Annotated in this window: 179 protein-coding genes, 1 rRNA gene and 2 pseudogenes; 106 read left to right on the top strand and 76 right to left on the bottom strand. The window is 57.1% G+C overall.

Annotation, left to right across the window (positions count from 1 at the left end):
• The first annotated feature begins 23 nt into the window (after positions 1–23).
• From rrf to birA, 3 genes are all read left to right on the top strand, one after another.
• A 5S ribosomal RNA gene (rrf, locus tag ACWKXX_RS16325) occupies positions 24–139 on the top strand.
• A 134-nt stretch (positions 140–273) separates the two neighbouring features.
• Entirely contained in the window at positions 274–1,302 is a 1,029-nt protein-coding gene (gene murB / locus ACWKXX_RS16320) for a UDP-N-acetylmuramate dehydrogenase (RefSeq protein WP_032649809.1), read from the top strand.
• The gene (gene birA, locus ACWKXX_RS16315; RefSeq protein WP_017384195.1) at positions 1,299–2,261 is read left to right on the top strand and encodes a bifunctional biotin--[acetyl-CoA-carboxylase] ligase/biotin operon repressor BirA; all 963 of its coding nucleotides are present in this window, start codon (positions 1,299–1,301) and stop codon (positions 2,259–2,261) included. Before murB ends, birA begins: the two co-directional genes overlap by 4 nt.
• Positions 2,262–2,296: 35 nt before the next feature.
• Here the strand turns inward: birA and bcsG are convergent, their stop codons facing one another.
• From bcsG to bcsE, 3 genes and pseudogenes are all read right to left on the bottom strand, one after another.
• Entirely contained in the window at positions 2,297–3,976 is a 1,680-nt protein-coding gene (bcsG, locus tag ACWKXX_RS16310) for a cellulose biosynthesis protein BcsG (RefSeq protein WP_047734648.1), read from the bottom strand.
• Positions 3,969–4,163: a cellulose biosynthesis protein BcsF gene (bcsF, locus tag ACWKXX_RS16305; RefSeq protein ID WP_006808586.1), complete on the bottom strand. Its 195-nt coding sequence runs from the start codon at positions 4,161–4,163 to the stop codon at positions 3,969–3,971. The genes bcsG and bcsF overlap by 8 nt, the downstream gene beginning before the upstream one ends.
• Positions 4,160–5,727, bottom strand: a pseudogene (gene bcsE, locus ACWKXX_RS16300) (cellulose biosynthesis c-di-GMP-binding protein BcsE). The gene bcsF and the pseudogene bcsE overlap by 4 nt, the downstream one beginning before the upstream one ends.
• Positions 5,728–5,901: 174 nt before the next feature.
• Here bcsE and bcsR point away from each other — a divergent pair.
• The 9 genes and pseudogenes from bcsR to ACWKXX_RS16255 all read left to right on the top strand — a co-directional run bounded on the left by bcsR (position 5,902) and on the right by ACWKXX_RS16255 (position 21,763).
• Positions 5,902–6,090: a cellulose biosynthesis protein BcsR gene (gene bcsR / locus ACWKXX_RS16295; protein WP_003861175.1), complete on the top strand. Its 189-nt coding sequence runs from the start codon at positions 5,902–5,904 to the stop codon at positions 6,088–6,090.
• Between the two features lie 11 nt (positions 6,091–6,101).
• Positions 6,102–6,854, top strand: a pseudogene (gene bcsQ, locus ACWKXX_RS16290) (cellulose biosynthesis protein BcsQ).
• Positions 6,851–9,466: a UDP-forming cellulose synthase catalytic subunit gene (bcsA, locus tag ACWKXX_RS16285; RefSeq protein WP_261665915.1), complete on the top strand. Its 2,616-nt coding sequence runs from the start codon at positions 6,851–6,853 to the stop codon at positions 9,464–9,466. Before bcsQ ends, bcsA begins: the two are co-directional and overlap by 4 nt.
• 10 nt (positions 9,467–9,476) lie before the next feature.
• Positions 9,477–11,900 carry a cellulose biosynthesis cyclic di-GMP-binding regulatory protein BcsB gene (gene bcsB / locus ACWKXX_RS16280; protein WP_071591748.1) on the top strand — a complete coding sequence of 808 codons (2,424 nt, stop codon included), beginning with the start codon at positions 9,477–9,479 and terminating at the stop codon, positions 11,898–11,900.
• Between the two features lie 6 nt (positions 11,901–11,906).
• Positions 11,907–13,013: a cellulose synthase complex periplasmic endoglucanase BcsZ gene (bcsZ, locus tag ACWKXX_RS16275; RefSeq protein ID WP_017384189.1), complete on the top strand. Its 1,107-nt coding sequence runs from the start codon at positions 11,907–11,909 to the stop codon at positions 13,011–13,013.
• Positions 12,995–16,477: a cellulose synthase complex outer membrane protein BcsC gene (gene bcsC, locus ACWKXX_RS16270; protein WP_023304597.1), complete on the top strand. Its 3,483-nt coding sequence runs from the start codon at positions 12,995–12,997 to the stop codon at positions 16,475–16,477. Before bcsZ ends, bcsC begins: the two co-directional genes overlap by 19 nt.
• Before the next feature lie 120 nt (positions 16,478–16,597).
• Positions 16,598–18,604, top strand: a complete 2,007-nt coding sequence (gene hmsP / locus ACWKXX_RS16265) for a biofilm formation regulator HmsP (protein ID WP_048246719.1) — start codon at positions 16,598–16,600, stop codon at positions 18,602–18,604.
• 159 nt (positions 18,605–18,763) lie between these two features.
• Positions 18,764–20,050 carry a C4-dicarboxylate transporter DctC gene (gene dctA, locus ACWKXX_RS16260; protein WP_015571524.1) on the top strand — a complete coding sequence of 429 codons (1,287 nt, stop codon included), beginning with the start codon at positions 18,764–18,766 and terminating at the stop codon, positions 20,048–20,050.
• A gap of 222 nt (positions 20,051–20,272) precedes the next feature.
• Entirely contained in the window at positions 20,273–21,763 is a 1,491-nt protein-coding gene (locus tag ACWKXX_RS16255) for a M16 family metallopeptidase (protein ID WP_023295577.1), read from the top strand.
• A 62-nt stretch (positions 21,764–21,825) separates the two neighbouring features.
• Here ACWKXX_RS16255 and ACWKXX_RS16250 read toward each other — a convergent pair whose 3' ends face one another.
• Entirely contained in the window at positions 21,826–22,755 is a 930-nt protein-coding gene (locus tag ACWKXX_RS16250) for a 2-dehydro-3-deoxygluconokinase (protein ID WP_017384186.1), read from the bottom strand.
• A 230-nt stretch (positions 22,756–22,985) separates the two neighbouring features.
• On the opposite strand from ACWKXX_RS16250, the gene pdeH reads away from it, so the two are divergent.
• Together pdeH and ACWKXX_RS16240 are read left to right on the top strand one after the other, a co-directional pair.
• Positions 22,986–23,759, top strand: a complete 774-nt coding sequence (gene pdeH / locus ACWKXX_RS16245; RefSeq protein ID WP_017693811.1) for a cyclic-guanylate-specific phosphodiesterase — start codon at positions 22,986–22,988, stop codon at positions 23,757–23,759.
• A gap of 65 nt (positions 23,760–23,824) precedes the next feature.
• The gene (locus tag ACWKXX_RS16240; RefSeq protein ID WP_261665916.1) at positions 23,825–25,867 is read left to right on the top strand and encodes an AsmA family protein; all 2,043 of its coding nucleotides are present in this window, start codon (positions 23,825–23,827) and stop codon (positions 25,865–25,867) included.
• Between the two features lie 77 nt (positions 25,868–25,944).
• Here the strand turns inward: ACWKXX_RS16240 and ACWKXX_RS16235 are convergent, their stop codons facing one another.
• From ACWKXX_RS16235 to ACWKXX_RS16225, 3 genes are all read right to left on the bottom strand, one after another.
• Complete coding sequence (locus tag ACWKXX_RS16235) at positions 25,945–27,267, bottom strand: MFS transporter (RefSeq protein WP_015571519.1); 1,323 nt, start codon at positions 27,265–27,267, stop codon at positions 25,945–25,947.
• Positions 27,268–27,527: 260 nt separating this feature from the next.
• A complete protein-coding gene (gene yhjD, locus ACWKXX_RS16230; RefSeq protein WP_023295574.1) occupies positions 27,528–28,553 on the bottom strand; it encodes an inner membrane protein YhjD in 1,026 nt (341 codons plus the stop codon).
• A 50-nt stretch (positions 28,554–28,603) separates the two neighbouring features.
• A complete protein-coding gene (locus ACWKXX_RS16225) occupies positions 28,604–29,503 on the bottom strand; it encodes a LysR family transcriptional regulator (protein ID WP_032655465.1) in 900 nt (299 codons plus the stop codon).
• A gap of 119 nt (positions 29,504–29,622) precedes the next feature.
• Between ACWKXX_RS16225 and ACWKXX_RS16220 the strand changes: the two genes are divergently transcribed.
• The gene (locus ACWKXX_RS16220; protein WP_261665917.1) at positions 29,623–30,381 is read left to right on the top strand and encodes an SDR family NAD(P)-dependent oxidoreductase; all 759 of its coding nucleotides are present in this window, start codon (positions 29,623–29,625) and stop codon (positions 30,379–30,381) included.
• A gap of 174 nt (positions 30,382–30,555) precedes the next feature.
• The gene (locus ACWKXX_RS16215; RefSeq protein WP_163294495.1) at positions 30,556–31,158 is read left to right on the top strand and encodes a response regulator transcription factor; all 603 of its coding nucleotides are present in this window, start codon (positions 30,556–30,558) and stop codon (positions 31,156–31,158) included.
• Here the strand turns inward: ACWKXX_RS16215 and ACWKXX_RS16210 are convergent.
• Both ACWKXX_RS16210 and ACWKXX_RS16205 read right to left on the bottom strand, forming a co-directional pair.
• Positions 31,137–31,475, bottom strand: a complete 339-nt coding sequence (locus ACWKXX_RS16210; RefSeq protein WP_261665918.1) for a lysozyme — start codon at positions 31,473–31,475, stop codon at positions 31,137–31,139. The genes ACWKXX_RS16215 and ACWKXX_RS16210 overlap by 22 nt on opposite strands.
• Before the next feature lie 77 nt (positions 31,476–31,552).
• Positions 31,553–32,086, bottom strand: coding sequence for a GNAT family N-acetyltransferase (locus ACWKXX_RS16205; RefSeq protein ID WP_040118206.1), 534 nt, complete (start codon positions 32,084–32,086; stop codon positions 31,553–31,555).
• A 146-nt stretch (positions 32,087–32,232) separates the two neighbouring features.
• Between ACWKXX_RS16205 and ACWKXX_RS16200 the strand changes: the two genes are divergently transcribed.
• Positions 32,233–33,819 (top strand): STY4199 family HEPN domain-containing protein, encoded by a 1,587-nt coding sequence (locus ACWKXX_RS16200; RefSeq protein WP_261665920.1) that lies wholly within the window; start codon positions 32,233–32,235, stop codon positions 33,817–33,819.
• A gap of 57 nt (positions 33,820–33,876) precedes the next feature.
• Here the strand turns inward: ACWKXX_RS16200 and ACWKXX_RS16195 are convergent, their stop codons facing one another.
• The 4 genes from ACWKXX_RS16195 to ACWKXX_RS16180 form a co-directional block, all read right to left on the bottom strand.
• Positions 33,877–35,526: an alpha,alpha-trehalase gene (locus tag ACWKXX_RS16195; protein ID WP_015571511.1), complete on the bottom strand. Its 1,650-nt coding sequence runs from the start codon at positions 35,524–35,526 to the stop codon at positions 33,877–33,879.
• Positions 35,527–35,767: 241 nt separating this feature from the next.
• Positions 35,768–36,055: a hypothetical protein gene (locus ACWKXX_RS16190; protein ID WP_015571509.1), complete on the bottom strand. Its 288-nt coding sequence runs from the start codon at positions 36,053–36,055 to the stop codon at positions 35,768–35,770.
• A 171-nt stretch (positions 36,056–36,226) separates the two neighbouring features.
• Positions 36,227–37,579 carry a glutathione-disulfide reductase gene (gorA, locus tag ACWKXX_RS16185; RefSeq protein ID WP_032649786.1) on the bottom strand — a complete coding sequence of 451 codons (1,353 nt, stop codon included), beginning with the start codon at positions 37,577–37,579 and terminating at the stop codon, positions 36,227–36,229.
• Between the two features lie 70 nt (positions 37,580–37,649).
• A complete protein-coding gene (locus ACWKXX_RS16180) occupies positions 37,650–38,492 on the bottom strand; it encodes a 23S rRNA (adenine(2030)-N(6))-methyltransferase RlmJ (RefSeq protein WP_006808562.1) in 843 nt (280 codons plus the stop codon).
• Positions 38,493–38,671: 179 nt separating this feature from the next.
• Here ACWKXX_RS16180 and prlC point away from each other — a divergent pair, with 179 nt between their 5' ends.
• Positions 38,672–40,714, top strand: coding sequence for an oligopeptidase A (gene prlC / locus ACWKXX_RS16175; RefSeq protein WP_045348756.1), 2,043 nt, complete (start codon positions 38,672–38,674; stop codon positions 40,712–40,714).
• 7 nt (positions 40,715–40,721) lie between these two features.
• Positions 40,722–41,474, top strand: coding sequence for a 16S rRNA (guanine(1516)-N(2))-methyltransferase RsmJ (gene rsmJ, locus ACWKXX_RS16170; RefSeq protein WP_261665922.1), 753 nt, complete (start codon positions 40,722–40,724; stop codon positions 41,472–41,474).
• Between the two features lie 91 nt (positions 41,475–41,565).
• Here rsmJ and uspA read toward each other — a convergent pair whose 3' ends face one another.
• A complete protein-coding gene (gene uspA, locus ACWKXX_RS16165; protein WP_003861223.1) occupies positions 41,566–42,003 on the bottom strand; it encodes a universal stress protein UspA in 438 nt (145 codons plus the stop codon).
• Positions 42,004–42,286: 283 nt separating this feature from the next.
• Here uspA and uspB point away from each other — a divergent pair, with 283 nt between their 5' ends.
• Positions 42,287–42,622 (top strand): universal stress protein UspB, encoded by a 336-nt coding sequence (gene uspB, locus ACWKXX_RS16160; RefSeq protein WP_003861224.1) that lies wholly within the window; start codon positions 42,287–42,289, stop codon positions 42,620–42,622.
• Between the two features lie 54 nt (positions 42,623–42,676).
• Here the strand turns inward: uspB and pitA are convergent, their stop codons facing one another.
• Positions 42,677–44,176, bottom strand: coding sequence for an inorganic phosphate transporter PitA (gene pitA, locus ACWKXX_RS16155; protein WP_017384176.1), 1,500 nt, complete (start codon positions 44,174–44,176; stop codon positions 42,677–42,679).
• A gap of 228 nt (positions 44,177–44,404) precedes the next feature.
• Between pitA and ACWKXX_RS16150 the strand changes: the two genes are divergently transcribed.
• Together ACWKXX_RS16150 and ACWKXX_RS16145 are read left to right on the top strand one after the other, a co-directional pair.
• Positions 44,405–45,604 (top strand): BaiN/RdsA family NAD(P)/FAD-dependent oxidoreductase, encoded by a 1,200-nt coding sequence (locus ACWKXX_RS16150; protein ID WP_261665923.1) that lies wholly within the window; start codon positions 44,405–44,407, stop codon positions 45,602–45,604.
• 87 nt (positions 45,605–45,691) lie between these two features.
• On the top strand, positions 45,692–46,717 hold the full coding sequence (locus ACWKXX_RS16145; RefSeq protein ID WP_015571505.1) for a TerC/Alx family metal homeostasis membrane protein: 1,026 nt from the start codon (positions 45,692–45,694) through the stop codon (positions 46,715–46,717).
• 60 nt (positions 46,718–46,777) lie between these two features.
• On the opposite strand, the gene ACWKXX_RS16140 is transcribed toward ACWKXX_RS16145, so the two are convergent.
• From ACWKXX_RS16140 to ACWKXX_RS16130, 3 genes are all read right to left on the bottom strand, one after another.
• Positions 46,778–47,440, bottom strand: a complete 663-nt coding sequence (locus ACWKXX_RS16140) for an HAD family hydrolase (RefSeq protein ID WP_003861228.1) — start codon at positions 47,438–47,440, stop codon at positions 46,778–46,780.
• A gap of 106 nt (positions 47,441–47,546) precedes the next feature.
• A complete protein-coding gene (locus ACWKXX_RS16135) occupies positions 47,547–48,341 on the bottom strand; it encodes an SDR family NAD(P)-dependent oxidoreductase (protein ID WP_261666491.1) in 795 nt (264 codons plus the stop codon).
• Positions 48,342–48,373: 32 nt separating this feature from the next.
• Complete coding sequence (locus ACWKXX_RS16130; protein ID WP_017384098.1) at positions 48,374–49,255, bottom strand: LysR family transcriptional regulator; 882 nt, start codon at positions 49,253–49,255, stop codon at positions 48,374–48,376.
• Between the two features lie 99 nt (positions 49,256–49,354).
• On the opposite strand from ACWKXX_RS16130, the gene ACWKXX_RS16125 reads away from it, so the two are divergent.
• The gene (locus ACWKXX_RS16125) at positions 49,355–49,861 is read left to right on the top strand and encodes a phenolic acid decarboxylase (protein WP_165730923.1); all 507 of its coding nucleotides are present in this window, start codon (positions 49,355–49,357) and stop codon (positions 49,859–49,861) included.
• Positions 49,862–49,920: 59 nt separating this feature from the next.
• Here ACWKXX_RS16125 and acpT read toward each other — a convergent pair whose 3' ends face one another.
• From acpT to ACWKXX_RS16025, 20 genes are all read right to left on the bottom strand, one after another.
• Positions 49,921–50,514 (bottom strand): 4'-phosphopantetheinyl transferase AcpT, encoded by a 594-nt coding sequence (gene acpT, locus ACWKXX_RS16120; protein WP_261665924.1) that lies wholly within the window; start codon positions 50,512–50,514, stop codon positions 49,921–49,923.
• 2 nt (positions 50,515–50,516) lie between these two features.
• Positions 50,517–51,746 (bottom strand): beta-ketoacyl-ACP synthase, encoded by a 1,230-nt coding sequence (locus tag ACWKXX_RS16115; protein WP_261665925.1) that lies wholly within the window; start codon positions 51,744–51,746, stop codon positions 50,517–50,519.
• The gene (locus tag ACWKXX_RS16110) at positions 51,743–52,474 is read right to left on the bottom strand and encodes a 3-ketoacyl-ACP reductase FabG2 (RefSeq protein ID WP_032620974.1); all 732 of its coding nucleotides are present in this window, start codon (positions 52,472–52,474) and stop codon (positions 51,743–51,745) included. The genes ACWKXX_RS16115 and ACWKXX_RS16110 overlap by 4 nt, the downstream gene beginning before the upstream one ends.
• Entirely contained in the window at positions 52,468–52,941 is a 474-nt protein-coding gene (locus ACWKXX_RS16105) for an ApeP family dehydratase (RefSeq protein WP_261666492.1), read from the bottom strand. The genes ACWKXX_RS16110 and ACWKXX_RS16105 overlap by 7 nt, the downstream gene beginning before the upstream one ends.
• On the bottom strand, positions 52,941–54,107 hold the full coding sequence (locus tag ACWKXX_RS16100) for a beta-ketoacyl-[acyl-carrier-protein] synthase family protein (protein ID WP_023304573.1): 1,167 nt from the start codon (positions 54,105–54,107) through the stop codon (positions 52,941–52,943). Before ACWKXX_RS16100 ends, ACWKXX_RS16105 begins: the two co-directional genes overlap by 1 nt.
• Position 54,108: 1 nt before the next feature.
• The gene (locus ACWKXX_RS16095; protein WP_032620976.1) at positions 54,109–54,687 is read right to left on the bottom strand and encodes a DUF3261 domain-containing protein; all 579 of its coding nucleotides are present in this window, start codon (positions 54,685–54,687) and stop codon (positions 54,109–54,111) included.
• Complete coding sequence (locus tag ACWKXX_RS16090) at positions 54,684–57,005, bottom strand: MMPL family transporter (protein WP_261665927.1); 2,322 nt, start codon at positions 57,003–57,005, stop codon at positions 54,684–54,686. Before ACWKXX_RS16090 ends, ACWKXX_RS16095 begins: the two co-directional genes overlap by 4 nt.
• Complete coding sequence (locus ACWKXX_RS16085; protein WP_023295558.1) at positions 56,974–57,579, bottom strand: outer membrane lipoprotein carrier protein LolA; 606 nt, start codon at positions 57,577–57,579, stop codon at positions 56,974–56,976. Before ACWKXX_RS16085 ends, ACWKXX_RS16090 begins: the two co-directional genes overlap by 32 nt.
• Positions 57,576–57,998, bottom strand: a complete 423-nt coding sequence (locus tag ACWKXX_RS16080; RefSeq protein WP_006812302.1) for an acyl-CoA thioesterase — start codon at positions 57,996–57,998, stop codon at positions 57,576–57,578. Before ACWKXX_RS16080 ends, ACWKXX_RS16085 begins: the two co-directional genes overlap by 4 nt.
• 3 nt (positions 57,999–58,001) lie before the next feature.
• A complete protein-coding gene (locus tag ACWKXX_RS16075) occupies positions 58,002–59,693 on the bottom strand; it encodes a glycosyltransferase family 2 protein (protein WP_261665928.1) in 1,692 nt (563 codons plus the stop codon).
• Entirely contained in the window at positions 59,684–60,034 is a 351-nt protein-coding gene (locus ACWKXX_RS16070) for an ApeI family dehydratase (protein WP_017693835.1), read from the bottom strand. Before ACWKXX_RS16070 ends, ACWKXX_RS16075 begins: the two co-directional genes overlap by 10 nt.
• Positions 60,021–61,367 (bottom strand): AMP-binding protein, encoded by a 1,347-nt coding sequence (locus ACWKXX_RS16065; protein WP_261665929.1) that lies wholly within the window; start codon positions 61,365–61,367, stop codon positions 60,021–60,023. The genes ACWKXX_RS16070 and ACWKXX_RS16065 overlap by 14 nt, the downstream gene beginning before the upstream one ends.
• Entirely contained in the window at positions 61,360–61,959 is a 600-nt protein-coding gene (locus tag ACWKXX_RS16060; RefSeq protein WP_032649760.1) for a COG4648 family protein, read from the bottom strand. The genes ACWKXX_RS16065 and ACWKXX_RS16060 overlap by 8 nt, the downstream gene beginning before the upstream one ends.
• Positions 61,931–62,182 (bottom strand): acyl carrier protein, encoded by a 252-nt coding sequence (locus ACWKXX_RS16055; RefSeq protein ID WP_003861262.1) that lies wholly within the window; start codon positions 62,180–62,182, stop codon positions 61,931–61,933. Before ACWKXX_RS16055 ends, ACWKXX_RS16060 begins: the two co-directional genes overlap by 29 nt.
• 11 nt (positions 62,183–62,193) lie before the next feature.
• The gene (locus ACWKXX_RS16050) at positions 62,194–62,451 is read right to left on the bottom strand and encodes a phosphopantetheine-binding protein (RefSeq protein WP_003861263.1); all 258 of its coding nucleotides are present in this window, start codon (positions 62,449–62,451) and stop codon (positions 62,194–62,196) included.
• A complete protein-coding gene (locus ACWKXX_RS16045) occupies positions 62,426–63,247 on the bottom strand; it encodes a lysophospholipid acyltransferase family protein (RefSeq protein WP_058686435.1) in 822 nt (273 codons plus the stop codon). The genes ACWKXX_RS16050 and ACWKXX_RS16045 overlap by 26 nt, the downstream gene beginning before the upstream one ends.
• Positions 63,244–63,966 carry a beta-ketoacyl synthase chain length factor gene (locus ACWKXX_RS16040; RefSeq protein WP_047736887.1) on the bottom strand — a complete coding sequence of 241 codons (723 nt, stop codon included), beginning with the start codon at positions 63,964–63,966 and terminating at the stop codon, positions 63,244–63,246. The genes ACWKXX_RS16045 and ACWKXX_RS16040 overlap by 4 nt, the downstream gene beginning before the upstream one ends.
• Positions 63,967–64,091: 125 nt before the next feature.
• Positions 64,092–65,141, bottom strand: coding sequence for an AI-2E family transporter (locus tag ACWKXX_RS16035; RefSeq protein ID WP_261665931.1), 1,050 nt, complete (start codon positions 65,139–65,141; stop codon positions 64,092–64,094).
• Positions 65,142–65,276: 135 nt separating this feature from the next.
• Positions 65,277–65,834 carry a DcrB family lipoprotein gene (locus ACWKXX_RS16030; RefSeq protein WP_003861272.1) on the bottom strand — a complete coding sequence of 186 codons (558 nt, stop codon included), beginning with the start codon at positions 65,832–65,834 and terminating at the stop codon, positions 65,277–65,279.
• Positions 65,835–65,906: 72 nt separating this feature from the next.
• Complete coding sequence (locus ACWKXX_RS16025) at positions 65,907–66,572, bottom strand: 7-cyano-7-deazaguanine/7-aminomethyl-7-deazaguanine transporter (protein WP_003861274.1); 666 nt, start codon at positions 66,570–66,572, stop codon at positions 65,907–65,909.
• A gap of 169 nt (positions 66,573–66,741) precedes the next feature.
• On the opposite strand from ACWKXX_RS16025, the gene tusA reads away from it, so the two are divergent.
• The 4 genes from tusA (at position 66,742) to ACWKXX_RS16005 (ending at position 70,008) form a co-directional block, all read left to right on the top strand.
• Positions 66,742–66,984 carry a sulfurtransferase TusA gene (gene tusA / locus ACWKXX_RS16020; RefSeq protein WP_261665933.1) on the top strand — a complete coding sequence of 81 codons (243 nt, stop codon included), beginning with the start codon at positions 66,742–66,744 and terminating at the stop codon, positions 66,982–66,984.
• Positions 66,985–67,217: 233 nt separating this feature from the next.
• Complete coding sequence (locus tag ACWKXX_RS16015; protein ID WP_045333892.1) at positions 67,218–68,189, top strand: TRAP transporter substrate-binding protein; 972 nt, start codon at positions 67,218–67,220, stop codon at positions 68,187–68,189.
• Between the two features lie 12 nt (positions 68,190–68,201).
• The gene (locus ACWKXX_RS16010; RefSeq protein WP_023295550.1) at positions 68,202–68,711 is read left to right on the top strand and encodes a TRAP transporter small permease; all 510 of its coding nucleotides are present in this window, start codon (positions 68,202–68,204) and stop codon (positions 68,709–68,711) included.
• Between the two features lie 10 nt (positions 68,712–68,721).
• The gene (locus ACWKXX_RS16005) at positions 68,722–70,008 is read left to right on the top strand and encodes a TRAP transporter large permease (RefSeq protein WP_015571481.1); all 1,287 of its coding nucleotides are present in this window, start codon (positions 68,722–68,724) and stop codon (positions 70,006–70,008) included.
• 99 nt (positions 70,009–70,107) lie between these two features.
• Here the strand turns inward: ACWKXX_RS16005 and zntA are convergent, their stop codons facing one another.
• Complete coding sequence (gene zntA / locus ACWKXX_RS16000) at positions 70,108–72,279, bottom strand: Zn(II)/Cd(II)/Pb(II) translocating P-type ATPase ZntA (protein WP_261665934.1); 2,172 nt, start codon at positions 72,277–72,279, stop codon at positions 70,108–70,110.
• Positions 72,280–72,355: 76 nt separating this feature from the next.
• Positions 72,356–72,982, bottom strand: coding sequence for a lysoplasmalogenase (locus ACWKXX_RS15995; protein ID WP_003861515.1), 627 nt, complete (start codon positions 72,980–72,982; stop codon positions 72,356–72,358).
• Between the two features lie 129 nt (positions 72,983–73,111).
• Between ACWKXX_RS15995 and ACWKXX_RS15990 the strand changes: the two genes are divergently transcribed.
• From ACWKXX_RS15990 to ACWKXX_RS15975, 4 genes are all read left to right on the top strand, one after another.
• Positions 73,112–73,471, top strand: a complete 360-nt coding sequence (locus ACWKXX_RS15990) for a DUF2500 domain-containing protein (RefSeq protein ID WP_196359185.1) — start codon at positions 73,112–73,114, stop codon at positions 73,469–73,471.
• A gap of 238 nt (positions 73,472–73,709) precedes the next feature.
• Entirely contained in the window at positions 73,710–74,189 is a 480-nt protein-coding gene (locus ACWKXX_RS15985; protein WP_045341613.1) for an Hcp family type VI secretion system effector, read from the top strand.
• Between the two features lie 80 nt (positions 74,190–74,269).
• On the top strand, positions 74,270–75,076 hold the full coding sequence (locus ACWKXX_RS15980) for a hypothetical protein (RefSeq protein ID WP_261665935.1): 807 nt from the start codon (positions 74,270–74,272) through the stop codon (positions 75,074–75,076).
• A gap of 182 nt (positions 75,077–75,258) precedes the next feature.
• Positions 75,259–75,597 (top strand): DUF1240 domain-containing protein, encoded by a 339-nt coding sequence (locus tag ACWKXX_RS15975; RefSeq protein WP_454540834.1) that lies wholly within the window; start codon positions 75,259–75,261, stop codon positions 75,595–75,597.
• Between the two features lie 50 nt (positions 75,598–75,647).
• On the opposite strand, the gene ACWKXX_RS15970 is transcribed toward ACWKXX_RS15975, so the two are convergent.
• Entirely contained in the window at positions 75,648–75,929 is a 282-nt protein-coding gene (locus tag ACWKXX_RS15970) for a DUF1145 family protein (RefSeq protein ID WP_015571478.1), read from the bottom strand.
• Complete coding sequence (gene rsmD, locus ACWKXX_RS15965; RefSeq protein ID WP_015571477.1) at positions 75,913–76,515, bottom strand: 16S rRNA (guanine(966)-N(2))-methyltransferase; 603 nt, start codon at positions 76,513–76,515, stop codon at positions 75,913–75,915. The genes ACWKXX_RS15970 and rsmD overlap by 17 nt, the downstream gene beginning before the upstream one ends.
• A gap of 127 nt (positions 76,516–76,642) precedes the next feature.
• Here rsmD and ftsY point away from each other — a divergent pair, with 127 nt between their 5' ends.
• The 6 genes from ftsY to livJ all read left to right on the top strand — a co-directional run bounded on the left by ftsY (position 76,643) and on the right by livJ (position 83,627).
• Positions 76,643–78,103, top strand: coding sequence for a signal recognition particle-docking protein FtsY (gene ftsY / locus ACWKXX_RS15960; RefSeq protein WP_015571476.1), 1,461 nt, complete (start codon positions 76,643–76,645; stop codon positions 78,101–78,103).
• A 2-nt stretch (positions 78,104–78,105) separates the two neighbouring features.
• Positions 78,106–78,771: a cell division ATP-binding protein FtsE gene (gene ftsE / locus ACWKXX_RS15955; protein WP_006812284.1), complete on the top strand. Its 666-nt coding sequence runs from the start codon at positions 78,106–78,108 to the stop codon at positions 78,769–78,771.
• A complete protein-coding gene (gene ftsX, locus ACWKXX_RS15950) occupies positions 78,764–79,819 on the top strand; it encodes a permease-like cell division protein FtsX (protein ID WP_017384126.1) in 1,056 nt (351 codons plus the stop codon). The genes ftsE and ftsX overlap by 8 nt, the downstream gene beginning before the upstream one ends.
• A 250-nt stretch (positions 79,820–80,069) precedes the next feature.
• Entirely contained in the window at positions 80,070–80,927 is an 858-nt protein-coding gene (gene rpoH / locus ACWKXX_RS15945; RefSeq protein ID WP_000159624.1) for an RNA polymerase sigma factor RpoH, read from the top strand.
• A 136-nt stretch (positions 80,928–81,063) separates the two neighbouring features.
• Entirely contained in the window at positions 81,064–82,329 is a 1,266-nt protein-coding gene (locus ACWKXX_RS15940; protein WP_261665938.1) for a 4-aminobutyrate--2-oxoglutarate transaminase, read from the top strand.
• 197 nt (positions 82,330–82,526) lie between these two features.
• Positions 82,527–83,627, top strand: a complete 1,101-nt coding sequence (gene livJ, locus ACWKXX_RS15935) for a branched chain amino acid ABC transporter substrate-binding protein LivJ (protein WP_015571474.1) — start codon at positions 82,527–82,529, stop codon at positions 83,625–83,627.
• A 162-nt stretch (positions 83,628–83,789) separates the two neighbouring features.
• Here livJ and panM read toward each other — a convergent pair whose 3' ends face one another.
• Positions 83,790–84,173, bottom strand: a complete 384-nt coding sequence (gene panM, locus ACWKXX_RS15930) for an aspartate 1-decarboxylase autocleavage activator PanM (protein ID WP_015571473.1) — start codon at positions 84,171–84,173, stop codon at positions 83,790–83,792.
• A gap of 424 nt (positions 84,174–84,597) precedes the next feature.
• Between panM and livK the strand changes: the two genes are divergently transcribed.
• The 10 genes from livK to ugpQ all read left to right on the top strand — a co-directional run bounded on the left by livK (position 84,598) and on the right by ugpQ (position 94,635).
• Positions 84,598–85,707 (top strand): high-affinity branched-chain amino acid ABC transporter substrate-binding protein LivK, encoded by a 1,110-nt coding sequence (gene livK / locus ACWKXX_RS15925; RefSeq protein ID WP_023295547.1) that lies wholly within the window; start codon positions 84,598–84,600, stop codon positions 85,705–85,707.
• A gap of 46 nt (positions 85,708–85,753) precedes the next feature.
• Positions 85,754–86,680 (top strand): high-affinity branched-chain amino acid ABC transporter permease LivH, encoded by a 927-nt coding sequence (gene livH / locus ACWKXX_RS15920; protein ID WP_015571470.1) that lies wholly within the window; start codon positions 85,754–85,756, stop codon positions 86,678–86,680.
• Positions 86,677–87,954, top strand: coding sequence for a high-affinity branched-chain amino acid ABC transporter permease LivM (locus ACWKXX_RS15915; RefSeq protein WP_003861542.1), 1,278 nt, complete (start codon positions 86,677–86,679; stop codon positions 87,952–87,954). Before livH ends, ACWKXX_RS15915 begins: the two co-directional genes overlap by 4 nt.
• Positions 87,951–88,715 (top strand): high-affinity branched-chain amino acid ABC transporter ATP-binding protein LivG, encoded by a 765-nt coding sequence (gene livG / locus ACWKXX_RS15910; protein WP_003861544.1) that lies wholly within the window; start codon positions 87,951–87,953, stop codon positions 88,713–88,715. The genes ACWKXX_RS15915 and livG overlap by 4 nt, the downstream gene beginning before the upstream one ends.
• Before the next feature lies 1 nt (position 88,716).
• A complete protein-coding gene (gene livF / locus ACWKXX_RS15905) occupies positions 88,717–89,430 on the top strand; it encodes a high-affinity branched-chain amino acid ABC transporter ATP-binding protein LivF (RefSeq protein WP_015571469.1) in 714 nt (237 codons plus the stop codon).
• 247 nt (positions 89,431–89,677) lie between these two features.
• Positions 89,678–90,994 (top strand): sn-glycerol-3-phosphate ABC transporter substrate-binding protein UgpB, encoded by a 1,317-nt coding sequence (ugpB, locus tag ACWKXX_RS15900; RefSeq protein ID WP_193361204.1) that lies wholly within the window; start codon positions 89,678–89,680, stop codon positions 90,992–90,994.
• 102 nt (positions 90,995–91,096) lie between these two features.
• Positions 91,097–91,984 carry a sn-glycerol-3-phosphate ABC transporter permease UgpA gene (gene ugpA, locus ACWKXX_RS15895; protein ID WP_003861551.1) on the top strand — a complete coding sequence of 296 codons (888 nt, stop codon included), beginning with the start codon at positions 91,097–91,099 and terminating at the stop codon, positions 91,982–91,984.
• Positions 91,981–92,826, top strand: a complete 846-nt coding sequence (gene ugpE, locus ACWKXX_RS15890; RefSeq protein ID WP_015571468.1) for a sn-glycerol-3-phosphate ABC transporter permease UgpE — start codon at positions 91,981–91,983, stop codon at positions 92,824–92,826. Before ugpA ends, ugpE begins: the two co-directional genes overlap by 4 nt.
• Before the next feature lies 1 nt (position 92,827).
• Positions 92,828–93,898, top strand: a complete 1,071-nt coding sequence (locus tag ACWKXX_RS15885; RefSeq protein WP_015571467.1) for a sn-glycerol-3-phosphate import ATP-binding protein UgpC — start codon at positions 92,828–92,830, stop codon at positions 93,896–93,898.
• Positions 93,895–94,635 carry a glycerophosphodiester phosphodiesterase gene (gene ugpQ, locus ACWKXX_RS15880; protein ID WP_193361206.1) on the top strand — a complete coding sequence of 247 codons (741 nt, stop codon included), beginning with the start codon at positions 93,895–93,897 and terminating at the stop codon, positions 94,633–94,635. The genes ACWKXX_RS15885 and ugpQ overlap by 4 nt, the downstream gene beginning before the upstream one ends.
• Here the strand turns inward: ugpQ and ACWKXX_RS15875 are convergent.
• On the bottom strand, positions 94,625–94,996 hold the full coding sequence (locus ACWKXX_RS15875) for a DUF2756 family protein (protein ID WP_017384131.1): 372 nt from the start codon (positions 94,994–94,996) through the stop codon (positions 94,625–94,627). The genes ugpQ and ACWKXX_RS15875 overlap by 11 nt on opposite strands.
• A gap of 122 nt (positions 94,997–95,118) precedes the next feature.
• Between ACWKXX_RS15875 and ggt the strand changes: the two genes are divergently transcribed.
• A complete protein-coding gene (gene ggt / locus ACWKXX_RS15870; RefSeq protein ID WP_261665940.1) occupies positions 95,119–96,864 on the top strand; it encodes a gamma-glutamyltransferase in 1,746 nt (581 codons plus the stop codon).
• 87 nt (positions 96,865–96,951) lie between these two features.
• Here the strand turns inward: ggt and yhhY are convergent, their stop codons facing one another.
• Entirely contained in the window at positions 96,952–97,440 is a 489-nt protein-coding gene (gene yhhY / locus ACWKXX_RS15865) for an N-acetyltransferase (RefSeq protein WP_015571463.1), read from the bottom strand.
• Positions 97,441–97,750: 310 nt separating this feature from the next.
• Here yhhY and ACWKXX_RS15860 point away from each other — a divergent pair, with 310 nt between their 5' ends.
• The 5 genes from ACWKXX_RS15860 to gntU all read left to right on the top strand — a co-directional run bounded on the left by ACWKXX_RS15860 (position 97,751) and on the right by gntU (position 102,692).
• Positions 97,751–98,788, top strand: a complete 1,038-nt coding sequence (locus ACWKXX_RS15860) for an oxidoreductase (protein ID WP_017693850.1) — start codon at positions 97,751–97,753, stop codon at positions 98,786–98,788.
• Positions 98,789–98,911: 123 nt separating this feature from the next.
• Positions 98,912–99,607, top strand: coding sequence for a pirin family protein (locus ACWKXX_RS15855; RefSeq protein ID WP_003861565.1), 696 nt, complete (start codon positions 98,912–98,914; stop codon positions 99,605–99,607).
• Positions 99,608–99,698: 91 nt separating this feature from the next.
• Complete coding sequence (gene gntR, locus ACWKXX_RS15850) at positions 99,699–100,694, top strand: gluconate operon transcriptional repressor GntR (RefSeq protein ID WP_003861567.1); 996 nt, start codon at positions 99,699–99,701, stop codon at positions 100,692–100,694.
• A gap of 126 nt (positions 100,695–100,820) precedes the next feature.
• A complete protein-coding gene (gene gntK / locus ACWKXX_RS15845) occupies positions 100,821–101,348 on the top strand; it encodes a gluconokinase (protein ID WP_003861569.1) in 528 nt (175 codons plus the stop codon).
• A 3-nt stretch (positions 101,349–101,351) separates the two neighbouring features.
• Positions 101,352–102,692, top strand: coding sequence for a gluconate transporter (gene gntU / locus ACWKXX_RS15840; RefSeq protein WP_023295539.1), 1,341 nt, complete (start codon positions 101,352–101,354; stop codon positions 102,690–102,692).
• A gap of 252 nt (positions 102,693–102,944) precedes the next feature.
• On the opposite strand, the gene ACWKXX_RS15835 is transcribed toward gntU, so the two are convergent.
• Both ACWKXX_RS15835 and yhgN read right to left on the bottom strand, forming a co-directional pair.
• Entirely contained in the window at positions 102,945–103,391 is a 447-nt protein-coding gene (locus tag ACWKXX_RS15835) for a hypothetical protein (RefSeq protein WP_261665941.1), read from the bottom strand.
• A 394-nt stretch (positions 103,392–103,785) separates the two neighbouring features.
• The gene (gene yhgN / locus ACWKXX_RS15830) at positions 103,786–104,379 is read right to left on the bottom strand and encodes an NAAT family transporter YhgN (RefSeq protein WP_003861574.1); all 594 of its coding nucleotides are present in this window, start codon (positions 104,377–104,379) and stop codon (positions 103,786–103,788) included.
• 178 nt (positions 104,380–104,557) lie between these two features.
• Between yhgN and asd the strand changes: the two genes are divergently transcribed.
• The 6 genes from asd to glgP all read left to right on the top strand — a co-directional run bounded on the left by asd (position 104,558) and on the right by glgP (position 115,269).
• Entirely contained in the window at positions 104,558–105,661 is a 1,104-nt protein-coding gene (gene asd / locus ACWKXX_RS15825; RefSeq protein ID WP_003861575.1) for an aspartate-semialdehyde dehydrogenase, read from the top strand.
• 239 nt (positions 105,662–105,900) lie between these two features.
• Positions 105,901–108,087 (top strand): 1,4-alpha-glucan branching enzyme, encoded by a 2,187-nt coding sequence (gene glgB / locus ACWKXX_RS15820; protein WP_454540833.1) that lies wholly within the window; start codon positions 105,901–105,903, stop codon positions 108,085–108,087.
• Positions 108,084–110,057, top strand: a complete 1,974-nt coding sequence (glgX, locus tag ACWKXX_RS15815) for a glycogen debranching protein GlgX (protein ID WP_015571457.1) — start codon at positions 108,084–108,086, stop codon at positions 110,055–110,057. Before glgB ends, glgX begins: the two co-directional genes overlap by 4 nt.
• 17 nt (positions 110,058–110,074) lie before the next feature.
• On the top strand, positions 110,075–111,370 hold the full coding sequence (gene glgC / locus ACWKXX_RS15810; protein WP_017384139.1) for a glucose-1-phosphate adenylyltransferase: 1,296 nt from the start codon (positions 110,075–110,077) through the stop codon (positions 111,368–111,370).
• Positions 111,370–112,803: a glycogen synthase GlgA gene (glgA, locus tag ACWKXX_RS15805; protein WP_017384140.1), complete on the top strand. Its 1,434-nt coding sequence runs from the start codon at positions 111,370–111,372 to the stop codon at positions 112,801–112,803. The genes glgC and glgA overlap by 1 nt, the downstream gene beginning before the upstream one ends.
• Before the next feature lie 18 nt (positions 112,804–112,821).
• On the top strand, positions 112,822–115,269 hold the full coding sequence (glgP, locus tag ACWKXX_RS15800) for a glycogen phosphorylase (protein WP_032103634.1): 2,448 nt from the start codon (positions 112,822–112,824) through the stop codon (positions 115,267–115,269).
• An 87-nt stretch (positions 115,270–115,356) separates the two neighbouring features.
• Here glgP and glpD read toward each other — a convergent pair whose 3' ends face one another.
• A complete protein-coding gene (glpD, locus tag ACWKXX_RS15795; RefSeq protein WP_261665944.1) occupies positions 115,357–116,865 on the bottom strand; it encodes a glycerol-3-phosphate dehydrogenase in 1,509 nt (502 codons plus the stop codon).
• A 285-nt stretch (positions 116,866–117,150) separates the two neighbouring features.
• Between glpD and glpE the strand changes: the two genes are divergently transcribed.
• The 3 genes from glpE to ACWKXX_RS15780 are packed head-to-tail and all read left to right on the top strand — an operon-like array spanning position 117,151 to position 119,136.
• Positions 117,151–117,483, top strand: a complete 333-nt coding sequence (gene glpE, locus ACWKXX_RS15790; protein WP_008503062.1) for a thiosulfate sulfurtransferase GlpE — start codon at positions 117,151–117,153, stop codon at positions 117,481–117,483.
• A 47-nt stretch (positions 117,484–117,530) separates the two neighbouring features.
• Complete coding sequence (glpG, locus tag ACWKXX_RS15785) at positions 117,531–118,361, top strand: rhomboid family intramembrane serine protease GlpG (RefSeq protein ID WP_015571451.1); 831 nt, start codon at positions 117,531–117,533, stop codon at positions 118,359–118,361.
• A 16-nt stretch (positions 118,362–118,377) separates the two neighbouring features.
• Positions 118,378–119,136 (top strand): DeoR/GlpR family transcriptional regulator, encoded by a 759-nt coding sequence (locus tag ACWKXX_RS15780; protein WP_017384141.1) that lies wholly within the window; start codon positions 118,378–118,380, stop codon positions 119,134–119,136.
• 98 nt (positions 119,137–119,234) lie between these two features.
• Here the strand turns inward: ACWKXX_RS15780 and malT are convergent, their stop codons facing one another.
• Positions 119,235–121,940 (bottom strand): HTH-type transcriptional regulator MalT, encoded by a 2,706-nt coding sequence (gene malT / locus ACWKXX_RS15775; RefSeq protein ID WP_214601363.1) that lies wholly within the window; start codon positions 121,938–121,940, stop codon positions 119,235–119,237.
• Between the two features lie 572 nt (positions 121,941–122,512).
• On the opposite strand from malT, the gene malP reads away from it, so the two are divergent.
• Together malP and malQ are read left to right on the top strand one after the other, a co-directional pair.
• On the top strand, positions 122,513–124,906 hold the full coding sequence (gene malP / locus ACWKXX_RS15770) for a maltodextrin phosphorylase (protein ID WP_261665946.1): 2,394 nt from the start codon (positions 122,513–122,515) through the stop codon (positions 124,904–124,906).
• Positions 124,907–124,915: 9 nt separating this feature from the next.
• Positions 124,916–126,994: a 4-alpha-glucanotransferase gene (gene malQ, locus ACWKXX_RS15765; RefSeq protein WP_045348705.1), complete on the top strand. Its 2,079-nt coding sequence runs from the start codon at positions 124,916–124,918 to the stop codon at positions 126,992–126,994.
• 111 nt (positions 126,995–127,105) lie between these two features.
• Here the strand turns inward: malQ and gntT are convergent, their stop codons facing one another.
• From gntT to gntX, 3 genes are all read right to left on the bottom strand, one after another.
• Positions 127,106–128,422, bottom strand: coding sequence for a gluconate transporter (gene gntT / locus ACWKXX_RS15760; RefSeq protein ID WP_017384145.1), 1,317 nt, complete (start codon positions 128,420–128,422; stop codon positions 127,106–127,108).
• Between the two features lie 305 nt (positions 128,423–128,727).
• Positions 128,728–129,303: a Fe-S biogenesis protein NfuA gene (gene nfuA, locus ACWKXX_RS15755; RefSeq protein WP_003861601.1), complete on the bottom strand. Its 576-nt coding sequence runs from the start codon at positions 129,301–129,303 to the stop codon at positions 128,728–128,730.
• A gap of 61 nt (positions 129,304–129,364) precedes the next feature.
• Positions 129,365–130,045, bottom strand: a complete 681-nt coding sequence (gene gntX / locus ACWKXX_RS15750) for a DNA utilization protein GntX (RefSeq protein WP_017384146.1) — start codon at positions 130,043–130,045, stop codon at positions 129,365–129,367.
• Between the two features lie 36 nt (positions 130,046–130,081).
• On the opposite strand from gntX, the gene bioH reads away from it, so the two are divergent.
• Positions 130,082–130,864, top strand: a complete 783-nt coding sequence (gene bioH, locus ACWKXX_RS15745; RefSeq protein WP_045339135.1) for a pimeloyl-ACP methyl ester esterase BioH — start codon at positions 130,082–130,084, stop codon at positions 130,862–130,864.
• Here the strand turns inward: bioH and feoC are convergent.
• The 5 genes from feoC to greB all read right to left on the bottom strand — a co-directional run bounded on the left by feoC (position 130,839) and on the right by greB (position 136,874).
• Positions 130,839–131,075 (bottom strand): [Fe-S]-dependent transcriptional repressor FeoC, encoded by a 237-nt coding sequence (gene feoC / locus ACWKXX_RS15740; RefSeq protein ID WP_017384148.1) that lies wholly within the window; start codon positions 131,073–131,075, stop codon positions 130,839–130,841. The two genes, bioH and feoC, sit on opposite strands and share 26 nt — an antisense overlap.
• An 11-nt stretch (positions 131,076–131,086) precedes the next feature.
• A complete protein-coding gene (gene feoB, locus ACWKXX_RS15735) occupies positions 131,087–133,405 on the bottom strand; it encodes a Fe(2+) transporter permease subunit FeoB (RefSeq protein ID WP_015571442.1) in 2,319 nt (772 codons plus the stop codon).
• A 30-nt stretch (positions 133,406–133,435) separates the two neighbouring features.
• The gene (feoA, locus tag ACWKXX_RS15730) at positions 133,436–133,663 is read right to left on the bottom strand and encodes a ferrous iron transporter A (RefSeq protein ID WP_015571441.1); all 228 of its coding nucleotides are present in this window, start codon (positions 133,661–133,663) and stop codon (positions 133,436–133,438) included.
• Between the two features lie 319 nt (positions 133,664–133,982).
• Positions 133,983–136,313, bottom strand: a complete 2,331-nt coding sequence (locus ACWKXX_RS15725; protein WP_261666493.1) for a Tex family protein — start codon at positions 136,311–136,313, stop codon at positions 133,983–133,985.
• An 87-nt stretch (positions 136,314–136,400) separates the two neighbouring features.
• A complete protein-coding gene (gene greB, locus ACWKXX_RS15720) occupies positions 136,401–136,874 on the bottom strand; it encodes a transcription elongation factor GreB (RefSeq protein WP_017384149.1) in 474 nt (157 codons plus the stop codon).
• Between the two features lie 228 nt (positions 136,875–137,102).
• Here greB and ompR point away from each other — a divergent pair, with 228 nt between their 5' ends.
• Complete coding sequence (gene ompR, locus ACWKXX_RS15715; RefSeq protein WP_001157751.1) at positions 137,103–137,822, top strand: osmolarity response regulator transcription factor OmpR; 720 nt, start codon at positions 137,103–137,105, stop codon at positions 137,820–137,822.
• Complete coding sequence (gene envZ / locus ACWKXX_RS15710) at positions 137,819–139,165, top strand: two-component system sensor histidine kinase EnvZ (RefSeq protein ID WP_003861615.1); 1,347 nt, start codon at positions 137,819–137,821, stop codon at positions 139,163–139,165. The genes ompR and envZ overlap by 4 nt, the downstream gene beginning before the upstream one ends.
• 95 nt (positions 139,166–139,260) lie before the next feature.
• On the opposite strand, the gene pckA is transcribed toward envZ, so the two are convergent.
• The 5 genes from pckA to ACWKXX_RS15685 form a co-directional block, all read right to left on the bottom strand.
• On the bottom strand, positions 139,261–140,877 hold the full coding sequence (gene pckA / locus ACWKXX_RS15705) for a phosphoenolpyruvate carboxykinase (ATP) (protein WP_017693860.1): 1,617 nt from the start codon (positions 140,875–140,877) through the stop codon (positions 139,261–139,263).
• A gap of 379 nt (positions 140,878–141,256) precedes the next feature.
• Positions 141,257–142,135: an Hsp33 family molecular chaperone HslO gene (gene hslO / locus ACWKXX_RS15700; RefSeq protein ID WP_023304550.1), complete on the bottom strand. Its 879-nt coding sequence runs from the start codon at positions 142,133–142,135 to the stop codon at positions 141,257–141,259.
• A 24-nt stretch (positions 142,136–142,159) separates the two neighbouring features.
• Positions 142,160–142,561: a ribosome-associated heat shock protein Hsp15 gene (gene hslR, locus ACWKXX_RS15695; protein ID WP_017693863.1), complete on the bottom strand. Its 402-nt coding sequence runs from the start codon at positions 142,559–142,561 to the stop codon at positions 142,160–142,162.
• Positions 142,558–143,241: a GMP/IMP nucleotidase gene (gene yrfG, locus ACWKXX_RS15690; protein WP_163359085.1), complete on the bottom strand. Its 684-nt coding sequence runs from the start codon at positions 143,239–143,241 to the stop codon at positions 142,558–142,560. Before yrfG ends, hslR begins: the two co-directional genes overlap by 4 nt.
• A 64-nt stretch (positions 143,242–143,305) precedes the next feature.
• Positions 143,306–145,444 carry an intracellular growth attenuator family protein gene (locus tag ACWKXX_RS15685; RefSeq protein WP_017384151.1) on the bottom strand — a complete coding sequence of 713 codons (2,139 nt, stop codon included), beginning with the start codon at positions 145,442–145,444 and terminating at the stop codon, positions 143,306–143,308.
• 327 nt (positions 145,445–145,771) lie between these two features.
• On the opposite strand from ACWKXX_RS15685, the gene nudE reads away from it, so the two are divergent.
• Positions 145,772–146,332 carry an ADP compounds hydrolase NudE gene (nudE, locus tag ACWKXX_RS15680; protein ID WP_003861622.1) on the top strand — a complete coding sequence of 187 codons (561 nt, stop codon included), beginning with the start codon at positions 145,772–145,774 and terminating at the stop codon, positions 146,330–146,332.
• 94 nt (positions 146,333–146,426) lie between these two features.
• Here the strand turns inward: nudE and mrcA are convergent, their stop codons facing one another.
• A complete protein-coding gene (gene mrcA / locus ACWKXX_RS15675; protein ID WP_017384152.1) occupies positions 146,427–148,979 on the bottom strand; it encodes a peptidoglycan glycosyltransferase/peptidoglycan DD-transpeptidase MrcA in 2,553 nt (850 codons plus the stop codon).
• A 120-nt stretch (positions 148,980–149,099) separates the two neighbouring features.
• On the opposite strand from mrcA, the gene pilM reads away from it, so the two are divergent.
• From pilM to trpS, 12 genes are all read left to right on the top strand, one after another.
• Positions 149,100–149,873, top strand: coding sequence for a pilus assembly protein PilM (gene pilM, locus ACWKXX_RS15670; RefSeq protein WP_261665949.1), 774 nt, complete (start codon positions 149,100–149,102; stop codon positions 149,871–149,873).
• Entirely contained in the window at positions 149,873–150,364 is a 492-nt protein-coding gene (locus ACWKXX_RS15665) for a PilN domain-containing protein (RefSeq protein ID WP_023295535.1), read from the top strand. Before pilM ends, ACWKXX_RS15665 begins: the two co-directional genes overlap by 1 nt.
• Positions 150,365–150,571: 207 nt before the next feature.
• Complete coding sequence (locus tag ACWKXX_RS15660; protein WP_261665950.1) at positions 150,572–150,820, top strand: HofO family protein; 249 nt, start codon at positions 150,572–150,574, stop codon at positions 150,818–150,820.
• Complete coding sequence (locus tag ACWKXX_RS15655; RefSeq protein ID WP_261665951.1) at positions 150,810–151,214, top strand: DUF2531 family protein; 405 nt, start codon at positions 150,810–150,812, stop codon at positions 151,212–151,214. Before ACWKXX_RS15660 ends, ACWKXX_RS15655 begins: the two co-directional genes overlap by 11 nt.
• Complete coding sequence (gene hofQ / locus ACWKXX_RS15650; protein ID WP_284329667.1) at positions 151,126–152,364, top strand: DNA uptake porin HofQ; 1,239 nt, start codon at positions 151,126–151,128, stop codon at positions 152,362–152,364. Before ACWKXX_RS15655 ends, hofQ begins: the two co-directional genes overlap by 89 nt.
• Positions 152,365–152,650: 286 nt before the next feature.
• Positions 152,651–153,172 carry a shikimate kinase AroK gene (gene aroK, locus ACWKXX_RS15645; RefSeq protein WP_003861630.1) on the top strand — a complete coding sequence of 174 codons (522 nt, stop codon included), beginning with the start codon at positions 152,651–152,653 and terminating at the stop codon, positions 153,170–153,172.
• A 57-nt stretch (positions 153,173–153,229) separates the two neighbouring features.
• Positions 153,230–154,318: a 3-dehydroquinate synthase gene (gene aroB, locus ACWKXX_RS15640; protein ID WP_454540832.1), complete on the top strand. Its 1,089-nt coding sequence runs from the start codon at positions 153,230–153,232 to the stop codon at positions 154,316–154,318.
• 92 nt (positions 154,319–154,410) lie between these two features.
• On the top strand, positions 154,411–155,715 hold the full coding sequence (gene damX / locus ACWKXX_RS15635) for a cell division protein DamX (protein ID WP_032649714.1): 1,305 nt from the start codon (positions 154,411–154,413) through the stop codon (positions 155,713–155,715).
• Between the two features lie 67 nt (positions 155,716–155,782).
• Positions 155,783–156,595 carry an adenine-specific DNA-methyltransferase gene (gene dam / locus ACWKXX_RS15630; RefSeq protein WP_003861633.1) on the top strand — a complete coding sequence of 271 codons (813 nt, stop codon included), beginning with the start codon at positions 155,783–155,785 and terminating at the stop codon, positions 156,593–156,595.
• Between the two features lie 39 nt (positions 156,596–156,634).
• Positions 156,635–157,312 carry a ribulose-phosphate 3-epimerase gene (gene rpe / locus ACWKXX_RS15625; protein WP_003861634.1) on the top strand — a complete coding sequence of 226 codons (678 nt, stop codon included), beginning with the start codon at positions 156,635–156,637 and terminating at the stop codon, positions 157,310–157,312.
• On the top strand, positions 157,305–158,066 hold the full coding sequence (gene gph, locus ACWKXX_RS15620; RefSeq protein ID WP_015571431.1) for a phosphoglycolate phosphatase: 762 nt from the start codon (positions 157,305–157,307) through the stop codon (positions 158,064–158,066). Before rpe ends, gph begins: the two co-directional genes overlap by 8 nt.
• Positions 158,059–159,063, top strand: a complete 1,005-nt coding sequence (trpS, locus tag ACWKXX_RS15615) for a tryptophan--tRNA ligase (RefSeq protein ID WP_040118179.1) — start codon at positions 158,059–158,061, stop codon at positions 159,061–159,063. Before gph ends, trpS begins: the two co-directional genes overlap by 8 nt.
• Positions 159,064–159,200: 137 nt before the next feature.
• Here trpS and ACWKXX_RS15610 read toward each other — a convergent pair whose 3' ends face one another.
• From ACWKXX_RS15610 to tsgA, 5 genes are all read right to left on the bottom strand, one after another.
• Positions 159,201–159,371, bottom strand: a complete 171-nt coding sequence (locus tag ACWKXX_RS15610; protein WP_008503029.1) for a YhfL family protein — start codon at positions 159,369–159,371, stop codon at positions 159,201–159,203.
• Between the two features lie 142 nt (positions 159,372–159,513).
• Positions 159,514–160,887 (bottom strand): siroheme synthase CysG, encoded by a 1,374-nt coding sequence (cysG, locus tag ACWKXX_RS15605; RefSeq protein ID WP_261665952.1) that lies wholly within the window; start codon positions 160,885–160,887, stop codon positions 159,514–159,516.
• Positions 160,888–161,021: 134 nt separating this feature from the next.
• Positions 161,022–161,348 carry a nitrite reductase small subunit NirD gene (gene nirD, locus ACWKXX_RS15600; RefSeq protein WP_008503027.1) on the bottom strand — a complete coding sequence of 109 codons (327 nt, stop codon included), beginning with the start codon at positions 161,346–161,348 and terminating at the stop codon, positions 161,022–161,024.
• Positions 161,345–163,888 (bottom strand): nitrite reductase large subunit NirB, encoded by a 2,544-nt coding sequence (gene nirB / locus ACWKXX_RS15595; RefSeq protein WP_284329666.1) that lies wholly within the window; start codon positions 163,886–163,888, stop codon positions 161,345–161,347. Before nirB ends, nirD begins: the two co-directional genes overlap by 4 nt.
• A gap of 260 nt (positions 163,889–164,148) precedes the next feature.
• A complete protein-coding gene (tsgA, locus tag ACWKXX_RS15590) occupies positions 164,149–165,333 on the bottom strand; it encodes an MFS transporter TsgA (protein WP_017384161.1) in 1,185 nt (394 codons plus the stop codon).
• Positions 165,334–165,611: 278 nt separating this feature from the next.
• Between tsgA and ppiA the strand changes: the two genes are divergently transcribed.
• From ppiA to argD, 4 genes are all read left to right on the top strand, one after another.
• Positions 165,612–166,184: a peptidylprolyl isomerase A gene (ppiA, locus tag ACWKXX_RS15585; protein ID WP_000920483.1), complete on the top strand. Its 573-nt coding sequence runs from the start codon at positions 165,612–165,614 to the stop codon at positions 166,182–166,184.
• Between the two features lie 105 nt (positions 166,185–166,289).
• Complete coding sequence (locus ACWKXX_RS15580; protein ID WP_026080671.1) at positions 166,290–166,874, top strand: putative adenosine monophosphate-protein transferase Fic; 585 nt, start codon at positions 166,290–166,292, stop codon at positions 166,872–166,874.
• A 30-nt stretch (positions 166,875–166,904) separates the two neighbouring features.
• Positions 166,905–167,468, top strand: a complete 564-nt coding sequence (gene pabA / locus ACWKXX_RS15575) for an aminodeoxychorismate synthase component 2 (RefSeq protein ID WP_017384162.1) — start codon at positions 166,905–166,907, stop codon at positions 167,466–167,468.
• 87 nt (positions 167,469–167,555) lie between these two features.
• Entirely contained in the window at positions 167,556–168,776 is a 1,221-nt protein-coding gene (gene argD, locus ACWKXX_RS15570) for a bifunctional acetylornithine/succinyldiaminopimelate transaminase (protein WP_017384163.1), read from the top strand.
• On the opposite strand, the gene ACWKXX_RS15565 is transcribed toward argD, so the two are convergent.
• Positions 168,773–170,860: a YccS/YhfK family putative transporter gene (locus ACWKXX_RS15565; RefSeq protein WP_032104001.1), complete on the bottom strand. Its 2,088-nt coding sequence runs from the start codon at positions 170,858–170,860 to the stop codon at positions 168,773–168,775. The two genes, argD and ACWKXX_RS15565, sit on opposite strands and share 4 nt — an antisense overlap.
• A 57-nt stretch (positions 170,861–170,917) precedes the next feature.
• The gene (gene crp / locus ACWKXX_RS15560; RefSeq protein ID WP_000242758.1) at positions 170,918–171,550 is read right to left on the bottom strand and encodes a cAMP-activated global transcriptional regulator CRP; all 633 of its coding nucleotides are present in this window, start codon (positions 171,548–171,550) and stop codon (positions 170,918–170,920) included.
• 310 nt (positions 171,551–171,860) lie between these two features.
• On the opposite strand from crp, the gene ACWKXX_RS15555 reads away from it, so the two are divergent.
• A complete protein-coding gene (locus ACWKXX_RS15555; protein WP_015571423.1) occupies positions 171,861–172,265 on the top strand; it encodes an OsmC family protein in 405 nt (134 codons plus the stop codon).
• A gap of 86 nt (positions 172,266–172,351) precedes the next feature.
• On the opposite strand, the gene ACWKXX_RS15550 is transcribed toward ACWKXX_RS15555, so the two are convergent.
• Genes ACWKXX_RS15550 through ACWKXX_RS15540 form a run of 3 tightly spaced genes read right to left on the bottom strand, consistent with a single transcriptional unit; the run spans position 172,352 to position 174,489 of the window.
• The gene (locus tag ACWKXX_RS15550; protein ID WP_003861663.1) at positions 172,352–173,221 is read right to left on the bottom strand and encodes a phosphoribulokinase; all 870 of its coding nucleotides are present in this window, start codon (positions 173,219–173,221) and stop codon (positions 172,352–172,354) included.
• Between the two features lie 30 nt (positions 173,222–173,251).
• On the bottom strand, positions 173,252–173,470 hold the full coding sequence (locus tag ACWKXX_RS15545; RefSeq protein WP_014171926.1) for a YheU family protein: 219 nt from the start codon (positions 173,468–173,470) through the stop codon (positions 173,252–173,254).
• Positions 173,470–174,489 (bottom strand): hydrolase, encoded by a 1,020-nt coding sequence (locus ACWKXX_RS15540; RefSeq protein ID WP_261665953.1) that lies wholly within the window; start codon positions 174,487–174,489, stop codon positions 173,470–173,472. Before ACWKXX_RS15540 ends, ACWKXX_RS15545 begins: the two co-directional genes overlap by 1 nt.
• Before the next feature lie 228 nt (positions 174,490–174,717).
• Between ACWKXX_RS15540 and mdcA the strand changes: the two genes are divergently transcribed.
• The 8 genes from mdcA to mdcH all read left to right on the top strand — a co-directional run bounded on the left by mdcA (position 174,718) and on the right by mdcH (position 181,764).
• Positions 174,718–176,373 carry a malonate decarboxylase subunit alpha gene (gene mdcA / locus ACWKXX_RS15535; protein ID WP_003861669.1) on the top strand — a complete coding sequence of 552 codons (1,656 nt, stop codon included), beginning with the start codon at positions 174,718–174,720 and terminating at the stop codon, positions 176,371–176,373.
• Entirely contained in the window at positions 176,373–177,230 is an 858-nt protein-coding gene (locus ACWKXX_RS15530; protein WP_261665954.1) for a triphosphoribosyl-dephospho-CoA synthase, read from the top strand. The genes mdcA and ACWKXX_RS15530 overlap by 1 nt, the downstream gene beginning before the upstream one ends.
• A gap of 9 nt (positions 177,231–177,239) precedes the next feature.
• Entirely contained in the window at positions 177,240–177,539 is a 300-nt protein-coding gene (mdcC, locus tag ACWKXX_RS15525; protein WP_015571419.1) for a malonate decarboxylase acyl carrier protein, read from the top strand.
• Positions 177,532–178,365: a biotin-independent malonate decarboxylase subunit beta gene (locus ACWKXX_RS15520; RefSeq protein ID WP_003861672.1), complete on the top strand. Its 834-nt coding sequence runs from the start codon at positions 177,532–177,534 to the stop codon at positions 178,363–178,365. The genes mdcC and ACWKXX_RS15520 overlap by 8 nt, the downstream gene beginning before the upstream one ends.
• Entirely contained in the window at positions 178,365–179,165 is an 801-nt protein-coding gene (mdcE, locus tag ACWKXX_RS15515) for a biotin-independent malonate decarboxylase subunit gamma (RefSeq protein ID WP_261666494.1), read from the top strand. The genes ACWKXX_RS15520 and mdcE overlap by 1 nt, the downstream gene beginning before the upstream one ends.
• Before the next feature lie 123 nt (positions 179,166–179,288).
• Positions 179,289–180,248, top strand: a complete 960-nt coding sequence (locus ACWKXX_RS15510; protein WP_047726234.1) for an AEC family transporter — start codon at positions 179,289–179,291, stop codon at positions 180,246–180,248.
• A gap of 2 nt (positions 180,249–180,250) precedes the next feature.
• A complete protein-coding gene (locus ACWKXX_RS15505; protein ID WP_040118173.1) occupies positions 180,251–180,868 on the top strand; it encodes a malonate decarboxylase holo-ACP synthase in 618 nt (205 codons plus the stop codon).
• On the top strand, positions 180,868–181,764 hold the full coding sequence (gene mdcH / locus ACWKXX_RS15500) for a malonate decarboxylase subunit epsilon (RefSeq protein ID WP_261665955.1): 897 nt from the start codon (positions 180,868–180,870) through the stop codon (positions 181,762–181,764). Before ACWKXX_RS15505 ends, mdcH begins: the two co-directional genes overlap by 1 nt.
• Positions 181,765–181,848: 84 nt before the next feature.
• Here mdcH and ACWKXX_RS15495 read toward each other — a convergent pair whose 3' ends face one another.
• On the bottom strand, positions 181,849–182,781 hold the full coding sequence (locus ACWKXX_RS15495; protein WP_017384171.1) for a LysR substrate-binding domain-containing protein: 933 nt from the start codon (positions 182,779–182,781) through the stop codon (positions 181,849–181,851).
• 15 nt (positions 182,782–182,796) lie between these two features.
• Positions 182,797–184,701, bottom strand: coding sequence for an ABC transporter ATP-binding protein (locus ACWKXX_RS15490; RefSeq protein ID WP_261665956.1), 1,905 nt, complete (start codon positions 184,699–184,701; stop codon positions 182,797–182,799).
• A 132-nt stretch (positions 184,702–184,833) separates the two neighbouring features.
• Here ACWKXX_RS15490 and kefG point away from each other — a divergent pair, with 132 nt between their 5' ends.
• The 4 genes from kefG to slyD all read left to right on the top strand — a co-directional run bounded on the left by kefG (position 184,834) and on the right by slyD (position 188,089).
• Positions 184,834–185,385, top strand: a complete 552-nt coding sequence (gene kefG / locus ACWKXX_RS15485) for a glutathione-regulated potassium-efflux system ancillary protein KefG (RefSeq protein ID WP_003861686.1) — start codon at positions 184,834–184,836, stop codon at positions 185,383–185,385.
• On the top strand, positions 185,385–187,190 hold the full coding sequence (kefB, locus tag ACWKXX_RS15480; RefSeq protein ID WP_032103994.1) for a glutathione-regulated potassium-efflux system protein KefB: 1,806 nt from the start codon (positions 185,385–185,387) through the stop codon (positions 187,188–187,190). Before kefG ends, kefB begins: the two co-directional genes overlap by 1 nt.
• 13 nt (positions 187,191–187,203) lie before the next feature.
• A complete protein-coding gene (locus ACWKXX_RS15475; RefSeq protein WP_003861689.1) occupies positions 187,204–187,404 on the top strand; it encodes a YheV family putative zinc ribbon protein in 201 nt (66 codons plus the stop codon).
• Between the two features lie 94 nt (positions 187,405–187,498).
• Positions 187,499–188,089: a peptidylprolyl isomerase gene (gene slyD, locus ACWKXX_RS15470; protein WP_003861691.1), complete on the top strand. Its 591-nt coding sequence runs from the start codon at positions 187,499–187,501 to the stop codon at positions 188,087–188,089.
• 51 nt (positions 188,090–188,140) lie between these two features.
• Here slyD and ACWKXX_RS15465 read toward each other — a convergent pair whose 3' ends face one another.
• Positions 188,141–188,359: a protein SlyX gene (locus ACWKXX_RS15465; protein ID WP_003861693.1), complete on the bottom strand. Its 219-nt coding sequence runs from the start codon at positions 188,357–188,359 to the stop codon at positions 188,141–188,143.
• A gap of 238 nt (positions 188,360–188,597) precedes the next feature.
• Between ACWKXX_RS15465 and fkpA the strand changes: the two genes are divergently transcribed.
• The 9 genes from fkpA to ACWKXX_RS15420 form a co-directional block, all read left to right on the top strand.
• On the top strand, positions 188,598–189,416 hold the full coding sequence (fkpA, locus tag ACWKXX_RS15460; RefSeq protein WP_003861695.1) for an FKBP-type peptidyl-prolyl cis-trans isomerase: 819 nt from the start codon (positions 188,598–188,600) through the stop codon (positions 189,414–189,416).
• A gap of 167 nt (positions 189,417–189,583) precedes the next feature.
• Positions 189,584–190,306, top strand: a complete 723-nt coding sequence (locus ACWKXX_RS15455; protein WP_003861697.1) for a helix-turn-helix transcriptional regulator — start codon at positions 189,584–189,586, stop codon at positions 190,304–190,306.
• A complete protein-coding gene (tusD, locus tag ACWKXX_RS15450) occupies positions 190,306–190,692 on the top strand; it encodes a sulfurtransferase complex subunit TusD (protein ID WP_015571410.1) in 387 nt (128 codons plus the stop codon). Before ACWKXX_RS15455 ends, tusD begins: the two co-directional genes overlap by 1 nt.
• On the top strand, positions 190,692–191,051 hold the full coding sequence (tusC, locus tag ACWKXX_RS15445; RefSeq protein ID WP_032649699.1) for a sulfurtransferase complex subunit TusC: 360 nt from the start codon (positions 190,692–190,694) through the stop codon (positions 191,049–191,051). Before tusD ends, tusC begins: the two co-directional genes overlap by 1 nt.
• A gap of 7 nt (positions 191,052–191,058) precedes the next feature.
• Positions 191,059–191,346, top strand: a complete 288-nt coding sequence (gene tusB, locus ACWKXX_RS15440; RefSeq protein WP_015571409.1) for a sulfurtransferase complex subunit TusB — start codon at positions 191,059–191,061, stop codon at positions 191,344–191,346.
• 124 nt (positions 191,347–191,470) lie between these two features.
• On the top strand, positions 191,471–191,845 hold the full coding sequence (gene rpsL, locus ACWKXX_RS15435; protein ID WP_000246815.1) for a 30S ribosomal protein S12: 375 nt from the start codon (positions 191,471–191,473) through the stop codon (positions 191,843–191,845).
• A 96-nt stretch (positions 191,846–191,941) separates the two neighbouring features.
• Positions 191,942–192,412: a 30S ribosomal protein S7 gene (rpsG, locus tag ACWKXX_RS15430; protein WP_003861706.1), complete on the top strand. Its 471-nt coding sequence runs from the start codon at positions 191,942–191,944 to the stop codon at positions 192,410–192,412.
• A gap of 96 nt (positions 192,413–192,508) precedes the next feature.
• Positions 192,509–194,623 carry an elongation factor G gene (gene fusA, locus ACWKXX_RS15425; protein ID WP_006812195.1) on the top strand — a complete coding sequence of 705 codons (2,115 nt, stop codon included), beginning with the start codon at positions 192,509–192,511 and terminating at the stop codon, positions 194,621–194,623.
• Between the two features lie 69 nt (positions 194,624–194,692).
• Positions 194,693–195,251 (top strand): GTP-binding protein (locus tag ACWKXX_RS15420; protein WP_252906317.1); only part of this gene is annotated, 559 nt, incomplete at its 3' end.

The following is a 195,251-nucleotide window of genomic DNA, read 5'->3' as shown; positions in this document are numbered from 1 at the left end:
TTGATACAGATTAACAGAATTTGCCTGGCGGCTTTAGCGCGGTGGTCCCACCTGACCCCATGCCGAACTCAGAAGTGAAACGCCGTAGCGCCGATGGTAGTGTGGGGTCTCCCCATGTGAGAGTAGGGAACTGCCAGGCATCAAACAAGTGAAGAGGCCATCCGGAAGGATGGCCTTTTTGCGTTTCTGTACCTGCTTCCTTTCCATAAACAAATCACCTATCCCCCCATATATACGGTAAACTATCCCGGTTTTTGCATCAGGATAGCGTCTATGAATCACTCCCTTAAGCCCTGGAATACCTTTGGTATTCAACGGAATGCTAATCAAATTGTACGTGCCGAGAGTGCTCAGCAGTTGCTGAATGCATGGCAAAACGCAACAGAAAACGGTGAACCCGTACTTATTCTGGGCGAAGGAAGTAATGTCCTGTTTCTCGATGATTTTGCGGGGACGGTAATCGTCAATCGCATCATGGGGATTGAGCGTAAAGAGAGCGCTGACAGCTGGCATTTACACGTGGGTGCTGGCGAGAACTGGCACCATCTGGTGCAATATACCCTTGAAAAAGGGATGCCAGGGCTGGAAAACCTGGCTCTGATCCCGGGCTGTGCAGGATCATCTCCTATTCAAAACATCGGTGCCTACGGCATCGAACTGAAACACGTCTGCGAATATGTCGACTGCATCGAACTCGCGACCGGAACGGCGAAGCGCCTGACCGCAGAGCAGTGCCGCTTTGGCTATCGCGACAGCATTTTCAAGCACGACTATCAGGATCGTTTCGTCATTGTGGCCGTTGGCCTGCGCCTGGCGAAAGCCTGGAAACCCGTTCTGACTTACGGCGATCTGACCCGTCTCGACCCGGCTACCGTCACACCGCGTGAGGTATTTGATTCCGTTTGCCACATGCGAATGACCAAGCTCCCGGACCCGAAAGTAAACGGAAATGCGGGCAGTTTCTTCAAAAACCCGGTGATCAGCAGCGAAAATGCAAAAGCGTTTCTCGCCGGCTGGCCAACGGCCCCGCATTATCCTCAGGCGGATGGTAGCGTGAAGCTGGCCGCAGGCTGGCTTATCGATCAGTGTGAATTAAAAGGTACGACTCTTGGTGGCGCTGCTGTTCATCGTCAGCAGGCGCTGGTACTGATCAACCAGTCTAACGCGACAAGTGAGGATATCGTCAACCTGGCGCATCATGTTCGCCAGCGCGTGGGCGAAAAATTCAACGTCTGGCTGGAGCCTGAAGTTCGCTTTATTGGCCGAACGGGCGAAGTGAATGCCGTGGAGACCATTGCGTGAAGGACAATACTATTCCGTTAACTCTCATCGGTATCCTTGCCGATGGCGAGTTTCATTCTGGCGAGCAGCTGGGCGAACAGCTGGGCATGAGCCGTGCTGCGATCAATAAGCATATTCAAACGCTCCGCGACTGGGGCGTGGATGTGTTTACGGTGCCGGGAAAAGGCTACAGCCTGCCGGAACCGATCCAGTTACTGAATGAAGAGGTCATCCGCAGCCAGATTGGGCACGGTAACGTCGCGGTATTGCCGGTCATTGATTCGACGAACCAGTATCTGCTGGATCGCCTGAGCGAGCTGAAATCCGGTGATGCCTGCGTTGCCGAGTACCAACAGGCAGGACGTGGCCGCCGGGGGCGTAAGTGGTTCTCACCATTTGGCGCCAACCTCTACCTTTCCATGTACTGGCGGCTTGAACAGGGGCCAGCTGCGGCCATCGGGCTGAGCCTGGTCATCGGCATTGTGATGGCAGAGGTGCTGCACGATCTGGGTGCCGATCAGGTGCGGGTAAAATGGCCCAACGATCTGTATCTCAACGATCGAAAGCTGGCGGGGATCCTGGTTGAACTGACGGGAAAAACAGGCGATGCCGCACAGATCGTCATTGGTGCGGGACTGAACATGGTGATGCGAAACGTGCAGAACGATGTCGTGAACCAGGCCTGGACCAACTTGCAGGAAGCGGGGATCACCATCGATCGCAATACGCTTGCCGTCCGCATGATCAATGAGTTGCGTAGTTCGCTGACGCTCTTTGAACAAGAGGGGTTAGCGCCATTCCTGTCCCGCTGGGAAAAACTGGATAACTTTATTAACCGACCGGTGAAGCTGCTGATTGGGGATAAAGAGATTTACGGCACATCACGCGGCATTGACGCGCAGGGCGCGTTGCTTCTTGAACAGGATGGCGTGATTAAGCCCTGGGTGGGCGGTGAAATTTCGTTACGAAGTGCGGAGTAACCCTCTCCCCACAGGGGAGAGGGGGTAGCAGGTCATCACTGCGGATACGGCACCCAATCCCCGGCATTCAGTCGGACATAAGGCTTATTCTGATACTGGATCACCACCGCATTGGCGTTTTCCGATACCTCCGCCGTCTGCGGCAGCCCGCTGGTGAGTTGATCCCAGTTCACGCTATCTTCCACAAACAGCTTACCGTCTACAGCGCGAGCAACCAGTTCCGAGATAGCCAGATAGCTGCTTGGCTGGGTGATTTCAATGGGCGCTCCCTGATGCGGCGCCTTCATGCCAAAGAACTTAATCCCGGCCGGAACGTTAGTGATGGACGGGCTTGGGATATCGCGCAGACCAGACACCTGCATCCTGTCGCCTTTCAGCGCCCCTCCGTGTTCTGGTACTACCACCACCATCACTTTGCGACCTGATTTTTCCAGCTCGTTGAAGAACGCGTTCAGCTCGTCAAAGAACTTCTGAGCACGGGCCTTATAATCGGCCGTTTTACTCACGCCGGGATAATGGTTCCCGTCGTGCAGCGGCAGCGTGTTATAGAACGTCGCACTACGTGTCCCTTCCTCTTTGCCGACGGTATCTAACCAGCGCTGAAGCACGGCGGTATCGTCATACACTGGCGAGCCATCAAAGCCCAGCAACGTTACCGGCAGCCCTTTCTGGTCCATCAGCGGGGCCTGCATGCCACCCTGTTCACGCACTTCTTTCAGGAAGTTACCGAACTGACCGTTATGGCCCATCATCAGGTGCTGGGTAAAGCCCAGTTTTGCGAGGTTATCAAACAGATAACACTGGTTAGCTGCCGGCTGGTAGAGGTTCTTATGCGAAGGCTGTCCGCAGCTGGCGCGCAGCAGGCGGATAGCCGCCGGGCCGCTGTACGACGTGGCCGAGTTGAAGTCCTTAAACTGAATATCGAAATGCGACCACAGCGGGTGCGACATCAAACCAGCCGCGTCAACGTCAGCCCAGGACAGAGAACAGATGTTAATGACCAGCAGCTCAAACGGCTGAGCATCGGCAGGCAGCGCGTCCGGGAATTTCGTCTGACGCTTATCTTCCGCAGCGTAAAAACTGGAGAGCCACGCGTTCAGGTTAGTGGATGTCGGCGGTGCAGTCTGCGCAGGAATATCCCCAACCACAGGCGTATCCCCTGCTGTCGCAACGGTCGCGGCGGCGGAACCGCCCGTGGTGGTAACGGTTGTTGTCGGCTGACCGGCTGGCCACAGCGAGAAGCTCGGGCCCGTCAGCGTCAGCACGTTTAGCCAGATCATAATTGCGACGACAAACACCGTCACCCGGATCCACTGAGACAGGAACAGCCAGGCGACCAGCAGGACAAATACCGTGCCAATCATCTGCCAGTTAATAAAGCGCTCAACCAGATCGAGCATATAGTCCGCACTGAAACCTGCGACCTGGGAGCCCTGGCTCATGATGCTTTCAGGGCCGGGCAGCCAGGTATCATGCCAGAACAGGGCGAAACCGATGGGGATAGCGACCCAGTGACGTATACGGTGCAGCCTGAGGTTCGGGATTGGCATCAGCAGGAATGCCATAAACACCAGGTTAAGCAGAGGGTGGAAATTAAGATAGCCTGCCCACAGCAGACCAAACTTCACCAGAAAGTAGAAATTCCAGCCGGACAGGCCGCGCCAGTATTGCCAGAGTGGCGATGGCGCCGAAGAGGTATAGGTAGAATTAGTCATGTTTTCGGTTTGCCTTGACGTTCGGAGCGCGAGTCAGTGTTCCGGCGGGTTTAATATAGCGAGGTTTGACGAACAGTAATCTGACCGTATCGCGAATACGGCGCAGGGAATGGCGTGCATAGTAGCCAAGCGGCAAAAAAATCAGCGCGCACAGAACAACCAGTTGGATGATATCGCTGATATTCATAATGGCGCGCTCTCCTTGTTCTCATCCAGTAAGCGTAGCGGCTCGGGTAGGGTACCCGTCGCCAGACATGCCCGTCATGTTTCGCGTTCAGAACCGGTTTGGCGCCGCTTGTGACAGGCAACGGTTTGGCCCACTTTTCAGGTGGCAGGGCACGCATCTGGACAAGCTCAGCCGCGATCAGGTTATCTTCAAACCAGACCATACGGTTCGAGAAGATATCCGCGGTAGGAAGCGGGAAGATATGGTTAAGCGCAGTATCCAGATCGTTCACCCGGCAGAAGGAGAGGAACAGCACCAGGCGGTTATCGCCAATGGTCATGATGTCCCCGATACGGTTAGGGCGGCACAGAGTGAGCGCCTGCTCAACGCGAATACCCGGCACGGGGCGCAGGGCAACCATCACCCCTTTTCCGTCTGCCGGTAACAGCGTATTGCTCATCATGTTGCCCACCGCATCGCAGAAGGTGTCCCATTTCTGGTAGCCGCGCAGTTTCATCGGCTGCGTCATTGAAAGCAGGGTGCTGATATCTTCCGGAACATGTCGATTAAACTGCTGGCCCTGGATGCTTTCGATCAGCGTCAGACAGCGCGACAGGGGAGCATTCCACGGAATGACCATATTCGCGCCGCAGCCCAGTAATAAGCGCTCATCGGTGGCGCGCAGGCTGGTATTATTTTCACGCACCACAATTTTTAACGCGCTGCCGCGCTGGCGACGTAATGTGTGAATGTGCCTTGCCAGCGTTTCGATTTGGTTATTCTGGATCAACGAGAAGATAATGGTCGCCGCCTGCGTGGTGCGCGCCTCATCAAATAAGGCTTCATTGGTATCGAACAGTGACCAGTGCTCAGACAGTGCAGGCGCACCTTCCAGTACCGCAATATGGCTCAGAACGCGTTTTTCATCACTGCGTGGCTGAACTACCGTCTCTTCCTGTTGAGCAAGATGCCACTCATCCCCGACATGTTTGAGGGTAAGTTGTTGTCGGGAGCTCACCCCTTTTTCATTGCACCAGAAAGCCACGTCGTAAAGATGGCGGTCGGTCTGGACACGAATACTGGCCAGGCCATAGAGGGAACGGTATTCACTCATTAAAAGTGAAAAAAGCTTGTCATTATTACTGCCTGGGTTAACAACCAATAAGGTGCAATTTTGATTTTTTGCCCATCTGTTGATTCTTCCCAGCCATTTCAGCAGTTTTTCAGACGGGATATTTTGCAGGCCGTTATTAGAGCATTTTAGAATCAGTAAATAGTGTTCAGGAACAATAGAACACTGAATATCGCGGGGTAAAAAGTATAGACTGTCAGCCTCCGCAGGCATGGAAAATAATCGTACTGTCTGGGGTCCACGGTCACTGTCGAGCCTGATGATTGACTTCGGCTCTTCGCCCATCGTAATGACGGCCACGCGGGAATCCTTCCCCTGCGCCGCTATCGTCTGGTTTACCAGACTGATGGCATCTTCATTACGATCCGTATTAACCCACCAGACTCCTCCGACTGGCATGTGGCGCAATTCGTCCCATAATGACTGGATGCCAATAGAAAATATGGAGTCCACGGTGTCCCTCTTTTCGTCGAATTTCTATGTCTCTCAGTTTACTAGCGAAAGCGTAGAAATAAACCTAACATTGAAATTAAAGAACATCAGATTTAGCATGTAAATGAAATTTAATGGGCAGGACGCCTCGCTGCATCTGAATCTTATGATTTTACTCAAAGGGATGAAAAAAGAATGCAAAATAACGAACCCGCAACCCCAGTCGACTCAAGTCTGGGTTACACATTCCAGAACGATTTTTTGGCACTCACGCAGGCTTTTTCTTTGCCTGAAATAGATTACACCGATATTTCCCAGCGTGAACAGTTGGCGGCGGCTATTAAACGTTGGCCGTTATTAGCTGAGTTTGCCCAACAACAATAAGGAAGCCATTGATGGCTGTACTAGGATTACAGGGCGTCCGTGGTGGGGTGGGTACAACTTCCGTTACCGCGGCGCTGGCGTGGTCATTGCAGGTATTAGGTGAATCGGTACTGGTCATTGATGCCTGTTCCGATAATTTGCTGCGCATGTCATTCAATGTCGACTTTACGCATGCAAACGGCTGGGGACGCGCGCTTCTGGACGATAAAGACTGGCGGGATGCGGGTTTGCGTTATACCTCCCAGCTCGATTTGCTTCTCTTTGGTCAATTGACCGAAACCGAGCGCGGGAATGAAGCCGCGTACCAGCGCCTGTTCTCTCGCTTCATCACCGCATTGCAGAGCCTGAAAGAGAGCGGGCACTATCAGTGGATCCTGCTGGACCTGCCGCACGGTGCCGCGTCGCTGACCCGCCAGCTGCTGGCGCAGTGCGACCATGTGCTCTCCATCGCGAACGTAGATGCGAATTGTCATATCCGTCTGCATCAGCAGCCGATGCCTGCCAATGCCCATATTCTGATCAACGATCTGCGCATTGGCAGCCAGATCCAGGACGATCTCTACTAGGTCTGGCTCCAGAGTCAGCGCCGCCTGTTGCCGATGGTGATCCATCGTGACGAAGCGATGGCGGAGTGCCTTGCGTCCAAACAACCTCTCGGGGAGTACCGTAGCGATTCACTGGCGGCGGAAGAGATCCTGACGCTGGCCAACTGGTGTCTGCTGCACTTTGCTAAACGGCCGGAGCCTGCCGGGAGTTCAGTATGAGCCGCCTGACTAACTGGCTGCTCATTCCGCCGGTCAATTCGCGCTTAAGTGAACGCTACCGCCATTACCGTCATCACGGCGCCTCGTCGCTGAGCGCTGCGCTGGGCTGTTTGTGGATGATTCTGGCGTGGATGTTCATCCCCCTCGAACATCCCCGCTGGCAACGCATTCGTGCGCGCCAAGGTGAACTCTATCCGCATATCAACCCTGACAAGCCGCGTCCGCTGGATCCCGCGCGCTACGCTATTCAGTCCATCTGGCTACTAACGACCTCAACGGGCGCGGAGAAAAAAACGTCCCGCTGGCGCAGCTTCGATCGTGTGCAGAACCTGCGTGAACACTACCACCAGTGGCTTGACCGGCTACCTGACCGGGTGGGCGACAAAACGGGTCATTTAGATAACCACAAAGAGCTCGGGCACCTACACCCGGGCTTGCGGCGTTTTATTCTCGGCGTGGTTGTGGTGTTCTCGCTGATTCTTGCGCTGGTCTGTATTACCCAGCCCTTCAATCCGCTGGCGCAGTTCACCTTCCTGATCCTGCTGTGGGGCGTGGCGCTGCTGGTGCGGCGCATACCAGGGCGTTTTTCTGCCCTGATGCTGATTGTGCTATCGCTGACCGTTTCCTGCCGCTACATCTGGTGGCGATATACCTCAACGCTGAACTGGGACGACCCGGTCAGCCTGGTGTGCGGCTTAGTCCTGCTGTTTGCTGAGACTTACGCCTGGATCGTGCTGGTGCTGGGTTACTTCCAGGTTATCTGGCCGCTGAATCGACAGCCGGTGCCGCTGCCAAAAGACACGACCCAGTGGCCTACGGTTGACCTTTTCGTGCCGACCTACAACGAAGATCTGTCGGTGGTAAAAAACACCATTTACGCCGCGCTGGGTATCGACTGGCCGAAGGATAAAATCAAAATCTGGATCCTCGATGACGGTGGCCGTGCCGAGTTCCGCCAGTTCGCGGACGAAGTGGGGGTAGAGTACATCGCCCGTACCACGCATGAACACGCGAAAGCCGGTAACATCAACAATGCGCTGAAATATGCCAAAGGGGAGTTCGTCTCTATTTTCGACTGCGACCACGTGCCAACGCGCTCGTTCCTGCAAATGACCATGGGCTGGTTCCTGAAGGAGAAAGAGCTGGCGATGATGCAGACGCCGCACCACTTCTTCTCGCCGGACCCGTTTGAACGTAACCTCGGCCGTTTTCGTAAAACCCCGAACGAGGGCACGCTGTTCTATGGACTCGTGCAGGACGGGAACGACATGTGGGACGCAACGTTCTTCTGCGGCTCCTGTGCGGTGATCCGCCGGAAACCGCTGGATGAAATTGGCGGGATCGCCGTCGAGACGGTCACGGAAGATGCGCACACCTCGCTGCGTCTGCACCGTCTTGGCTATACCTCCGCCTACATGCGTATTCCTCAGGCGGCGGGGCTGGCCACGGAATCCCTGTCGGCGCACATCGGCCAGCGTATTCGCTGGGCCCGCGGCATGGTGCAAATTTTCAGGCTCGATAACCCGCTGATGGGTAAAGGGCTGAAGCTGGCGCAACGGCTGTGCTACGTTAACGCCATGTTCCACTTCCTGTCCGGTATTCCACGGCTTATCTTCCTCACTGCGCCGCTGGCGTTCCTGCTCCTTCACGCTTACATCATCTATGCGCCTGCGCTGATGATTGCCCTGTTCGTTCTGCCGCACATGATCCACGCCAGCCTGACGAACTCGAAGATTCAGGGGAAATATCGCCACTCCTTCTGGAGTGAAATTTACGAAACGGTGCTGGCCTGGTACATCGCGCCGCCCACCATGGTGGCGCTGATTAACCCGCATAAAGGGAAATTCAACGTCACCGCGAAGGGCGGGCTGGTGGAAGAGGAGTATGTCGACTGGGTGATCTCCCGGCCCTATATCTTCCTGGTGCTGCTGAATATTGTGGGCGTGATTGTTGGGATCTGGCGCTACTTCTACGGCCCGGAAAACGAAATTCTGACGGTCTTCGTGAGTATGGCGTGGGTGTTTTATAACCTGATTATCCTCGGCGGCGCGGTGGCGGTATCGGTGGCGAGCAAACAGGTTCGCCGCGCGCATCGCGTCGAAATCAGCATGCCAGCGGCCATTGCTCGCGACGATGGACATCTCTTCTCCTGTACCGTACATGACTTTTCGGATGGCGGTCTGGGTATCAAGATCAACGGTCAGGCGAAGGTGCTGGAGGGGCAGAAGGTCAACCTACTGCTTAAGCGCGGCCAGCAGGAGTATGTCTTCCCGACGCAGGTGGTGCGTGTGAGAGGAAATGAAGTGGGTCTGCAACTGATGCCGCTGACCAAAAAGCAACACATTGATTTTGTGCAGTGTACGTTTGCCCGCGCGGATACGTGGGCTCTCTGGCAGGACAGCTTCCCTGAGGATAAGCCTCTGGAAAGCCTGCTGGATATTCTTAAGCTGGGGTTCCGTGGCTATCGTCACCTTGCAGAATTTGCCCCGTCGTCGGTGAAATTAATTTTCCGGTCACTTACTTCACTGGTTTCCTGGGTCGTGTCGTTCATTCCGCGTCGACCTGAGCGAGATGAAGCGAAGCAGGCGGACCCGGTTATGGCTCAACAATGATGATAACGCGATGAAAACAAAACTTTCCTGGTTATGTGCAGTGGCAATGGGGATGAGTGCGCTCCCTGCAACAGTGGCTAACGCAGCGCCTGATAACGCAGCGGCCACGCCCGCGCCAACGGTGCCTGTCGTCGCGCAAGCGACCGATCCGGTTGTGACGGCCGCGCCGGGGCAGACGGAAAACGTCGTCCCGAATCAGCCGACGACGGGGAATACGCTGCCCGCCGACAACCCGGTGGTTGGGCAGGTCATGCCTGGCGTGCCGGGAGCCAGTGCGCCGGTGGTTGCCGAAAATACGCCGTCGCGTGACGTTAAGCTGACGTTTGCCCAGATCGCGCCTCCTCCGGGCAGCATGGTTCTGCGCGGCATCAACCCAAATGGCGGTATCGAATTCGGTATGCGCAGCGATGAAGTCGTGTCGAAAGCGATGCTCAACCTGGAATACACCCCATCGCCGTCGCTGCTGCCGGTGCAGTCCCAGCTTAAGGTCTATCTGAATGACGAGCTGATGGACGTCCTGCCCGTCACCAAAGAGCAACTGGGTAAGAAAACCCTGGCTCAGGTGCCGATTAATCCGCTGTTTATCACCGATTTTAACCGCGTGCGTCTGGAGTTTGTCGGCCACTACCGCGATGTCTGTGAAAACCCGGCCAGCAGCACCCTGTGGCTGGATGTCGGGCGTAACTCTTCGCTTCAGATGACCTATCAGCCGCTGGCGTTGAAAAACGATCTCTCCGCCTTCCCGGTGCCGTTCTTCGACCCGCGTGATAACCGTCCGCTGAACCTGCCGATGGTCTTTGCCGGCTCTCCCGATGTGACCGAACAGCTGGCGGCCTCTATCGTGGCATCCTGGTTTGGTTCCCGCTCCGGCTGGCGTGGTCAAAGTTTCCCGGTCATGTACGACAAAATGCCGGACAAAAACGCGATCGTGTTTGCCACCAACGCCAAACGTCCGGCTTTCCTGCGTGACCATCCGGAGGTGAAAGCGCCCACCATCGAGATGATCAGCCATCCGGACAATCCGTACGTGAAGCTGTTGGTGATCTTCGGCCGTGATGACAAAGATCTGGTGCAGGCGGCGAAAGGCATTGCGCAGGGGAATATCCTGTTCCGCGGTAACAGCGTTGTGGTGGACGAGGTGAAACCGCTGCTGGCACGTAAGCCTTATGATGCGCCGAACTGGGTACGTACCGACCGGGCCATCACCTTTGGCGAACTGAAAACCTATGAAGAGCAATTGCAGTCAACCGGGCTTGAACCTTCTCCTGTCAGCCTGTCGCTGAACCTGCCGCCGGATCTCTATCTGCTGCGCACCAACGGCATTGATATCAATCTGAACTACCGTTACACCGCGCCGGCAACCAAAGACAGCTCGCGTATGGATATCAGCCTCAACAACCAGTTCCTGCAATCGTTCAGCCTGACCAGCAGCCAGGAGACAAACCGGTTGATGCTTCGTCTGCCTGTATTACAGGGGCTGCTGGATGGCAAAACCGATGTGTCGATCCCGGCGCTGAAGCTCGGTGCGGTGAACCAGCTGCGGTTTAACTTCCAGTATATGAACCCCATGCCGGGTGGATCGGTGGAAAACTGTATTACCTTCCAGCCGGTGCAAAACCACGTGGTGATTGGCGATGATTCCACGATCGACTTCTCGAAGTATTACCACTTTATTGCGATGCCGGATCTGCGTGCCTTTGCTAACGCCAGCTTCCCGTTCAGCCGCATGGCAGACCTCTCTGAATCGATTGTCGTGATGCCAAAAGCGGCCAACGAAGGCCAGGTTACCACGCTGCTGGACACCATGGGCACCGTCGGGGCGCAAACCGGCTTGCCGGCGATCAACGTGACGGTGACGGATGACGGGAGCCAGATCCAGAACAAAGATGCCGATATCATGGTCATCGGCAACATTCCGGACAAGCTGAAAGACGAGAAGCGCGTCGATCTGCTGGTGCAGGCGGCTCAGTCGTGGGTTAACACGCCGCTGCGTCAGACCGAGTTCCCGAGCATCATGCCGGACAGCGGCGATCGTCAGGCCAATATCAGGACGACCGTAAGCTCAACGGGTCCGATGGCCGCGATTGTCGGCTTCCAGTCGCCGTATAACGACCAGCGCAGCGTTATCGCCCTGCTGGCGGACAGCCCGCGCGGGTATGAGCTACTCAACACGGCCATGAACGACAGCGGTAAACGGGCGGCAATGTTCGGTTCCGTCTCGGTGATCCGTGAGTCGGGGGTAAACAGCCTGCGCGTGGGGGATGTCTACTACGTCGGTCATCTGCCGTGGTTCGAACGCCTGTGGTACGCCCTGTCTAACCACCCGGTGCTGCTGGCCGTGCTGGCTGCGCTCAGCGTTGTACTGCTGGCGTGGGTACTGTGGCGTCTGCTGCGAATCATCAGCCGTCGTCGTCTTAACCCGGACCATGAGTAAGCGGTGATGAAAATCTTTCGCGGGTGTGTAGTCGCAGCGTTGATGCTGGCGGCGGCGAATCTTCACGCCGCCTGTCGCTGGCCTGCCTGGGAGACGTTCAAGCAGGATTATATGAGCGAAAGTGGGCGCGTCATTGATCCCAGTGACGCGCGCAAAATCACCACCTCCGAAGGGCAAAGCTACGGACTGTTCTTTGCCCTCGCGGCAAACGATCGCAAGGCGTTCGATCTGCTGCTGGCATGGACGCGCGATAACCTTGCCGAGGGAGATTTAACCCAACATCTCCCGGCCTGGCTGTGGGGGAAAAAGGACGACGAAACCTGGGCGGTTATCGACCCTAACTCCGCGTCTGATGCCGATATCTGGATTGCCTGGTCGCTGCTGGAAGCCGGGCGGCTGTGGAAAAATCCCGATTACACGCGCACGGGTAAGGCGCTGTTGACGCGCATTGCCAGTGAGGAAGTGGTGAAGGTGCCGGGGCTGGGTTCTATGCTGCTGCCGGGTAAAGTCGGTTTTGCCGAAGAGAGTGTCTGGCGCTTCAACCCCAGCTACCTGCCGCCGCAGCTTGCGAGCTATTTCACCCGTTTTGGCGCGCCGTGGACGACGCTCCGTGAAACCAACCTGCGTCTGCTGCTGGAGACCGCGCCTAAAGGATTTTCCCCGAACTGGGTGAAATACCAGAAAAAGGGCGGCTGGCAGCTGTCGCAGGATGCATCCCTGATCGGCAGCTACGATGCGATTCGCGTCTATCTGTGGGTAGGGATGATGAACGATAACGATCCGCAGAAAGCCCGGCTACTGGCGCGTTTCAAGCCCATGGCGACCACCACAATCAAACAAGGCTTGCCGCCGGAGAAAGTGGACGTCGCGACCGGGAAACGCACCGGAGATGGGCCGGTAGGGTTTTCTGCCTCCCTCCTTCCGTTTTTACAAAACCGGGACGCGCAAGCGGTGCAACGCCAGCACGTCGCCGATCGTTTTCCCGATAACAATGCTTATTACAGCTACGTTCTGACCCTCTTTGGACAAGGGTGGGATCAGCATCGTTTTCGTTTCACCGTGCAAGGTGAATTACTACCGGACTGGGGCCAGGAATGCGCACGTTCACACTGAATCTACTCACCTTATCGCTTGGCCTGGCGCTAATGCCCCTGGCCCAGGCCGCCAACTCCCCGCAGCAGAGACAGCTGCTGGAACAGGTCCGTCTGGGGGAATCCACCCAGCGTGAGGATTTAGTGCGCCAGTCGCTCTATCGCCTTGAGCTGATCGACCCCAACAACCCGGACGTGATTGCCGCGCGCTTCCGCTACCTGTTACGACAGGGCGATACGGCGGGCGCGCAAAAAGAGCTGGATCGCCTGAAAGGAATGGCGCCCGATTCCAGTGCCTATCAGTCCTCCCGTACTACCATGCTGCTCTCCACGCCGGATGGTCGCCAGGCCCTCCAGCAGGCTCGCCTGCTTGCCACCACCGGGCACACCCAGGAAGCCATTGCCGCGTATGACAAACTGTTTGACGGTAAGCCGCCCAGTGGCGACATCGCGACGGAGTACTGGAACGTGGTGGCGAAAGAGCCAGCCCGCCGCAACCTGGCCATTAATCAGCTTAAGAAAATAAACGCCAGCAGTCCGGGTAACGTCCCGCTACAGTCCTCGCTGGCACAGCTTTTGTTCCAGAGCGGACGGCGTGATGAAGGGTTTGCGGTGTTACAGGAGATGGCCAAATCGAACAATGGCCGCAGTCAGGCGTCGGACATGTGGTACCAGCAGATCAAAGATCAGCCGGCCAGCAGCGCCAGCGTTACCGCGCTGCAACAATACCTGAGCGTGTTCAGCGATGGCGATAACGTGACGGCGGCGCGCGCCCAGCTTGAAGCGCAGCAAAAACAGCTTGCCGATCCGGCGTTCCGCGCCAAAGCCGAAGGGTTAGCCGCAGTGGATGCCGGGCAGGGCAGTAAAGCGGTAACGGAGTTGCAAAAAGCAGTCAGCGCCAACCACGCCGACAGTGAAGCCGTAGGCGCGCTGGGGCAGGCCTATTCTCAGAAAGGCGATCGCGCGCGTGCGGTTGCTCAGTTTGAAAAGGCGATCGCCCTCGATCCGCAGAGCGATAACCGGGGCAAATGGGACAGCCTGCTGAAGGTCAACCGATACTGGCTGCTGATCCAGCAGGGGGATAACGCCCTGAAAGCCAACAATACGGCCCAGGCCGAACGCTATTACCAGCAGGCGCGTAATATCGACAATACCGACAGCTACGCGGTTCTGGGCCTCGGTGATGCGGCGGCGGCGCGCAAAGATAACGACGCGGCCGAACGCTATTACCGCCAGGCGTTGCGGATGGACAGCGGCAACAGCAACGCGGTGCGCGGTCTTGCCAATATTTATCGCGCGCAGTCTCCGGAGAAGGCGACGCAGTTTATTCAGTCGCTCTCTGCCAGCCAGCGCCGCAGCATTGATGATATTGAACGTAGCCTGACGAACGAGCAGCTGTCAGCCCAGGCCGAACAGCTGGAAAGCGAGGGGAAATATGCGCAGGCCGCAGAAATTCAGCGCCGACGCCTTGCGCTTTCCCCGGGCGACGTGTGGATCACCTACCGACTGTCACGCGATCTGTATAGCGCGGGTCAGCGCAGCCAGGCGGATAACCTGATGCGTCAGCTGGCAAGCCAGAAACCGGGCGATCCGGATCAGGTTTACGCCAGCGGGCTGTACCTGTCCGGTAACGATCAGGATCGGGCGGCGCTGGCGCATCTGAACACGCTGCCGCGCGACAAGTGGAACGGCAACATTCAGGCGCTGGCGGACCGCCTGCAAAGTAACCAGGTGCTGGAAACCGCCAACCGCCTGCGCGACAGTGGAAAAGAGCAGGAGGCGGAAACGTTGCTTCGCCAGCAGCCTCCGTCCACCCGTATCGACCTGACGCTGGCGGACTGGGCTGAACAGCGTGGCGATCATGAGGCCGCGAAAACTGCCTACAACACCGTCCTGCAACGCGAACCGCAGAACGAAGACGCGATCCTCGGCCTGACCGAGGTCTCTCTTGCCCAGGGCAACAAGGACGCGGCGCGCGCGGCGCTGGCGAAACTGCCCGCGGCACAGAACGGCGAACCGCTCTCGATCAATATGCAGCGCCGGCTTGCCATGGCGCAGGCTGGCCTGGGTGATCGTGCCGCGGCAGAAAAGACCTTCAACGCCATTCTTCCGCAGGCCAAATCGCAGCCGCCTTCGATGGAAAGTGCGCTGGTGATGCGCGATGCCGCCCGTTTCCAGGCACAAAATGGTCAGCCTAAGCAGGCGCTGGACACCTGGAAAGATGCGATGGTCTCATCGGGCATCACAACGACCCGTCCGACCGATAACGACAGCTTTACTCGGCTCACGCGTAACGATGAGAAAGATGACTGGCTGAAGCGCGGCGTGCGCAGCGATGCAGGCGATCTTTATCGTCAGCAGGATCTGAACGTCACGCTGCAACACGACTACTGGGGCTCCAGCGGCACGGGGGGCTATTCCGACCTGAAAGCGCACACCACCATGCTCCAGGTTGATGCGCCGCTGTCGGACGGACGTATGTTCTTCCGTAGCGATCTGGTCAATATGAACGCCGGTTCCTTTGACACCGACAACGGAACCTACGATCCGACATGGGGTACCTGCGCCGAAACGCCATGTCACGGCAGCACGAACCAGTCGGCCAACGGCGCCAGCGTGGCCGTCGGCTGGCAGAACAAAACCTGGTCGTGGGATATCGGTACAACGCCGATGGGCTTCGACGTGGTCGATGTGGTGGGTAGCCTGAGCTACAGCAACGATTTAGGGCCGATTGGCTACACCCTGAACGCCCATCGCCGTCCGATTTCCAGCTCGGTGCTGGCCTTCGCCGGGCAAAAAGATCCCAATACCGACACCACCTGGGGCGGCGTGCGTGCCACAGGTGGCGGCGTGAGCATGAGCTACGACAAAGGCGAAGCTAACGGGATCTGGTCAAGCCTGAGTGCCGACAGCCTCACCGGGAAGAATGTCGAAGATAACTGGCGCGTCCGCTGGATGACCGGCTATTACTACAAGCTCATCAATCAGAACAACGAACGCCTGACGGTGGGCGTGTCCAACATGCTCTGGCATTACGATAAGGATTTAAGTGGCTATTCGCTGGGCCAGGGCGGTTACTACAGTCCCCAGGAGTATGTGTCGTTCGCCTTACCGGTGAACTGGCGTAAACGCACAGAGAACTGGTCATGGGAGCTGGGCGGCTCCGTCTCCTGGTCTCATTCAAAAACAAAAGATGTGATGCGTTATCCGTTACAGGGGCTGATCCCGGACAATGAGCCAGGCCGTTATACCGATAAAGGTGTGATGGAAACCGGAAGTAGCTCGTCAGGGACGGGTTATACCGCAAGGGCGATTGTTGAACGCCGCGTGACGTCCAACTGGTTTGTCGGTCTGGGCGTCGATATTCAGGAAGCAAAAGACTATACCCCGAGCCATGCGCTGCTCTACGTTCGGTATTCTGCCGCGGGCTGGCAGGGTGATATGGACTTACCACCGGAACCGCTGGTGCCTTATGCAGACTGGTGATCGGATTTTTTCTTAATCTAATTGTAAGTCTCTCTTAAAAGTGCAGCTATCGGGTATACTCGGGCGCACCAGGTTTACACCCTGGTGCGCCCTGCGCTTCGAGTTTTGTGGAGAGTCATTTTGCGTGTCAGCCGTTCCTTAACGATCAAACAGATGGCGATGGTGTCTGCCGTCACAATGCTGTTTGTCTTCATCTTCTGCGTCATTTTGCTGTTTCACTCCGTACAGCAGAATCGCTATAACACGGCTTCGCAACTGGAAAGTATTGCCCGCTCGGTGCGGGAACCCCTGTCAGCCTCGATCCTGAAAGGGGATATCCCCGAGGCGGAATCCATCCTGAAGCGCATTCAGCCCGCCGGTATCGTGAGCCGCGCGGATGTCGTGCTGCCGAACCAGTTCCAGGCGCTGCGGATGAGTTTTATCCCGGAGCGTCCCGTCCCGATGATGGTGATGCGCCTGTTTGAACTGCCGGTGCAAATTTCCCTGCCTCTCTATTCCCTGGAAAGACCGGCTAACCCGCAGCCGCTGGCCTACCTGGTGCTACAGGCCGACTCGTACCGCATGTATAAATTCGTCATGAGTTGGGTTGCTACGTTAGTGACTACTTACTTACTTTTGACACTAATGCTGAGCGTGGCGCTGACGTGGTGTATCAACCGGTTAATTGTGCATCCGTTGCGCCGCATAGCCCGGGAGCTGAACGACCTCTCTCCACAGGAGCACATGGGGCATCAGCTTCCCTTGCCGCGCCTGCATCACGACGATGAAATTGGCATGCTGGTCCGGAGTTACAATATCAACCAGCAGCGTGTCCTGCGTCAGCAGGAAGAGCTCAGTAGCAACGCCACCCGTTTTCCGGTATCCGATCTGCCAAACAAAGCGTTTTTAATGGCCTTGCTGGAGCAGACCGTCGCCCGCCAGCAGACCACCGCGCTGATGGTGATTGCCTGCGAAACCTTGCAGGACACGGCGGGCGTGCTGAAAGAGAGCCAGCGCGAGATGCTGTTGCTGACGCTGGTGGAAAAGGTGAAATCCGTTCTGGCGCCGCGCATGGTGCTCACCCAGGTCAGTGGTTATGACCTGGTGGTGATCGCGCACGGTGTTAAAGAGCCGTGGCACGCCATTACGCTAGGTCAGCAAGTACTCACTGTCATTAATGAGCGGCTGCCCATTCAGGGTATCCAGCTTCGCCCGAGCGCCAGCATCGGTATTGCGATGTACTACGGGGGGCTGACCGCCGAGCAGCTTTATCGTCGGGCCTTCTCGGCCGCGTTCACCGCGCGCCGGAAAGGCAAAAACCAGATCCAGTTCTTTGATCCGGAGCAGATGGAAAAAGCCCAGCAGCGCCTGACGGAAGAGAGCGACATTCTGACGGCGATGGACAATCGCCAGTTTGCGCTCTGGCTACAGCCGCAGGTCAATTTGCGCACGGGTGAAGTGACCAGCGCCGAAGCGTTGCTGCGTATGCAACAGCCGGACGGCACGTGGGAGCTGCCTGAGGGGATGATCGAACGTATCGAGTCCTGCGGCCTGATGGTCACCGTCGGCTACTGGGTGCTGGAAGAGTCCTGCCGCCAGCTTGCGGCCTGGCAACAACGGGGCATCACGCTGCCGCTGTCGGTGAATCTCTCTGCGCTACAGCTGATGCACCCGACCATGGTGCCGGAGATGCTCGAGTTGATCCACCGCTACCGCATTCAGCCCCACACGTTGATCCTGGAAGTCACCGAGAGCCGTTGTATCGACAATCCTGACGATGCTGTCGCCATTCTGAAACCGCTGCGTAATGCCGGGATCCGCATTGCTCTGGACGATTTCGGTATGGGGTATTCCGGCCTGCGTCAGCTCCAGCACATGAAAACGTTGCCGGTGGACGTCCTGAAAATCGACAAAACCTTTGTGGATGGGCTGCCGGGGGATTGCAGCCTGGTACAGGCCATTATTCAGATGGCGCACAGCCTGAATCTGCACGTAATTGCCGAGGGTATTGAAACCGACGCCCAGCGTGAGTGGCTGGCTGCGGCGGGCGTGGAGAGCGGACAGGGCTTCCTGTTTGACCGCGCCGTACCGACGGATATCTTTGAGCAACGCTATCTCGCCGACGCTGGCAATAACGCAAAAGTGTAATTTTGTTGCTGGCTTGTGCGAGCCAGCTCAAAGTTCTTAACATTTGTGTTTCAAATTTGAACCCCGTTTATTTCTGTCCTGTTATGTGGGTGTTATTTTAAAGCCGCAGGTTAACCATAACCTTACAAAGCCTGTAGTTTTTCTTTCCAGGGACACCCTATGAAAACCTCACTCTTCAAAAGTCTTTACTTCCAGGTCCTGACAGCCATCGCTATCGGTATTCTGCTCGGTCACTACTACCCGGAGCTGGGCGCGCAGATGAAACCGCTTGGCGACGCGTTCGTTAAGCTCATCAAAATGATCATCGCGCCGGTCATTTTCTGTACCGTGGTGACCGGTATCGCTGGCATGGAAAGTATGAAGGCGGTCGGGCGTACGGGGGCGGTTGCCCTGCTGTACTTCGAGATTGTCAGTACCATCGCGCTGATTATCGGCCTGATAATTGTCAACGTGGTACAGCCTGGCGCGGGCATGAACGTCGACCCGGCCACGCTGGATGCGAAAGCGGTGGCGGTTTACGCTGAACAGGCGAAAGATCAGGGGATTGTTGCCTTCCTGCTGGACGTGATCCCGAGCAGCGTGATTGGCGCGTTCGCCAGCGGAAACATCCTCCAGGTGCTGCTGTTTGCCGTGCTTTTTGGCTTTGCCCTGCACCGTCTTGGCAGCAAAGGCCAGCTGATTTTTAACGTCATTGAAAGCTTCTCGCAGGTGATCTTCGGCATCATCAACATGATCATGCGTCTGGCCCCGATTGGCGCCTTTGGCGCGATGGCCTTCACCATCGGGAAATATGGCGTCGGCACGCTGGTACAGCTGGGCCAGCTGATCGTCTGCTTCTACATCACCTGTATTCTGTTTGTGGTGGTGGTGCTCGGCTCCATCGCCCGTGCGACCGGCTTCAGCATCTTCAAATTTATCCGTTACATTCGTGAAGAGCTGCTGATTGTCCTCGGCACATCCTCTTCGGAGTCCGCGCTGCCGCGTATGCTCGATAAAATGGAAAAGCTGGGCTGCCGTAAGTCAGTGGTGGGGCTGGTTATTCCTACGGGCTACTCCTTTAACCTGGACGGCACCTCGATATACCTGACGATGGCGGCGGTCTTTATTGCCCAGGCCACTAACAGCCACATGGATATCTTCCATCAGATTACGCTGCTGGTGGTGCTTCTGCTCTCTTCAAAAGGGGCGGCGGGCGTAACGGGCAGCGGATTTATCGTGCTGGCGGCCACCATTTCGGCGGTGGGCCATCTGCCGGTGGCGGGCCTGGCCCTGATCCTCGGTATTGACCGCTTTATGTCTGAAGCCCGTGCGTTAACCAACCTGGTCGGCAATGGCGTGGCGACGATTGTGGTGGCGAAGTGGGTGAAAGAGCTGGATCACAAGAAGCTTAACGATACGCTGAATAACCGCACATCTGAGGACAAAACCCCCGGTTTATCCTCTTAATCCCTCATAAATGCCCGTATTCCCTTGTGGGGATGCGGGCACCTGCGCATAATAACCGTTCATACCTGTCATAATTCGACAAGATTTTTTTTGGGTATATTTCACTTCCGCCCGTGACGTTTAGCCGAACACGCTGTCTAATCGGAAGGTTTTCATCGTCATCTTTGAGTGCTCACGTCGCGAGACACTCTCTTTAACCAGGAATGTTGATCAGGGGTTCACATGCAGGGCACAAAAATTCGACTCTTAACCGGCGGTTTGCTGATGATGGCAGCAGCCAGTTATGTGCAGGCAGATGCGCTCCAGCCAGACCCGGCCTGGCAACAGGGAACACTGGCGAACGGTTTCCAGTGGCAGGTATTATCCACTCCGCAACGTCCGAGCGATCGCATTGAAATCCGTCTTTCTGTGAATACCGGCTCCCTCACTGAAAGCACCCAGCAGACCGGCTTAAGCCACTTTATTCCTCGACTGGCGCTCACCCAGAGCGGCAGTTTGCAGGCGGTTCAGGTGCGTTCTTTATGGCAACAGGCCATCGATCCGAAACGCCCGCTGCCCCCGGCTGTGGTCTCCTATGACTACACCATGTTTAACCTGAGCCTGCCCAACAACCGTAACGATCTGCTTAAAGAAGCACTGACCTATCTTTCGGATGCCACCGGCAAACTGGCGATTACGCCTGAGACCGTTAACTATGCGTTGAGCAACAGCGACATGGTGGCGACCTGGCCGACGGATACCAAAGAAGGCTGGTGGCGCTACCGCCTGAAAGGGTCAACGCTGCTTGGCCACGACCCGGCAGAGCCGCTGAAACAGCCGGTTGATGCCGCGCAGGTGAAATCTTTCTACCAGCAGTGGTACACCCCGGATGCCATGACCCTGATTGTGGTGGGCAACGTGGACAGCCGTGCGGTGATAGAACAGATCAACAAAGCATTTGGCGATCTGAAAGGGAAGCGTGAAACGCCCGCCCCTGTTCCTACCTTGTCCCCGCTGCGTCCTGAGACGGTCAGCATCATGACGGATACCGTGCGTCAGGATCGTCTTTCAATGATGTGGGATACGGCCTGGCAGCCGATCCGCGAGTCTTCTGCGCTGTTGCGTTACTGGCGTGCGGATCTCGCGCGTGAAGCGCTGTTCTGGCACGTTCAGCAGACGCTCAGCAAGAACAACGTGAAAGATATTGGCCTGGGATTTGACTGCCGTGTGCTGTTCCAGCGCGCCCAGTGCGCCATTAACGTGGAATCGCCGGGTGATAAGCTGAATGCCAATCTCGGCGTGGTGGCGAAAGAGCTGGCTAAGGTGCGGAAAGAGGGCCTGTCTGAAGAGGAGTTTAACGCGCTGGTGGCGCAGAAATCCCTCGAATTGCAGAAACTGTTCGCCACCTATGCCCGCGCCGATACCGATATCTTAATCAGCCAGCGCATTCGCTCCTTGCAGAATCAGGTGGTGGATATCGCGCCGGAGCAGTATCAGAAACTGCGTCAGGACTTCCTGAACGGTCTGACCGTGGAGATGCTGAATCAGGATCTGCGTCAGCAGCTGTCGCAGGATATGGCGTTGATTCTGTTGCAGCCGAAAGGTGAGCCGGAATATGACATGAAAGAGTTGAAGGCCACCTGGAGCGCCATCATGGCGACGCCGCCGCAGCCAGCGCAAACGGCAGCCGATGATTTACACCAGGATGCGAGCGATATTCCGCAGGGCCAGTAAGCTCTGCGTTCCCTCAGCCCTGAGGGAGAGGGTTAGGGTGCGGGCATCAGCCCGCACAGTCCTTAAGCAGGCATCGCCTCGCGCGGAATAATCGCTCCGCGATACTGAATCACCGTGCTGGCCGTCAAGTGACCGCGCTGCGCCGCCGCTTCCGGCGTTCCCCCCGTCAGACGTACCGCCAGATACCCCGCGCTGAAAGAATCTCCCGCCGCCGTGGTATCGATTACTTTCTCTTTCGCCAGCTTCACCGCCGGCACCTCTGTCACGGCTTCACCTGCAACCGCCACCAGGCAAGACTCCGCCCCGCGCTTGATCACCACTTCGCTGACCCCGGCAGCCTGCGTCCGGGCAATGACCTCATCAACCGGTTTTTCGCCCCACAGAGCATCTTCATCATCCAGCGTCAGGAAGGCGATATCTGTGCATTCGAGCATCTGCTGGTAGACCTGCTGCGTCTCTTCGCGGCTGGCCCACAAACGCGGACGGTAGTTGTTATCGAAAATCACCTTACCGCCATTGGCACGGCATTCGCGCAGCAGTGACAGCAGCTTTTCACGGCTCTCCTGGCTCAGGATCGCCAGGCTGATCCCGCTCAGGTAGAGATAATCGAAGGTCGCCAGTTCTTCGCAAATGGCAGCGGCGGCCTCGCTTTCCAGCCAGAATTTGGCGGCCGCTTCATTACGCCAGTAATAGAAGGTGCGCTCGCCGGTGCTGTCGGTTTCGATGTAGTACAAACCCGGCAGGCGGTTTTCCATTCGCTGGATCAGCGAGGTCCCAACGTTTTCACCCTGCCAGGCTTCCAGCATCTGCTGGCTGAAGCTGTCCGTTCCCAGCGCGGTAACGTAGCTCACGCTCAGCGCGTCGGGGGCGACCTGACGGGCAATGTAAACGGAGGTGTTCAATGTATCGCCACCAAAACCGCGGCTGACTTCCGCGCCTTTCTGGGACAGCTCAATCATGCATTCGCCAATCACGGCAATTTTTTTAGACATAGTCGTGAACCTGAACAAAGTAATTAAGGGTAGTGTGCGCTGTGTGTTTTTTATGGTCAACTATATTAAAACGACGTTCCATTATTTTTTTTGAGCCAGCGCGTATTCCGGCATATTTCTGTCATCTTAATTTCATTTTCCCGGTGAATTGAACATAAAGTTCTCACCTGGCGGGCCGATAACTCAGTGACGAGTCCAGAAAGGCTATCCCATACAACAGGACATCCGAAATGAAGTCAGAGCAGGTTATCCAGCGGCTGAGCACTACGCCTGAGGCAAGTATTGAGAACTTGCAGGAGCATCGCTACTGGCTGCAATGTGAGCGAGCGTACACCTATCAGCCCATCTACCGTACCGACGGTCGGTTAATGGCGATTGAGGTGTTAACGGTCGTCACTCATCCATCGAATCCTTCACAGCGTATTGCACCGGACCGCTATTTTGCGGAGGTTGCCGTGCGTCAGCGTATCGACGTGCTGGAAGAGCAGCTGAGAATGCTGGCGACGAAGCAGGCGTTCTTCGAGCAGCACGGTATTCTGGCGTCGGTGAACGTGGATGGCCCAACCCTGATGGCGTTACGTCAGAACGCGACATTGCAGGCGCTGATTGCCACCTTGCCGTGGATGCGCTTCGAGCTGGTGGAACATGTTCAGCTGCCGCAGGACTCCTCGTTTGCCTCGATGTGTGAGTTTGGCCCGCTGTGGCTGGATGATTTCGGTACCGGTATGGCCAACTTCTCCGCCCTGAGCGAAGTGCGTTATGACTACATCAAAGTGGCCCGCGATCTGTTTATCATGCTGCGCCAGACGCCGGAGGGACGGAACCTGTTTACGATGCTCCTGCAACTGATGAACCGCTATTGCCAGGGCGTCATTGTGGAAGGCGTAGAGACGCTGGAGGAGTGGCGCGACGTGCAAAATTCCCCGGCAGCGGCGGCACAGGGTTATTTCCTCTCTCGTCCTGTCCCCATGGATACTCTGGAAAAGGTGATAACCATCCTCTGATCTGCCCGCTTCCCTTTGTCTGAACTATAGTTTTAGAGGCAAGTTCATCAGGAAAGGGGACAACAATGACAAAAACAACCAGGGTGATTTCCTGGACAGCAGGGATTTTCTTGTTGCTGATCGTGGTCTTAATCATCATTATCGCCACGTTTGACTGGAACCGGCTCAAACCGACCATCAACCAGAAAGTCTCAACCGAGCTAAACCGCCCCTTCGCAATACGTGGCGATTTGGGTGTCGTGTGGGAGCGCCAGAAAGAGGAAACCGGCTGGCGAAGCTGGGTGCCATGGCCGCACGTTCACGCCGACGACATCATTCTCGGCAACCCGCCGGACATCCCCGAAGTGACCATGATCCACCTGCCGCGCGTGGAAGCCACGCTGGCGCCGTTAGCCCTGTTAACCAAAACGGTGTATCTGCCGTGGATCAAACTTCAGCAGCCCGACGCGCGGCTGATTCGCCTGTCAGAGAAAAACAATAACTGGACGTTTGATCTCGCCAGCAGCGGCGATAAAGATCAGAATGCGCAGCCCTCTTCGTGGTCTTTCCGCCTCGACAATATTCTGTTCGATCGGGGGAGGATCGCCATTGACGATAAGGTGAGTAAGGCTGACGTGGAGATCCTCGTCGATCCGCTGGGTAAGCCTCTGCCGTTTAGCGAAGTGACGGGCAGTAAAGCCAAAGGCGATGACAGCAAAGCGGGCGATTACGTCTTCGGCCTGACGGCGAAAGGGCGCTACAACGGCCAGCCGCTGACCGGTAAAGGCAAAATCGGCGGCATGCTGGCGCTCAGGAGTGAGGGCACGCCGTTCCCGGTGCAGGCGGATTTCCGCTCGGGCAACACCCGCGTGGCGTTCGTGGGCACGGTTAACGACCCGATGAACATGGGCGGCGTCGACCTCCAGCTTAAGTTTGCCGGGGATTCGTTGGGTGAACTGTACGATTTGACCGGCGTACTGCTGCCAGATACCCCGCCGTTTGAAACGGACGGGCGCCTGGTTGCCAAAATCAACACCGAAAAATCGTCCGTCTTTGACTACCGGAATTTTAACGGGCGCATCGGCGACAGCGATATCCACGGCACGCTGACCTACACCACCGGTAAACCGCGCCCGAAACTGGAGGGGGACGTTGAATCCCGCCAGCTGCGTCTGGCCGATCTTGGTCCGCTGATTGGCGTAGATTCGGGCAAAGGCACGAAGTCTAAAGAGGTTAAAAAGGACGTTCAGCCTGCGGGTAAAGTGCTGCCCTATGACCGCTTCGAAACCGACAAATGGGACGTGATGGATGCGGATGTACGCTTCAAAGGACGTAAAATTGAGCATGGCAGCACGCTGCCGCTGAGCAACCTCTCGACCCATATCATCCTGAAAAACGCCGACCTGCGCCTGCAACCGCTGAAGTTTGGCATGGCCGGGGGAACCATCTCATCGAATATCCACCTGGAGGGGGATAAAAAGCCAATGCAGGGAAGGGCGGAGATCCAGGCGCGTCGGCTGAAGCTGAAAGAGCTGATGCCGGACGTGGAGCTGATGCAGAAAACCCTCGGTGAGATGAACGGCGACGCGGATATTCGCGGCACGGGTAACTCGGTAGCGGCGCTGCTGGGTAGCGGAAACGGCAACCTGAAGCTGCTGATGAACGACGGGCTGGTGAGCCGTAACCTGATGGAGATCCTGGGGCTGAACGTCGGGAGCTTTATCATCGGGCAAATCTTCGGTGACGACGAAGTACGCGTTAACTGCGCGGCGGCAAATCTGGATCTGGTCAACGGCGTGGCGCGTCCGCAGATCTTCGCTTTCGACACGGAAAACGCGGTTATCAACGTCACCGGTACCGCCAGCATGGCGTCCGAGCAGCTGGATTTAACCATCGATCCGGAAAGTAAAGGCATTCGTATCATCACCCTGCGCTCGCCGCTGTACGTTCGCGGGACCTTCAAAGATCCTCAGGCGGGCGTGAAGGCCGGGCCGTTGATTGCGCGTGGTGCGGTCGCCGCCGCGCTCGCTACGCTGGTCACCCCTGCGGCGGCGCTGCTGGCGTTGATTTCGCCGTCAGAAGGCGAAGCGAATCAGTGTCGGACGATTTTGTCGCAGATGAAGAAGTAGTCCCGTTTCTCCCTCTCCCTTGTGGGAGAGGGCTAAATTGTAGGCCGGGTAAGGCGTAGCCGCCACCCGGCATTCACTTACAGCGCCTGATGCTTCGTCTCGTGCGTCAGCAGCAGCGCAATCAGCGTCAGCGCTGCCATTGCCGCCAGATAGACACCCACATAGAACAGGCCATAGTTCGCCTGAAGCCATGTGGCGATATACGGAGCCACCGAGGCGCCCAGAATCGACGAAACGTTATAGGAGAACGACGCGCCGGTGTAACGCACTTCAGTCGGGAACAGCTCCGGCAGCAGCGCGCCCATTGGGCCAAAAGTCAGCCCCATCAGGCTCAGGCCAATCAGCAGATACGCCATCACCAGCGCAGGGCTACCTGAACCCAGCAGCGGCGGGAAGACAAACAGCGCGAACAGAATAATCAGCGAGGTGATGACGATCATGCTTGAACGACGGCCAAATTTATCCGCCAGCAGGCCCGCGATGGGCACCATCACACCAAATCCGATGACCGCCATCATCAGCATCCACAGCACTTCGTTACGCGGCAGGCCCAGGCCGACCGGCGCGGCGGCGGTACTGAAGGTCATGGAGTAAACGGTCATGATGTAGAACAGCGTGTAGGTTGCCAGCATGATGAACGTGCCCAGCACGGTCACGCGGAGGTGTTTGGTCAGCAGCGTCCCCAGCGGAACTTTAACCTGCTTTTTCGCCGCGGCGACTTTAGCGAAGACCGGCGTCTCGTGCAGCGACACGCGAACGTACAGGCCAATCAGCACCAGCACGGCAGAGAAGACGAATGGAATACGCCAGCCCCAGTTCATGAACTGTTCATCAGTCAGCAGCCAGGAGAGGAGCAGGAAGGTGCCGTTAGCAAAGAAGAACCCAATCGGTGCGCCCAGCTGCGGGAAAGAGCCATACAGGGCACGTTTGCGCGCCGGGGCGTTTTCGGTCGCCAGCAGTGCCGCGCCGCCCCATTCCCCGCCCAGCCCCAGACCCTGCCCAAAGCGCGCCAGCGCCAGCAGCACAGGCGCCAGAATGCCGATAGTTTCATAGGTCGGCAGCAGGCCGATGGCGACGGTGGAGATCCCCATCGTCAGCAGCGAGGCAACCAGCGTCACTTTACGGCCGACGCGATCGCCAAAATGCCCAAAGACCGCTGAACCAATCGGACGCGCAACGAAGGCGATAGCAAAGGTGGCTAAAGACTGTAGCGTGGCTGCCGTCGGGTCGCCCTGAGGGAAGAAAATATGCGGAAAGACAATGACCGCAGCGGTGGCGTAAATATAAAAGTCGAAGAACTCAATGGCGGTGCCAATCAGCGATGCGACGACGACTTTATTGCGCGAGTTGACCGGAACGTGTTCCGCCCCTTCGTTAAGTGTGGTGGCTGTTGCTTGCATACTATTTTCTTATTTTTGGACGAACGAAGGGCCATATTAGGCATAGCAAAAGCGACATTTCAATCTGTAACAAAGGCGTGGTGTGGTCATAAAAGCAACAAAAAGCGGATAATTTTCAGACCAGCGAAAACACTTCTATGAAATGCTTCACACTTTTTAAATATCAGTCATTAAAACTGGTTTTGCGTTAAATAAAAGTTACGGCCTGGATTTATATGCTGAAATGGCGAATCGGGCTGAAATATCAGCCCGACATGATATCAGCGGTGGGTTTTACCCGGCATGCGCGGGTCATCTTTATACTCTGCCGTGGCGATCCACGCGGCGCAGAACAGCGTCAGGCGAGCGAAGAAATAGAAGAAAGCCATCAGCCCCAGCACCGAACCAAAGGCCGCGCCGGAGGGAGACTTCACCAGGGACGGCAGCGTATAGGTCATCACAATCTTGATCACCTCAAAACCAATGGCGGCAATCAATGTCCCGCGCATCAGCGCCTTCTTGCGCGGACGATGGCGGGGCAAACGCCAGAAGATCCAGAAGAACAGAAGGTAGTTAGCAAAGATAGAAATGGCCAGCCCAATGCCGCGCCAGGCCGGTTTCAGCCATTCAATGTAATCCAGGTACAGCGCGGAGATAATCATCTGCTGCGCGGAACCGGCGACCGAGGTGATGGAGAGCGTAATGACCAGCGCCACCAGCAGCCCAATCAGCGAAATAAAGTCGCGCAAATACTTCACCCATATCTTCTCCTGATCCTGCGGTCTACGCTCCCAGACGTCACGCGACTGGGCGCGAATAGCCTCACGCAGGTTGCCCATCCAGTTCACCCCGGAATAGAGCGCAATCAGCAACCCGACGATACCCACGGTGGTACGCTGCTGCACGGCGGTGTTGATGGTGCTTTTGAGCGTTGCGGCGAGCGTCTGGTCGCTGACGTTGGTCAGGATCTTATTGAAGATGTCCTGCAACAGCGTCGGGTGAGACGCCAGCACAAAACCGGCGGCGGCAAATGACACCATCAGGATGGGGATCATCGACAGGAACGAGAAATAGGTAATCGCTGCGCCAAACTGATTTCCCATGCGGTCGTTAAAGCGCTCAGCGGCGCGTATCAGGTGAGCAATCGCGGGTATCTGCTGAATTTTTTCGGCTATGCCGGTCACGGTGCCCAGCGCTTTGCTGGCCGTTCCAGGCTCTTTCGGCGCTTCAGGTTCGTTATCCATCTTTTTGATGGGTTCATAATCTAAATGTTGAGTCGGTCGTTGCGGGTTATTTTCCGGCGTCACGCGCATTTTCCTTTTCGTTGAGCTGGATGTTACTGAATTATAGCTTGTGACTAGTCGACGTAACCTTTTGTGAGTTCGGTAAGCCACTCCATAAACACATGCACCCGGCGGGAGAGGTTACGGCGGTGGGGATAAATGAGGGAGACGGGCATCGGTTCAGCCCGGTATTGCGGCAGGATCTCAACGAGTTTTTTCGTGCGCAGGGCATCACGCACCCCGACGCGCGGAACCTGAATAATGCCAAGCCCGGCGATACAGGCGGCCTGGTAGGTTTCCGTGCTGTTAACCGTCAATACGCCTCCCGTTTTTACCCACTGGGTCGCGCTGCCGTTGTAATACTCAAAACCCTGCGGACGCGTGCCCAGCGTGGCGGAGTAGTGAATGAGGGCATGCGAAGCCAAATCGTCCAGCGTCTCAGGGTAGCCGAATCGCGTCAGATAATCCGGGCTGGCGCAGTTAATCACCGACAGTTTCCCAAGCGGGCGGGCGATAAGCCCGGAGTCCCTTAAGTTTCCCACGCGAACCACACAGTCAAATCCTTCGCGGATGACATCGACCAGACGATCGCTGCTACTCAGCTCCAGCTCAATGCCGGGGAACTGTTGTAAAAATGCAGGCAGTTTCGGAATGACTACATTTCGCGCAATGGCAACGGGCATATCCACACGTAGCCGACCGCTGATGGTTGAAGGGTCGTGCAGGAACATGCCGTCCAGTTCGTCCAGATTCATCAGCAGATCTTTAGCGCGCTCGTAATAAACCATGCCGTCCTGCGTCAGGCTGACGCGGCGGGTAGTGCGGTGCAGCAGCTGCGTGCCCAGTGCGTTTTCCAGTGCCTGGATCTGTCGCGATACGCTCCCCTTCGGCAGGCTTAACGTCTCCGCCGCGCGGGAAAAACTTTCCAGTTCCGCGACCCGAAGGAAAAGCTGCATTGCGTGTATTTTATCCATAGATGTTGGTCATTGTTGTTATGAATGAAACAGTGAAGCGCTGACGGCACTATTTATTGATTTTCTATCATCTAATAAGCTCTTTCTCAATCTTCATCACAGCCGAAACGAGGTGAATTATGAGTGAACGTATTGCTTTAGTGACGGGCGGTAGCCGCGGCCTGGGTAAAAATGCCGTTTTGAAGCTGGCCGCGGAAGGGACAGGCATCATCCTGACCTGGAACAACAGCCAGCAGGAGGCGCAGGATGTTGTGCGCGAAATCGAGGCAACAGGCGGGAAAGCGGTAGCATTGCAGCTTAACGTCGGCGATACGGCAAGTTTTTCGCGCTTTGCTCAGCAGGTGAAGGATACCCTCAAACACGTCTGGCAACGTGACACCTTTGACTATTTAGTGAACAACGCAGGCACGGGGTTATACGCACCCTATACCGAGACGACGGAGGCGCAGTTTGATGATGCGCTGAACATTCACTTCAAAGGGCCGTTTTTCCTCACGCAACAGCTGCTGCCGCTCATAAAAGACGGAGGGCGGATCCTGAACGTCTCCAGCGGACTGGCCCGTTTTACTCAGCCCGGTTCAGGCACCTACGCGGCAATGAAAGGGGCGATGGAGGTGCTGACCCGCTATCAGGCAAAAGAGCTTGGCGCGCGCGGAATTTCCGTCAATATCATCGCGCCCGGTGCGATTGAAACCGACTTTGGGGGCGGACGCGTGCGGGATAATGCGGAGCTTAACCAGCTGCTGGCCTCGCAGACGGCGCTGGGACGCGTGGGCCTGCCCGATGATATTGGTGATGCCATTGCGGCGTTGCTCAGTGACAAACTGGGCTGGATGAATGCACAACGTATTGAAGTTTCAGGCGGTATGTTCCTGTAATGTTCAGTCTTAAGGGGGAGGGAACCCTCTTAAGGAAATCCTTAAAACAGGTATGTCTAAATGCTGGAAGATATAAAGAGAGCTGGGTGATTTGTAACCTCTCCATTCATTGAGTTTTTTCTTAAAAAATGCCTCTGTAGAATCCCCCTTCGCTATTCTCAGAGGAGTAAAACGATGCGAGTAATCATGTTTGACAGGCAGTCATTATTTATTCATGGAGCGATGTACAGTTTGCAGAAGTTAATTCCGAAAATAGATATGACAGGGGCTCGTCAGACTGATGAATTATGGGCGCAATTATCCGCGTCACCCTCCGCTATCGTCATGATAGATGGGTATTTAATTCGTGATAATGGTGTGGCTTTACTGGAAGAGATTATGGATCGTTTTCCAGCGTCGCGCGTGGTGTTGGTGTTAACGAAAAAAGAGCGACGTTGGGTTGAGCAAATGTTTCAGCGCAACGTGGTGGCGATAGTTCCCCGCAATGCGAATCCCGAACGCTTTTCCGCAGTGCTGGATTCCGTATCGCGTGGAATGGTCTGTTTTCCCGGCGAGTGGCTGAAGCAGCACTCCTCTCAGGATGAACTGGCAGTGTTAAGCGAGCGCCAGCGTGAGGTATTGAAGTTACTGGCGGCCGGAGAGTCCAATAAAGAGATTGGTCGTAATCTCAATATCAGTGCGGCAACGGTAAAAGCCCATCTTGAGACGCTTTTCCGGCGTCTTGATGTCAAAAACCGGACGCAGGCCGCGATGTACTACACCCGGGCGACGGCCTGAAGGATCTTCTCAGGCAGAGGGGACTCTTCCCCAAAACTGAAGAGGGTTAATATCAGGGCGTCATGCTGCTGTTGGGTTAATGGGCGTTTGTTCATTTCCCGCAGCAGCGCCTCACATAATTGAATATCATTAAAAAGCAAATTCTCCGCCTCAATCGGCGTGATGAGACTGTCAAATTTTTCCCACTGGCGAATCACGTGACCATAACCAATAACCCATATACCCTTTTCGTCACGGTATTTCTCCAGGGAAAGACCCTGTTGTTTTTTAATTAATGCGATTGCAGCAGAAGATATCTGCATTGCATAACCCGTCATAAGCGTTTCCTCTTAGTGGCGCGACTATAGAGGAAACGCCGCCGGGGAAATATCCGCCAAATGGCTGTTAATCAGGTTTAACTGAACGGGAATTCCTTTTTCAGTAAACCGAATAGCCAGTCGTTATGCCATTGCCCTGAAAGGAAATAACTCTCACGCAACTCACCTTCCAGTTGAAAACCTGTTTTTTCCAGCAGTCGCCTTGAGGCGATATTTCCCGCCGTCACGGTGGCGGTGAGCCGACGGATATTACCCTGAGTCAGCGCGAAATCACACACAGCCCGCAGAGATTCAAAGCCGTAACCTTTCCCCTGCGCAGAGGGCGCAAAGAGAAAACCGACTTCAGCACAATCTGCTTCCCGGTGCACATAGCCGGTTACGCCCAGCGGCGTCTGGCTGGCCGTCTCACGCACCACAAGGCAGAGCCAGTGCGAGCTGCCCGGCATCCACGGCAACAGACGAGACTCAAAGGCTTCCCGAATGTCCGCCTCGCTACGCGCAGGGGCGACAAAACGCATCACCTCAGGATTTTGCTGTAGCGACAGAAAAAAGGGCCAGTCTTGCTCTTGCAGCGGCGAGCAGGTGAGACGCGCGGTGGTTAAGGCGGGCATGACGATCCTCCGGAGGCATTACAAATGATTATAAGGTTGTCACTTTATTTCAACAGAAAGTCAGGTATGTTTAACCTCATATAAATAAAAAGAAAAACGACTTTTAATGCCGCTTTAGCGGTACTCATTGTCTCTCAAGGAAAACAATGATGATTAGCTCATCGCATCATACCCGCGAACAGTTTGAACACTGTCTGGCGGCGATCCGTCAGGCGTCTGTTGAAATTTTACTTCTGTTGAATGTACATGTTTCTGAAGGAAAAGATCCACGCTGGTTTCTGGAGCAACTGGATAGCGCCCGCCTGGGGCTGGGCGGGTGGGGCGCCGTAGCCAGGAAGCTGAATCTGAATGATGCGGAAATGACGGCCTTTACGCTGCAATTACGCTTGCTTCAGCAGCGTGTTCCCCAGTATGAAAGCGGGCAGGATGTCAGCGAAAATCAGCTGATTGCGGCGATGCGCTTCGTCACCTCCCTTGAATATCTGCGTCTGCAACAGCCCCTCCTGACCTACGATACCGGGAGTGTGCCAGAGAAGGAGAGCCAGCTTCAGGCGCAGAAACAGGTGCGTGCCATTGAGCTGATGATTAAAGGGCTGATACAGCAGGCGTGGCCCGATCCGGTGCGGCTGAATAATCATCTTAAGACCTTGTTTAACGCTGAACGCGTGCGTCGCTGGCTGAAAAACGGTGAGATTAATGATGTTCTGAGCGGCATGTTGTTCAGCGAACTGGCCCAGCTGCTGGTGGATAAAAAAGAATTTAGCCGCTACTACGCGCCGCTGTTTAACGCTCCGGACATGCTGACGCTGCTGGTAGAGCCCCGCAAAACCCTGCAAACCTTCCTCGAAGATATTCGACAAATCCGCAACAGCATCACCGTGCAGCAGCCGTTAAGCGGGGCGCAAATCCAGCTGCTCGACTGCTATTACACGCAGATCACCCGCTCCGTTCAGCGCGCGTTTGAGGAAGGGCGGACACGCGTTAACCCGGCGGCGCTGATGGCGGTGGACGAAAGCGAGCTGCACGCGTTCTGGGAAAAGGCGCAAAAAATGGACCGCACCACAGGCGGCGATCTTTTTGAAGTGCGCGACAGTATAGAAAAACCGACTCAGCGCGCCGCGCGTACGCCAGAGCAGCGCGAACAGCTGATTTCCGGCGTGCTGTGGGGAGCGGTTGGCGTGATGGTTATCGCGATTGTCGTGGGGGGATTCTGGCTGGTGACCAGCAGTAAACCGCAGCCGGCTGTGGCCAGTACGGCATCTCCCGCGCAGGTGCAGGAGATGCGCGAAACGCCTTCCTCACGCGAGACGTTAACCCGCATGGGTGTTACCTGGGATGAGAATAATTTCCGCTCGGCCATCAATCGCAATGACACCCGCGTGGCGCTCCTGTTTTTGCAGGGCGGGATGGACTGGAAAATGTCATGGACGGAGGAGGCGTTGTCGGCAGGCTACGACGATGTACTGGAAGTAATGTTGCGCTACCGCCTGCAAATGACAGAGCAAAAGCCCTGCCGACGCTTTATTAATACGCTTAGCCATGCGATGGCGAACGGCGAATCGCTGACGCCTATGCGTAAGCAGTACCTGAAAGCATTCTGTACCGTTCCCGCGGTGGTGAAACGCCAGCAGCACGACGCCGATATGGCAACGCGCCGCGCGAAGACGCAGCCCGATGCCAGCACAAAAAAATGGCAGTCCATCCAGACTGCCATTTATGAGGTGATCCGCTGATTATTTTTCCCCCTCACCCTGCCCCTCAGGGGAGAGGGGCAGGGTGAGGGGCGAGGCTCAGGGCTCCCCATACAGCCCAATCAACCGCCGCACCACGCCATTCGTCCAGCCGAAGCCATCCTGCAACGGATACTCACCCCCGCCACCTTCGCGTGGCGTGCTGCTGGCGATGTGGTACTTCTCAATCAGCTTATGATGGGTTTTGTAGTAATGGTTCACCGTGTGCAGCCAGCTCCAGGCGATCTCATCTCCCAGCGAGTCGTTGCCGTACTGCTTGAACCCCTGGATCGCCATCCACTGGAGCGGCGCCCAGCCGTTCGGCTTATCCCACTGCTCCCCGGTTTCATATTCGGTGGCGAGAATACCGCCCGGCGTGAGCAGACGGGCTTTAACGGCATCGGACAGCCGTTCAGCCTGCTCATGCGTCGCCATGCCCACATAGAGCGGCACAATGCTGGCCGCAGAGAACAGCGCCAGGGCTTCACGCCGCCAGTCGTAATCACGATAACAGCCGTTCTCTTCGTCCCACAGATAGCGGTTCACCGCCGCGCGCCGGTCGCTGGCTTTCTGGCGGAACAGATCAGCCGTCTCTTTATCCCCTTTCGACGCGGAGATATTGGCGATAGCGCTCTCCAGTTTGAACAGGAATGCGTTCAAATCAATGGGGATAAATTGTGTCGTGCGGATGCTGGCCAGCCGCGCAGGATCGCGCAGCCAGCGGGATGAGTAATCCCATCCTGAGGCTGCCCCGGCGCGCAGGTCGCGATACACCTCGTTCGGCGGACGACCGGAATGACGGGCGGTTTCCACGTCCTCAATCCACGATTCATCTCGCGGCGTGTCGCGATCGTCCCAGTAGCGGTTGAGCAATGAGCCATCCGGCATGCGAACCGCACTGCGATAGGCCTGATTGAGCAGCAGCGATTCCGCCCCGTCCATCCAGAAGGCGTACTCCATCTTAAGATGCTCAAGATAGCGCTTCGCCCCTCGCACGCCGTCCTCTTCAAACAGCTCCACCATCAGGGCAAAAACGGGCGGCTGGGAGCGGCTGAGATAGTAGGTACGGTTGCCGTTCGGGATATGGCCGTAGCGCTCAATCAGCCAGGCGAAGTTATCGGCCATACATTTCAGCAGATCGTTACGACCGCTTTCAGCAAGCCCCAGCATGGAGAAGTAAGAGTCCCAGTAGTAGGTCTCACTGAATCGCCCGCCGGGCACAATATAGGCCTGCGGCAGCGCCAGCAGCGACGACCACGGGATGTGATCCTGCGGCTCGCGCGTCAGCACCGGCCACAGATTATCAATATGTTCTTTCAGGGACAGGCCGGGGTCAGAGACGTACTCTTTGCTGTAGTCCTCCGGCAGCCAGAAGTGATTCTCCACAAAGCGCGCCAGGTCAAAATCACGGTGACGACGCACCTTGCGATAGCGGATCAAAATATCCAGCGGATCCATCTTCGGCGCGCAGTCGGGAAAGGTTTTGCTGTCCGCAAACAGCCGCGACGACTGGACGTGTTCAAACAGTTCAAGGTAGCGGTCTGCGGGCGTAAGGGCATCGGACGCCGGCAGCCCTTCAATCATTTCCGGTTCCGGCTCTGCCTCGATCATCTCATCCAGTTTTAACTCACAGGGATCGGTTTCGTAGCGCAGCTCTTCTGCAATCTCGAACTCGATATCCTCGGCAGTCTGTAGTTTCTGGTTGAACATGGTGTTCAGGACCTCCGGTTTTTGTCGTAACCAATGCGGGTTTTTCCCGGCTATCTTTAAAGCGTAGACATTCGCTTCGGTTAATGCGGTGCGAAGTGTGCGGTAGATCACGCTTTCAAAATGGATTTAAACACGCTGAAAGTCAGATATCCCTTTGATTATGAAATTATTAAATCAGAATCTTTGGAAACAGAGCAGGAATAAAATTCAGAGCATTCGGTATTCTGCATATAAGCACGGATTAATGTGCCTGACGCGCATCGCCCTGAAGGCTGTTGGCGGTTTGATTGGCTTTCTGGCTGGCGCCTTCGCTTTTATCCATCGCTTTGCTGGCCGCTTTTTCCGCATGGGCGGCGCTGTACGCAGCCAGATGGGAAATCACGATGGCGTAAATGCTCATTAACGACACCCACAGAATGCTGTTTTTCCACCACAGCAGGGTAGGAATAGTCAGTATCGCCCATACCAGCGCGAGAACAAGGTGCATTTTGGCCATCAGTTTTGCGGTGATCTTTACGTGCATTTTCATATCTCTAATCTTTTTCCGTAGTAACAGGCGAACGCGTAGCGCTTTCTAAGATTAGTTAATTACACCCCGGGTGGCGGGTTATTTTGTTACCGTTTGTACAGCCGTTGGGTTTACCTGCCCTGGGCATAAAAAAACCGGCCAGCTGGCCGGTTTTGTTGCGGATCAGACGGATCAGCGCATGGTCACAAACTCTTCCGCCGCAGTCGGGTGGATCGCCACGGTGTTATCGAAGTCTTTCTTCGTTGCGCCCATCTTCAGTGCCACCGCGAAGCCTTGCAGGATCTCGTCCATGCCGAAACCAATGCCGTGGATGCCGACGATCTTCTCCTCCGGGCCCACGCACACCAGCTTCATGCGGCATGGCTGACGGTGCGAGGTGACCGCGGTATACATCGCGGTAAACGCCGATTTATACACTTTCACCTGGTCATCGCCGTACTGCTCACGCGCCTGCGGCTCGGTTAAGCCGACGGTACCGATTGGCGGGTGGCTGAAGACCACGGTCGGGATGTTGCTGTAGTCCAGATGTTCGTCCGGCTTGTTATTAAACAGACGCTCGGAAAGACGACGCCCCGCCGCCACGGCAACCGGCGTCAGCTCTACGGCGCCGGTGTTATCACCGACGGCATAAATGCCACGAACGCTGGTGTTCTGGAACTTATCAACGACAATGTAGCCTTTTTCATTGGTTTCCACCCCGGTTGCGGCCAGGTTGAAGTTGTCGGTGGCCGGTTCACGACCAATCGCCCAGATCAGGCAATCAACGGTCTGGCTGCGACCATCTTCCAGCTCCAGAGTCAGGCTACCGTCCGCATTTTTCACCACCGCTTTTGGCACGGCGTTGGTGTGCAGGGTTGGGCCTTCGGCGTTCATCACCTCGACCAGCGTGTCGACGATCAGCGGGTCAAAGCTGCGCAGCGGCGCGTGTTTACGCACGAACAGGTGCGCTTCCGCTCCCAGGCCGTTAATCACGCCAGCCAGCTCAACCGCGATGTAACCTGCGCCCACAATGGCCACGCGTTCTGGCAGAGCAGGCAGCTCGAAGAAACCGTCGGAGTCGATACCGTATTCCGCGCCCGGAATGTTCGGGTGGCTCGGACGGCCGCCGGTGGCGATCAGGATGTGATCGGCGGTGATCGTCTCGCCGTTCACTTCGATCGTCTTCGCATCCACGAAACGGGCGAAGCCGCGGATCACGTCGACGTTATTCTTGCCCAGCACGTTATCGTACGAGGTGTGAATACGGTCGATGTAGGCGGTACGGCTGGCGATCAGTTTATCCCAGTCGAAGTGGTTGATGGTGGTGTCAAAGCCGTAGTCCGGGCCATACATATGGATAGCTTCACGGATTTGCGCGGCATGCCACATCACTTTCTTCGGTACACAACCCACGTTCACGCAGGTGCCGCCGAGTTCTTTGGCTTCAATCAGCGCACACTTCTGGCCGTACATGGCTGCACGGTTGATGGAGGCGATGCCGCCGCTGCCGCCGCCGATTGCGATGTAGTCATAATGCTTAGTCATAGCGTTGTCCTTAATCGTGAATTGCCGCGATTGTATACCTGAAATCAATAGTTTACACCGATGGCTGCGATTACTCCGGTACGATCCAGCTCACGGTGGCGTGACCCGTACCGGCTGGCACCAGCGTTTTGTGCAGCCACGGCAGCACGTTGTTCATCTGCGCTTCGAGCTTCCACGGCGGGTTAATGACGATCATGCCGGACGCGGTCATGCCGCGCTGGTCGCTGTCAGGGCGCACCGCCAGCTCAATTTGCAGGATTTTACGAATGCCGGTCGCTTCGAGGTCTTTGATCATGCGTTTAATTTGCGCGCGCAGCACTACCGGATACCACAGGGCATAGGTGCCGGTCGCAAAGCGTTTGTAACCTTCGTTAATGCCGGTCACCACCGCCTGATAGTCGGTTTTGATTTCGTACGGCGGGTCGATCAGCACCAGGCCGCGACGGGAAACCGGAGGCAGTTTGGCTTTCAGCTGCTGGTAGCCATCGGCTTTGTCCACGCGGGCGCGGTTATCTTTCTGAAACTCAGAACGCAGCAGCGGGAAGTCGCTCGGGTGCAGCTCTGTCAGCTGAAGGCTGTCCTGCTCACGCAGCAGCTGGCGGGCAATCAGTGGTGAACCCGGGTAGTAACGCAGTTGGCCGTTGCGGTTGAAGTGATTCACCACGCCAATGTACGGCTCCAGCTCGGCAGGCAGATCGTCCTGCTGCCAGATACGCGCAATCCCTTCCAGATATTCACCGGTACGCTCGGCATGCTCGCCGCTCAGCTGATAACGGCCCGCGCCCGCGTGGGTGTCCAGATAAAGGAACGGTTTATCCTTTTCTTTAAGCGATTCGATGATCAGGCTCTGAACGGTATGTTTGAGGACGTCGGCGTGGTTGCCTGCGTGGAAGCTGTGGCGATAACTGAGCATGGGTAATGATATTCCGCTGAATTGACGATTTGCCACAGTTTACAGCAGAACGGCACAGATTACCCGCAGGCCCGGTAAGCGCGGCTATTGAAATCCTCTACACTTAACCCCATTACTGAAAACAATATGCACAGCGCCGGATGCGCGCTTCATTCATCTATTTCAACAGGACAGCGTTTATGACCAATCCATTACTGACGCCTTTTTCGTTGCCACCGTTTTCTAAAATCCTCCCTGAGCATGTGGTTCCGGCCGTTACCCAGTCGCTGAACAACTGCCGTGCGGCGGTAGAAAGCGTGGTCGCGCAGGGCGCGCCGTACACCTGGGAAAATCTGTGTCAGCCGCTGGCCGAAGTGGACGACGTGCTGGGGCGTATCTTCTCCCCGGTGAGTCACCTGAACTCGGTGAAAAACAGCCCGGAGCTGCGTGAAGCCTACGAACAGACCCTGCCGCTGCTCTCTGAGTACAGCACCTGGGTCGGTCAGCATGAGGGGCTCTACAAAGCCTACCGCGACCTGCGCGACGGCGACCACTATGCCGAACTGAACACGGCGCAGAAAAAATCGGTCGATAACGCCCTGCGTGATTTCGAACTGTCCGGGATTGGCCTGCCAAAAGAAAAACAGGTTCGCTACGGCGAAATCGCCGCGCGCCTGTCCGAGCTGGGCAACCAGTACAGCAACAACGTCCTCGACGCCACCATGGGCTGGACGAAGCTGATTACCGATGAATCTGAACTGGCGGGTATGCCGGAAAGCGCGCTGGCGGCGGCAAAAGCCCAGGCCGAAGCGAAAGAGCAGGAAGGCTTCCTGTTAACGCTGGATATCCCAAGCTATCTGCCGGTGATGACCTACTGCGACAACCAGGCCCTGCGCGAAGAGATGTACCGCGCCTACAGCACCCGCGCCTCCGATCAGGGGCCGAATGCCGGTAAGTGGGACAACAGCCCGGTGATGGCGGAGATCCTCGCCCTGCGCCACGAACTGGCACAGCTGCTGGGCTTCGACAGCTATGCCGATAAATCCCTTGCCACCAAAATGGCCGAGAACCCACAGCAGGTGCTCGACTTCCTGACCGATCTGGCGAAACGCGCCCGTCCTCAGGGTGAAAAAGAACTGGCTCAGCTGCGCGCCTTTGCGAAAGCGGAGTTCGGCGTGGACGAGCTTCAGCCGTGGGATATCGCGTACTACAGCGAAAAACAGAAACAGCACCTCTACAGCATCAGCGACGAACAGCTGCGTCCGTACTTCCCGGAAAACAAAGCCGTTAACGGCCTGTTCGAGGTGGTGAAACGCATCTACGGCATTACCGCGAAAGAGCGTACCGACATCGACGTCTGGCATCCGGACGTGCGCTTCTTCGAGCTGTATGACGAGAAAAACGAGCTGCGCGGCAGCTTCTATCTGGATCTTTACGCGCGTGAAAACAAACGTGGCGGGGCGTGGATGGACGACTGCGTGGGCCAGATGCGTAAAGCGGATGGTTCCCTGCAAAAACCGGTCGCCTACCTGACCTGTAACTTCAACCGCCCGGTGAGCGGCAAACCTGCGCTGTTTACCCACGATGAAGTGATCACCCTGTTCCACGAGTTCGGTCACGGCCTGCACCACATGCTGACCCGCATCGAAACCGCTGGCGTCGCCGGTATCAGCGGTGTGCCATGGGATGCGGTCGAGCTGCCAAGCCAGTTTATGGAAAACTGGTGCTGGGAGCCGGACGCGCTGGCATTTATCTCCGGCCATTACGAAACGGGCGAACCGCTGCCGAAAGAACTGCTGGATAAAATGCTGGCGGCGAAAAACTACCAGGCGGCGATGTTCATCCTGCGTCAGCTGGAGTTCGGCCTGTTCGACTTCCGCCTGCACGCCGAGTTCAGCCCGGAGCAGGGGGCGAAAATCCTCGAAACCCTGGCTGAGATTAAAAAGCAGGTCGCGGTTATTCCAGGCCCGACCTGGGGACGCTTCCCGCACGCGTTCAGCCATATCTTCGCAGGCGGGTACGCCGCAGGCTACTACAGCTACCTGTGGGCCGACGTGCTGGCGGCAGATGCCTTCTCGCGCTTCGAAGAAGAGGGGATTTTCAACCGCGAAACCGGTCAGTCGTTCCTTGATAACATCCTGACGCGCGGCGGTTCAGAAGAGCCTATGGAGCTGTTCAAACGCTTCCGTGGCCGCGAGCCGCAGCTGGATGCGATGCTGGAGCATTACGGAATCAAAGGCTGATTGCTACGTGAAGATCTGCTTAGTAGATGAAACAGGCGCCGGGGACGGCACCTTATCTGTTCTGGCGGCCCGCTGGGGGCTGGAACATGATGAAGACAACCTGATGGCGCTGGTGATGACGCCGGAACATCTGGAGCTGCGCAAGCGCGATGAGCCAAAGCTTGGCGGGATTTTTGTCGATTTTGTCGGCGGCGCGATGGCGCACCGGCGTAAGTTTGGCGGCGGTCGCGGTGAAGCGGTGGCCAAAGCGGTCGGCATTAAAGGCAGCTATCTGCCGGACGTGGTGGATGCCACGGCGGGGCTGGGGCGCGATGCCTTTGTGCTGGCGTCTGTCGGCTGTCGGGTGCGGATGCTGGAGCGTAATCCGGTTGTCGCCGCGCTGCTCGACGACGGGCTGACGCGGGGCTACGCGGACCCGGAAATCGGCCCGTGGTTACAGGAACGTTTGCAACTTATTCATGCCTCCAGCCTGACGGCGCTGACCGATATCACCCCGCGCCCGCAGGTGGTCTATCTCGACCCCATGTTCCCGCATAAGCAGAAAAGCGCGCTAGTGAAGAAAGAGATGCGGGTGTTTCAGTCTCTGGTGGGGCCAGATTTAGATGCCGATGGCCTGCTGGAGCCGGCTCGTCAGCTGGCGACGAAGCGGGTGGTGGTGAAGCGGCCGGACTATGCGCCGCCGCTGGCGGACGTTGCGACCACTAACGCGGTGACCACCAAAGGACACCGATTTGATATTTATTCGGGAACGCCAGAATAAAAAAGCCGGGTGGCGGCTTCGCCTTACCCGGCCTACATTCAGTGCCGCTTGTAGGCCCGGTAAGCGTTAGCGCCACCGGGCTTTTTTGCACTTACTCGTCTTCTTCGTCACGCAGTGGAACAATCAGCATATCCACGTGTACGGTGTTAATCAGCTGGCGCGCGGAAGACATCAGCTTGCTCCAGAAGTCCTGGTGATGACCGCATACCACCAGGTCCATATCGTATTTCTTAATCGCATCAACCAGCACCTGGCCCAGATCGCCGCTACCGCTTAAGGTTTCAGTGATTGGATAGCCCGCGTTGGTAGAAAGCTCGCTCAGCGCGTGGTGAGTCTCTTCGGAGATGCGTTTCTGCATATCGCCGAGATTCACGTCGATCAGACCGGTGTAGAGGTCGGAGTAATTCACATCAACGTGAATCAGCGAAACTTTCGCGTTGTAGGGACGTGCCATGGATACTGCTTTATCAACCAGCACTTTACTCTCCGGGGAGAGGTCTACCGCGATGAGAATGTGTTTGTAAGCCATAGTGTTACTCCTTCCTTAAGTTATCGATGACTAAATGGGAAAGCCGTCGTCTGATGCTTTCATTACGGCCCAGTTAAACATATTTTTCAAGCTTTGGTGTTGATAACGATTAACCTTGTGGCAAAAAAATTAACGGATCTCCTACACTATTTAATGAGCCGTTCGGATATTAAAACGCGAACCGGATCGACTTTTGGTCATTCTTTCACTGAACTGTCTGTCAGGGCATTGGGGTGCGGTAGCTCAGGAGCCTTGCTTCGTGGGCGGACGCCGGGGAGGATGTATGATTAGCACCGTCGCATTGTTTTGGGCGTTATGCGTGGTTTGCATAGTGAATATGGCGCGCTACTTCTCATCGTTACGTGCGCTGTTAGTGGTACTTCGTGGTTGCGATCCGTTGCTTTATCAGTATGTGGACGGTGGAGGGTTCTTCACCTCGCACGGACAGCCCAGCAAGCAGATGCGTCTGGTGGGGTATATCTACTACCAACGCTACCGCGATCACCACGATGAAGAGTTTATCCGTCGCTGCGAGCGCCTGCGTCGTCAGTTCATTTTGACCAGCGCCCTGTGTGGTCTGGTTGTGGTGAGTATGATTGCGCTGATGATTTGGCACTGAGCATAAAAAAAGCGGGCCAGTTTCCTGACCCGCTTTTTTGTCGCCTTCAGCCGATTAAATCAGCTTCAGCGAAATCCAGTACAGACCGCCAGACAGCAGGATGGACGCCGGGAGGGTGAACACCCAGGCCATCAGGATGTTGGTCACGGTTTTACGCTGCAAACCGCCGCCGTCAACAATCATGGTACCTGCCACGGACGAAGAGAGTACGTGGGTGGTGGAGACTGGCATACCGGTGTAGCTCGCCAGACCGATAGATACCGCTGCCGTCATCTGCGCGGACATACCCTGCGCATAGGTCATGCCTTTCTTACCGATCTTTTCACCGATGGTGGTCGCCACACGACGCCAGCCAATCATCGTACCGATACCCAGCGCCAGTGCGACCGCCATGATGATCCAGATTGGCGCGTACTCAATGGTGTTGAGCATATCGCCTTTCAGTTTCTTCAGCAGACGTTGGTCGTCAGCATTAACCTCTGGCAGCTTCGCGACTTTATCCGTCACGTCGGAGATACAGAGCATGATGCGACGCAGTTGACCACGCTGTTCAACAGCCAGTTTGTCATAGCTTTCGATATCGGCCAGCATGCCTTTCGCACGTTCCAGCGCGTTAATCGCGTTTGCCGGATGGCAATGGAACTCGCCCGGTGCCGTCGTTGCGCCTGACTCCGGAGACGGAATCAGCTGGTCCACGCCGGTCGCTTTCTTCAGCAAATCAGGATGCTGCTGGAAGTAAGTCTCAACGTTGTTTACCGCATCACGGGTACGGGTGATTTCGTAACCGGAGGCGTTCATGTTAACCACGAAGCCCGCCGGTGCGACGCCAATCAGAACCAGCATCACCAGGCCGATACCTTTCTGACCATCGTTCGCGCCATGAGAGAAGGCGACGCCAATAGCGGAAATGATCAGCGCGATACGCGTCCAGAACGGCGGCTTTTTCTTGCCGTCTTTCTTCTCACGCTCTGCTGGCGTCAGATGGATACGCGCACGTTTTTTCGTGTTGCTCCAGTAGCGACGCAGGATGAAAATCAAGCCACCCGCCACCACCAGACCGACGATAGGGGAGATGATCAGAGAGCCGAAAATGCCGATAACTTTCGGGATGTTCAGCGCATCAACGACGGAGGTCCCGGTCATCAGGGCATTGGTTAACCCGATACCGATAATCGCGCCGATGAGGGTGTGAGAGCTGGATGCCGGCAGGCCGAAATACCAGGTACCGAGGTTCCAGATAATCGCAGCAAGCAGCATTGAGAACACCATGGCCAGGCCATGACCGGAACTCACGTTAAGCAGCAGATCCGTTGGCAGCATATGCACAATGGCATACGCAACGCTCAGTCCGCCCAGGAGGACACCAAAAAAGTTAAATACCGCCGCCATCACGACCGCAAGCTGCGATCGCATTGCGCGAGTGTAGATAACCGTTGCTACTGCGTTTGCAGTGTCGTGGAAGCCGTTGATCGCTTCGTAAAACAGCACAAAAACCAGAGCAAGCAATAATAAAAGCCCGGTATGTAAATCCAGGCCGGCAAACAAATGTAGCATAGGACGTTACGCCATTTTGAGGACATGAACGCGGCGCATTATCCAGGACAAATGCGCAACGGGCAAAGTGAAATATAGACTTTTTTTGACATACCACCTGATTTGAGAAATGTGCCTGAAAGGATAATCTTTAAATATCAATGAAATGGCTTTGTAATATCTTTTTACGCTGGTGCGACCACTGAGGAAACTTTACAATCCGCGGCAGTTAACGAAGAGGATTTTGACGTGGAAAGGTTTGATGCCGTAGTAATTGGCGCCGGTGCGGCGGGTATGTTTTGTGCGGCGATGGCCGGACAAGCGGGTCGTCGCGTGCTGCTGCTGGATAACGGAAAAAAGCCTGGCCGCAAGATCCTGATGTCTGGCGGCGGGCGATGCAACTTTACTAATCTTTATGTCGAGCCTGCGGCCTATTTGAGCCAGAACCGTCATTTTTGCAAATCTGCGCTGGCGCGCTACACCCAGTGGGATTTTATCGAGCTGGTGGGTAAACACGGTATCGTGTGGCATGAGAAGACGCTGGGGCAGCTGTTCTGCGACGACTCCGCGCAGCAAATTGTCGATATGCTGGTGGCCGAGTGCGAGAAAGGCGGCGTAGTTATGCGCCTGCGCACCGAAGTGCTGGACGTCGCCCGTGACGAGCAGGGCTACACGCTGCAACTCAACGGTGAAACCGTCAGCGCCGATAACCTGGTGATCGCCAGCGGCGGCCTCTCGATGCCGGGTCTGGGCGCCTCACCGTTCGGCTATAAAATCGCCGAGCAGTTTGGCCTGAAGGTACTGCCCACCCGCGCCGGGCTGGTACCGTTCACGCTGCATAAGCCCCTGCTGGAACAGCTTCAGACGCTCTCCGGCGTGTCTGTGCCGTCGGTCATTACGGCCGAAGACGGCACGGTGTTCCGCGAAAATCTGCTCTTTACCCATCGCGGACTCTCGGGCCCGGCGGTATTGCAGATCTCCAGCTACTGGCAGCCGGGGGAGTTTGTCTCCGTAAACCTGGTGCCGGACTGCGATCTGGACGCCTTCCTCAACGAGCAACGCGCCGCGCACCCGAATCAAAGCCTGAAAAATACCCTGGCGATGCAGCTGCCGAAGCGTCTCGTGGAGTGCTTGCAGGTGTTAGGGCAAATTCCGGATGTCGCGCTCAAGCAGCTCAACAGCCGCGAGCAGGAAACGCTGGTGGAGACGCTGACGAACTGGCGCGTACAGCCAAACGGCACCGAAGGTTACCGCACGGCGGAAGTGACGCTGGGCGGCGTGGATACAAACGAACTCTCATCCCGCACGATGGAAGCCCGCAACGTGCCGGGTCTTTATTTCATTGGTGAAGTGATGGACGTGACCGGCTGGCTCGGCGGGTATAACTTCCAGTGGGCGTGGGCCAGTGCCTGGGCATGCGCGCAGGCACTCGCTGAAAAGAACGGTTAATATTTATTTTTTTAGCGTGCTGCGTCCTTATCGGGTCCACGCTTTTTATTGTGTGCATGGTGTTTTGTCTTCTTAAAAGGGTTGTCTATGTCCGCTGCTCATCTCGGTTTCCCGACGGAAACCGTTGTTGTCTTCGTGGTGATGGCCGTTGGGGCGATGTTTATCGACCTCTTCATGCACCGTCACGATAAACCGATCTCGCTGAAAAGCGCGGTCATGTGGTCCATCTTCTGGGTCATGATGGCGATGGCCTTCGCCGGATTCTTATACGTGCACCACGGCGCGGAGATGGCCAGTCTGTTCCTGACCGGCTATGCGCTGGAAGAGGTGCTCTCCGTCGACAACCTGTTTGTGATGATGGCGATCTTCGCCTGGTTCGGCGTGCCGGATAGATATCGTCACCGCGTGCTCTACTGGGGCGTGCTCGGGGCGATTGTGTTCCGTGGTATTTTTGTTGCCATTGGCACCAGCCTGCTGAGCCTGGGACCGTATGTTGAGGTCATTTTTGCGCTGGTCGTCGGCTGGACGGCGGTGATGATGCTGAAACGCAATGAAGAGAGCGATGAAGTAGAAGATTACTCCAACCATCTGGCGTACCGCCTGGTGAAACGCTTCTACCCGGTGTGGCCAAAAATCAGCAGCCATGCGTTTATCCTGACCCAGAAAGAGGTGGATGCCGAACTGGAGAAACCTGAAAACAAGGATGTGATGGTAGGCCGCGTGAAGAAGGCGAAGCGCTACGCGACGCCGCTGCTGCTCTGCGTCGCGGTGGTGGAGCTGTCCGACGTGATGTTCGCCTTCGATTCCGTACCCGCAATCATTGCCGTCAGCCGTGAGCCGCTGATCATCTACAGCGCAATGATGTTCGCGATCCTCGGCCTGCGTACCCTCTACTTCGTGCTGGAAGCGCTGAAGCAGTATCTGGTGCATCTGGAGAAAGCGGTAGTGTTACTGCTGTTCTTCGTGGCGTTCAAGCTGGGGCTGAATGCGACCGACCACTTCTGGCATCACGGTTATAACATCGGCGCCACGGCAAGCCTGTTTGTGGTGCTGGGGGTACTGGCGCTGGGGATTATTGCGAGCGTGATGTTCCCGGGAAAACGTGAGGCCTGATGTACCGCTTTTCTCCCTCTCCCTGTGGGAGAGGGCCGGGGTGAGGGCACCGGGCCGCACCTAACCCTTAATTGGTGAATTTCGGCGCTTGCTCGGATGATGAAAATGCCGCCAGTGCGGATCCTGCGCCGCCGCCAGCAACTCGTGGTCGCCACGCGTGTCGCCCCAGGCGCGCAGGTGATACGCGTTCAAATCCCCATACACCTTCTCCAGCCTCGCTACCTTCTGGGCACAACGGCAGTTGTGGCCGGTGATCCGCCCGGTCAGCTTGCCGTCTTTCACTTCCAGCTGCGTGCCAATCAGCTTAATGCCGAGCTTATCGGCCCACGGCTGCAATACCAGCGCCGGGGAAGCAGAGCAAATCGTCACTTCCGCACCGGAATTGACCTCGTTGGCGACGGCCAGCACACCTTCCGGGCGCATCAGCTTGTTCCAGTATTTTTCACAGAAGGCTTCCGCCTGCTGACGTAACCAGTGCTCATCCACCCCCGTCAGGAAGGTTTTGATCAACACCTCTTTCAGCTCATCTCGCGTCAGCTTGCGGCGCACACAGTGCAGCGTAGGCAGGGCCATGCGCACCAGTCGGCCAGCAAAGTAGCGCTTGCCAAAGGCAAAGCGCAGGAACGGGATAAAACTGTCGTGGTGCGTCAACGTACCATCAAAGTCAAAGACAGAGAGCACGCTGGACTTCGCCACGGCTTCGTCGGCAATCATATTGGTCATAAATACGTCTTAGCTGAAATACACATTCTGTTCACTAGTTTACCTGCTTTACCTTCACAGTCCTTATATCAGGTCGCATTTTTTCCTGAACCTGTGGCCTGACGGGTCAAACAATGTCATCCACCACGCCGCCGTCAACGCGCAGCGCCGCGCCGGAAGTCGCGGAGGCCTGCATGGAACAGACATATACCACCATATTTGCCACTTCTTCCACCGTGGCGGCGCGCTGGATCACCGAGCTGGGGCGATTCGCCATCACGAACTCTTTCGCCAGCTGTTCCAGCGATTTACCGGTTCTTTCGATCTCGTCTTTCATCATCGCGGCAAAACCGTCCGACATTGTCGGGCCCGGCAGCACGCTGTTCACCGTCACGCCACTGCCTGCCACGAACTTCGCCAGACCGCGCGCCAGCGAGAGCTGGGCGGTTTTTGTCACGCCATAGTGGATCATATCCGCAGGAATATTGCAGGCCGATTCTGACGAGATAAACACTACCCGACCCCAGCCCTTTTGTACCATGCCGGGCAGCAGGGCACGGGAGAGGCGCACGCCGGACATCACGTTGGTCTGCCAGTAGCGTTCCCAGGTCTCGTCGTCGGTGGAATAAAAATCCTGCTGGCCATAGATCCCGGCGTTATTCACCAGAATATCGACGTGCGAGGCGACCCTGAGCAGTTCGTCAACGCCCTCCTGCGAGCTTAGATCGGCTATGGCGGCACGGACCTGTACGCCCGGCACCACCTGCTGTAGCGCCTGAATGCCTTTGTTCACCGAGTCGACGCTGCGCCCGTTCACGATCACTTCCGCACCGCTCTCCGCCAGCCCGCGGGCGATGGCAAACCCAATACCGCCGGTGGACGCGGTCACCAGCACTACTTTCCCCGTTAAATCAATTTTCATCATTCGCTCCTTGTCATCTTATGGTTCAAAACTTAAAGCGTAGCAGTTGATGATGACGGCTCCTGTTTAAAAAGGCGCAACAGCGTCTCAACCTGCTCGTCCAGCGGGCTGAGGGTGCGTTTGACGATGAGGTGCAGCGGCGTGGCGCGACGTACGCCGTGGCTGAGCGGCAGCGTTTTAAGGATGCCCTGCTGGAGCGGAGTCTGAATGCGTTCTTCCGGTAACCAGCCGTATCCAACCTGATACATCACCGCTTCGATCGCGGCATCGATGGTGGAGAAGGTCCACGACTCCCCGGTGGGGTGAGCGGTGGGCTGGCTGTCTGCGATCTGAATGCGCGGCCACGGTCGTAGCATCTCGTCGTTAAGCGGTGTATCCAGCGCAAACAGCGGGTGAGCGTGATGCGCGACGGCAACAAAATCGATATTCATCAGCCATTCGCCCAGGCCGGTAATGTCCTGGCGGCGGGTTAAGACCATCACGTCGGCTTCATCATTGAGCGCATCCGCGCGGCTGTTTTCCAGCACCTCGGTAAGCCGCACCTGCGTTTGCGGGTACAGCTGCTGAAACTGGCGCAAAATCGCGAACAGCCGGCTGCGCGGAAAAATACTGTCTACCATCAGGTCGATACGGGTTCGCATCCCGCTGCGCAGGGTCGCAGCGCGCGTTTCAACATAGGCGAAGGCTTTCAGCAGCGGTTTAACCTGATTCAGCAACAGCTCACCCGCCGGTGTCAGCACGGCACGCCGTCCCTCTGTCATCAGGAGCGCCACGCCCAGCCGCTCCTGCAACAGCGACAGGTTATAGCTGACCGAGGACTGGCTGCGGTGGGTCTCTTCCGCCGCCTTAGCGAAGCTGCCAGCCTCGATGACTCTCTCCAGCAAGGCCCACTGTTCGAGCGTCGTCTTGTGCATAATTAATCTAAATTTTGGATGAATTTGATTCAAACATAGCGTTATTTATTCATTTTTTGAAGGGGTACGATCGTCTCATCAAAACAAAGGAGACATCGTATGAGCACCTTCGATAAACATGATTTAAGCGGCTTCGTCGGCAAACATCTGGTATATACCTACGATAATGGCTGGAATTACGAAATTTACGTTAAAAACGAAAACACCCTGGACTACCGTATTCACAGCGGTCTGGTGGGCAACCGTTGGGTGAAAGATCAGCAGGCCTACATTGTTCGCGTTGGGGAGAGCATCTATAAAATTTCCTGGACGGAGCCAACCGGTACCGACGTGAGCCTGATCGTGAACCTGGGAGACAGCCTGTTCCACGGCACCATCTTCTTCCCGCGCTGGGTCATGAATAATCCGGAAAAAACCGTCTGCTTCCAGAACGATCACATTCCACTGATGAATAGCTACCGTGATGCCGGGCCAGCGTATCCAACCGAAGTGATTGATGAATTTGCCACCATCACCTTCGTGCGCGACTGCGGTGCGAATGACGACAGCGTTATTGCGTGCGCGGCCAGCGAGTTGCCAAAAAACTTTCCGGAAAATTTAAAATAAGATCGGGAACACATGAACGAGACATCGGCCATGTTGGTTTTAACCGGCATGGCCGTTTTTTATGCCGCAGAAATACCGGAATAAGTAACCGCTTCCGCCGTTAAGGTGAAAGGCGTAGGGGTACAGACCGCCAGGCTCAGCGAGCCGAAGCGTAGCTGACTGACCGGGAGGGGCTGGGCGGTGCTGTCAATACTGACAATCTGCCACGCGCTGCCGCCACGCTGTTTGACGATTGCCTCTTTGCGCGTCCAGATGCGCCAGAATGCGGAAAGCTGCTCTTCCGGCGCTTCACGTTCCAGCTCGTCATGTTCGGTGAGGCTGAAAACGGCATTCGCCAGCGCCTGCCAGTTTTCCCGCGGGCGGATCACTTCGATATCGCAGCCCACTTCACCTTCATCGCTCATCAGCAGGGCAATGTCGTCCCCGCTGTGGCTCAGGTTAAACCACAGAGGATGGCCGTTAGCGAAGGCCGGTTTTCCCTGCTCGACGTAAATTATCTCGGGAAGCGGTGAGGGGGATAAGGTTCTGGCGAGCAGCGTCCGGCCTGCAAGCCAGGAAGCGTGTCGTGCACCCTGAGGTGCCATGTCTGCGAGCGTTGACGCCAGCGGGTCCGCGCTAAGGGTGGAGATCTTTCCCAGTACAAACTGGTACATAGTTACGCCCAGCGTTTAATGATTATCGAGGTATTGATGCCGCCAAAGGCAAAGTTATTGCTCTGAATAAATTCGCAATCAATCGGGCGGGTTTCCCCCATAATATAATCTAAAGCGCCGCATTGCTCATCCGGTTGTCTTAAATTGAGCGTTGGCGTGAACCAACCCTCCCGCATCATGTGCAGACTCAGCAAGGCTTCCAGCGCGCCGCAGGCACCCAGGGTATGGCCGAAATAACTCTTTAAGGAAGAGATGGGCACGCTGTCGCCGAAAATGGCGGCGGTCGCCTGACTTTCGGCGATATCCCCGCGATCGGTTGCCGTGCCGTGGGCAGAAATGTAGCCAATCTCCTGAGGGCCAAGGCCCGCCATCGCCAGCGACTGCGCCATACACACCTGCATGGTTTCACGCTGGGGCTGGGTGATGTGCGCCGCATCGCAGTTGGTGGCAAAGCCCACGATCTCGCCATAGATTGTCGCCCCGCGCGCTCTGGCGTGATCCAGCTCTTCCAGCACCAGCGTGCCCGCCCCTTCGCCAATCACCAGGCCATCGCGCTGAACGTCAAACGGCGACGGCGTGGTTTTTGGCGCGTCGTTACGCTGGCTTGTGGCAAACAGGGTATCGAAAACCGCCGCTTCCGACGGGCACAGCTCTTCCGCGCCGCCTGCCACCATCACCGTCTGGTAGCCGTGACGAATCGCTTCCCAGGCGTAGCCAATCGCCTGGCTGCCAGAGGTACAGGCGCTCGAGGTGGGGATCACCCGTCCGCGCAGGCCAAAGAACAGCCCGGTATTCACCGCCGTGGTGTGCGGCATCATCTGCACGTAGGTGGTGCCGGTGATGTTGTGGGTGTGCTTTTCGGTGAGCATAGAGGCAAACTCGCTGACCGGCCCGGTGCTGCCGGTCGACGAGCCGTAGGCGATGCCGGTCTGACCGTTGGTCAGCACCGCGTCGTCGATCAGTCCCGCCTGCTCCAGCGCCAGCTCGGTGGCGCGGGTAGAGAGCAGCGACACCCGGCCCATGGCGCGAATGCGCTTACGGGTATAGTGAGTGGGGAGAGTGAAATCTTCAATCGGCGCGGCGAGCAGGGTTTGCAGGCCGTCATACGCCTGCCACTCCGTCATGGTACGCACCGCATTTTCATACTCGCGCAGACGGCGCGAGATGGTCGGCCAGTCCTCGCCGAACGCGGTGACGCCGCCCATGCCCGTAATCACTACCCGGCGGGTCATAGCATGCCTCCGTTAATCGAAATCACCTGACGCGTCACATAGCCTGCTTTATCCGACATCAGGTAACTCGCCAGCCCGGCGACCTCCTCGGCCTGGCCCATACGCTGCATCGGGATCATCGACATCGCCGCGTGCAGCGCGGCTTCGTCCATCTCGATCATGCCGGTATCGATCAGCCCCGGCGCGATGCAGTTGACGGTGATTTTGCGTTTTGCCAGCTCGGTGGCGAGCGCTTTGGTGGCGCCGATGATCCCGGCTTTCGCCGCGCTGTAGTTCACCTGCCCACGGTTGCCCATAATGCCTGACACCGACGACAGGGTGATGATCCGCCCGCCCTTGCGGGTGCCGATCATCGGCATAATGCAGGGATGAATGACGTTATAAAAACTGTCGAGATTGGTGTGGATCACGCTGTCCCAGTCATCGTCGCTGAGCGCCGGAAAAGCACCGTCGCGGGTAATACCGGCGTTACTGACCACGCCATACCACGCGCCGTGGTCAGCGATCTCCTGTTCCAGCACCGTGCGGCACTGCTCGCGGTTGCCCACGTCGAAGGTGAGTAAACGGCCCGCGCCGCCTGCCTGGACAATCGCTTCCAGCGTCTCCTGCGCGCCCGCTTCATCACGATGGTAATGCACGCCGACGGTGTAACCGTCCGCCGCAAGCTGAAGGGCGATAGCGCGGCCAATGCCTTTGCTGGCGCCGGTGACCAGTACGGATCTCATGATGGTGTTCCCTGGTTGAAAAGTGTGGTTAATTCTTCCTCGCTCGGCTGGAAGGTGTTCACGCGGCCCGTGGCGAGGGAGACACTATCCGCATGAATGGTGCACTCGAAGCTGCCAAAGCGTTCATCCTGCATCAGACGTTCGATGGTGATGATCAGCGTGCTGCCTGCGGCAAAATGCCCTGCGTCGCACACCAGCTCGCGCGCGCCCAGCACCATGCCCAGCGCACAGTGCGGCAGCCCTTTTTGCATCCGGTGCCATTCAGACCAGACGCCCACGGTCTGGGCCATCAGCTCCAGCGCAAACCAGCCAGGCAGGTTGCCGTCCGCGTCCAGGAACGGAGCCAGAACGCCCCGATCGTTCACCGTCACGCTGCAAACGGCGCAGTCATCGGTGACGCTTTCCACGCTCTCAAGCAGCAGCATCGGCGTGTCGTGAGGAAGATAATCCCCGGGAGGTAAGTAGCGCATCATACCCTCCCCAGCAGAAGGCTGGCGTTGTTGCCGCCAAACGCGAAGGAGTTTGACAGGATCGCCGGTTTATTCAGCGGTGCGCTCTGGTGCAGCAGGCCGAAGGCGGGCAGGGTGTCGTCTGGTGCGTAGCGGGAAAAATCCTGCGGCGGCAGCGGCAGGTCTCGGGTCAGGATCAGCCAGCTCAGGGCGGCCTCGGTGATCCCCGCTGCGCCCAGCGTGTGGCCGGTAAGATGTTTCGTGGAGCTGCACGGCACGCGGTCGCCAAAGAGATCGTGGATCACCTGCGCCTCAATGCGATCGTTCAGCGGCGTAGCGGTGCCGTGCAGGTTGATATAGCCGACGTCCGCCGCCGTCATGCCCGCCTCGTTCAGCGCCTGGTTGATGGCGCGGATCGCCCCTTCGCCCTGCGGATGCGGGGCGGAAATATGGTACGCATCGCTGGATTCCCCCGCGCCCAGGAGCGCAACCTCGCCCGGCTCGCGGGTCAGCACCATCAGTGCCGCCGCTTCGCCAATGGTGATCCCCCGACGGTGGCGGCCAAACGGTTCGCACAGGGTTGGGGAGAAGGACTCCAGGCTGTTGAAGCCGTTGACCGGCATGCGGCTCAGGCTGTCGGCCCCGCCGACGATGGCGACGTCCACCAGCCCGGCGTCAATCAGACGACGACCGCTGACGATCGCCCGCGCGCTGGAGGAGCAGGCGGTTGAGATGGTATACGCCGGGCCGTCCAGCGCAAGCCAGCGGGCGAGAAAGCGCGACGGATCGCCCAGCTCCTGCTGCGGATATTGCCACTGCGGGCTGCTCTCGCCGTTCTGCGCGCGGCGCACGTACTCATCACCCTCGTCCAGCCCGGAGGTGCTGGTGCCCAGAACAACCGCCACGCGGTCGCGCCCCACGCGCGCAATGGCCGCATCGACGGCGGGCCGGATTTGCGCCAGCGCCGCCAGCAGCAGTTGGTTGTTGCGGCTGCGATGCGCAGAAAAAGACCCGGGGACAGGGGGAAGTTCACCCTCCACGCCCCCCAGCACGGCCTCGGGTAAGCCCTGTAGCCAGCCTGCACGCTGGCGCATCCCGGGGGCCACACCAGCGATCAGGTTCGCCGCTATTTCATCAGCCGAGTTGCCGAGTGCGTTGACCATGCCAACGGCAGAAAGGTAAATCATCTCAGTCACCCAGATATTGAATGGTGATGTGGTAGTGAAAAGCGTGCTGCACAATGCTAATCGGTTCGCGCCTGCCGTTACGGTTCAGGTAGACAATTTCCGTGACCAGTTTGCCATCGGGGTTGCGCAGTTCGCGTCTGGTGTCAGTATCGTTCAGCGTCCAGCCTTTCGGCAACTGCGGCTGCCAGGCGCTGAGCGGCCAGTGGCTCAGCATCACGTCGGCCAGCACCTGGCTGGCGGGCGGCAGCTGCGGCATCACAACCGACTGCTCGGTGTGGATCCCGGTGTCGTCGTAGGTGGCGAGGAACAGGCGGATCCCGACGGAGGAGAGGCCGGCAAGCGTCACTTTATTTTCATCGGCGTTAAGCATTACCAGCAGCGACTGGGTCTGGCCTTTAAAACTGCCGGTAAGCAACTGCTGCGCGCGGATGGCAGGCGTGATGCCCGGCGGGGGCAGCGTGACGCGGGTGCCGGGCTGGAGCCAGGCCTGAGGGCGTGCATCATCGCGGTTCGTCGTATGGCTACACCCCGCCAGCAGCAGGGCCAGCATCACTGCCACCAGGCGAATGAAACGGGTCATGGTAAGTTCTCTTTGTTAGACGGCATCGCCAGCGGGGCGAGCAGGAACGCGGTGAAGATACCGCTCACCAGCACAATGCCAAAGCTGCTGATGGCCTGAGTGGTGCTGAACACCAGCATCCCCAGCGTCAGCAGGGTAGTCATCATGGCGAGGGTAATCGCCAGCATGGAGGTCAGCGGCGTGCCGCGCGGGTTGCTGAAAAACAGCGTGTAATTAATGCCAATGCCGAGGACCAGCACCAGCGCCAGCAGGGAAAACAGGTTCACCGGATGGCCCGTCATGGCCAGCGCCGCCAGCCCGCCGGCCAGCGACAGCACGGATGGCACCAGCGCCACCAGCCCTTTTCGCCAGCCGAGGCGTAACATCGCGCCGCAGGCAATCACCGCCAGCGCCACGCCCAGCAGCCCCGTCAGCAGCGAGCGGTAGAGCGCAAACAGGCTGTCGAAGCTGGCCTTACGGTCAACCCAGACGACCCCGGGATGGCGGGCGGCCAGTTCGCCGAGCGCGGCGCTGTTTCTGACGCCATCGACCGGGACCAGCACACCGCTTTTGCCGTCCGGCAGCGTCAGCCACAGCAAACGCCAGCCCTCGCTGGCCGGGCTGGCGAGCCACGCTTCCACGCTGACAGGCATGGCGTTCAGGTTCGGTGGGACGGCGTTCAGCCCCGTGCTTTGCAGCATTTTCATCACCGTCGGCGCGGCGTTACGCAGAAGATGCAGATCGCTGTTCTGCCGCGCCAGCGAGTTCAGCGGCAGGGTGCGCCAGCGGGTTAATTCACCGGCTTTTTGCGCCTGCGCCAGCGCCGGGGTAAACGCCTCCAGCCGCTCCAGCGTTTCCTGAGCCGACGCGCCGTACACCACGAACCACTTCTGATCGACATTTTGCCCGGTCAGGGCGGTGATGGTTTTTTCCTGCGCCAGAATGTCCTGCGGCAGCGCCTGAAGCCGGGCGATATCGTCATCCACCCGCAGGCTGGCGATCCCGATGGCGGAGAGCAGCGCCAGCGCTACCGGCAGCCCGACAGAGAGGGCTTTACCGTCGCGCCAGGCGTTCAGCCAGCGCTGCATAATCCCTCTCAGGGGGACCGGGCGGACCGGCATGCCCCGGCACAGCCACGGATGCCAGAACATTACCGTCAGGCACGAGGCGCTCAACCCTGCGGCGGCGAACACCGCCATCTGACGAATGCCGGGGAAGGGGGCCAGCATCATGAAGAGATACGCCACGACGGTGGTCAGCAGCGCCAGCAGCAGCGCGTTACGTACCTTCGCCAGGCTTTGCCAGGGCGAGTGTTCCGCGCCGTGCACCATCCGCTCCGTGAGGTAGTAAATCGTATAGTCCGCCGAGATGCCGATGATGCTCATGCTCATCACCAGCGTCATCAGGTGCAGTTCACCGAACAGCAGCAGCGTCACGACCGTCCCCGCCAGCGCGCCGATGGCAATGGAGAGCAGGCTCAGCAGCAGCGGACGCACGGAGCGAAACACCGACACAATCAGCAGGATCACCCCGAGCACCGTGGCGACGCCAAGCGTGGAAATATCGTTTTTAGCCTGCTGGCTGGCGTAATCGCTGTAGAACACCGTCCCGCGCGAGAGCAGCTGCGCCTGTGGATACTGGCTTTTCAGCGTCTGCTGCAACGCGTTAAGGGTGGTCACCAGCTGGTGGGTTTGCTGCATATCAAACGATGAGCCCGCCAGCTCGCCGTGCAGCAGATACCAGTAGTTCCCGGCCGCATCTTTTGTCACCAGCCAGCCGTCCATCAGCTGCATCTTCTGGCTGTTTTTCGCCAGCGCGAGCTGCGCGCCGCGCATCAGCATCAGCGGATCGTTTTGCAGCTCCTTGCCGCTCACGCCGGAAAAGGCGGAGTAGAGCTGGGACAGGATCCACTGGGCCTGTGCTTGACCGCCGTTTTGCAGGCGGGCGCGGGTGGCCGGATCGACCAGGCCATTGCGGTGTTGCCAGAAGAAATCTCCCCAGGCCTGTTGCCCGGCGGCATCCAGCGGACCTTTTACGACACTCAGCGCCTGGCTGCGTTGCAGCAGGGTTAACCACTGCTGCGCCACGCGCGGGTCCGACTGTTTGCCGGGGCTGACCAGCCAGATGAGCTGGCGGTCGAGGCGCTGCATAAATCCGTCGTTGAGAGCGGGAGGGATCGCGCCGAGCGTCTGTTTCGGCAGCATGGCGAGCACGCTGCTGTTCAGCCGCGCGCCGGGCAGCAGCGACAGCAGCACGCCCAGCAGGATCAGGCATACCGCGGCCCACAGCAGCGACGGGCGCAGGGCGTTACGGTGCGGCAAAGCGCTGGCGTTCTGCATCGGTCAGGCGGGCGGGCGTCAGTTGGTGGCGGGAGAGGGCGATATCCGTCGTGTCGCCCTGCTTATCGTTCAGGCGAATGGATTCCAGATAGATCGCGCCCTTCAAATCAAGGGTAGAGAAAATCTTGTCCAGCGGCGTGGTGACGGGCGTCAGCACCAGCGACCAGCGGCCTTCGCCCAGGTCTTTGAAATCGACGCGGAAGTTCTCTTCCAGCACCTTGCGGTCGGCCTGGAACAGCGCCCGCAGCAGATGGTTGAACTGGAACATCTGCGGGTTAGTGTCGGCGGTAATGGTCTGCGGCGACTGACCGTTGACGATTTGCACCATCCGTTTGTCATCCAGCAGCAGCGTCATCGGGAACGGCGCTTTTTGATCCCACAGCAGGCCATTGTCACGGGCGATCAGCATCTCCCCCTGCGAGCGCAGGGGCTGAGGCATATCCTTGATCGTGCGGATCTGTTCGAAGTGTGCGCGCACCACCGGTTGCTCCGCAAACCGCTGTTGCAGTTCATCCAGCGTGATCGCGTTCACCAGCGGGCTTACCAGCAGCGCGAGTAGCGTTATCCATTTCATGGCGCGATCCCCATGCGTTCGAACAGAATGGCCGGGCTGACAAAGCACATCTCCCGGCTTGCTTCTTCCACCGCCACCTGAATCGTGTAGCCGGTGGTGGTGCGTTTCCCGGTTTGCGCGTCGAAGATTTGATAGGCGATGCGCAGACGGTTTTCAACCTCTTCAATGTGGGCGCGGACGCGAATGCGCTGCTCGAAGGTCACCGCGTCGCGGTATTTCACCCGGGTATCCACCACCGGCCAGACGTAGCCGGACGCTTTCATCTGGCGATAGCCGTAATCAAACTGGTTGAGCAGCGCTTCGCGGGCAATCTCAAAGTAGCGGAAGTAGTTGCCGTGCCACACCACGCCCATCATATCGACGTCGTGGAACGGAACGGTGATTTCAACTTCAGCCGTAAAGCGGGGATCGGTCAGCACCCTTTACTCCTTCTCGTTGACCTCTGGCAGCTGCCAGAAATCGAAAAAATTAAACCAGTCGAGCGGCGACAAGAGCGCGTAATGCTCCAGCCGCTGCGCATAGCGGTCGACGGTCTGCTGTAGCGCCTGCTGGCGTTCGCCGCGCGGCAGCAGCAGCGGGTCGGCAAACGGCTCGCAGTGCAGGGTCAGCTTTCCCTGCTGACAGAGGGCAAAAATCAGCACCACCGGGCAGCGCAAAATGGACGCCAGGATAAATGGCCCCTGCGGGAACGGCGCGGGCTGGCCCATAAATTCGCTCCATATCACCCGCCAGCTACCGCCGCGCTGCGGGGTGACGGCGATGCGATCGCCCACGATCGCCACCCATTCGCCGCGATCCAGCTTCTCTTTAATGAGGATCGCAGTCTCCGGGCCAATGTCGGTGACCGGCATCAGGTGAATGCCCGCCTGCGGTGCCATCTCCTCCATCACCTGCTTAAAGCGTCTGGCGTTGTCGCTGAAGACCAGCGCGTTGATGGTTTTCGCCCCTTCGCGCTGGGCCAGCGCCCGGCAGGCTTCCACATCGCCAAGATGCGACGCGAGCAGCAGTTTGCCCTGAGGATCGTCGAGCCCCAGCGCCTCCTGCGCGCCTGGCGCAAAGACCAGATCGCGATGGAGTTTCATTTCGCCGCGCCAGCTGGCCACTTTATTCAGCATGGCATGACCGAAGCGCAGGAAGTGGGAAAAACTGTTAAGCCGCGCGGGTTGCGGCATTTGCCGCTGTGCCATCACCGTTTTAACCCGCGTCAGCCACTGCTGCGACGCCTGACGCGCAGAGCGGGCGGTCAGCCAGTAGACGGCGGTAACCGGCCACAGCAGGGCGGTAAACGCCTTTCGCCCCAGCAGCTGCCAGACGCGCAGCATCAGGCGCATGCCCCATAATCCTTTTACCTCCTGCTGCTGCGCCCAGTGCTGTGAGCGGCGACGCATCAGCAGGGAAGGAATGCGCGGCAGCATGCCGAGAAACAGACGGGTATGCATCAACGAGATGCGCACGTTGTCTTTCAGGGCATCAAAATGGGATACCCCGTCCGGCGGATAGGTCACGCGGGTGGGCAGAAAATAGCTGGTGTTGCCCTGCCAGTAGAGGCGCACCATCACTTCGGTATCAAAATCCATTCGCCTGCCGAGCGGCGTGGTTGCTGCAAGGCGCAGAACCGGGGCTATCGGGTAAACGCGAAACCCGCACATGCTGTCTTTCAGTTGCAGGGAGAGGGTTTCAATCCAGACCCAGACGTGCGTTATCCAGCGCCCGTACAGGCGCGAACGGGGGATTGAGTCATCGTAAACGGGCTGCCCGGAAATGAGCGCATCGGGATGACGCCCGGCCAGCGCCAGCAGTTTGGGGATGTCCTCGATAGCGTGCTGGCCGTCAGCGTCCACCTGAACGGCGTGGGTGAAGCCGCGATCGGCGCAGGCTTTCAGCCCCTGCATCACCGCCGCGCCTTTGCCGCTGTTTTCGGCCAGCCGCAGCAGCGTGACCTGCGGACGATCCGCCGCCAGCGCTTCAAGCGTGCGGCGCGTGGTTTCATCGCTGCCGTCGTCCACCACCAGACAGGGCAGATCGAAAGGCGCCAGGCGCGCCAGCACCGAAGCCATCATCGCCCCGTGGTTGTAGCAGGGGATCAGCACGCAGGGACGGAAGGTTACTGACATAAGCGAATCTTCCCGCTGCTGGCGGTGTGGCGCTCGTTACCCGCATGGCGCTGGTAGCTAAAGGTCAGCAACTGGCGTTCAGGCTGCCAGGCAAGGAGCAGCGTGACCGTGTTCTCCGGCAACAGCGGGGCGGCGAACTTCACGTTCTGAATACTGTGAAAACGGTAGCCCGACGCCAGCGCGGCGGCGTAATGCATCACCCAGTCGAGCTGCGCCACGCCCGGCAGCAGCGGCTGTACGGCGAAATGTCCCTTAAACCAGAGCAGGTCAGGATCAAGATAAAAGGTTATCTCCAGATGCTGTGGATCGGGCTGGAGGCGCCCGATTTCAGGGATCTTCATGAAACAACTCCTGTAGCTGCGCAGTCACGCGCTTGTTCATGCTGTTGACCGGGATTTCATCAACGATCCGCCAGTAGCGCGGTACGGCAACCGGTTCAAGCCAGGGGCGAAGGGCGCGTCGCCAGGCGAGCTCCTGCGCTGTTTTGCTCTGTTCGTGTTGCTGACGCACCGCTTCATTCAGCACCAGCAATACGCCAATGCCCTGACGCCCGCCGCGCGTCACCGTCAGCGCGGCGGCCTCGCGGATGCCGTCCAGCGCCAGCAGGCGGCGCTCAATGTCATCGAGTGAAATGCGCTTATCTTCAATTTTGACCACCCGACCACGGCGCCCGACGAGGCTGAACTGCCCGTCAGCCGTGAAGTGCAGGATATCATCCAGCACGATTCCCTCCGCCTCGGGGATCAGCGGCGATATCACGCGATCGCCGTGAAACGTCACGCCGCGAAAAGGCTGCCAGCGGGTGCTTTCCTCCTGACGGTAGCGCCAGGCCATTACGCCCGTTTCCGTGCTGCCGTATATTTCATCCGGCCAGACGTTGAGCCAGGCCTGAACCGCGGCGACCTCCTGCCAGGGCAGCGCGCCGCCTGCGGAGACGAGCAGGTTAACGGGGGGCGGCGCCAGCGACGCGTCCAGCCGCTTGAGAAACGCCGGACTGCTGATGAAAAGATAGCGTTTATCGTCGGGAAGGGCAGAGAGCTGCTCGGCATAGTTGAGCAGGCTGGCGTGCAGCGGCAGGCCGAGCGCCATAGGTAAGACGACACGAAACGTCAGGCCATACAGGTGGTGCAGCACCACGGAAGCCACGACGTGACAGCCCGCCAGACGCTCGCCAAAATGCGCCGCCAGCAGACGAGCCTCACGATCCAGGCTGACTACCGGTTTACTGACCCGCTGCGGCGTGCCGGTCGAGCCGGAGGTGTAAAGCTCGATCGTGCTCATCTCACCGATGGCAGGCAGCGGTGAAAAGGGATGGCCTGCCCGCTGCGCGGAAGCCACCCGCAGCTGTCGCCCCTGAAAATCGAGCGTGGTGTCGCTCAGGACGCCGCTGAACAGCGCCCGCTGTTCGTTAAGCTGCGCCGCCCGGCTGTGCCCGGGGAGAACCGGCGTTTTACCCGCATGCAGCGTCGCCAGCAGCGCGACAATAAACAGATAGCCGTTTTCGATGCACAGCGCCCAGCGCTCGCCATCTTCACTACGCAGGGTGTCGACCAGCTGGGTCACGTCGTGGCGCAGATCGCCAAGCGTCCAGAGGCGGTCGTCCTGCCAGGCGACAGGGGTGTCATCAGGGCGGGGTGCACTGAGCCACTGGCTAAGCGGAAGAGGGTTAAGCATCGTTTTTCATCACCCGTTGTCGCACCAGCCACTCGCCAGCCATCAGCGTGCCCATCAGGAGATAGGCAATCATCCCGTTCCACAGCGTCCACAGACGGATATCGGCGTGTAATACGGTAAACAGCGCGATCGCCCCGTTGATAATAAAAAAGCCGCACCAGACCTGGGTAACCCGGCGCGTGTAACGTACCCCGACGGGGGAGAGAGCCGGTTCACGCAGGCGCGCCAGCCGTTCGACGACAGGCATTGCCGTCCACAGCGAACCGCCAAACACCACCAGCATCACCAGATTCACCACCACTGGATATAACAGCACCCACTGGTGCGCGTGCAGGACGTAGCTCGCCGCGCAAAGCGCTATGCCAGCCAGCGCCACGCTCACGAACAGATAACGCAGGGGGCCGCCCTGCCGACGGGCCTGGCAGACGCGCAACAGCAGCACCAGCGCCATCACGGGCAGTATCCCGTGCAGGCTATTATTCGCCAGCCCGAAGCCGATCAAAAACGGCCATGCCAGCAGCATCAGCCCCGTCAGGGCGGGAAGAACTGGAATCGAACGCACGTTACGCGTCGCGCTGAAGCTGTTCCACAACGTCCACGACGTCCTGCACCGTGCGCACCGCTTTGAAGGTTTCAGGCTTGATTTTATGGCCCGTTTTCTTTTGCAGGTGCACCACCATATCGACGGCATCAATGCTGTCGAGGTCCAGATCCTCGTAAAGACGTGCCTCAGGGGTAATATCCTCTGGGGCGATTTCAAACAGCGTAATAAGAAGCGCAGAGACTTCCTGATAAATCGTTTGTTGTTCTGTCATAGCGGTCATTCTCAGGCGCGTTGTTGATGGATAAAAGCCGCGAGCGTGGCAACGGAATAGAAGTGCTGACGCATCTCGTCACTTTCGGCAGAAAGCACTACGCCGTACTGATTTTTTACCGCCAGACCCAGCTCAAGGGCGTCGATTGAGTCCAGACCGAGGCCGTCGCCAAAGAGCGCGGCGTCTGTATCAATATCCTCTGGGGTAAGTTCTTCCAGATTCAGCGTAGAGATAATGAGATTCTTAATTTCGAGATAGAGCGCTTGCATCTTTCGTTCCTGACAAAGATTGAAGACCGGTTGTTAACTGATGCTGCATATGCCGGTTTAACTGCCTTGCTGCCAGCGCGGGTTCGTGCTGACTCGCATCATAAAAATCATGAATGTTGATGCATTCGCGAACATCCACGGTGAAAACAGGTTTGTTGGGGGGCACGTTATACCAGCTGCTCTGTTTATCCAGCATCCGTTCACTACAGTGGATCACCACCACGCGCACGGCGCTGTTGCAGCGAACGGCGATATTCGCCGCCCCACGTTGCAGGGTCATGGCTTCCCCCACCCGGGTGCGGGTGCCTTCAGGGAAGATAAGCAGGGTGTCGCCCTGGGACAGACGCTGCTGGCTTGCGGCAAGCAGCGTGTCGGCTTCGCTGTTAATCAGATAGTCAGCCGCGCGGATCACGCCGCTGACGAACGGGTTACGCAGCAACGCGCTTTTCACCAGACAGTCGGTTTCGTTCATCACCGACGCCAGCAGAACGTAGTCCAGCAGCGAGGGATGATTCGCAATCACCAGACAGCCCCGCTCGGCGCGCAGAACGTCCAGGTTGTTGAAACGGTAATCCAGTACCCCTGCACCGCGTACCACCGCGAGGAACAGGCGAAAACTGGCAGAAATAGTGCGGCGTGCCAGGCGGCGACGTTGAGTGCGGTCGCGCTGGAAAATCAGCAGCAGGTTAAACCACACCAGCGACAGCGTCAGCCCGCCGAGGCCGAACAGGACGAAGCACAATCCGGTCATCAGCATCCGCCATACCCGATCGAGGCGGGAACGTAACCCTCTCATTGGCGCGTCCATTGCCACAGCAGGCGCTCGCCCGGCAGGGTAAACTGGCGCTCGTCCCGCAGGTAATGGCGAAGGAACTGGAGACTTTGCGGCAGCGCGGGCTCTTCAGGCGCGCGGTTGACGTGCGTTTCACAGCTGAGCGTATTTCCCGCCTCAATCACCAGCGCCAGCGCGTAGGGCCAGACGGGCATCTGCGGCGGCAGCCCGGCGTGATAAAAATCAGGCAGCAGACCGTCGAAATCCACCAGCAACACGCGGGAGTAGCCCGCATGCAGCAGGCTCAGCACGTCGCACAAGCTCTGCTGGAAGGTATCCATACCGGCGGAAACCGACGAAGAGACAACAGGCTGACGCGCGGCGATAGTAAGATTGCCGACCGCCGAGTTGTGTACCGACATGGCAAAATCGGTGGGGGAAACGGGCTGTTCTGCCGCCAGGGCCTGGAGAATACGGAAATTGCGCTCCAGCTCCCCATGACGGCTGCTGTAGACGACGGCATCGATGCGGTGTTTGCGCAGCATCATCAGGCCAAGATCGACGGCCAGCCTGCTGCCTGAATTCAGGCGGCGGGCGGTCATCATCGGCAGATCGGTCAGTTTCGCCAGCGGTGCAGCGGGATCGATGCCGTCAGACCGGCGTGACCATGCCTGCCATTCGTCGGCATCGCTGAGTCCTGGCGCTCTTGCCTGCCAGTCGATAAGGGTAAGTGTAAATTTCATCTACGCGCGTCCGCGATAAACCTGTTTCTGTGACTTTTTCTTCGCCAGCGCGATTTGCTGCGCACATCGTACAATGTTGTCGTCGCGCTGGCGAATAAACGTCACTTTTGACCCTTTCCACCCGGTTATCCCGGCAAACGGCTTTTTGGCCGACCCGGACCCAGAAGAATGGCGAGTTTACTGCCTCCTTTCGTGGTTTCCATCCAGATTTTACAGACGCTGGTGAGCGGCACGGAGAGCAGCATGCCCACCGGACCCAGCAGCCATCCCCAGATCAGTAACGATAAAAACACCACCATCGTCGACATGCCCAGACGGTGGCCCATCATGCGCGGCTCAAGAATGTTACCCAGCACCATATGCACGACGAGGAACAGCGCACCTACCAGCATGCACTCATAAAAACCGTTAAACAGGAACGCCTGGATCATCGGCGGAACGGCGGAAAGCACCGCGCCGATATTGGGTACGTAGTTCAGTAAAAACGCCAGCACGCCCCACATCAGCGCGAACTGCACGTCCAGCAGTATCAGCCCCAGCCAGACGATCACGCCGGTCCACAGGCTTAACAGCGTTTTCAGCGCCAGATATTTGGATACGCCCTTCAGCGCGCGGTGCAAGCCGGCAATGTGGATCTGTGGATTGTTCAGGGCAAAACGCAGTTTATACGGCACGTGGCGCACTTCGAACAGCATAAACACCACCGTCATCACCAGCAGCAGAATGCTGGCCATTGCCCCGGAAAGCCCGGTCATCAACGTGGTGGCGTAGGTCATCACCTTCTCGGAATCCATCCGACGCAGCATCCGTTCCGGTGAGATATGCAGATTCACGAACGGCAACATGCGCTGAAGATCGACCAGCTTGCGCGTCAGCTCTTTATTGTACTGCGGCAGCATGGTGGAAAATTCGCTCAGCGAGGCGGCGAGCACGCCGAACAGCGCCGTCAGGACAACCAGCATCACCATCACCACAATGGTAATCGCGACCGGGCGGCTGATGCCCCGGCGTAAAAACCATGTCACCAGCGGGTTGAGCACAATGGCGAAAAACAGCGCCAGCAGAAGCTGAACAATGATATCCGCCGCCGCGTGGATACCCGCAAGGATAACCACCAGGCAGGCAAGTTTTAATAAAATATGAAGTCCGGCTTTGTCGGGCGGGCTGGCAGTCATAAGAATTCCTTTTTCCGGGGGGCGTGTTAATTGTAGTGCGCCGGATGGGCTTCGTCTGGCGTGTTAGTCTGAAAGTCGTGGCAAAAAAATGGCCCCCGGCGCAAGCGACGGAGGCCACGGCATCCTGGTGAACGATTACTGGATCACGAGGGTGTTAATGATGTTTTCAGCGGCGGTCTGCGCTTTCTGCTGATTGTCTGCCGGCAGGGTGATCTGCATGGTCAGCAGTTTATTGTCCACCTTGCCGAGCACCACGGAGGAGTAGGCGGTCTGGCCTTTGGCAGAGATGATGCTGTCCAGCTGTTGCAGCGTGTGGCCTTTCAGTTCAACAGACTTATTGGTGACCACCTGAAGCTGCGGGTCGCGGCTGCGCTGCTGATCTTCCAGGCGTTTGGCCAGCACGCCAAGATCTTCGCTGGTATCGTCACCGACGATCACAATCACCGCTTTTTGGCCGGTGGCATCGGAATAGACGTGCATATTGTTCGCCTGGGTGCCCAGCTTACCGCTCTGGTCGGTCATGTCCGCGGGCAGAGAGAAACTGAGTTTGCCATCCATCAGGCTCACCGGCTGACCGGTGGCGTTGCTTTCTGCTGACGCGCCCTGAGCAGGCGTTTTGGTGTCGCTGTTATCACAGGCTGCAAGGCCAACAACCAGCAGGCCAATCCCGACATATTTAACCAGATTGCGCATTGACTTCTTCCTTTCGATAAACGGCCATAACGGCTCATTCGTTCATCTTATCACAACTGATAAAGCGAACCCTTAACCTGCCTGCAATGCGGAGATTTCAGATTTATCTGCCAGCCTTTTCAGCAGCATATTCAACAGTACGCCGTACATCGGCAGGAAGAAGACCAGGCTGATAAGCACCTTAAAGGCGTAGTCCACCAGAGCGATTTCCATCCAGTGTTCTGCCATGAAGGCGTCCGGGCTGCGCCAGAAGGCGATGAAGAAGAAGGCCAGCGTATCGCTCACGTTACCGAACAGCGTGGAGGCCGTTGGTGCCATCCACCAGCGATGGTTTTGACGCAGGCGGTTAAACACGTGGACATCGAGGATCTGCCCCAGGGCATAAGCCATAAAGCTGGCGGTGGCAATACGCGCGACGAACAGGTTGAAGTGCGTCAGCGCTTCGAAGCCCTGCCAGCTGCCCATGTAAAACAGCGAGGAGATGGCGTAGGAGACAAACAGTGCCGGGATCATCACCGCAAAAATAATCCGCCGCGCCAGCGGTGCGCCAAAAATACGCACGGTTAAATCCGTCGCAAGGAAAATAAACGGGAAACTGAACGCGCCCCAGGTGGTATGGAAACCAAAAATGGAGATGGGGAGCTGTACCAGATAGTTACTGGAGATGATCACCAGCAGATGAAATAGCGAAAGCCAGAACAACGCCTTGACGCGCTGCGATTGTGTAAAGGAGTTCATATTGTACCTTTTTGATTAATATTTGGGGTGAGGGAACCCAATAAAGCCGCCGCATGATACTGCTTTGACGACACTTTGCAATGGCTAATTTTCACGCAATCGTTAACCTGGTTTGCATTGGCGATAGCGGGGCGTAAACTACAGCCGTTTTTACCTGAACGAGAAGAAAATGACCGACCTGTTTTCCCGCCCAGACCACACGCTTGATGCTCAGGGCCTCCGTTGCCCGGAGCCGGTAATGATGGTGCGTAAAACCGTCCGTAACATGCAGAGTGGCGAAACGCTGCTGATCGTCGCTGACGACCCGGCTACCACCCGTGATATCCCCGGCTTTTGTACCTTTATGGAACATGAACTGGTGGCGCAGCAAACCGAGACCTTGCCGTACCGGTATTTGATTCGTAAGGGGTAAGTGCGGCCTGACGCCCGGCGGCGCTTCGCTTGCACGGGCCTACGGGTGTAGTAGGTCGGGTAAGGCGCAGCCGCCACCCGACAAGTACTCATCACAATTTCGAACCATCGTTTCAAAATTTCGCGCTTTTGTGAGGCGCTTCACCCTCCCTTTTCCAGCCGTAGTCTAATTTTTAAGCGTCAAAAACTAAAACATCGTTTTAACGCTTATCTCACTACCCTGGAGTTGACTCAATGAAAACGACCCTCAAGCCGTTACTGGCCGCGCTGTGCCTGTCTGCTTTTGCCTGCTCCGTTTCTGCCCAGACCATCAAAGCCGCCGATGTGCATCCCGAAGGCTACCCGAACGTGGTGGCGGTTCAGCACATGGGTGAAAAACTCAAACAACAAACCGATGGCAAGCTGGAGATTAAGGTCTTCCCCGGCGGCGTGCTGGGGGATGAAAAGCAGATGATTGAGCAGGCGCAGATGGGGGCGATCGACATGATCCGCGTCTCCATGGCGCCGGTGGCTGCCATTCTGCCGGATATCGAAGTGTTTACGCTGCCCTACGTATTCCGCGATGAAGACCACATGCACAAGGTGATCGACGGGGATATCGGCAAGCAGATTGGCGACAAACTCACCGCCAACCCGAAATCGCGTCTGGTCTTCCTTGGCTGGATGGATTCCGGCACCCGTAACCTGATCACCAAAGAGCCGATCGTCAAACCGGACGATCTGAAAGGGAAGAAAATCCGTGTGCAGGGCAGCCCGGTGGCGCTGGCCACGCTGAAAGCGATGGGGGCGAACTCGGTGGCGATGGGCGTCAGCGAGGTTTACAGCGGCATGCAGACCGGGGTGATCGACGGCGCGGAGAACAACCCGCCAACCTTTATCGCCCACAACTATATGCCGGTCGCCAAAAACTACACGCTGAGCGGCCACTTTATCACCCCGGAAATGCTCCTGTACTCAAAAGTGAAATGGGACAAGCTCAGCGCCGACGAGCAGCAAAAAGTCCTGACGCTGGCCCGCGAAGCGCAGTTCGAGCAGCGCAAGCTCTGGCAGGCCTATAACGACCAGGCGCTGGCGAAAATGAAGGCCGGCGGCGTGCAGTTCCACGACATCGATAAAACGGTGTTTATCAAGGCGACAGAGCCGGTGCGCGCGCAGTATGGCGATAAGCATCAGGATCTGATGAAAGCCATCGCTGACGTCCAGTAAACCGGAGTACGTATGTCCGAACTCTACCTGAAGTGGATGGACCGTCTGTACCTGTTCGCCATGGCGGTGGCAGGTATTTCGCTGTTGGTGATGACGATTGTCATCCCCATCGGCATTTTTTCACGCTACGTGCTTAATCGCGGCGAATCCTGGCCGGAGCCGATCGCCATTATCTGCATGGTGACGTTTACCTTTATCGGCGCGGCGGTGAGCTACCGCGCCGGGTCGCATATTGCGGTCAACATGCTCACCGACCGCCTGCCCGCGTCGCTGCAAAGAGTGTGCGCGCGGATGGTGGATCTGCTGATGCTGATGATTTCAGGCCTGATGTGCTGGTACAGCTACTGGCTGTGCGTCGAGCTGTGGGAGCAGCCGGTGGCGGAGTTTCCGCTTCTGACCTCCGGCGAAAGCTATCTGCCGCTACCTGTCGGGTCGGCCATTTTGATCCTGTTTGTGCTTGAACGCCTGCTGTTTGGCTCGCAGGAAAACCGTCCGGTCGTGCTGATCGGCAATCACAGTTAAGGGGTGAACAATGGATGCGTTTGTTTTGTTATTCACCCTCGCCATTTTGCTGGCGCTGGGGATGCCGGTGGCTTTCGCCGTCGGGTTAAGCGCCGTGGCGGGGGCGTTGTGGATCGATCTGCCGCTGGAGGCGCTGATGATCCAGATCACCAGCGGGGTGAATAAATTTACCCTGCTGGCGATCCCGTTCTTCATTCTTGCCGGGGCGATCATGGCGGAAGGGGGCATTGCCCGACGGCTGGTCAACTTCGCGTACGTTTTTGTCGGCTTTATTCGCGGCGGGCTGTCGCTGGTGAACATCGTGGCATCAACGTTCTTCGGCGCGATTTCCGGCTCGTCGGTGGCGGATACGGCGTCTATCGGCAGCGTGATGATCCCGGAGATGGAGAAGAAGGGCTATCCGCGCGAATACGCGGCGGCGGTGACGGCCAGCGGGTCGGTGCAGGCGATCCTGATCCCGCCCAGCCACAACTCGGTGATTTACTCCCTGGCGGCAGGGGGAACGGTCTCCATCGCCACGCTGTTTATCGCGGGCGTGCTGCCGGGCCTGCTGCTGGGCGTGAGCCTGATGGTGCTCTGCCTGTGCTTCGCCCGCAAGCGCGGCTATCCGAAAGGGGACAAAATCCCGTTCAGGCAGGCGCTGAAAATCATGCTCGATGCTCTGTGGGGGCTGATGACTGTGGTGATTATCCTCGGCGGGATCTTGTCCGGGATATTCACGGCGACCGAATCTGCCGCCGTGGCCTGCCTGTGGGCGTTCTTCGTCACCATGTTCATTTACCGCGATTACAAGTGGAATGAACTGCCGAAGCTGATGTGCCGCACGGTGAAAACCGTCACCATCGTGATGATTTTGATTGGCTTTGCCGCGGCGTTTGGCGCGGTAATGACCTACATGCAGCTGCCGATGCGCATCACCGAATTCTTCACGTCGCTCTCCGATAACAAATACGTGATCCTGATGTACCTCAACATCATGCTGCTGCTGATTGGCACGCTGATGGACATGGCGCCGATCATCCTGATCCTGACCCCGGTGCTGCTGCCGGTGACCAACTCGCTGGGGATCGATCCGGTGCATTTCGGGATGATCATGATGGTGAACCTGGGGATTGGGCTGATCACGCCGCCGGTCGGGTCGGTGCTGTTCGTGGCGAGCGCGGTGAGTAAGCAGAAGATCGAGCACGTGGTGCGGGCGATGCTGCCGTTTTACGGTATGTTGCTGGTGGTGCTGGGGATGGTGACGTACATCCCGGCGATATCATTGTGGTTGCCGGGGGTGCTAGGGATGCAGTGACGCCGTTTTATGCCGGGTGGCGGCTACGCCTTACCCGGCCTACGGTTACGGTTCGGAGATGTTGTAGGCCCGGTAAGGCGTAGCCGCCACCGGGCATTTTTACCGACGGCGCAACAGCCGCAACGCGTTCGCCGTAACCAGCACCGTCGCCCCCGTATCCGCCAGTACCGCCAGCCACAGTCCGGTCATGCCGAGCAGCGTGGTGACCAGGAAAATCCCCTTCAGACCCAGCGCAATGCCGATGTTCTGCCGAATATTGGCCCGCGTCGCCCGCGCAAGATCTATCATCTGCGCCAGCCCGGTCAGGCGGTTGTGCGTCAGCGCCGCGTCGGCGGTCTCCAGCGCCACGTCGGTGCCGCTGCCCATCGCAATGCCGATGGTTGCCGCCTTCATCGCAGGCGCATCGTTAATGCCGTCACCGACCATCGCCAGCGGCGCGTGAGCGTTCAGTTCCGTGACCGCGCGGACTTTATCCGCGGGCAGCAATCCGGCCTTGAATTCCAGCCCCAGCTCACCGGCAATTGCCGCCGCCGCGCGCGGATTATCGCCGGTCAGGATCACGCCCTGTACGCCAAGCTGATGCAGCGCCGTCACGGCCTCTTTGGCGTCATCGCGCAGGGTGTCGCGCAGCGCCAGCATCCCTTTCGCGACGCCGTCCTGCATGAGGGTCACGACAGTTTGTCCGGTCTGTTCTAACGCCTCAACCTCTGGATGAGAAGACTTACCCGCCGCGACAATAAGCACCTTTTTACCGTCAACGGTGGCCTCAATCCCCGACCCGACCAGCGCCCGCTGTGCCGTTGCCGTCGGGATGTTCAGCCCGCGCGACTGCGCTTCACGCACAATCGCCTGCGCCAGCGGGTGAGTGGAGCCCTGCTCAACGGCGGCGGCCAGCGTAAGTAACTCATCTTCACCGATATCCTGCGGATACACGCCGGTGACCTGCGGCTTGCCGACGGTCAGCGTGCCGGTTTTATCGAACGCGATATGCTGGACCTGGCTCAGCTGCTCCAGCGCCGCGCCGCCCTTAATCAGCGCCCCGCGACGTGCCGCCGCTGCCAGTCCGGAGGTAATCGCCGCAGGCGTGGAGATCACCAGCGCGCACGGGCAGCCGATCAGCAGCAGCGTCAGCCCTTTATAGATCCAGCCCTCCCACGGTGCGCCGAAGAACAGCGGCGGCACGATAGTAACCAGCAGGGCAACCAGCATGATGGCAGGGGTATAAATCCGGCTAAAACGGTCGATGAAACGCTCGACAGGCGCGCGGCGCTCCTCGGCTTCTTCTATCAGCCTGAGGATGCGGTCGATGGCGCTGTCGCCCGGTTCGGAAAGGACCGTCAGCAGCACCAGTCGGTCGACGCTGGTGGCGCCCGCAGGCACCTTCTCACCTGCCGCGCGCGCTACCGGGATGGATTCCCCGGTCAGGGCGCTTTCGTCAAAGCTCGCGGTGGCGGTAATGATGGCCCCATCGGCTGGCAGACGTCCGCCTGCGGGCACTTCAATCACGTCGCCCGGGCGCAGGGTGTTGATGGCGACCGTTTCACGAGTACCGTTTATCACGCGAGTGGCGGTTTCCGGCTTCAGCGCCATCAGCGCGCTCACCCCTTTACGCGCCCGGCTCGCCGCCCAGCCCTCAAGGCGTTCGCCAATTAAGAACAGCAGCAGCACCATCGCCGCTTCCGCCGTCGCGCCAATAAATAGCGCCCCGATAGCCGCCACGCTCATCAGCGTTTCGATGGCAAACCAGCTGCCGCTTCTCATCAGACGCAGCGCCTGACGCGCAATCGGGAACAGGCCAACCAGCGTGGTGGCGATAAACGCCAGGCTGCCGAGCGGGTGGTTGATTTGCTCCAGCCCCCAGCTCAGGGCCATCATGATGATGAGGGTGATAAGGGGCAGGTTTTCTTTTAGCGGGGACGTTTTTTCTGCGGGCGCCGTTTCGCTGCGCAGGGTATAACCCGCTTTGCTGACGGCGGCTTCAACCTGTCTGCTGACGTCGTTTTCGGCGCTGACCAGCAGCTTTTCGGTAGCGAACAGCACCTGAACGTGTTTCACACCCGGCACCTGCTTCACCGCATTTTCCACTTTGCGGGCGCAGGCCGCGCAGTCCATGCCGTTGACCACCCAGCTGTAGTGATTGCCGTTTTCAGGCAGCGCTTCGGTCCGGGTTTCGCACGCGCCCTCGCAGCAGCAGTCCTCTTTTGGCGGAACCGGGCTGAGCTTAAGTGCCGAGAATTGGGGAACTTTTTTAGGTATTTCTGGAGTCGACATGGCAGTCTCCGGTAATGATAATTTTCTCATTAACCGCAGCATACACTCTGGAGTCGACTCCAGAGTCAAGCGTTATTTAGATATACAGCGAACGCACAATCAGGAAGTGTCCGGCAAAGTAACAGGCGGCGGAAATCGCATTATCCGCACGGAAGCGGCGGCGATAGTGGCTGCCCAGCCAGACGATATTACCCAACAGCAACAGTGCGGCACCGAAGAACGCAGACATTGCCGGAGCGGTCGGACGGAAGAACCACAGCTCGCCCGCCAGCCACACCATCACCAGCGTCATGGCGATAAACGTACAGACTGGGAGACGCATCTCTTCCAGACGCGACCAGATCACCGCGATCAGCAGGGCGCCAATCACCAGCAGCACCAGCGGCAGCGGCCAGAAGAAGGAGAGCGTCATCTGGCTGGCAAAGTAGATGGTATAGAGCAGATGCGACAGGAAGAACGCCCCCACGGCGTACAGCAGGCGCTGGCGCGGCAGCAGGGTTAAGGCATCGCCAATCAGGGAAGCACACAGCCCCGCGAGGACAAGATAGCTAACGGCGTTAAACATCGGGGCCTGCCAGGCAAGCAACAGCAGGAGTAATAGCGTGACGGGTTTAAACAACCAGCGCTGCCAGGCTGGGCCACGGTAAGACGCATCGACGTAAAGCCATGCGGAAAAACAGACAGCGATAAATGACCAAAGCATATTAACTCCCTGTAACTGTTGAGGCTGAATGATCAGTTCCTGATCCAGTGTAGTGACGCGAGCGGGCGTTTGGCAATGCCGGGGCAGGCGAGGTATCCTGAATTCCGCATAATCTGATGGGATTTTTCAATGAGCAAGATGCCGCTGTTTTTCATTATCGTGGTGGTGATTATCGTCATTGCCGCCTCGTTTCGCTTCGTGCAGCAGCGCCGTGAGAAGGCCGACAACGACGCCGCGCCGCTGATGCAAAAGCGCGTGGTGGTGACGAACAAGCGTGAGAAGCCGCTTAACGACCGCCGCTCCCGCCAGCAGCAGGTGACGCCTGCGGGCACAACGATGCGCTATGAAGCGAGCTTTAAGCCGGAAACCGGCGGGCTGGAGATGACCTTCCGCCTGGAGGCGCAGCAGTACCATCAGCTGACGGTGGGGGAGAAAGGCACGCTGAGTTACAAAGGGTCGCGGTTTGAAGGGTTCATGGCGGAGCAGTAATCTGTTGATCGGCGCTGAGTCTTCTTACCAGTGCCGATCGTAAATTCAATAGATATATATAGCGTGGAGTAAATATAATTGTGGTTTATGTTTTATAAAAAATATTCTGTTTTATATTCCCATTAGTGACTTAAAATATCGTTTGCATCACTATCTTACCCAGCATTTCTTAATATGATCTTATCATTGTTATTGTATGAATATATAAATTTATAATTCAAATGGATAAGGTATTTAGATGGCGAATACAATGTGGTTGACGTTGAAGGGACAATCGCAGGGAATGATTTCTGCTGGATGTGCTTCGATAGATTCAATAGGGAATAAATCACAGCCTGCCCATCGAGATCAGATTATGGTCATGGCAATTAATCATGGAATGAGTCGGGCGCAAAATGTAAATCATCAGTGTTTGACGTTTATTAAACCTGTGGATAAATCCTCGCCGTTGTTGGGGAAAGCCATTACTGACAATGAAACGCTAAGCTGTGAATTTAGCTTTTATCGCACCAGTCAGACTGGTTTAAACGAATGCTATTACTCACTAAAACTGATTAATGCCAGAATATCCAGCTTCCATCTACAGGTGCCGCATACCATTGATGACAGTGCGGGTCAGCCAGAAGAAATGATCGAATTGTCATACGAATCTATTGCCTGGGAGCATCGTATTGCTGGAACCAGCGCCTACAGTATCTGGGATGAGCGAATTTTTTAAGGACCCATGAGGAAGGTTATAATGACTGGATAGGGGATCATCGTGAAGATATTCTCAGAGGAAATAACTGGCAGCGTAATTTGCGTTTCGAAAATGAAATCAAGCAGCTGAAAAATAGCCTGGGCAACAATGCCAACCACATTATGCTGCTCACGCCTGACGAGGCGCAGGGTGTGATTGACGATTTGTTAGGTAGTCAGCCTGTTGGCTTTTCTACTACCTATGCCGGTAACATCAAAGAGACGGTTTCTGCGACTAAGAATCTGTCGAAGCTATTTTCTTATCAGCAGGCCGGAAAGATTGTTTTCACTTTAAAAGGTCTTGGGATCAAAGCAACGCAGTATGCTTATCAGGGAAAAATGTATGTGAAGATTACGGGCTACCCTTCTTTGCGACGCATTCTTAACGGAACCCGTTACCGGATTAATCATCCCAAAGTGCTTGAGGTTGGCATTGGTAGCGTCGGGTTTCAAAACGGCATTATGTCAGGAGCCCGATTCTGCATCTGGTTTTCCGCATGCTGGCGGTTGGTTGAGTTGATCTTCAAATCTGACCATGACGTCGCCGCATTCCTGGGGAATGTGACGATGGATGTGGCGAAAGTTATTGTGGGGGTTTTTGTTTCGAGATTGGTTGGGGAAGGGATCTCGTTGGCTATATCACCATTTATAGCGAGTGTAGCTGTTCCGGTTTGGGGGCAAATAGTCTGTGTGGTTGTAATAGGTATAGCTATTGCCAATGCGCTCAATGGGCTGGACAAACAGTATGATTTATCAAACAAACTTATAGATTGTATAAAAAAGGGTATGAAAGAGCAGCAAAAAATCGCAGAGTGGAACGCTCGAAACTCAGTAAATGGTAGTTCATTTTACTGGGAGAATTACTGATATGAGCGTTAACATTAATCTTAATAAAATTAAAAGAAGGTGCTTTTTATTTTTCTGTATCTTCTTTTTTGGTATTTTTGCTTGGGGTTTTTATTGGGCTAGCGTACCAGATATAACCGATATCATTGAATCCAGAAGCATTATTTATTTTTTTTTTTTTTTTTTTTTGGGGTTCTTTTATTATGTTGTTTGTTTTCCCGGTTGCTTGTTGTTTCGTTTTGGTTATTGTCTATATGACTTTTACGAAAAACATGGAGCCACCCAGCTTCTTCGCCAAAGGCATTATCGTCGGTTTTCACGTTATCGGTGCAGGATTTGTTATTGGCAACATTCTCTCGTTTATCGTCATATTTTATCCCCTGGGAACCAACTATGTCTTATGTGAACGTCTTGGGCCCTTTTCGGGAACGTATTACACCAGAACGGAAGAGATTTGCACGCAGGTGAAATACCTGCTTAAAACAAGAGCCAGAGATATCCAAAAATTGAATGATCAGCTGGACGGTGTATCGTCACAGTGATGGTGTTTCGTAGGCCCGGCTCGCTGCGCGCCACCGGGCAAAAGCGCACTTTACTTCTTCACCTGCGCCTTAAACTTCTTCATCCACACCAGCAGCTCAAACACGCCGAAAATAAACACCCGCAGCTGCTGCCAGCCGGTCATCGGTGGGCCATCTTTCGGCAGACCGTTTTTCAGCATTACCATCTGCAAGGCATGCATGAACGCGGTAAAAATCAGCGCCACGTTAATAAAGATATTCAGCGGGCGCGGGAACGGGTGCACCAGATTCAAAATCAAAAATGCCCAGACGCCCAGCATCAGTACGCGCCCTACGTTAATCAGTACTGGCATCGGATCCTCCTTGTGCCTGACGGTGATACAGACGATAAGCCACCTGGCCGGCGACCTTCTCGCGGTGCAGATCCCAGTGAACGGGAACGGGCGGCAGGCCATTTTCCACTTCGCTTTCAACGTAAATCAGCGCGTCGTCTGCCAGCCAGCCATTTTTTTCCAGCAACGATAATGTCTCTTCCAGCAGCCCTTTACGGAACGGCGGGTCAACAAACACCACGTTGAACGGCGTCCCCTGTTGGGCGAGGAAGCTCAGCGTGTTGGTATTCACCACTTTCGCGTTGGTTGCCTTCAGCGTAGCCAGATTTTGCTGCAATGTCTGCGCGACGCCGCGCTCCATCTCCAGCAGCGTGGCGCTGGCGGCATAACGCGACAGCGCTTCCAGCCCCAATGCACCGCTTCCGGCGAAGCAGTCCAGGCAGTTGGCGTCTACCATAGACGGGGCGAGCCAGTTAAACAGCGTCTCGCGAACGCGGTCCGTGGTGGGGCGTAAACCGGGGCTGTCCGGCACCGGTAATTTCCGGCCTCGCCACTGACCGCCGATAATGCGAATTTGACCGGCCGGGGCGCGGGTGGGTTTCTTCATCTCAGGAAAGCTCTGTTAACCATTGCCCTGCGATTGCGGGCGGTGATGTCAATTAAGTAAAGTGTTAGACTATTTCATCATTTTTTTAGCTTCCCTGTATATAGCGCCGCGAGGAGTGTAGTCGCAGATGGCAAAACAAAAAAAACGTGGCTTCTTTTCCTGGTTGGGTTTCGGTGAAAAAGAGCAAGAAACAGAACAGAAAACCGAAGAACAGCAGGTTGTAGAAGAGCCGTCACAGCCTGAAACGCCTGTCGAAACCGCTGCGGTTGTCGAAGCGGAAGAGCCAGCCCACAGCAAAGAAGAGATTGAATCCTTTGCCGAAGAGGTGGTTGAGGTTACTGAACAGGTTCAGGAGAGCGAAAAACCAGAGCCGGTTATCGTTGAAACCCTTAACGAAGCGCCGCAGGCCACTATCGAACACGAAGAGCTGCCGCTGCCGGAAGAGGTGAAAGCTGAAGAGGTTTCTGCCGAAGAGTGGCAGGCCGAAGCGGAAACCGTTGAAATTGTTGAGGCGGTGGAAGAAGAAGCGGCCCTTGAGCCAGAGCTGACCGACGAAGAGCTGGAAGCCCAGGCGCTGGCGGCGGAAGCGGCTGAAGAAGCGGTCATCGTCGTGCCGGTGGAAGCGCAGGCCGAAGAAGAGATCGTTCAGGAGCAAGAAAAACCGACCAAAGAAGGTTTCTTCGCGCGCCTGAAGCGCAGCCTGCTCAAAACCAAAGAAAACTTAGGTTCCGGATTTATCAGTCTGTTCCGCGGCAAAAAGATCGACGACGATCTGTTTGAGGAGCTGGAAGAGCAACTGCTGATTGCGGACGTGGGCGTGGAAACCACCCGGAAGATCATCGCCAACCTGACCGAAGGGGCGAGCCGCAAACAGCTGCGTGACGCCGAGGCGCTGTACGGCCTGCTGAAAGACGAGATGGGTGAAATTCTCGCAAAAGTTGACGAACCGCTTAATATTGAAGGCAAAATGCCGTTTGTTATCCTGATGGTTGGCGTCAACGGCGTGGGCAAAACCACCACCATCGGCAAGCTGGCGCGCCAGTTTGAGCAGCAGGGCAAATCGGTGATGCTGGCGGCGGGCGATACCTTCCGTGCGGCAGCGGTGGAACAGCTTCAGGTGTGGGGCCAGCGCAACAATATTCCGGTTATTGCTCAGCACACCGGCGCGGATTCCGCGTCCGTGATTTTCGATGCCATCCAGGCGGCGAAGTCGCGTAACGTGGACGTGCTGATTGCGGATACCGCAGGGCGTTTGCAGAACAAATCGCACCTGATGGAAGAGCTGAAGAAAATCGTTCGCGTCATGAAGAAGCTGGACGAAGATGCACCGCATGAAATTATGCTGACTATCGATGCCAGCACCGGACAGAACGCCATCAGCCAGGCGAAACTGTTCCATGAAGCGGTAGGACTGACCGGGATCGCGCTGACCAAGCTGGACGGGACCGCGAAAGGCGGGGTGATCTTCTCCGTGGCCGACCAGTTCGGCATTCCTATCCGTTACATCGGTGTGGGCGAGCGTATTGAGGATTTACGTCCGTTTAAAGCGGACGACTTTATTGAGGCACTATTTGCCCGAGAGGACTAACAATGATTCGCTTTGAACACGTCAGCAAGGCCTATCTCGGCGGGAGACAAGCGCTACAGGGGGTGACATTCCACCTCCAGCCAGGCGAGATGGCATTCCTGACCGGCCATTCCGGCGCGGGGAAAAGTACCCTGCTCAAGCTGATCTGTGGGATCGAGCGGCCAAGCGCCGGGAAAATCTGGTTCAGCGGCCATGAAATTAGCCGTCTTAAGAACCGTGAAGTGCCGTTCCTGCGTCGTCAGATTGGCATGATTTTCCAGGATCACCACCTGCTGATGGATCGCACGGTTTTCGATAACGTCGCGATCCCGCTGATTATTGCTGGCGCCAGTTACGATGATATCCGCCGTCGCGTTTCGGCGGCGCTGGATAAGGTCGGGCTGCTGGACAAAGCGAAGAACTTCCCGATCCAGCTCTCCGGCGGTGAGCAGCAGCGCGTGGGTATCGCCCGCGCGGTAGTGAACAAGCCTGCCGTTTTGCTGGCGGATGAACCGACCGGTAACCTGGACGATGCCCTCTCTGAAGGGATCCTGCGCCTGTTTGAGGAATTTAACCGCGTGGGGGTCACGGTACTGATGGCGACGCACGACATGGGGCTGATCTCCCGCCGTTCGTACCGCATGCTGACCCTGAGCGACGGGCATTTGCACGGAGGCCACGGTGAATAAGCGTGATGCAATGAACCAGATTCGGCAGTTCAGCAACCGGTTTGACCGTTTCCGCAAGCCTCAGGGCGGCGGGGACGGCAATCGCAATGCGCCTAAGCGTGCCAAAGCGGCACCGAAACCGAACTCCCGCAAAACCAACGTCTTTAACGAGCAGGTGCGGTACGCCTTCCAGGGCGCGTTGCAGGATCTGAAAAGCAAACCGCTGGCGACGTTCCTGACGGTGATGGTGATTGCCATCTCCCTGACGCTGCCCAGCGTCTGCTACATGGTTTACAAAAACGTAAACCAGGCGGCGTCCCAGTACTATCCGTCGCCGCAGATCACCGTTTATCTGGATAAAGCCCTCGACGATAACGCGGCGGCTCAGGTGGTGGGGCAGATTCAGGCCGAGCAGGGCGTGGAGAAGGTGAACTATCTTTCCCGCGATGAAGCGCTGGGTGAGTTCCGCAACTGGTCCGGATTCGGCGGCGCGCTGGATATGCTTGAAGAGAACCCGCTGCCCGCCGTGGCGGTGGTGATCCCGAAACTCGATTTCCAGGGCACGGATTCGCTCAACACCCTGCGCGACCGCATTACCCGCATTAACGGGATTGATGAAGTGCGCATGGACGACAGCTGGTTTGCCCGTCTTGCCGCCCTGACCGGGCTGGTAGGACGCGTGTCGGCGATGATCGGCGTGCTGATGGTGGCGGCGGTGTTCCTCGTCATCGGTAATAGCGTGCGCCTGAGCATCTTCGCCCGTCGCGATACCATCAACGTGCAGAAACTGATTGGCGCAACGGATGGTTTCATCCTCCGCCCGTTCCTTTACGGCGGCGCGTTATTAGGTTTTTCTGGTGCATTTCTTTCATTGATATTGTCAGAAATTTTGGTGATGCGGCTGTCGTCTGCCGTGACTGAAGTGGCGCAGGTTTTCGGAACTAAGTTTGATATCAGTGGCTTAGGGTTCGATGAGTGCCTGCTGTTGCTGCTGGTGTGCTCCATGATCGGCTGGGTGGCGGCATGGCTGGCAACGGTTCAACATTTACGCCACTTTACTCCCGACTAATAAAAGCGTGATATAATCTTTCCCTGCACCGAGATGTTCGCTTGCAGGGAAAGCGTCCCTGTTGTCTCTTCCCCTGTAATCATCTTCATGTCACATTTTGTGCGTAATTTATTCACTGTCGCACCTGGAACTTGTGGATAAAATCACTGTCTGATAAAAGAGTGAATGCTAATCTCGTTGCTCAAACGCTTTGGCATGGTTGTTGCCTGACGGGGACAACCTGGACCAGAAGAAACATTGAGAGGAATGAATGACCAAAGAAATGCAAACTTTAGCTTTAGCCCCTGTTGGTAACCTGGAATCTTACATCCGGGCTGCGAACACCTGGCCGATGTTAACGGCTGAGGAAGAAAAGGAGCTTGCTGAAAAGCTGCATTACCAGGGCGATCTGGAAGCAGCTAAAACGCTGATCCTGTCTCACCTGCGCTTTGTTGTTCACGTTGCTCGTAATTATGCGGGCTACGGCCTGCCGCAGGCGGACCTGATTCAGGAAGGTAACATTGGCCTGATGAAGGCGGTACGTCGCTTTAACCCGGAAGTGGGTGTGCGACTCGTCTCCTTCGCCGTGCACTGGATCAAAGCGGAAATTCACGAATACGTCCTGCGTAACTGGCGTATTGTGAAAGTCGCCACGACGAAAGCGCAGCGCAAACTGTTCTTCAACCTGCGTAAAACCAAGCAGCGTCTGGGCTGGTTCAATCAGGATGAAGTGGAAATGGTGGCGCGCGAGCTGGGCGTTTCCAGCAAAGACGTCCGCGAGATGGAATCCCGTATGGCCGCACAGGACATGACGTTTGATATGTCTGCCGACGATGACGCGTCCGACAGCCAGCCGATGGCCCCGGTTCTGTATCTACAGGATAAAACCTCTAACTTTGCTGACGGCATTGAAGAGGATAACTGGGAAGACCAGGCGGCGAACAAGCTGACCTTCGCGATGGAAGGCCTCGACGAGCGTAGCCAGGATATTATTCGTGCCCGCTGGCTGGACGAAGATAACAAGTCCACGTTGCAGGAACTGGCCGACCGCTACGGCGTCTCCGCTGAACGTGTGCGTCAGCTTGAGAAAAACGCCATGAAAAAACTTCGCGCCGCTATCGAAGCGTAATTTCCGCGAAGTACACCGGGAACCCTCGAATGCAAATTCGGGGGTTTTGTTTTTTTAGCGCCCGCTCTGGCGAATTTCTTCCCCCTGGCAAACACTTACTGATGCGCTAAGCAGGCGACTTTCAGAGGGTGACAGGGTGAAAAATAACGAACTGAACGACCGGCGTTTACAGGCGACGCCGCGCGGTATCGGCGTCATGTGTAACTTCTATGCCGATAAAGCCGAAAACGCCACGGTGTGGGACGTGGAAGGTAACGAGTATATTGATTTTGCCGCCGGGATCGCCGTGCTGAATACCGGGCATCGCCATCCTAAAGTTATCGCCGCCATCGAAAAACAGCTTCACGCCTTTACCCATACCGCTTATCAAATCGTCCCCTATGAAGGTTATGTGGCGCTTGCCGAGCGCATCAACCAGCGCGTACCCATAGAGGGGCCAGCCAAAACCGCCTTCTTCTCAACGGGGGCGGAAGCGGTCGAAAACGCGGTGAAAATCGCCCGCGCGTACACCAGACGTCCCGGCCTTATCACCTTCGGCGGCGCGTTCCACGGCCGTACCTTTATGACCATGGCGATGACCGGCAAAGTGGCGCCCTATAAGCTCGGCTTCGGCCCGTTCCCCGGCTCGGTGTACCACGCGCAATTCCCCAACAGCCTGCACGGGGTTAGTACCGCCGAAGCGCTAAAAAGCCTGGAGCGCATCTTCAAAGCCGATATCGCGCCCGATCAGGTGGCGGCAATCATTATTGAACCGGTTCAGGGCGAGGGCGGGTTCAACGTCGCGCCCGCTGATTTTATGCAGGCGCTGCGTGCCCTGTGCGATACCCACGGGATTTTACTGATTGCCGACGAAGTGCAAACCGGCTTCGCTCGTACCGGCAAGCTGTTCTCCATGGAAAACCACTGCGTGAAGCCCGATCTGATCACCATGGCGAAAAGCCTGGCGGGCGGGATGCCGCTCTCTGCCGTCTCTGGCCGGGCGGAGGTGATGGATGCGCCCGCCCCGGGCGGTCTGGGCGGAACCTACGCGGGTAACCCGCTGGCGATTGCGGCGGCCCATGCGGTGCTGGATGTGATTGACGAGGACGATCTCTGCACCCGCGCGGCGCATCTCGGGCATCATCTGGTCGAGGTGCTGAATAAAGCGAAGGATGGCTGTCCGTATATCGCCGATATCCGTGGGCAGGGCTCGATGGTGGCGGTAGAATTTACCGATCCGCAAACCGGACAGCCGTCGCCCGAATTTACCCGTCAGGTTCAGGAGCGCGCGTTGAACGAAGGGCTGCTGCTTTTGATCTGCGGCGTTTATGGCAACGTTATTCGCTTCCTCTACCCGCTCACCATCCCCGAAGTGCAGTTCCGTAAAGCGCTGGATATTATTTCCGCCTCGCTGACACGATAAAGCCAAAAGCCCGGCTGAAATGACAGTTGGGCTTATCATATTTTCATTTCAAATTAGCTATTCCAAAATCATAAAAATGGGGTATGTTTTAGCAGAGTATGCTGAAAAAGCGCGAACAGCACGCCTATAACTGAAATAAAGCGCTACACAACAACATCACAACAATCGTTATAACCATAATAATGGGGAATCTCAGGATGAACATGAAGGGTAAAGCGTTACTGGCAGGATGTATCGCGTTGGCATTCAGCACTATGGCCCAGGCCGATATTAAAGTGGCCGTGGTGGGCGCGATGTCCGGTCCGGTAGCACAGTACGGCGACCAGGAATTTACCGGCGCGGAACAGGCGGTTGCAGACATTAATGCTAAGGGCGGCATCAAGGGCGAAAAGCTGCAAATCGTAAAATATGACGATGCCTGTGACCCGAAACAGGCGGTCGCGGTGGCGAACAAAGTGGTAAACGACGGGATCAAATACGTTATCGGTCACCTGTGCTCCTCTTCCACCCAGCCCGCGTCTGACATCTACGAAGACGAAGGCATTCTGATGATCACGCCGGCCGCGACGGCGCCAGAGCTGACCGCGCGCGGCTATAAGCTGATCCTGCGTACCACCGGTCTGGACTCCGATCAGGGGCCAACCGCCGCGAAATACATCGTGGAAAAAGTGAAGCCGCAGCGCATCGCGATTGTTCATGACAAACAGCAGTACGGCGAAGGCCTGGCCCGTGCGGTGCAGGATAACCTGAAAAAAGCGAACGCCAACGTGGTGTTCTTTGACGGTATCACCGCCGGTGAGAAAGACTTCTCGACCCTGGTCGCGCGTCTGAAGAAAGAAAATATCGATTTCGTTTACTACGGCGGCTACCACCCGGAAATGGGGCAGATCCTGCGCCAGGCGCGTGCGGCGGGTCTGAAGACGCAGTTCATGGGGCCAGAAGGTGTCGCGAACGTTTCCCTGTCTAATATCGCGGGTGAATCCGCTGAAGGGCTGCTGGTGACCAAACCGAAGAACTACGACCAGGTGCCTGCGAACAAACCTGTTGTCGATGCCATCAAGGCGAAGAAACAGGATCCAAGCGGTGCGTTCGTCTGGACCACCTACGCAGCGTTGCAGTCTCTGCAAGCGGGCCTGAACCAGTCAGCCGATCCGGCGGAGATTGCCACCTGGCTGAAAGCGAACTCGGTGGAAACCGTGATGGGGCCGCTGTCCTGGGATGAGAAGGGCGATTTGAAGGGCTTCGAGTTCGGCGTGTTTGACTGGCATGCCAACGGCACGGCGACTGACGCAAAATAAACGTAAAAAGGCAACGCAAGTTGCCTTTTTTAATGTTTTCTCCCTCTCCCCGTGGGAGAGGGCCGGGGTGAGGGCATCAGCCCGCTCAGCCCTCTTTTGCCCGGTGGCGCTTCGCTTACCGGGCCTACTATGAGCACCTCGCAGCCGCCACCCGGCTTTCTTTTAGCGCTTCTCCCACCCGTTCGCCTGCGCCGTAAACCCTAACGCCTGCATAAACGCCGCCATCACGCCGCGATCCTCTACGCCCACGTCGGCCATCCACCAGGAGGTTACGCTCGGGTTTTCGCGGATCACCTCTTCAATCAAATACTGCCCGACCCCGCGACGACGGGTCACGTCGCGCACGCGCAGGGAGTCCAGCGCCCCTTCCGTGCCGCTCAGCGTTACGCGGACGGCGGCCAGCAGACGTTCATTAAAACGCGCGGCATAGATGCGGTGGTTTTCATCGACGGCCAGCGATGAAGGGGAATATTCCGGCCAGATCTTGCCCAGGTCGATACGATCCTGGTCGCTAAAGGTCACCAGACGCACGATAGTCAGTTTCATTAGCTGCTTGTCCAAATCAAAAAGAGTAGGGCCAGTGTACTCAATTTATTTGCTCAGGCGCTTTCTCTTTTTCTTCCCATTTACCAGGTGATTAGTTTTTTGGCAGCGCGATGGGCAGTTTGAAAACACATGGATCGAAAAATAAGCAGAATTTTAACCTGAAGGGCAGTGATTTATTCGGCGCTTTGTACCGTTATTTTATGCTGCAAACCGCGCTTTTATTTGTTTATCTCCGCCTGATTTCAGAATATTATCTTTGCTTAATCGCCTGAAAAATAGAGATTTTAGTCTGGTTTTTGACAAAAAACTGCGCTAAACCATTAAAGGCACTGGTAAAAATAGCGTTGTTCATAAAAAGTACAGAATGCTTTTTAACCATAATAAAACAAAATATAAACATGACATCACGAATGGGGATTCAGAGATGAAAAGGAACGCGAAGACGTTAATCGCGGGGATGGTCGCACTGTCGATCTCGCATGCCGCTATGGCAGACGACATTAAAGTTGCGGTAGTGGGGGCGATGTCCGGCCCTGTTGCCCAGTGGGGTGACATGGAGTTCAACGGCGCGCGTCAGGCCATCAAAGATATCAACGCCAAAGGCGGCATCAAAGGCGACAAGCTGGTAGGCGTGGAGTATGACGACGCCTGCGATCCTAAACAGGCCGTCGCGGTCGCCAACAAAATCGTTAACGACGGTATCCAGTACGTCATCGGGCACCTGTGTTCTTCCTCCACGCAGCCTGCGTCTGATATCTACGAAGACGAAGGCATTCTGATGATCACCCCGGGTGCCACCAACCCGGAACTGACCCAGCGCGGCTACCAGCACATCATGCGTACCGCCGGTCTGGACTCCTCTCAGGGGCCAACCGCCGCCAAATACATCCTCGAAACCGTTAAGCCGCAGCGTATCGCCATCATCCATGATAAGCAGCAGTACGGCGAAGGCCTGGCGCGTTCCGTACAGGACGGCCTGAAAAAAGGCGGCGCAAACATCGTCTTCTTCGACGGCATTACCGCCGGTGAGAAAGACTTCTCCGCGCTGATCGCCCGCCTGCAAAAAGAGAATATCGACTTCGTTTACTACGGCGGCTACTACCCGGAAATGGGGCAGATGCTGCGCCAGGCGCGCGCCACCGGCCTGAAAACCCAGTTTATGGGGCCAGAGGGCGTCGGTAATGCCTCCCTGTCCAACATCGCGGGCGATTCTGCCGAAGGCATGCTGGTGACGATGCCAAAACGCTATGACCAGGATCCGGCGAATAAGGCTATCGTGGATGCGCTCAAGGCGCAGAAGAAAGATCCGAGCGGTCCGTACGTCTGGATCACCTACGCGGCCGTGCAGTCTCTTGCCACCGCGCTGGACCGTACCGGCAGTAAAGAGCCGTTGGATCTGGTGAAAGATTTAAAAGCACACGGGGCGAACACCGTGATTGGGCCGCTGAACTGGGATGAGAAAGGCGATCTGAAGGGATTTGAGTTTGGTGTCTTTAAGTGGCACGCCGACGGGTCTTCCTCGGTCGCCAAATAATCATCCCACCGCCCGGCTCACCGGGCGGGTATAAAAAGGTTTTCTTATGTCCGAGCAGTTTCTCTACTTCTTGCAGCAGATGTTTAACGGCGTCACGCTGGGAAGCACCTACGCGCTGATCGCCATCGGCTACACGATGGTTTACGGCATTATCGGCATGATCAACTTCGCCCACGGCGAGGTGTACATGATCGGTAGCTACGTCTCCTTTATGATTATCGCCGCGCTGATGATGATGGGCATCGACAGCAGCTGGCTGCTGGTGGCCGCCGGGTTTGTCGGCGCGATTGTGATCGCCAGCGCCTACGGCTGGAGTATTGAACGGGTGGCCTACCGGCCGGTGCGCAGCTCCAAACGCCTGATCGCGCTGATCTCCGCCATCGGTATGTCCATTTTCCTGCAAAACTACGTCAGCCTGACCGAAGGTTCACGCGACGTGGCGCTGCCAAGCCTGTTTAACGGCCAGTGGATTGTAGGGGCCAGCGAAAACTTCTCTGCCACCATCACCACCATGCAGCTGGTTATCTGGGTTGTGACCTTTATTGCCATGCTGGCCCTGACCCTGTTCATCCGCTACTCCCGCATGGGACGCGCCTGCCGCGCCTGCGCGGAAGATCTGAAGATGGCGAGCCTGCTCGGGATTAACACCGACCGCGTGATTGCCCTGACCTTCGTGATCGGCGCAGCGATGGCGGCGGTGGCTGGCGTGTTGCTCGGCCAGTTCTACGGCGTAATCAACCCGTACATCGGCTTTATGGCCGGGATGAAAGCCTTCACCGCGGCGGTACTGGGCGGCATTGGCAGCATTCCGGGCGCGATGATCGGCGGCCTGATCCTGGGCGTGGCCGAAGCGCTCTCCTCGGCGTACCTGAGCACCGAATATAAAGATGTGGTGTCGTTTGCCCTGCTGATTCTGGTTCTGCTGGTAATGCCTACCGGTATTCTGGGCCGTCCGGAGGTAGAGAAAGTATGAAACCGATGCATTTTGCGATGGCGCTGCTCTCTGCCGCCATGTTCTTCGTCCTGGCGGGCGTCTTTATGGGCGTCCAGTTAGGACTGGACGGCACGAAGCTGGTGGTGGATACCGCTCCCGACATCCGCTGGCAGTGGGTGTTTATCGGCACCGCCGTGGTGTTCCTGTTCCAGCTGTTGCGTCCGCTGTTCCAGAAGACGCTGAAAAACGTCTCCGGGCCGAAATTCGTCCTGCCGGCGATCGACGGTACAACGGTGAAACAGAAGCTGTTCCTGGTGGCGCTGCTGGTGGCTGCCGTGGCGTGGCCGTTTATGGTATCGCGCGGGACGGTGGATATTGCCACCCTGACCATGATCTACGTGATTCTGGGGCTGGGTCTGAACGTGGTGGTGGGGCTGTCTGGCCTGCTGGTGCTGGGCTACGGCGGGTTCTACGCCATCGGCGCGTACACCTTCGCGCTGCTGAACCACTATTACGGCCTCGGCTTCTGGACCTGTCTGCCGCTGGCGGGGCTGGTCTCTGCCGCGGCGGGCTTCCTGCTCGGCTTCCCGGTGCTGCGCCTGCGCGGTGACTATCTGGCGATTGTGACCTTAGGCTTCGGCGAAATCGTCCGTATTCTGCTGCTCAACAATACCGAAGTGACCGGCGGTCCGAACGGCATCAGCCAGATCCCGAAACCGACCTTCTTCGGCCTGGAGTTCAGCCGTACCGCCCGTGAAGGCGGCTGGGATACCTTCAGCAATTTCTTTGGCATCAAGTACGATCCGTCCGACCGCGTGATCTGGCTCTATCTGGTGGCGCTGCTGCTGGTGGTGATTACCCTGTTCGTGATCAACCGTCTGCTGCGCATGCCGCTGGGCCGCGCGTGGGAAGCGCTGCGCGAAGATGAGATCGCCTGCCGCTCCCTGGGCCTGAACCCGACCCGCATCAAGCTGACCGCATTTACCATCAGCGCCGCGTTTGCCGGTTTCGCCGGGACGCTGTTTGCCGCACGTCAGGGCTTCGTCAGCCCGGAATCGTTCACCTTTGCCGAATCCGCCTTTGTGCTGGCGATTGTGGTGCTCGGCGGAATGGGCTCGCAGTTCGCCGTGATCCTCGCGGCTATCCTGCTGGTGGTCTCCCGCGAGCTGATGCGCGACTTTAACGAATACAGCATGTTAATGCTGGGTGGTTTGATGGTGCTGATGATGATCTGGCGTCCGCAGGGTCTGCTGCCGATGACCCGTCCACAGCTGAAGCTGAAACGCACACAGGCGAAAGGAGAGCAGGCATGAAGCCTTTATTATCCGTTAACGGCCTGATGATGCGTTTTGGCGGCCTGCTGGCGGTCAACAATGTGAATCTGGATCTGCACAAGAAAGAGATTGTCTCCCTGATTGGCCCGAACGGCGCGGGAAAAACCACGGTCTTTAACTGTTTGACCGGCTTCTACAAGCCGACGGGCGGCACCATCATGCTGCGCGACCAGCACCTTGAAGGGCTGCCGGGCCAGCAGATTGCCCGCATGGGCGTGGTGCGTACCTTCCAGCACGTGCGTCTGTTCCGCGAGATGACGGTGATTGAGAACCTGCTGGTGGCACAGCATCAGCAGCTGAAAACCGGCCTCTTCTCCGGCCTGCTGAAAACCCCGGCCTTTCGCCGCACGCAGGAGGAGGCGCTCGACCGCGCCGCGACCTGGCTCGACCGTATCGGCCTGCTCCAGCACGCTAACCGTCAGGCGAGCAACCTCGCTTACGGGGATCAGCGTCGCCTTGAGATCGTGCGCTGCATGGTGACCCAGCCGGAGATCCTGATGCTCGACGAACCAGCGGCAGGTCTCAATCCGAAAGAGACCAAAGAGCTGGACGAGCTGATTGCCGAGCTGCGCGACCATCACGACACCACCATCCTGCTGATTGAGCATGACATGAAGCTGGTGATGGGCATTTCGGACCGTATCTACGTGGTAAACCAGGGCACGCCGCTGGCAAACGGCACGCCGGAAGAGATCCGCAACAACCCGGACGTGATCCGCGCATACCTTGGTGAGGCATAAGATGGAAAAAGCGATGTTAACGTTCGACAAGGTCAACGCGCACTACGGCAAGATCCAGGCGCTGCACGACGTCAGCCTGCACATCAATCAGGGCGAAATCGTCACCCTGATTGGCGCCAACGGCGCGGGTAAAACCACGCTGCTCGGCACCCTGTGCGGCGACCCGCGCGCCACCAGCGGGCGGATTGTGTTTGACGGCAAAGATATTACCGACTGGCAGACGGCTAAGATCATGCGTGAAGCGGTGGCGATTGTCCCGGAAGGGCGCCGCGTATTCTCCCGCATGACGGTGGAAGAGAACCTGGCGATGGGCGGTTTCTTCGCCCATCGGGATGAATTCCAGACCCGCATCAAGTGGGTGTACGAACTCTTCCCGCGCCTGTGGGAGCGTCGTATTCAGCGAGCGGGCACCATGTCCGGCGGCGAGCAGCAGATGCTGGCGATTGGCCGCGCGCTGATGAGCCAGCCGCGCCTGCTGCTGCTGGACGAGCCGTCGCTTGGTCTTGCGCCGATCATTATCCAGCAGATCTTCGACACCATCGAGCAGTTGCGTAAAGAGGGGATGACCATCTTCCTCGTCGAGCAGAACGCCAACCAGGCGCTGAAGCTCGCCGACCGTGGCTACGTGCTGGAGAACGGGCGCGTGGTGCTCTCCGATACCGGTGACGCGCTGCTGGCGAACGAGGCGGTGCGGAGTGCGTACCTCGGAGGCTAAGCCGTCTGTGTTGCCCGGTGGCGCTGCGCTTACCGGGCCTACAGGGATCGACCAGGCCGGGTAAGGCGTAGCCGCCACCCGGCTTTTTTAACCACTACACCCCTTCACACAACCATCATCCCCCTGACGCCTGGCTGTCACTTATCTGTAAACAAACAGTTATTTTTCTGTCATTCGAGCATGTCATGTTACCTCGCGAGCATAAAACGCGTGATATCGCGCATCCGGCACAATAAGAGAGATGACAATGACATCGTTACGACACACAGCTTTGGGTCTGGCACTGGGTCTGGCTTTTGCGACGAACGCAATGGCTGTGACCACCATTCCGTTCTGGCATTCCATGGAAGGGGAGTTGGGTAAAGAGGTTGACTCCCTGGCGCAGCGTTTCAACGACACCCACCCGGATTACAAAATTGTGCCGGTGTACAAAGGCAACTACGAGCAGAGCCTGAGCGCGGGCATCGCCGCCTTCCGTACCGGTAACGCGCCTGCGCTGTTACAGGTTTATGAAGTGGGCACCGCCACCATGATGGCCTCCAAAGCCATCAAACCGGTCTATGAAGTATTCAAAGAGGCGGGCATTAACTTTGACGAATCCCAGTTCGTACCGACCGTAGCGGGTTACTACACCGATTCCAGAACCGGGCACCTGCTGTCCCAGCCGTTTAACAGCTCCACGCCTGTGCTGTACTACAACAAAGACGCCTTCAAAAAAGCCGGTTTAGATCCGGAGCAGCCGCCAAAAACATGGCAGGACCTGGCCGAGTACACCGCGAAGCTGAAAGCGGCGGGGATGAAGTGCGGTTACGCCAGCGGCTGGCAGGGCTGGATCCAGATTGAAAACTTCAGCGCCTGGCACGGCCTGCCGGTGGCTACCAAAAACAACGGCTTCGACGGTACCGACGCGGTGCTGGAGTTCAACAAGCCGGAGCAGGTGAAGCACATCGCGCTGCTTGCCGATCTCAACAAGAAGGGCGACTTCAGCTACTTCGGGCGTAAAGACGAATCCACCGAGAAGTTCTACAACGGCGACTGCGCCATTACCACCGCCTCGTCCGGCTCGCTGGCAGACATCCGTCACTACGCCAAATTCAACTACGGTGTGGGGATGATGCCGTACGATGCTGACGTTAAAGGCGCGCCGCAGAACGCCATCATCGGCGGGGCGAGCCTGTGGGTGATGCAGGGTAAAGACAACGGCACCTACAAAGGCGTGGCCGAGTTCCTCGACTTCCTGGCGAAGCCGGAAAACGCCGCCGAGTGGCACCAGAAGACCGGCTATCTGCCGATCACCAAAGCCGCGTACGACCTGACCCGCGAGCAGGGCTTCTATAGCAAAAACCCAGGCGCAGACATCGCGACGCGCCAGATGCTGAACAAGCCGCCGTTGCCGTTCACCAAAGGCCTGCGTCTGGGCAACATGCCGCAGATCCGCACCATCGTCGATGAAGAGCTGGAAAGCGTGTGGACCGGGAAGAAAACGCCACAGCAGGCGCTGGACTCTGCGGTAGAGCGCGGAAATCAGCTGCTGCGCCGCTTTGAGCAGTCGACCAAATCGTAAAAAAATGCCCGGTGGCGCTGCGCTTACCGGGCCTACGACGTGCCCCATGTAGGCCGGGTAAGGCGTAGCCGCCACCCGGCATTGTTCAGGAACCTAATCTCAATGTCCTCATCCCGTCCGGTGTTCCGTTCCCGCTGGCTGCCGTACCTGTTGGTCGCACCGCAGCTGGTCATCACCGTTATCTTCTTTATCTGGCCTGCGGGCGAAGCGCTGTGGTACTCGGTACAAAGCGTGGATCCGTTCGGGCTTTCCAGCCAGTTTGTCGGGCTGGACAACTTTACCGCGCTGTTCCACGACAGCTACTACCTGGACTCCTTCTGGACGACGATCAAATTCAGTGCGCTGGTCACCGTGAGCGGTCTTGTCGCGTCGCTGTTTTTCGCCGCGCTGGTGGATTACGTGGTGCGCGGCAGCCGTCTGTATCAGACCCTGATGCTGCTGCCCTACGCCGTGGCTCCTGCCGTGGCCGCCGTGCTGTGGATCTTCCTGTTTAACCCAGGGCGCGGGCTGATTACCCACTTCCTGGGCGAATTTGGCTACGACTGGAACCACGCCCAGAACAGCGGTCAGGCGATGTTCCTGGTGGTGTTCGCCTCGGTGTGGAAGCAGATCAGCTATAACTTCCTGTTTTTCTTTGCCGCGCTACAGTCTATCCCGCGTTCGCTGGTGGAGGCCGCCGCCATCGACGGCGCAGGGCCGGTGCGCCGCTTCTTCCGCCTGTCGCTGCCGCTGATCGCCCCGGTGAGTTTCTTCCTGCTGGTGGTTAACCTCGTGTACGCCTTCTTCGATACCTTCCCGGTGATCGACGCGGCGACCGCAGGCGGTCCGGTGCAGGCGACAACGACGCTGATCTACAAGATCTACCGCGAAGGCTTTGCGGGGTTGGATCTCTCCGCTTCTGCCGCGCAGTCGGTGGTGCTGATGTTCCTCGTCATCATCCTCACGGTGGTGCAGTTCCGCTATGTCGAAAGTAAGGTGCGCTACCAATGATTGAGAACCGTCGCGGGCTGACGATTTTCAGCCATACCATGCTGATTTTAGGGATTATCGTCATCCTGTTCCCACTGTACGTGGCCTTCGTCGCCGCCACGCTGGACACCAAAGCGGTGTTCGACACGCCGATGACGCTGATCCCAGGCGGGCATCTTTTCGAGAACATGAAAACTATCTGGACCCAGGGCGTGGGCGCCAACAGCGCGCCGTTCTGGCTGATGATGCTCAACAGCTTCATCATGGCGTTTGGCATCACCGTCGGCAAAATTACGGTGTCGATGCTCTCAGCGTTCGCCATCGTCTGGTTCCGCTTTCCGCTGCGTAACCTGTTTTTCTGGATGATTTTCATCACCCTGATGTTGCCGGTAGAGGTGCGTATCTTCCCGACGGTGGAAGTGATCGCCAACCTGAAGATGCTCGACAGCTACGCGGGCTTAACCCTGCCGCTGATGGCCTCGGCGACCGCCACCTTCCTGTTCCGCCAGTTCTTTATGACCCTGCCGGACGAGCTGATTGAAGCGGCGCGCATCGACGGCGCGTCGCCGATGCGCTTCTTCCGCGACATCGTGCTGCCGCTGTCGAAAACCAACCTCGCGGCGCTGTTTGTGATCACCTTTATCTACGGCTGGAACCAGTATCTGTGGCCGTTGCTGATCGTTCAGGACGTCAACCTCGGCACCGCCGTGGCAGGCATCAAAGGCATGATCGCCACCGGCGAAGGCACCACCCTCTGGAACCAGGTGATGGCGGCGATGCTGCTCACCCTTATCCCACCCGTAGTCATTGTTTTAGCCATGCAGCGCGCGTTTGTCCGCGGCCTGGTCGATAGCGAGAAATAAGATGGCAGGTTTAAAATTACAGGCAGTTACCAAAAGCTGGGACGGTAAAACCCAGGTCATTCAGCCGCTGACGCTCGACGTGGCGGACGGGGAATTTATCGTGATGGTCGGCCCGTCCGGCTGCGGAAAATCCACCCTGCTGCGTATGGTGGCCGGGCTGGAGCGCGTAACATCCGGGGATATCTGGATTGACCGCCAGCGCGTCACCGAGATGGAGCCCAAAGATCGCGGCATCGCGATGGTGTTCCAGAACTATGCCCTCTATCCGCACATGAGCGTGGAAGAGAACATGGCCTGGGGGCTGAAAATTCGCGGTATGGGCAAAGGTCATATCGACGAGCGCGTAAAAGAAGCCGCGCGCATTCTGGAACTTGACGGCCTGCTTAAGCGCCGCCCGCGCGAGCTCTCCGGCGGCCAGCGTCAGCGCGTGGCGATGGGGCGCGCCATCGTGCGCGACCCGGCGGTATTCCTGTTCGACGAACCGCTGTCAAACCTCGACGCCAAACTGCGCGTGCAGATGCGCCTTGAGCTACAGCAGCTGCATCGCCGCCTGAAAACCACGTCCCTCTATGTGACTCACGATCAGGTTGAAGCCATGACCCTCGCCCAGCGCGTGATGGTGATGAACAAAGGCATCGCCGAGCAGATTGGCACCCCGGTGGAGGTCTACGAAAAACCGGCCAGCCGTTTTGTGGCGAGCTTTATCGGCAGCCCGGCGATGAACCTGCTGGACGGGCGGATCAATACGGCGGGAACCCACTTCGAGCTGGAAAGCGGGATGGCGTTGCCGATCAACTGGTACTATCGTGGCTACGCCGGGCGTAAGATGACGCTCGGTATCCGCCCGGAGCATATTGGTTTGACGTCTCAGGCGGACGGCGGCGTGCCGCTGGTGATGGATACGCTGGAGATGCTGGGCGCAGACAACCTGGCGCACGGGCGCTGGGGCGAGCAAAAGCTGGTGGTACGCCTGCCGCATCAGGAGCGCCCGAAGGCAGGCAGCACGCTGTGGCTGCATATGCCGGAAAATCACCTGCACTTATTTGACGGTGAAACAGGACAACGAGTATGAGCAACTGGCCTTACCCCCACATCGTCGCCCACCGTGGCGGCGGTAAGCTGGCGCCGGAAAACACCCTGGCGGCAATTGACGTTGGCGCGCGCTACGGCCACACGATGATCGAGTTCGACGCCAAGCTGTCGAAGGACGGCGAAATTTTCCTGCTGCACGACGACAACCTCGAACGCACCAGCAACGGCTGGGGCGTGGCAGGTGAACTGCCGTGGCGTGACCTGCTGAAGGTGGACGCCGGCAGCTGGTACAGCGGCGAATTTAAAGGCGAACCGCTGCCGCTGCTGGCGGAAGTGGCGGACCGCTGTCGTCAAAACGGCATGATGGCCAACATCGAAATCAAACCGACCACCGGCACCGGGCCGCTGACGGGTAAAGTGATTGCCCTCGCCGCGCGCGAGCTGTGGGAAGGGATGACCCCGCCGCTGTTGTCGTCGTTTGACATCGACGCGCTGGAAGCCGCACAGGCTGCCGTACCGGAGTTGCCGCGCGGGCTGCTGCTGGATGCGTGGCGAGAAGACTGGCGCGCGCTGACGACCTTCTTAGGCTGCGTGTCGATCCACCTCAACCATAAGCTGCTGGATGAAGCGCGCGTGACGCTGTTGAAGGAGGCCGGTCTGCATATCCTGGTGTATACCGTCAATAAACCCCAGCGTGCAGCCGAGCTGCTGCGCTGGGGCGTGGACAGCATCTGTACCGATGCGATTGACCAGATTGGGCCGAACTTTATTTATTAAGCATACTGCCGTTCTGCTGGGTCGGCAGCATGTGCTGCTGACCGCTGCTTTGCGACACCCCGCCCCCTAACATCCCACCGTTTGAGTTTGGCAGCGGCTGCTCCCGCATCTGGCCCTGCTGCACGCGCTGGGTGTTGGTATTCATCTGGTTTTGCAGGTGCTGCTGCTGCACCTGGGTCTGCGTTTTTAACTGCTGATTGAGCATCCCTTTCTGCTGCTGTTGCTGGCTCATCATCTCCGTCTGCATACGCTGCTGGCTCGGAATGACGTAGCCCGGCTGGTTCGGGTTGTTCAGGGTGTTGATTGGCTGTGCGAGCGCGGCGAACGGAAGCAGCGCGGTCAGGATCAGTAATCGTTTCATGGTTATCTCCTCCTTTGAGGCTTCTCTTAAGTTTACCCTGATTCCGGCATAACGATGATTTTTTAAGAGTTGTGAACCAGGCTTAAGCGGGGAATATGGGCCCCTTCACCTGGAGAACAATAATGATGAAACCAACCTTTTTGCGCTGGGTCGCCATCGCTGCGCTGATGGCAGGCGGCACATTTACCGTGGCGGCCAACCCGCCCGCCGCTCCTCCGGTCTCTTACGGCGTGGAGGAGGATGTTTTTCACCCCGTGCGGGCGACGCACGGCATGGTGGCCTCGGTTGACGCGCTGGCAACGCAGGTGGGCGTCGATATTCTTAAGCAGGGCGGTAACGCGGTGGATGCGGCGGTCGCGGTGGGATATGCGCTGGCGGTGACGCATCCACAGGCGGGGAACCTGGGCGGCGGCGGGTTTATGATGCTGCGCACCAAAGACGGTAAAACCACGGCCATCGACTTCCGTGAGATGGCGCCGAATCAGGCCTCCCGCGATATGTTCCTCGACGATCAGGGCAATCCGGACAGTAAAAAATCTCTGACCTCGCACCTTGCCTCCGGCACGCCGGGCACCGTTGCGGGGTTCTCGCTGGCGCTGGAAAAATATGGCACGCTGCCGCTGAATAAAGTGGTGCAGCCTGCCATCAAGCTGGCGCGCGACGGCTTCGTCGTCAACGACGCGCTGGCGGACGACCTCAAAACCTACGGCAGCGAAGTTATTCCCAATCATGAGAACAGCAAGGCTATCTTCTGGAAAGACGGCGAGCCGCTGAAAAAGGGCGATAAGCTGGTGCAGAAGAACCTCGCAAAAAGTCTCGAACTGATTGCCGAAAACGGTCCGGACGCCTTCTATAAGGGGCCGATTGCCGATCAGATTGCCGATGAGATGCAGAAGAACGGCGGGCTGATCACCAAAGCGGATCTGGCGGAATATAAGGCGGTGGAGCGCGAGCCGATCAGCGGCACCTATCGCGGCTACGAGGTCTTCTCCATGCCGCCGCCGTCCTCCGGGGGCATTCACATCGTGCAGATCCTCAATATTCTGGAAAACTTCGATATGCACAAGTTCGGCTTCGGTAGCGCCGATGCCATGCAGGTGATGGCGGAGGCGGAGAAGCGCGCCTACGCTGACCGCTCGGAATACCTTGGCGATCCGGACTTCGTGAAGGTGCCGTGGCAGGCGCTGACCAACAAAGCCTATGCCAAATCGATTGCCGACGAGATCGACATCAACAAGGCGAAGCCGCCGAGCGAGATCCGCCCCGGCAAGCTGGCGCCGTATGAAAGTAACCAGACCACCCATTTCTCGGTGGTGGATAAAGACGGTAACGCGGTGGCGGTAACTTACACGCTTAACACCACCTTCGGCACCGGGATTGTGGCGGGCAACAGCGGCATTTTGCTGAACAACGAGATGGATGATTTCTCTGCCAAACCGGGCGTGCCGAACGTCTACGGCCTGGTCGGCGGCGATGCGAATGCGGTCGGGCCGAAGAAGCGCCCGCTGTCGTCCATGTCGCCCACCATCGTGGTGAAAGACGGCAAAACCTGGCTGGTGACCGGCAGCCCTGGCGGGAGCCGGATTATCACAACCGTGCTGCAAATGGTGGTGAACAGTATCGACTTTGGGATGAACGTCGCCGAAGCGACCAATGCGCCGCGTTTCCACCACCAGTGGCTGCCGGACGAGCTGCGCGTGGAGAAGGGCTTTAGCCCGGACACCCTCAAGCTGCTTGAGCAGCGCGGGCAGAAGGTGGCGGTGAAGGAGGCGATGGGCAGCACCCAGAGCATTATGGTCGGGCCGGACGGGGCGCTGTTTGGCGCATCGGACCCGCGTTCGGTGGATGATTTAACGGCGGGGTATTGATTTTTTTGCCCGGTGGCGCTGCGCTTACCGGGCCTACAACGGCACGAACGTAGGCCGGGTAAGGCGAAGCCGCCACCCGGCAACAAACTACTTCATACGCGCCATATAATACGCATCCACATACTCGCCGTTGCGCAGGGCGTAGCGCCTGCCGGTGCCTTCAATCTCAAACCCGTGCTTTTTGTACACCGCGATTGCCGGTTCGTTATCCACAAACACCGTTAACTCGATGCGGTCGACGCGCAGCCAGTTGTCGCACATATCGATCATGGTGCGAATCAGTGCGCTGGCCACGCCGCGGTTATGCCACTGCGCGCCAACGCAGATACCGAAATCTGCAACGTGGCTGCGGCGTGGTCGCTGGGCGACATCAATGGTGAGGTGGCCGACCACGATATCATCAATGCAGGCAACCAGCTGTTTAATGCCCGGCTGTTCGCCTAGCCGCATTTGCCACATTTCCATTGAAGGATGAGGAACCTGTAGCGTGTTGTGGTACACCTCCGGCTGGGCGTGGATCTGACGAATGGCGTCGTAATCTTTCGGTTCAGCGTGGCGTATCACTATCTCACTCATTCCTTGTTCCTCAGTCAGTTAAAAGTCCCCTCCAACATCAGTGACTTTAAAAGTTGAGTCAATCGCTATTTTTTGCAAAAAGTGTTGGACAAGTGCGAATGAGAATGATTATTATTGCTCTGCATTCAGGAAGACCTCCTACGGGAACCTGAAAGCACGACATTGCTCACATTGCTTCCAGTATTACTTTAGCCAGCTTCTCGCTGGCTTTTTTTTGCCCTTTTTCTCCCTCTCCCTGTGGGAGAGGGCTGGGGTGAGGGCAAAACATGCGCTATGGTAAAACTCAGTAACCTTCCAAAAGGACTGAGCCATGACACTACATTGTGCATTTATTGGATTTGGCAAAAGCACCACGCGTTACCACCTTCCGTATGTTCTTAACCGAAAAGAGACCTGGCACGTGGCCCATATCTATCGCCGCCGCGCGAAGCCAGAAGAGCAGTCTCCGCAGTATTCCCATATTCATTTCACCAGCGATCTTGATGAGGTGCTTAACGACCCGCAGGTGAAGCTGGTGGTGGTCTGTACCCACGCCGACAGCCACTTTGACTACGCGAAACGCGCGCTGGAAGCGGGTAAAAACGTGCTGGTGGAAAAACCGTTCACCCCGACCATCGCCGAAGCGAAGGAGCTGTTCGCGCTGGCGAAAAGCAAAGGGCTGACCGTCACGCCGTACCAGAACCGTCGCTTTGACAGCTGCTTCCTGACGGCAAAAAAGGCAATTGAAAGCGGCAAACTCGGCGAGATCGTGGAAATCGAAAGCCACTTCGATTACTACCGACCGGTGGCGGAAACCCAGCCCGGCCTGCCGCAGGATGGCTCCTTCTATGGTCTGGGCGTGCACACCATGGACCAGATCATCTCCTTGTTTGGCCGCCCGGACCACGTGGCGTATGACATCCGCAGCCTGCGCAATAAGGCCAACCCGGACGATACCTTTGAAGCGCAGCTGTTCTACGGCGATCTCAAAGCCATCGTAAAAACCAGCCATCTGGTGAAAATCGACTACCCGAAATTTATCGTTCACGGCAAGAAAGGCTCCTTTATCAAGTACGGTATTGACCAACAGGAGACCAGCCTGAAGGCCAATATCATGCCGGGTGAACCGGGCTTTGCGGCAGATGATTCCGTGGGCGTGCTGGAGTACGTGAACGACGAGGGCCTGGCGGTCAGGGAAGAGCTGAAGCCGGAAACGGGCGACTATGGACGCGTCTACGATGCGCTGTATGACACCCTCACCACCGGCGCGCCGAATTATGTCAAGGAATCTGACGTTCTGACCAACCTGGAAATCCTTGAACGGGCCTTCGAACAGGCTTCTCCTGCCACGGTAACCCTCGCCAGATAAGCAAAAATGGCTCCTCTTCGCTTGTTCTAAATTTTTGAACAGAGGAGTCAATTTTCACCCTCTATGATCCCAGGGCGTTTGCGTCCACACTTATTCCATCGAAACGAACTGAGGGTGAAAACAATGATCTACTTACGCAAAGCAAACGAACGTGGTCACGCGAATCATGGCTGGCTGGACTCATGGCATTCATTCTCGTTTGCCGACTACTACGACCCGAACTTTATGGGCTTCTCCGCACTGCGCGTGATTAACGACGACGTGATTGATGCAGGCCAGGGCTTTGGTACCCACCCGCACAAAGACATGGAAATCCTGACCTATGTGCTGGAAGGGGCGGTTGAGCACCAGGACAGCATGGGCAACAAAGAGCAGGTTCCGGCGGGCGAGTTCCAGATTATGAGCGCGGGTACCGGGGTGCGTCACTCTGAGTACAACCCGAGCAAAACGGAAAAACTGCACCTGTATCAAATCTGGATCATTCCAGAAGAGACCGGCATCACGCCACGCTACGAGCAGCGCCGCTTCGACGCGAAACAGGGCAAACAGCTGGTGCTGTCCCCGGATGCGCGTGAAGGTTCCCTGAAAGTGCATCAGGATATGGAGCTGTACCGCTGGGCGCTGGCGAAAGATGAACAGTCTGTACACCAGATTGCCGCTAACCGCCGCGTGTGGATCCAGGTGGTGAAAGGTGAAGTGTCCATCAACGGCACCAAAGCGACAACCGCCGATGGCCTGGCAGTCTGGGATGAGCAGGCGCTCTCCGTGCATGCCGACAGCGAAAGTGAAATTCTGCTGTTTGACCTGCCGCCGGTCTAAATAATTTCTCAACCTTCCCTTTAAACGGGGAAGGTTGAGCTTTGTCCGTGATAAACTGAGCAAATCTCTCACTTCAAGATTTCTCAGGACGATGAAAAAGAAACGCCCCGTACTTCAGGATGTCGCCGATCGCGTCGGTGTGACCAAAATGACGGTCAGCCGTTTTTTACGTAACCCGGAACAGGTTTCCGTGGCGTTGCGTGGCAAGATTGCCGCCGCCCTTGATGAACTGGGTTATATCCCCAACCGCGCGCCCGATATTCTCTCCAATGCGACCAGCCGTGCGGTGGGCGTCCTGCTTCCTTCCTTAACCAACCAGGTATTCGCCGAAGTGCTGCGTGGCATTGAAAGCGTCACCGATGCGTTTGGCTATCAGACCATGCTCGCCCACTACGGGTACAAGCCGGAACTGGAAGAGGAACGTCTTGAATCGATGCTTTCCTGGAACATCGACGGCCTGATTTTAACGGAACGTACTCACACCCCGCGCACGCTGAAAATGATTGAAGTGGCAGGCATTCCGGTGGTGGAACTGATGGACAGCCAGTCGCCGTGCCTCGACATCGCCGTGGGGTTCGATAACTTTGAAGCGGCGCGTCAGATGACGGCGGCGATCATCGCCCGCGGTCATCGCCATGTGGCCTATCTGGGTGCGCGTCTGGATGAACGTACTATCATCAAACAGAAGGGATACGAGCAGGCGATGCTCGACGCTGGTTTGACCCCGTACAGCGTGATGGTGGAGCAATCTTCTTCTTACACGTCGGGTATTGAGCTGATGCGTCAGGCGCGACGCGAGTATCCGCAACTGGACGGTATTTTCTGCACCAACGATGACCTTGCGGTCGGCGCCGCGTTTGAGTGCCAGCGTCTGGGTTTAAAAATCCCGGATGATATGGCGATTGCCGGCTTCCACGGCCACGACATTGGCCAGGTGATGGAGCCGCGTCTGGCGAGCGTCCTGACCCCGCGTGAACGCATGGGCCGCATTGGCGCAGAACGCCTGCTGGCGCGCATTCGTGGTGAGGCAGTTACTCCTAAAATGTTAGATTTAGGTTTCACCTTGTCACCAGGTGGATCTATTTAATCCGACAAATTTGAAGTAGCTCACACTTATTCACTTCGCGCACGTTTGGATATTGCTTCTCATATGCCCCGGCAGGACAATGTTACCGATAACTGTTACCCGTAACAATTGACTGAGGGACACCCTTTGAGCACGACTAATCACGATCACCACGTTTACGTCCTGATGGGCGTGTCCGGTAGCGGTAAATCTGCCGTGGCGAGCGAAGTGGCGCATCAACTCCAGGCTGCGTTTCTTGATGGTGACTTCCTCCATCCGCGCAGCAACATCATGAAAATGGCTTCCGGCGAGCCGCTGAACGACGACGACCGCAAACCATGGTTGCAGGCGCTGAATGACGCCGCGTTCGCGATGCAGCGCACCAATAAAGTCTCCCTGATCGTCTGTTCCGCACTGAAAAAAACCTATCGCGACCTGCTGCGCGACGGCAACCCGAACCTCTCTTTCATCTACCTGAAAGGTGATTTCGGGGTGATTGAAAGCCGCCTGAAGGCGCGTAAAGGCCACTTCTTCAAAACCCAGATGCTGGTAACGCAGTTCGAAGCGTTGCAGGAGCCGGGAGCTGACGAACAGGATGTCTTAGTGGTTGATATCGATCAGCCGCTGGAAGGTGTTGTTGCCAGCACCATCGAGGTTATTAATAAAAGGCAGTAAGTTTTGAGTACATTAACGCTAGTTTTGACAGCAGTGGGTTCCGTATTGCTGCTGCTGTTTTTAGTGATGAAGGCGCGTATGCACGCCTTTGTGGCTTTGATGGTGGTTTCTATTGGTGCCGGTCTCTTTTCCGGCATGCCGCTCGACAAAATCGCGGCGACGATGGAAAAAGGGATGGGCGGCACGCTCGGCTTCCTGGCCATTGTGGTGGCGCTGGGCGCGATGTTTGGCAAGATTTTGCACGAGACGGGCGCGGTCGATCAGATTGCCGTCAAGATGCTGAAATCCTTCGGGCACAGCCGTGCGCACTACGCGATTGGTCTGGCCGGTCTGATTTGCGCGCTGCCGCTGTTCTTTGAAGTGGCGGTGGTGCTGCTGATTAGCGTGGCGTTCTCCATGGCGCGGCATACTGGTACCAACCTCGTGAAGCTGGTCATTCCGCTGTTTGCGGGCGTGGCGGCTGCGGCGGCGTTCCTGCTGCCGGGGCCTGCGCCGATGCTGCTGGCCTCCCAGATGCATGCTGACTTTGGCTGGATGATCCTGATTGGCCTGTGTGCGGCAATTCCGGGGATGATTATCGCCGGTCCGCTGTGGGGCAACTTCATCAGCCGTTACGTTGAGCTGCACATTCCGGATGACATCTCCGAGCCGCACCTGGGCGAGGGCAAAATGCCGTCCTTCGGCTTCAGCCTGTCGCTGATCCTGCTGCCGCTGGTGCTGGTGGGCCTGAAAACCATCGCTGCGCGCTTTGTGCCGGTGGGGTCAACCGCTTACGAATGGTTCGAATTTATTGGTCATCCGTTCACCGCGATCCTGGTGGCGTGTCTGGTAGCAATTTACGGCCTGGCGATGCGTCAGGGTATGCCGAAAGACCGCGTGATGGAGATCTGTGGTGCCGCGCTGCAACCGGCGGGGATTATCCTGCTGGTGATCGGGGCGGGCGGCGTGTTTAAGCAGGTGCTGGTGGATTCCGGCGTTGGCCCGGCGCTGGGCGAAGCGCTGACCGGGATGGGGCTGCCGATTGCAGTCACCTGTTTCGTGCTGGCCGCGGCGGTACGTATCATTCAGGGCTCCGCGACCGTAGCGTGCTTAACCGCCGTGGGTCTGGTGATGCCGGTGATTGAACAGCTGAACTACTCCGGTGCGCAGATGGCGGCGCTCTCTATCTGTATCGCGGGTGGCTCGATTGTGGTTTCTCACGTTAACGACGCGGGCTTCTGGCTGTTCGGTAAATTTACCGGCGCGACCGAAGCGCAAACCCTGAAAACCTGGACGCTGATGGAAACCATCCTCGGCACGACGGGTGCGATTGTTGGGATGATTGCGTTTACTTTGCTGAGCTAATCCCGGTTTTCTCCCTCTCCCGGTGGGAGAGGGTTGGGGTGAGGGCATCAGGCCGCAGAGGGCGTATTTTGTCGGGTGGCGGCTTCGCCTTACCCGACCTACAAAAGTAGGTGCTGGTTTGCTCCGTCTCCCTGTGGGTGAGGGCATCAGGCCGCAGAGGTCTTAATTTGTCGGGTGGCGGCTTCGCCTTACCCGACCTACAAAAACCTCAGGTCCCGTAGGCCGGGTAAGCGTAAGCGCCACCCGGCTTTTTTACAGCGGCACGATGCCTTCCTTTGTGCGCAACCAGCGCGGCGCTTTCAGCGTATCACTGTAAAACCCCACTAAATCCTGCAACAAATCTCCTGCGACTCTTTCATCGCTCGTCGAGAGCGTTCGAGCCAACAGCATTTGCGTTAGCAGCTGGCAGTATCTCCCCAGTTGATCGATCTCCGGTTCAAAGACCGGCACGTCCAGCGGCAGGTCATCCACCGTCAGGCTGGCTTTTAAATATTCCGGAACAGGTTCAAGCAGCGTTGGCTGGAGCAGGGTGAGGCAGGCGGAAAGCCGTCCGCATAGCGCCATCTTTTGTGCTGAATCGTCACATTCAACCAGCACGTCTACGAATCGCTCGCAGTTGTCCGCCAGTTCGGTGAAATCGGTAGTGTGATCGAACGGGGTAGTAAATAAAGTGTGAGAAAAGTTAGGGGGAGTAGTCATAAGACAGCCTCTAATGAGTTGAGTTGACCATCTTTGGAGGGACCAACCTCACTGGTGATGGACTGAACGGAGTTGGTCCTACCGGCCTCATCAGCTACCGGCGCGCCTTGCGGCGCCACCGTCCAGCCCACCATTGAAGTGTAACTGACTGCGCGATAAAAAGAGATTCATCGCGGATGAGGATAACAGGGGACCAACCCTGACGCCTGATTTTGCAGGCGCGGCAAGAAGATACTGCGTTGGGGGCGGAGTGGCAAGAGAGGCTCTGGAAGGCGGCTCGCAAAACGAAATATTATTTTAGGGTGCGGCCTGATGCCCTCACCCCGGCCCTCTCCCACGGGGAGAGGGGGCAAATACTAAAAACGGCAATCTAAGATTACCGTTTTGCTTTTACCTACCCTTTCATCCATGCCCGGATCCCGTCCAGGAACATCTGCGTCGCCATCATCACCAGAATCAGCCCCATCAGGCGCTCCAGCGCGTTCACCCCTTTCTCACCCAGCAGGCGCAGGAACAGCGACGACTGCAACAGGATAATAAACGTCCCGCCCCAGGCGATCAGCAGGGCAATCACCAGATGGCTCATCTGATTCGGATACTGATGCGACAGCAGCATCAGCGTCGCCAGAATCGTTGGCCCGGCGACCAGCGGAATTGCCAGCGGCACGATAAACGGCTCTTCACCCGCAGGCAGGCCGCTGCTGCTGCCCTCCGCGCTCGGGAAAATCATCTTAATAGCAATCAGGAACAAAATGATCCCGCCGGAAATGGAGACCGTTTCGGCGCGTAAGTTCAGGAAAGCGAGGATTTTTTCACCGGCGAACAGGAAGATAAACATCACTAGCAGGGCGATGAGCAGCTCGCGGATCATGATCGCCCGGCGGCGCTTCGGCTCGGTATGCTTCAGCACCGACATGAAGATCGGCAGATTACCGAGCGGATCCATAATCAGGATCAATAAAACCGCTGCGGAAATGATTTCACTCATCTTAAATTATCCCTGATACTTATTGTGGTCATTGCGATGATTAGCACTTTTTCTGATTGCCGGGCAATCATCGATTAATTTCGCTTGCGACTTTGGCAGCATTTTGTAATGTGAAGCATATCCCAGTTCAATACTGGCTTGCACAATCAGCACACACCCCTTGCAGGAAAAAAATGCTATGAAAAACGTTGGTTTTATCGGCTGGCGCGGTATGGTCGGCTCTGTACTCATGCAACGCATGGTTGAAGAGCGCGATTTCGACGCCATCCGCCCGGTCTTCTTCTCCACTTCCCAGCTCGGCCAGGCTGCACCGTCCTTTGGGGGTACCACAGGCACGTTGCAGGATGCTTACGATCTGGAAGCGCTGAAGGCACTCGACATTATTGTGACCTGCCAGGGCGGCGATTATACCAACGAAATCTATCCGAAGCTGCGTGAAAGCGGCTGGCAGGGCTACTGGATTGATGCGGCCTCTTCGCTTCGCATGAAAGACGATGCCATCATTATTCTTGACCCGGTTAACCAGGGCGTCATCACCGACGGCCTGAACAACGGCGTGAAAACCTTTGTTGGCGGTAACTGCACCGTCAGCCTGATGCTGATGTCCCTCGGCGGCCTGTTCGCACAGGATCTGGTGGAGTGGGTCTCCGTGGCGACCTACCAGGCGGCCTCCGGCGGCGGCGCGCGTCATATGCGTGAGCTGCTGACCCAGATGGGCCAGCTGCACCAGAGCGTCGCTGCCGAGCTGGCAGACCCGGCGTCCGCCATCCTCGACATCGAACGTAAAGTCACTCAGCTCACCCGCAGCGGCGAGCTGCCGGTGGATAACTTTGGCGTACCGCTGGCCGGTGGCCTGATCCCGTGGATCGACAAACAGCTGGATAACGGCCAGACCCGCGAAGAGTGGAAGGGCCAGGCTGAGACCAACAAAATCCTCGGCACCGCGAACACCATTCCGGTTGACGGTCTGTGCGTGCGTATCGGCGCGCTGCGCTGCCACAGCCAGGCCTTTACCATTAAACTGAAAAAAGATGTGTCTATTCCGACCGTGGAAGAGCTGCTGGCCGCACACAACCCGTGGGCGAAAGTGGTGCCAAACGATCGCGATATCACCATGCGCGAACTGACCCCGGCAGCCGTTACCGGCACGCTGACCACCCCGGTTGGTCGTCTGCGCAAGCTGAACATGGGGCCGGAGTACCTCTCCGCGTTCACCGTTGGCGATCAGCTGCTGTGGGGTGCAGCCGAGCCGCTGCGCCGCATGCTGCGCCAGCTGGCGTAATAATTTGTTAAACACGGGGGGTGATTGTCACCCCCTTTTTTTGCGTACTACATGGAGTAAAACGCAGATGTCTTATTTTTTATCAGGAGGACCCACGACGTTGGCTATGCTTTAAGGAAGATTTATTTCTCACCTGAGGGTAGGGCGGAGCAGAGAGGATTAACTGCACCGTTTAGGTCACATTAAAAGTCGTCCCGGAGCGCGTAAAAAGGGCGACATAAAAAAACAGGATGAATACCATGTCCGATCGTATTTCGAGAGACGTGATTGATGCGCTTATTGCGGGTCATTTTGCCGACCCCTTTTCTGTGCTAGGGATGCACCGTACTGACGCCGGACTGGAAGTTCGGGCGCTGTTACCGGATGCAACAGAAGTGTGGGTTATCGAATCCAAAACCGGCCGCAAGGTGGGTAATCTGGAATGCCTCGACTCGCGTGGCTTCTTCTCGGGCGTCATGCCCCGCCGTAAAAATCCTTTTCGTTATCAGCTTGCCGTTATCTGGCACGGTCAGCAAAACCTCATTGACGATCCCTATAGCTTCGGCCCGCTCTTAAAAGAGATGGACGCCTGGCTGCTGTCCGAAGGGACCCATTTACGCCCCTACGAAACGCTGGGTGCCCATGCGGATACCATGGACGGTATCACCGGCACGCGTTTTGCCGTATGGGCGCCAAACGCCCAGCGCGTCTCCGTCGTCGGGCAGTTCAACTACTGGGACGGTCGTCGTCACCCCATGCGCCTGCGCCGGGAAACCGGCATCTGGGAGCTGTTTATCCCCGGCGCGCACAACGGTCAGCTCTACAAATTCGAGATGATCGATGCCAACGGCAAGCTGCGCATTAAATCCGACCCGTACGCCTTTGAGGCAGAACTACGCCCGAATACCGCCTCGCTGATTTGCGGCCTGCCGGAGAAGGTTGTCCAGAGTGAGGAGCGCAAGCAGGCCAACCGCTTTGATGCGCCAATCTCCGTCTATGAAGTGCATCTCGGCTCGTGGCGTCGCCACACCGATAACAACTTCTGGCTGAGCTATCGCGAGCTGGCGGACCAGCTGGTGCCGTACGCCAAATGGATGGGCTTTACCCATCTGGAGCTGCTGCCGATCAACGAACACCCATTTGACGGCAGCTGGGGCTATCAGCCAACCGGGCTGTATGCGCCCACGCGCCGCTTCGGCACGCGCGATGACTTCCGCTATTTCATCGATGCCGCGCACGCCGCCGGGCTGAACGTGATCCTCGACTGGGTGCCGGGCCACTTCCCGTCGGATGATTTTGCGCTGGCAGAGTTCGACGGCACAAAGCTGTACGAGCACAGCGACCCGCGCGAAGGCTATCACCAGGACTGGAACACGCTGATCTACAACTACGGTCGCCGTGAAGTATCGAACTACCTGGTCGGGAACGCGCTGTACTGGATCGAGCGCTTCGGCATTGATGCCCTGCGCGTGGATGCGGTGGCGTCGATGATCTACCGCGACTACAGCCGCAAAGAGGGGGAGTGGATCCCGAACGAGTATGGTGGCCGTGAAAACCTCGAAGCGATTGAGTTTCTGCGCAACACCAACCGCATTATCGGCGAGCAGGTGGAAGGCGCCGTGACCATGGCGGAAGAGTCCACCGACTTCCCGGGCGTTTCCCGTCCACCGGCAATGGGTGGTCTGGGCTTCTGGTACAAATGGAACCTCGGCTGGATGCACGACACGCTCGACTACATGAAGCTCGACCCGGTTTATCGTCAGTATCACCACGATAAGCTCACCTTCGGGTTGCTCTATAACTACACCGAAAACTTCATGCTGCCGCTGTCGCACGATGAAGTGGTGCACGGCAAGAAATCCATTCTCGACCGCATGCCGGGCGACCCATGGCAGAAGTTTGCCAACCTGCGCGCTTACTACGGCTGGCTGTTTGCTTTTCCGGGTAAAAAGCTGCTGTTTATGGGTAACGAGTTCGCTCAGGGCCGCGAATGGAACCACGATACCAGCCTTGACTGGCATCTGCTGGAAGGTGCGGACAACTGGCACCACGGCGTACAGCGTCTGGTCCGTGACCTGAACCTGACTTATCGCCACCACAAAGCGCTGCACGAGCTGGACTTCGATCCGTACGGCTTTGAGTGGCTGGTGGTGGACGACCACGAGCGCTCGGTGTTTGTCTTTGTGCGCCGCGACAAGGCGGGTAACGAGATCATCGTCGCCAGCAACTTCACGCCGGTGCCGCGCGAACACTACCGCTTCGGCATTAACCAGCCGGGCAAATGGCGCGAAATTCTCAATACCGACTCCATGCACTACCACGGCAGCAACGCCGGTAACGGTGGCCTGGTGCAGAGCGATGCCATTGAAAGCCACGGCCGTCCGAACTCCCTGAGCCTGACGCTGCCGCCGCTTGGCACAATCTGGCTGGTGCGGGAGGGAGAATGACGCAGCTTACGGCAGGTAAACCCGAACCGCTCGGGGCGAGCTTTGACGGAAAGGGGGTGAACTTCACGCTCTTTTCCGCCCATGCGGAGCGGGTGGAACTCTGTGTGTTTGACGGGGAAGGTAACGAGCACCGTTACGATTTACCGGCGCGCACGGGGGATACCTGGCATGGCTACCTGGCCGGAGGACGGCCGGGGATGCACTACGGTTTTCGCGTACACGGCCCCTGGGAGCCCTCTCAGGGGCACTGGTTTAACCCGGCGAAGCTGCTGATTGACCCGTGCGCGCACCGCGTGGACGGTGAGTTTAAAGATGACTCGCTGTTCCACGTTGGCTACGGCGAACCTGACCACCGCGACAGCGCGCCCGTCGCGCCCAAAAGCGTGGTGGTGCACGATCTCTACGACTGGGAAGACGATGCCCCGCCGCGCACGCCGTGGGGCAACACCGTTATTTATGAAGCTCACGTTAAAGGGCTGACATATCTGCACCCGTCAATCCCTAAAGAGATGCGCGGCACCTACAAAGCGCTTGGGCATCCGACGATGGTCGCGTACCTGAAGCACTTAGGGATCACCGCGCTGGAGCTATTGCCCGTGGCGCATTTCGCCAGCGAGCCGCGGCTACAGCGTCTTGGGTTAAGCAACTACTGGGGCTACAACCCGCTGGCGATGTTCGCCCTCGACCCGCGCTACGCGGTGCAGCCGGAGAAGGCACGGGATGAGTTTCGCGATGCGGTGAAGGCGCTTCACGCGGCGGGTATCGAGGTCATTCTGGACGTGGTGCTGAACCACAGTGCGGAAAGCGATCTTGACGGCCCGACGCTCTCACAGCGCGGAATCGATAACCGTAGCTATTATTGGATCAGGGACGACGGCGATTACGAGAACTGGACCGGGTGCGGTAACACCCTCAACCTCAGTCATCCGGCCGTTATGCATTACGCGTACGAGTGCCTGAAATACTGGGTTGAGACGTTCCACGTGGACGGTTTTCGCTTCGACCTGGCGCCGGTGATGGGGCGCACCCCGGCGTTCAGCCAGCAGGCGCCGCTGTTTGAGGCCATCAAAAACTGCCCGGTGCTCTCAAAGGTTAAGCTGATCGCGGAGCCCTGGGACATCGGAGAGGGCGGTTATCAGGTGGGGAATTTCCCGCCGCTGTTTGCCGAGTGGAACGACCACTTCCGCGATGCCATCCGCCGCTTCTGGCTGACGCGCGATCTGTCGCTGGGGGAGTTTGCCGGTCGCTTTGCCGGCTCCAGCGATCTCTTCAAGCGTGACGGCAAACGTCCGTCGGCCACCATTAACCTGCTGACGGCACACGACGGTTTTACGCTGCGCGACTGCGTTTGTTTCAATCAGAAACACAATGAGGCAAACGGCGAGGAGAATCGCGATGGGACTAACAATAACCATAGCTTCAACCATGGTATAGAAGGGTTAGGCGGAAGTCTGGATGTGATCGAGCGGCGACGCGCCAGCGTTCATGCGCTGCTGACGACGCTTTTGTTGTCGCAGGGCACGCCGATGCTGCTGGCGGGCGATGAGCACGGCCACAGCCAGCACGGCAACAACAACGCCTATTGCCAGGACAACACCCTGACCTGGCTCGACTGGGGAGAAGCGAACAGCGGGCTGACCCATTTCACCGCGGCGCTGATCCATCTTCGCCAGCGCATCCCCGCGCTCACCGCCGACCGCTGGTGGGAAGAGGGCGACGGAAACGTTCGCTGGCTGAATAAAGACGCGCAACCGTTAAGCGCGCAAGAGTGGCAACACGGCATACCCTGTCTGCAAATCCTGCTTTCGGATGCGTGGCTGGTGACGCTGAACGCGACGGATGACGTCGCAGAGATTGTTTTACCTGACGGGGAATGGCGAGCCATTCCTCCCTTTGCCGGAGCGGATAATCCGGTTGTTATGGCTGTCTGGCACGGGCCTGCGCACGGAGTGTGCGTATTCCAAAGATGATAAAAAAGGAGTTAGTCATGGTTAGATTAGAGAAGAACGATCCGTTAATGTTGGCGCGCCAGCTACCATTAAAAACAGTTGCCCTGATACTCGCGGGCGGGCGTGGTACCCGTCTGAAAGATTTGACCATCAAGCGCGCCAAACCGGCCGTTCACTTTGGTGGTAAGTTCCGTATTATCGATTTTGCACTTTCCAACTGCCTGAACTCAGGCATTCGCCGTATTGGCGTCATTACCCAGTATCAGTCGCACACGCTGGTGCAGCACATTCAGCGCGGCTGGTCATTCTTCAGCGAAGAGATGAACGAGTTTGTCGATCTGCTCCCGGCGCAGCAGCGCGTTCACGGGGAGAACTGGTACCGCGGCACGGCGGATGCCGTGACCCAGAACCTCGACATCATTCGTCGCTACAGCGCGGAATACATCGTTATCCTCGCCGGGGACCACATCTACAAGCAAGATTACTCCCACATGCTAATCGACCACGTCGAAAAAGGGGCGCGCTGCACCGTGGCGTGTCTGCCGGTGCCTGTTGCGGAAGCAACCGCGTTTGGCGTGATGCATGTAGATGGCGACGACAAGATTATCGACTTTGTCGAAAAACCGGCGAACCCGCCAACCATGCCGGGCGACGACACCAAATCGCTCGCCAGCATGGGGATCTATGTCTTTGATGCCGATTACCTTTATGAACTGCTGGAAGAGGACGACAAAGACGAAAACTCCAGCCACGACTTCGGTAAAGATATCATCCCGAAAATTACCAAAGCTGGCATGGCGTATGCACATCCCTTCCCGCTGTCCTGCGTGCAGTCCGATCCGAATGCGGAGCCTTACTGGCGCGATGTGGGAACGCTGGAAGCGTACTGGAAAGCCAACCTCGATCTGGCGTCCGTCACGCCTGAGCTGGATATGTACGACCAGAACTGGCCGATTCGCACGCATATGGAATCGTTGCCGCCGGCGAAGTTCGTTCAGGATCGCTCCGGCAGCCACGGCATGACGCTCAACTCGCTGGTCTCTGGCGGCTGCATTATCTCCGGTTCGGTGGTGGTGCAGTCCGTGCTGTTTCCGCGCGTGCGTATAAACTCATTCTGTAATATCGATTCGGCAGTTCTGCTGCCGGATGTCTGGGTAGGACGCTCATGTCGTCTGCGTCGCTGCGTTATCGATCGTGCCTGCATCATTCCCGAAGGGATGGTGATTGGGGAAAACGCGGAAGAAGATGCGCGTCGTTTCTACCGTTCGGAAGAGGGGATCGTGTTAGTAACACGGGAAATGTTGCGGAAGCTGCAAATCAAACAGGAGCGATGATGCAGGTTTTACACGTATGTTCTGAGATGTTCCCGTTGTTAAAAACGGGCGGCCTGGCGGATGTTCTTGGTGCATTACCAGCGGCGCAAATCGCCGGAGGGGTGGATACCCGCGTGTTGTTGCCCGCTTTTCCGGATATCCGGCGCGGTATTCCCGATGCAAAGGTTGTTACCCGTCGCGAGACCTTCGCGGGACGTATCACCCTGCTGTTTGGACATTACAATGGCGTAGGGATTTACCTGATTGATGCCCCGCATTTATACGATCGACCCGGCAGCCCGTATCACGATACCAACCTGTACGCCTATACCGATAACGTGATGCGCTTTGCCCTGCTCGGCTGGGTGGGGGCGGAAATGGCCGTCGGACTGGATCCGTTCTGGCGTCCGAACGTGGTGCACGCGCATGACTGGCATGCGGGGCTGGCTCCTGCGTATCTGGCGGCGAAGGGGCACCCGGCCAAATCGGTGTTTACGGTGCACAACCTGGCGTATCAGGGCATGTATTACGCGCATCATATGAATGACATCGATCTGCCATGGTCGTTCTTTAACATGCACGGACTGGAGTTTAACGGACAGATTTCGTTCCTGAAGGCGGGTCTGTACTACGCCGACCACATCACGGCGGTCAGCCCAACCTACGCGCGGGAAATTACCCAGCCGGAGTTCGGTTACGGTATGGAAGGGCTGCTGCAACAGCGCCACCGTGAAGGTCGCCTGTCGGGCATTCTGAACGGCGTGGATGAACAGATCTGGAATCCGGAAACGGACCTCCTGCTGGCGGCGCGCTATGGTCGCGACTCCGTGGAGGACAAAGCGGAGAACAAGCGCCAGCTACAGATTGCGATGGGGCTGAAGGTCAACGACAAGGTGCCGCTGTTTGCGGTGGTCAGCCGCCTGACCAGCCAGAAAGGGCTGGATCTGGTGCTGGAAGCGCTGCCGGGATTACTGGAGCAGGGCGGCCAGCTGGCGCTGCTCGGCGCGGGCGACCCGGTATTGCAGGAAGGTTTCCTTGCGGCCGCGGCGGAACATCCGGGGCAGGTGGGCGTGCAGATTGGCTATCACGAAGCGTTCTCGCACCGCATCATGGGCGGCGCGGACGTGATTCTGGTGCCGAGCCGCTTCGAGCCCTGCGGCCTGACGCAGCTCTATGGTCTGAAATACGGCACGTTGCCGCTGGTACGCCGCACGGGCGGGCTGGCGGATACGGTGTCTGACAGCTCCCTGGAAAACCTGGCGGACGGTATCGCCAGCGGGTTTGTTTTCGAGGACAGTAATGCCTGGTCGCTGCTTCGGGCGATCCGGCGTGCTTTCGTCTTGTGGTCCCGTCCATCCCTGTGGCGTTACGTACAACGTCAGGCGATGTCCATGGACTTTGGCTGGCACGTTGCGGCGCAGTCCTACCGCGACCTTTATCAACGCTTGATGTAACGAGGCGAAGTTACTGATATGAATGCTCCATTTAGCTACTCTTCCCCCACGCTCAGCGTTGAGGCGTTGAAACACTCCATCGCCTATAAGCTGATGTTTACCATTGGGAAAGATCCCGTTATTGCCAACAAACATGAGTGGCTGAACGCCACGCTGTTTGCGGTGCGTGACCGTATGGTCGAACGCTGGCTGCGCTCCAACCGCGCCCAGCTTTCGCAGGAGACGCGACAGGTGTATTACCTGTCGATGGAGTTTCTGATTGGTCGCACCCTCTCCAATGCGCTGTTATCGCTCGGGATTTATGACGACGTCAAAAACGCACTGGAAGAGATGGGGCTGGATTTAGAAGAGCTGATTGACGAAGAGAACGACCCGGGGCTGGGTAACGGTGGTCTCGGGCGTCTTGCCGCCTGTTTCCTCGATTCACTGGCGACGCTGGCGCTGCCGGGGCGCGGCTACGGTATTCGCTACGACTACGGTATGTTCAAGCAGAACATCGTGGATGGTCGTCAGAAAGAGTCTCCAGACTACTGGCTGGAGTACGGTAACCCGTGGGAGTTCAAGCGCCACAACACGCGCTACAAGGTGCGTTTTGGCGGGCGTATTCAGCAGGAAGGGAAAAAATCCCGCTGGGTGGAAACCGAGGAGATCCTCGCCGTGGCCTATGACCAGATCATCCCCGGCTACGACACCGATGCGACCAATACGCTGCGCCTGTGGAACGCGCAGGCCAGTAGCGAGATCAACCTGGGTAAATTCAACCAGGGTGACTACTTCGCGGCGGTGGAAGATAAAAACCACTCCGAGAATGTGTCACGCGTCCTGTATCCGGATGACTCGACCTACTCAGGCCGCGAGCTGCGCCTGCGTCAGGAGTATTTCCTCGTCTCGGCAACGATTCAGGATATCCTTAGCCGTCACTATCAGCTGCACAAAACCTATGCGAATCTGGCGGAAAAAACCGCCATTCACCTCAACGATACCCATCCGGTGCTGTCGATCCCTGAGCTGATGCGCCTGCTGATTGACGAGCATAAGTTCAGCTGGGATGACGCGTTTGAAGTAACCTGCCAGGTGTTCTCGTACACCAACCATACGCTGATGAGCGAAGCGCTGGAGACGTGGCCGGTGGATATGCTCGGCAAAATTCTGCCGCGCCATCTGCAAATCATCTTCGAGATCAACGACTACTTCCTCAAGACCTTGCAGGAGCAGTACCCGAACGATACCGGTCTGCTGAGCCGCGCCTCGATCATTGATGAATCCAACGGGCGTCGCGTACGCATGGCCTGGCTGGCGGTGGTGATTAGCCACAAGGTGAACGGCGTGTCAGAGCTGCACTCGAACCTGATGGTGCAGTCGCTGTTTGCGGACTTCGCGAAGATCTTCCCGACGCGTTTCTGCAACGTGACCAACGGCGTCACCCCGCGCCGCTGGCTGGCGCTGGCGAACCAGCCGCTCTCCGATGTTCTGGATGAGAACATTGGCCGCACCTGGCGCACCGATTTGAGCCAGCTGAGCGAGCTGGAGCAGCACATTGATTTCCCGACGGTGAATAAAGCGGTACGGGAAGCCAAGCTGCTGAACAAGAAGCGTCTGGCGGTCTGGCTGGCGATGCATCTGAACGTGGTGGCGAACCCGAAAGCGCTGTTCGACGTGCAAATCAAACGTATCCACGAGTACAAGCGTCAGCTGATGAATGTCCTGCACGTTATTACCCACTACAACCGCATTAAGGCTGACCCGACGGCGGAGTGGGTGCCGCGCGTGAAAATCTTTGCCGGTAAGGCGGCGTCCGCGTACTACATGGCGAAGCACATCATTCATCTCATCAACGATGTGGCGAAGGTGGTGAATCACGATCCGGACATTGGCGATAAGCTGAAGGTCGTGTTTATCCCGAACTACAGCGTAAGCCTGGCGCAGCTGATTATTCCGGCGGCGGATCTCTCTGAGCAGATTTCCACGGCGGGGACGGAAGCATCCGGCACCAGTAACATGAAGTTTGCCCTGAACGGCGCGCTGACTATCGGCACGCTGGACGGCGCAAATGTCGAAATGCTGGAGCATGTGGGCGCGGAGAATATCTTTATTTTCGGGAATACGGCGGAAGAGGTGGAGGCGCTGCGCAAGCAGGGCTACTCGCCGCGTGAGTATTATGAAGAGGATGAAGAGTTACGCCAGGTGCTGACGCAAATCGCCACTGGCGTGTTTAACCCTGAGGAGCCCGGACGCTATCGCGATCTGGTGGACTCGCTGATTAACTTTGGCGATCACTATCAGGTGCTGGCGGATTACCGCAGCTACGTGGATTGTCAGGATAAGGTGGACGAACTGTACCGTCAGCAGGAGAAGTGGACCAGCGCCGCGATGCATAACATCGCCAACATGGGATACTTCTCGTCGGACAGGACCATCAAAGAGTATGCCGAGAATATCTGGCATATTGATCCGGTGCGGTTGTAAAAACAAAGCCCGGTGGCGCTGCGCTTACCGGGCCTACGGGATCGAGTAGGCCGGGTAAGGCGGAGCCGCCACCCGGCTTTTTTTCAATTACGACGCCAACGACAGTTCACGCTTTCCCGCATGCTGCTGCAACCATTGCGCCACGCGAGACTGCTGCTCGGCATTCAGCCACATCCCTTCTTTAGTACGACGCCAGATAGCATCGTCCAGACGGCGCACCCACTCGTGTTCCACCAGGTAGCGCAGTTCCGCTTCGTACAGCTCATGGCCAAAATGCTCGCCCAGATCGGCAATCTCTTTCGCCTCGCCGAGGAACAGTTCGGTGTTGCTGCCGTAGGTGCGGGCATAGTGGCGCGCCATTCCTTCGGTAATGAACGGGAAGCGGCGACGCAGCTTCGCGGCGTAATCGTCGCGGTTATCGCCGATATCGCCGCCAGGCAGCACGGCGCCTTTCGTCCACGCCGGGCCGATGCCTTTGTAATACGGCGCCAGTTTCTCCAGCGCGTGCTCCGCCAGTTTACGGTAGGTGGTGAGCTTACCGCCAAATACCGACAGCAGGGGCGCCTGACCGTCCACGTCATGAATATCAAGCGTATAGTCACGGGTGATGGCCTGCGGTGAGTCAGACTCGTCATCACACAGCGGACGCACGCCGGAGTAGGTCCAGATCACGTCATCGCGCGCCAGCTGTTTCTTAAAGTGCGCGTTGTACACTTTCAACAGATAGCTGACTTCACTCTCGTCGATCTCAACGTTTTTCGGATTGCCTTTGTACTCTACGTCGGTGGTGCCGATGATGGAGAACTCGTCCATCCACGGGATCACAAACACAATGCGCTTGTCTTCATTTTGCAGGATATAAGCCTGTTTCTGGGTATGCACGCGCGGCACCACAATGTGGCTGCCCTTGATCAGGCGGATGCCGTACGGAGAAGGCAGGTGCATACCGTCATCGAAGAACTGTTTTACCCACGGGCCGGTGGCGTTCACCAGGCCGCGCGCTTTCCAGCTAAACTTCTCACCGGTATCCACGTCTTCCGCTTCCACAATCCACAGGCCGTTTTCGCGGCGTGCGGCGGTCGCGCGGGTACGGGTTTTCACCTCGCCGCCTTTCTTCTCGACCATCTGCGCGTTAGCCAGCACCAGACGCGCATCGTCCACCCAGCAGTCGGAATATTCGAAACCGCGCACGATTTCAGGTTTAAGAACCGACTCTGAGCCAAAACGCAAACCTGTCGAACCTGGCAGGCTGGTGCGTTTACCCAGATGATCGTACATAAACAGACCAATGCGGATCATCCACGCCGGACGCAGATGCGGGCGATGAGGCAGACGGAAACGCATCGGGATCGCCAGATGCGGAGCCATTTTCAGCAGTACTTCGCGTTCAGCCAGCGCTTCGCTGACCAGGCGGAATTCGTAGTGTTCCAGGTAGCGCAGGCCACCGTGGATCAGCTTGGAGCTGGCGGACGACGTCGCGCAGGCGAGATCGTTAGCTTCCAGCATCAGCACGGATAAACCGCGTCCTGCGGCATCAACCGCAATACCGGCACCGTTGATGCCACCGCCTATCACAATCAGATCTTTGGTTTCCATAACACCCTCATGCACTTTCGTTAAAGCTCAAAAATGTTCGATATCGCTCATAATAGCAAAGGAACGCGCTTTTGGTAACATCAAAAAAACAATTTAGAGTGATATGGATAACATAATGGCGTTTACCCGCCGCCAGGACGTACACTACGGGGTAAAATAGTGCGGTCTGATGCCCTCACCCCAGCCCTCTCCCACGGGGAGAGGGTGATCCGTTTCCCTCTCCCTCCGGGAGAGGGTAGGGTGAGGGGAAAACCGCACCACACCTGAATATAAGATGAGAACACCATGGATCAGTTTGAATGTATTAACGTAGAAGAAGCCCATCAGAAGATGCACCAGGGAAAAGCGGTGCTGGTGGATATCCGCGATCCGCAGAGCTTTGCGATGGGCCACACGCCGGGCGCGTTCCATCTCACCAACGACACGCTGGGCGCGTTTATGCGCGATAACGACTTCGATACCCCGGTGATGGTGATGTGCTATCACGGCAACAGCAGTAAAGGCGCGGCGCAGTATCTGCTCCAGCAGGGTTACGACGCGGTATACAGCGTCGATGGCGGCTTCGATGCCTGGCATCGTCATTTCCCGGCAGAAGTTGAATACGCGTTTGAGCGCTGATCCCGCTATACTGTCCCCTTTTGTGTGGAAATAAGCGACCGCTGCCCATGTTGATGATCACCTCTTTTAGCAACCCGCGCGTCGCCCAGGCGTTTGTCGACTATATGGCGACGCAGGGCATTATCCTGACTATTCAGCAGCATACACAGACGGATGTCTGGCTGGCAGACGAAAGCCAGGCCGGCCGCGTGAACGACGAGCTGGCGCGTTTTCTGGAAAACCCGGGCGACCCGCGTTATCTGGCGGCAAGCTGGCAATCCGGCCAGACCGGCAGTGGCCTGCACTATCAACGTTTTCCGTTTCTCGCCACCCTCCGGGAGCGCGCAGGGCCGTTTACGCTGCTTTTGATGGCAGCCTGCATCATCGTCTTCATTATTATGAGCGTGGTGGGCGACCAGAGCGTGATGATTGCCCTCGCATGGCCTTACGATCCCTCCCTGCAATTTGACGTCTGGCGCTACTTCACGCATGCGCTGATGCACTTCTCTGTGATGCATATCCTCTTTAACCTGCTGTGGTGGTGGTATCTCGGCGGGGCGGTGGAGAAGCGGCTCGGCAGCGGCAAGCTGATTGTGATCACCCTTATCAGCGCCCTGTTAAGCGGCTACGTGCAGCACAAATTCAGCGGTCCATGGTTTGGCGGGTTATCCGGCGTGGTGTACGCCCTGATGGGTTACGCCTGGCTCAGAGGCGAGCGCGACCCGGATAGCGGCATCTATTTACAACGTGGATTAATAACCTTTGCGTTAATATGGCTTATTGCCGGATGGTTTGATCTGTTTGGTATGTCTATCGCCAATGGTGCGCACGTTACCGGCCTGGCGGTTGGGCTGGCGATGGCGCTGGCCGATACGCTCCATGCGCGAAAACGAACATAATTCCCAGGGATATTTCATGAAACAAACACAACGTCATGACGCCATTATCGAACTGGTAAAAAAACAGGGATACGTCAGTACTGAAGAGCTGGTGGAGCAGTTTGCCGTCAGCCCGCAAACCATCCGTCGTGACCTCAACGACCTGGCCGATCAGAACCGTATTCTGCGTCACCATGGCGGCGCCGCACTGCCGTCCAGCTCGGTGAACACCTCATGGCATGACCGTAAGGCGACGCAAACGGCAGAGAAAGAGCGTATCGCCCGTAAAGTGGCGAGCCAGATCCCGAACGGCGCGACGCTGTTTATTGATATCGGCACCACGCCGGAAGCGGTCGCCCATGCGCTGCTGAACCACGAGAACCTGCGCGTGGTGACCAACAACCTGAACGTGGCCAACACGTTGATGCAGAAAGACGATTTCCGCATCATCCTCGCGGGCGGCGAACTGCGCAGCCGCGACGGGGGCATTATCGGCGAAGCGACGCTCGATTTTATCTCTCAGTTCCGCCTCGACTTCGGCATTCTGGGGATCAGCGGCATCGACAGCGACGGCTCGCTGCTGGAGTTTGATTACCACGAGGTGCGCACCAAGCGCGCGATCATTGAAAACTCACGTCACGTGATGCTGGTGGTGGACCACTCCAAATTTGGCCGTAACGCGATGGTCAACATGGGCAGCATCAGCATGGTGGATGCGGTTTACACCGACGTAATGCCGCCGGCGGGCGTGATGCAGGTAATTAAGGATAACAATTTGCAGCTGGAATTGTGCTAGCGGTTGTGTCGGGTGGCGCTGCGCTTACCCGACCTACAAAATTTTCTCCCTCTCCCTGTGGGAGAGGGCCGGGGTGAGGGCATCAGACCGCAGAGGATCTACACTCCATATCCCATCATCTTCAACAGCTGCTGCGCATGCTGCACCGCATCCTGTCGGTGCGCTACGCCCAGCTTCTGATACAGATTGCGAATGTGCGTTTTGATGGTGGTCGCCGCCACCGCCAGCTCACCGGCAATCTGCTCGTTGCTGTAGCCGGAATAGATCAGCCCCAGCACCTGCCATTCACGCTGGGTGAGCGGGCTGGTGCGGATAAGCTCCGGCACTTCCGGATGGTTCAGCAGACGTTCAACAAAGTTCTCATCGAAGTGCGCAAACTTGTGGCGGTGGTGCTGGTTAATCTCGCGCAGAATGCGCTGGGCGCGATGCTGATCGAGTTCTGGCAGTGTGTTCAGCTGAATCAGCTGGCGCAGCTGCTGGGCCATCACTTCACCCTCAATCACAAAGTGGCTGATAAACCCGGTGCGGTTCGCCAGCTGCAACGCTTCCAGCAGTACGCGCTGGGCATCGTTTTTACGTCCCGCCTGCCAGTAAAGCTGGTTTAACAGCAGCAGGTTGCGGTTTAAATCGCTCATCAGGCGCAGGCTGCGGGCGTTTTCGTTTAACTCTTCCAGCACAATCTCGGCAGGCTCAAAGTCACCCAGCAGGATCTGCACGCGAGCGATGTTGCGCCACTGGCTTTGCAGGAAGTGGTTATTGGCAAATTCCGGTTTAGGCGTATGACGCAGCCAGTTGGCGGCGGACTTTTTATCGCCGGTCATCTGCCAGTAAATCACCCGCACCTTATCGGCGTTGGACACCCAGTCGCTATGGTACTGCCCGTTGCCGAGCAGGTTTTCCAGGCGGTTAAGATGGTTGCGGGCATTATCCAGGTCGCCGCGCGCCAGCGAGCACTGCACCAGCAGAGCCAGACACTGGAGCTGCTGCTGCGGCTGGAAGCTCGAAAGGACATTCAGACCCTGGCGGGCGCAGCTTTCTGCTTCATCCAGACGCGACCATGCCCACAGCAGTTGAGCGCGAATACGCAACAGGAACTCGTGCATCGGCAGCTGTTCCAGATGCTGTTCACGGATCAGCTGGAACGCTTTCTCCTGGTTTTCCCAGGCGGCTTGCAGGAACCCCTGAGCAAATAAAATCTCGCTTTGCTGGATCAGGCTCCACAGGGCGTAATGCCAGACATCGTGGCGGCGCGCCATCTGTTCGGTTTGCTGCATGAGTGAAAGCGAACGCGTGAGATCGCCCTTACAGTGCAGCACTTCGCCGTGTACCGAGGTGGCCACAATACGGCTGTAAAAATTCGCCAGCGGCAGCTCATCCAGCGCGACCATCGCCAGCCGTTCGGCTTCCTCAGGGTCACCGTCGTTAATCGCCACCTGCGCACGCAGGGCGTTAAATTCGCCATGCAGGGTGGTATCCATCTCGCTTTCCATCTCCTGCTCGGCGCGCGCCAGCAGGGTGTTCACTTCGCTGTAGCGATGCTGGCTCTGCATCAGCCAGGCCTGGAGCAGCACCAGACGCGGATTCTCCAGCAGGCTTTCCCACGGCAGCGCTTTTAACGACTCTTCCAGCAGCGTCAGTTCACTGTGGTTGAACAGTCCCCACGCGTGGTTGAGCAGAATATCGCGCAGCATACCGGCATCCCCGGCGGCCAGCGCATGGTGGATAGCCTCGCTCGGGAAACCTTGCGCCATCCAGCTTTCGGCGGCGGCGCGGTGAATGTCAGGCAGCTCTGCGGCCAGTTCCCACTGGCAACGCTGGCGCAGGAAGCTGCCAAACAGCGGATGGTAGCTAAACCATTCGCCGTGATCGTCCATGCGCGTCAGGAACAGACCCTGACGTTCAATCTCTTCGAGCTGAAGCTGCCCGTTTTCAATGCCGGTGACGCGTACAATCAGCGCATCGTTCATGGAACGCAGCAGGGAGCTTTTCAGCAGGAAATGGCGGGTGGAGAGGTCAACGCTGTCGAGTACCTCATCCACCAGATAATCCGACAGGTGGCTGGCGTTGATGCCCGCCAGGCGGCGCGCGGACTGATGCGTCGGGCTGTTGTTTTGCCGCGCGGAGAGGGCAATCAGCTGAAGCGCCGTGGCCCAGCCGGCAACGTCATCGCACAGGCGGCTGCTTTCCGACGCCTCAATCGGAGACGTCAGGCGGCAGTCAAAGAACTGCTTCGCTTCCTGATGGGTAAAGGCCAGCTGCTGACTGCCGATTTCCAGCAGCTGATCGCGCACGCGCAGGTTGGCAATGCCCAACTGCGGAAGGTTACGCGACAGGACAACCAGCGTCAGGTTTTCCGGCTGATGGCGCAGGAAGAAACGCATGGACTCGTGAATAACCGGGTTGGTGATCAGATGATAATCATCAATCACCACATACAGCGGGCGATGCCATTCGGCCAGCTCGATAAACAGCTGGGAGAAAAGAGAGGACAGGCTGGCGTACTGGCGCTTTTGCACCATCACCTCGCTGGTGACGCAGTGTCCGTTGGTTGCCTGCTGAATCGCGGCAATTAAATAGCTGGCAAAACGCTCCTGCTGGTTATCCCCTTCATCCAGGGAGTACCAGCCAAGATCGCTTTTACCTGCCGCCCATTGCGAAATGAGCGTTGTTTTTCCATAACCCGCAGGACTCGTAACCAGCGCCAGTCGGAAATTATGCGCACCGGAAAGTTTAGCCAGCAGGCGCTCGCGGACCACAGTATGGTCAAGACGAACCGGGCGACTTAATTTGGACGGAATCAACATAGTTTTCACTTCACTGTGGGGAACGAGAGAATTTATTTTTTTTGCGCTTCGTAATTAATATCTATAAGTTCGGCCAATAGAGGAACTATTGCAAGTTATGTCTGGGTTTGGAGGCTCTGAATTTGCACTCTGTCACAAAACATTCTCATCACAGATGGAACTTTCCGTAAATGGCTGGATGCCGCGCTGCTTCTGGCTTGTCTGCATAAGTCGCGGTTGCGCTGAAACTGGTTTCAGAAAGAGATAATGACGCTGAAGTTAATTAACTTCGGGGAAAGTTGCATCGGCTTAATAGGGGTGCTGAATAATCGCGACGCGCGGAAATATTATTCTACGTAAGTAATCATTTCAGCGATGATTAATTTCCTCCGAAACTGCATTTCATTTCTTTGACGCTCTTCCGGGATCGCTTTTTCCGCGAAGCGCACACTCACACAGTGGCCTCGATCACACTTTTATGCTCATCCCCGCTACTCCTCCCTGTCTAATCCCCGACAGGAGGAGGAAGAGGCACAATGAGCCAGGCACACTAGCGTTAAATGTTTTTACTCTCTACAGGATGCCGATTCCCTATGTCACAGCCTACTTTCAACAAAGCTCAATTTCAGGCTGCCCTGACGCGTCAGTGGCAGCGTTTTGGCCTTCATGCTGCAAACGAAATGACGCCTCACCAGTGGTGGCAGGCGGTGAGCGGGGCGCTCGCAGAGCAGCTGGACGCTCAGCCTGTGACGAAGCCCGTGAAAGGCCAGCGTCACGTCAACTACATTTCAATGGAGTTCCTGATTGGCCGTCTGACGGGTAACAATCTGCTGAACCTTGGCTGGTATCAGGAGGTCGGTGACGTGCTGAAAGAACACGACATCAACCTGACCGATCTGCTGGAAGAAGAGATTGATCCGGCGCTGGGTAACGGCGGTCTGGGACGTCTGGCAGCCTGCTTCCTGGATTCCATGGCAACCGTGGGCCAGTCGGCGATTGGCTATGGGCTGAACTATCAGTACGGCCTGTTTCGTCAGTCATTTGCCGACGGCCATCAGATGGAAGCGCCAGACGACTGGCACCGCAATACCTATCCGTGGTTCCGCCACAACGCGCAGCTGGATGTGCAGGTCGGGATTGGCGGGAAAGTCACGAAGCAGGGACTCTGGGAACCTGCGTTCACCATTACCGGTGAAGCCTGGGACCTGCCGGTACTCGGCTACCGTAACGGCGTGGCGCAGCCGCTGCGCCTGTGGCAGGCGAAGCACGCGCATCCGTTTAACCTGACCAAATTCAACGACGGTGATTTCCTGCGCGCCGAGCAGCAGGGGATCGACGCCGAGAAGCTGACCAAAGTCCTCTACCCGAACGATAATCATCTGGCGGGTAAAAAGCTGCGTCTGATGCAGCAGTACTTCCAGTGCGCCTGCTCCGTGGCGGATATTCTGCGTCGCCACCACCTGGCGGGCCGCAAGCTGGCTCAGCTGCCGGACTTCGAAGTTATTCAGCTTAACGACACGCATCCGACCATTGCGATCCCGGAGCTGCTGCGCGTGCTGATCGACGAGCATCAGCTGAGCTGGGACGACGCCTGGGCCATCACCAGCCGCACCTTCGCCTACACCAACCACACCCTGATGCCGGAAGCGCTCGAGTGCTGGGATGAGAAGCTGGTGAAAACGCTGCTGCCGCGCCATATGCAGATCATCAACAAGATTAACGACCAGTTCAAAACGCTGGTGGAGAAAACCTGGCCGGGCGATAAGGCCGTCTGGGCGAAGCTGGCCGTTGTGCACGACAAGCAGGTGCGCATGGCGAACATGTGCGTGGTCAGCGGCTTTGCGGTGAACGGCGTGGCCGCGCTGCACTCGGATCTGGTGGTGAAAGATCTCTTCCCGGAATACCACCAGCTGTGGCCGACCAAATTCCATAACGTGACCAACGGCATCACGCCGCGTCGCTGGATTAAGCAGTGCAACCCGCTGCTGGCCGGCCTGCTGGACAAGACCCTGAAGAAAGAGTGGGCCAACGACCTGGACCAGCTCATCAACCTGGAAAAACAGGCCGACAACGCGAAGTTCCGCGAGCAGTACCGCGCCATTAAGCTGGAGAACAAGGTTCGTCTGGCCGAGTTTGTGAAAATGCGCACCGGAATTGAGATCAACCCGAATGCGATTTTCGATATCCAGATCAAACGACTGCACGAGTACAAACGTCAGCACCTGAACCTGCTGCACATTCTGGCGCTGTACAAAGAGATCCGCGAGAATCCGCAGGCCGACCGCGTCCCGCGCGTGTTCCTGTTCGGTGCGAAAGCGGCGCCGGGCTACTACCTGGCGAAAAACATTATCCTTGCCATTAATAAAGTGGCGGCGGCGATCAACAGCGATCCGAAAGTGGGCGACAAGCTGAAGGTGGTGTTCCTGCCGGACTACTGCGTTTCTGCGGCTGAAATGCTGATCCCGGCGGCGGATATTTCCGAGCAGATCTCTACCGCCGGTAAAGAAGCGTCCGGTACCGGCAACATGAAGCTGGCCCTGAACGGCGCGCTGACCGTCGGCACGCTGGACGGTGCGAACGTCGAAATCGCCGAGAAGGTCGGCGAAGAGAACATCTTTATCTTCGGCCATACTGTTGAAGAAGTGAAAGCCATCAAAGCCAAAGGGTACGACCCGGTGAAATGGCGTAAAAAAGATAAAGTGCTGGATGCGGTGCTCAAAGAGCTGGAAAGCGGGAAGTACAGCGACGGCGACAAGCACGCGTTTGACCAGATGCTGCACAGCATGGGCAAACAGGGCGGCGACCCGTACCTGGTGATGGCTGACTTCTCGGCTTACGTTGAAGCGCAGAAGCAGGTCGACGTGCTGTATCGCGACCAGGATGCCTGGACCCGCGCGTGTATCCTGAACACCGCGCGCTGCGGTATGTTCAGCTCTGACCGCTCAATCCGTGATTATCAGGCTCGTATCTGGCAGGCAAAACGCTAAGGAAGCGCGATGGAGAGTAAACGTCTGGACAGTGCCGCGCAGGCGGCGGGAATTAGCCTCAGTTACATCAATGCGCACGGCAAACCGCAGTCTATTGGTGCGGACACCAAAAGACGTTTGCTGGATGCCATGCACAAAACCGACGCGAAAGCGTCGGGTGCGCCGGTGCCGAACGTCAAGGTCTTTACCGCAGGCAAAAAGATGCCGCTGGCGGTGGAAGGGCGCGGCGAGTTCAGTTGGCTGCTCACCACCGAAGAGGGGCATCAGCACAAAGGCCATGCCACCGGCGGCAAAACCCTTAACCTTCCGGCGAAGCTGCCGGAGGGCTACCACACGCTTACGCTGACCCGGGACGACCAGCGTTTTCACTGTCGGGTGATTGTGGCGCCAAAGCGCTGCTATGAGCCGCAGGCGCTGCGTGAAGGCAAAAAACTGTGGGGCGCCTGCGTGCAGCTCTATACCCTGCGTTCGGACAGCAACTGGGGCATTGGCGATTTTGGCGACCTGAAAAAGATGCTGGCATCTGTTGGTGAGCGCGGCGGCGCGTTCATCGGCCTCAACCCGATCCACGCCCTCTATCCGGCGAATCCGGAAAGCGCCAGCCCGTACAGCCCGTCTTCCCGTCGCTGGCTGAACGTGATTTACATCGACGTTAACGCGTTAGACGATTTCAAAAACAGCAAAGAGGCGCAGGCGTGGTGGAAGCTTGAGACCACGCAACAGCTGCTGAAACAGGCCCGCGATGCGGACTGGGTTGATTACGCCTCCGTTACCGCGCTGAAAATGGCGGCTCTGCGTCTGGCCTGGAAGGGCTTTGCGAAGCGTGACGACGAGCAGATGGCAGCCTTCCGCCAGTTTGTGATGCAGGAAGGTGAGAGCCTTTACTGGCAGGCAGCGTTTGATGCGCTGCATGCGTATCAGGTTCAGGAGGACGAGATGCGCTGGGGCTGGCCGGTGTGGCCGGAAGCCTATCAGTCCGTTGATACCCCGGAAGTGAAGGCATTCTGTGAGACGCATGCCGACGAGGTGGATTTCTATCTCTGGTTGCAGTGGCTGGCGTACAGCCAGTTTGCCGCCTGCTGGCAGGTGAGCCAGGGCTATAACATGCCGATCGGGTTGTATCGCGATCTGGCTGTCGGCGTGGCGGAAGGCGGGGCGGAAACCTGGTGTGACCGTGAACTTTACTGCCTGAAAGCTTCTGTGGGTGCGCCGCCGGATATTCTTGGCCCGCTTGGTCAGAACTGGGGCTTGCCACCGATGGATCCGCACGTGATGGCGGCGCGTGCCTACGAGCCGTTTATCGACCTGCTACGCGCTAACATGCAGAACTGCGGCGCGTTGCGTATCGACCACGTGATGTCCGTGCTGCGCCTGTGGTGGATCCCGTACGGTGAAACGGCTGACCACGGGGCGTACGTGCAGTATCCGGTGGACGACCTGCTCTCAATCCTCGCGCTGGAGAGTAAACGTCATCAGTGCATGGTGATTGGCGAAGATCTCGGTACCGTGCCGGTGGAAATTGTCAGCAAGCTCCGCGACAGCGGGGTTTACTCCTACAAAGTGCTCTATTTTGAAAACGACCATGAGAAAACCTTCCGCGCGCCGAAAGCGTACCCTGAACAGTCAATGGCAGTCGCGACGACGCATGATCTTCCTACGCTCAGAGGCTACTGGGAAAGCGGCGACCTGACGCTCGGCAAAACGCTGGGTCTCTACCCGGATGAAGAGGTTCTGCGTGGGCTGTATCAGGATCGCGAGCTGGCGAAGCAGGGGTTGCTGGATGCGCTGCATAAGCATGGCTGTCTGCCGAAGCGCGCCGGGCATAAGGCGTCGCTGATGTCGATGACGCCAACGCTTAACCGTGGCTTACAGCGCTATATTGCCGACAGCAACAGCGCGTTGCTCGGTCTGCAACCGGAAGACTGGATTGATATGGCGGAGCCGGTAAACATCCCCGGCACCAGCTATCAGTACAAAAACTGGCGTCGCAAGCTGTCCACAACGCTTGAAGCGATGTTTGCCGATGACGGGGTGAACAGGTTGATTAAGGATTTGGATAAACGGCGAAAAGCAGCCGCGAAGAAGTGATAAAAAACCCGCCAGTGGCGGGTTTTTTATTGCCCGGTGGCGCTAACGCTTACCGGGCCTACGTGCATTAAGTAGGTCGGGTAAGGCATAGCCGCCACCCGACTTAATACATCAAACCACCATATTCAACAGCAGCACCCCGACCAGACCGCACACCGAAATAATGGTTTCCAGCGCGGACCAGGACTTGATGGTTTCACCGATGGTCAGGTTGAAGTACTCCTTGAACAGCCAGAAGCCCGGATCGTTCACGTGGGAGAAAATCACGCTACCGGAACCGACCGCAATAACCATCAGCTCAGGGCTTACGCCCGTGGTCGCAATCAGCGGCGCAACGATACCGCCCGCGGTAATCGCCGCAACGGTCGCAGAGCCCAGCGCGATACGCAACACCGCGGCAATAGACCATGCCATCAGCAGCGGGGAGACGTTGGTTTCATGCATCATGGCCGCGATGTATTTATCCACGCCGCTGTCGACCAGCACCTGCTTGAACGCGCCGCCACCGCCGATGATCAGCAGCATCATGGCAATGATTTTGATGGAAGAGGTCAGCGTGTCGTTGATCTGATCCATGGAACGACCACGGTTAAGACCGAAGGTGAACATGGCGATCAGGACCGCAATCAGCGTCGCCATCACCGGGTCGCCCAGGAACTCCGCAACGGACAGGAACGCGTGACCTTTCGGCAGAACCATCTCTGCTATGGCACGCATCGCCATCAGGATCACCGGTACCAGTGAGGTCCAGACGCTGACGCCAAAGCCTGGCATCTCTTCTTCAGTAAAGGTTTTGGCGCTGTACAGCCCTTCCGGGATAGGCTTATCAATGCCTTTCAGGAAGCGCGCATACACCGGGCCTGCCAGAATCACCGTCGGGATCGCCAGAATCGTACCGAACAGCAGGGTTTTACCCATATCGGCGTGGAAGATGGTGGCGATAGCCGTTGGGCCCGGATGCGGCGGCAGGAAACCGTGGGTGACGGACAGCGCCGCAGCCATCGGCACACCCACGAACAGCAGCGGGATGTTGGCGGCAGCAGCGATGGTGAACACCAGCGGCAGCATCAGCACGAAGCCCACTTCATAGAACAGCGCGAAACCGACGGTAAAACCGGTTAACACTACCGCCCATTGAATGTTCTTCTTACCAAATTTGTCGATCAGCGTGGTGGCAATACGCTGTGCGCCACCGCAGTCCGCGAGCATTTTACCGAGCATGGCGCCGAAGCCCATGATCAGCGCCAGGCTGCCGAGCGTACCGCCGACACCGGCTTTAATGGAGCTGATAACTTTAACCAGCGGCATTCCCTGCATCAGACCGACTGCAAGTGCCACCAGAACCAGAGCGATAAATCCGTTCATTTTGAAGCGGATCATCAAGAGCAGTAATAACACAACACCGATAGCGACGATGACTAATGGCATGATTGACCTGGCCTTTGAATTGTTATGGGTAACGTCATTGTTTCAACGACAAATTCCGGTTGTCCCAACTGGGAACAGAGTGTTAATGGCACTCATACTGATGCCTGCGAAAACGTTAAGTTTAGTCGGCTGTTATAAGGGTGTTGAGTGCCCATGGGAATGATACGGGTAACATGACGTGATTGAGAATCACCCAGGCAGGTAAAATTTAAATTATGAGACGCAGGTCAACATACAGAGGGGGAGGCAAGAAAAAGTAGGCCCGGTAAGCGCAGCGCCACCGGGCAATACAGACGGGCACTGAATCAGTAGTAGGAGTGCTCGCCGCGCTGGTGCTCGGTCAGATCGCGCACGCCTTTCAGTTCCGGGAATTCGTTCAGCAGCTGCTTCTCGATCCCTTCTTTCAGGGTTACATCAACCATGGAGCAGCCGTTACAGCCGCCGCCGAATTGCAGGATCGCCAGACCATCTTCGGTGATTTCCATCAGGGAAACACGTCCCCCGTGGCCGGCCAGCTGCGGGTTGATCTGCGATTGCAGCAGATATTCCACACGCTCCATCAGCGGGGCATCGTCAGAGACTTTACGCATCTTCGCGTTTGGCGCCTTCAGCGTCAGCTGAGAACCCAGCTGGTCAGTGACGAAATCAATCTCCGCATCTTCAAGATACGGCGCGCTCAGCTCATCAACGTACGCGGTGAGCTGTTCAAATTTAAGGGCAGTGTCAGTTGCTTCCACAGCATCCGGAGGACAATAAGAGACACCACATTCTGCATTCGGAGTGCCTGGATTGATCACAAACACGCGGATCTGCGTCCCTTCTTCCTGATTTGCCAGCAGTTTGGCAAAGTGCGCTTGTGCAGAATCGGAAATACGGATCATAGCTTTGGCCTAATAGTTGACTAAATTACCTGGGTATAATCATACGCCCATTGAAGAAGGGCTACAAGGTACGGCACAGACACCATACCTGAACTGACGCGGCGCCGCTTTGCAAAAGCAGTCGGGAAAGTTCAGCCACGGTACTGCCCGTGGTGACGACATCATCCACAATCGCGATATGGAGGCCGTTGACCGGCAATTCAAGGCGAAAGGCGTTTTTCAGGTTCCTTTTGCGCGACCGGGCGTTGAGCCGGTGCTGAACGGCAGTGGCATGAGTACGTTTCAGCGCAGAGGCTGGGTACCGGCAACCCAGCCAGTGGGCGAGCGGACGGCACAGCAGGTCGCTCTGATTGTATCCCCGCCGCCAGTGCCGACGCTGAAACAGTGGCACGTTCACAAGCGTGTCGACCGGCGGCAGCCCGCGCGTTCTTCGCGCCTGTAATACCGCCAGTAACAACAGGCGTGCCAGGGGCTGCGCCAGTGCAGTCTGGCTGGAAAACTTAAACTGATGAACCAGACGACTCAGCGGCAAAACGTAATCATCTACCGCCACCAGCGCGCTCCACGGCGGCGCTTTTTTCAGGCAACGGCCGCAGGGGAGCGTCTGGCTTACGGCAGGCAAGCCGCATTGCGGACAGCCCTTCAGGTAACCCAGCGCTCGCGTGCAAACGGAACAGACGCCCCACGCGCTCATCGCAAGTGGCATTCGGCATAGCCAGCACAAGCCGGGCACTGTTAGCATACGCAACCTCCATGTGAAAAAAGAGAACGTTAACTGATGAAGACGCTGTGGTGGCAGACCGTTGGGACGGGAAATTGTCATCTTGTGCTGCTGCACGGATGGGGACTGAACGCCGAAGTGTGGCGTTGCATAAGTGAGGAACTGGCCTCGCAATTCACGGTACACCTGGTGGATCTACCGGGCTATGGACGTAGCCACGGCTACGGCGCGATGACGCTCGACGACATGGCGGAGCAGGTTCTGGAGGCGACGCCGCAAAAAGCCGTCTGGCTCGGCTGGAGCCTGGGCGGGCTGGTGGCAAGCCAGATTGCGCTGCGCCATCCTGAACGGGTCCAGGCGCTGGTGACCGTGGCCTCATCACCCTGTTTCAGCGCCCGCGAGGCGTGGCCGGGCATCAAACCTGAGGTGCTGGCCGGGTTCCAGCATCAGCTGAGCGAAGACTTCCAGCGGACGGTGGAGCGTTTCCTGGCATTACAGACGATGGGAACAGAAACCGCCCGTCAGGATGCGCGGACGCTGAAGCAGACGGTGCTTTCTCTGCCGATGCCGGAGGTTGAGGTGCTGAACGGAGGGCTGGAAATCCTGAAAACGGCCGATCTGCGCGAGCCGCTGGCGTCGTTAACGGTGCCGCATCTGCGTATTTATGGCTATCTGGATGGACTGGTTCCGCGCAAGGTGGTTCCGCTGCTGGATGCGCTGTGGCCGGAGAGTAAATCAATGGTGGTTGCCAAAGCGGCACATGCGCCGTTCATCTCTCATCCTGCTGAGTTTTGTTCGGCGCTGTCCGGTTTTATCAGCGAAGCGTCCACCACTCCCTGAGACAGGCTTTACCTTCAGGACAACTCTTACAACTGCCGGACAGACAACCGTCCGGCTCTTCCTGAATGCGCACGGCTTTCCCCATGGCCTCCAGCCTTTCCAGCATGGCATCGATCATCGGCTGCGGCGTATGCAGGCTGAGGCTGAGCTGCTTCGCCTCCATTCGCCCCTGTAACGCCAGTAAGTCACGAACCTGAATCAACGATGCCATCTTTTTTCCCCTCAGTGACAGTCGCCCGCAGGGCTGCTACAGCAGGTCGTCGGGGTTTTGCGCGTTGCCAGCAGGTTAACGTCAACGCGGCTACGCGCCCGGCGCAGCAGGCCAATCACCATCACGTTAAACAGGATCACCGCGAGGATACAGACCAGGCTGTAGCGCGGATGCTGGCTGTAATTGACGGCCTGATAAAACACGGTCGCCAGCGAGTAGGCAATGTTCAGCCCCCACAGAATGGAGAAGCCCATCCAGCCGCGGCTGGACTCACGGGCAATGGCGCCCATGACCGAGATGCACGGAATATAGAGCAGGACGAAGATCAGGTAGCTGTAGGCCGCCGACGCGCTGCCAAATTTCTGGCCCATCACGCCCATTGCTCCGGTCGCCATTTCGCCGTCGCCTTTGCTGGCTTCAATCGGGTTCGCCAGTACGCTCAGGCTGAAGGTGTCTTTCAGGCTCTGCCAGGTTTCTTCCACCGCGCCAAGCAGTTCATCGCCGAGGTTGAACGCTGCCGGATTAAACTCCTCTTCCTGGATGTTTTCCGCGGTGTAAAGCGTGTTCAGGGTGCCGACAACCACCTCTTTTGCCATCGCGCCGGTGAACAGGCCCACGGTTGCCTGCCAGTTGTCTTCCTGAACGCCAATCGGTTTGAAGACCGGCGTAATGATCCGGCTGACGGAGGCCAGGGCAGAGTCATTAATGTTGTCCGCGGCCTGGCCGCTCAGAGTGAAGCTGTTCAGGGCGCTCAGGAAAATGCTGACCACCACAATCACCTTACCGGCGCGCAGAACGAAGCCCTTCAGGCGCTGCCATGTCTGAATAATCAGGCTTTTCAGATGCGGAACGTGATAAACCGGCAGTTCCATCACGAACGGCGACGCTTCGCCACGCATGATGGTGTGCTTCAGCATCAGGCCGGTGAGAATAGCCATCACGATACCCAGCACATACAGGGAGAAGACGGCCAGCGCTCCTTCCTGACCAAAGAACGCCGCGGCAAAGACCGCGAAGATCGCCAGCCGCGCGCCGCAGGACATGAACGGCGCCATCATGATGGTCATCAGGCGTTCGCGCGGGGCATCCAGCGTACGCGCGCCCATGACTGACGGCACGTTACAGCCAAAGCCGACAATCAGCGGCACGAAGGATTTGCCCGGCAGCCCCAGCGCCTGCATCAGGCGGTCCATCACGAAGGCGGCGCGCGCCATGTAACCGGAATCCTCAAGGAAGGAGAGGAACAGGTACATCATGCCGATCTGCGGCACCAGCGGCAGGACGGTATTGATCCCGCCGCCGATCCCCTGCGCAAGGAAGATGGTCAACCATTCCGGGAAGTGGAGGGTGTAGCCCAGCCACTGAATACCGTGCACGAAGATAGCGACAGAGCCGCCATCAAAGATAGGTTGTAATGCACCGCCGATGTTAATGGCGAGCAGGAACATCACATACATCACCAGTAAAAAGATCGGTAAACCGAGGAAGCGGTTGAGCACAATTTTATCCACGGCGGCGGTGAAGCGGCTGGGTTCAGCGGTTAATGCATTGCTGACCACGTCACAGATAGCGGCGATGGCCTGATAGCGCGCATCCGCAATGTGCAGGGCCGGGTCATCCAGCTCGTCGCTAAGGCGAGCCTGTGCGACATCCAGCTTATCCGCCGCATCGCCTGCGTAGGCGCGGCTGTAGATATCGCCTTCCAGCATTTGCAGGCCAAGCCACAGACGTTGTCTGGCGGGCATGCTGTTATCCATCTCCTGCGCCAGCTGCCCGGCTTCGCGCAGCAGCGGCTGGGCGTAGTGCACCAGTTCGACGTCGGCATTGCCCGTGTGGCGGTCAATCGCCAGCTTCAGGGCGTCAATGCCGCGAGCGCGGGTGGAAACCAGCGGAACCACCGGGCAGCCCAGACGGGCGGAGAGGGCATCGACGTCGATGCGCAGCTTTTGCTTCTCCGCGATGTCGAGCATGTTAAGCGCCACGATGCAGGGAATACCCAGCTCCAGCAGCTGTAACGTGAGATACAGATTTCGTTCGAGGTTAGAGGCATCCACCACGTTGATAAGCAGATCCGCGTCGCCGCTCAGAATATAGTGGCAGGCAATTTGCTCATCGAGAGAGGTCTGGGATGAAATCGTGGTGAGGGAATAGGTCCCCGGTAAATCAACCAGCGTGACCTGATTATCTGTCGTGGTGAACTGGCCTTCTTTGCGTTCAACCGTCACGCCTGCCCAATTTCCCACACGCTGGCGTGCGCCAGTTAACTGATTAAATAAGGTTGTCTTGCCGGAATTAGGATTGCCAATTAAGCCAATAGTTAATTTTTTCATTGTAGTAGACTCACTGAAACCGCTGGCTTGTTAACGGGATAAAGATTCAATTTCAATTAATGCGAGATCTTTTTTACGCAGAACCAGATTAACGCGTCGGGTTTCGATATGAACTGGATCGCCCAACGGCGCAACGCGCACAACCTGGAATGATGAGCCGGGTAGCATGCCCAGTGACAGGAGCTTCTGCCGATAGGCCGGGCTTATCTCACGGGTAAAACCGATAATTTTCCACGCACTGTCTGGAGTGAATTGCATAGCGCCTGATTCCACGATAGGTTAAATAATCTACACTGCGATGATAATGAGAATAGTTTTTATCAGCAATAATAAAAATGTGACGGGATGTTGTTAATCGTATTAATTTGCGGTCTGCTTGACCTTGCTCAATATTTTCGAAATTGAGGTGAAAATAAAAAGAGGGCTATTTGTTAATGAGGTGATAATTCGTGGTTTAAATATGGATACAACATATTTATTTTAATTCCCTGCGGCCTGCTTGCCGGGCGGCACTGCGTTTGCCCGGCCTACAAAACCGTAGGCCCGGTAAGCGTCGCGCCACCGGGCATTTGCAGCATTAGCGTTTCTTACCCATCGCCGCTGCCAGCGCATCCATCATCGCGCTGTTGCCCGCCGTCTGTGCGTCACGTCCGCGTGGCTTCGCGGCTTTCGCTGCCGGACGCTGCTGTTCACGGCCACCGCCATTACCGCCACGGCGTGCGTTAGTGTCGCCCGGCTGCTCGTCCAGACGCATGGTCAGGGCAATACGCTTGCGCTGGAGATCCACTTCCAGCACTTTCACCTTCACGATGTCGCCCGCTTTGACCACGGTGTGCGGATCTTCAACGAACTTGTCGGCGAGGGAAGAGATATGCACCAGACCATCCTGATGCACGCCGATATCCACAAACGCGCCAAAGTTGGTGACGTTGGTTACCGCCCCCTCCAGCACCATGCCCGGCAGCAGGTCGTTCATGGTTTCTACGCCCTCAGCAAAGGTCGCGGTTTTAAACTCAGGACGCGGATCGCGGCCCGGTTTTTCCAGCTCTTTGATGATGTCAGTGACCGTCGGCACGCCGAACTGTTCGTCGGTGAAATCCACCGCTTTCAGGTTACGCAGCGCGCTGCTGTCGCCCATCAGGTCTTTCAGCGCTTGCCGGGTGGCGGCCAGGATGCGCTCAACAACAGGGTACGCTTCCGGGTGAACGGTAGAGGCATCCAGCGGGTTATCGCCGTGGTTGATGCGCAGGAAGCCCGCGCACTGCTCAAATGCTTTCGGCCCCAGACGGCTCACCTTCAGCAACTGCTGGCGGTTCTGGAACTGACCGTTCTCATCACGCCAGGCGACGATATTCTGCGCCATCATACGGGTCAGGCCCGCCACGCGGGTCAGCAGGGGAACGGAAGCGGTGTTCAGGTCCACGCCGACGGCGTTAACGCAGTCTTCCACTACCGCATCCAGCTTACGCGCCAGCTGCGTCTGGCTCACGTCGTGCTGATACTGGCCCACGCCGATGGATTTCGGGTCAATCTTCACCAGCTCCGCCAGCGGATCCTGTAAACGACGGGCGATAGAGACCGCGCCGCGCAGGGAAACGTCCAGATCCGGGAACTCCTGCGCTGCCAGTTCCGAGGCGGAATAGACAGATGCCCCCGCTTCACTGACGATCACTTTCTGCGCCGTCACTTTCGGGAACTGCTTCTGCACGTCGAGATAGAAACGTTCAGTTTCGCGGGACGCCGTACCGTTACCGATGGCAACCAGCTCAACGTTGTACTTCTCGCACAGCGCGGCGGCGACGACAGCCGCTTTCGCTGCCTGACCGGTGTGCGGGTAAATGGTGTCGGTGGCAACCAGCTTGCCGGTGCCGTCAACCACGGCCACCTTCACGCCGGTACGCAGACCCGGATCGAGACCCATGGTGGCGCGCAGGCCAGCTGGCGCCGCCATCAGCAGGTCGTGCAGGTTACGGGCGAAGACGTTGATCGCTTCGTCTTCGGCGCGCTCGCGCACGGTGCCCATCAGCTCGGTTTCGAGGTGCATCAGCACCTTGATGCGCCAGGTCCAGCTCACCACGCCTTTGCGCCAGCTGTCCGCCGGGGCGTTGTTCAGGCGCAGGCCCAGATGGTCGATAATGATCTGCTCGCAGTGGCTCTCTTTTGGCGGCTCGTCAAACTGTGGATCGGCATTCAGGGAGAGTTGCAGCACGCCTTCGTTACGGCCGCGGAACATCGCCAGCGCGCGGTGAGACGGCGCGGTAGAAATGGGTTCGTGGTGATCGAAGTAGTCGCGGAATTTCGCGCCTTCTTCCTCTTTGCCGGACACCACGGTGGAGACGATATGCGCGTTCTTCCACAGGTAATCACGCACTTTGGCCAGCAGCGCCGCGTCTTCGGCGAAGCGCTCCATCAGAATATAGCGCGCGCCGTCCAGCGCGGCTTTGGTGTCCGCTACGCCTTTATCGGCGTCGATAAATTTGGCGGCTTCGGTTTCCGGATCGTGAGACGGCTCGTTCCACAGCAGATCGGCCAGTGGCTCAAGGCCGGCTTCGATCGCAATCTGCCCGCGCGTGCGGCGCTTCGGTTTGTACGGCAGATAGAGGTCTTCGAGCTCGGTTTTACTCAGGGTACCGTTAATGGCTTTTTCCAGGTCACTGGTCAGCTTGCCCTGCTCGCCGATAGATTTGAGGATCGCCTGACGTCGGTCTTCCAGCTCGCGCAGATAGCCCAGACGGGTCTCCAGGTTTCGCAGCTGCGTGTCATCCAGACCGCCGGTGACTTCCTTACGATAACGTGCAATAAACGGCACGGTGTTCCCTTCATCAAGCAGGCGAACGGCAGCTTCTACCTGTTCGGCTCTGGCCTGAAGTTCACCCGCAATAATGCGGCAGAGCGACTCTTTCATCATGGTCAGTTCATCTTGTGGATCGAAAATCAGGGGGATAGTTATACGGGCTGACACCAAAAAATGCCAGCCGGGGAGGGCGCTCTCGGACTATTTAACATACTCGATTTCGTTGACGTACCAGCTTGCTTCACCCGCAGGCGTCTGGACAACGGCTAAATCGCCTACCTCTTTTTTCAGCAGGGCGCGGGCCATGGGTGAGTCGATAGAAATGTAATCCTTACGCCCGAAAATTTCATCGTAGCCGACGATACGAAAACGCAGGGTGTCGCCGCTGTCGTTTTCAATTTCGACCCACGCGCCGAAGAACACTTTACCTTCCTGCTGCGGGGAGTAATCGACAATTTTGAGATTCTCGAGGCACTTCGTCAGGTAGCGTACCCGGCGATCGATTTCGCGCAGCCGCTTTTTATTGTACTGGTAGTCCGCATTCTCGCTGCGGTCGCCCAGGCTTGCTGCCCAGGTGACTTTTTTGGTCACTTCCGGACGCTCTTCGCGCCACAGGTAATCCATCTCTTTTTTGAGTTTCTCGTACCCTTCACGGGTGATCAGAGGCGTTTTCATGGTGCAGCCTTTAATGCCGGTTAACTGTCTTTGCGCACAATACGTAGCGCACAGTGTAACAGACAAGATTAATAATGATTTATGTGATGAAATGAACAGATAAGCTGCTGTTAAATATGCTTTGTAACAATTTCGTCTAGAATTTATACCAGAATTTGCTGGTCGAACCCGTGCACTTTTTTAGAATACGCTGTTCCAGGCTTATCCGAACCTTTGGGAGTACACACAATGCAAGAGAACTACAAAATTCTGGTCGTAGATGACGACATGCGCCTGCGTGCGCTGCTGGAACGTTATCTGACCGAGCAGGGCTTCCAGGTTCGTAGCGTCGCGAACGCGGAACAGATGGATCGTCTGCTGACGCGTGAATCCTTCCACCTGATGGTGTTGGACCTGATGCTGCCTGGCGAAGACGGGCTCTCTATTTGCCGCCGTCTGCGCAGCCAGAGCAACCCGATGCCGATCATCATGGTGACGGCGAAGGGTGAAGAAGTTGACCGTATCGTCGGCCTTGAGATCGGCGCTGATGACTACATTCCAAAGCCGTTCAACCCGCGTGAACTGCTGGCGCGTATTCGCGCCGTGCTGCGTCGTCAGGCGAACGAGCTGCCGGGCGCGCCATCTCAGGAAGAGGCCGTCATTGCATTCGGGAAGTTCAAGCTGAACCTCGGCACCCGTGAAATGTTCCGTGAAGATGAGCCAATGCCGCTCACCAGCGGCGAGTTCGCGGTGCTGAAAGCGCTGGTCAGTCACCCGCGTGAGCCGCTCTCCCGTGACAAGCTGATGAACCTGGCGCGTGGTCGTGAATACTCCGCGATGGAGCGTTCTATCGACGTGCAGATCTCTCGTCTGCGCCGTATGGTGGAAGAAGATCCGGCGCATCCTCGTTATATTCAGACCGTGTGGGGTCTGGGCTACGTGTTTGTCCCGGACGGCTCTAAAGCATGAGGCGAATGCGCTTCTCGCCGCGAAGTTCGTTTGCCCGCACGCTGTTATTGATCGTCACCCTGCTATTCGTCAGCCTGGTGACGACCTACCTGGTGGTGCTGAACTTTGCAATCCTGCCGAGCCTTCAGCAGTTTAATAAGGTGCTGGCATACGAAGTGCGTATGCTGATGACCGACAAACTGCAACTGGAGGACGGCACGCAGTTGGTTGTTCCCCCGGCGTTCCGTCGGGAAATCTACCGTGAGCTGGGCATTTCTCTCTACTCGAACGAAGCGGCGGAAGATGCCGGCCTGCGCTGGGCGCAGCACTATGAATTCCTCAGTCAGCAGATGGCGCAGCAGCTTGGCGGCCCGACGGAAGTGCGCGTTGAGGTCAATAAAAGCTCGCCGGTTGTCTGGCTGAAAACCTGGCTGTCACCCAACATTTGGGTGCGTGTTCCGCTCACCGAGATTCATCAGGGCGACTTCTCGCCGCTGTTCCGATACACCCTGGCGATCATGCTGCTGGCCATCGGCGGCGCATGGCTGTTTATTCGTATCCAGAACCGACCGCTGGTCGACCTGGAGCATGCGGCATTGCAGGTCGGTAAAGGTATTATCCCACCGCCGCTGCGCGAGTATGGCGCATCGGAAGTGCGCTCGGTAACGCGTGCGTTTAACCACATGGCGGCAGGCGTTAAACAGCTGGCGGACGACCGTACGCTGCTGATGGCCGGGGTCAGCCATGACCTTCGCACCCCGCTGACGCGTATCCGGCTGGCAACAGAGATGATGGGCGAGCAGGATGGTTATCTTGCAGAGTCCATCAACAAGGATATCGAAGAGTGTAACGCCATCATCGAGCAGTTTATCGACTACCTGCGCACCGGGCAGGAGATGCCGATGGAGATGGCGGATCTGAACGCGGTTCTGGGCGAAGTGGTTGCCGCCGAAAGCGGCTACGAACGTGAAATTGCGACCGACCTTCAGGCAGGCGAGATTCAGGTACGTATGCACCCGCTCTCCATTAAACGCGCGGTGGCGAATATGGTGGTTAACGCGGCGCGGTACGGCAACGGCTGGATCAAAGTCAGCAGCGGTACGGAACTCAACCGCGCCTGGTTCCAGGTGGAAGACGATGGCCCGGGCATCAAGCCTGAGCAGCGTAAGCACCTGTTCCAGCCATTTGTGCGTGGCGACAGCGCGCGCAGCACCAGCGGAACCGGCTTAGGCCTGGCGATTGTGCAGCGTATTGTTGATAACCATAACGGACTGCTGGAAATTGGCACCAGCGAGCGGGGCGGTTTGAGCATTCGTGCGTGGTTACCGGTGCCGGTTTTACGGGGGCAGGTGAAAGAGAGTTAAAAAAGGGGGGGGGGCCTGATGCCCTCACCCCGGCCCTCTCCCACGGGGAGAGGGAGAAAACATTAAAAAAGGCAACTTTCGTTGCCTTTTTGCTTTTACCTTGGTCCCGCACTCACCAGCGCAGCACCGGCCGGTGTGTCGGTATACTTCTCGAAGTTTTCGATAAACAGTTTCGCCAGCGATTCAGCCTTCTCACGCCACTGTTCCGGTGAACCGTAGGTGTTACGCGGATCCAGGATACGCGTATCCACGCCCGGCAGCTCTGTTGGGATCGCCAGATCGAACATCGGCAGCGTAAAGGTCTCGGCGTTATCCAGCGAACCATCCAGAATCGCGTCGATGATGGCGCGTGTATCTTTGATGGAGATACGTTTGCCCGTACCGTTCCAGCCGGTGTTCACCAGGTACGCCTGGGCGCCGGATGCCTGCATGCGTTTCACCAGCACTTCCGCGTACTGCGTTGGGTGCAGCGACAGGAACGCCGCGCCGAAGCAGGCGGAGAAGGTTGGGGTTGGCTCGGTCACACCGCGCTCGGTACCCGCCAGTTTAGCGGTAAAGCCGGAGAGGAAATGGTACTGCGTCTGGCTGGCGGTCAGGCGGGAAACCGGTGGCAGCACGCCGAACGCATCCGCGGTCAGGAAAATCACCTTCGTGGCATGACCCGCCTTCGATACCGGCTTGACGATGTTCTCGATGTGGTAGATCGGGTAAGAGACGCGGGTGTTTTCCGTTTTCGAGGCATCGTCGAAGTCGATAGAACCATCGGCACGCACGGTGACGTTTTCCAGCAGCGCATCGCGGCGAATCGCGTGGTAGATATCCGGCTCTGCCTCTTCCGACAGGCGAATGGTCTTCGCGTAGCAGCCGCCTTCAAAGTTAAACACGCCGTCATCATCCCAGCCGTGTTCATCGTCGCCAATCAGACGACGTTTTGGATCGGTGGACAGCGTTGTTTTACCGGTGCCGGAAAGGCCGAAGAACACTGCTACATCGCCTTTTTCCCCGACGTTCGCCGAGCAGTGCATGGAGGCGATACCGCGCAGCGGCAGCAGGTAGTTCATGACCGAGAACATCCCTTTCTTCATTTCGCCGCCGTACCAGGTACCGCCGATCAGCTGGATACGCTCGGTCAGGTTGAAGGCGATAAAGTTTTCGGAATTAAGACCCTGCTCTTTCCACTGCGGGTTGGTGCATTTCGCGCCGTTCATCACGATAAAGTCAGGGGTGAAGTCTTGCAGTTCTTCATCGGTCGGACGAATGAACATGTTCTTCACGAAATGCGCCTGCCAGGCCACTTCAGTAATGAACCGTACGGAGAGACGGGTGTCGGCGTTAGCGCCGCAGAACGCATCAATAATAAACAGACGCTTGCCGGAAAGCTGATGGGTGACAAGTCCTTTCAGATGCTGCCAGGTTTCCGGGGAGAGCGGTTTGTTATCGTTCTTCCCTTTGCCCTTATCAGCCCACCACAGCGTATCGCGGGTGGTGTCGTCTCGGACGATATACTTATCTTTAGGCGAACGACCGGTAAAAATACCCGTATCGACGGCGATAGCACCCAGGTTCGTCAACACACCGCGCTCGTATCCTTCCAGTGCCGGATTGAGCTCTTCCTGATACAGCGTATCGTAATCGGGGTTGTAGACCACTTCCTGGACGTCGTGAATACCATAAGCCTTGAGATCTTGCGGGGTTAAACCATTAACACGCATATCACTGCTCCTTAGCCAATATGTACTGCCTGAAATTGTAGGGTTTTTCTGGGGATGTTAACCGCGACGGGGCTCATAGATTTACGTATCTGGTCAAAACCCTTACTAACGGAAAACGCTGCGACTCCAGTCACAGGGCGGGCAGATTATCGCAGGAATCGCTTTTTGGATGGGGAAAATGTTCTTAAAAGGTTAATCTCTGGTGAATTTATCCAGAAGAATGTGAATGTAATCGCATACATGTAAGAAAATTACGTAAGGGTTACATTGGGAAAACGATTCAGCTTGGGTGGCGTTTTTTACCCCTCACCCAAAGGGGTGAGGGTGTTCAAGTTCTCTCTCCCCGTTGGGGAGAGGGTTAGGGTGAGGGGAAAGAGGTTTAGTGAACCTGCGGGTCCGCCGGAGAGGCGTTATTGCGGATCTCCGCGATATCCATGGAATTGAACACGTAGTGCGTACCGCAGTAATCACAGTGCATATCGATCTCACCGTCTTCCGCCATGATGCTGTCGATCTCTTCATCCGGCAGCGTTTTCAGGGCGCCAGCACAACGCTCGCGAGAGCAGGTGCACTTAAATTCCACATCCTGCGGATCGTAAACCGTCACTTCTTCTTCGTGGTACAGACGCCACAGCACGTCGGTCGCCGACAGGGTGAACAACTCTTCCGCTTTGATGGTTTCCGTCAGCGTTGCCAGATGCTCGAAATCATTGGTCTGTGCATCCTGCGCAGGCAGAACCTGAAGCAGCATACCACCGGCAGCAGGCTGACCATCCACTTCACCGGTGCGGATGAACAGGCGGGTTGGCAGCTGTTCGGAACGCATGAAGTAATCTTCCAGGCAGGCGGCAAGCGTGTCGCCTTCCAGACCGACAACGCCCTGATAGCGCTCACCCTCTTCAGGCGAGATCGTGATAACCAGGTAGCCATTTCCGACCAGCGTTTTCAGATCCGCATTTTCAGGGATATCGCCCTGAACGCGCGCCACGCCGCGCATCTGCTGCTGGTTATTGCCGTTGATCACCGCCAGCGACATCGGGCCATCACCCTGCAACTGAACGGTAATATCGCCAGCGAACTTCAGCGTGGCGGTCAGCAGGCTGGTGGCAACCAGCAGTTCGCCCAACAGGGTTTTCACCGGCAGCGGGTAGTTGTGGTTTTCCAGAATCTGTTTCCAGGTTTCGGATACGGTGACCAGCTCGCCGCGCACGGCGAATTGTTCAAACAGATAGCGGTGTAATTGGTCGTGTTGGGCCATTTTCATCTCTCGTGCAGGTGAGGGTTACTCGCTCTCACCGTGTTTAAATTTCATCAGATCGCGGCGCTCTTTTTTATCCGGTCGCCGGTCCGGGTGAGGCATGGTCAGCGCATTCATTTTGCGCGCCAGCGCGGTTTTCTCGCGCTTCTCTATGCTTTCGGCCGTCTCTTCATACAGCAAAACGGCTTCGGTTGCGGGCCGCCGCTGCTCGGTAATGGCTTTCACCACCACCGTTTTCTCATCGTTGCCCTGGCGAAGCGTTAGCGTGGCATTCAGTTCAACCAGCTTGCTCGGTTTGCTGCGCTGACCGTTGTAATGCACCTTTCCGCCATCAACCATTTCACGGGCAAGGGCGCGCGTTTTGTAAAAACGGGCGGCCCACAGCCATTTATCCAGTCTTACCCCATCAGCGGGTTTTTCTTTCATGGCGTCTCCTTCACGGTGAGTGAGGGGATCATCCGGCGATAGTCGTTCAGCCCCGGATGTCGCAGATAGCTTTTTTCAGCCAGGCCGGAATCCGGATTAGTCACGCCCAGACAATAGCGAATGCCAAAAGCGGCCGCAGAATCCAGAATCGGCTCGCTGTCGTCAATAAACAGCGTGCGTTCCGGCTGTAAACCGGTCTCTTCCACCACGGCATGCCACAACCGCTGATCCTCTTTCGGATAACCAAATGTGTGGGTGGAAAGCAATAAATCAAGGTGTGAAGCAAGACCGGTATTTTCCAGCTTCACGGCCAGGTTATGAGGATGCGCATTCGTCAGCAAAATGCGGCGCTTACCGCAGGCTTTCAGCGCATCCAGGAACGGGACCGTATCGTCGCGCAGTACAGCGCGTGCGCCCTGGGCGGTGGTCATGGCACAAATATCCAAACCGAGTCGCTCGCTCCAGTAGTCAAGACAGTACCAGTTTAGCGTATGCTGCACCGCGCTATATTGCGAACGAATGAATTCCTGCGCTTCCGCCGGGGAGATCCCCTGCTGTTCACCGTATGTTTCCGGGACCAGCTTTTGCCAGAAATAGTTATCAAAGGCGAGATCAAGCAGCGTGCCGTCCATATCAAGCAGGACGGTATCGACCGCCTGCCAGTCGATATTAAGATGCATAAGGGGGAACTCCAGCCAGAAGAAACGTGCGCGACAGGGTAGCACAACTTGTCGCGCAGGGACGTTATCCGATCAGGCTCTCGGAAGAGGAGATCAGTTTCGGGTTCAGGCAATTTTCGTAGTAGGCCTGGATTTCTGCCAGCCGCGTGCGGGAACGCTGATAGCGGCGTACGGCCTGATAACCGTTCCAGACAATGCACGCCAGCATTGCAATCAGCAGCAGGGATGTCCCTATATAGCGCCACAGGCCAGCGCTATCCGGCATACGGTGCAGGCCAATATGACGCGTGCCGTTGGCGTCGGTAAAGAGGGTGGTGACGATCCCTTCCGCGCTGAATGGCGTCTGCATCAGCATCTGCGCCAGACGCTGGAATTCGCTCCACTGCTCCTGGGCAGGATAGTCATAGAGCGAAACCTGCGGATAAGGTTGATCCACCAGGTCGCTGCCTTCATCGCTGGCAATCACAAAACCGCCGGGCGCCGGGCTGTTAAGCGCCTGGGCGGCACGGGTGGTTTCACGCATCACGAAGGGGGCGGTAGAGGTCGCCACCAGGTTATCCAGCGACTCGGCGCTGACCGGACGCAGAAGCACGTTCACACCGTCCAGGCGTCCCGCTTCGGCGCGTTTCACCAGCGCGTCCCAGTCTTTGCTGTTGCCGAGGTTGACCAGCGCGTTCTTGAGCCGGATACAGTCATCCTGGGCGGAACAGAGATCCTCTGTTTTCAGGACGATTTCGCCAAAGTCATCCAGCAGTACCATGCCCGACTTCTGAATAGCCGAACGCAGGGCAGGGCTGACGCGAGAATCATCATCCGGTTTTGGATGGAGCTGGCGATTAATCGTCTGGGTGAGCGCAGTGGCCTTGTTGACCACATCCGATTCCGGCAGCGGCAGCGGAGAGGCGTCATTCCAGATGATCTGAGAGCAGTCGAACGGCGCGAACGGCGAGTTCTGGCGCGTGTTCCAGGCGCCCGGCGTGTGGATATTACACATCCCGGTGCCTTTGAGGCGCAACGTATCTCCCACGCGTACACCCGCTTCTTCGAGCTGCTGTACGCTGGTGGCTTCCACAGTTTGCGCCCCTTTGATCCACGACAGGGTAAATTTAATCGGCATATCCAGCGGCACGAAGAGCAGCAGCATGACGAAGATTAACGCGGCACCACCGGCAATCACCGCGCTGCGGAGCCAGTGCTGAAGCGGGAAGTTTTTCACTTCGTCGTGCAGGGATAAGTAGCGCCCCTGGCGTACAACGTGGCGGTCGAGATAGATATCAATATCCGTTTTGTGGCCAAGGTCCTGCGCTATCCACGGCTGCCAGTGGCGCGGATAGATAAGATCGATGATCCCGAGCGAGATATTGTTGATATGTTCCTGATCGTTCTCACCGAACAGTCCCCAGCGTTTTGGGGTTCCGCGCAGGCAGTGAATTTCGCGTAATGACGTTTTTGCCGGCGGAGCAAATATGCCCCACAGCCCGGCGGCCAGAAGCAGTACTGCGCCACCCGCGAGCCACGGAACAAACACGTCCGGCGTCAGCAGGCAGATGAAAAAGAGCAGGAACGAGGCGACAATCAACACCGCTTCGCGAATGCCATCCGGGCGGCTCAGGACGTACTCTTCATGCGTCTCCTGGCGGATGTTCAGCAGTTCGATCTGCTCAGTCTCTTCACCGCGAATAGAGGCCTGCGTTCCGCTTGCGCGTTCCAGCGCAAAGCGTGGCGCTTCCTGAACATATTCGCTCAGCGTATGACCATTGAGGGAGATAACCAGCGGCAGCGTATCGGTATGGATGAGCTCGACGCTGTTTTCGTCGTTAATATACTGCTCCCAGAAGGGAGGCAGGTGCACTTCAACAGAGTCGAGATAGTAACGCCACTTGTTGGGATCGTCGGTTGTAATGCCGTAGCGGGTAATGGAGCGCGTTACGCACAGAACGGTGTCACTTTGGGCGTTCAGGTTGAGCGATACGGGGGCGGCGCTGGCGCCGGTAGGGCCAGGCGAAAGCCGGGATCGGTTCAGCGTGTCGAGATACTGCTCAACGGTGCTGCGTTCCTCTGGCGAAAGCTTGCGCGTGTTTGCCCCGGCAAACGCGTTCAAAAAGGGCAGCCGATAACGGCGATGTACGCGGCGCCTGAATACCCACACCGCAATCGACGCGCAGGCCAGCACAGCAGCGAGAAAAATCAAAATGGTGCTCATGCTTTCCCCATCTTACTTATCTTCTTACAGGTGTTGTCAGTCGCACCTTTTGTACAATGAATGAGATTCTGTGGTCGGCTATCGGCAAGTATGGAGTCTAACTTGAGCATGTTGACGCGCATCCCAGTGACCGGTAATGATAACAAAGCCTGTTCCGGCGCGATATCAGCAAATTCCTGGAAACATTTCAACCTCTTGACATTTGTTTTGAAATGAGAATCGCCTACAGTTACGTTGCATAAATGTAAATAAAGAGCAATTGACATTGCCGAAACCGTGCGGCGTATCGCACAATAAAGCCAGTTCACCCAGCAAAGACCCGTCAAGATGACCAAACCCTTACAAAAGCCCACCATTCTGAATGTTGAAACCGTCGCGAAATCGCGTCTGTTTAATGTCGAAAGCGTGGATCTGGAGTTCAGCAACGGTGTGCGTCGTGTTTATGAGCGTATGCGCCCCTCCTCGCGTGAAGCGGTGATGATTGTGCCCATCGTCGACGAGCACCTGATCCTCATTCGTGAATACGCCGTGGGCACAGAATCCTACGAGCTGGGTTTCTCCAAAGGACTGATCGACCCGGGCGAAACGGTGTTTGAAGCGGCAAACCGGGAGCTGAAAGAAGAGGTCGGTTTTGGCGCGAAAGAGCTGACGTTCCTGAAAAAGCTGAGCATGGCACCGTCCTATTTCTCCAGCAAAATGAACATCGTTGTCGCGGAAGATCTCTATCCTGAATCGCTGGAAGGAGACGAGCCGGAACCGCTGCCGCAGGTTCGCTGGCCGCTGGCTCATCTGATGGATTTGCTGGAAGATCCTGACTTTAACGAGGCGCGCAACGTGAGCGCACTGTTCCTGGTGCGGGAATGGCTGAAGGGGCAGGGGCGTTTGTAGCGCCACCATTAAAAACGGCAACCGAAGGTTGCCGTTTTGCATTGACGTTGTAGGCCGGGTCAGGCGTAGTCGCCACCCGGCTTTTTTGTTGGCGTCAGAACAGTTCGTGCGTCTCGCCGTTATCAATGATCTCTGTCCCCACCTCATGCACTGCCTGCGTGGTTGGCTGCGTACCCTCGATGAAATACTCGGCACGGCTGTTACCGCCATTCGCGAGCTGTCCGGTGCTGCGGTCGATATTCACCGTCACCACGCCCGGCGGAGGCGTTAGCGGCTGCTCTGGTACGCCCTCGAGAACGGCCTTCATGTAAGCATCCCAGGCAGGTTGCGCACTCTTCGCGCCGCCTTCGTAACCGGAAATCTGATCTTTAATCGCGCCAGAGGCGGTCGTGCGCCCCAGATCGCGGCGGTGATCGTCAAAACCAATCCAGACGGAGGTGACAACCCCCGGGCCATAACCTGAGAACCAGGCATCTTTTGAACTGTTGGTTGTCCCGGTTTTGCCGCCGATGTCGTGGCGCTGCAAATCGCGGCCCGCTCGCCAGCCGGTGCCTTGCCAGCCCGGTTCACCAAAGATGTTGGTGTTCAGTGCGCTCTTAATCAGGAACGACAGCGGCGTGCTGATCACGTGCGGGGCATACTCCTGCGCGCCACTCTGGGCGACCAGCGCCTGATTGGCCTGTTCCAGCTGGGGCTGCGGCACCGCCAGATTCTGACGTTCCTGAGAGATCGCCACATCTTCCATATCCTTGTTTTCCAGGACATTGGATTTTGGCGTGTCGCCGTAAATCACCGGAATATCGCATTCAGGGCAGGCAATTTTCGGTTTCGCTTCAAACAGTACGCCGCCCTGATCGTTCTCGATTTTGCTGATGAAATACGGATCGACCAGGAAGCCGCCGTTCGCCATCACCGAATAGCCACGCGCAACCTGGAGCGGCGTAAAGGACGCGGAGCCGAGCGCCAGAGATTCAGTATGAACGATGTTTTGCGCCGGGAAGCCAAAGCGTTGCAGATACTCTGCCGCATAATCCACGCCCATCGCACGCATCGCGCGAACCATGACCACGTTCTTCGACTGGCCAAGGCCCTGGCGCAGACGGATAGGACCAGCGTATTGCGCCGGAGAGTTCTTCGGCTGCCAGTCAGAGCCCGCACCGGCATCCCAGCGGGAAATTGGCACGTCGTTGAGAATGCTGGCGAGAGTCAGCCCCTTATCCATCGCCGCGGTATACAGGAACGGTTTGATGTTCGAACCAACCTGACGCAGCGCCTGGGTCGCGCGGTTAAATTTGCTCTGGTTGAAATCGAACCCGCCAACCAGCGCCATCACGGCGCCGTTCTGCGGATTGATGGAGACCAGCGCAGAGTTTACGTCCGGCACCTGTGCCAGCCACCAGGCATCGCCGACCTGACGCACCCAGATTTGTTGTCCGGTTTGTACGACATCGGTCACTTTACGTGGCGTTGGCCCCTGAAGGGTGTCAGAACGGTATGGACGCGCCCAGCGGACACCCTCCATGCGCAGCGAAACGGATGTGCCATCGGCCATCATCGCCACTGCTTCCTGTGGATCGGCCTGGGTGACGACCGCCGGACGCAGCGGGCCATAGGTCGGCAGCGCTTTCAGGGAATCCGTGATTTTTTTACTGTCCCATGCGCCTTCACCCACTTTCCACAGCACGTTGGACGGGCCGCGATAGCCGTGACGCATATCGTAATCCATCACGTTATTACGCACCGCCTGCTGGGCAGCCTGCTGCACCTTGCGGGTCACGGTGGTATAGACGCGATAACCATCTTCATACGCTTTATCACCGTAGCGACTCACCATCTCCTGGCGAACCATTTCAGTAAGATACGGTGCAGAGAAGGCGATTTCCGGCGCATGGTAATTGGCGTCAATAACGTCGCTGCGCGCCTTATCGTACTCAGACTGGCTGATATAGCCTTCGCTCAACATACGCGACAGCACCACGTTACGGCGCGCGGTGGCGCGGTCCAGCGAGTAGAGCGGGTTAAACGTGGATGGCGCTTTTGGCAGGCCGGCAATGGTCGCCATTTCGCTCAGCGTGAGCTGATCGATCGGCTTACCAAAATAGACCTGAGCCGCAGCCCCTACGCCATAGGCGCGGTAGCCCAGATAGATCTTGTTGAGGTAAAGCTCAAGGATCTCGTCTTTGCTCAGCAGTTGCTCAATGCGGATCGCGAGGAACACCTCTTTGATCTTACGCATCAGCGTCTTTTCCGGGCTGAGGAAGAAGTTACGCGCCAGCTGCTGGGTAATGGTACTTGCCCCCTGAGAGGCATGACCGGAGAACAGCGCCACGCTTGCCGCACGGAAAATACCGACCGGATCGACACCGTGGTGCTCGTAAAAACGGCTGTCCTCGGTGGCGATAAAAGCCTTCACCATCACGGGTGGAATTTGATTTAAGGTCAGAGGGATACGACGTTTCTCGCCGTATTGCGCCATCAGTTCACCATCGGCGCTATAGACCTGCATAGGGATCTGAAGCCGCACATCACGAAGCGTGGCGACATCAGGGAGTTGCGGCTCGACATATTTGTACAAACCAATAATCGAGCCTGCTCCCAGCAGAATGCAACAGACTGCAAGGATCAATAAATACTTTACGAACTTCACCGGAGATTTCCCATTTGGTTTAGCCTGGGCAGTTTCTAAACAATCGCGCGGTAGTATAAAGGCAAGCCTGATTCATTGATATAGCCGTCACTCCGACGGGCGATAAGGAGATCGTGAAGCATGGCTTTTAAAACGTGGCAAACAGGCGTTCATATTCAACAGGATAAGGTGGTTGCGGTAGCGCTGACCAGAGAGCGGGCCGGCTGGCGTTTACGGCGCTGGTGGGCGGTACCGCTGTCGGACGGCGTTATCGGGGAAGGCAAAATACTTAAGCCAGAACAGCTGGTTAACGCATTACGTGGCTGGCGGAAAACATTGCCGCACTCGCATCGGGTATTTCTCTCATTTCCGGCGACGCGCGTTCTGCAACGCGCGTTGCCCCGTCCATCCGTTACCTTGCGTGACAGCGAACAGCTCACCTGGGTAGGCGCCGCATTAGCGCGTGAGCTGGAGATGCCCGCCGATACGCTCTGTTTTGACTACACGCAGGATACGTTCAGCAACACTTTTCAGGTTACCGCAGCGCAAAACAGAGAGGTCGATACCCTGTTGACGCTGGCGAACGCGCTGCGTTTGCGTCTGGCAGCAATCGCCCCGGATGCCGGCGCGCTGGCTAATCTTCTCTCTGCTGTTGCCCCCGCCCGGTGCGTCGCCTGGAGAGATCAACACCAGTGGCTATGGGCGATGCGTCACCAGTGGGGGCGGCGCTATACCACAGAAGCGGCGACGGTGAATGAACTGGCGGCGCTGCTTGCGCTTTCTTCTTCTGATATCGCCGTGTTTGATGCTGCCCGCGATCCCTGGGAAGCGGTGACGCTGTGCCAGCCGCCGTTGCCGGAATGCGGTGCTGATTACACCGTCGCCCTGGCGCTGGCCATGAGCGAGGCGCCGTAATGAGCATGCCCAATCTTTTACCCTGGCGTCGGCAGCAACGTAATCAGCGCCTGCGTTTCTGGGGGCTGCTGTTTGCTGGCTCATGGCTGGTGATGCTGGCGGGGAGTATCAGCCTGCGGGCGACGCAGACTCTCGCGTTACAGGCGTTGCAGAGCGAACTGGCCGGGACACGTGCGGTACAGAAAGTATTGAGAGCCCGTCAGCCGCAGTCAGCGGGGCAGAAAACCCCTTCGCTGCCGTCTGATCCGGCCTGGCAACCTGCGCTGGAGTCCCTTGCCAGCGCAATGCCCCGGCAGGCGTGGCTGACGGCGCTGCGTTATCAGCCACCCTCGCTGACCCTGACCGGCTATACCACCTCACTGCCAGCGCTCTCCGCCATGACCGATGCCCTGAAAGGGGTGACGGGATTTAACCCCGGACCGGCAGGCGAAATGCAACAGGATAGCCAGGGGCGATGGATGTTCTCTTTTCAACTACATAGCCGGAGGTAGCAGGTGGGTATCTGGTATCAACGCTGGACTGATGCACGTCCTTCCCGGCGCGTCCTTTGCTGGTTGATCGCGTCGGGGCTTGTTGCGTGGGCAATTTGGGGACTGCTGCTCAGGCCCGCTGCTCTGCGTTACGCCGATATTCAGGCGCAGGCCATCAGTGCGAAGCGAATCAACGCCTCGCTGTGGCCAGAGGCCGGACGGAGAGCAGTGGTTACGCAAGTGATGCCCTCGCGGCTCTTTTCTCCCCTGGCTTTTCAGCGTGAGGGCGCAAGGCTGGTGTACTGGAAGCCGCAGCAGAGTGGGGGAGAGCTGGCGCTGGATGCCTCCTGGGGCGCGGTCCCGGCGCTCTTTTCCCGGCTGGAGCTTGAGAACGCGCGGGTGAGTGCGTTTTCCATCACCCCACAGGGCAAACAGTTACGCCTCAGCCTGCAACTGGAGATCGGTCATGCGCAGTAAAGCCCGTTTGCTGATCCTGCTTTCTCCGCTTTTCCTGACCGGGATGCGGGATCCCTTCTCTGTGCCGGAAGAGCGTTGCGCAGCCGGGCAGCTCAGCCAGTGGCGGTATCAGGGGGTAGTCAGCGGCAGCAGGGATATCGGCCTTATGCAGGACGGGCAGAAACACTGGCACCGGGTAAAAACGCAGGTGCGGTTACCGACAGGCTGGCGGGTGAGCGCGATAGATAAACAACAACTGACCGTTGATGTCGGCGACATGTGCGAGCCGAAGCGATGGACATGGCAACGAGAAGGAACGAAAAAAAGTGAAGATAAGGATAGGGCTGTTTCTGGCGGCACTCAGCCAGCCCCTGTGGGCCGCGACGCCAAAACCGGTCACCCTGCTGGTGGATGATGTCCCGGTGGTGCAGATATTACAGGCGCTGGTGGCGCAGGAGGATCGCAATCTGGTGGTGTCGCCGGATGTCAGCGGTTCGCTTTCGCTGAATTTAACGCGGGTGCCCTGGAGGCAGGCGCTTCAGACGGTAGTGAACAGCGCCGGGCTGGTATTGCGGGAAGAGGGCGGCATTTTTTATGTGCATACGGCGGCCTGGCAACGGGAGCAACAGACGCGTAAAGAGCAGGAGCGGGCCCAGCGTCTGCTTGACGCCCCGCTGCACTCTCACAGCATTCCGTTTGCTTATGCGGATGCAGCCGAATTGCAAAAAGCGGCAGAAAAGCTCTTAAGCCCGAAAGGCAGTCTCTCCGTCGACAAGCGCACCAACCGTTTCCTGGTCAGGGATAACCAGACGGTGGTGGATATGCTCCAGCGCTGGGCTGTGCAGATGGATCTGCCCGTCGAGCAGGTGGAACTGGCGGCGCAGATTGTGACCATCAGTGAAAAAAGCCTGCGTGAACTGGGGGTGAAATGGAACCTCGCTGACGCAACGGAGGCCGGTAAGGTGGGTCAGGTCACGACGCTGGGGGCGGACCTGTCGGTGGCCAGTGCAACCACCCACGCAGGGTTTAACATCGGGCGCATCAACGGCAGGATGCTGGATCTTGAGTTGTCGGCGCTTGAGCAAAAGCAGCAGGTGGATATCATCGCCAGCCCGCGGCTGCTGGCATCGCACATGCAGCCGGCCAGCATCAAGCAGGGCAGCGAAATTCCGTATCAGGTTTCCAGCGGCGAGAGCGGGGCGACGTCCGTTGAATTTAAAGAGGCGGTATTAGGCATGGAGGTCACGCCGGTGGTCCTGCCGGGCGGTCGCGTGCGCCTGAAACTGCATATCAGTGAAAATATGCCCGGCCAGGTGCTGCAACAGGCAGACGGCGAAACGCTGGCGATCGATAAGCAGGAGATCGAAACGCAGGTAGAGGTAAAAAGTGGGGAAACGCTCGCGCTGGGCGGGATCTTTTCGCAAAAGAATAAAACCGGACGCGACAGCGTGCCCGTGCTGGGCAACATTCCGTGGCTGGGTCAGCTGTTCCGCCATGACGGAAAAGATAATGAACGGCGCGAGTTAGTGGTGTTTATCACGCCACGTCTGGTCAGTATTCAGTAATGGGTAACGATCCCCGCAATGATTTTGCATTCAGTTTGTTGCAGATGTTTGACGTGGGGCATGAATTAGCATACAAGGAGTACCGATTTGAGTTGGACTTACGTCTTATTTCCTTATGCGCCGGGAACGGTGATTTAATCAGTTGCCAAACAAGCCGGAGTATTGAGATAATTTTTCGTCTGACTCTCGCTCTATTGCAAATGAGGTTTCAGTTCATGTCCTGCTACGCCGGGTGTCTGCGCAGCGGGGATTACCATTAACGAATAGTCTTAGTAGTACCGAAAAAATGGCAGAGAAACGCAATATCTTTCTGGTTGGGCCTATGGGTGCCGGCAAAAGCACTATTGGGCGTCAGTTAGCTCAACAACTCAATATGGAATTTTACGATTCTGATCAAGAGATTGAGAAACGAACCGGAGCGGATGTGGGCTGGGTCTTCGACGTAGAAGGCGAAGAAGGTTTCCGTGACCGAGAAGAAAAAGTGATCAACGAACTCACGGAAAAACAGGGCATTGTGCTGGCAACTGGCGGCGGCTCTGTAAAATCTCGCGAAACCCGCAACCGTCTCTCCGCCCGTGGCGTAGTGGTCTATCTTGAGACGACCATCGAAAAACAGCTGGCACGCACGCAGCGTGATAAAAAGCGCCCGTTGTTGCAGGTTGAAACACCGCCACGTGAAGTTCTGGAAGCTTTGGCCGATGAACGCAATCCTCTCTACGAAGAGATTGCTGATGTGACCATTCGTACTGACGATCAAAGCGCTAAAGTGGTTGCAAACCAGATTATTCATATGCTGGAAAGCAACTGATTCTGGCTTTATATACACTCGCCTGCGGGTAAAAGCATTTAAGGTGGATGTCGCGTCATGGAGAGGATTACAGTTACTCTCGGGGAACGTAGTTACCCTATCACCATCGCGGCTGGTTTGTTTAACGACCCAGCTTCCTTCTTACCACTGAAAGCGGGTGATCAGGCGATGCTGGTCACCAACGAGACGCTGGCTCCGCTTTATCTCGACCGTGTACGTCACCTGCTTGAGCAGGCGGGCGTGAAGGTCGACAGTGTGATTCTGCCCGATGGCGAGCAGTACAAAAGCCTGACGGTACTGGATAACGTCTTTACCGCACTTCTGCAAAAACCGCATGGTCGTGATACAACACTGCTTGCCCTGGGCGGCGGCGTTGTGGGCGATCTGACCGGTTTTGCAGCCGCCAGCTATCAGCGCGGCGTGCGCTTTATTCAAATTCCAACCACGTTGCTCTCACAGGTCGATTCTTCTGTGGGCGGTAAAACGGCGGTTAACCATCCGCTCGGCAAAAACATGATTGGCGCGTTCTACCAGCCTGCCTCGGTGGTAGTGGATCTCGACTGTCTGAAAACCTTGCCAGCGCGCGAACTGGCGTCCGGCCTTGCAGAAGTGATCAAATACGGCATTATTCTTGACGGGGAATTCTTCACCTGGCTGGAAGAGAATATGGATGCGCTGCTGCGCCTTGATGGGCAGGCAATGGCCTACTGTATTCGCCGTTGTTGTGAGCTGAAAGCAGAAGTCGTTGCCGCAGATGAGCGTGAAACCGGCTTACGTGCTTTACTGAATCTGGGGCATACGTTTGGTCATGCGATCGAAGCCGAAATGGGCTACGGTAACTGGCTTCACGGTGAAGCTGTCGCTGCCGGAATGGTTATGGCGGCGCGAGCCTCTGAACGTCTGGGGCAGTTCAGGCCGGAAGAGACAGCACGTATCATCGCGTTGCTTAAACGTGCTGGCTTGCCGGTGAGTGGTCCGCAGGAAATGTCTGCTCAGGCGTACCTTCCCCACATGATGCGCGATAAAAAAGTATTGGCAGGTGAGATGCGTCTGGTACTCCCGCTTGCAATAGGGAAAAGTGAAGTGCGCGGCGGAGTGCCGCACGAAGTCGTACTTGGCGCTATTGCTGATTGTCAGCAGGCGTAACAACTAGAAAGGTCAGACCGCTGTAACAGGTGGTCGTTTTAGCTTCAGGTAAATGCAGAGTCGTTGGCAGAAGCCTTTGAGTGGGGTGTTAAATGGATGAATTCAAACCAGAAGACGAGCTGAAACCCGATCCCAGCGATCGTCGTACTGGTCGTTCTCGTCAATCTTCAGAACGTGATAACGAGCCGCAGATCAATTTTGACGATGTCGAACTGGATGCAGACGATCGTCGCCCTTCGCGTAGCCGTAACGCGCGAAATGAGCGAGAAGACGAGGAGTATGAATCCGAAGAAGAGTTAATGGATGAACAGCCTGTTGAACGTCGTCCGCGCAAACGTAAAAAAGCGGTAGCGGCAAAACCGGCCTCCCGTCAGTACATCATGATGGGCCTTGGCGTTCTGGTGCTGGTCTTGCTGATTGTCGGCATTGGGTCCGCGCTAAAAGCACCTTCTACCAATTCTACCGAGCAGACGGCGTCTGCCGAGAAGAGCATTGACCTGTCTGGTAACGATGCGAGCAACCAGGCGAATGGCGCTCAGCCTGCGCCGGGCACCACTTCCGCAGAGCAGACCGCAGGTAACACCAGCGCTGGCCAGGATATCTCTCTGCCGCCTGTCTCTGCGACCCCGACTCAGGGCCAGGCGCCTGCGACGCCTGAAGGTCAGCAGCGTGTTGAAGTTCAGGGCGATCTGAACAATGCGCTGATGCAGCCGCAGAATCAGGAGCAGGTTAACACTGCCGTGGTGAACTCCACGCTGCCAACTGAACCAGCCACCGTTGCGCCAGTTCATGGCAGCAATGCCCAGCAGCAAACGGCGACAACGGAAACCAAACCGCGCCAGACGCAGACTGCGCCACGCCAGGAGCGTAAGCAGGCTGTGATTGAGCCGAAGCGTGAGACGAAACCGCAAACCGTGGCAAAAGCGCCAGAAACGAAAGCGCCAGCGCAGACAAAACCTGCGGTGAGCCAGCCGGTTAAAGCGCCAACGCCTGCGGCAACCACTGCACCGAAAGCAACGGCGACCACAGCCGCGCCTGCGGCAACAACGCCTGCTGCAACAACCCCTGCGGCTCCCGCAGCCAAAACAGGCGCTGCATCAGGTAAAACGACGGGCAACGTGGGTTCTTTGCAGTCGGCCTCTTCCAGCAATTACACCCTTCAGCTGAGCAGTTCGTCTAACTATGACAACCTCAACGCCTGGGCGAAGAAATCGAATCTGAAAAACTACGTGGTTTATCAGACGACCCGTAACGGTCAACCGTGGTATGTGCTGGTGAGTGGTATTTATGCTTCCAAAGATGAAGCAAAACGTGCCGTTTCCACGCTGCCAGCCGACGTGCAGGCGAAAAACCCGTGGGCGAAGCCGATTCATCAGGTGCAGGCCGATCTGAAGTAATGTTTAAAGCGCAGGATGCTGTCGGAGCTTTCTCCACAGCCGGAGAAGGTGTAATCAGTTAGTCAGCATGAAAAAAAATCGCGCTTTTCTGAAATGGGCAGGGGGGAAATACCCCCTGCTCGACGATATTAAAAAGCACCTGCCGAAAGGCGAGTGTCTTATCGAGCCCTTCGTGGGTGCTGGATCGGTGTTCCTGAATACCGATTTTTCTCGTTATATCCTGGCGGATATCAACAGCGACCTTATCAGCCTTTATAACATCGTCAAACTGCGTACCGATGAGTATGTGGAAGAGGCGCGGAAGCTGTTTACGCCAGAGAACAACAACCCGGATGTCTACTATCAGTTCCGCGCTGAGTTTAATCAAAGCCAGGATCCGTTCCGTCGCGCGCTGTTGTTTCTTTATCTCAACCGCCATGGCTACAACGGTCTGTGCCGGTATAATCTGCGTGGCGAGTTTAACGTGCCGTTTGGCCGCTATAAGCGTCCCTATTTCCCGCAGGACGAGCTGTATCACTTTGCTGAAAAAGCGCAGAATGCCGAGTTCTACTGTCTCTCCTATGAAGAGTGCATGGAGCTGGCGGGCGTAAACTCGGTGGTCTACTGCGACCCGCCTTACGCGCCGCTGTCTGCCACGGCAAATTTCACCGCCTACCACACCAACAGCTTCAGCCCGGCCGAGCAGGCGCGTCTGGCTGAGATGGCGGAAAAGCTGGTCAGCAAAAGAATTCCGGTGTTAATTTCGAATCACGACACGCCTGATACGCGCGAATGGTACAAAGCCGCGAAGCATTTTCAGGTAAAAGTGCGGCGTAGCATTAGCAGCAACGGCGGCACACGTAAAAAGGTGGACGAACTTCTGGCGCTTTATCGACCCTGAGCCTTTGCCCGCCGGTAAACACATTTCAAGGAGATGCGGATGAAACAGTTTTTGATTGCCCCCTCAATTCTGTCGGCCGATTTTGCCCGCCTGGGTGAAGACACTGCCAAAGCTCTCGCGGCTGGCGCGGATGTCGTCCATTTCGACGTTATGGATAACCACTACGTTCCCAACCTGACCATCGGTCCGATGGTGCTTAAAGCACTGCGTAACTACGGGATCACCGCGCCCATTGACGTGCATCTGATGGTGAAACCGGTTGACCGCATCGTGCCTGATTTCGCCGCGGCGGGTGCCAGCATCATCACTTTCCACCCGGAAGCCTCCGAACACGTTGACCGCACGCTACAGCTGATCAAAGAGAACGGCTGTAAGGCGGGACTGGTCTTTAACCCGGCGACCCCGCTGAGCTATCTCGACTACGTGATGGACAAGCTGGACGTGATCCTGCTGATGTCCGTCAACCCGGGCTTTGGTGGTCAGTCATTTATCCCTCAGACCCTCGACAAACTGCGTGAAGTGCGCCGCCGTATCGATGAGTCTGGCTATGATATTCGTCTGGAAGTGGACGGCGGCGTGAAGGTCAATAACATCGGTGAGATTGCGGCGGCAGGGGCGGATATGTTCGTCGCAGGCTCCGCCATCTTCGATCAACCGGATTACAAAAAAGTCATTGATGAAATGCGCCGTGAACTGGCGAAGGTAAGTCATGGATAAATTGCAGGCTATTCGGGGTGTAGCATTTGACCTCGACGGCACGCTGGTCGACAGCGCGCCAGGATTAACCCGCGCCGTCGATCAGGCGCTATATGCCCTTGAACTCCCCGTTGCAGGCGAAGAGCGCGTCGTGACGTGGATTGGTAACGGTGCAGACGTGCTGATGGAGCGCGCGCTGTCCTGGGCTCGTCAGGAGCGTGCCTCTCAGCGTTCCGCGCAAGGTAAACCGAGTGTTGACCACGCGGATATTCCCCAGGATGAGCAGCAGCGTATTCTGCGCAAACTGTTCGACCGTTTCTACGAAGAGACCGTCGAAGAGGGTAGCTTCCTGTTCCCGGATGTCGCTGAAACGCTGAGCGCGCTACATGCCAAAGGCATCCCGCTGGGACTGGTGACTAACAAGCCGACACCGTTCGTTGCGCCTCTGCTGGAAGCGCTGGATATCGCGAAATACTTCTCCGTAATTGTGGGCGGCGATGACGTGCAGAATAAAAAGCCGCATCCGGAACCGCTATTGCTGGTGGCAGGAAAATTATCCTTAGCGCCTGCGGAGCTGCTCTTTGTCGGGGATTCCCGCAATGATATTCTGGCTGCCAGAGCGGCAGGTTGCCCGTCGGTTGGGTTGACCTACGGCTACAACTACGGTGAAGCCATTACGCTGAGTGAGCCGGACGTTGTGTTCGACCACTTCAAAGATTTGTTGCCCGCACTCGGGCTCTCGCACAGTGAACATCAGGAATTGAATAATGACTAAGCCCATCGTTTTTAGTGGCGCACAGCCTTCAGGTGAACTGACCATTGGTAACTACATGGGTGCGTTACGTCAGTGGGTGAGCATGCAGGATGACTACCACTGCATTTACTGCATCGTGGATTTGCATGCTATCACCGCGCGTCAGGATCCCGAGAAGCTGCGCAAAGCCACGCTGGACACCCTGGCGCTGTATCTGGCCTGCGGTATCGATCCAGAGAAGAGCACCATTTTCGTTCAGTCTCACGTGCCAGAGCACGCGCAGCTGGGCTGGGCGCTGAACTGCTACACCTATTTCGGCGAGCTGAGCCGCATGACCCAGTTCAAGGATAAGTCTGCCCGCTACTCTGAAAACATCAACGCCGGTCTGTTTGACTATCCGGTGCTGATGGCGGCCGACATTCTGCTGTACCAGACCAACCAGGTGCCGGTGGGTGAAGACCAGAAGCAGCACCTGGAGCTGAGCCGCGATATTGCCCAGCGCTTCAATGCGCTTTACGGTGACGTGTTCAAAGTGCCTGAGCCGTTTATTCCGAAATCCGGTGCGCGCGTGATGTCGCTGCTGGAGCCGACCAAAAAGATGTCCAAGTCTGACGATAACCGCAACAACGTTATCGGCCTGCTGGAAGATCCGAAATCGGTGGTGAAAAAGCTCAAGCGTGCGGTGACCGACTCCGACGAGCCGCCAGTGGTGCGCTACGACGTGCAGAACAAAGCGGGCGTGTCTAACCTGCTGGACATTCTCTCCGGTGTGACCGGACAGAGCATCCCTGAGCTGGAAAAACAATTTGAAGGCAAGATGTACGGCCACCTGAAAGGCGAAGTGGCAGACGCCGTTTCCGGCATGCTGACCGAGTTGCAGGAGCGCTATCACCGTTACCGTAACGACGAAGCTTTCCTGCAAAAAGTGATGAAAGAGGGCGCGGAAAAAGCCAGCGCGCGCGCCTCCGAAACCCTGAAAGCGGTGTACGACGCGATTGGGTTTGTGGCGAAACCTTAAGCCGCTTTGTCGGGTGGCGCTTACGCTTACCCGGCCTACGGGACCGTGCAGGTCGGGTAAGGCGGAGCCGCCACCCGACAAAACTGACGAAACAAAAAAACCGGGACATCCCCGGTTTTTTTACGCCTGAAAAACGCTTACTGCTGTGCCGCCGGGCCGCAACCGCCGATGATCTTCGAAATGGAGATCGCCGGGTGAAGCAGGTAATCGTAGCTGCAATTATTTTTAGTATTTTGAACGTGACCGGTGCAGGCCGTCAGAGTTGATAACAGGCCGACCAGAACGGCAGCTTTTGCCAGTTTGAACATACGCATTCCTTGTCAATAAATCGAAAATTGGATGTAACACGAGGGAATAAATGGAAAAGTTCCATTATGCGGGCGGTATGTTATCGACTGAGGTAAGAAGGGAGTAGTCCGCTTAAAGACTACTCCCGGGAGAGATTATGCGTTAGTGGCTGGAGAACCAGTTCAGTTTTTCGCGCAGGGCTACCACGCGACCCACCACGATCAGCGCCGGGCTTTCAACCTGCTGCGCCAGCTCACCCAGCTGCGTCAGCACGCCATCGACCACGCGCTGCGTAATGGCGGTGCCGTTTTCCACCAGTGCGACCGGCATATCTGCTTCCATGCCGTGCTCCAGCAGTTTCGCCTGGATCGTGGCTGCCTGATTTAGCCCCATATAGAACACCAGCGTCTGCTTTTCAGCGGCCAGATTATGCCAGTCCAGTTCGCTGCCGGTTTTCAGGTGGCCCGTCACCAGGCGCACGCTCTGGGCATAGTCGCGATGGGTTAACGGAATGCCGGAATATGCAGAACAGCCGGACGCCGCCGTAATGCCCGGCACCACGGAGAACGGAATACCCGCGTTGTACAGGGTTTCCAGCTCTTCGCCGCCACGACCAAAGATAAACGGATCGCCACCCTTCAGGCGCACCACGCGCTTTCCTTTTTGCGCTTCCCGCAGCAGGGTCTGGTTGATCTCCTCCTGCGGTACGCAGTGATAACCTGCCCGTTTGCCGACGAACACGCGGTCAGCATCCCGGCGCACCAGATTCATGATGTCATCAGAGACCAGACGGTCATACACCACGATGTCCGCCTGCTGGATCTGCTGGAGACCCTTCAGCGTCAGCAGGCCCGCATCGCCGGGACCTGCGCCCACCAGCACCACTTCACCGCGATGGTCCAGCGGCTCGCTCAGGAGCTGTTCGGTCGTCTCTTCAACGGCTTTGGTGTCCTGATTGGCAAGGGACTGCGCCAGCCTGTCGTTGACAAAGAACTTCTCCCAGAAGCGACGGCGTTCGCCCACGGTTGCGAAGGTTTGCTTCACGCGGGAGCGCAGCTCCCCGGCGTATTGGGCAATCTGACCAAGATGCTGCGGCAGCACGGCTTCCAGTTTTTCCCGCAGCAGACGGGCAAGAACGGGCGAGCGCCCGCCGGACGACACCGCAATCATCAGCGGTGAACGGTCAATAATCGACGGCATGATAAAGCTCGCCTCTTTCGGCGCATCCACAACGTTACAGAAGATGCGGCGCGCTTCGCAGGCGTCGCTGACGCGCTGGTTAACGTCATCGTTATCCGTTGCGGCGATGGTCAGCCAGCAGGTATCCAGCAGGGATTCATCAAATTCGCCCTGCACCTGGGTGAGCATCCCTTCCTGCGCCCAGACGTCAAACTGTGGGGCAAAGGTGAGGGCGTTGACGGTCAGCCGGGCACCCGCCTCTAACAGCAGGCGTGCCTTGCGTTCAGCCACATCGCCGCCGCCCACGAGCAGGCAGTCGCGGTTGCGTAATTGACAAAAAATCGGCAGGTGATCCACGACGTTACCTCACAGCATTCATGGCGGGGGAAGAATTGACGTCAGGATAACAGCAGGAATCGTACAGAACATACGGTTTTTCCTGCCGTTACCCATAAGGGGTCATAAGCCTTTCCTATTGAAAAGGCGAGAGGTTACGCTTTCAGCTGCACCTCGCCGTCCTTCACGCGGACGTCGTAGTGTTTGACCGAGAAGCTTTCATCTTCCATGCAGAGTCCGTCGGTTAAGCGGAAGCGCTGCTTTTTCAGCGGGCTGGCAACCCACAGCTCGCCCTGGTGCTCCGCAATCAGACCGCGGGAGAGCACGCTGGCCTCGAAGAACGGGTCGATATTGCTGATGGCAAAAACCTGTTCATCGTGGCGAGGGCGGAAAATCGCCACCTGCTCGTTACCCAGCAGGGCACAGACGCCGGTTGCTGGCAGGATGTCGTTAATGTTGCAGATGTTTACCCACTGGCTCATGCGTTTTCCTCCACCAGCATCACCGGAATACGTTCATACGGGGTCGCTGGACGATGCTGTTCGCGCTCCGGCACCACCTGCACGTTCGGGTCGCGCTGGGTGCTGTTGATAAAGTGTTTGAAGCGCGTCTGCGCTGCTGGCGTGTTCACGGTTTCGGTCCACTCGCAGATCACCGCCTCGCGCAGGCGAGTCATCTCGGATTCCAGCTGTTCATTCAGACCCAGCTTGTCGTCGATAATGACCGACTTCAGGTAGTCGATGCCGCCTTCGAGATTATCCAGCCAGGACGCGGTACGGGTCAGCTTATCGGCGGTACGAATGTAGAACATCATGAAGCGGTCGAGGTATTTGAGCAGCGTATCGCGATCGAGATCGGCGGCCAGCAGATCCGCGTGGCGAGGTTTCATCCCGCCGTTACCGCACACGTACAGGTTCCAGCCTTTCTCGGTGGCGATGATACCCACGTCTTTCCCCTGGGCTTCCGCACATTCACGGGTACATCCTGACACGCCGAACTTCATTTTGTGCGGCGTACGGATGCCTTTGTAGCGGTTTTCCAGCTCTACGCCGAAGCCCACGCTGTCGCCCACGCCGTAGCGGCACCAGGTGCTGCCGACGCAGGTTTTCGCCATGCGCAGCGCCTTGGCGTACGCGTGACCGGTTTCAAAGCCCGCTTCAATCAGCTGACGCCAGATTTCCGGCAGGTCATCTTTCTGCGCTCCGAACAGGCCGATACGCTGGGAGCCGGTGATTTTGGTGTACAGGTTAAACTCACGGGCGATACGGCCCACGGCGACCAGCCCTTCCGGGGTAATCTCCCCTCCGGCAGAACGCGGGATCACCGAGTAAGTCCCGTCTTTCTGAATATTGGCCAGGAAGTTATCGTTGGTGTCCTGAAGCGGAGTGTGTTCTGGTTTGAGCACATATTCGTTCCAGCAGGACGCCAGCAGAGAACCGACGGTAGGCTTACATACTTCACAGCCATAGCCCTGGCCGTGTTTCTCCAGCAGTTCGTCGAAGGACTTAATGCCTTCCACGCGGATCAGGTGATACAGCTCCTGGCGAGAGTAAGCGAAGTGCTCGCACAGGTTGTTGTTCACTTCAATGCCCTGTTTTGCCAGCTCGGCGTTCAGCACCTGAGTGACCAGAGGAATACAGCCGCCGCAGCCGGTCCCGGCTTTGGTTTCCGCCTTCAGCGCCGCAACGGTGTGGCAGCCTTTGTTAATGGCGGAGATCAGCATGCCTTTGGTCACGTCGAAGCAGGAGCAAATCTGCGCGCTGTCCGGCAGTTTATCCACGCCGATGGACGGCTTACCGCTGGAGGCGTGCGCCGGGAGGATCAGCGCGTCTGGGTTCTCCGGCAGCTCAATGGCGTTCAGCACCAGCTGGAGCAGGTTACCGAAGTCGCTGGTATCACCCACCAGCACCGCCCCGAGCAGGGTTTTGTTGTCCTGGCTGACGATGAGACGTTTGTAGACTTCTTTGCTTTCGTCCAGATAAACATAGCTGCGGGAGTTCGGGGTGCGGCCATGCGCATCACCAATACCGCCCACGTCCACGCCCAGCAGCTTCAGCTTGGCGCTCATGTCTGCGCCGGTGAAGGCGTTTTCGCTGCCGAGGATATGGTCAACGGCGACCTGCGCCATTTTGTACCCTGGTGCAACCAGACCGTATACGCGGTTATTCCAGCTGGCGCATTCGCCGATGGCGTAGATATCCGGATCGGAGGTCTGGCAGGTATCGTTGATCATGATCCCGCCGCGCTGCGCAACGGCCAGACCGCACTGGGTGGCCAGCTTGTCGCGCGGGCGAATACCGGTGGAGAAGACGATGAAATCCACTTCCAGCTCGCTGCCGTCTGCAAAGCGCATGGTTTTACGCGCTTCGGTGCCTTCCTGCACGATCTCTTTGGTGTTCTTGCTGGTGTGAACCTTCACGCCCATGCTTTCGATTTTACGGCGTAGCTGGTCGCCACCCATATGGTCCAGTTGTTCCGCCATCAGCATCGGGGCAAATTCGATGACGTGGGTTTCAACGCCGAGGTTTTTCAGTGCGCCTGCCGCTTCCAGACCCAGCAGACCACCGCCGACAACCGCGCCGCGTTTGCTTCGACGTGCGCAGGATTCAATGGCGTTGAGATCTTCAATGGTACGGTAAACGAAGCAATCCTGGGTTTCCGACCCTTTAATAGGCGGGATCCACGGATACGAGCCCGTCGCCATGATCAGCTTATCGTAAAAAACCGTACGTCCGGCGCTGGAGTGGATCACTTTCTCCTGACGGTTGATGGTGATAGCGCGTTCGCCCACCAGCACTTTTACGCCATGCTTCTCGTAGAACCCTTCACGCACCAGAGAGAGCTCTTCGGCGGTATGGTGAGAGAAGTAGGAAGACAAGTGCACACGGTCGTACGCCTTGCGGGGTTCTTCACAGAACACGGTAATATCGAACTGCTCAGCATCGGCTTTATCGAGAAGATCCTCAATAAAGCGGTGGCCGACCATGCCGTTACCGATGATAGCGAGTCTGACTTTGCTCATTTTTGCCTCGATTTCTTTTCTATTACTGCCTACCTTAACGATTCAGCAGGGGCACTTATTGATGCAAATCAAATACGCCTTCACCTACCCCTTAGTGGGTATATCTATGATTTGTCAGGATTTTTATAAGTGACGGATATTGTTTGATTTTTGTGCTTGCTTATTTTTTGCACAAATGTAGTGGTGTTTTTTACCCATTGGCGGGCAGGGCGGGTGAGCAGGGGAAAACCCCTTTGCAGTACGCAAAGGGGTTACGGCGATTAGTGGGTAGCTGTTGCCGGGTTGTGTTGACGGTGACGGGTCACAAAGCCCAGCACGAAGCACATGATGAACACCACGGCGTACAGACCGTTAGCGGTATGCAGCGCCGCCAGCGGGCCGCTGTGCGCAACAATCGGGCCCGTGACCACGAAGGTCAGCATGGTGCCGATGGTGCCGCAGGTCAGCACGAAGTTCACCAGCTTTGGCGAGGCCACTTTGGTCTGAAGAGAGCCAAGGGTGATGATCGAGGTATAAATCGCGCTGGAGAAGAAGCCCAGGGTCAGGATGAACCACGGCATATGCTCCGGGGAACCGTTGATGAACAGATACATCAGCACGGTTGCCAGACCCGCCAGAACGGTCAGGATCCGTTGCAGGTCGAAGAAGCGCAGGATAAAGCTAAACGCCCACATGCCGAACATGTAAGACATCCAGAAATCGCTCACCAGTTTACCCGCGTCGTTCAGGCTCATGCCCAGACCTTTCGCGTATTCAGGAACCCAGGAGATAAAGCCCAGCTGGCCGAGGATGTAACACAGCGCGGCGATGGAGAGGAACAGTACGCCGATACCCCATTTTTCTTTCGCAACCGGCTCGGACGCAGTCTGCGCTTTTTTGCCCAGCACCGGGAACTCGCAGCCGAAGGTGAGAACAAAGATCGCGACATAAACCAGACCAATGCAGGCATACACCCAGTACCACTCAATGCTGCGCGCCAGAAGATACGCGGCGACCATCGGGAAAATCATCCCGGCCATGCTGAAGAAGGAGTCGGTGAACAGCAGACGCGCGCCGCGCTGGCGGCCTTCATACATGTGCGTAATCAGGAACGTACCGATCGACATGGTGATCCCGCTCACCAGGCCCAGCACGAACATGGCGGCAGAGAAGAGGGCGATGCTGTGGCTCAGCATCAGGCCCGCCACGGCGGCAACCATCAGCGCGAAGCCGAAACGCAGCTGCGTTTTCAGCGGCACGATTTCCATCAGCCAGGCATTAAGGAAAATAGAGATCAGGATCCCCGCGTTCAGGAAGGTGAAGGTGTTACTCATACTGGAAACGGGCAGCTGGAAGTAGTCTGCGATATTTCCCATCACCATCCCGGTGACGATCACCAACGCGCCGGTCAGGGCGTAAGAGAAGAAGCTGATCCATGTGAGCTTGATGCGATTGCTGTTAGTCATGTCTGGCCTGTTAAAAGTAAAGAAAAACGCAATGACTGCGTTTGAGCGGGCAGATTTTAGTCGCGAAAGTGATCTAATTAAATCTTTTCAGAAAATTTTGAGCACAATTGCAGGTTTTAACGTGATGCAGATCACATTACGTTGTGGGGTGAACAATCGTTTGCGCGGTAATAATTGTTTCAATTTGGTAAAATTAGGTAAAAGACTGGTCTGGGTTCATACTGCTCTTTAGAATCAAGCCATTCGCTTTTTATACTGCGCTTTGTTAAGGAATTCTCATGCTCAAATCAACACTGGCGGCTGTCGCAGCTGTGTTTGCTCTTTCTGCCGTTTCCCCTGCTGCGCTGGCAGCCAAAGGAGACCCCCACGTCCTGCTGACTACCTCTGCGGGGAATATTGAGCTGGAGCTGGATAGCCAGAAAGCCCCTGTTTCGGTGAAAAACTTCCTCGACTACGTGAACAGTGGTTTTTATAACAACACCACGTTCCACCGCGTGATCCCGGGCTTTATGATTCAGGGTGGCGGTTTTAACGAGCAGATGCAGCAGAAACAGCCCAACCCGCCCATCAAAAATGAAGCAGACAACGGCCTGCTGAACAAGCGCGGCACCATCTCCATGGCGCGTACGGCGGACAAAGACAGCGCCACCAGCCAGTTCTTCCTCAACGTGGCTGATAACGCCTTCCTGGACCACGGTCAGCGCGACTTTGGCTACGCGGTGTTTGGCAAAGTGGTGAAAGGCATGGACGTTGCGGATAAGATCTCTCAGGTTCAGACTCACGATGTCGGTCCATACCAGAATGTGCCGTCTAAGCCAGTCGTCATTCTCTCCGCGAAAGTGCTACCGTAATCGTTCCCCCACACGGGCACATCTTGCCCGTGTCTTTCCACCCTCCCTGCGAAAGCGCGTTTTGCTGCTTATACTTGTGGCAAACGGACTATTCAGGGAGGCGTAGTGAAAAAACTCACCGACAAGCAAAAATCCCGTCTCTGGGAGCAACAACGTAAGGTCAATTTTCAGGCCAGCTGCCTCCTTGAAAAAGGTAAGGGTCCCGCTGAACCTGATATCGAGACGCTGGAACTGGGGCCTTCCGCACCGGGTTTACCCCATCTGTGTCTTATTCACCGCCATTTATTCCGCAACGAAATGAAAGGCGCGGGCGAGCTGCGCACCGCCGATATTTCTAAGGGCGACATTCCTTTTTGCCATTTCGAGTACATCGAGAAAGTGGGTAATGAGCTGATGGCTTCGCTGGAAAGTGATAAATATCTGGTGGGCCTTCAGAAAGAAGAGTTTACAGACAGAATCAGTCATTACTACTGTGAAATCAACATGCTACATCCGTTTATGAGCGGTAATGGCGTGGCCCAGCGGATCTTCTTTGAACAACTGGCTATTCATGCGGGCTATGTGCTGAACTGGCAGGGGATCGACCCGAACGACTGGGCAGCCGCCAATCAGAGCGGGGCAATGGGGGATTTGACAGCCCTGAACGCCATCTTTGCCAAAGTTGTGAGTGAAGCGCGGGAATCTGCGTAAAATAGGGCGGCCATTTTTTCAGGAGCCGCCATGATTCTGCTGATTGATAACTACGATTCCTTTACCTGGAACCTTTACCAGTATTTTTGTGAGCTGGGGGCAGAGGTGGTTGTCCGCCGTAACGATGAGATCGCGCTGGCTGACATTGACGCGCTGGCACCCCAGAAAATCGTGATTTCGCCGGGGCCGTGTACCCCTTCGGAGTCCGGTATCTCGCTGGAGGCGATCCGCCATTATGCGGGCAAACTGCCGATTCTGGGCGTCTGCCTGGGTCATCAGGCCATTGCGCAGGTCTTTGGCGCCACCATTGTCCGTGCCGCGAAAGTCATGCACGGCAAAACCTCTCCGGTCACGCACACCGGTACCGGCGTATTCCTGGGGCTAAACAATCCGTTAACCGTGACGCGCTACCATTCTCTGATCATTGATCCGCCGACCCTGCCGGCCTGCTTTGAGGTCACCGCCTGGAGCGAGACGCAGGAGATCATGGGCATTCGTCACCGTGAGTACGATCTGGAAGGCGTGCAGTTCCACCCGGAAAGCATTCTCAGCGAACAGGGGCACGCGCTGCTGGCCAATTTCCTTAATCGCTGAATATCTGTTGCCTTGTTGTGATTTTTTATGCATATTTTGTGATTATATTTTCACAATCAATGTGACATAAAAATGGATGGTCATGACATGGCAACTGAACAACCAGCAATTACCCGCGCGACATTCGATGAAGTGATCCTGCCGATTTATGCACCGGCTGAGTTTATCCCGGTGAAAGGGAGAGGCAGCCGCGTCTGGGATCAGCAGGGCAACGAGTATGTTGATTTCGCAGGCGGTATTGCGGTGACGGCGCTGGGCCATTGCCATCCTGCGCTGGTGGACGCGCTGAAAACGCAGGGCGAAACGCTGTGGCACACGAGCAACGTGTTCACCAACGAACCGGCGCTGCGTCTGGGGCGTAAGATCATCGATGCCACCTTCGCCGAACGCGTGCTGTTTATGAACTCCGGCACCGAAGCCAACGAAACCGCCTTTAAGCTGGCGCGCTACTACGCAACCACGCGTCATAGCCCGTACAAAACCAAAATCATCGCCTTCCATAACGCCTTCCACGGACGCTCCTTCTTTACCGTTTCCGTTGGCGGCCAGCCGAAGTATTCCGACGGCTTTGGTCCGAAACCTGCGGATATCATCCACGTGCCGTTTAACGATCTCCACGCCGTTAAAGCGGTGATGGACGATCACACCTGTGCCGTGGTGGTCGAGCCCATTCAGGGGGAAGGCGGCGTCACGGCGGCCACCCCTGAATTTCTGCAAGGGCTGCGCGAGCTGTGCGACGAGCACCAGGCGCTGCTGGTGTTTGATGAAGTGCAGTGTGGGATGGGGCGTACCGGAGACCTGTTTGCTTATATGCACTACGGCGTAACGCCGGATATTCTGACCAGCGCGAAAGCGCTCGGCGGCGGTTTCCCGGTCAGTGCGGTGCTCACCACCCAGGATATCGCTTCCGCATTTCATGTGGGCTCACACGGCTCCACCTACGGCGGTAATCCGCTGGCGTGCGCCGTGGCGGGTGCGGCGTTCGACATCATTAATACGCCGGACGTCCTGAATGGCGTGAATGCGAAACGCGACCTGTTTGTGAAACATCTCCAGCAGATTGACCAACAGTTTGATGTCTTCAGCGACATCCGCGGGATGGGGCTGCTGATCGGCGCCGAACTGAAGCCGCAGTACAAAGGCCGCGCGCGCGATTTCCTGCACGCCGCCGCGCACGAAGGCGTCATGGTGCTCAACGCCGGGCCGGACGTGATGCGCTTTGCGCCATCGCTGGTGGTGGAAGACAAAGACATCGAAGACGGATTAACCCGTTTTGCCGCGGCGGTCGCGAAGAGCGTCAGCGGCTAATACGCGGTTCGTTTTAACCGGCGCGTTAACCAAATCCCGTGATGCGGGCGCTGACGCCATGCTACCGACGAAATGGTGTGCATGGTGTTCAGGTGCCCGAGAACGCGCTGTAAATGCTGCTCAAGGGTGCTCATCGGCCCGTGGGTCAGCGTCTCCGGCGCTTCCAGAATGTTCGAATCCCCTGACTCGCCCGGCGCGTCATACTCCAGACGCTGCTGACAGCGCTGCAACGCAATTTCACACGACTGCAAATAGCGCTGCGCCAGATCCGTCGTCAGCATCGTGTGCTCCCGCGCCAGCGTCGTCATGGCATTGATGTGCTCGACGATAAACTGGCTGTGCGTGACCCACAGCTTCATGTCAGCCAGATAGTGCGCGTTAAAGCCCGGCTCCTGCATGGCCTGGTTAAGGGAGTTGAACAGGGCGTTATGCGCCTGGTTGACCTTCATGCGCTCGTAGGCCAGCGGAGAGGGCTGCGGGTCATCGCTCAGAATAAGACGAATGGCCTGCTGGTCAGCTTCGAGCGCGTCGTGGGCGTTCTGCCTGAGCAGCCCGCTTTGCCACTGCGGCCACAGCCAGACCATGCCGCCAAAGGCGATCAGGCAGCCAATTAGCGTATCGACCAGCCGGGCAATAATAAACTGTTCCCCGTTAAGCGTGAGCAGTTGCAGGGTATACACCGCCGTCACCGTAAAGCCCACCATCGCCCAGCCGTAGTTTTTGCGGATGATCAGGTAGCTCACCAGCGTGATTGCCAGCATACCGGCCAGGGTATAGCCTTCCGGCACGTGGAAGTGCAGCGTCACGCCCGCGATAATCAGCCCCGCCATCGTACCGCCCGCCCGATGCAGAATGCGCACCCGCGTGGCGCCATAGCCGTTCTGGGTGACAAACAGCACGGTCATTAAGATCCAGTAGGGTTTCGGCAGGTGCAGGGCCATTCCCATCAGGCTGGCGATGCTCAGCATCACACTGATCCGCGCGGCATTGCGCAGGGCGGAAGATTTCAGTGATAGATAGCTTTTGAGCGCGGGCAGCAGCGGCAGCCGTTTTTGCTTATCGGCCATCAGGTCCCGGGCATAAAGCGGGCGCTGGGTGCGTAACACCCGGGCGATGCGGCTGAAATGCCAGGCAGCAAATTGCCCGACCGGGTTATCCGCGTGCTGACGCGCAATCTTTTCCAGCGCGCCGAGCTGTTTGTCCATGTTAAAGCGCGTCGGATAGCGGTGATAGAGGATATCGTCAGCCAGCACCCGCAGGCGGGCTGCGACGGTCTGCGCGTTCCAGCGGATCACCGCTTCCGCATGGCTGCGCTCCACCAGCTTTTGCACCTCTTCCGGATTATGAAGGCTGACGGAGATATGCTCCTGCAAATCCAGCCCGACCTGGAAGGTTCGCAGCAGCCGCTTGTATTCATGATTTTTGTTGGCGGCAAGCATGTGCAACTGCTGATAGCACTGGCTGATCAGATCCACCACTTTTTGCTGGCGCGCCAGCAGCGGCGGCAGGGATTTTTCCGGGTCGGTATGTTGAGTGAGCAGGGTGTATTTTGCTTCACAGTATTCAGCAAGCTGCACGTAGAGCAGGCTCAGGGATTCGCGCAGCGGCTGTTCCCGCCACAGCCAGAACCAGAACCAGTTAAACAGCCCGTACCACAGCGTGCCGAGGGCGTAGATCAGCAATGGCTCCCACACCGGCATATTGCCCGCAAGGCTTAAGGTGAAGATGGCGGCAATCAGCGACGCGGGAAGCAGGCGGGCGTGCAGCGAGCTGATTTCGGCGGTGACGCCGAGCGTCATCGCCAGCACGGTCAGGATCAACGGCAGAGGAATGTCGCGGGCCAGTAAGAGTTGTACGGCAAGGCTACAGCCGGCAAACAGGCAGCCGCCAATAATCAGACGTTTAAAAAAGCGTTTATGCGGCGTATCCAGACCGGCAATGTTGCAGCAGGCGGGCACGAGGGAAAACAGCAGGCCTTGCTGAAGATGTCCGAGGATCAGGCCCACGGCCACGGGAAGACACAGCACCAGCGTTTGTCGTAGTGCGTAGTTAACTTCCGGGTGATAGATCAGCCTGCGCCACATGAGGAGTAGAGACAAAAACGGCGTGCCACCCTGCGGCGGCACGCCGTTTGACCGAAATTAACGGGTTCCGTAGACCACGATAGTTTTACCGTGGGCAGAGATCAGGTTCTGGTCTTCCAGCATCTTCAGGATACGGCCCACTGTTTCACGGGAGCAGCCGACGATCTGACCGATTTCCTGACGGGTAATTTTAATTTGCATACCGTCAGGGTGGGTCATGGCGTCTGGCTGTTTCGCCAGGTTCAACAGCGTCTGCGCGATACGACCGGTCACGTCCAGGAAGGCGAGGTTACCCACCTTCTCAGAGGTCACTTGCAGACGGCGTGCCATCTGGGAAGAAAGACGCATCAGGATGTCAGGGTTGACCTGAATCAGCTGACGGAATTTCTTGTAAGAAATTTCAGCCACTTCACATGCTGTTTTTGCACGAACCCAGGCGCTACGTTCCTGGCCTTCTTCAAACAGGCCCAGTTCACCGATAAAATCGCCCTGGTTCAGATAAGAAAGGATCATCTCTTTCCCTTCTTCATCTTTGATCAGCACGGCCACCGAGCCTTTAACGATGTAATACAACGTTTCCGCTTTTTCACCCTGGTGAATCAGCGTGCTCTTTGATGGGTACTTATGAATGTGGCAATGAGACAAGAACCATTCGAGAGTCGGGTCTGTTTGCGGTTTGCCAAGCACCATGCGCTGTTATCCTCTGTTATAAGCTGTCACCAGAGTCATAAGATGCATCCGGACTCTGGGGTTGCAATCGAATTCTTACCCATACCTGGGAAGTCGGCTGTCGTAACGTTTCGCAGCCAGTAAAGTTTGATGTCCTCTGCATACATGTGTAACGTCAATGTATTACTGTAGCATCCAGAGTGTTTTAGCATAGCTTTCGCCGCGTGTCTCCTGGTGTCTCGCTTCAGCATGACGCAGGTCGCCTTCCGTTGCGAGAAATGTAACGTACACGTAATCTGTCATAAAAAATGCAACGTTGGAGTGAGTGAATATGCAAGCGCGTGTGAAATGGGTTGAAGGGTTAACGTTCCTGGGCGAGTCTGCTTCTGGGCACCAGGTTTTGATGGATGGCAACTCCGGCGATAAAGCGCCAAGCCCAATGGAAATGGTGCTGATGGCGGCGGGGGGATGCAGCGCGATCGACGTGGTGTCGATCCTGCAAAAAGGCCGTCATGACGTGACCGATTGTGAAGTGAAGCTGACGTCAGAACGTCGCGAAGAGGCGCCACGCCTGTTCACGCATATTAATCTGCACTTTATCGTCACCGGCAAAGAACTGAAGGATGCGGCGGTCTCGCGTGCGGTTGACCTGTCTGCGGAGAAATACTGCTCTGTGGCGCTAATGCTGGAGAAAGCGGTAAAAATCACCCATTCGTATGAAGTGATCGCGGCTTAATTTTTTGGCGGGTGGCGCTGCGCTGACCCGCCCTACAAAAGCACGCCCGTAGGCCGGATAAGCGAAGCGCCATCCGGCAACAGGCGTCACGCGATCTGCTTTCCTTCCATCAGCCGCTGCACCAGCGGTGTCATGATCAGCTCCATTGCCAGCCCCATTTTTCCGCCCGGCACCACTAACGTATTCATGTGCGAAATAAACGAACCCTGTAGCATCGCCAGCAGCCAGGGGTAATCAATGCCTTCCAGGTTGCGGAAGTGGATCACCACAAAGCTCTCGTCCAGCGACGGGATGCTTTTTGCAGCGAACGGGTTGGAGGTGTCCACGGTGGGGACGCGCTGGAAGTTAATGTGGGTTCGGGAGAACTGCGGCGTCAGGAAGTTGATGTAATCTTCCATGGAGCGCACCACCGAGTCCATGACCGCCTCTCGCGAATGGCCGCGCTCGCTCATGTCACGCGTCAGCTTCTGGATCCACTCAAGGTTAACAATCGGCACCACCCCCACCAGCAAATCCACGTGGCGCGCCACGTCGTGCTGAGGCGTCACCACGCCGCCGTGCAATCCTTCGTAAAACAGCACGTCAGTCGGTTCCGGCAGCGGCTGCCAGGGCGTGAACGTGCCGGGGACCTGGTTCCAGGGCACGGCTTCATCGTAGGTGTGGAGATACTTGCGGGACTGCCCGGTACCGCTTTGCCCGTATTCACGGAAGGTTTGCTCCAGCAGGCCGAAGTCATTCGCCTCCGGGCCGAAGTAGCTGATGTGTTTACCCAGATCGCGCGCCTTGCGGATGGCCATATCCATCTCCGGGCGCGTGTAGCGGTGAAAGCTGTCGCCTTCTACCTCTGCCGCCCGTAAGTTAAGCTGGGCGAAGATCTTGCGGAAGGCGAGGCTGGTGGTAGTGGTTCCCGCCCCACTCGAACCCGTAACGGCAATAACCGGATGTCTGGCAGACATAGCAACTCCCTGACTGGAAAAGTGTAAAGATCAGCCGTGAAACGCGTTGCGGGGCATGATATTGACCGTCTCATGCAGTTCGGACCATACCAGCACCACGTCGCCGCTTTTAAGCTGGCGCTTAACATCGTTGACCTTTTGTTCAAGCGAACGTTCATGTTCACCATAATCGGTGCCTTCGCGCAAGACAAAGCTTTCAATCAGATTATCGAGCGTGTCGGGAGAGAGATCCTGCCAGGGAATAATCATTATTTACCGTCCAGATAAGCCGTTAACCAGTCGGGAATACGCGTCTCAAGCCACATTTTTGGCCGACGCAGCGTGCCGCCGACAAAGCCGACGTGTCCGCCGAATTGGGTGAGCTGATACTCCACGTTGGCCGGCAGATGATCGGGCGCCGGAATCGAGTGGTGATCCATAAACGGATCATCTTTGGCGTGGATAATCAGCGTAGGTTTCGTGATTTGGTTCAGTAAAGGCATGGCGCTGCACTGACGGTAATAGTCAATCGCATCGGCAAAGCCGTGAATTTTCGAGGTGATCAAATCATCAAACTCGCGCAGGCGCTTCACGCGTTTGAGCTGTTGCAGCGTCACAGGCAGCGTATCCGGATAGGCCTTCAGCTTGCGCGCGGCGTTGGCTTTCAGCAGGTTGAGCAGGTAGCGCTGGTACACTCGCGAAAACCCCTTTTCCATATGATAGCTGCACTGCTCCAGCATAAAGGGCGCAGAGACGATCACCGCCGCATCCAGCGGTACGGCGTCGCTCTCCTTCGCCAGCAGGCAGGCCAGCATATTGCCGCCCAGCGAATACCCCACCGCTGCCGTTGGCGCCTCGCCGAAATGGTCTCTTAGCCAGCGCAGGAACCAGGTGCCGTCCTCGGTTTCACCCGAGTGATAAATGCGTTTCTGACGGTTAGGCTCGCCGCTGCATCCGCGAAAATGCATCACCACCCCAAGCCAGCCGCGGGCTTTCGCCGCCTCAACGAGACCGTGTGCGTAAGGGCTGTGCAGGCTGCCTTCCAGACCGTGAAACACCACCAGACGGGGTTTATGTCTGGCCCGATCCGGATCTTCGCTCCAGGCGAGATCCAAAAAGTCTCCATCCGGCAAATCCAGGCGTTGCCAGTGCGGGGTGAACTGTACCTTGCGGCGGATCAGGCGCGGCAGCATGGTTTGCAGGTGAGGGTTAGCCACACCGCGCATGGGCACGAACTCTGCGCTCTCTTCGGCTGCAATGTCGAAGTCTGAGGGAATGATTTGGGTCATAAGGGCGATGCTGATTCTTGTCAGAAATTAACTATACCTTCCGAATTGTACCCCGTTTAGCCCGTTTTTCCGAAACATGAACTGATCCCGATCACAAATATTTACCTTGATTATTACTCTCAGGCTAATGATTTGGCTCTACGCTTAATTGATGCCTTTCTCACCAGCGCGCACACTTTACTCAACGTTAAGCAAATCAGAATGATGTGCTGAATCAGGAGGTTAATAATGTTATCTGGGCAAACACCCACCCGGCAATGGAACACCCGACGCAGCGAGAAAGCGCGTCGTCTGGCGTCCGTACCGGTGCAGGGCAAGGTACTGCCAACCGGCGATCTTGTCGCCATGCTGGAAAAACTGATCGCACCAGGCGACAAAGTCGTTCTGGAAGGCAACAACCAGAAGCAGGCGGATTTCCTTTCCCGTTCACTGGCCGAAGTGAACCCGCAAATCGTACACGATCTGCATATGATCATGCCGAGCGTGGGCCGCAGCGAGCATCTGGACATCTTTGAGAAAGGCATCGCTCGCAAGCTGGACTTCTCCTTCTCCGGTACGCAAAGCCTGCGTATCTCCCAACTGCTGGAGGATGGTCAGCTCGAAATCGGGGCGATTCACACCTACATCGAACTCTACTCACGTTTATACGTCGACCTTTCGCCAAACGTGGCGCTGATTGCCGGTTTTAAAGCGGACCGCAAAGGCAACCTCTATACCGGGGCGAGTACCGAAGATACCCCGGCGCTGGTGGAAGCCGCCGCGTTCCATGACGGCATCGTCATCGCGCAGGTGAATGAGCTGGTGGACGACGAGTGCGACCTGCCGCGTGTGGATATTCCGGGCTCGTGGATTGATTTTGTGGTGGTTGCCGACAAGCCGTTCTTTATCGAACCGCTCTTCACCCGCGACCCGCGCCTGATCAAACAGGAACACATCCTGATGGCGATGATGGCGATTAAAGGCATCTACGCTGAACACCAGGTGCAGTCCCTGAACCACGGGATTGGCTTTAACACCGCAGCGATCGAGCTGCTGCTGCCAACCTACGGCGAACAGCTCGGACTCAAAGGCAAAATCTGTAAACACTGGACCCTGAACCCGCATCCAACGCTGATCCCAGCCATCGAAAGCGGCTGGGTGGAGAGCGTCCACTGCTTCGGCGGCGAGCTGGGGATGGAAGAGTATATCCGCGCCCGCCCGGACGTGTTCTTTACCGGTGCCGATGGCTCCATGCGCTCTAACCGCGCCTTCTGTCAGCTGGCTGGGCAGTACGCGGTCGATATGTTTATCGGCTCTACGCTACAGGTCGACGGTTACGCTAACTCCTCAACCGTGACCCGCGGTCGTCTTTCCGGCTTCGGCGGCGCGCCAAACATGGGCCACGATCCGCACGGTCGTCGCCACGCCACACCGGCCTGGCTGAACATGATCACCGAGCCTGACCCGATGCAGCGCGGTAAAAAGCTGGTTGTGCAGATGGTGGAAACCTTCCAGGCGGGCGTGAAGCCAACCTTCGTGGAAAAACTCGACGCCGTTGACGTCGCGAAAGCCTCCGGTATGCCGCTGGCGCCGGTCATGATTTACGGCGATGACGTCACCCACGTGCTGACGGAAGAGGGGATTGCTTACCTCTACCGGGCGAAAGATCTGGAAGAGCGTCGCGCCATGGTCGCCGCCGTGGCGGGGATCACCGATATCGGTCTGGGCGTTGACGCCAAACGCGTGGCGGAACTGCGCCAGAGCGGCAAGGTTGTGTATCCGGAAGATATGGGCATTCGTCGTACCGACGCCACCCGCTCTCTGCTGGCTGCGGGCAGCGTGGCTGACCTCGTTGAGTGGTCCGGTGGCCTGTATAACCCACCTGCGAAATTCCGGAGCTGGTAATGAAACTTCTGCCCCAGATCCAGGTTGAAGGCGGTGCCGAATGGCTGGCGCGAACCGCCACGCAGTGTCTGATTGACGAAGCACGTTTAAGCCCGAAACCCGGTCTGGTGGACAGCCGGGGGAACGGCGCGCACCACGATCTATCGCTTGCGCTGATGGAGCGCTCCGCTCACAGCCTGACCCCCACGTTTCAGGCGCTGGCGCAGCAGAGCTGGCAGCGTCCGGCGGATATTGCCCTCCGGCAAACCGTTGGCCGCCTGGGTCGCGAAGGCGAACGGCAGATGATGGCCGCTACCGACGGCGTGAACACGCACCGTGGCGCGATCTGGGCGCTGGGATTGCTGGTGAGCGCGGTGGCGATGCTGGGCGGCGATGCCCGGGCGCAAACCGTCGCGAACACCGCCGCTCAGCTGGCGAAGCTGCCGGATGACGCGGCGCCGAAAGTGTTCAGCAAGGGGTTACGCGTCACGCACCGCTACCGTGTACCGGGCGCGCGTGAAGAGGCTCAGCAGGCGTTTCCGCACGTTATGCAGCGCGCGCTGCCGCAGCTTCGCCTCAGCCGTCTCAACGGCAGCAGCGAAACGCAGGCCAGACTCGACGCGCTGATGGCGATCATGACCTCGCTCACCGACACCTGCGTGCTGTCGCGCGCCGGCATGGAGGGGCTGGACGCCATGCAGAACGGCGCCCGTGCGGTGCTGAACGCCGGAGGATGCGCAACCCTCGCCGGGCAGCAGGCGCTGGCGCGGTTAGACCGTCAGATGCTGGCGCTTAACGCCTCGCCGGGCGGAGCCGCAGACCTGCTTGCCGCCACGCTGTTTCTTGACCGCGTCGAAACGCCCTATTCAAAGCATTAAGAGGATGTTATGGAAAAAATCACATTGACCGTGCCCGCCAGCCGCGAAGTAAGCGGCAGGGCGCTGGCAGGGGTAGTCGGTTCCGGGGATATGGAGGCGCTTTTCACCGCCGAACCGGGCCAGACCTTAACCATTGATATCACCACCTCCGTCGACAACAGCCGCGGGCGCTGGGAGGCATTGTTCAACCGCCTGCAAACCGTCAGCAGCCTGCCCGCAGGTAAGCTGACCATCCACGACTTCGGCGCGACGCCGGGCGTGGCACGCATTCGTATCGAACAGGTTTTTGAAGGGGTGAACCATGCGTGATGACAGCAGCTTTATCGAATTAAAAGCGCGCCAGCGTGCGCAGGCGCTGCTCGACGACGGCAGCTACCGCGAACTGCTGGATCCGTTTGAAGGCATTATCTCTCCGTGGCTTGGGCCACAGGGGATTGTTCCTCAGGCCGATGACGGCATGGTGGTCGCGAAAGGGACCATCAACGGCCAGCCTGCGGTGGTGGTGGCGATTGAAGGCACCTTCCAGGGCGGCAGCATGGGCGAAGTGTCCGGCGCCAAAATGGCGGCGGCGCTGGAGCTGGCGGCGGAAGATAACCGCAACGGCATTCCGACTCAGGCGGTGCTGTGCCTCGAAACCGGCGGCGTACGTTTGCAGGAAGCCAACCTCGGCCTGGCGGCGATTGCCGATATCCACGCCGCGATCGTTGACCTGCGTCGCTATACCCCGGTCGTCGGGATTGTCGCCGGGACCGTGGGCTGCTTCGGCGGGATGTCTATCGCCGCGGCGCTGTGCAGCTACCTGATTGTGACCCGCGAAGCGCGGCTCGGCCTCAACGGTCCGCAGGTTATCGAGCAGGAAGCGGGCATTGAAGAGTATGACTCCCGCGATCGTCCGTTTATCTGGAGCATGACCGGCGGCGAAGTGCGCTATGAAAGCGGGCTGGTGGATGCGCTGGTGGGCGACGGCGTGAACGCGGTGAAAGCCGCGATGAACGAAGCCATCGCCAAAGGCGTACCGGCGAAACATCGCACCGATAACTACGACGATTACCTGAACCGTCTGACGAATTTCGACACCCGCAAACAGGCCGATGCCGAACAGATTAAAGCGCTTTTTGCCCGGGAGGTGAAATGATGACTAACGCAATTAGCCGTGGCGAACTCTGGCTGGAAACTCTGGCCCCGAACGCGAAACGTCTGGAGGGGTTATGCCCGTCCGTGCAGGCCGCAGACGGCGAGCTAAACGGTGAAACGGTGCGTTTTGTCGCCGTGGTGCCGGACGCCAACAACCACTTCCCGTGCGCGGCGCAGGGTGAAGTCGGCCTGCTGGAAGGATGGACGCTGGCAAAAGTGGTCAGCGAAACCGTTGCCGCTGACGCAGACAAAGCCGTGAAGCGCCCGATTGTGGCGGTAATCGACGTCCCAAGCCAGGCCTATGGCCGTCGCGAAGAGGCGTTTGGCATCCACCAGGCGCTGGCCGGCGCCGCTGCCGCCTACGCTAATGCGCGGCTGGCGGGTCATCCGGTGATTGGTCTTATCGTCGGTAAGGCCATGTCCGGCGCGTTTCTGGCGCACGGCTACCAGGCTAACCGTCTGATTGCCTTCAACGGTAAAGGCGTGCTGATCCACGCCATGGGCAAAGAGTCTGCGGCGCGCATTACGCTGCGTACCGTTGAGGCACTGGAAAAACTGGCTGCAACCATCCCGCCAATGGCGTACGACATCAGTAACTACGCCACGCTGGGGCTGCTTTCCGACCTGCTGGATATCAGCAATCCGGATGCCCCTTCCGAAAGCGATCTGACGCGGGTGAAAACCACCCTGCAACAGGCCATCAGCGACGCTCGTCAGGACACCACGTTGAAAAACCGTCTGGGTGCTGACAACCGCCGCAGCTCGGCGCTCGTACGTGAACGTATGCGAGCCAGCTGGTAAGTAAAAAGAGACCTGCCAGATGCATCACCCCGTGGGCGCGTCCGTTGCGTCCACGCGGGAACCTGCATCCTGAAAATAATAAACATCGCGCCAGTGCTTAAACTTTTTTACTACAGGTGATTTATGACTTACGTAATTGTTCATGCTCTTGCACCGATTTTCGTCATCATGCTGCTGGGATTCTGGGCCGGTAAGGCAAAGATGGTCGATAACAAAAATGTTTCCCTGCTGAATATCTTCGTGATGGATTTTGCACTCCCGGCCGCACTGTTCAGCGCCACCGTGCAAACCCCGTGGACCGGCATCGTAGCGCAGTCGCCGCTGATCCTGGTGCTCACCCTGGCGATGTGGATCACCTATGCGGTCATCTACTTCCTCGCGACAAAAGTGTTTAAAAAATCCCCGCAGGATGCGGCCGTGCTGACGCTTACCGTCGCCCTGCCAAACTACGCGGCGCTTGGCCTGCCGATTCTGGGCAGCGTGCTGGGCGAAGGCTCTTCAACTTCACTGTCCGTTGCGGTCTCCATCGCCTGTGGTTCGGTGCTGATGACCCCGTTCTGCCTGCTGATTCTGGAGCGTGAGAAAGCGCGCGCCGAAGGCAATAACTCGGGTTCAACGCTTTCCATGCTGCCGGTGCTGATGTGGCGCTCCATTAAAAAACCGATCGTGATGGGCCCGCTGCTGGGTGTGATCCTGTCCGCTATCGGCATCAAAATGCCGGAGCTGGTGCTGGCGGCGATTAAACCGCTGGGACTGTCTGCGACCGCTGCGGCGCTGTTCCTGACCGGGGTGATCCTCTCCGCGCGTAAACTTCAGATCAACACCATGGTGATCACTTCCACTCTCGCCAAGCTGCTGATCCAGCCAGCGATCGCCTGGGGTATCGTTTTAATCTTCGGTCTGCACGGCTCCGTGGCGATCACCGCCATCCTGATGATTGCGCTGTCTGCGGGCTTCTTCGGCGTGGTATTTGGTAACCGCTTTGGCGTGCAGTCGCCGGATGCTGAAGCCGTGCTGCTGTTAAGCTCCGTACTGTGTATCCTGTCGCTGCCGCTGTTTATCTCGCTGACTTCAGGAATGTAATCATGACCACAACATTACGCCCACATGACCTCATCTGGCTTACCGCGCGCGACGCCCTGGAAGGGATTACCGAATCCTGGGTGGACGCGGCCTGGCATACCGGGCTACCGGTAGTGGTGCGGCGTGATGTTGATAATGAAGGCCGTATTCCCGTTGGCGTGCGCGGATTGCGCCGCGACCAGCGGGCGGCCGGATGGGTGAAGCCTGAGAACGTGTTGCGCGTGGTGTCGCCCGAAGATTTGAGCGTTGCCGCCGACCTGCTGCGTTCGCCGTTTATCACTCAGCCGCCGGTTCAGGTGGCGCTTCAGCTTGCGCAGCAGTCGTGGCCGTGGACGTGGGGGATAACCGGCAGTACGGGTTACGCGCTGGCGACCGGCATTCCGGTGATCCATGCCGACAGCGATCTCGATCTGCTGATCCGCGCCCCGCGTGCCGTTTCCCCTGAGGCGTTTACTGGCTGGCAGGCTCAGCTCAGCCGTGCGTTGTGTCGGGCGGATACGCAGGTGGACACGCCCGAGGGCGGATTCGCGCTGGCGGAATGGTTGCGCGACGGCAAAACGCTGCTAAAAACGCAATGTGGACCACGCCTGGTGGCGGATCCATGGCACAGGGAGGAGTAATGAAAATACTGTTTACCTTTCCGGGGCAGGGCACGCAGCATGAAGGTATGCTGCAAAACCTGCCGGGAACGGAGCTGGAGCAGGCCCGTGCTGTGCTGGGGGCGGAAGTTGATACCCTGGACAGCGCATCCTCGTTAATCCACACCCGTGCGGTTCAGCTTTCGCTGTTGATTGCAGGCGTGGCGTGGGCGCGCGAGCTGGAACGTCGCGGCGTGTCGCCGGATATCGTCAGCGGGCTGTCCATTGGCGCTTATCCTGCGGCGGTTATCGCCGGTGCGCTGGACTTTACGGACGCGCTGAAGCTGGTGGCGCTGCGTGGCGATCTGATGGAGCAGGCGTATCCCCACGGCTACGGCCTGACGGCGATTATGGGATTGACCCTGCCGCAGGTGGAAAACCTGATTCAGGGGACAGGAACCTATATTGCTAATCTGAACGCCGAAACGCAGATCGTGATTGCCGGAACCGATGACGGCATGGCGCAGGTGGCGGAGCGCGCGCTGGCAAAAGGCGCAAGCAAGGCTAAGCGGCTGGCGGTGAGCGTACCGTCACACTGCGCGCTGCTGGCGGAACCGGCGCAGAAGCTGGCCGCAGCGTTTGAATCGGTCACGCTTTCACGTCCGCGTTGCGCGTACCTGAGCGGCAGCACCGGGCGCGTGCTCTGGCAGCCGGAGAGGATCGCTGATGATTTAGCGATGAATATGGCGCGAACCGTGCGCTGGCAGGAGGCGGTGATTTCCGCTAACGAGCGCGAAGCGCGGCTGGCGATTGAGATGCCGCCAGGGGGCATCCTGACCTGTCTGACGCGGCAGGCGGCGTGGGAAGGGGAATCCATTTCGCTGGAGCGCAGCGGGGTGGACGTGGCGGTGCATCTGGCGGGACGGCTTCGTGCGTAATTTTTTGCCCGGTGGCGGCTGCGCCTTACCGGGCCTACTCCCGGATTGTAGGCCCGGTAAGCGTAGCGCCACCGGGCAATAACATCAGGCACTATCCTGCAAACTTCTCGCATACATCCGCCCTTCCGCGGCCAATGCCCGCAGGCTCGGATCCTGCTCGCGGTTGCGGGCAAAGACGATCGCAATCAGCTGCTGCATCTGGTACGGCTGCGCCAGCTTCAGTAGCTGTACCGAATTTTCATACACTTTCTTCATCCTGCCCGGCATCAGCGTAAACCCGACCCCCGCCTGCACCAGACTCAGCATCGAGAAGATATCGTTTACGCGCGTCACAATCTCCGGCTCGAAACCGGCGATATGAAACGCTTCCTGAAACCCGGCGTAAGTGGCGAACCCTTCCGCGAGGGCGACAAACTTCTGATCTTTATAGTCACGCAGATCGGCGGGGCCGCTGGTATTCAGCGTGGCAGAGGCCGGTGCGGCAAGGAAAATATCGTCATGGAACAGAGGAAGCACTTCGAGGCTGTTACGGTCGATATCGCTTTCGGAAATAGAGATTAAAATCGCATCCAGCGATCCCTCATCCAGCATATGGAGCAGGGTTTCGTTCGAGCCCATCGTCAGATCCATCTCCAGATCCGGACGGCGCAGCTTCATGCCCATTATCAGGCGCGGCACGGTTTCCAGCGTCAGCGAGTAGAGCGTGCCGACGCGCAACCGTCCCTGGCCGATACCGGCGATCTTGCGCGACTCTTCCAGCCCGCGCTCCATCACCTGCATCACCTCCTGACAATACTCCAGCAGCGTCCACGCGGAGGGGAGGGCAATCAGGTTACGCCCTTTGTGAGCAAAGAGCGGGCAGCGGACGTTCTCTTCGAGGGTATGCAGCGCGCGGTGCACGCTGACACCGCTCAGGCCGAGCGTTTCGGCGGTACGTGCGATATTGCCCTTCTCCATGAACGTCATGAAGATGCTGAGCTTACGGAATGTAATCTCGCTCGTGGTATCGAAGCCCATAACCCTCCCGGCGTGTTAGTCGGCTTGCAGCATCGCTTCCAGCTGTTCCTGCGCGTCCAGCCACGCCATTTCGCACTCTTCGAGGCTGGATTTGGTTTTCGCCTGAGTTTGCAGACAGTCCGTCAGCTCCGCTTTGCGGCTCTGATCGTACAGTTCGCTGTCGCCCAGCTTCTCTTCGACGGCAGCAAGCGTGGCGTTGAGCTTTTCCATCTCTTTTTCAAGACGGGCAATCTCTTTACGCAGCGGCTGCGTCTGGGTGCGCAGTTCCGCTTCACGGCGCTTCTGATCTTTACGCGCCTGGGCGCTGTTGGCGTTGTCTTTCGCTGACTCTTCCGGCTGGTTTTCCTGCTTCTGCACGTCCGTCAGCCACTGCTGATAATCTTCCAGATCGCCGTCGAACGGCTCCACTTTGCCGCCGTGCACCAGGCAGAGATCGTCGGTGGTGGAGCGGATCAGGTGGCGGTCGTGCGATACGACAACCAGCGCCCCTTCGAACTCTATCAGCGCTTCGGTCAGCGCCTGGCGCATGTCGAGATCGAGGTGGTTGGTCGGTTCATCAAGCAGCAGCAGGTTTGGACGCTGCCAGACGATCAGCGCCAGCACCAGACGGGCTTTTTCACCGCCGGAGAAACGCGCTGTATTTTCCGTCACCTTATCGCCCTGGAAGCCAAAGCCGCCGAGGTAGTCGCGCAGTTTCTGCTCCATCTCCTGCGGCGCCAGGCGCGCCAGGTGCTGGATCGGCGATTCATCCGCGCGTAAAAATTCCAGCTGATGCTGGGCGAAGTAGCCTAGCTTGATGCCCTTCGCCAGCCCGATGTCGCCGCTGACCGGGTTAAGCTCGCCCGCCAGCAGTTTGATCAGCGTCGATTTACCGGCGCCGTTACGTCCCAGCAGACCAATGCGTGAACCTGGCACCAGGTTGAGCTTGATAGAGTCGAGGATAATGCGATCGCCATAGCCCGCGCTCACTTTTTCCATTTTCAGCAGCGGGTTCGGCAGGCTCTCCGGCTCGCGGAAGCTGAAGTGGAACGGGTTATCCACGTGCGCCGGGGCGATCATCTCCATGCGTTCCAGCATCTTGATGCGGCTCTGCGCCTGCTTGGCTTTTGACGCCTTGGCCTTGAAGCGATCCACAAAGCTTTGCAGGTGCGCCACGCGCTGCTGCTGGCTTTCATACATCGCCTGCTGCTGGGCAAGGCGCGTCGCGCGCTGGCGCTCGAAAGAGCTGTAGTTGCCGGTGTATTCGAACATGCTTTGCTGTTCGATATGAATGATTTTATCCACTACCGGATCGAGGAAGTCGCGGTCGTGAGAGATCAGAATCAGAGTGCCCTGATAGCTCTTGAGCCACTTCTCCAGCCAAATAACCGCATCAAGATCGAGGTGGTTGGTTGGTTCATCGAGCAGCAAAAGGTCGGAGCGGCAGATCAGCGCCTGGGCCAGGTTAAGGCGCATGCGCCAGCCGCCCGAGAAATCGCTCACCGGGCGTTCAAGCTGTTCGTTGCTGAAACCCAGACCGTGCAGCAGGCTGGAGGCGCGGGAGCGAATGGTCCAGGCATCGATGGCGTCCAGCTTGCCGTGGACGGTGGCGATGGCGTGGCCGTCGTTACGTTCGTTGGCGGCGTTGAGCTCCGCTTCGAGCTTGCGGTATTCACGATCGCCGTCGATAACATAGTCGAGCGCGGGTTCGCTCAGTGCGGGCGTCTCCTGGTTCACCCAGGCGAGCTGCCAGTTGCCCGGGAAGGTAAAGTTACCGCCATCCGCGCTTATCTCGTTTTTCAGCAGCGCCAGCAGGGTGGATTTACCGCAGCCGTTTTTGCCGACCAGCCCCACTTTCTGGCCCGGGTTGATGGTAGCAGTCGCGTTATCCAGCAGGACGCGCACGCCGCGACGAATTTGTAACGAGGAGAAAACAATCATAGAAGCGCCGTATGTTCCGACTATGTTAATTTGTCATTATGATAATGTAAGGTGTGGGCCATTTTCCCCACCGGGCCGCCATGGTAGCCCAAAACGACAACAATACACAAAAACAGAACCGGGAGGGGAGTGATGTCTCAGACAGCGAAAGTGCTGCTGCTGTATGCCCATCCGGAATCACAGGACTCGGTGGCGAACCGGGTGCTGCTTAAGCCGGCCACACAGCTCAGTAATGTAACGGTGCACGATCTCTACGCGCACTATCCTGATTTTTTTATCGATATTCCTTACGAGCAGGAACTGCTGCGTCAGCACGACGTGATTGTGTTCCAGCATCCGCTTTATACCTACAGCTGTCCGGCGCTGCTCAAAGAGTGGCTGGACCGCGTGCTGAGCCGGGGCTTCTCCAGCGGGGTGGGGGGCAACCAGCTGGCGGGAAAGTACTGGCGGAGTGTCATTACCACCGGTGAGCCGGAAAGCGCTTACCGTCACGACGGGCTGAACCGTTACCCCATGAGCGACATTCTGCGGCCGTTTGAGCTGACGGCGGCGATGTGCCGTATGCACTGGATGAGCCCGATTATTATCTACTGGGCACGGCGGCAGGATCCGAAAGCACTGGCGAGCCATGCCAGGGCCTATGGCGAATGGCTGGCGTCACCGATTCCGGCGGGAGGACGCTAATGGACGGTTCGAATTTACTCCTTGCCGGGGTGCTGTTTTTGTTTGCCGCCGTCGTCGCGGTCCCGCTTGCCGCGCGTCTCGGCATTGGCGCGGTGCTGGGCTATTTGCTGGCGGGGATCGCCATTGGCCCCTGGGGGCTTGGGTTTATCAGCGATGTGGATGAAATTCTCCACTTCTCCGAGCTGGGCGTGGTCTTCCTGATGTTTATCATCGGGCTGGAGCTGAACCCCGCCAAGCTGTGGCAACTGCGGCAATCTATTTTTGGCGTCGGGGCGGCGCAGGTGTTACTCAGCGCGGCCATTCTCGCGGGACTGCTGATGTTGACGCAGTTTTCCTGGCAGGCCGCGGTGATTGGCGGGATCGGTCTTGCGATGTCGTCGACGGCGATGGCGCTTCAGCTGATGCGCGACAAAGGGATGAACCGCAACGAGGCGGGGCAGCTGGGTTTTTCGGTGCTGCTGTTCCAGGATTTAGCGGTGATCCCGGCGCTGGCGCTGGTGCCGCTGCTGGCGGGCTCCGGAGACGATCATTTCGACTGGATGAAGATCTCCATGAAGGTGCTGGCCTTCGCGGGGATGCTGATCGGCGGACGGTTTTTACTGCGTCCGGTATTCCGGTTTATTGCCGCATCCGGCGTGCGCGAGGTATTCACCGCCGCAACGCTGCTGCTGGTGCTTGGCTCAGCGCTGTTTATGGATGCGCTGGGGCTGTCGATGGCGCTTGGGACGTTTATCGCCGGGGTGCTGCTTGCGGAAAGTGAGTACCGCCACGAGCTGGAGACCGCCATCGATCCGTTTAAGGGGCTGCTGTTAGGGCTGTTCTTTATCTCGGTGGGTATGGCGCTTAATCTTGGCGTGCTCTATACCCATCTGCTGTGGGTTATTGCGAGTGTCGCCGTGCTGGTGGCGGTCAAAACGCTGGTGCTGTATCTCCTCGCGAGGATTTACGGGCTGCGCAGCTCGGAAAGAATGCAGTTTTCCAGCGTGTTAAGCCAGGGTGGAGAATTTGCGTTTGTGCTGTTTTCCACGGCGTCGTCTCAGAAGCTGTTCAAAGATGACCAGATGGCGCTGCTGCTGGTGACGGTTACGCTGTCGATGATGACCACCCCGCTGCTGATGAAGCTGGTGGACAAACTGCTGTCGCGCCGCCTGAATCCCGCAGACGATGAAGACGAAGCGCCGTGGGTGGAAGATGATAAACCGCAGGTGATCGTCGTGGGCTTTGGTCGCTTCGGACAGGTGATTGGTCGCCTGTTGATGGCGAATAAAATGCGCATTACGGTGCTGGAGCGTGATATCAGCGCCGTCAACCTGATGCGCAAATATGGTTATAAGGTGTACTACGGCGATGCGACGCAGCTTGAGCTGTTGCGCTCGGCGGGGGCAGAGGCTGCGGAGTCCATCGTCATCACCTGCAACGATCCGGAAGACACGATGAAGCTGGTGGAGCTGTGCCAGCAGCATTTCCCGCATCTGCATATTCTGGCGCGTGCGCGTGGACGTGTGGAGGCTCACGAACTTTTGCAGGCGGGTGTGAAACACTTCTCCCGCGAAACCTTCTCCAGCGCGCTGGAGCTGGGACGCAAGGCGCTGGTTTCGCTGGGTATGCATCCTCACCAGGCGCAACGCGCCCAGATGCATTTCCGCCGGCTGGATATGCGAATGCTGCGTGAACTGATGCCCGTGCACAGCGACACGGCGCAGATCTCCCGCGTGCGGGAAGCGCGTCGCGAACTGGAGGAGATCTTCCAGCGTGAGATGCAACAGGAACGACGCCAGCTCGACGGCTGGGATGAATTTGAATAAAGGGTAACGAAAGATGGCTGTACGTAAACGCTTTATCGCGGGCGCAAAATGCCCATCCTGCCAGGCGCAAGATACGCTGGCCATGTGGCGTGAAAATAATATCGATATCGTTGAATGTGTTAAGTGCGGTCACCAGATGCGTGAGGCCGATAAAGAAGCCCGCGATCACGTTCGCAAAGAAGAGCAAGTGATCGGCATTTTTCATCCAGACTAGCGATATGCTCTGAGTTTTTTTAAGCTTAAGGGTACACGGGTGCAGATTTCCGCTACAATCTGCGCCAGCAATTTTCCCACGCTCAGGAGATATCATGAAAGTAGCAAAAGACCTGGTGGTCAGCCTGGCCTATCAGGTACGTACAGAAGACGGTGTGTTGGTTGATGAGTCTCCGGTGAGTGCGCCGCTGGACTACCTGCATGGTCACGGTTCCCTGATTTCCGGCCTGGAAACGGCGCTGGAAGGCCATGAAGTTGGCGACAAATTCGACGTTGCTGTAGGCGCGAACGACGCTTACGGTCAGTATGATGACAACCTGGTTCAGCGCGTTCCTAAAGACGTATTCATGGGCGTTGACGAGTTGCAGGTTGGCATGCGCTTCCTGGCGGAAACTGACCAGGGTCCGGTTCCGGTTGAAATCACTGAAGTTGAAGACGACCACGTTGTGGTTGACGGCAACCACATGCTGGCGGGTCAGAACCTGAAGTTCAACGTAGAAGTTGTTGCGATCCGTGAAGCGACCGAAGAAGAGCTGGCTCATGGCCACGTTCACGGTGCGCACGGTCACGACCATGACCACGATCACGGCCATGACGGCTGCTGCGGTGGTCACGGCCACGACCATGGTCATGACCACGGCCACGGTAAAGGTGGTTGCGGTAACGGCGGCTGCGGTTGCCACTGATTCCGTACTCCGGAAAATAAAAAAGCGGGATAATCCCGCTTTTTTTACGCCTCAATAATGAGGTGGTGGTGTCTCTTCTGACTGAGAGGCAATGTTTGACGGCTGCGTGGCCTTCAGCTTTTCCGTCAGCAGGCGCATGTGATCGCGCAGTTTTGCCATTTCAAGCTCATGGGCCGTCACGGTCTGGTTCAGTTCTTCGATGGTGATGTCCTGAAAAGCCAGGCGGCTTTCCAGCTCAGCCAGTCTCGCTTCGATCGTTGTATCCTTCATCATTCACCTCGTTTATCTCTCATTCGCCATAATGGACCAGCGGCGGCGAAGTTTAGCTGACTTTTTCCTTAAGTACAGTATCCATCTCCCTGACAAGAAACTTATTTAAACAAAAATAGTCTGAAAAGAAGCGACATTCGGGGGAGTCTGTCTGTAGATTTCTTCCGCAACGTTTTATAGTACGTCACTCATTTACGTTTAACACTGGGGTGAGAGACCTCAGGTCCTGGAGATATGGATGAAATCACTGTTTAAAGTTACGCTGCTGGCGACCACTATGGCTGTAGCGCTCAATGCGCCGCTGTCTTTCGCTGCTGATACTGCTGCGAAGCCTGCTGCGACTACAGACAGCAAAGCGGCATTCAAAAATGACGACCAGAAATCCGCCTACGCACTTGGCGCGTCTCTGGGTCGTTACATGGAAAACTCTCTGAAAGAACAAGAGAAACTGGGCATCAAACTGGACAAAAACCAGCTGATCGCAGGGGTTCAGGATGCGTTCGCAGACAAGAGCAAACTGTCTGACCAGGAAATCGAGCAGACTCTGCAAGCGTTCGAAGCGCGCGTGAAAGGCGCCGCTCAGACCAAGATGGAAGCAGACGCTAAAGATAACGAAGCGAAAGGCAAAGCCTACCGCGACAAGTTCGCTAAAGAGAAAGGCGTTAAAACCTCTTCTACTGGCCTGATCTATAAAGTTGAGAAAGAAGGTACCGGCGACGCGCCTAAAGACAGCGACACCGTTGTGGTGAACTACAAAGGTACGCTGATCGACGGTAAAGAGTTCGATAACTCTTATACCCGCGGTGAGCCTCTCTCCTTCCGTCTGGATGGTGTGATCCCGGGCTGGACCGAAGGCCTGAAGAACATCAAGAAAGGCGGTAAAATCAAGCTGGTCATCCCACCGGATCTGGCTTACGGCAAAACCGGCGTTCCGGGTATCCCGGCTAACTCCACGCTGGTATTTGATGTAGAACTGCTGGACATCAAACCGGCGCCGAAAGCGGATGCGAAAACAGACGCACCGGCTGACGACAAAGCCGCAGCAGCTAAGAAGTAATCCTGAAAAAAACCGCCGCCTTTACAGGCGGCGGTTTTTTTATTGTGGGGCAGATATAATTAACACTGGAAAGCGTTATACACGCTGTATTAATTTAGTTGTCCGTGTAGATAATGAGCCTGCCCTGAAAACCTAACGACAGGCTCCTGAAAAGGAGTGTTTTTTTCATGTCCAGGTCGCTTTTAACCAACGAAACCAGTGAACTTGATTTGCTGGATCAACGTCCATTTGACCAGACCGACTTCGATATTCTGAAATCCTACGAAGCGGTAGTGGACGGGTTAGCGATGCTCATTGGTTCCCACTGCGAAATCGTATTGCATTCCCTGCAAGATCTTAAGTGTTCCGCTATCCGCATTGCGAATGGTGAGCACACTGGCCGTAAAATTGGTTCGCCAATCACCGACCTTGCATTGCGTATGTTGCATGACATGACCGGCGCGGACAGCAGCGTCTCAAAATGCTATTTCACCCGCGCCAAAAGTGGCGTGCTGATGAAATCAGAAACGATCGCGATTCGAAATCGCGAACACCGGGTAATCGGTTTGCTGTGCATCAACATGAACCTTGATGTGCCATTCTCGCAAATCATGAGCACCTTCATCCCGCCAGAAACGCCGGACGTGGGCTCATCGGTGAACTTTGCTTCTTCGGTTGAGGATCTCGTGACCCAGACGCTGGAGTTCACCATTGAAGAGGTGAATGCCGATCGCAACGTATCCAACAACGCCAAGAATCGTCAGATCGTCCTGAACCTCTATGAGAAAGGGATTTTTGATATCAAAGATGCCATCAACCAGGTGGCCGATCGCCTGAATATCTCCAAACACACGGTTTACCTCTATATTCGCCAGTTCAAAAGCGGCGACTTCCTGGGACAAGACAAGTAATGCGTTTTGCGTTAATGGTGACGGGCCCGGCGTACGGTACCCAGCAGGCCAGCAGCGCGCTACAGTTTGCCCATGCGCTGCTTGATGCCGGTCATGAACTGGCAAGCGTCTTCTTTTATCGCGAAGGCGTATATAACGCGAACCAGTTTACGTCTCCGGCGAGCGATGAGTTTGACCTCGTGCGCGCCTGGCAAAAATTAAACGAAACGCAGGGCGTTGACCTGCATATCTGCGTCGCGGCGGCACTGCGTCGCGGCGTGACGGATGTGACCGAAGCCGAACGCCTTGGTCTGGCGGGGGCTAACCTGCAACCGGGCTTTTCGCTCAGCGGACTGGGTGCCCTGGCACAGGCGGCGTTGACCTGCGACAGAGTGGTGCAATTTTGATGAAGCGCGTAGCGTTTGTTTTTACTTCTGCGCCGCATGGCAGCGCTTCAGGCCGGGAAGGGCTGGATGCATTGCTCGCGACATCGGCTTTAACCGAAGATATCGGCGTCTTCTTTTTAGGCGATGGCGTATTCCAGCTTCTGGCAGGCCAACAACCGCAGGCCATTCTTGCGCGCGACTACATTGCGACCTTTAAAGTTCTGCCGCTCTATGACATTGAAACCTTCTATGTGTGCGCCGACTCGCTGGCCGCGCGTGGGTTAAACGAGAAAACACCGTTCGTGCTGGACGTGACGATCCTGACATCTGCTGCGCTGCGCGAACAACTCTCTCACTACAATACCGTTCTGACTTTCTGAGGCTGTCATGCTCCATACCCTGAGCCGTTCACCGTGGCAATGCGATATCGACACGTTACTGAGCATGCTGCGCGAAGGTGATGATCTGCTGCTGATTCAGGATGGCGTGCTTGCGGCGCTTGAAGGCAGCCGTTTTGTTGAAATCCTCGCGAATGCCCCCATAACAGTCTCTGCGCTGAAAGAGGATCTGGATGCGCGGGGTCTTTCTGGTCAAATTTCAGCCAAAATTGACGTGGTTGGCTATACTGATTTCGTCAATCTTACTGTGACGCACGCCAGTCAAATGAACTGGTGATTTGAGATCGCTGTATATTTCTTGACACCTTTTCGACGTAGCCCTAAAATTTCGCGTCCTCATATTGTATGAGGTCGTTTTATTACGTGTTTACGAAGCAAAAGCTAAAACCAGGAGCTATTTAATGGCAACAGTTAACCAGCTGGTACGCAAACCACGTGCACGCAAAGTTGCAAAAAGCAACGTGCCTGCGCTGGAAGCCTGCCCGCAGAAACGTGGCGTATGTACTCGTGTATATACCACCACTCCTAAAAAACCAAACTCCGCACTGCGTAAAGTATGCCGTGTGCGTTTGACTAACGGTTTCGAAGTGACTTCCTACATCGGTGGTGAAGGTCACAACCTTCAGGAGCACTCCGTGATCCTGATCCGTGGCGGTCGTGTTAAAGACCTTCCGGGTGTTCGTTACCACACCGTTCGTGGTGCGCTGGACTGCTCAGGTGTTAAAGACCGTAAGCAGGCTCGCTCCAAGTACGGCGTGAAGCGTCCTAAGGCTTAATGGTTCTCCGTTAAGTAAGGCCAAACTGATTTATCTTAATGTCAAACTAAACTCGTAGAGTTTTGGACAATCCTGAATTAACAACGGAGTAATCCCATGCCACGTCGTCGCGTCATTGGTCAGCGTAAAATTCTTCCAGATCCGAAATTCGGATCAGAACTGCTGGCAAAATTTGTAAATATCCTGATGGTAGATGGTAAAAAATCTACCGCAGAAGCAATCGTATACAGCGCGCTGGAGACCCTGGCTCAGCGTTCTGGTAAAAATGAACTGGAAGCCTTCGAAGTCGCTCTCGACAACGTGCGCCCGACTGTAGAAGTTAAGTCTCGCCGCGTTGGTGGTTCTACTTATCAGGTTCCAGTTGAAGTTCGTCCGGTTCGTCGTAATGCTCTGGCAATGCGTTGGATCGTTGAAGCTGCTCGTAAACGCGGTGATAAATCCATGGCTCTGCGTCTGGCGAACGAACTTTCTGATGCTGCGGAAAACAAAGGTACCGCAGTTAAGAAACGTGAAGACGTTCACCGTATGGCAGAAGCCAACAAGGCGTTCGCACACTACCGTTGGTAATCCCTTCGGAGTCGTAGTCACCAGGCGGGCGCTTCAGAGAAGCCGCCCGCTCTGGGTAACTTAACTGAACGCCTAAAGATATAAACGAGGAATCAAATGGCTCGTACAACACCCATCGCACGCTACCGTAACATCGGTATCAGTGCGCACATCGACGCCGGTAAAACCACTACTACCGAACGTATTCTGTTCTACACCGGTGTAAACCATAAAATCGGTGAAGTTCATGACGGCGCAGCCACCATGGACTGGATGGAACAGGAGCAGGAGCGTGGTATTACTATCACCTCCGCAGCGACTACTGCATTCTGGTCAGGTATGGCTAAGCAGTACGAACCGCATCGCGTAAACATCATCGACACCCCAGGGCACGTTGACTTCACCATCGAAGTAGAACGTTCCATGCGTGTTCTTGACGGCGCGGTAATGGTTTATTGCGCAGTTGGTGGTGTTCAGCCACAGTCTGAAACCGTATGGCGTCAGGCAAACAAATATAAAGTTCCACGCATCGCGTTCGTTAACAAAATGGACCGTATGGGTGCTAACTTCCTGAAAGTTGTTGGCCAGATCAAAACCCGTCTGGGCGCGAACCCTGTTCCGCTTCAGCTGGCAATTGGTGCTGAAGAAGGTTTCACCGGCGTTATCGACCTGGTGAAAATGAAAGCCATCAACTGGAACGAAGCAGATGCGGGCGTTACCTTCGAATACGAAGATATCCCGGCAGAGATGCAGGACCTGGCTGACGAATGGCACCAGAACCTGATCGAATCCGCAGCAGAAGCTTCTGAAGAGCTGATGGAGAAATACCTGGGTGGTGAAGAACTGTCTGAGCAAGAGATCAAATCTGCTCTGCGTCAGCGCGTTCTGAACAACGAAATCATCCTGGTAACCTGTGGTTCTGCGTTCAAGAACAAAGGTGTTCAGGCGATGCTGGATGCGGTAGTTGACTACCTGCCATCCCCGGTTGACGTTCCTGCGATCAACGGCATCCTGGACGACGGTAAAGATACTCCGGCTGAGCGTCACGCAAGTGATGACGAGCCGTTCTCTGCACTGGCGTTCAAAATTGCTACCGACCCATTCGTGGGTAACCTGACCTTCTTCCGCGTTTACTCTGGTGTGGTTAACTCCGGTGACACCATCCTGAACTCCGTGAAAGCGGCGCGTGAACGTTTTGGCCGTATCGTACAGATGCACGCTAACAAACGTGAAGAGATCAAAGAAGTTCGTGCGGGCGACATCGCTGCTGCTATCGGTCTGAAAGACGTGACCACTGGTGACACCCTGTGTGACCCGGATCACCCGATCATTCTGGAGCGTATGGAATTCCCTGAGCCGGTAATCTCCATCGCAGTTGAACCAAAAACCAAAGCTGACCAGGAAAAAATGGGTCTGGCTCTGGGCCGTCTGGCGAAAGAAGACCCATCATTCCGCGTATGGACTGATGAAGAATCTAACCAGACCATCATCGCTGGTATGGGTGAACTGCACCTGGACATCATCGTTGACCGTATGAAGCGTGAATTCAACGTTGAAGCGAACGTGGGTAAACCTCAGGTTGCTTACCGCGAAGCGATTCGCGCGAAAGTTACCGATGTTGAAGGTAAACACGCTAAGCAGTCTGGTGGTCGCGGTCAGTACGGTCACGTTGTGATCGACATGTACCCACTGGAGCCGGGCTCTAACCCTAAAGGTTACGAGTTCATCAACGACATCAAAGGTGGTGTAATTCCTGGCGAATACATCCCTGCCGTTGATAAAGGCATCCAGGAGCAGCTGAAAGCTGGTCCTCTGGCTGGTTACCCGGTTGTAGACATGGGTGTTCGTCTGCACTTCGGTTCTTACCACGACGTTGACTCCTCTGAACTGGCGTTTAAACTGGCTGCGTCTATTGCCTTTAAAGAAGGCTTTAAGAAAGCAAAACCAGTTCTGCTTGAGCCGATCATGAAGGTTGAAGTAGAAACTCCTGAAGAGAACACCGGTGACGTTATCGGTGACTTGAGCCGTCGTCGCGGTATGCTGCGTGGTCAGGAATCCGAAGTAACTGGCGTTAAGATCCACGCTGAAGTTCCGCTGTCTGAAATGTTCGGATATGCAACTCAGCTGCGTTCTCTGACCAAAGGTCGTGCATCATACACTATGGAATTCCTGAAGTATGATGATGCGCCGAACAACGTTGCTCAGGCCGTTATCGAAGCCCGTGGTAAGTAATCCACAGGATTAAAACCTAAGTCCCGTGCTCTCTCCGAAGGGGAGAGCACTATAGTAAGGAATATAGCCGTGTCTAAAGAAAAATTTGAACGTACAAAACCGCACGTCAACGTTGGTACTATCGGCCACGTTGACCATGGTAAAACTACCCTGACTGCTGCAATCACCACTGTACTGGCTAAAACCTACGGCGGTGCTGCTCGTGCTTTCGACCAGATCGATAACGCACCAGAAGAAAAAGCTCGTGGTATCACCATCAACACCTCTCACGTTGAGTATGACACCCCGACTCGCCACTACGCACACGTAGACTGCCCAGGCCACGCCGACTATGTTAAAAACATGATCACCGGTGCTGCGCAGATGGACGGCGCGATCCTGGTTGTTGCTGCGACTGACGGCCCTATGCCTCAGACTCGTGAGCACATCCTGCTGGGTCGTCAGGTAGGCGTTCCTTTCATCATCGTGTTCCTGAACAAATGTGACATGGTTGATGACGAAGAGCTGCTGGAACTGGTAGAGATGGAAGTTCGTGAACTGCTGTCTCAGTACGATTTCCCAGGCGACGACACTCCAATCGTTCGTGGTTCCGCGCTGAAAGCGCTGGAAGGCGAAGCAGAGTGGGAAG

This window comes from Enterobacter sp. UPMP2061 (assembly GCF_053709615.1).
This window is presented reverse-complemented; position numbering and strand designations above follow the sequence as displayed.

What these genes read in the sequence shown, in the direction of transcription:
- murB (WP_032649809.1), top strand. Translation starts at nt 274, where the DNA reads ATGAATCACTCCCTTAAGCCCTGGAATACCTTTGGTATTCAACGGAAT.
- bcsG (WP_047734648.1), bottom strand. Translation starts at nt 3,976, where the DNA reads ATGACTAATTCTACCTATACCTCTTCGGCGCCATCGCCACTCTGGCAA.
- bcsF (WP_006808586.1), bottom strand. Translation starts at nt 4,163, where the DNA reads ATGAATATCAGCGATATCATCCAACTGGTTGTTCTGTGCGCGCTGATT.
- bcsR (WP_003861175.1), top strand. Translation starts at nt 5,902, where the DNA reads ATGCAAAATAACGAACCCGCAACCCCAGTCGACTCAAGTCTGGGTTAC.
- bcsA (WP_261665915.1), top strand. Translation starts at nt 6,851, where the DNA reads ATGAGCCGCCTGACTAACTGGCTGCTCATTCCGCCGGTCAATTCGCGC.
- bcsB (WP_071591748.1), top strand. Translation starts at nt 9,477, where the DNA reads ATGAAAACAAAACTTTCCTGGTTATGTGCAGTGGCAATGGGGATGAGT.
- bcsZ (WP_017384189.1), top strand. Translation starts at nt 11,907, where the DNA reads ATGAAAATCTTTCGCGGGTGTGTAGTCGCAGCGTTGATGCTGGCGGCG.
- bcsC (WP_023304597.1), top strand. Translation starts at nt 12,995, where the DNA reads ATGCGCACGTTCACACTGAATCTACTCACCTTATCGCTTGGCCTGGCG.
- dctA (WP_015571524.1), top strand. Translation starts at nt 18,764, where the DNA reads ATGAAAACCTCACTCTTCAAAAGTCTTTACTTCCAGGTCCTGACAGCC.
- ACWKXX_RS16255 (WP_023295577.1), top strand. Translation starts at nt 20,273, where the DNA reads ATGCAGGGCACAAAAATTCGACTCTTAACCGGCGGTTTGCTGATGATG.
- ACWKXX_RS16250 (WP_017384186.1), bottom strand. Translation starts at nt 22,755, where the DNA reads ATGTCTAAAAAAATTGCCGTGATTGGCGAATGCATGATTGAGCTGTCC.
- pdeH (WP_017693811.1), top strand. Translation starts at nt 22,986, where the DNA reads ATGAAGTCAGAGCAGGTTATCCAGCGGCTGAGCACTACGCCTGAGGCA.
- ACWKXX_RS16240 (WP_261665916.1), top strand. Translation starts at nt 23,825, where the DNA reads ATGACAAAAACAACCAGGGTGATTTCCTGGACAGCAGGGATTTTCTTG.
- ACWKXX_RS16235 (WP_015571519.1), bottom strand. Translation starts at nt 27,267, where the DNA reads ATGCAAGCAACAGCCACCACACTTAACGAAGGGGCGGAACACGTTCCG.
- ACWKXX_RS16225 (WP_032655465.1), bottom strand. Translation starts at nt 29,503, where the DNA reads ATGGATAAAATACACGCAATGCAGCTTTTCCTTCGGGTCGCGGAACTG.
- ACWKXX_RS16220 (WP_261665917.1), top strand. Translation starts at nt 29,623, where the DNA reads ATGAGTGAACGTATTGCTTTAGTGACGGGCGGTAGCCGCGGCCTGGGT.
- ACWKXX_RS16215 (WP_163294495.1), top strand. Translation starts at nt 30,556, where the DNA reads ATGCGAGTAATCATGTTTGACAGGCAGTCATTATTTATTCATGGAGCG.
- ACWKXX_RS16210 (WP_261665918.1), bottom strand. Translation starts at nt 31,475, where the DNA reads ATGACGGGTTATGCAATGCAGATATCTTCTGCTGCAATCGCATTAATT.
- ACWKXX_RS16205 (WP_040118206.1), bottom strand. Translation starts at nt 32,086, where the DNA reads ATGCCCGCCTTAACCACCGCGCGTCTCACCTGCTCGCCGCTGCAAGAG.
- ACWKXX_RS16200 (WP_261665920.1), top strand. Translation starts at nt 32,233, where the DNA reads ATGATGATTAGCTCATCGCATCATACCCGCGAACAGTTTGAACACTGT.
- ACWKXX_RS16195 (WP_015571511.1), bottom strand. Translation starts at nt 35,526, where the DNA reads ATGTTCAACCAGAAACTACAGACTGCCGAGGATATCGAGTTCGAGATT.
- ACWKXX_RS16190 (WP_015571509.1), bottom strand. Translation starts at nt 36,055, where the DNA reads ATGAAAATGCACGTAAAGATCACCGCAAAACTGATGGCCAAAATGCAC.
- gorA (WP_032649786.1), bottom strand. Translation starts at nt 37,579, where the DNA reads ATGACTAAGCATTATGACTACATCGCAATCGGCGGCGGCAGCGGCGGC.
- ACWKXX_RS16180 (WP_006808562.1), bottom strand. Translation starts at nt 38,492, where the DNA reads ATGCTCAGTTATCGCCACAGCTTCCACGCAGGCAACCACGCCGACGTC.
- prlC (WP_045348756.1), top strand. Translation starts at nt 38,672, where the DNA reads ATGACCAATCCATTACTGACGCCTTTTTCGTTGCCACCGTTTTCTAAA.
- uspA (WP_003861223.1), bottom strand. Translation starts at nt 42,003, where the DNA reads ATGGCTTACAAACACATTCTCATCGCGGTAGACCTCTCCCCGGAGAGT.
- uspB (WP_003861224.1), top strand. Translation starts at nt 42,287, where the DNA reads ATGATTAGCACCGTCGCATTGTTTTGGGCGTTATGCGTGGTTTGCATA.
- pitA (WP_017384176.1), bottom strand. Translation starts at nt 44,176, where the DNA reads ATGCTACATTTGTTTGCCGGCCTGGATTTACATACCGGGCTTTTATTA.
- ACWKXX_RS16145 (WP_015571505.1), top strand. Translation starts at nt 45,692, where the DNA reads ATGTCCGCTGCTCATCTCGGTTTCCCGACGGAAACCGTTGTTGTCTTC.
- ACWKXX_RS16140 (WP_003861228.1), bottom strand. Translation starts at nt 47,440, where the DNA reads ATGACCAATATGATTGCCGACGAAGCCGTGGCGAAGTCCAGCGTGCTC.
- ACWKXX_RS16135 (WP_261666491.1), bottom strand. Translation starts at nt 48,341, where the DNA reads ATGAAAATTGATTTAACGGGGAAAGTAGTGCTGGTGACCGCGTCCACC.
- ACWKXX_RS16130 (WP_017384098.1), bottom strand. Translation starts at nt 49,255, where the DNA reads ATGCACAAGACGACGCTCGAACAGTGGGCCTTGCTGGAGAGAGTCATC.
- ACWKXX_RS16125 (WP_165730923.1), top strand. Translation starts at nt 49,355, where the DNA reads ATGAGCACCTTCGATAAACATGATTTAAGCGGCTTCGTCGGCAAACAT.
- acpT (WP_261665924.1), bottom strand. Translation starts at nt 50,514, where the DNA reads ATGTACCAGTTTGTACTGGGAAAGATCTCCACCCTTAGCGCGGACCCG.
- ACWKXX_RS16115 (WP_261665925.1), bottom strand. Translation starts at nt 51,746, where the DNA reads ATGACCCGCCGGGTAGTGATTACGGGCATGGGCGGCGTCACCGCGTTC.
- ACWKXX_RS16105 (WP_261666492.1), bottom strand. Translation starts at nt 52,941, where the DNA reads ATGCGCTACTTACCTCCCGGGGATTATCTTCCTCACGACACGCCGATG.
- ACWKXX_RS16100 (WP_023304573.1), bottom strand. Translation starts at nt 54,107, where the DNA reads ATGATTTACCTTTCTGCCGTTGGCATGGTCAACGCACTCGGCAACTCG.
- ACWKXX_RS16095 (WP_032620976.1), bottom strand. Translation starts at nt 54,687, where the DNA reads ATGACCCGTTTCATTCGCCTGGTGGCAGTGATGCTGGCCCTGCTGCTG.
- ACWKXX_RS16090 (WP_261665927.1), bottom strand. Translation starts at nt 57,005, where the DNA reads ATGCAGAACGCCAGCGCTTTGCCGCACCGTAACGCCCTGCGCCCGTCG.
- ACWKXX_RS16085 (WP_023295558.1), bottom strand. Translation starts at nt 57,579, where the DNA reads ATGAAATGGATAACGCTACTCGCGCTGCTGGTAAGCCCGCTGGTGAAC.
- ACWKXX_RS16075 (WP_261665928.1), bottom strand. Translation starts at nt 59,693, where the DNA reads ATGTCAGTAACCTTCCGTCCCTGCGTGCTGATCCCCTGCTACAACCAC.
- ACWKXX_RS16070 (WP_017693835.1), bottom strand. Translation starts at nt 60,034, where the DNA reads ATGAAGATCCCTGAAATCGGGCGCCTCCAGCCCGATCCACAGCATCTG.
- ACWKXX_RS16065 (WP_261665929.1), bottom strand. Translation starts at nt 61,367, where the DNA reads ATGCTTAACCCTCTTCCGCTTAGCCAGTGGCTCAGTGCACCCCGCCCT.
- ACWKXX_RS16055 (WP_003861262.1), bottom strand. Translation starts at nt 62,182, where the DNA reads ATGACAGAACAACAAACGATTTATCAGGAAGTCTCTGCGCTTCTTATT.
- ACWKXX_RS16050 (WP_003861263.1), bottom strand. Translation starts at nt 62,451, where the DNA reads ATGCAAGCGCTCTATCTCGAAATTAAGAATCTCATTATCTCTACGCTG.
- ACWKXX_RS16045 (WP_058686435.1), bottom strand. Translation starts at nt 63,247, where the DNA reads ATGAGAGGGTTACGTTCCCGCCTCGATCGGGTATGGCGGATGCTGATG.
- ACWKXX_RS16040 (WP_047736887.1), bottom strand. Translation starts at nt 63,966, where the DNA reads ATGAAATTTACACTTACCCTTATCGACTGGCAGGCAAGAGCGCCAGGA.
- ACWKXX_RS16035 (WP_261665931.1), bottom strand. Translation starts at nt 65,141, where the DNA reads ATGACTGCCAGCCCGCCCGACAAAGCCGGACTTCATATTTTATTAAAA.
- ACWKXX_RS16030 (WP_003861272.1), bottom strand. Translation starts at nt 65,834, where the DNA reads ATGCGCAATCTGGTTAAATATGTCGGGATTGGCCTGCTGGTTGTTGGC.
- ACWKXX_RS16025 (WP_003861274.1), bottom strand. Translation starts at nt 66,572, where the DNA reads ATGAACTCCTTTACACAATCGCAGCGCGTCAAGGCGTTGTTCTGGCTT.
- tusA (WP_261665933.1), top strand. Translation starts at nt 66,742, where the DNA reads ATGACCGACCTGTTTTCCCGCCCAGACCACACGCTTGATGCTCAGGGC.
- ACWKXX_RS16015 (WP_045333892.1), top strand. Translation starts at nt 67,218, where the DNA reads ATGAAAACGACCCTCAAGCCGTTACTGGCCGCGCTGTGCCTGTCTGCT.
- ACWKXX_RS16010 (WP_023295550.1), top strand. Translation starts at nt 68,202, where the DNA reads ATGTCCGAACTCTACCTGAAGTGGATGGACCGTCTGTACCTGTTCGCC.
- ACWKXX_RS16005 (WP_015571481.1), top strand. Translation starts at nt 68,722, where the DNA reads ATGGATGCGTTTGTTTTGTTATTCACCCTCGCCATTTTGCTGGCGCTG.
- zntA (WP_261665934.1), bottom strand. Translation starts at nt 72,279, where the DNA reads ATGTCGACTCCAGAAATACCTAAAAAAGTTCCCCAATTCTCGGCACTT.
- ACWKXX_RS15995 (WP_003861515.1), bottom strand. Translation starts at nt 72,982, where the DNA reads ATGCTTTGGTCATTTATCGCTGTCTGTTTTTCCGCATGGCTTTACGTC.
- ACWKXX_RS15990 (WP_196359185.1), top strand. Translation starts at nt 73,112, where the DNA reads ATGAGCAAGATGCCGCTGTTTTTCATTATCGTGGTGGTGATTATCGTC.
- ACWKXX_RS15985 (WP_045341613.1), top strand. Translation starts at nt 73,710, where the DNA reads ATGGCGAATACAATGTGGTTGACGTTGAAGGGACAATCGCAGGGAATG.
- ACWKXX_RS15975 (WP_454540834.1), top strand. Translation starts at nt 75,259, where the DNA reads ATGTTGTTTGTTTTCCCGGTTGCTTGTTGTTTCGTTTTGGTTATTGTC.
- ACWKXX_RS15970 (WP_015571478.1), bottom strand. Translation starts at nt 75,929, where the DNA reads ATGCCAGTACTGATTAACGTAGGGCGCGTACTGATGCTGGGCGTCTGG.
- rsmD (WP_015571477.1), bottom strand. Translation starts at nt 76,515, where the DNA reads ATGAAGAAACCCACCCGCGCCCCGGCCGGTCAAATTCGCATTATCGGC.
- ftsY (WP_015571476.1), top strand. Translation starts at nt 76,643, where the DNA reads ATGGCAAAACAAAAAAAACGTGGCTTCTTTTCCTGGTTGGGTTTCGGT.
- ftsE (WP_006812284.1), top strand. Translation starts at nt 78,106, where the DNA reads ATGATTCGCTTTGAACACGTCAGCAAGGCCTATCTCGGCGGGAGACAA.
- rpoH (WP_000159624.1), top strand. Translation starts at nt 80,070, where the DNA reads ATGACCAAAGAAATGCAAACTTTAGCTTTAGCCCCTGTTGGTAACCTG.
- livJ (WP_015571474.1), top strand. Translation starts at nt 82,527, where the DNA reads ATGAACATGAAGGGTAAAGCGTTACTGGCAGGATGTATCGCGTTGGCA.
- panM (WP_015571473.1), bottom strand. Translation starts at nt 84,173, where the DNA reads ATGAAACTGACTATCGTGCGTCTGGTGACCTTTAGCGACCAGGATCGT.
- livK (WP_023295547.1), top strand. Translation starts at nt 84,598, where the DNA reads ATGAAAAGGAACGCGAAGACGTTAATCGCGGGGATGGTCGCACTGTCG.
- livH (WP_015571470.1), top strand. Translation starts at nt 85,754, where the DNA reads ATGTCCGAGCAGTTTCTCTACTTCTTGCAGCAGATGTTTAACGGCGTC.
- ACWKXX_RS15915 (WP_003861542.1), top strand. Translation starts at nt 86,677, where the DNA reads ATGAAACCGATGCATTTTGCGATGGCGCTGCTCTCTGCCGCCATGTTC.
- livG (WP_003861544.1), top strand. Translation starts at nt 87,951, where the DNA reads ATGAAGCCTTTATTATCCGTTAACGGCCTGATGATGCGTTTTGGCGGC.
- livF (WP_015571469.1), top strand. Translation starts at nt 88,717, where the DNA reads ATGGAAAAAGCGATGTTAACGTTCGACAAGGTCAACGCGCACTACGGC.
- ugpB (WP_193361204.1), top strand. Translation starts at nt 89,678, where the DNA reads ATGACATCGTTACGACACACAGCTTTGGGTCTGGCACTGGGTCTGGCT.
- ugpA (WP_003861551.1), top strand. Translation starts at nt 91,097, where the DNA reads ATGTCCTCATCCCGTCCGGTGTTCCGTTCCCGCTGGCTGCCGTACCTG.
- ugpE (WP_015571468.1), top strand. Translation starts at nt 91,981, where the DNA reads ATGATTGAGAACCGTCGCGGGCTGACGATTTTCAGCCATACCATGCTG.
- ACWKXX_RS15885 (WP_015571467.1), top strand. Translation starts at nt 92,828, where the DNA reads ATGGCAGGTTTAAAATTACAGGCAGTTACCAAAAGCTGGGACGGTAAA.
- ugpQ (WP_193361206.1), top strand. Translation starts at nt 93,895, where the DNA reads ATGAGCAACTGGCCTTACCCCCACATCGTCGCCCACCGTGGCGGCGGT.
- ACWKXX_RS15875 (WP_017384131.1), bottom strand. Translation starts at nt 94,996, where the DNA reads ATGAAACGATTACTGATCCTGACCGCGCTGCTTCCGTTCGCCGCGCTC.
- ggt (WP_261665940.1), top strand. Translation starts at nt 95,119, where the DNA reads ATGATGAAACCAACCTTTTTGCGCTGGGTCGCCATCGCTGCGCTGATG.
- yhhY (WP_015571463.1), bottom strand. Translation starts at nt 97,440, where the DNA reads ATGAGTGAGATAGTGATACGCCACGCTGAACCGAAAGATTACGACGCC.
- ACWKXX_RS15860 (WP_017693850.1), top strand. Translation starts at nt 97,751, where the DNA reads ATGACACTACATTGTGCATTTATTGGATTTGGCAAAAGCACCACGCGT.
- ACWKXX_RS15855 (WP_003861565.1), top strand. Translation starts at nt 98,912, where the DNA reads ATGATCTACTTACGCAAAGCAAACGAACGTGGTCACGCGAATCATGGC.
- gntR (WP_003861567.1), top strand. Translation starts at nt 99,699, where the DNA reads ATGAAAAAGAAACGCCCCGTACTTCAGGATGTCGCCGATCGCGTCGGT.
- ACWKXX_RS15835 (WP_261665941.1), bottom strand. Translation starts at nt 103,391, where the DNA reads ATGACTACTCCCCCTAACTTTTCTCACACTTTATTTACTACCCCGTTC.
- yhgN (WP_003861574.1), bottom strand. Translation starts at nt 104,379, where the DNA reads ATGAGTGAAATCATTTCCGCAGCGGTTTTATTGATCCTGATTATGGAT.
- asd (WP_003861575.1), top strand. Translation starts at nt 104,558, where the DNA reads ATGAAAAACGTTGGTTTTATCGGCTGGCGCGGTATGGTCGGCTCTGTA.
- glgB (WP_454540833.1), top strand. Translation starts at nt 105,901, where the DNA reads ATGTCCGATCGTATTTCGAGAGACGTGATTGATGCGCTTATTGCGGGT.
- glgX (WP_015571457.1), top strand. Translation starts at nt 108,084, where the DNA reads ATGACGCAGCTTACGGCAGGTAAACCCGAACCGCTCGGGGCGAGCTTT.
- glgC (WP_017384139.1), top strand. Translation starts at nt 110,075, where the DNA reads ATGGTTAGATTAGAGAAGAACGATCCGTTAATGTTGGCGCGCCAGCTA.
- glgA (WP_017384140.1), top strand. Translation starts at nt 111,370, where the DNA reads ATGCAGGTTTTACACGTATGTTCTGAGATGTTCCCGTTGTTAAAAACG.
- glgP (WP_032103634.1), top strand. Translation starts at nt 112,822, where the DNA reads ATGAATGCTCCATTTAGCTACTCTTCCCCCACGCTCAGCGTTGAGGCG.
- glpD (WP_261665944.1), bottom strand. Translation starts at nt 116,865, where the DNA reads ATGGAAACCAAAGATCTGATTGTGATAGGCGGTGGCATCAACGGTGCC.
- glpE (WP_008503062.1), top strand. Translation starts at nt 117,151, where the DNA reads ATGGATCAGTTTGAATGTATTAACGTAGAAGAAGCCCATCAGAAGATG.
- glpG (WP_015571451.1), top strand. Translation starts at nt 117,531, where the DNA reads ATGTTGATGATCACCTCTTTTAGCAACCCGCGCGTCGCCCAGGCGTTT.
- ACWKXX_RS15780 (WP_017384141.1), top strand. Translation starts at nt 118,378, where the DNA reads ATGAAACAAACACAACGTCATGACGCCATTATCGAACTGGTAAAAAAA.
- malT (WP_214601363.1), bottom strand. Translation starts at nt 121,940, where the DNA reads ATGTTGATTCCGTCCAAATTAAGTCGCCCGGTTCGTCTTGACCATACT.
- malP (WP_261665946.1), top strand. Translation starts at nt 122,513, where the DNA reads ATGTCACAGCCTACTTTCAACAAAGCTCAATTTCAGGCTGCCCTGACG.
- malQ (WP_045348705.1), top strand. Translation starts at nt 124,916, where the DNA reads ATGGAGAGTAAACGTCTGGACAGTGCCGCGCAGGCGGCGGGAATTAGC.
- gntT (WP_017384145.1), bottom strand. Translation starts at nt 128,422, where the DNA reads ATGCCATTAGTCATCGTCGCTATCGGTGTTGTGTTATTACTGCTCTTG.
- nfuA (WP_003861601.1), bottom strand. Translation starts at nt 129,303, where the DNA reads ATGATCCGTATTTCCGATTCTGCACAAGCGCACTTTGCCAAACTGCTG.
- gntX (WP_017384146.1), bottom strand. Translation starts at nt 130,045, where the DNA reads ATGCTAACAGTGCCCGGCTTGTGCTGGCTATGCCGAATGCCACTTGCG.
- bioH (WP_045339135.1), top strand. Translation starts at nt 130,082, where the DNA reads ATGAAGACGCTGTGGTGGCAGACCGTTGGGACGGGAAATTGTCATCTT.
- feoC (WP_017384148.1), bottom strand. Translation starts at nt 131,075, where the DNA reads ATGGCATCGTTGATTCAGGTTCGTGACTTACTGGCGTTACAGGGGCGA.
- feoB (WP_015571442.1), bottom strand. Translation starts at nt 133,405, where the DNA reads ATGAAAAAATTAACTATTGGCTTAATTGGCAATCCTAATTCCGGCAAG.
- feoA (WP_015571441.1), bottom strand. Translation starts at nt 133,663, where the DNA reads ATGCAATTCACTCCAGACAGTGCGTGGAAAATTATCGGTTTTACCCGT.
- ACWKXX_RS15725 (WP_261666493.1), bottom strand. Translation starts at nt 136,313, where the DNA reads ATGATGAAAGAGTCGCTCTGCCGCATTATTGCGGGTGAACTTCAGGCC.
- greB (WP_017384149.1), bottom strand. Translation starts at nt 136,874, where the DNA reads ATGAAAACGCCTCTGATCACCCGTGAAGGGTACGAGAAACTCAAAAAA.
- ompR (WP_001157751.1), top strand. Translation starts at nt 137,103, where the DNA reads ATGCAAGAGAACTACAAAATTCTGGTCGTAGATGACGACATGCGCCTG.
- envZ (WP_003861615.1), top strand. Translation starts at nt 137,819, where the DNA reads ATGAGGCGAATGCGCTTCTCGCCGCGAAGTTCGTTTGCCCGCACGCTG.
- pckA (WP_017693860.1), bottom strand. Translation starts at nt 140,877, where the DNA reads ATGCGTGTTAATGGTTTAACCCCGCAAGATCTCAAGGCTTATGGTATT.
- hslO (WP_023304550.1), bottom strand. Translation starts at nt 142,135, where the DNA reads ATGGCCCAACACGACCAATTACACCGCTATCTGTTTGAACAATTCGCC.
- hslR (WP_017693863.1), bottom strand. Translation starts at nt 142,561, where the DNA reads ATGAAAGAAAAACCCGCTGATGGGGTAAGACTGGATAAATGGCTGTGG.
- yrfG (WP_163359085.1), bottom strand. Translation starts at nt 143,241, where the DNA reads ATGCATCTTAATATCGACTGGCAGGCGGTCGATACCGTCCTGCTTGAT.
- ACWKXX_RS15685 (WP_017384151.1), bottom strand. Translation starts at nt 145,444, where the DNA reads ATGAGCACCATTTTGATTTTTCTCGCTGCTGTGCTGGCCTGCGCGTCG.
- nudE (WP_003861622.1), top strand. Translation starts at nt 145,772, where the DNA reads ATGACCAAACCCTTACAAAAGCCCACCATTCTGAATGTTGAAACCGTC.
- pilM (WP_261665949.1), top strand. Translation starts at nt 149,100, where the DNA reads ATGGCTTTTAAAACGTGGCAAACAGGCGTTCATATTCAACAGGATAAG.
- ACWKXX_RS15665 (WP_023295535.1), top strand. Translation starts at nt 149,873, where the DNA reads ATGAGCATGCCCAATCTTTTACCCTGGCGTCGGCAGCAACGTAATCAG.
- ACWKXX_RS15655 (WP_261665951.1), top strand. Translation starts at nt 150,810, where the DNA reads ATGCGCAGTAAAGCCCGTTTGCTGATCCTGCTTTCTCCGCTTTTCCTG.
- aroK (WP_003861630.1), top strand. Translation starts at nt 152,651, where the DNA reads ATGGCAGAGAAACGCAATATCTTTCTGGTTGGGCCTATGGGTGCCGGC.
- aroB (WP_454540832.1), top strand. Translation starts at nt 153,230, where the DNA reads ATGGAGAGGATTACAGTTACTCTCGGGGAACGTAGTTACCCTATCACC.
- damX (WP_032649714.1), top strand. Translation starts at nt 154,411, where the DNA reads ATGGATGAATTCAAACCAGAAGACGAGCTGAAACCCGATCCCAGCGAT.
- dam (WP_003861633.1), top strand. Translation starts at nt 155,783, where the DNA reads ATGAAAAAAAATCGCGCTTTTCTGAAATGGGCAGGGGGGAAATACCCC.
- rpe (WP_003861634.1), top strand. Translation starts at nt 156,635, where the DNA reads ATGAAACAGTTTTTGATTGCCCCCTCAATTCTGTCGGCCGATTTTGCC.
- gph (WP_015571431.1), top strand. Translation starts at nt 157,305, where the DNA reads ATGGATAAATTGCAGGCTATTCGGGGTGTAGCATTTGACCTCGACGGC.
- trpS (WP_040118179.1), top strand. Translation starts at nt 158,059, where the DNA reads ATGACTAAGCCCATCGTTTTTAGTGGCGCACAGCCTTCAGGTGAACTG.
- ACWKXX_RS15610 (WP_008503029.1), bottom strand. Translation starts at nt 159,371, where the DNA reads ATGTTCAAACTGGCAAAAGCTGCCGTTCTGGTCGGCCTGTTATCAACT.
- nirD (WP_008503027.1), bottom strand. Translation starts at nt 161,348, where the DNA reads ATGAGCCAGTGGGTAAACATCTGCAACATTAACGACATCCTGCCAGCA.
- nirB (WP_284329666.1), bottom strand. Translation starts at nt 163,888, where the DNA reads ATGAGCAAAGTCAGACTCGCTATCATCGGTAACGGCATGGTCGGCCAC.
- tsgA (WP_017384161.1), bottom strand. Translation starts at nt 165,333, where the DNA reads ATGACTAACAGCAATCGCATCAAGCTCACATGGATCAGCTTCTTCTCT.
- ppiA (WP_000920483.1), top strand. Translation starts at nt 165,612, where the DNA reads ATGCTCAAATCAACACTGGCGGCTGTCGCAGCTGTGTTTGCTCTTTCT.
- pabA (WP_017384162.1), top strand. Translation starts at nt 166,905, where the DNA reads ATGATTCTGCTGATTGATAACTACGATTCCTTTACCTGGAACCTTTAC.
- argD (WP_017384163.1), top strand. Translation starts at nt 167,556, where the DNA reads ATGGCAACTGAACAACCAGCAATTACCCGCGCGACATTCGATGAAGTG.
- ACWKXX_RS15565 (WP_032104001.1), bottom strand. Translation starts at nt 170,860, where the DNA reads ATGTGGCGCAGGCTGATCTATCACCCGGAAGTTAACTACGCACTACGA.
- crp (WP_000242758.1), bottom strand. Translation starts at nt 171,550, where the DNA reads ATGGTGCTTGGCAAACCGCAAACAGACCCGACTCTCGAATGGTTCTTG.
- ACWKXX_RS15555 (WP_015571423.1), top strand. Translation starts at nt 171,861, where the DNA reads ATGCAAGCGCGTGTGAAATGGGTTGAAGGGTTAACGTTCCTGGGCGAG.
- ACWKXX_RS15550 (WP_003861663.1), bottom strand. Translation starts at nt 173,221, where the DNA reads ATGTCTGCCAGACATCCGGTTATTGCCGTTACGGGTTCGAGTGGGGCG.
- ACWKXX_RS15545 (WP_014171926.1), bottom strand. Translation starts at nt 173,470, where the DNA reads ATGATTATTCCCTGGCAGGATCTCTCTCCCGACACGCTCGATAATCTG.
- ACWKXX_RS15540 (WP_261665953.1), bottom strand. Translation starts at nt 174,489, where the DNA reads ATGACCCAAATCATTCCCTCAGACTTCGACATTGCAGCCGAAGAGAGC.
- mdcA (WP_003861669.1), top strand. Translation starts at nt 174,718, where the DNA reads ATGTTATCTGGGCAAACACCCACCCGGCAATGGAACACCCGACGCAGC.
- ACWKXX_RS15530 (WP_261665954.1), top strand. Translation starts at nt 176,373, where the DNA reads ATGAAACTTCTGCCCCAGATCCAGGTTGAAGGCGGTGCCGAATGGCTG.
- mdcC (WP_015571419.1), top strand. Translation starts at nt 177,240, where the DNA reads ATGGAAAAAATCACATTGACCGTGCCCGCCAGCCGCGAAGTAAGCGGC.
- ACWKXX_RS15520 (WP_003861672.1), top strand. Translation starts at nt 177,532, where the DNA reads ATGCGTGATGACAGCAGCTTTATCGAATTAAAAGCGCGCCAGCGTGCG.
- mdcE (WP_261666494.1), top strand. Translation starts at nt 178,365, where the DNA reads ATGACTAACGCAATTAGCCGTGGCGAACTCTGGCTGGAAACTCTGGCC.
- ACWKXX_RS15510 (WP_047726234.1), top strand. Translation starts at nt 179,289, where the DNA reads ATGACTTACGTAATTGTTCATGCTCTTGCACCGATTTTCGTCATCATG.
- ACWKXX_RS15505 (WP_040118173.1), top strand. Translation starts at nt 180,251, where the DNA reads ATGACCACAACATTACGCCCACATGACCTCATCTGGCTTACCGCGCGC.
- mdcH (WP_261665955.1), top strand. Translation starts at nt 180,868, where the DNA reads ATGAAAATACTGTTTACCTTTCCGGGGCAGGGCACGCAGCATGAAGGT.
- ACWKXX_RS15495 (WP_017384171.1), bottom strand. Translation starts at nt 182,781, where the DNA reads ATGGGCTTCGATACCACGAGCGAGATTACATTCCGTAAGCTCAGCATC.
- ACWKXX_RS15490 (WP_261665956.1), bottom strand. Translation starts at nt 184,701, where the DNA reads ATGATTGTTTTCTCCTCGTTACAAATTCGTCGCGGCGTGCGCGTCCTG.
- kefG (WP_003861686.1), top strand. Translation starts at nt 184,834, where the DNA reads ATGTCTCAGACAGCGAAAGTGCTGCTGCTGTATGCCCATCCGGAATCA.
- kefB (WP_032103994.1), top strand. Translation starts at nt 185,385, where the DNA reads ATGGACGGTTCGAATTTACTCCTTGCCGGGGTGCTGTTTTTGTTTGCC.
- ACWKXX_RS15475 (WP_003861689.1), top strand. Translation starts at nt 187,204, where the DNA reads ATGGCTGTACGTAAACGCTTTATCGCGGGCGCAAAATGCCCATCCTGC.
- slyD (WP_003861691.1), top strand. Translation starts at nt 187,499, where the DNA reads ATGAAAGTAGCAAAAGACCTGGTGGTCAGCCTGGCCTATCAGGTACGT.
- ACWKXX_RS15465 (WP_003861693.1), bottom strand. Translation starts at nt 188,359, where the DNA reads ATGAAGGATACAACGATCGAAGCGAGACTGGCTGAGCTGGAAAGCCGC.
- fkpA (WP_003861695.1), top strand. Translation starts at nt 188,598, where the DNA reads ATGAAATCACTGTTTAAAGTTACGCTGCTGGCGACCACTATGGCTGTA.
- ACWKXX_RS15455 (WP_003861697.1), top strand. Translation starts at nt 189,584, where the DNA reads ATGTCCAGGTCGCTTTTAACCAACGAAACCAGTGAACTTGATTTGCTG.
- tusD (WP_015571410.1), top strand. Translation starts at nt 190,306, where the DNA reads ATGCGTTTTGCGTTAATGGTGACGGGCCCGGCGTACGGTACCCAGCAG.
- tusC (WP_032649699.1), top strand. Translation starts at nt 190,692, where the DNA reads ATGAAGCGCGTAGCGTTTGTTTTTACTTCTGCGCCGCATGGCAGCGCT.
- tusB (WP_015571409.1), top strand. Translation starts at nt 191,059, where the DNA reads ATGCTCCATACCCTGAGCCGTTCACCGTGGCAATGCGATATCGACACG.
- rpsL (WP_000246815.1), top strand. Translation starts at nt 191,471, where the DNA reads ATGGCAACAGTTAACCAGCTGGTACGCAAACCACGTGCACGCAAAGTT.
- rpsG (WP_003861706.1), top strand. Translation starts at nt 191,942, where the DNA reads ATGCCACGTCGTCGCGTCATTGGTCAGCGTAAAATTCTTCCAGATCCG.
- fusA (WP_006812195.1), top strand. Translation starts at nt 192,509, where the DNA reads ATGGCTCGTACAACACCCATCGCACGCTACCGTAACATCGGTATCAGT.